This is a genomic window from Thalassotalea piscium, from assembly GCF_030295935.1.
Taxonomy (GTDB): Bacteria; Pseudomonadota; Gammaproteobacteria; order Enterobacterales; family Alteromonadaceae; genus Thalassotalea_B; species Thalassotalea_B piscium.
The window spans coordinates 922,742-1,153,427 of the sequence record NZ_AP027362.1 but is presented as its reverse complement, the minus strand read 5'-3'; the positions used below and the strand labels follow the sequence as shown (position 1 = coordinate 1,153,427).

Sequence of the window (230,686 nt, the reverse complement as noted above, 5' to 3'; positions counted from 1 at the left end):
TATAAAAAATAAATCACTGAAAAATAAGCATAAAATAGATAAACTAGCCAAAAGGTAAAAAAACGATATACTAAATTTGCTCTAATCTTAAACACTTGCCAATTAACAAGGAAAAATTATGTCAGCCTTACATAAAGAAGTTCGCGTTGAAAAAGATATTAATTTAATTTACGACTTCACCGAAAAACCGAACCTAACACAATTAAAAGCACATGAAGATCGCGCTGTAATAGCAAAGCTGCGCGCGGACCTAGTACTACCCAACGACAAAATTTTAACGGTTGATATAGATTTTGACACTGATAGTGGCTACCATAACAATTCAATTATGGTAATGGATGACTTTGGTGTAGAAATGATTGCCACAGCATTTGAAGTAAAATATGGCAAGATTCACGCAGACAAAATCAGAACAGCTTGGAACGAAAGACAAAAAGAAAATGATCCTCGCAAACCAACATACATCTTGGTACAAAAGCCTGAAGATGAAAATACGATCCCTAAGTCACACCCCAAATGTGGTGACGAAAAGCATCCGCCTAAACTTGCCCCACAAAGTATCACTTAACATTAAAAAAGTCATACTTTGGTGGTTTTTAATACTCCCTGTATTACTAACCTCATCTTTCGTTCATTCAATTGAAAGTGCCCAGTTATCAACATTGCCAAATGTCGAAGAAATCACCCAAGACAATAATGGTTTTATTTGGTTAATTGGGCAACAAGGCCTTACACGTTTCGATGGTAAAGACTTATTAAGTTTTGCTAATCATAATAGCGAATGGCCACTACCTTTTACTTGGACACATAACGCTGAACGACATGGAGATAGGTTATTAATAAGTACTGAATCTAAGGGTGTGTGGTGGTTTGAACCAAATACAGGCATTACCACACCGCTTAATTTAACGCTTACTGATAATAGCGTTTATCGCAGTACCTACTTCAACGGTAAATATTATGTGTTCTCCGATCATATCTACCTTTTTGATGAAGAAACTCAACACACAACCCCCCATATTAGCGGGATAGATCTTCTCAAGTTTATTAAAACAAAAGACGCGCTATACTTTTATAATAAAAATTCACTTAATTTAATCACAGACGATGGATATAGCCCAATTCTAGAGGTTCCTATTACAACGGTAGCCAGTTTGGGTGATACGTTAATAGTTGTTAAAGGTAAAACGCTACTCGCCTACCATAACAATATATTAATTAAAGAAAAAAAATTAAATTATCGAATTAAAGGGATAACCAAAGCACACAATAGTAATAATTTTTTTATTATAGATGAGCATGGCAACATTCATAAATTTAGCCAAGAGCTTGTTCCTTTAAAGCACAGTTTTCCAAAGGTAGAGTCTTTAGGTGTTAGCAATATTTTTCACGACAGATCCAATGTAATTTGGTACTACAATGGTGATGGTGTGAAAAAACTATCTGAGCAATACATTAACAACAAACCATTTTATTTTAATACGAAGGTCAACTCGATAAAGTTGGAAAGTTACAAGAATGATGTCGTACTAGGTAGCTATGGTGATGGCATACATACATTTAACAATTTAAGTACTTTATTCTCCGACGATGTTAAAGCACAATTAGAGGGCAGAAGCAGATTTATTAAAGATCTCCAACAAGTAGGTGAAGACCTATATATTGCGACATTTGACGGCCTTTGGAAATATACCGACAAAACAAAAACACTGACAAAAGTCCCCTTTGAACAAAACAATCAAATACTGTTAGATATCAACCTAGTTAATAACTTGCTCTATCTCGCCACTGACGGTAATGGTTTTATTATTTTTGACCATACTACAGGTAAAGTTATTGAAGTGATTGATAATAAATATAACTTCAGTTCGCCAGAGATTCTTGACAGTACCCCAGTTAACAATAATCAAATTTGGTTAGCAACTGCGGCCAACATCGATGTATATAACAAAATGACTCGAACAATCTCAAGTATTAACTTACAAGGTTCAAGTAAAATTGCATCATTAATAAATACGCATAATAAAGTCTTTGCTTTTTCAAAAGGCAATGGTGTTTTTGTTTTGAGCTATTCTGGCGAAATTATCAATCAATTTGCTACTGGTGTTGATTTTGGTAAAGCAAAATTAATCGGTGACGAAATTTGGGCTCCGTCAAAGCGCGGAGTGTTTAGAATTAACCCTGATACGCTTGAGATAATATTAGTACCCAATACTGAAAAATATAGCTTTACTAGTGAACCCGTTATTTTTAATAATCTTTTACATATTGCTCATTATGGTGGCGTTGTAACATTACCCTTTAAGAAAACAACAAAGTATGACCCTGATATTTTCATCAGTAAAACAACCGTATCAGGGGAGTCTCTACTTCTTAATAAAGAAATTAACATAAACTCATCCAATGATGTATTACAGCTCGACTTAGCATCTTTAGACTATCGCTCAGGCCAAAGTAAACATTTTAAATATCAAATTAATAACGGAGTTTGGCACCCCATTAATGGCAATCAACTGACATTAACCGGTTTAGCTTCAGGAAGCTATTACATCACAATAATGGGAACAAATAGCTTAGGACAGTGGAGCAACAAGAAAGCTTTCACTCAAGTTCATGTTGCTTACCCATGGTATTGGACACCAAAGCTACGAGTTCTTTATACAATATGTCTCGTAGGTTTGTTAATCATAGGTGCTTGGCTGCTATATCTTCGAGGGCGCTCAATTAGTCATATTCATGCATTATTAAATGATGATATTAAAGTACGCGGTAAAACAGCACTCAATGTAAGTCGAAATTTATCCCATGTACTCAGTTTATACCAAACCATTCCAACTAATGATCAGCCAGAAGTGAATGAAACACACCAACAAATTAAAAGTTTGCTACAGGAATCGGTCAAGGAGTTAACAGAACAGTCTCAAACAAAAGTGCCCGACAATCTTTACGGGAACTCATTAACGATAGCGCTCCCATATTTAGCTGATTTTGTTCATAAAAAATACCATATTAATATTGAATATATTCATGAGCTTAATGATGAAGATCTTAGTTATGAATTACAATCTGACATATATACAATGATTTACGAAGCTATAATATCAGCAGTGTTAAACGGTAACGGACGTAACTTTACTATTTCACTGCAAGAATTTAAACAAAAAATATGGCTAACCATTACTGATGATGGGGATAGCTTTACGCATTTTAAAAGTAAAATAAATTTTGATATGGCCATGTATTATATTCGACAAATTGCCAACAAATATGCAGCCTCTGTCAATACTTTTGAAGAACAAAATCAAGGTAGTCAACTTGTTATTTCAATTCCACTAATGCAAATATCTTAGTAAATATCTACCCAACACTCTTTTTAGTTAATGCCAGGTTTAAGTATTTTGAGTTTCACTAGCCTATACGATGAAGAAAGAGTAAAATACGCCTCTTTTTTATCTTCATCGAATAAATTTTAGGCACGTATAAAATGAGCAAGAAGTTATTTATCAAAACTTGGGGCTGCCAAATGAACGAGTATGACTCGCAGAAAATGGCTGAGCTTTTAGATTCCACCCATGGATTTGTATTGGCAGAAGAAGCTGAGGATGCAGATGTCATTTTACTCAATACCTGTTCTATTCGAGAAAAAGCCCAAGAAAAGGTTTTTCACCAACTTGGTCGATGGAAAAACCTCAAAGATAAGAAGCCCGGTCTATTAATTGGCGTTGGTGGCTGCGTTGCTTCTCAAGAAGGTGATGCTATACGTCAACGTGCACCATTTGTTGACATGGTTTTTGGTCCACAAACGTTACATCGTTTACCAGAAATGATTCAGCAAGTTACTGGCGATCATAATCCTGTTGTAGATGTGAGTTTTCCAGAAATTGAAAAATTTGACCGTCTGCCAGAACCCAAAGCCGATGGCGCAACTGCGTTTGTATCGATCATGGAAGGTTGTAGCAAATACTGTACTTTCTGTGTTGTACCCTATACGCGGGGTGAAGAAGTTAGCCGCCCTATGGACGATGTTTTATATGAAGTAGCGCAACTTGCAGAGCAAGGTGTTAGAGAAGTTAACTTACTAGGCCAGAACGTTAATGCTTACCGTGGTAAAATGCACGACGGTTCTATTTGCCGCTTTTCAGACCTTATTCGCTTAATCGCTACCATTGATGGCATTGACAGAATTCGCTATACGACATCTCACCCAGTTGAATTTACAGATGATATTATCGAAGTGTACAAAGATGTACCTGAATTAGTGAGTCACTTACATTTGCCCGTTCAAAGCGGCTCTGATCGTATCTTGGTACAAATGAAACGCGGCCATACTGCACTAGAATACAAATCACAAATACGTAAACTGCGCAAAGCTCGTCCAGAAATTTGTATGTCGTCTGATTTTATTATTGGTTTCCCTGGTGAGACTGATGAAGACTTTCAAGCAACGATGGATTTAATTCAAGCGGTAGACTTCGATTTAAGCTTCAGCTTTATTTATAGTGCTCGCCCTGGTACTCCAGCGGCAGACATTCCTGATGATGTTAGTGAAGCAACTAAAAAACAACGTTTACAATTGCTACAAGATCGTATCACACAGCAAGCGTTAAGAATTGCCAGACAAATGCTTAATACAGAGCAGCGTATATTAGTTGAAGGCCCTTCTAAGAAAAACCCAATGGAGCTCAGAGGTCGTACTGAAAACAACCGTATTGTTAACTTTGAAGCCTCTCCTTCAGTTATTGGGCAATTCGTTGACGTATTAATTACCGATGTTTACGCTAATTCATTACGTGGCACCTTAATTCGTACAGAAGCTGAAATGGGTTTAAGAATTGCACTTTCTCCCGCAGATATACTTGCTAATAATCATCATGCACCTTCTGATACAAAAGATAGTTTAGGTGTAGAAACTTTTATTCCGTAACAACATTGGATGGTAAATTGAGTAAAAATACCCAACAAAAAATTACGTTAGCCCCTATAGATAACAGCAGACAGGCTAACCTTTGTGGACCTATGGACGACAACCTAAAAACTATTGAAAGACGTTTGGGTGTTGAAATTAGTTACCGAGGCAATGAATTTAAAATCGTCGGGTTAAGCCATACCATTGCCGCTGCTGCGAAAATTTTGACAGAACTGTATGTGGAAACAGCAACAGTTAAAGGTGAAGCTCAATTAATTACCGACGAAATGGTTCACTTAGCCATTGTCAGTGCCAATGTACTTGAGCAAGAGCCAAGTAAAACTGACGTTGACTTTGATAAAATGCTAACGATAAAAACTAAACGAGGTGTCATTAAACCTCGTAATAAAAACCAACAAGCTTACGTACAAAACGTATTAACCAACGATATTAGTTTTGGTGTTGGTGTTGCAGGAACGGGTAAAACTTACCTTGCAGTTGCCTGTGCAGTAGATGCACTAGAGCGACAAGAAGTAAGACGTATTTTATTAACCCGCCCTGCTGTTGAAGCAGGTGAAAAACTTGGCTTTTTACCTGGTGATTTATCGCAAAAGATTGATCCTTATTTACGCCCTTTGTACGACGCATTATTTGAAATGCTCGGTTTTGAAAAAGTTGAAAAGCTAATTGAGCGAAACGTAATAGAAATAGCTCCACTTGCTTATATGAGGGGACGCACGCTTAACGACGCATTTATTATTTTAGACGAAAGTCAAAATACATCTGTTGAGCAAATGAAGATGTTTTTAACGCGTATTGGCTTTAATTCGACGGCAGTCATAACAGGAGATATTACCCAAGTTGACTTACCTCGTGGCCAAAAATCAGGTTTACGACATGCGATTGAAGTACTTGAAGATATTCCAGGTGTTAGCTTTAATTTTTTCCAATCAAAAGATGTTGTTCGCCACCCTGTCGTAGCTCGTATTGTTGAAGCTTATGAAGCATATGAGAAAAAAACAAACTTACTGAAGTCACAACAAAAACAGGAACATAAAGGCAAAAACAATGAGCATTGAGCTTGACCTTCAAATAGCTTCAACAGCAGAAAACTTACCGAGTGAAGCAGAGTTTTTAGCTTGGGTAACCTGCGCATTAAAGCAATACAAAAAGCCATTCGAACTTACAATTCGAATTGTCGATGTAGAGGAAAGCCAGCAACTTAATGCTCAATATCGCCAACAAGATAAACCCACTAATGTATTATCGTTTCCTTTTGAAGTACCAGAAGAGGTTGATCTTAACTTAATCGGTGATCTAGTTATTTGTGCAGGTATTGTTAATAAAGAAGCAATCGAACAAGGAAAAACAGATAAAGCACATTGGGCTCATATGGTTATACATGGTTGTCTACATCTACTTGGCTTTGATCACATTGATGATAATGATGCAAAAGAAATGGAAGCTTTAGAAATATCCTTACTTTCACAACTCAATATCAACGATCCATACGCTATCTATACGACATAGATCATAATTTATGAAAATTAAACTTGAAAATAGTTAATTTAGGTTTCACACTAAACAGCTATTGTTAAATAACAGGAAGATAAAAAGCTCTATGAGCGACGACAATCCTCACTCTAGTAACGGTTCTTCAAACAAATCTATTTTAAATAAAATTTTACAATTATTTAATGGAGAACCGCAAAATAAAGATGCTCTAGTTGAAGTATTAAACGATGCTGAAGACAGAGAATTAATCAACCCCGAAACTAAGCTCATGATAGAGGGCGTACTGACAGTTTCAGACATGCGCGTACGAGATATTATGATACCGCGCTCTCAAATAGTCACAATTGATATTACAGATCCTTTCGAAGAATCTTTACCGATTATTATTGACTCTGGTCATTCGAGGTTTCCTGTGATCAAGGAAGACTTAGATCATATTGAAGGAATATTACTCGCTAAAGATCTACTCGCGTATGGCTTTAATCAAAAAGATGAAGAGTTTTCGCTTGAACAAGTAATAAGACCAGCAATAATCATCCCTGAAAGTAAAAAGGTTGAACCATTATTAAAGGAATTTCGCTCTCAACGCTATCACATGGCAATTGTTGTTGATGAATACGGTGGAGTCTCTGGTGTAGTCACAATTGAAGATATATTAGAGTTGATTGTTGGTGAGATAGAAGATGAAACTGATGACGCTATCGAAGAATCAATTAAACCATTGGCGGGCAATGTTTATCAAGTTAAAGCACTGATTGAACTTCCAGACTTTAATGAATACTTTAGCTGTGGGCTTGATGAAGATGATGCAGATACACTCGGCGGCATTATTTTACACAAATTTGGCCATATGCCTAAAAAAGGTGAAGTTATTGAAGTTGATGGTTTCGAATTTAAAATATCTTCAGCCAATAATCGCAGAATTCAAGTGATTCAAGTAACCACGCCCAAAGATCATCAAATCTTAGGTAAGATCCTTGATAGATCTTAGTTTAAACTTACATAGCAAGTATTCATGTTATCTAACGTTAATTTAACTACTATAAAAACTTATGGGCAAAGCTTTATTTTAGGGCTTTGCCTATTGTTTGCTTACGCGCCTTTTTCACAGTGGTGGATAACCTTAGTTATATTTCCTTTATGGTTTTATAAACTAAAAAGTATTGCAGGTAAATCTGCATTTAACCACGGCTTTTACTTTGGACTTGGGTGGTTCCTTGCTGGTCTTAGTTGGGTTTATGTTTGTATAGATCGTTTTGGTGGCACACCTATTGTAGTGTCATTATTATTAATGTTAATGCTTGCTGCCTATTTGGCACTTTTTCCTGCCCTTGCTTGCTATCTAAGTGTTAAATTTAATACAAAACAACAACTAAATTTGTTCTTACTACCCATTACTTGGCTATTATGCGAATGGTTAAGAGCTAATTTATTGACGGGTTTTCCATGGCTTTCAATAGGTTACAGCCAAATAGATGGGCCTCTAGCTGCCCTTGCACCTATTATTGGGGAAATTGGTATAACCTTTGTAATAGTATTACTCAGTATATTAGTGGTCACATTATTACAGCCATTACAGCGTATTAAACCCGCTGCTGGAATAACGCTCATTTTTGCTTTAGTTTTATGGAGTAACACTCAACAATGGGGAATATTAACGGGTAAATCAATAAGCACGGCATTAGTACAAGGCAATGTTGAGCAAGAGCTCAAGTGGGAACAAGATCAGCAATGGCCAAGTATGATGAAATATTTAACCCTAACGAAAGAAAATTATGATGCAGACCTCATTATTTGGCCTGAATCAGCAATTACAGGAATAGAGCCTCTAGTTTCTACTCAAGAGTTTCTTGATATTGCTAATCGATCTGCGACGCTAAACAAAAGCACAATAATAACAGGGATCATCAATTATAACTTTGAATCTCGTGAATCTTACAATAGTTTAGTTGTATTAGGCTTAAAACATAAAGAGGATATGGAAGGGAGTTATTATTATAATAATAGTAATCGCTATTATAAAAATCATTTACTCCCCATTGGCGAATTTGTACCATTTGGAGACTTACTAAGACCACTTGCCCCCCTATTTAACTTGGCACAGTCTTCATTTTCACGCGGAGACTATATTCAAAGCAACATTGTTGCGCAAGGACTACATCTTTTACCACTAATTTGCTTTGAAATAGCCTTTCCCGAACAACTTGCCGCAAATTTTACCAATCAAACCGATATGATATTAACAGTAAGTAACGATGCTTGGTTTGGTGACTCCCACGGACCACATCAGCATTTAGAGATTGCACGTATGCGTGCTTTAGAGTTTGCTCGCCCAGTATTAAGAAGTACTAACAACGGTGTTACAGCGATTATCGACCACAACGGTAATATTCAACAACAATTACCGCAATTTCAACAACTTGTTTTAAAGGGTAAAGTAGATTTAGTCAGAGGAAGCACCCCGTACCAGAGTATTGCTCCTTACATAACTTGGTTGCTCATTGCCGCCTACCTCAGTGTATATATTATTTTCCATCTGCTCATAATCAAACGTCAAGATAACAAATAAAAGGTCGTATTTTCTAATCAATTACATGCTAATATTTAGTCCACCGTTAAATAAAAGCAACTAAAAATTATGACGTTCAACAAACTAATTCCGTTAATACCATTAGCTTTCATAGGGTCTGTATTTTCACAAACCACTATCATAAATAATGTTAAAGGTTACTCAATCAATAACAACAAGCTTCAAACATTCCATGCTATTCAATTTACTGACGATAAAATTGAAAAGATATACACCAAGGAAGAGCCACTGATAAATGATAGCCGTATTAGAGTAATTAACGGCCAAGGAAAAACAATGCTTCCTGGACTAATCGACTCTCACGGCCATGTTTTAGGTTACGGTTTAAGCTTACTTAACGCTGACTTAGTTAACACTGCAAGTGAGCAAGAAGCCGTAAGCCGTACCTTAGCGTATGCAAAAAAGAACCCGAATTTAGTGTGGGTGCATGGCCGAGGTTGGAACCAAGTTCAGTGGGAAAGTAACAGTTTTCCTACAGCTGCTAGCCTAGATAAGGTATTTCCTGATCAACCCGTTTGGTTAAAGCGTGTTGATGGGCATGCCGGTTGGGCTAACAGTAAAGCAATGAAATTAGCAGGTATCACTGCTAACACTCTTTCGCCGGATGGTGGCGAGATAATAAAAGATAAAAATGGTCAACCAACCGGCGTTTTTATTGATAATGCAATGGATTTGATTAACGCTGAAGTACCTGAATTAAATAAAGAACAACAAAAGTTTGCGCTTAAAAAAGCAATGGACAGTTTAGTGTCAATGGGGCTAACCAGCGTTCATGATGCAGGTATAGATAACAATAACATTGCACTATTTAAAGAATTAGCTCAAGAAAAAGCGATGCCAATTCGCATTAACGCAATGCTTTACCTACCATCAAACAATTGGCAAGAAACTTTAAAGGGTGGACATTACAAAAGCCAAAGCGATATGTTTGCACTTAATAGTGTAAAGATTCAAGCAGACGGTGCATTAGGCAGTAGAGGCGCAGCATTGATTGAAGATTACTCTGATCATTCAGGTCATAAAGGACTTTTACTTCACGATACAGAAAGCTTAACTCGCTATATAGAAACAGCCATGAATGCCGGCTTTCAAGTTAACACCCATGCTATCGGTGATAATGCCAACACAATCACGCTAGACTTATACGAAAAACTCATTAAAAAGACAAAAACAAAAGCATTACGCCATCGTATTGAACATGCTCAAATACTGCAGCTCTCAGATATTCCGCGTTTTAATCAATTGGGAGTAATAGCCGCTATGCAGGCTACACATGCCACTAGTGATAAAAATATGGCACAAGATAGAATAGGCGAGCAGCGAATTTTAGGTGCTTATGCGTGGCGTAAACTGTTAAATGCTAAAGCCATAATAGCAGCTGGTTCAGATTTTCCTGTAGAGTCTGCTAATCCATTTTTTGGCTTACATGCCTCTGTTACACGCCAAGATAAAGTAAATCTACCTGAAGGTGGTTGGTTTCCAGAAGAGAAAATGACACGTTTAGAGTCTCTCAAAAGCTTTACTATAGATGCTGCTTACTCGGGGCATCAAGAAAAAATAATTGGTAGTTTAGAAGCTGGCAAAAAAGCTGATTTTATTCTAATTGAAAACGACTACTTTACTATGCCAGAGCAAGATATTTGGAAAATTGAAGTATCTGATACTTGGGTAAATGGCCGACACGTCTATAGCAAATAACCTGTGTTGGAGATGTGCTTATGCGAACAAAATATGAGCATTGAATTAAAAAAGTGGAGGTTTGCGACTAGTAGATAAAGCTAATAGCCGCAAACTTAATTTAGATTAAATTGAAGCAAAAGCTGAACCTAAGCACATTAAGGCTGATCATTTATTCTAGCTCCATTTGGGTATAGCGTTGTTCTATTTCTACCTGCTTCTTTAGACATATATAAGGCAGCATCTGCGCATTCTATCCATGTTTCATAATTTGAAATAGATGGGTTAACCTCTGCAATACCCAATGATATCGTGTACTTTAAATCAATATCATTATATTTAACGACTGATTTTTCTATCGCTGACCTTAAACGTTCAGCAAACACCTTACCATTTTCTAGCGTAGTATCAGCCAGCAAAATTGCAAACTCCTCACCACCGTACCTTCCAGAAATATCAGTTTCACGCACATGTTTTCTGATCAACCCAGAAATATGACGAATAACCTCGTCACCGACCATATGACCGTAGGTATCGTTAACACTTTTAAAATGGTCTATATCTAACATCACTAAGCAGCTCGCATGCTGACTGCGCAACCAACGCTTATATTCTGCTTGTAAGCAAGTTTCCCAATGCGTGCGATTAAATAGTTTCGTTAGCCCGTCAGTTTGGCTTAAAATTGCGAGCTCTTTATTTGCTTTTTCTAACTCTTTTTTATGCACGGCCATATCGGTAACGTCATACACGATCAAGCATAAATGTGTGACTTCACCCGTAGCAGACATTAATGGGATGAACGTCGTATTCTGATACATAAAATCGGCCGTTCCAGTAATTGGTCGATAATTTTGAAAACGAAACAAGTACGAACGTTGCTCCCAAATGGTAAACGCTTTATTTTTTAATAAGAACACAGATTCCGCTTTTCTCACAAACCATTCCTGAGAAATTTCATCAAATAAGTCGAATAAAAACTTACCTTTAACTTCTCGTGGTAGCAAGCCGCTATGGTTTTCCATAAAACCATTCCAAATCTGAATATGATAATCTCTGTCTAATACAACTAAGCCCACATCAATAGTGTGCAGCATTTCCATTAGCCAATGTAACTCATTAATTTGTTCTGTTTCTAACGACATAATTAATCCAACAAATACGCTAATTTATTATTTAAAGTGTTCATTGACTCTTCAGTAAAAAGAAGCAATAAATCACACTTTATTGAGTAATTTTCTATACTATAGCTGATTTCAATTGCCAAGGTCCTCCGCCAACGGTTAGCATTAGAGGCAATAAGTTCTGATATTTTTCGATGTTGTCCAAGTACCACCGGATGCCCTTGGCTAAAAGACATATCCAGTTGTTCAGATACCCCACTTAAACAAGCACCTATTAATACATTGGCTAAGTCCATTAATAATTCTAGCTCAGCGCTTTCATCTACTTCGTACTGGTAGTTCATCAATGAAGCAATATCTTTAAAGCTAGAATCATTTAAAATTAATAACGCCTCACCAGAAACGCCAGCACCAATAAAGCCTTGGCAAATACCTGAAGTACTTTCATGTCGCTCAACTGCTGAAAGCGCCATGCTTAATTCACTTACTTCAATTAAGTTTACGTTTGGGATAGGTAGCACCACAAAAACATTTAATAATCGAGCTAATAAGTCTCCTGCACGCCCCATTGCAACATTTGCTATTTCTTGATAGCAATCTCTAATGTCATGATCGAGGTATTCTTGTTGCGGTTTTTTATTAATAGATTCTTCGGGCTTTTTTGCAGCAGCTTCAGTCAGCGGTTTTAATGTAATTTTTTCTGTAGGTTTAAGCGCTTCCACTTCACTGCTAGCTACAACATTATTTTCGTCGTGGGCAGTAGCTTTATAAATACCATAAGTCGCTAATATCTCGGTTAGCTTTTCCTTACTTACTGGCTTTTTTATAAAATCTAAAGCGCCTAAACTAGTAACTCTTTGATGGGCCTCGGGCTGAATATCGCCAGAAATAACAATAACTAATGTGGGTAAATCTTGAGCAACAATAGTTTCTAATACTTGATATCCATCCATTACCGGCATATTTAAATCAAGTAAAAGAACATCTCCCTTACCCGCTTTAATCGCTTCAATCCCTTCTGAGCCATTAGTAGCAAAACTGATATCGACATCCCAGCCATCAGGTAAAGAACGCGCTACTTGCTTGCGCGCCATATTTGAATCATCACAAATTAAAAGCGGAGTAGACATATTAAAACTTCTTTAAAACAATGTAAGTGAATGGGTGTAGTATAAAAATAAATTATTTTCCTTAATCATAACAATAGCTAAAATTTGAAATTAATCACTATTATATAGCATTTTTTTTTATTGAAGGGTAAGCTAAATCAATCAAATACGAATAAAGTACTATCTATGAATTTATCACAAATTGTCTGTATTGCATTACTTATTATTTACAATTCCGCAACTTTTGCTTCATCATTACTTAATGAAGAGCTGCCTCAAAGCAATAACCTAGTAAAAGCTGGTGACAAATATATCACCTTGCTTGGGTACCAAGTAAATGTAGGTGACGAAGCCCCTATGTTTAAAGTGGTTAATGAGAGCTTTGTTCCTGTTAACCTTTCAGACTACTCTGATAAAATTGTACTAATTTCAGCAGTCCCAAGTTTAGATACGGGCGTTTGTTCCATCCAAACCAAACGTTTTAATGAAGAAGTCGCCAACTTACCAAAAGATATTCAAATTTTGACGATTAGTAATGACCTACCCTTTGCACAAAAGCGTTTTTGTAAAGCTGAAAATATAGATAAAATAACCGTATTATCTGATAGTGTTTGGCGAGACTTTGCCACAAAGTATGGCATCCTGATCAAAGATATGGGTTTGCTAACTCGTTCTATTTTTATCATTGATACCTCAGGTAAAATTGCTTATAAAGAATTGGTACCAAACATTTCAGATCACCCTAACTATGAAATGGCTTTAGCGACTTTAAAAGCATTAAGCCCAGATCAAAAAATGGCGGGTGAGCCAAAAAATCACTAGAGAATAATTAGCACCTCCCCAGTTACTGAATTTAAATAAAGTATAATAACTTTAAATTCAGTAACTTAAATGAAAAGTGAGAAAAAATTCAACTTATTCCTTGAAACTTTCTAGTTCAATCCCATCTCTTATTATGTAGTCGCCCTAGAGGGATTACATTAACCGCCTGTTCTTTATGAAAGGCATTAAATTTACAGTATTAACTCTATTGTCGCACCCAATCATGGTTGGACAACTTTCAAAGTTATCACTGTATAAAAACTTTATATTGCTAAATAAATAGGATATGAATTATGCGTACAAATACAGATTTCAGCCCACTTTACCGCTCATTTATTGGTTTCGATCACTTAGCCAGTATGATGGACAAAGCCTCACGTGCTGATAAACAATCATCTTACCCCCCTTATAATATTGAATTGCTTGCCGACGACGAATATCGTATTACCATGGCATTAGCAGGCTTTGCTGAAAGCGAACTAGATATTGAGTCTAAAGATAATAATTTAATTGTTACCGGTACAAAAGCCGCTAATAAAGAACCAAGCGAACGAAAATTTTTACATCAAGGAATTGCAGAGCGAAGCTTTGAACGAAAATTTCAACTAGGTGACCATGTAAAAATAATTGGTGCCTTCATGGAGAATGGTTTGCTCCATATCGACTTAAAAAGAGAAATACCAGAAGCCTTAAAACCAAGAAAAATTGCAATTAATGGTAAAAGCTTATTAGAAGGAAAAAGTAAGTAATATTTTGAATTAATTTCTCTTCCCTAAGTGTTTTTTTTGCCCAACATATTGTTGGGCTTTTTTTTACCTACACTTTATCCTATTCGCTCAGCCATTTCTTTTAATACTAATTCTGCTTGATTTATTGGGCCCATGTGTCCTGCTTCAAGTTGGCATAAATAACCATTGGGCAAGGCATTAGCAATTTTTTCAGCCAGAAACTGGCTCAAATGTGGACTTTGTAAACCAGAGTATAGTGTTGCTTTGCAAGTAATAGCCGCTAAATCAGTTAGTTGATAGCTTTCTGAAATTAATCCTTTAAAGTCTAAATTAACCTTTTGCATGTCGGCTGCCATCATTGCCTGAAGCTTTGCCGGTAATTTATTAAAAAATCCTTTACTATTCCAAAAATCGGTAAATAATTGCGCTGCTTGCTCATTTGAAAGATCAGCAACTTTAAAAGCGAAGCTGTCTGCTTCTTCTCTTTCAGCAGAACCTTTAGTTAATAAATGAAAAGCAACTGGCTCATATAAAGACAAGCTTAATAATTGATTGGGTTGCTCCACCGCCAACTTAAGCGCGATAGCACCACCACAAGAGTGGCCAACTAGGTGGTAAGGTTGCTCAGCAATACAATGAGCTAATATTAACCGTATACGAGTTAACTCAACGTTAAAGTCGTAGTTAGCTTCATCAATTACTTTATCAGCATTACCATAACCTAAAATATCAATATTAATACACGTAAACTTATCTTTTAGGTGGTTAATAAGTGGTATCCATTGTTTCGCTGTACTTAAAGATGAATGTAAAAATACAATTGCAGGACCCTGCCCTGATATATAGACACCTTTGGGTAGTGTTGTCATTAGTTCTAGCTACTCCTGTTAAACCTTTTGGCTAATTAATTATGCATTATGAAACACCTGTTTGAATTGTCAAAACATAATCAAGTTTATCGCTATTTCCTGCACAACCTTGCTGATTCCACTATTTGCGATATGATAGGCAATTCCGAGTAAGCTATTTAAAAACTAAAATTATTCGTCCGAATAATATATACCATCTTACCTCGGACTTTATCATTAAAGTGAGCGTTTTGTACGTTACAAAAATAGGGATTAGTATGAATATTGATTTAACCAATAAGCGTGCCTTAGTTTGCGGCAGTAGCCAAGGCATAGGAAGAGCATGTGCAATTGAACTCGCACTTTTAGGCGCCAGTGTTACGCTTTTCGCTAGAAACAAAGAAAGCTTAGATAAAGTTATTGCGATTTTAGATACATCAAAAAGTCAGCAACATCAGGTATTAATTGCAGATTTTAATGAACCTGAAAAAGTAAGCTCGGTGATAAAAAACAATATAAAGAATAATGGTGGATATGAGATATTAATTAATAATACTGGAGGCCCTGCACCAGGACCTGCAAATACGGCAAGTGCAGTGAGTTTTATTGAAGCGTTTAACCTTCACTTAATCACTAACCACCACTTAGTACAAGCCGTAATTCCTTATATGAAAAAGCAAGGTTATGGTCGTATCATTAATGTAATTTCAACTTCAGTAAAACAACCTTTACCTGGTTTAGGTGTATCAAACACAATCAGAGGTGCGGTAGCAAGTTGGGCAAAAACACTTGCAAATGAACTAGGTGAGTTTGGTATTACGGTTAATAATGTACTACCAGGAGCAACAGCCACAGGTCGACTAGAAGCAATTATAGATGGCAAGGCAAAGAAGCAAAATATCTCTTTTGCTCAAGCTGCTGATAATGAAAAAGCACTTATCCCTATGCGCCGATTTGCAACGCCAGAAGAGTTTGCCTACGCTGCCGCTTTTTTAGCTTCACCTTCTGCAAGCTATATAACAGGTATCAATCTCCCTGTTGATGGCGGTAGAACTTCGTCTTTGTAGCTTATCAATAAAACTAAAACTTTAATTGAAATAAAAGTTGCGCAAGATCAGGCTGCCATTGAAATTCGGTAAGTTTGATTTTTGCGCCTATTACCACTACTTGCTCTTCTAGTAATAGCTCTTTTTGTTTTTCAAATAACTCACTACCCACAGGAAATGAAATTTTACCTTGCGAATTAATTACTCGATACCAAGGTACTTCATTATTATTCCACCCCTTAGTAGGGACAAGCCCTAACGATCTTCCCACTAACCTAGCTTTACCAGGTAAACCAGCTAAATCAGCGATTTGTCCATAGCTCGCCACTTTGCCTTTAGGGATCAACTGCACTGTTTGCCATATTTGCTGATAATGTTTATTCAATGAACTTCCCTAATAATATATCGCTATTTTATTATAACAGCGCTAATGTAAAGTATGAAAAATGCGCTAAGCTCAACAGTAAACTAGAGTGCGTTTATTTTTACTGTACATTTTTGCAGCGATTTATTTGGTGTTTATACAAGGCTGAACTTATGTAATGGGGTTGTTCCCCATAAAAAAGTGAAAACGCTGTAGAAAAACCAAAGAGACGCTGTCCTACGTATACGTTTAAACATGATTTACTTTCGTTGCCTACACGGAAGTAGGTACTTAGCGTGAGCAGGACGCGGAAGCTGTGCCTACACGGAAGTAGGTACTTAGCGTGAGCAGGACGCGGAAGCTGTGCCTACACGGAAGTAGGTGCTTAGCGTGAGCAGGACGCGGAAGCTGTCTAGCTCATTAATGTAGAATAACTACACTTTATTGGCTGCGCCTCAATTAAATCATGTTTAATTTGTACTCGAAAGATCAACACGCTCTAGTCATTATTGTAAAGGAAATATCATGTCCAAAACTAAAGTAAATGAAATTCCGCAAGAAGCCTTTAATTGGTACGACGAATATGCACATGGCGGCATGGATAGACGAGCCTTTATGGCAAAGCTAGGAACGCTGGTTGCAGTTGGCTACTCTTTGACTGTATTAACCTCAGCTTTACTACCTAACCTGAGTTCTGGATAAGCTAAGCACGTCAATGTCACGATTTTTGCGCGTATCTGCGTTGCCTGCATGGACGTAGGTACTTGGTTTTTGTCTGGAACTAAAAAACCGTTAATTTGCTACTAATAGCTCGCTATTAGGTACGCAAACTTGCCTTGATTCACTCAACACTTATAACATTGATATATAACTACATAAGCAAATACGATTTTTTATAATAAGCAATTGAAAAACATAACTTTATCGGTGTTGGTCGTACATCCGTTATCCAGAACTCAGGTTACCTAATTATACGCTAGCTGAGCAAGTGTCTTTTAACGATGATGATATAAAAGCGACTTATGCAACATTTAACTCCCCACAAGGACATGGCAAAGGAAGTGGGTACTTAGTTTCACCAACTAAACACATTAAAAATTTACCACTTGTATTAGTGATCCATGAAAATCGTGGGCTTAACCCTTATATTAAAGATGTAGCAAGGCGTTTAGCTAAAGCGGGTTACCTAGCATTTGCACCAGACGCACTATTTTCGATCGGGGGGTATCCAGGTAATGACGATGAAGGCAGGGCAATGCAAAAATCGTTAGATCCAGAGAAAATACAGCAAGATTTTATTGCTGCAGCCAAATTTCTTAAAACTCACCCTAAAGGAAATGGAAAACTCGGTGCAGTCGGTTTTTGTTTTGGTGATTACATTGTCAATTACCTTGCAGCCGTAGAGTCAGACTTAATAAGCGCAGGCGTACCTTTTTATGGTACACCTGCACTACAATTACTAAGAAAAAACATTAAAGCACCACTTTTAGTGCAACTCGCTGAGTTAGACGAGCGAGTAAACAATACATGGCACGATTATGAAAATGACCTCAAAAGCTTTAATGTTCCCTATCAAATGTACATTTACAAAAACGCAAAGCATGGCTTTCATAATGACTCTACCGCTCGATATGATAAAGCGAATGCTGAACTTGCTTGGCAACGTACAATAAGTTTTTTTTCTAAACATTTATCAAGCTGACTTTTAGGCTTAGAACATTACCAAGGTAAAATAGCACCATTTGAATGCCTAAAAACACCACTATCTTTCATTGATAGCTGATTAATAAGGGTGACTAAACGCTGACCACACTCATTTGCGCTAATATCACCACTATGATTAACCATATCAGTCTGTACATAACCTGGGTGGAATATACCGACAGCAATCTCATGAGGAGTAAGATCATTGGTAAGTGACACCGCAGCGGCATTCAATGCCGCTTTAGACATACGGTAACCATAACGTCCACCTGACGTATTATCAGTTATCGAGCCCATGCGTGAAGTGATCATAACAACTTTACCTTGTGCGGGAATTTGCTGGTAAAGTGCCTCTGCTATTAATAAAGGCGCGAGTGCATTAACTTCAAATTGTTCTCGTATAGTGTCAGAGTTGATATTACCTAATTGTTCGTCTCTTAAAATTCCAGCATTACAAATTAAGATATCAATAGTAACCCCTTTGAGCTCATCTTTTATTACCGACATTCCTTTAGGGCTAACAACATCGACTCCAGTTATTATATTAACCTTTAATGCATTTAACGCTTCTGAGCTGGTTCGGCATAATGCATATACATTATCACCTTGCTGCTGAAATAACGTTGTTAGCGCGAGGCCTATACCTCTATTAGCGCCAGTGATAACAATATTTTTCATGGTAAATCCTTTAATATCAGTTTCATTAATTAAGTGAGCTATTTTATACGCAGTGAAAACAGTCAAATACAAGGCATTTATTTTCATAACTAGTTGTTCAGGGCAATTATGCTCCAGCATTGCCCACATAAGCTACATCCTTGTAGCGATAATTATAAAATAAATAACGCAGTAGTTGACTGTGTTAGCCAGTAGAAATGTTCACATAGTTAGTGAGATTGGTATAAATTATTTCTATTGATAGAATTCGCAAAATTAAGCCATTAAAAAAGCCATCTTCGCGATGGCTTTTATTAATACAAATTGATTTGTAAATTGATTAGCCACCGCACTTTTTAGATTTCTCTTTTGCTTCGCCACATTTACCTTTCATCTCTTTCATTTTGGCTTCGCCGCACTTACCTTTGTGCGCTTTCATTTTAGCTTCGCCACACTTGCCTTCACCACATTTACCTTTCATCTCTTTCATTTTGGCTTCGCCGCACTTACCTTTGTGCGCTTTCATTTTGGCTTCGCCACACTTGCCTTCACCACATTTACCTTTCATCTCTTTCATTTTGGCTTCGCCGCACTTACCTTTGTGCGCTTTCATTTTAGCTTCGCCACACTTGCCTTCACCACATTTGCCTTTCATCTCTTTCATTTTGGCTTCGCCGCACTTACCTTTGTGCGCTTTCATTTTAGCTTCGCCACACTTGCCTTCACCACATTTACCTTTCATTTCTTTCATTTTGGCTTCGCCGCACTTACCTTTGTGCGCTTTCATTTTGGCTTCGCCACACTTGCCTTCACCACATTTGTCTTTCTGCTCTTGATCCACACTAACAATAACACCTTGTGATTCAAATGGGTTAGACTCAGCCTTCGCAAGATTGCTGACCACTGAAGAAAGAGCAAAAATGCTTAATAAAACAGCAAGTGAAGATTTTTTTATAATATTCATCATATTTCCTTTTTAATTTTAAATATAATCACTACTGAAATTAATAGCTATTTACATTGACCTTGATCTGCAGATATAAATTTCAAAAAATTTAAAAAACACACCTAGGGGATGATATAACTTTATGCCAAAGCGATTAATATGTCTAATAATAAAATGCTGTCAGTAAACAAAGTCGTGCTTGCGCCTATGGAAGGTGTAGCTGACGCAACAATGCGCGAAATTTTAACATCAATAAATTGTTACGACTTTTGTATTGCAGAATTTATTCGCGTAGTAGATAAGCTTGTTCCAACACATATATACCATAAAGTTTGCCCAGAGTTAGCCAACATAGGCTATACCAAAAGTAACACACCAATAAGAGTTCAACTCTTAGGGCAGCACCCTCAGTGGATGGCTGAAAATGCTATAAAAGCGATAGAATTGGGCTCTCATGGCATTGATATTAACTTTGGTTGCCCTGCTAAAACGGTTAATAAAAGTAAAGGTGGTGCTATTTTATTAAAAACCCCTGAAGATATTTATCAAATAGTGTTAGCTGTGAAACAAGCTTTACCTACAACAGCTACTGTCTCAGCAAAAATTCGACTTGGCTTTGATGATAATAACTTACTTGATGAAATCGTTAGTGCAGTAGTATCGGCAAATGCTAATCAGCTCACTATTCATGCCCGCACAAAGTCTGATGGTTACCGCCCTCCCGCCTACTGGCATTTAATTGGTGATATTAGTAAGAAATATCCGATTGAACTATTCGCTAATGGAGAGATTTGGACGAAAGAGAATGCGCTGCAATGCATGAAAGAGTCGGGCACTAAAAATTTAATGCTTGGCCGTGGCGCACTTGCGATGCCGAACTTGGCTAATGTCATTAAACTTAATCAACAGCAAATGACATGGCCACAATTGTGTGAACTAATTAAACACTTTGCTCAGTTAGAACTTAATGGAGATAAAAGCTTCTATTTTTCAAGCCGTGTAAAACAATGGCTACGGTATTTAAAGCTTATGTTTAATGAAGCTGATTGGTTATTTAATGATATTAAAACCCTAAAAAATAAGGAAGACATAATCCACGCGATTAATAATTTGCAGAAATAGAAGTTTCGTTATTTTACTTGGGCTAAATGAACTCCGTTAATTTCAAAAAGAAAAGGTTTAAAATAAATTAGATGCTTGCTTATATACGGGCTCGAATTGAGGAGCTACCTCTGGCCTCTGATGTTTTCGCACCTTCATGACTTTTCTGTTGGGTAGTCTTATAAACTTCAGACCCTAACAATTAATTATAAAAGATGAAGACATTGTAATAATTTAAATGCTAGTATAGCCGTCTAGACGTTCATAATGGTATTTACAAGTGATTAACGATTCAGAATTAAGGGCTCGATATAACGACAATAGCCGCGGTGTATACTTTATAGGAACAACACCACCAAAAAGTGATACCCCCCCAGAGTTAGTCGACGCAATTGCCGAAAAACTTTTACAACGCGTTAGTGATATCGACTTTGATGGCCTAATTGTTTATGACATTCAAGATGAAAACTCACGCACTAAAAAGCCGCGCCCGTTTCCATTTAAATCAACCCATGATCCACGTCATTATGCTGCGCTTCTCAACAAAAAATCTGAGAGACCCGTTATTACCTATAAAAGTGTAATACAGTCTAGTGCAGAAACATTTAACCATTGGGCAGACGAAGCTTGGCACAAATATGGTGTTCGCGACATTGTATTAGTTGGCAGCCCTTCAAAAAATAATAATGTTAAACTGCCTTTAGCAGATGCCTACAAAAGCTTAGTTAGTAATAACAATGATTTCTTTATTGGCGGTGTAACAATTGCTGAAAGGCATTCCAGTAAAGGTAACGAACATCAACGTTTAATTGAAAAACATTTACAAGGATGTAAGTTCTTTATATCTCAAGCTATTTACGATCCCCAAGCAACCATCGACTTATTAACCCGCTACGCCATTGAGTGTAAGAAACAAGGTTTAAAGCCCCAACGTATCATTTTAACTTTCTCTCCTTGTGGGAGTGATAAAACGTTAGCCTTTATTGAATGGTTAGGTGTTAATGTACCTGAAGCAACCACGCTTAGAATTTTAAATGCAGACAAGCCACTACTTGAGTCAATTCGTATTTGTCATAACAGCTTACACCAGATACTTGATGCCGTATTACCCTATAATTTGCCATTAGGGTTAAATATAGAAAGTTTAACAAATAGAAAAGAAGAAATAGACGGCTCAATCTTACTTTATAAACTTTTACGCTCTACAATGGATAATTATTTAGCAAAATTTGAGCTCAATAACTTGCTTAAATAAAGCAATAGCATTTATGCTTAGTCAATTATAATAAAAAAGGACTAAATGATGACTGGCACAACAATGGTAGTACTCATTGTATTTATATCTGTTGGCTTTGGAGTGATTTTTGATATGTATAAAAAACACTTAGAGTTTAAAGAGAGGACACTTAATCATAATAGCAAAATTGATGAAAGTAATATTACCTTAAAAAACCAAGTTAACTCTTTGGAAGAGCGCATAAAAGTACTAGAGAAAATTGTGACCGATGAAGGCTATAGCGTTCAACAAGAAATTAATAAGCTTTAAGAGAATCTAGCGTGAAATTAATCATGAAAACGGAGTTTGACGATCTCCGCTTAAATGACAACCATACCTACGAAACAGATCGTAATGGCGAGAAACAAGTTATTAAAATTTACTCTGACGAACAACTAATTGCCAAAAAAGTTACACTTAAAAAATCTGTACGTTACTTTGGTGCAAACAACTATCATCTATTTTTATCTCAACAACACTAAACTATAATTCTAGTTTATTCTAATAAAGGGATACCACTTGCTTACTTTTGTTTTTTTGTTGTCACAATATATCAGAACAAAACCCTCTTATGGTATACGTTAACTAGCAAAGGTAAGCAGAGTTTAAACAAGATTATTTGGTATAACACTTTTTGCATAAAAGCTCATGACCTAGCATTGAATTACGGCCTGCTAATGACATCACCCATGGCCTAGAAATAAACGGTGGAATATGTCTTACGTGTTGGTTATGGCCACATTTAAGAATCGCCACCCAATGATCTTCCTCATCTTTTTGATAACCTACAATTGCCTGTTTTATCATACTTAGCCTAAATAACCTGAATTCGAGATAAGTTAAGTAACCTTAGCTCGGGTTAAGAGATATGTTAATGCCCTGAAATTGCTAGATTTGTGGCTGTAGCCACTCACTAGCTTGATAGTTTTTCTTAATTCAAGGCAAGTTTGCGTACCTAATAGCGAGCTATTAGGTACCTGTGAAACGCTGAATTCTGCATCTTGAGGTGGCTTGGGTATAAACCAACATTAAAGACACTAATAACAAATGACATAATTCCCGACATTAATAATGCCATAAAAATGAAAAAACAATTTTGTGGTGTTTATTTGAGATCATTTATTTTACCTGTTTATGGTATTTAACTTTTGTGACGAATGTACCGTTTGTTATTTAATCGCTATATGAACCTCTATTTGCTCTCCGCTTGGGTAATATTCAAAATCAGTAGTATAAAGCCTTTCGTGTTTAGCTTTATCGCTAGTAAAATATTGCCAAACCTCAGTCCATGCATCTATAGCTATTTGAGGCATTTCACCTTTATAAGTAAATACAAGGTATTTACCACTTTCAATAGTTATTTGCTCTAGATTTGGAAGTTCGGGGAACGAAACACCATCAAAACCAGCTAGTACAGTAAATTTTCCAGTATGATCAGACTCATAATCAGAATAAACACCATACACTCTTTCACCATGTTTATAATCAACAGGCACGCTATTATCAAAAGTTTGCCATAAAGTTCCTATTTTACCTGTATTAGGGTTCATTTCGGTAACGTTATCAGTTCTTGTTGTTATCCCCGTGATAACTTTTTCGGCAACTTGTCTTATTTCCATTATATTTCCATCCATAAAGCAAAACTTGTAAAAACTAAAAAGCCAGTTAAAAAATTAACTGGCTTTTATTACTTAACAGCAGAGATAAATGCTACTGACTTTTAACTTCTGACAGACCGTTAAAAATAGCTTTATCACCTAAGTACTCTTCAATACGTAACAATTGGTTATATTTAGCAACACGATCAGAGCGGCATAAAGAGCCTGTTTTTATTTGCCCTGCTGCAGTGCCCACTGCTAAGTCGGCAATTGTAGCATCTTCAGTTTCACCACTGCGATGAGAGATTACTGCAGTAAAACCTGCATCTTTTGCCATTTTAATTGCAGCTAACGTCTCTGTTAGTGAACCAATTTGGTTAAATTTAATTAAAATTGAGTTACCAATGCCTTGCTCAATACCACGTGCTAAAATTTTTGTATTAGTTACAAATAAGTCATCACCTACAATTTGTACTTTATCGCCTAACAAGTCGGTCTGGTATTTAAAACCATCCCAATCAGATTCATCTAAGCCATCTTCAATTGAAACAATTGGGTATTCTTCACAAAGGCTAGCTAAAAAGTCAGAAAATTCGTTAGCGGTAAATTGCTTTCCTTCACCGGTAAGATCGTAAATACCTTTTTCAGCGTTATAAAACTCAGATGCAGCACAATCAAGTGCTAAAGTAACATCTTTACCTAATTCATAACCAGCTGCCGCTGTTGCTACTTTAATAACAGCCAATGCTTCCGCATTCGACGCTAAGTTTGGCGCGAAACCACCTTCATCACCAACGGCTGTACTCATCCCTTTTGAAGACAGTACTTTTTTCAGTGCATGAAAGATTTCAGCGCCCATACGCAGGGCCTCTTTAAAGCTTTTAGCACCAACAGGTTGAATCATAAACTCTTGAATATCAACATTATTATCGGCATGTTCACCACCGTTAATAATATTCATCATAGGTAGAGGTAAAGAATATTGGCCAGAGGTGCCATTTAAGTCTGCGATATGTTCAAATAATTGTACTTTCTTTTCCATTGCAGCTGCTTTTGCGTTTGCAAGAGAAACGGCAAGAATAGCATTAGCACCAAATTTTTCTTTATTTTCAGTGCCATCTAAATCAATCATTATTTGATCAATAGATGCTTGTTCTAATGAGTTTTTTCCAATTAATGCTGTGGCAATATCGTTATTTATAGCTGCAACGGCTTTTAACACGCCCTTACCTAAATAACGCGCTTTATCACCATCTCGTAGCTCTAGTGCTTCACGCGAACCAGTTGACGCTCCTGAAGGAGAAGCTGCACGGCCCCAAGCACCTGTCTCTAAATAAACATCGGCTTCAACGGTAGGATTACCGCGAGAGTCCATTATTTCACGTGCAATTATTTTACTAATATTCGCCATTATTCTTCCTCGAATTAATGTTCATAGCGCTGATGAACAACATATTTTATATAATCTTGGTTACACCAAGGCGTAAAAAAATAAAACCGCGACAATGCCACGGTTTTTAAATCTATTATTAGCTAGACTTCTTTCTCTGCTCTGCATAAGTAGCAGCAATAAAGCTCTCAAATAATGGGTGTCCATCGCGTGGAGTTGAATTAAACTCTGGATGAAACTGCCCCGCAATAAACCATGGGTGATCAGGTATTTCAATGACCTCAACTAATGATTTATCGGTAGATAAACCTGAAAATACTAAGCCAGCCTGACTTAATTGATCTCGGTAGTTATTATTTACCTCATAACGGTGACGGTGTCTTTCAAAAATTGTTTCACTGCCATATACGTCATAAACCTTGGTACCTTTCACAAGGTGGCACAACTGAGAGCCTAAACGCATAGTGCCCCCTAGATCAGATTTTTCACAGCGATATTCCACTTTACCTTGCTCATCTAACCATTCATTAATTAAACCAACTACAGGGTAAGCAGTTTGCGTATCAAATTCGGTACTATGTGCATTAGTTAAACCGGCGACATTACGCGCATATTCAATTAATGCTACTTGCATTCCTAAACAGATACCTAGATAAGGTATTTTGTTTTCACGGGCATATTTTACTGCGGTAATTTTACCTTCAACACCTCGTTCACCAAACCCACCAGGCACTAATATAGCGTCAACATCTTTAAACATATCAAGCCCTTTAGATTCAACATCTTGAGAGTCTATATACTTAATTTTAACTGCGACTTGGTTCTTAATACCTGCATGTTTCAATGCTTCGTTAACAGACTTATAAGCATCAGGTAATTCAATATATTTACCCACCATACCAATAACTACTTCACCCACTGAATTAGCTTCTTGATATAGTACCTTTTCCCACTCACTTAAATCAGCCTCAGGTAAGTCAAGACCAAAACGCTTACACACAATTTCGTCGGTGCCTTGTGATTTTAAAATGGCAGGAATTTTGTAAATACTGTCAACATCACGCAGTGCGACAACCGCACGCTCTTCAACATTAGTAAATAATGCGATTTTAGCTTTTTCATTTGCTGGAATAGTTACTTCACTGCGGCACACCAAAATATCAGGAAATATACCAATAGAACGCAACTCTTTTACTGAATGCTGCGTTGGTTTTGTTTTTATTTCACCTGAAGTTGCTAGGTAAGGCACTAAAGTTAAGTGCATAAACATTGCTCGTTCGCGCCCTAGCTCTGTGCCTAATTGGCGAATAGCTTCTAAGAATGGTTGCGATTCAATATCTCCTACCGTACCGCCAATTTCAACCATGGCAACGTCAAAGCCTTCAGCTCCTTCAAATACCCTACGTTTTATATCATTAGTGATATGAGGAATAACTTGAATAGTAGCACCTAAAAACTCACCTCTGCGCTCACGCGCTAAAATATCTTGGTAAATACGGCCAGTGGTAAAGTTATTACGCTTGGTCATTTTGGTGCGAATAAAACGCTCGTAATGACCTAAATCAAGATCGGTTTCAGCACCATCTTCAGTAACAAATACTTCACCATGTTGAATAGGGCTCATTGTCCCTGGGTCTACATTGATATAAGGGTCTAGTTTAAGCATGGTTACTTTTAAACCACGCGCTTCAAGAATTGCAGCTAAAGAGGCAGCAGCAATGCCTTTACCAAGAGATGAAACTACACCACCCGTTACAAATATATATCTAGTTGTCATGCGATACCCAGAGTCAGGAAAAACAGAATTTTGCGCCAAATTCGTAAAAGTTTGAGACAAACTAACGATTCTGACAGGACGGGAAAGCATTATACTTAAAACCCTTGAATACGACAATACAGATCTTGCTTTCTCTTGCTTAAAAATAGTTCAAAGTGAAAAAATCACGCTTGTATTGGTAAAATTACTAAAAAAAGTTAACATTATTAGCGCCTATACTTACAAAGAATGTCTATGACCACAAAGTTAACTAATATACTCAATGCTATTGACCGCATGAATGAACAAGATCCAAATACCACTATAGTTGATTCTATTGCCCAACCTAAAGAGTTACTCTATGGGCATTATATGAGTGAATGTTTAGCTAAACATTGGCCCGATGCAGGTGAATATTTACAAATTGCAGCACGGGCACAACATATTAAACGTTGGCACCTTAAACGCACTGCATTCTCTGAGGGTAGACAAGGATATTTAACATGGCGTAAGGCGTTAGGCATGTTTCATGCGCAAACAACTAAAGAGCTAATGATCGAATATGATTATAGTGACCTAGAAGCTGAAGCTACAGCGAGTATCATTAGAAAAGAGCACTTAAAAACAAATCATCAAAGTCAAACGTTGGAAGATGTCGCTTGTTTAGTATTCTTACAACACTATTTTAACGAATTTGCCGCTAAACATAGTGAAGAAAAAATTATCCGAATTTTACAACGAACCTGGAAGAAAATGTCTGAGCAAGGGCGTAAAATTGCGTTATCACTAAACCTCCCTTCACACTTAGCCAACTTAGTTGAAAAAGCATTAAATGAAGATAGTTAACCTAAGTTCGGGTTAATGGGCTTTATAATGATCTAGTTTTAATGACAATAATTAAGTGTGGGAGAACAATAGAGGTTAGAACTTTTTTCTCTTGCATGCCCTATTTATCGGTCATGCCAAAATAGTAAGGAAACAATAAAGTTTAAAACATTATAAAACCCCATGCTCTTTGATAAGCTAAGTAGTTATACCAGTTTCATTAATTAAGTGATCTATTTTATACGCAGTTAAAATAGTCAAATACAAAGCATTTATTTTAATAACTAGTTGTTCTAATTATAAAATAAATAACGCAGTAGTTGATTATTTTAACCAGTAGAAATGAATACATAGTTAGTGAGATTGGTATTACAATAAAGATTGAAACATTAATGTTTGATGGCTCAGGTATGGAGAGGCTTGTAATGTGTTCTAGGCTCAAAGTTAACGTTCAATAATTAAATATCTACGGCAGCTAAGAGCTTGCAGCAGTCCCTCAAACATATAATTATTTTTAGTTGAATTGCCACTAATATGCTTATTATTTTACAAAAGCTAATGTCCTCTTATGGCTAGAAGCGGTCGGGAATACTAATCAAAAAACTCTAAACTTTATTGTCTCAGTTTCATACTTTATTGTTTAGCTTCAATCTATGTTGCCCTGCAACATTAAGATGAAATATTAGTATTTCGGACTTTAACTCTTTGAGTGTAACCCGATAATCGATATATGTGCTTATCAAGGCGTTTTTACAAACCAATAGCAGGTTATTGGGCGTAAAAAGAACGCAGATAGGCGCTTAAATAGCATTTTGGGGTAAAAGACCTTAAGCCGGACTGAGGTTAATTAAGCACGTAAAGTTTTTATCGATTACCGTCCGACAAAGGTAATCGATAAATAAATATAAACGGCCCTAGTACTAATAGCACAACAGTTAATTGCAAATACCATTGTGGTAAAATATAACACGACCACGCCAGCGCAAGTAACATTGATAGTAACGCAATAATTTTTGCACGCTTAGGAATACTTCTAGTTTGCTGCCAATGATAAATTAACGGGCCAAACACTTTGTTTTCGAGTAACATTTTATGCATACGAGGAGAAGACTTGGCAAAACATGCAGCAGCAACTAGTAAAAAGGGTGTCGTAGGTAATATTGGTAACACCGCCCCTAAAAGCGCTAAGCCGACAAAAAACAATCCTGAAATTTTTAATAACATAATGCTAACACCATACAATATATCTGCGTATACAAAGCGAATTAGGTTAAGTAACCTAAATTCAGTATAAGCTAAGTAGGCCAAAGCTACGATTTTTGCGCGTATCTGCGTTGCCTGCAATGACCTAGGTACTTGGTTTTTACTGGAACTAAAAAACCGTTAATTTGCTACTATTGCTACAAATAGTTGGTTATTAGGTACACAAGTCAGCCTTAATTCACACAAAAATTATAGCATTGGTAGTAAAAATGCACTTAGTACTTATAAAAAGTAATCTAAAGCATTGTAAAATATTACTTTAGATGTTTTACGCACATCCATTATCCCGAACTCTGGTTAAGTATAAATCAAATAAAAAATAGAGTCTTCATTACAAGGGCATATCGCTAGGGCGTGTTGACCTTTGCTGTACATTTTTGCAGCGATTTATTTGATGTTTATACAAGGCTGAACTTATGTAATGGAGTTGTTCTCCATAAATAAGTGAAAATGCCGTAGAAAAACCAAAGAGGCGCTGTCCTACGGATACGTTTCGTACAAGATTTGTACTCGAAAGTTCAACACGCCCTAACAAAAGATAAGCCAATAAAAACGTTATTACCTAATAGTATAACTAGCGTCTGTTGATCTTTAAATAATAAAGCTATAAAGGAATATTACCAAGTATGAAAGTAAAGCCTGGAAAATTACAAATAATTGCAGCTACAATTACCATTCCACTTTTTTTGATTTTTTTGATTTTTTTGTTAGGGTATTGTTATATATAGCAACATAGGAAATGGCGTAATGTATTATTCTTTATTAGTATTAGGTTTGATAGGCATTATTATGTGGCTACGAATCTCTTTTAAAATGGTTAAAGCAATAAACAAAACAACCTAATCAACACTTTTTACATTTAATGATTATAAGGAAATAAATATGAAATATTTAAAGTTACTCATTCTTCCGGCTTTGGGTGCCATAACACTGAGTTGTAGCGTTTTGCCGATAAAAGCAGAGATTAAAGAAGATCACTTTAGATTTGAAAACTTTAAAAATGTTGAAAGCACAGAAATAGAATACGCTCACTTAATGTGCTTTAAAAAGAAGCCAACAACTTGGTCTGAGCCTAAACAATACATTAGCGGCGAGCACGATTTATGGGTCAAGGCTAGCGTCACTAAACGTCATATCCCTGAAAGTACAAAAGAAACCTATGTTAACTTTAAAGTAAAACTAGATGCCAATAAAAGCTATATGTTAAATAGAAAGTTAGATAACGATAAAATAGCCTTATGGATTCAAGAAGTAGATACTGGCGTAAATGTGTCTGAAGTAATAACCTCTGAGTTGAAAAACCCTTTAGTATTTGATGAATTATTACGAAAAAGACAGTGTAAGTCTGGCACGGTTTAATTAAGTGTTTAGAAAAAATGTGTAGTAACATATTCAATTAAATAGATAATAATGATCAAAGTGCTTAATTAGCGTTAAGCACTTCAAATAGCTAGCAATACTAGCACCTCAAAAAAACCTACTGATGAGATTATCCATTAAATACATAGTGAACCTAATGGTTGCTGTATCGTTATATCCTTGTATGGTTAAAACATAACCGTAAAGTCTATCAATTACGTGTATTACTATATTTTTCATTACTTTATCCCCTTATAAAATATATACTTTAGTTAATAGCTCTATTTAACCTTAGTTCCGGATAAGCTAAGCACGTCAATGTTACGATTTTTGCGCGTATCTGCGTTAAATTTGCTACTAATAGCTCGCTATTAGGTACGCAAATTTGGCTTGATTCACTCAAAACTTATAACATTGATATATAACTACATAAGCAATACGATTGTTCTATAATAAGCAATTGAAAAATATAACTTTATCGGTGTTGCTCGTACATCCGTTATCCAGAGCTCAGGTTATTTAATTAATTTTCTTATTTAAAACCACCCTACAATAAAGCGAACACTTGAAGTTCAAACAAACTGATAACAATAACTAAAAACGGAGACCCGTATGAGAATATTAACTTCCCTTGCCATAGCGTCAACAATACTTATTTCAGCTTGTACAAATTCTTTTAATAAAAAAAATAAAGAAACGGCATTAGCTACACCACACCAATTACACCATTACCTGTGCGAGAGCGGCGACACTATAACGGCAAGTTACCCTACTACTAATAAAGCTATCGTTACATATAAGCGCAATGAAATTGAAATGAAGATCACCGTTTCAGCAAGTGGTTCACGCTACGTTTCAGATAAGCTAGAGTGGTGGACAAAAGGTATTGGGTCGGGTTCATCGGCTACACTACTTAACCATAATGCTAATGGAACATCAGGTGATACAATCGAGTTTTGTACTGCAATTTAAAGCTTGAATAATAATGCTATCTAGTAAAATTAGCCTACTATCATAGTGTGTTAAACGTTTAAATAGAATGAGGGATAAAATGGAATCAATCAGTATTTTTGAAATTATAAAGGTCGGCATTGGTCCTTCAAGCTCACATACTATGGGCCCTTGGAATGCGGCTGAATTATTTTTAGATCTTATTCGAAAAAAACATAAACTGTCAGATGTAAAAGAAGTGTTTGTTGAATTTTATGGTTCATTAGCCAAAACAGGCATTGGCCATGGTACAGACATTGCTGGAATGTTGGGCCTTTCAGGTGAAAATTTTAAGACAATTGATACCACCAAAATAACTGAAAAAATAGCGGCAATAAAGTCTGCAAACTCTCTAAAGTTAGGTGGTGAAGTCGAGATCCCATTTATTTATGGTCATCACCTTATTTTAAATATGACTAAAAGCCTAGACTTTCACCCCAATGGCATGGTCTTTAAAGCTGTTTTTAATGACGGTTTAGAACTTGAACAAGATTATTACTCAATAGGCGGAGGATTTGTTGCCACACAAGAACAAACCTCTGTTGATAAAGTGCTTACCCGAACACCCTACCCTTGTCATCATGGAAAAGATGTTCTGTTAAATTGTGAAAAGTTAGGGCTTTCCTTTTCAGATCTCATATACCTTAATGAGGAAAGTTGGCGAACAAAACAGGAAACTCAAGCGCAAGCATTATACATCTGGGAAAATATAAAAGACTGTATTTACAAGGGGGTGAATCAAGAAGGTGTGTTACCTGGTGGTTTAAGAGTCGCTCGCAGAGCAGCAGGTTTAAACCGAAAATTATTAGGTGAAGACAAAAAATATAAAACTCGCGAACAATGGTATCAGTTAGTTGATGACGCTGAAGAAAACTTTGTTAATATCAATAAATGGGTGACTTGTTTTGCCTTAGCAGTTAATGAAGAAAATGCTAACTTCGGACGAATTATTACCGCGCCCACTAATGGCGCAAGCGGTATTATTCCAGCTGTTTTAATGTATTCACAGGCATTTACTGAATTTACAGGAAACGACAAAATCATTCGTTTTTTATTAGTTGCAGGTGAAATTGGCACATTGTTTAAGAAAAACGCAACAATATCAGCCGCGATGGGCGGTTGCCAAGCTGAAACGGGTGTTTCTTCGGCTATGGCAGCAGCAGGTTTAACTGAAATAATGGGTGGTTCACCTGGTCAAGTACTAATGGCCGCAGAAATTGCGATGGAGCATCATTTAGGCCTAACCTGTGATCCTGTTGGGGGTTTAGTGCAAATTCCTTGCATTGAACGTAACTCAATGGGGGCAATTAAAGCCATTACCGCTGCAAACATAGCTATTGAGAGTGATCCGGCCAATGCAAGAGTTACTTTAGACGAAGTTATTCAAACCATGTGGGAAACGGCGAAAAGCATGAATAATCGTTTTAAAGAAACCTCTGAGGGCGGCCTTGCTATTGCTGTAAATATTGCGGAGTGTTAGGTAATACATTGGTACTAAGGTACTAAAATTTATCTGTTAAAGAGTGACATCTCTCTTGTACTATGAACAGATAACTCTGGTCTGTATATTTCTACTGAGGAAAAGCTATCTTTCAATTCAAATTGGTTTTTAGGCTAAGTATTATTAGCTTAGTTGCATTGCTTTCTTCGTTCATCAGCCCTCTCTATGTTCACGCACAAAGTATAGAGTCGGCTTCAATAAAGGGCGAACAAATTGAAGTGTTAATCGATCCTACACATCAATTAACTGTGTTCGATATTCTTAACGAAGAAGTTTTTGATCAAAATAATTTGCAATGGGAAAAAAGTATTTCGAGAACACCTTCTTATGGGTTTTCACCTCATACCTACTGGTTTCGCTTTGCATTACCTGCACAAGCTCATGAACGGCTTTTAGAGCTTGATTACGCACTGCTCGATAATATTTCTTTTTATCGCCTTAAAAAGGGTAAAATTGTTGAAACCATTTTAACAGGTGATCAATATAACTTTTCCGAACGCCCAATAAAACATCGTGCATTTTTATTTCCATTACCTAAAACCGATCAAGAACAAACGATATTATTAAAAATACGCTCAACTAGTGCGGTACAGTTTTCACTGACTGTTTGGCCAAACAATACATTTTTTGAACGAGAACAAAACTTTCTTATAGAGCATGGTCTTTACTATGGCGTTGTATTAGTTATGTCATTGTATAATCTATTTTTATTTTTTAGAGTTAAAGACAATGTTTATGTATATTATGTAATTTATGTGTCTATTTTTGCTATAAATCAATTAACTTTATCTGGTTTTGCATTCCAGTTTCTTTGGCCAAATGTCCCTACTTGGAATGAAAAAAGTCTTGCCGTGTTATCACCAATAGCTTTGGTTTGTGCTCTTTTATTTGTTAATGCCTTTTTAAAAGTAAAGATTAATTACCCTAAAATATATAAGTTTACCTCTTTACTCATTATAGTTAGCTTAATTGCAACCGCGGCAAGTATTGTCTACCCCTATTCGATGATGATCCCGTATGTCGCAAGTTTAGCAATTGTTATCAGTAGTACAATTTTAACCGTTAGCTACTATGTTATGTTTAACCGAAGATATAAGTATGATGTTTACTTTTCAGCTGCATGGAGTGCGCTACTAATTGGAGTGGCCATCTTGTCAATGAACAAGCTAGGCATATTACCACGAAACACTTTTACGGAATCTGCAGCTCAAATAGGGTCCGGTATTGAAGTTATTTTACTATCTTTTGCGCTTGCTGAACGTTTTTATGATGCAATGAACCGCCGCCTTGTTGCAGAAAAAGAGTCTCTTCTGATTAAGGAAGAATTGATTTTTACCCAGAAAAAGCAGAATCAAGAGCTAGAAAGCAGAGTAAATTCGCGTACAAAATAACTAGCAAACGCTTTAGTGAAAGTAAAACAACTAAATAAAGAATTATCTAACTTATCTACAATGGACCAAGTCACGGGTATTCGCAATCGTCGTTATTTTGATGAGGTGCTACATCAAGAGTTTTCAAGGGCATTACGCAACCAGTCTAGTATTTCATTAGTAATGCTCGATCTTGATTATTTTAAAGATATAAATGACACTCACGGCCACTTAGTCGGTGATCATTGCCTAAAAATGGTAGCTAGCACAATGTACAACATGGTTAAACGCTCGCCAGACTTAGTATGTAGATACGGTGGCGAAGAGTTAGTTGTTATTTTACCTAACACTGATAACTATGGAGCAATAAAAATTGCCGAACATATTCGTAAAGGCATTGAAAGTTTAAATATTGTAATTTCAGATAAAACAATAAATATTACCGCAAGTTTAGGTGTTGCTAGTTTTATTCCCAATAGTGCTACATCTGCTGAGTTATTGATTGAATTAGCAGATAAAGCGCTCTATCAAGCTAAAAGTGATGGTAGAAACTGTACGCGTAGTTTGTAGTAGCTAACCCTTAAATTTAAACACACTACTACTCTCTTTCAACCACCAAACTATTGCTTAGCTAGTTGCTTGAATCGTTTTGATGATATATACATTAACGTTAAAATACTCAAAAAATTATTTATCTTCATATAAAGGTAACCTTTTACCACTAAGTGTTCCTCGGGATAACTTATTTCCTTCAATATGTAATACTTCTCCGTATTGCCCATTTTTAATACTTGAATCAATCGCGATTACCCTTCCTTGAAATCGTGCTTCAACTTGTTTTTGTGAGGTATGTCCAACGACTAAGTGCGCTACGTTAAAGTGCTTTAATAGCAAGTCTATTTCTGCAGAACTTGCCCCGTCATCTTTAAAATAGCCACGGTACCAAATAGGCCCGTTGCTTTTATGCAAATAACGCCCCCAACCGGCTCTTGGTTCAGTTAGCTCGTTTTTAATTAAATTACTTTTAAACACACGATTAATTTCTTCTAATGTGCGTTTTTCATGGGCTAAAGAGGGATGAAAACCACCGTGTGCAAATAACATATTGTTAACTTTTACTAGTACAGATTTACTTCTTAACCAGCGACCTAAAATCGATATTTTTGAAAATAACGCGTCAAATGGCTGGTTGAATAAGGCTGCCGTTTGTATATATTTTGGGTGTAAATAACGTAGGTCACCGTTAAGCACCATAACCTCATGGTTTCCTAACAACAAATGCACTTTACCACCTGCTTGTTCAGCCTGTTGCTCTAGCTTATAGATAAACCATAAAATTTCAGTTACTTTATCACCTCGATCAAATATATCGCCGGTAATAACAAAATGTCCATCATCAAAAGCCCAATTGCCCTGCTGGTCGATTACGCTATTATTTTTCAACAACGTTAGCATTAGATCATATTGTCCGTGTAAGTCACTTAACGCTACTACATTAAATTTACCTTCGTACTCCATCGCATCTGCTTTAAAGCTGACCCGGTCAACCGCAGCATTAAGGTCACACGCTTTAAAGTAATATGGTAATGGTGCGGTTTGAATGTTAATAATTGTCTGATTAACTTGATTACGACAAAGCCAATTGATTTCAAGATTTGGCTGGGCAGGATCAATATTAATATAAGGCCCATCAGAAACGGTTAACTGTTTATTATTAGTTTTCTCATTAGCAAGCAATGCTTTGCTAGGTAACACAAAGACTAAAATAGTTAATATAATAAAGGAGGCATATTTGAAGAATGTCATAGCAGAACTCTGTAAATGGTTTTATTAGTTAGTTAAAAACTTCACATCCATGTGAAGTTACAGCGTAAATATGACAATTTCCGTTTTGCCAATTAGCACTTCCTTGTGCTGTGTTTTGGAAGAATATCCTTGGTTAACAACTTACAGTGACTGCTAAAACTTAACCTCAGCACCTAAGTAGAAGAAACGCCCGACACTACTACCATAGCCGCTGTAGAAATGTCCTCTACCACCTAAACTATAATCACCTCTATTATCAAAAATGTTATTTATACCGCCTGAAATACGCACCTCAGCACCGGTTGTAGTTTCTGTGGTATATGACGCAGATAAACTATGCTTAATGTATGAACCTAGCTCATTGAACTGTAAAGGTTCAGGGTAAGTAATACACGCTTCGCTACCTGCTGAGCAATTTTCAGTATTATTGGCCATATCATCAAGCCAATTGTCTTGGTCATTCTTATTAACGGTAATCGGTCCTTTGTATTTAGTACTCCAACGTACACGCCATTCATCTTTATACCATGTTAATGATGCAGAACCTTGAGTGTCATAAATATCATTATCGTAATACCCTGAATAATCCGTAGTTTCTGGACCATCTGGCGATTGAACTGTTTTTTCCCAATCAATTATATGCGTCCAGTCAGTCTTAAATTTAAGACGACCATATTGCGCTAAGTCATGTAAGTATTCTAGGGCGATATCTACGCCGCTCGTACTTATTTCATCAACGTTATAGTTACGTTGCATAACCTCAATAAGGGCACCGTCTTCATCTCGTTTTAAATCATTACAAAAAGCATTACTACCGCCTTTTGCATCCCAAGCTAATGAAGAATCGTAACAGTAACGCATAATATCTTCGTTTGAATAACTAGATAATGCGTCTTTAATCGCAATATCGTAATAATCTACAGCAATACGTAAGCCTTCTGCGAAAGCCGGAGCTAACGAAACCCCTACAGTAAATGTATCAGCTGTTTCTTCAATTAAGTTCTCATTACCAACACTTGGTGAGTAGTTGGTATCACTTTCATCAAACTCTCCATCAACTAAAATAGCTGCGGCAATGGTGGGCTCTTTACGGCAGTTGTCATGCCCTGCATCAGTAGATGTCGCTGTTGTCCCATAACAAATATCAGAATAAGAGTCATAATCGCCTGCTGGTGGTGATAATAAATCATCAATAGAAGGTGCTCGTTGTGCTCTTGCCCAGTTAGCTCTTAGCGCGTAACCTTCAACAACTTCCCACACAATACCTGTTTTATAACTTTGTACTAAGTCTGTTCCTGACCAACTATAATCAGCAATACGTGCAGAAACTTCTGCTGATAAACTTTTAGCGCCTGTAACATTTTTTAATAAAGGAAATGCCGCTTCAGCAAATAACTCTTTAACCGTAACTTCGCCTTCATATTGAGGTACGTAGTTAAAAGTAATACCACCTTCGGTAGCTCCGCCTCCGGTTCTTACCTCTTGCGAGTCTTTACGCCATTCAAAACCAAATGCTGATGCAACAGGCCCTGCTGGCATTTCAAATAAGTCGCCAGCTATATAACCTGTTACCGTAACTTGCTCAACTTTAGTATTAATAGTTGGGTTAGCGCGAATGTAGTCAGCCACTTCTGGTGTAATTGAACCTTCACCAAATAAGTTCATTGGTAAACAACCATCTGCTCTTGCTTGTGCGTCAGCACATTGAATAGTAACGCCGTCTTCAGCATACTCTGCATCTAGCGCATAAGAGGCTTTAATGGTGTTAATTTCGTTACCACGCAGTTGGTCTTGTGTAAACCTGCCATAACCTACTGATAAATCCCAATCCCAATTTCCGTCAAAAGCAGTACCTTGCAAACCTGCCCATGAACGTACAGTGTTACGTTCATTGTCGGTATAAATTCGACCTACTTCGTTAAATGCTCTATCCCACTTAATTGTACTGCCACCACCTGCAGCAATTTCAGCTGGTACAAATGGGTTATCACGAGAAATTCGCCCCATCACTACTTCACCAAATTCGCCTGTAACTGGGTCAAACGTGATCACTTTGTCGCTTTCATCTTCACTTTCTGGTGCTTTGTTATTGAACGATTTATTCAAGCTATGTTGAATTTGTGCATAAAACAAAATGTCATCAGTTAGCTCATAATCTACTTTAATTGCTGTATTTAAACCTTCATCTGGTACTTTAAGCTGTACATATTGATCAGTATCAATACCATACTTTTCTTCTACCCAGTCACTGCGTAATGTTTGTCCGTCATACCAAAAGCCACCAACACCGCCACTCCCTTCATGAAAAACGCCTCCTGCGATTGAGTCGCTTAGGCTTCGCCAATCACTTGGGTTTATATCTCGCATACATTGGCCGTCTCTGGGCTCTGCCTCAGTAAGCATTGCGTTACACATTCTATCGTCATCGTAGAAATGAGATTCTTGTTGCTGTGCTCTTTTGCGATCTTCATAGGTTAAGCTAAATTGCTTATCAAAAGTTGAGCTTACATACATATACCCTCGACCATTCGCAAACTCAGTACCATAGTTTAAATCTAAGGTATATTCTCTTGCGCCACCTTCAGAGCTTTCTCCGCCTCGCGCTTTAAATGAAAACCCTTCTTTATCTTGTTGAGTAATTATATTAACTACGCCCGCGATTGCATCAGAGCCGTATGCAGCAGATGCACCTCCAGTAATTACTTCTACGCGTTGCACCATACCTGTTGGTATAGTAGATAAACTCACTGAATTGCTACTATGACTATTTGAAACAACACGACGGCCATCAATTAATGTTAATGTTCTACTTGAGCCTAACTCACGTAAATTAATTGTGGATAAACCTGTCGCCGTAATATTAGATTGAGTATTTGTATTACTGCTACTTTCAGAAATTTGAGGTAACTCATCCACTAATATTTCCGATAAAGAACCTAAACCTGTATCTTCAATTGATTCTTTACTCATTATTGCTAATGGTGTTGCCACACTAAAGCTGTCTCTGCGTAACCTAGAGCCTGTTACCGTGATTTTTTCATCTACTTCTTTCGATGCTTTAGTATTTAAAGGTGATTCTGCTGCTGGTTTTGCGACCTGAGCTAATATTTGCTCTTCACCAGCAAATGCTGTTAAAGCAAATACTGTTGAGGCACTAAAAATGGCACTTTGAACTGCAATAGTGATAAGTTTTTTATTCATCACGGCTCCCGTTTATCATGTTTTGGTGAATAGAATAATTTAATATTTTTTTATATTTATCTGACTGTTAAAAGTCAGCCTCCACTTGTATGGGAGATTGCCATTAAGTACCATCGGTGCTCACTCGTTTCTAGGTCTATTTTACATCTATTTTGTTTAACTCCATTAAATACAACAACTTAAAAATATAGATAAAACACTCGGTCAATTGTAAACATTGTGTTATCAGAGAATAATTTAGGGCTTGTTTGCTTTTCTTCATTGTTAATATTGCACTATCTCGCTATTATCAATGTTCAAGTACGCATTAAGCGTACGATTCTTCCAACGCTAGATTTTAATGACATTAAATTAACACCACTTAAAGGATATTTGTAAGGTCGATGAAATATGACCAACCATTTAAATTAGCGAGTTGCCGAGTATTGCCAAGTGAATGTGCAATAGAACTAAGCACCGCAGAGAAAGTGTCTTTACAGCCTAAATTTATTGAACTTCTGTGTTATTTAGCTGAGCAATTTCCTCGCGTAGTTCCACGAGATGAAATTATTGAAGTAATTTGGGCAGGTAACGAATATGTGGGTGAAAATGCACTAACTAATGCTATTTGGCATTTACGTCAGAACTTAAAAGGCATTAATGGCGATACCGATGTTATTGAAACAATCAGAAAGGTAGGGTATCGATTACTAGTTACCCCCGAATACCAACTTCATACAGTACCTAATTCATCCCAAACTGTAAACGAACATCAAGAAAGCTTACCCATAAAAGCACCGAACTATTGGTATCTAAGCCTTTCAATTGTCATTATCTTTGTTTCTTTAGTGTTTATTTGGCAGCAAAATAATAAAGCAGCAATATTTTCACAGCCTTTAATTACACAAATTACTAAAGAGCCTGGCAGTGAGCTATTTGCATCTCCTTCACCTAACGGGGATAAGGTTGTATTTAAATGGATAGATGAAACCGACAGTGCGAACCTTTATATTACAGATCGTAAAAACCCAGCATTAGCACCTGTACAGTTAACTTTTGGTGATGGCTACATTAGTCACTCTATTTGGAGTAATGACGGTCAATATCTATATTATGCTGAAAAAGCCCGTGATAGACAAAGCTGTAATATAATGCAATTGAAGGTTGCCACTAATCAAAAAAGTGCAATTACCACCTGTCCTTTAAAAGGGGGATATTATTATCTAGATATATCACCTGACAATAATACGCTAGCATTTCACGGCTATAGAGAACCGGCTGATGACAACGGCATTTATTTTTTAGATTTGACCGACTTATCTCGTCAACCTTGGCGTTTTTCATGTAGCAAAAATTGTGGATATCGCGAGCGCGATTTCAGTTTTTCGCCCGATGGGAAGTATATCGCTTTATCAAGGCGCGTTAATCGTTTTAATGAAAACTTATATTTAGTTGACCTTAAAACAAAAGACACAGTCAAACTTACTCAGGGGCAAGAAGATATTGTTGGCATTACTTGGCACCCCAATAGCAAACAATTAGTGTATGCTGCACAGCGTGCTGATGTTCGTAATGGATATGTTGTCGATATTAGCTCTAAATTAACTGAACCACTAAATATTCCTGGGTTTAGTTACCCTGCCTTTGCAAAAAAATCTGGTGAATTATTTTTTCAGCAACGCCAAGAAAAGTATCATTTAGCTAATCTTTCACTTACTAGTGATATTGCTTCTAGTCCATTTCCTGTGATTCAATCGGAGTTTAGCCACCAAAATCCTCACTATTCACCTAAACAAGATAAAGTGGCTTATATTTCGAACGAATCAGGATTTTATGAATTATGGATAGCCGACCGAGATGGTAAAAATCGAAAACAACTCACCAATTTACAAAAAGTTGTACGTTATCCTCGCTGGTCGAATTCAGGCGATAAGATTGCATTTTTAGGCCCTGTAAACGATGAGTTGGCTGAAAAAATATACATTTACGATCTACAAAACAATCAGCTGTCAGTCGTACCAAGCGAGCATTTACACCACAACCGTCCTACATGGTCTTATGACGATCAGTCAATTATTTCTGCCGTGTATGAAAAAGAATATGCCGACTTACATCTTATAAATATAAAGAGCGGTGAAAGCAAACGCATTTCGTTTGACGGTGGACGCTTTGGTATTATGACTACCGAGAGCACTTTGCTTTACACTAACCAACATTCTGGCTTATGGCAAAAAGACTTAACAAGTACAAATAAACCTATCAAAAAAATCAGTGGCAAAGTATTTAACACCACTTATACTTGGGCCTATACTCCTAAAGGCATTTACTTTAAAAGAAACTATAATAATCAAAATATATTTGCATATTATGATTTATTTTTACGAGATGTTACCCCTATAGTTCGCCTTCCTAGGCGATCTTTACCGCTAACGACTTCTCTGAGTTTTATTGATAAAACACAAGAGCTTTTATTTACGGGTTCACAATCTCCCCAGTCAGATATTAAGCAGCTAGTGCATCCATTATTGCACCCTATAGACTAATAAATATCTAGCGTTCTTCATTCCAACTAAAAAAGTACGCACCTAAAAGTAAAAAGCTAATTGACATAATAATTAACACAACGACGTGGTAGCTAATATCGGTGAGTGTTGCACCTTCTGTAATTATTTTTCTTGCGCCCGCAACTAAATGCGTTAATGGTAAGAAGTCTGCAATTTTTTGCAGCAAAGGTGGAGCGCCTTCTAAGCTGAACCAAACACCAGATAAGATCATCATCGGCCATGAAGCAAAGTTAAGTAATCCTCCGGTCAATTCTTCACTTTTTGAGCGACTAGCGACTAATAAACCAAGGGTTATCAAGCTAAATGCACCTAATACACCTATAATAAATAAGTCGATATAGCGGCCTAGCATGTAAAAATCAAAAAAGAAGTTACAGCCGGCATACACAATTGAAGATGTCGCCATTACAATAATTAATCGTGATACGAGCTGAGCACTAACAAATTCGAATGCTGTTAACGGTGTTGCCTTTAGACGCTTTAATACTGAATTTTTTCGATATCGCACAATAACGTAGCCCACACCAAATAGACAACTAAACATCATATTCATCCCTAGTACGCCGGGTAAAACCCAGTCTAGATATCGAATTCTTTGCCCTGAAACTTCTTCAGAGCTAAAGTTGTTATGGCTGGCAAGTAAAATTTTCTCTACTAGATAGCTTTTAGGTGATGAAGGGTTGATCCAATAACTGCTTTTAGAAAAATCAATTAATAAGTCAATACTGTGTTGTGCTAACTTGGTTTGTGCTAATACAGGGTCTGTATAACCAATAAAATCAATGTATTTGGTTTGAGTAAAAGGCTCGTCAGCCTGTGCTAAATTAATAACACCTATTTTATATTGAGATTGACCATCACCAGAAAAAACAAATGACATACCAACTAATAGCAATATAGGAAATATCATACTCCACGACAATGACGATCTATCTCGGACAAACTCGATATTACGTGCCTTAACAACGGCAAAAAAACGTTTGAAATTCATATTACTCTCTTAATGAATGGCCAGTTAGCTTTAAAAATAAATCATCTAAATTAGCAGATTTTACCTGCAGCCCCTCAAGGGACACTTTTTCTGTCATTAGTAACGATAAACTCTGCTCGATATTCTTTGAGCTAATTTCAACCCGTTCACCGTTATTTCTCCATTGGTACTGTTCAATTAACCTTGGAGACACTTGGTTACTAGGTAAATATATAAACACTTCTTGAAAGTGTTTCTCAAGGAGTTGATGCGGGCGGCCAGACTCTATTATTTTTCCTCTATCAACAACAATTACGTCATCACATAGCATTTCAGCTTCATCCATATAATGCGTCGTTAAAATAACAGTTTTATCACGTTTTTTAATATTTTCGATTAATTGCCAAAAGTTACGCCTTGCCTGTGGGTCAAGGCCAGTGGTTGGCTCATCTAAATATATAATTTCTGGATCATTAATTAATGCCAGAGCTAATAATAGTCGTTGGCGCTGCCCACCTGAGAGTAACCGATTGTCTTTATCTAAAAACTCACCTAAATCACACAATTGAATTAACTCACTATGATCAACTGCATGCTGATAAAAAGAGGTAAATAAGTTAAGTGTTTCTTTTACTGTTAAAAAATCTTGTAAAGCGGTGTTTTGAAACTGAATGCCAATTTGCTGCGCAATTTCGCTTTTCATTGGTTGGCCATAATACTTAACTTGGCCTGAAGTGGGCTTTATAATGCCTTCCATTATTTCAATTGTCGTCGTTTTTCCCGCACCATTAGGCCCTAATATACCAAAGCAAACCCCTTTATTAATCGTAAAGCTAATATCATCAACAGCTTTAAACTCTTTGTAGCATTTAACTAAGTTCTCTACTTCTATTACTACATTCATATAACTTGCCTTTGCATTATTCTTTAACAACCTAATAAACTTGTGCTGTAAAATTTACCTAACAAACCAACGCAAACCAAATGAAAACAATTCTCATTTACATAATGGTTATTATCAGTTATGCTCATTATTATCGCTATTAATTATACCAGTTACATTAATGAGGTGATCTACTTTATTGGCAGCTAGAACAATCGAATACAAGGTATTTAGGTTAATTGCTCGTTGTTGCAATGGTTAAATAAATAACGTACTTATTATTTGTTCTTGCCAGTAGAAATGAACACACAGTTAGTGAAATTGATATTACACACTTTGTTAGGGGGTATGATGACAGATTTTCAAACATTTTCTATTGATAATGAAAAAGTACAAATAGAATTAACTCAGGCCCTTTTGGGTAAAATAATTGCAAGTGGTTTAATTTCTGCTGATCAGCTTAAATGTCTAAATAACTCGACAAAAAAAGCGTTATGGCAGACTATCTTACATAGCAGTGAAGACCGTTTAAATTACACCTAACTCTATAGGTAAAAGACTACACCTGCTCGCCGTTATGTATTCAATAACTGCTCTGCTTGCGATATTAATGCCAAATTTAGTGCTTTTTTACCCGTTAATTGGTATTGACGACATAATTCGCTACCTGGTCGCCGCTGCAAGACTTTACTGATAAGCAGCTCCGCATTTACGCCTGGTGTTTCTGTTAATTTGTGACATAACCACACACTTAATGAATAAGCACACACATCATAAAGTGACACTTTATTAATAAAGTCTTCAACTGCATTTATATCGTCATAAGTAAGTTCGGGCAAGTCAGATGGTTTGGCATAACTTAAAATTCTTTCTACTAATTGCGGGTTAATTTGCTGAAATTGCTCAGCCAAATAATAACAAAAACGTTGATAAAACTGGCGGTTAATTGTAAGTATAAGGTTGTTAGCAGCTGCAGTTATTGGTTTAAGTAATAAGCAAGAGTGCTCACCGCTGGCTTTATCTTGTGTAAAACCAATACGAGCAAAGTGATAACCTGCCCTCCCCCAGAACTTGGTTAAGGGTTGACTCATACCAAAACTGGTACCGATAAAGTCAAATAACTGTTGCTGCGCATAAGCTTCAATAATTGTTAATAGCTCAGTTCCTAAACCGCTACCTTGCAGCATTGGTTGTACAGCTATACGCACTATACGTAGATACTGATAGTCAAATGCAGACCTTATTGTGCAATGTATTAATAATGACTGCGGTAAAAATTGATCTTTTAAACGTTTTTTAGACGCTAAAGCTAACTTTATATCGCACTCTGTTGCTCGACCTTCTTTTAATGTTAATGCAACCGAAAGTACCGTTTGATTGTCTCTAGCAAAGTATACAAAAATTACCAACTGTTCGTTTGTTAGCAAAAACTTTAAATCACTTGGCGATGTTTGATAGTGAGCTGTCACTAACACACCAAAAACCTGTTGCAGTAACGCCTCGTTTTCAAAAAGCTGTTTTTGTGTTACTTGTCGAACATCGCCTGTATTAACTTCTTTCGATGATATTTCAGTAAAAAGTTCACTTAAAGGAGCTAACAAAAAGCTTTTAAACACCAATTGCTCTAATGGATCGTTCTCGCGCCATCGTATCGGTTGGTTAATATGCAACTTCGAATACTGAGGACATTTTTGTGCTAATGTTTGAGTAAAGTTTATAGCAAAGCCACGCCCTGCACCTTCATACCCGTGAACAGTCGAAGAGAAAACTACTCGATGATAGTGCTCAACTATGTCAGTTAGTAAGTATATAGGGATCGCTGCAGCTTCATCTATTAACAGTAAGTTGGCATCGGGGTGCTCTAACACCAGTACATCTACTGCAACAAATTGCACAATATATTCAACGTTATCCGTTTTATAAGTAAATTGGTCACCAATGTAACTACCTTGAGGGCACGAACGCGCTAATTGCATGAAAAATACTTTTACTGCATCTTTATGAGGTGCGGTAATTACAATGTTATGCGCTTTTACCTGCCTTGGGCTTTGCATTAAATTAGCTACCGCAATGGCCAACGCCGACGATTTTCCACGTCCACGATCTGCTGTTAAGACAAGAGGCCTTTTCCTATGACCATTAGCTACACTTTCAATGGCTTTAACTGCCAAGTGTTGTTCTTGTGTTAGACAGTCAGACTCGAAAAAACTTTGAAGTGCACAAGCAGGCTTTTCAGTAAACAAACCGTCAATATTAGGGGGGATTTTATCTTCTTCGTTAATCACGACAGCTGATTTATCAGCACACACCCGCTGCCATATCCGTTGAATAAAGAAGTTACTTTTATCGTTTAATAATTCGTTATCACATAGCCATATCATTACCCCACCAGCTCTTATTGTTCCGCTAAGCGCGGCAAAGGCATCGGGGTGAAAAGCATTGTCGGCAAAAAACACTAAATCATTTTCAGTACCCAAATGGTGATGAAAGTTGTTAATGATTAACTCTGGAGCTACTGTAAATTGCTCCCCATAAGCAATAGCCTTGTTCTGTAGCGCAAGCTTATCTGTTTTAGAAGACTTTTTCTGCTCCATTAACAAGGTTTTGATCAGTGTATTTGACCAGAGCAAATCACCATTAAGCACCACTAAACAGCGCTGCTGCTGATAATACAGTTTTTCGCGTAAAACAGTGAGCAACGAACAGAACTTTAAAGGAGTCAATGAAAACACTTCACTTATTAATTTTATCTGAGTTTAACAAGCATTTTATAAAATCTAAACTACACTTTTAAGAAATTGTAAATGAAATTTAATCAAAAAAAATAATAGTTTACTTGATCAGAATCAAAGTTAATAAATGAAAATCATGTCATTATAATAACCCCGACAGTTTTAAGGAAAATAAATGAGTGATAACCCTACCCCAGAGCAAGTGAGAAAACATGAGAAAAACACCTTTATCTTTCTGGCTGTGTTCTTAGCCCCAATTCTTTCTGTAATTATTGTCGGAGGTTTCGGCTTTATGATTTGGATCAGCCAAATGATTTTCGGCCCACCTACTTCATAATAGAGCTATATAATAATAAATGAATAATAAGATAGAGAACCCTAGCAGAAGACGTCTTTTTAGAGGTAAGTTATCTCCACCGACACCTTCACTCAGGTTGCCATGGGTAATTAGTGAACAACACTTTATTGATAACTGCTCTCAATGTGGAGACTGTATTAGCGCATGTGAAACGAATATTATTACTAAAGACGATGCTGGTTTCCCTACAATAAATTTTTCTGACAATGAATGCACCTTTTGTAATAAGTGCCATGTAAGCTGTCAAGAACCATTATTTTTAGACAAAAAAGAAGTTCAAAATAAAGACATTGCTCCATGGCCAGCACTTCTCGACATAAATGAACAATGCTTAGCTAAAAATCAAGTTTATTGCCAAAGCTGTAAAGATGTATGCGAAACTAATGCCATAGTCTTTGACTTTAAAAGCAGTAGCATTCCAGCACCTACAGTAAATTTAGCCGATTGCACACAATGTGGTGCATGTGTATCTACATGTCCACAGGACGCTATTTCACTAAAACTTCAAACATTAGAGGTTATTAATGCCTGAAACATATACACCAGCGCAGTCCCAAGAAGAACAAGCACATGAATATCATGTTGCAAGCTTCGTTGCACACGCACAAATGCACCAAATAGAAAGCGTTAGCAATGAAATATCACTTACCGAAGGTGCTGAAATTCACGCGATTAGTGGTGAAGGAAAAATCGTTTTCACATTAGAAGCCTCAACACAAAAGAAGATAGGCTTCTTAATAGATCAACTCAAACATCATATCGGACTGTTAAGTTTATCACCGGTATATCATCAATTTTTAACAGAACAAGAATAATAGGTGAGCATATGACCATTAACCGTCGTGAGTTTATAAAAGCAAATGCTGTTGCAGCTGCTGCTGCCGTTGCTGGTGTGTCAATACCAGCCAATGCTTCAAATTTAATTACTAGTAGCGATCTTACAAAATTAAAGTGGGATAAAGCTCCATGCCGCTTTTGTGGAACTGGCTGTAGTGTAAATGTTGGGGTAATGGATGGCAAAGTAGTTGCAACACATGGCGATATTAAATCGCCAGTAAATAAAGGCCTAAACTGCATAAAAGGCTATTTTTTATCAAAAATTATGTATGGCAGAGATCGACTAACTACACCGCTGTTGCGAATGAAGAACGGTCAGTATGATAAAGAAGGGGATTTTACGCCTATTTCTTGGGATGCAGCCTTTGATATTATGGCTGAGAAGGCAAAGAAAACGTTAAAAGAAAAAGGGCCTACCGCCATCGGAATGTTTGGCTCTGGCCAATGGACTGTATTTGAGGGTTATGCTGCATCAAAATTAATGAAAGCTGGCTTTAGAACTAATAATATAGACCCTAATGCGCGCCATTGTATGGCTTCAGCCGTAGGCGGTTTTATGCGCACTTTTGGTATTGATGAGCCAATGGGTTGTTATGATGATATTGAAGCTGCTGACGCAATGGTGCTTTGGGGCTCTAACATGGCAGAAATGCACCCTATTTTGTGGACTCGCATTACAGATCGTCGCTTAAGTGCTCCTCACGTAAAAGTTGCCGTTTTATCAACATTTACGCACCGTAGTTCAGATCTTGCTGATAACAGCATGATTTTTACTCCACAGACAGACTTAGCCATTTTAAACTTTATTGCACATTACATCATTAAAACTGATCGCGTAAATAAAGACTTTGTAAATAAGCACACTAACTTTAGATTAGGTAATACAGATATTGGTTATGGTTTACGTCCTGAGCATCCTTTAGAGCAAAAAGCTAAGAACAGTGGCGATACAGCTGGCGGCTCTACTCCTATAGATTTTGAAGAATATGCAAAATTTGTTAGCATCTATACAGCAGAATACACGTCAAAATTATCAGGTGTTCCTGTTGATAAACTCAATGAACTAGCTGAGCTTTACGCTGATCCAAAAATTAAAGTAAGCTCATTCTGGACGATGGGTTTTAACCAACATACTCGTGGTGTTTGGGCAAATAACCTTGTGTATAACATTCACTTATTAACAGGAAAAATATCAACACCTGGTAATAGCCCATTCTCTTTAACAGGACAACCTTCAGCTTGTGGAACTGCACGTGAGGTAGGCACCTTTTCTCATCGCTTACCTGCCGATATGGTTGTAAATAACAAAAAGCATAGAGACTTAGCAGAAAAGCTTTGGAAAGTACCAAGTGGCACTATTCCACCAAAGCCGGGGTATCATGCGGTACTTCAAAACCGAAAATTAAAAGATGGTGAATTAAATTTTTACTGGGTGCAATGTAATAACAACATGCAAGCCGGTGCAAACATCAACGAAGAAATGTACCCAGGTTACCGTAACCCGAAAAACTTTATTGTTTGTTCTGACCCATACCCAACAGTTACCGCTCAGGCATCTGACTTAATACTACCCACCGCAATGTGGGTAGAAAAAGAAGGTGTTTATGGTAATGCAGAACGTCGTACTCAAGCATGGTACCAAATGGTAGAAGCTCCTAAAGGTGCAAAGTCAGATTTATGGCAATTACTTGAGTTTGCAAAACGTTTTCAAATTGAAGAAGTATGGCCAAAAGAGTTACTTGATCAAAACCCAAGTTTCAAAGGAAAAAGCTTGTACGAAGCATTATTTAGAAATGGCCAAGTAGATAAATACGCTTTGAATGAAATACCTGAAGACAGGCTAAATGATGAGTCGCGCCATTTCGGTTACTACTTACAAAAAGGCTTATTTGAAGAGTATGCTAGTTTTGGTCGCGGAAAAGCGCATGATTTAGCAGAGTACGATCGTTACCATCAAGAACGTGGCCTTCGTTGGCCAGTCGTTGAAGGCAAAGAAACATTGCGTCGTTTTAAAGAAGGCTCTGATCCATACGTTAAAGCTGGTAGTGATTTTGATTTTTATGGTCACAAAGATGGGCGTGCTGTTATTTTTGCTTTGCCTTATGAGCCAGCAGCCGAAAGCCCTGATGAAGAATACGACTTATGGCTATCAACTGGACGCGTACTAGAGCATTGGCATTCTGGCTCTATGACTCAACGCGTACCTGAGCTTTATAAAGCAGTACCCGATGCTTTAGTTTATATGCATCCTGACGACGCTAAAACTAGGGGCTTGCGTAGAGGCGACTTGGTCAAGCTTGTTTCAAGACGTGGTGAAGTACAAACTCGTGTAGAAACACGTGGCAGAAACAAGCCACCAATAGGCTTAGTTTATATGCCTTGGTTCGATGCAAGTCGATTAGTTAACAAAGTGACATTAGACGCAACAGATCCATTATCTAAACAAACAGATTACAAAAAATGTGCTGTTAAAGTGATAAAGGTTTAAGGGGCTATCATGAAAAACATTATTAAGAAAATTGCTAAGACTGTTGTCAACGGGCTAATTTTTTCTGCTATAGGAATATCAAGTGCAATGGCGGCAGATAACAACGTAGCTACCCTACGAAATTCCACTAGCATTGAAACACAGGCTACGCCATCACCTATTGCCAATGTCCTTAATAAGGATATTAAGCAAGCAAGAAACTACCCGATGCAACCTCCCGTAATTCCGCATAAAACACGAAACTACGAGGTTAATTTAAACTCTAATAAGTGTATGTCGTGTCATAGTCGCACTCGTACACAAGAGTCACAAGCACCTATGGTAAGCGTTACTCATTTCATGGATAGAGACGGCAATTTTTTAGCTGAAATATCACCACGACGCTATTTTTGTAATCAATGTCATGCAACACAAACTGATGCTAAACCGTTAGTTGAAAATGACTTCGTCGATATGCACACCATAATGAAAGCAAAGCGCTCAGCCAAAAAATAGGAGCTTATAATGAAAGAAATAATAAAGATTGGTTGGGAAACACTAAAAAGGCCAAGTGCTTATTTTAGTTTAGGTTTTTTAGTTATTGGTGGTTTTATTGCAGGCATTATCTTCTGGGGTGGCTTTAACACCGCACTTGAAGTGTCAAATACTGAGCAATTTTGTATTAGCTGTCATGAAATGGAAAATAATGTTTATGAAGAGCTAAAAACAACAATCCATTTCTCTAATCGTTCAGGCGTTAGAGCTACTTGCCCAGACTGTCATGTGCCACACAAGTGGACCGATAAAATTGCGCGAAAAATGCAGGCCTCCAAAGAGGTTTGGGGAAAAATTTTCGGCACTATTAATACCCGTGACAAGTTTTTAGCTCATCGTAAGCGATTAGCTCAAAACGAATGGGTTCGCCTAAAAGCGAATGATTCTTTGGAGTGTAGAAACTGTCATAACTTTGATTACATGGACTTCACTGCACAAAGCCCACGAGCATCAAAGCAGCACTCTACATCATTAGCAAGTGGCGACAAAACCTGTATTGATTGCCACAAAGGAATTGCTCACCAATTACCCAACATGCAAGGTGTTGAAGGCTGGGAGTAAGTTTCAGCACAAATTTTACTCGTAAAGCCAGTTAATTCTGGCTTTTTATTTTTGAATATTCAAAAATATTATTTGAAAACTTCCTTATTTTTGCCTATGTTCACGTTATCAGTACATGTGTACATGCTTAAACTTATTATGAGGCAAGAAATGGGCGATGATTCAATTGATGATTTCACGACAAGTGACGACTCTCTGGATTATGAGAAAGACCTAGCAAACGGCGAGCGTGCAAGCAAAAACTCACAATTGCACAAACGTTTAGATGATTTATTAGAGCAAAAACGTTTAAAAGCACTATTAGATGATACCGATGACTGGGATATCGATTAAATATATTAACGACTATTAACCCAAGAAGTAATGGGGTGATAGTTGTTGGCATTGATGGAACATGTGCAGAGACTTAATTTTAGATTATACGAATGATGTAAAGTGTTTATGATGACATGCGCCATTAAATGAACACTTTAAATTATTGCTACTTAGTCACTTGTCATTCTAACGATTATGATCTTATCACACGCTAATACTTGGCTATATCAGTTAATTATTGTACTGTTGTATACAATCTTAATTATATTATGAGCGTCTAATGAAAAGAACCCTACTACCCTTGCTATTATTGGCTTCTATTGCCACGCCTTCACTTGCTCAAAGTGCATCTGTTGATCAACTTGCAAGTGAAATAGAAACTGATGTCATCAAATGGCGTCGTCATTTTCATCAATATCCAGAATTGTCGAACAGAGAATTCAAAACCGCAGAAACCATCGCAAAGTATCTTAATGAACTTGGCTTAGAAGTTACTACAGGTGCAGCCAAAACTGGCGTTGTTGCCATACTAGATTCAGGTAAACCAGGCCCTGTTGTTGCTTTACGTGCAGATATAGATGGCTTACCAGTAACAGAAAGTGTTGATCTTCCGTTTAAGTCAGTTGCACGTTCCATGCATAACGGCGAGGAAGTGGGTGTGATGCATGCTTGTGGACATGACACTCATATCGCTATGTTGATGGGTGCAGCAAAAATACTCACCTCGATGAAAGATAAACTTACCGGTAAAGTTAAGTTTATTTTTCAGCCGGCCGAAGAAGGTGCACCTGCAGGTGAAGAAGGCGGCGCAAAATTAATGGTAGATGAAGGTGTTCTTGAGTCTCCAAAAGTAGATGTGATATTCGGTTTGCATATCAGTTCAACTCAAGAGATTAATACCGTATCTTATCGTGAAGGTGGCATTATGGCTGCCGTTGACCCTTTCAAAGTAGTAGTACACGGCAAACAATCTCATGGTGCATACCCATGGAATAGTGTTGACCCTATCGTAACCTCCGCCCAGATTATTATGGCATTACAAACTATTGTTAGCCGCGAAGTAGAACTAATTGACAGTGCTGCTGTTGTTACTATCGGTATGATTAATGGCGGTAACCGTTCAAACATAATCCCAAATAAAGTAGAAATGGTAGGTACTATTAGAAGTTTAAATCCTGATATAAGAAAGTTAATACATAAGTCTATTCGCAATAAAGTATCGCATATTGCCCAAAGTATGAACGCTACAGCAGATGTTATTCTACCGCTAGACTACAACTACCCTATTACTTATAACGATCCACAATTAATGAGAGAGATGCTTCCTGTATTAACAAAAACGGCTGGGGCTGATAACACATTTATCAGCAAAGCAGTAACGGGCGCTGAAGACTTCTCTTTCTTTCAAGAAAAGGTGCCAGGCTTATACTTATTTATTGGAGGGCGTTCTAAAGACACACCAATATCAGAAGCTCCCGATCATCACACTCCCGAATTTGAAATTGATGACAACAGCTTAAAGCTAGGTGTTAAAGTTCTTAGTAATCTAACATTAGATTATATGAAAAATCACTAGTCTACATAAGTTGTTTAATACGAGGTGTTGTTGGTCTTTCCTTTTAGGCTCAGTTATAGGCTATTTTTTAAGATAACAACACGCCCTGTGGTGGACCGCAAGGTTTAAAGCTTGCTTTCCACCGCATATTTTAACAACAACGAATCCTTGCTTTTTAAGGCGGCTAAATACGTTGTTTCACCATACACTGTCTTTGTTTTCCAACACCGAAATAATATTCTTATCCACTATAATGCCAGTGCCCTTAAAATCGTATTGTGCAGCTGACCTTTATTTTTTGTAATAAGGACAGTCGCTTATATTTTAATACATTGTTAGCTTTAACCAAATTAGTGCAAATTATTTTGAGTATAATATTACTGAGAGTGCACAGTAGATAACCATTAAAACCTTAATAACCTCATAAGCAAATAGTCAGTAAGGGGAAGAAATCAATATTATAAAAAATATTATTATTAAATCTCAGTAACACCCCAACTAAACCATATTTAGTGGGCTCTTACATCTTTAACAACTTGAGTTATTGAGGGTTTCTGGTAATTTATAGGGTAATTCGTAGACAGATATTACTGAGACGTCTACATAATAAGCGTTAGGCTACAAGTTCACAACTCGGAGGTTACATGAACTTAATAAAAACTATTCTTATTTCTGCATCTCTAATTTCAATTTCGCAGCTGTCATATGCAAATGATGCTGAAGATTTTGAGAAAATCAGAGCTGAGCAAATTAAGAAGTATGGTGGAACTGATATACCCAAACCCAAAGAAGTTTCTGCTAAAGCAGAAGCTATATTAGCTAAACCTCTTGGAGAACAATCCGTAAAAGAATTAAAGTCCATTGCCGAGAGTTCTAATAAAGCTTCAAATTATGTCAGCTTTATCTTTGACGAATATTCTCAATACTACAGAGATAACTATCGTTATGACTTTGTTCAAGAAAAGGTAGCGCCTTTTCACGATAACTTCTTACGCTTATCAAATAAATTGAAAGCACAACGAAATCAAGCTTACTTAAATCTTGGGAAAAAATTAGCAACATCAGGTAATAATATTGAAGCTTTTTTCTATTTCAGAGATGCATTTCGTTTATCATCTTTTACGGATGACAAAGGGGATCATAAAGGGATCAGGTATCAGGCAGAACAAGAAATGAAGAAATTAATGGGTATAGAAGATATTGAATCTTTTATATATTGGAAAGAGTAGCCTAACAACACGCCCTGAGGTGGACCGCAAGGTTTAAAACTTACCTTCCACCGCATATTTTAACAACGGCGAACCCTTGCTTTTTAAGGCGGCTAAATACGTTGTTTCATCGTATGCCGTTCTTGTCTTCCAACACCGAAATAATATTCTTATCCATTTAAATGCCAGTGCTCTTATAATCGTATTGTGCGGTTTTCCTTTACTCTTTTGTTGTTCATAATATGCCTTAGCCCAAAACGAATAACGCACCGATTGACCGGCCCATTCAACAAAGGTTTGTCGTAAAAATTTAGTACATGAGTATCGCCAATGTATCCATTCTTTTTTGCCACTGCGTTCAGTGACGGGCGCAATCCCTGCATATTTTTGTATCTCCTCACTTGGTTGGTAACGCTCTCTATTTGAGCCCATAGCAGCCAATAATCGCGGTGCTATTTGTGGACCAGCACCTGGTAAACTATCAAAAATAAATTTGTCTTTATGGTTTTTATAAAGAGTCTTTATCTCAACATCAAAGCGTTCAATAGCAATCATTAACTGTTTAAGTTGAGCCGTTAAGCATTCAACCAATAACAAGTTAGGCAAGATGATCGCGTTATCTGTTGTGAGCGCTTCAGCTTGCTTTATCTCTTCAATACGTTTTTCATTAACTGAAGGGTAGCGTGAGTTATGTTGGTTGAAGAAATCAATCAATGTTTGTTTTCTTGCGCGCTTAACTTGCTTAAGTGAGGGCCAGCGCAGAATGAAATCACAAAATACTTGAGTATCCTTTTCTTTAAACCAATCAAGTACATGTGGGTAATAGTTTTTGAGCGTCGTGGTAATTTTGTTGGTTAAATTAACGCGGTCTTGTACAAGCTTACGGCGATATTCAACAAGTTGAGTAAGGCGTCTTACCTTTTCGGTATCTGGTGTGATAACGTTTAACTTACTCATGTGGAGTTGTAGAATTTCTACCTGAATGGCCGCATCTGTTGGGTCATCTTTTGCGCCGCTGTGCGTAAATGCTTTTCGGTATTTAGCCACAGTCGAGGGATTGATTGTAAACAGAACAATGTGTTCAAATTTACTTAATGCGTAAATCAGTGGCCCTTTCTTTAACTCACAAGCAACGGCAACAGCTTGTCCGTTGTATTTTTCTTTTAACGCATTAGCCCAAGCATTAATTGCATTAGGTTGTGATGAAATAACCGATAAATGTTGAGTATGGATGTGTAAATCAACTTCACAAATATCGTGTTTACGGTCTGCCCAATCGATGCCGATAAGGGCGGCAAAATCTGAGACGTTAAACGCTTTCATTTTTGGCCTCCTAGAGGTAAAGTAAGTGTTGGAATATGGCAGTGGTATTGTTTCTCGCAGGTCTTATAGATAGTCGGTTTGGCGACAATCCCTGAGTATGCGTAGTGAAACAAGTGACTTCTGTTGCTCCGAAAGTCTTGTTAAAAGCATCGAATGTTTTCGCTCAAATATTCGTAAGCAACAGAAGCATATTCCACCGTTTAGTGAGTTAAGTAAACTGGCTAATTAGTGGAACGGTCTAACTATAAGGCGCTTAAACGGAAAAATTACAGTTGGCTCGCGCTTCGCGCATTTTAGCCAAACTGTATTTTTCCGCTTAGCTTGGCGTTATTTTTCTAGATAGCAGAGTTAACATCCATACTTTTATGCAGCACACGTACAATTAATATTTGATTAACTTTATGTTCTTTGTAATAAATTACGTGGCTAGCTTGAGGATATTTACTGTAACCCTCTTTGATGTAATCACAGTTTATTCCTAACTCTGGCTCCTCAGCTAATAATCGAAATGTGCTATCTAATATTTTTAAATAATCATTTCGTTGCGTGGTTCCCCATGTAAGTTGAGTGTATCGAGCTATTTTAATTAAGTCTGATTTCGCTTTAGCGGATAATACTAATTTTTCCATTAGTGATTTTCGTTATCTAATTCTGTTAATAAAGAATCATAACTGTAATCAGCTATACCGCTTTGTTCGCCTTGAATAAGCATATTGCGTAAATTTAATAGTTTAGTTTCTTGATCTTCTAAAGCTCTTAATCCAGCTCTAACAATTTCACTTGCTGAGCCATAACGTCCAGTTTTAAGTTGTTGGTTTATAAACTGATCAAAATGATCGCCTAGTGTAACGCTTGTATTTTTAGCCATAATTTAAAACCTCGTTAGTACCTATATGTAATACATTATGGTATAAGAAACAGAACAAGTCACTTAAAAGGACAAATAACAGTTGCCTCTCGCTTCACGTATTTTAGCCTAACTGTATTTTTCCGTTTAGCTTTGGTTGGTATGACTATGTAACTTAACCTTAGTTCTGGATAAGCTAAGCACGTCAATGTCACGATTTTTGCGCATATCTGCGTTGCCTGCATGGACGTAGGTACTTGGTTTTTGTCTGGAACTAAAAAACCGTTAATTTGCTACTAATAGCTCGCTATTAGGTACGCAAACTTGCCTTGATTCACTCAAAACTTATAACATTGATATATAACTACATAAGCAATACGATTTTTCTATAATAAGCAATTGAAAAATATAACTTTATCTGTGTTGCTAGTACATCCGTTATCCAGAACTCAGGTTAACTTAAGAATTATGATGCAACCTGAGAATCCAGCGACAGAATTAAGGCAATTAATCAATGATGCTCGTTGGGCAATTTGGTCATTTGTCATTATTAATATTATTGTGTTGTTTTTCTATTTTGTTGACGGGCTTGTTAATCAGTTTGTATTTGTCGCATTATTCATTCAGGCTTTTTTATTTGTAGTTTGGCTACTTCCTGTATTTAACTCTTAGTTTTTTATAAAAAACTAAGAGTTAAATATGCATTAAGCGCCGCGATTGACACATTATTCAGGTGCAACAGACCTGATCAACAAACCCTAAACATATTAAACAGCTTAACTACTAACTTATGAAATAAAAGTGATATAATCACAAGCAGTAGTTCATTTACCCATAACCAAAATATTATGACTCTATTTGAAAAAATTCGCTGTTTATTAACGTTTGGCCAAGGTGTAGCATTACCGCTCCCTGAGCTTACAGCTGAAACTGTACCTACTGAGCTATTTAAACAATGGTTTGACGACGCAAATAAGTCTGGAATACTACTTCCCGAGGCAATGTCAGTATCAAGCGTAAGCAGTTGCGGACAACCTAGCGCTAGGATGGTATTACTTAAGGAGTACAATGAAGAAGGTTTTGTTTTCTATACTAACTATGGCAGTAGAAAGAGCCAAGAATTAAGCGAGAATACTAAAGTGGCTTTGTTGTTTCATTGGAATGTGCTGCAGCGCCAAGTTCGTATTGAGGGCACAGTAGAAAAAGTATCACCAGAGCAGTCAGCCAAGTACTTTCATAGCAGAGATATAGGCAGCCAAATAGGTGCATGGGCATCTCATCAAAGCAAAGCATTATCACACGACAATCAGCTAAAAGAACAATTCGAGCATTACCAAGCATTATTTAAAGATAAAGAAGTACCTTTACCAGAGTTCTGGGGTGGGTGGCGTGTAAAGCCTCATTATGTTGAGTTCTGGCAAGGTAGAGCTAGTCGTTTGCACGATCGCCTATGTTTTGAAAAGCAAGGTGGCAATTGGCAACACGCAAAGCTACAGCCATAAATGTAGTTTAATTTACGGTCATATTAATGATAATAAATATCATTTAAATGTTTATGCTATAATAATTAATCAAAGCCTTATTTCTAAACAATAGACTGCATGCTTAAATACATTTTTTGGGTTATCTTATTTTTCATCAACTCCCTGCCTAGCTCAAACGCTTCTGAGTTAATTGTTGGCATTGAACCTTTCCCGCCGATATTCAATGAGAATGGCGAGGGACTGGGTGCCGAATTACTTAAGGCGATCTCAAATAGTTCTGAGCTTAATTTTGAAATTCAAGTCATGACTTATGCAAGAGCGAAAAAAGAGCTAGAAAATAAACGCATTGATATTTTAGGTATTATTCCTAAAGGCCTAGAGACCAAAGACTTTTATCTTTATGCGTTAGAACTTGATTGGCATTTCAATAATCATGTAGACATTTATAGTAGCGATGAACAATATTTAAATATAAACGCCCTATCCAATCAAAGCCTAGGAACACTTGTGGGTAATGCAGCCTTTTTTTCAGAAACTTTAGATATTCCTTTAGAAAAATTTATTGAAGTAGCTAGCCTTGAGCAATTAGTTAAAATGATGGCTAAGAAACGCTTAAAGGCTATTGTTTTTGAAAGATATAGCGTTATAACTAGTATTCAACGCTATATAAAACAACCTATTTACTATCGCTTTTTAACCATTGTACCTGCAACTTTAGCCGTAACAAATACCGAAAAAGGTCAAGCGTTAAAGCAATTACTTGATCGCTATATAAAAGAAGTCACTGCGGTTACTCCTTTTCAGCGCCAGGGGAATTATCATACCCTTCCTACACAGGGCCAAGTCCCATTAATCTAAAGCTAGATTTAAAGTAAAATAATGCAACGGTTTGTAAATTAACGAAAAAAGCCAGCTTTAGTGCTGGCTTGATTATTGTTGAGTATGTCACTTTATATTTTACGGTCCAACAAGTGCTAATAAAATACCTGCAGCCACTGCAGAGCCTAAAACTCCTGCCACATTTGGACCCATTGCATGCATTAATAAAAAGTTGTGAGGATTAGCTTCTAAGCCAACTTTATTCGCGACTCTTGCAGCCATTGGTACAGCAGAAACTCCCGCAGCTCCAATTAGTGGGTTTATTGGATCTTTGCTAAATTTATTCATTAACTTGGCCATTAATACCCCTGAAGCAGTGCCAATAGAAAAAGCAACTGCACCTAACGCCAATATACCTATAGTTTCAACGTTTAAAAACGCTTCTGCACTTAACTTTGAACCAACGCCTAAACCTAGAAATATTGTCACTATATTAATTAATTCATTTTGTGCAGTTGAGCTTAAGCGTTCAACCACACCACATTCGCGCATTAAGTTACCTAAACAAAACATCCCAACAAGTGGCGTTGCTGAAGGTAAAAAGAATACGGTCATTAGTAACACAGCTAACGGAAATACGATTTTTTCTATTTTAGTAACAGGGCGCAATTGTGCCATTACAATTTGGCGTTCTTCATTAGTTGTTAACGCTTTCATAATAGGTGGTTGAATAATAGGTACTAAAGCCATATAAGAGTATGCTGCCACAGCAATTGCACCTAGTAGCTCTGGTGCTAATTTCGAGGCTAAAAATATTGCCGTAGGACCGTCGGCACCACCTATGATTGCAATTGCCGATGCATCTTGCATGGTAAATTCAATACCAGGAATTGCATTTAACGCTATCGCACCAAATAGCGTAGCAAATATACCAAACTGGGCTGCAGCACCTAAAAATAACATTTTAGGGTTGGCAATTAATGCACCAAAATCGGTCATTGCGCCAACACCCATAAAAATTAACAGCGGGAAAATCCCAGTATCAATCCCTGCGTAATAAATATAATGCAGTAAACCACCAACTTCTGAAAAACCAGCTAAAGGTATGTTAGTTAAAATAGCACCAAAACCCATTGGCAATAACAGTAGTGGTTCAAACTTTTTTGCTATTGCTAAGAATAACAATAAGCAACCCACAAGCATCATTATTACTTGGCCAAGCTCAAAATTAGCTAGCCCAGTTGACAACCATAATGTAATTAACGACTCCATTATTGTTTCCTACGCTAATGTAATTAATGGGTCGCCAACAGAGACAGAGTCGCCTTCTTTAGCGTTTACAGCCACAATTTCACCGCTATTAACCGCGCGAACTTCTGTTTCCATTTTCATTGCTTCCATAATTATAACCACTTCACCTGCTTCAACCGTGTCACCTTTATTTACAAGCACTTTAAAAATGTTGCCTGCTAATGGTGCATTTAATGTTTCGCCTGCACTAATAGGTGCAGACTGTTTTAACGGCTCTCCACCTGATGCAGGGGTTACGCTATCGATAGAGCCTCCAGGCGCCACGATAACATCGTAAACTTTACCATCAACACTTACTGCGTAGTTTTCAGTTGCTGTAGCACTAACAGGCGCGGAAGCGCTTTTAACTGAAGGTGCCTTTGTTGGAACTGGCTCAAAAGCATCTGGGTTATTTCTATTTTCTAAAAATTTTAAGCCTATCTGTGGAAATAACGCGTATGTTAATACATCATCAATCACATCATCAGCCAACTTTATGCCTTTTTCAGCGGCAATTTCAGTTAACTCAACTGATAAAGTTTCAACTTCAGGCTTAAGTAAATCGGCAGGACGACAAGTAATAGCTTCACCGCCATCTAAAACACGGGCTTGTAGCTCAGTGTTAACTTTATCAGCAGTTGCACCATACTCGCCTTTAAGTACACCTGCCGTTTCCTTAGTAATTGTTTTATATCGCTCGCCAGTGAGAACATTAAGCACTGCTTGTGTACCTACAATTTGAGAAGTTGGTGTTACTAGAGGGATATAACCAAGATCTTTTCTTACTTTAGGTATTTCAGTTAACACTTCATCTAACTTATCAGCAGCGCCCTGCTCTTTTAACTGGCTTTCCATGTTTGTTAACATACCACCAGGAACTTGTGCTAATAATATTCGTGCATCAATTCCTTTTAAACTACCTTCAAAAGCCGCATATTTCTCTCTTACATCCCTGAAGTATGCCGCAACTTCCGCAAGTTTAACCATATCTAAACCAGTGTCACGCTCAGTACCTTCAACAATTGAAACAATCGTTTCAGTGGGTGAGTGCCCGTATGTTTGGCTCATTGATGAAATAGAAGTATCAATAACATCAATATCCGCATCAATCGCTTTCATATGAGTGGCAACACTTAGCCCTGTAGTAGCGTGGCAATGCAAAGCGATAGGTAAAGCAACAGTTTCTTTTAATCGACCAATTAATTCAGCTGCATCATAAGGCTTTAATAAGCCAGACATATCTTTAATACAAAGCGAATGTGCCCCCATATCTTCAAGCTGTTTTGCCATTGTTAACCAGCCTTCCAATGTATGCACAGGGCTTTCGGTATAACTTAAGGTACCTTGCGCATGTGCACCTACTTTAACAGCAGCCTTAATTGATGTTTGTAAGTTACGAACATCATTCATTGCATCAAAGATACGAAATACGTCTACACCATTAACATGTGCACGTTCTACAAATTTTTCAACAACATCGTCTGCATAGTGGCGGTAGCCTAAAATATTTTGCCCACGAAATAACATTTGTTGCTTAGTATTTGGCATCGCTTTTTTTAGTGCTCGAATACGCTCCCATGGGTCTTCTCCTAAATAGCGAATACACGCATCAAAAGTTGCTCCTCCCCAAGATTCAATAGACCAAAAACCTATTTCATCAAGTTTAGGTGCGATAGGTAGCATATCTTCTAAACGTAATCGGGTAGCCAATAACGATTGATGACCATCCCTTAAGACAACTTCAGTTATACCTAGTGGTTTTGACATATGTTTATACTCCCATTACTTTTTAGAATGTTGCTGACGATACTTAGTAACTGCTGAACTAATTGCAGCAACGACACTAGGTGAAACACCATCTTGCACTTCATTTTTATTCGTTGAGTTTGGTTGCGATCCTCGCTGAACTACAGGATCAGGATAGGCATGCGCTAGTCTCACTAAAACAGTGTTGATAAAAACAACGAGTAAACCTAAAAAAGTAAACACGAAGACCATACCAGTTAGCATTAATGTGCCAGCTTCAGTAAAAAGTTGCGTTAAGTTATCCATTTTCTCTCATTCAACAGATTATTATAGAATTAGAATAATCACTCCAATCACTAAAAAGCAACTTAAATATTAAAAAAACATCCGATTTCATAAAAATAATATCATGTCAAGAGTTAACACGAACAAAAAGCGCTATATATTCACTGTTATTTGATATTTATTCATATTTGATATAACAAAAAAGACATTGTATACAATAGAAACCCCTTTAATTTAAAAGCTTTTAAGTGAATAAAAGTATTTTGTATATTATTTTAAAGATCATATAAAAATAGCATTAAATAAAATCATACCAGTTTTATTAATTAAGTGATCTATTTTATACGCAGTGAAAACGGTCAAAATACAAGGCATTTTTTTTTATAACTAGTTGTTCAGGGCAATGATGCTCCTGCATTGCCCACATAAGCTACATCCTTGTAGCGATAATTCTAAAATAAATAACGTAGTAGTTGATTGTTTTAACCTGTAGCAATGTTCACATCGTTAGTGAGGTTGATATAAAGATGAAAGTGGATCAGTGTCTCAAAAGCCAGCTTTTGATAGAAAAGAACACAAGTAGACGCTAAAACGCTTGTTGAATAGCTGCGCTTATTTCGAGCTAGGAGTAATTATAAAATTGAAGACGAAAAAAAACCAGCCATAGGCTGGTTTTTCTAAGTGGCGGACGCGGCAGGAGTCGAACCTGCGACCGCCTGGTTCGTAGCCAGGTACTCTATCCAGCTGAGCTACGCGTCCGCGGTCTTAAAATTTCTTTATACAGCCTTAAAAGAAGCTGTTCTTCATTATTTTACCACTTGAAGAAAAGTGGCGGACGCGGCAGGAGTCGAACCTGCGACCGCCTGGTTCGTAGCCAGGTACTCTATCCAGCTGAGCTACGCGTCCGCAATTAATCATTATTTAATATCCTGTTAATAGGATAGCGAACCAGTTCGTAGCCATCATTGCCTAATATTTCTATCCAGCAACTAAACTACCAGTTCACATTAATCATTATTTAATATCCTGTTAATAGGATAGCGAACCAGTTCGTAGCCATCATTGCCTAATATTTCTATCCAGCAACTAAACTACCAGTTCACATTAATCATTATTTAATATCCTGTTAATAGGATAGCGAACCAGTTCGTAGCCATCATTGCCTAATATTCCTATCCAGCAACTAAACTACCAGTTCACATTAATCATTATTTAAATTCCTGATAAAAGGAATGGCGGTGAGGGAGGGATTCGAACCCTCGATCCGGGATAAACCAGATACTCCCTTAGCAGGGGAGCGCCTTCGGCCACTCGGCCACCTCACCAGTGGGTGCGAATATTAATGGATATTGAAAATATGTCAAACGATTTTTTACCTTTTAATATCGTTTGCCGAGAATTCACCCAACTCGCTTAATTTTCAAGCATGAAATGGCGGTTTTATTTAATTTTTATTGTTTGTTGTGTAAATCAGATAATAAAAAAGTCGACCTAAGTCGACTTTTTTATTTAAAATTTATTGCCAGTTGGCTCACTTTCACCTTTTTCGGATTGTATTCGCATATAAATTTCTTCGCGATGTACCGATACTTCTTTAGGCGCATTAACACCAATACGTACTTGGTTACCCTTTACACCTAATACTGTTACTGTGACTTCATCACCTATCATCAAGGTTTCGCCAACGCGACGCGTTAATATTAACATTCTCTATTTCCTTTTATAAAACGGGATCCACTAAATCGTTAAGCTAGTATTAAATTTAGTTTAAACTTTGAATTTATGCGCGATTAAAATGTAATTAATTATGAATTAAAATAATTACCTAGGCCATCTTTACAGTTAACAGACAATTAAACACCACTTTAACTGACCAAACATTAACTAAAATGTACTATTGTGCGACATTGTTCAATTCTAGTAGATTATATATTAGCAGGCTTCCGTATGCTAGACATACAATAACTTGGTATTTAAAAATTCAAAAAATATAAAAATTAATAGTCTACTTAGCAATCGTTAATTTCAGTGATAAAAAAGGAACATTAAAAAATGTTCCTTTTTCATGTCAAAAACAAAACGTATTAATTTAGCCTTTCGGTTAACCAAGGTGTAACGCTTTCTAATGCACTAGCTATGTTTTCTGGCTGGCTACCACCAGCTTGAGCCATATCTGGCCTTCCGCCGCCTTTACCCCCCACTTGTTGGGCAACTAGATTAACCAAGTCCCCTGATTTTACTTTTCCAATAAGATCCTTTGTAACGCCAGCAATTAATCCTACCTTGCCTTCGTTTGCTGTCGCCAACATGATAATGCCTGAGTTCATTTTTACTTTCAGCTCATCAACCATACCGCGTAAGTCTTTTGATGGGACATCTTTCAATTCGGCAATTAAACATGTTATGCCATTAATAGTAATTGCTTCAGATAATAAATCAGTTCCGGCTTGAGCCGCCAACTGTTGCTTTAATTTAGTTAATTCACGTTCAAGCGTCTTACTTCTAGTGATAAGTTGATCTACTTTCTCTGTCACATTGCCCACATCACTTTTAACCGCATGCGCTATCGATGTTAAAACGCCTTCTTGATTATCAATATATTCTAAGGCAGCTTCAGCCGTTACAGCTTCAATTCTTCGCACACCTGCTGCAATACCTGACTCAGATGTAATTTTGAATAACCCTATTTCACCAGTACTGTTAACATGTACCCCACCACAAAGCTCGGTTGAAAAGCCACCTAAGGTAACCACTCGTACCTCATCATCATATTTTTCACCAAATAACGCCATGGCTCCTTTTGCCTTAGCTGCCTCAATAGGCATAAGCTCAGTATCACGTTGATGGTTTTTACGAATTTCACTATTAACTAAGCGTTCGATTACTTTTAATTCTTTTGCAGTAACACCTTCGAAGTGTGAAAAATCAAACCTTAATTTTTCATTATCGACTAATGAACCTTTTTGAGTAACATGAACACCCAAAACAGTTCTAAGTGCAGCGTGTAGAATATGAGTAGCTGTATGGTTTTTAACAATAGCCTGACGACGTTCAACATTAATGTGTGCATTTACACGTGCATTTAACTGTATAGTGGTTCTAGCAATACCTTTATGTGCGAAAGCATTACCCACCTTCACAGTATCTAACACTTCAAAAACACCTTGCGATGTTTCGATATAACCGCTATCACCTACTTGGCCACCTGACTCAGCATAGAAAGGGGTATTATCTAAAATAACAACGCCTTGCTCACCATCTGATAACTGGGAAACATTTCCTTCACTATTAAAAAGTTCAATTACTGTCGCAGAGAACTGATCATTGGTATAACCTTTAAATGAAGTATATTTGTCTGTCTTTAACTGTTCATTATAGTCAGTAGCAAATTGGCTCGCTTGCTGCGCTCGCTGTCGCTGCTTTTTCATCGCTACGTCAAAGCCGTCATGATCAATTTTTAATTGACGCTCTCTGGCAATATCAGCTGTTAAGTCTGCTGGGAATCCATAAGTATCATATAACTTAAAAACATCTTCGCCTGAAATAGTATCGCCTGTTAATTGCGTAAGCATATCTTCTAATAATGCCATACCACGGTCGAGCGTACGGCTAAACTGCTCTTCTTCAATTCGGAGTATTTTTTCGATTACAGCTTGTTGACTAACTAATTCAGGATAAGCGTCACCCATCTGTTTCACTAATGACGCCACTAATTGATGAAAAAAATGAGATTGAGCTTCAAGCTTATGACCATGACGAACAGCACGACGAATAATACGGCGTAATACATAACCTCGGCCTTCATTTGATGGCATAACGCCGTCAACCACTAAGAAGCTACATGAACGTATATGGTCTGCAATAACACGTAAAGATTTGTGCTCTAGATCATCACAGTTTAAAAGCGTAGCAGTATCTTGTATTAAACCTTGGAATATATCAATTTCATAATTGCTATGAACACCCTGCAAAATAGCAGAAATTCGCTCTAACCCCATACCTGTGTCTACAGAAGGTTTAGGCAATGGCTTCATTTCACCGTCTGCTTGACGATTAAATTGCATAAAAACGATATTCCAGATTTCGATAAATCGATCACCATCTTCATCTGGTGAGCCTGGAGGGCCTCCAAAAATATCGTCGCCATGGTCATAAAATATTTCACTACAAGGGCCACAAGGACCTGTGTCTCCCATTGACCAAAAATTATCAGACTCATATTTTTTGTCAGGAGAGCTGTCACCAATACGAATAATTTTATCTGCAGGTACTCCTATTTTATCAGCCCAAAGCGCATAAGCTTCATCGTCAGTTTCATATACAGTGACTAACAGTTTTTCTTTTGGCAAACCTAAAACTTGCGTTAAAAATTCCCAAGCATAACTAATAGCCTCTTCTTTAAAGTAATCACCAAAACTAAAATTGCCTAACATTTCAAAAAAAGTGTGATGACGAGCTGTATAGCCTACATTCTCTAAGTCGTTATGTTTTCCACCAGCGCGTACACAGCGCTGTGAAGAAGTCGCACGAGTATAGCTGCGTTTTTCAGCGCCTAAAAACACATCTTTAAATTGCACCATACCGGCGTTAGTAAATAACAAAGTAGCGTCATTACCTGGAACAAGAGAACTACTTGGTACTATTTGATGCTGTTTGGTGGCAAAAAAATCTAAAAATGCCTGACGTAATTCGGCGCTGGTTTTAATCATGGGTACTTCCATTGGGTTTATTTTAAATTGGTTCATGTTTCAGCTTTAATACTGTAATAATTTCATCATTTGAAAAACCACGGTATTGAAGAAACCTTATTCGTTTGGCTTTTTCTTTGTTGCTTTCTATAGGTGAACACCCAAAACGTTTGCTATAAGCACTGTCAGCTAGCTCATACCAATCAACTTGATGTTCTTCCTTGGCTAACAAAATTACAGATGTATCTAGCCCTTTTTGTTTCAATTCATTCTCAATAAAACGCCAGCCGTAGCCTTTGTTAATGCGTTGCCGTATTAAGCTATCAGCAAAACGCTCATTACTGAGGTAGTTTTTCTCTAATAAATAGTTGATAACCTCGTCAAAATCTTCCGCAGGGTAATCACGCAGTAACAGCTTGTTTTTTAATTCTTTTATCGAATGTTCTCGCCGTGATAAAAGGTCAACAGCAGTATGTAATATGGTTTTATTCAAAAGAGAAAATATGATTGTTAATTTAAGGCCACTATTTTACCCATAAAGCAATAAAAATAACCAGTAAAAGTAGCTAATCGCATTATTAAATCCAAGTTAGTAGAATAACTTTTTACTTTCAGCGACGATTCGAGCAAAATAGAGATAATCACCCGACAAACAATCAATAAAAACAGGGAACAGTATGAAGGAAATGTTAAGCCACCTTTATCGTTTTTGCGTCTTGATAATACTAGCGATCACTATACAAGCATGCGGTAGTGATACACCTGATCCAAAAGCTGGTTATTCAATATCCGCAGATGTCAGTCGGATTAATTTCACACATGAAGAATTAGCCGAACCAACCCAATCGTTTTCAATTGCTGTTAACTACAGTGGCGACGGTCTTCTTATTGGCTATGCGCCAAACAGCCAACCTGTACCTTGGCTAAACTTTCGTACTGAAAAATTAACAGATACCACTGCGAACGTTATTGTTGAATTAGCTAATGTAAGTAACTATCAGCAAAACCTTTATCAAACCACACTACGTTTATCTACCGGCGACGTTCAAAATGCAGCCTTAGTTCATCATGATATTGATGTTTCATTATTAATTGCTAAATTATTAAGCTTTAGTGCTACTTTGGGTGAAACATCAATAGACAGCCAAACTATCGAGTTATCTATAGACAGTGCAAACTGGAACTTTGGTACTGATGTTGATTGGTTAACTGTTGAAGCAGAAACAATCGATGGTGAAACAACCCTTACAATTACGCCTACAATTATTGAGCTTGATCAGCCTGAATTATACCAAGGAAATATAATAATCACTGAAAATGCTAGTGGTGATGTCGATAACATTCCGGTTGAATTAGGTATTGATAATTTATATTTAGTAGCAAGCCAACCATCCGTAGCGTTTACTCAAGCGCTTAACGTTAAAGCGTTAACACAAAGCTTAAAAATTAATACGAATAGCATCGAAGCCGTACAATGGCAGGCAAGCAGTGATCAATCATGGTTAATCGTCTCTAAATCAGATACCAATACGCTTAATATTTCTGTTGATCAGACTAAAATCCCCAATGACGAATTTAACAATGCTTTAATCACTGTGTCAGCGATTGAAAACCCAGCAATCATTAGTGCTGAAATTCCAGTCTCATTATTTAATAGCGACTTGATTGTTGAAAACACCGTAATTAGTGACTTACCCGTTAATAATAATGCATTAATTTCGGCAATTAATAAGCCATACTTTTATGTTGCAGTAAAAAATGAATTGCACACTTACCATCAATATACCGGTGAGTTAATAAACACAGTTACCGTTTCTCCTGTTGATAGTTTACTAGAACAACTAATTCTTCACCCTAACGGTAAAACCTTATTAGCCAAAGCCGCTGTTACTACAACCACTGATGACACAAGCACTACAACAACACATCGCTTTAAAATTAATTTAGTCGATGATAGCGTAACAGAGTTAATTGATAGTACGACGGAGTATGAGCCTTTAACTTTTGTAACCTTTGCTGGCCGTCATTTTGTTGTAACACAAGCATTAGAGTTTGCTGATGAAAACTTAAACCGCTTATATTGGGATAGCGCTAACGCATTTAATGCTATTAGTGTTGACCAAGCAAGTGAAACAGATGCACTTTATGCGTTAGATGGTGCTAATTCAACATTTAAAAAAATCACCGCTAGAGTCAATGACTTTACTACAAATAAAATTATTCCCAAAATAACAACCGAGTATCGCCCTGAGTCATTACCTGAAAATGGTACGATTGCAAACTTCATTGTTAGTGATAATGAGGCTGCAATTTTTCTTAACAGTGCGACCAGTGAATGGATAACGATTGAAGATGAAAGCTATACAGATAATGGCTTATTAACACAAACAGAAGGCAATACAACTTTAGCGGTTAATAAAGATAAACATGGCAATATAGCATTTACTCGCTTTGATCCTGTAACAGGCATTATTGTGGATATTTATAGTCAACAAGCTAATCCATTAAATACTATTATTACTAATGGTCAAGTGCCGCAAGCAGTTGCAATAACCCAAGACAATAAGCAATTGGTTATTCAAGCTAATAATCAAGTAGAGCTTGTCGCCTTAGAAACTATAACTGTTTCTAATAATAATCTTGAATTCGTTGGTACATTTGGTGATAGCAATATAAGTGAACAAACAATCACACTAAATAATATAGGTTCACAGTGGTTTGCTACAAGTAGTGTAAACTGGTTATCGTTAACCCAAACTACCATTGATGAACAAGAAAGCTTAACACTCGCAATTGATACTAGCCTAATCTCAGGCTGGGGTTTATATACTGGCGTTGTCACTATAGTTGACCCCGATACTGGTAATAATATCGAGATAGTAGTAGAGCTAGCAATTGATGAAGTGAGGCTATTTGCCAATTACCCTACACTAAGCTTTGATCAACAAGTTGACCGTTCGTTATTATCACAAACAGTAAAAGTGAATACGAATAAGGCAACTAATGTAGCGTGGCAAGCAACAACCAATGTAAATTGGTTAATGCTCAACGAAGATAGTATTAATAATACCCTAACAGTAACCGTAGACCCTAACTTGGCAGCAAATGGTACACACTATGCAGAAATTAAGTTAACACCTACCTCACTTGATGAAAGCGTTGAAGGGTTAATTTCAGTTAGTTTTACTAAAGGTAATTACGATACTACACAACAATCGGAGATAAGTGTTTCTGATGTAACTCCTAATCAAGATGGCTTTGCCTTAGACCCATTACGCCCATACATTTATGTAGCACAATTCGATAACATTGATGTGTATAATTTAATTGATGGTAGTAAAGTAACCACTATTGCTTCGCCACTCGAAGGTTTAGATTTAATTAATTTAGTGATCCACCCTAATGGCTCACTTCTGTTGGCTGCTAATATCGAAACTTACCTTGATGATGAAGAAAAAGAGCAACAACGCGTTAATCATTATCAAGTTAACCTTGATAGTTTTTCAATTAACGAACTTGATAGTGAACAGATAGATATAAGCTACCTACCAGAAAAAATAGCCATAATTGATGGTAAGGCAATTGTTATAACCCAAGCAATGGAATATGCCAATATGGCATTAACCGTACAGTCTTGGAATACAGCGGAAGCATTTTTCACTACAACTATGCACAAGATACCTAATAACAACCACTTGTTAGCATATAACCAAAACAATGCATCTATCATTGAGAGTGCATTAAAAGTGAACGTTTTTGCAACTAATACCATTAGTTCAACAGTAGTAACTGCATCACCAGATGTAAATTACTTAGTTTATGGTTTGCCTAATATAACAACGAGTAATAATGGTATAGAATTATATAGCGCAAACTCAGCTACTGAGTGGTCAAGTTATACCAATAATGGCTACGTTAGAAATGGAGTTTTACCTTCCTCACAAACCATTTCAACCATAAAAGTGCATACCGACAGTGCTGACAACAGCTATGTATATCGTAAAACCTTTATCAACGGTTATGGTGAAGCACACACCCTTACACAGTACGATAGTCAGCAACAACAGGTCGATTTTTCAGCGTATAGTGCAGGCTCAAATAACGTACTGATCTCGCCCACTTACCACCGTTTAATCCACTTTGATGGTGAGAAGTTAGTGATGGACTTCACCAAGCAATAATATCAAATGTAATAACACCTAGAGGGCTAAATTATTAGCCTTTTAGTGTTAATTAGACAGATAGATAATTACTGTTTTTACGGGTGGACTTTGCTGTCACGGATGACGGTAGTACGGTAATGCAGGAGCAATTGTCGATAAGCCCATCAAGTATTACGGTATGTTAAGTTGATTGATAAGCATGTTTTGTTTTGACGGCGTAAACGCCGACCTACAGTTTTTAGAAGAACTATTTTTGTAGGTTGGGCTTTAGCCCATCAAAGATGACGGTAGTACGGTAATGCAGGAGTAATTGCCCATAAGCCCATCAAGTATTACGGTATGTTAAGTTGATTGATAAGCATGTTTTGTTTTGACGGCGTAAACGCCGACCTACAGTTTTTAGAAGAACTATTTTTGTAGGTTGGGCTTTAGCCCATCAAAGATGACGGTAGTACGGTAATGCAGGAGTAATTGCCCATAAGCCCATCAAGTATTACGATATGTTAAGTTGATTGATAAGCATGTTTTGTTTTGACGGCGTAAACGCCGACCTACAATATACTTACTTTGTAGGTTGGGCTTTAGCCCATCAAAGATGTTTTGTAACTCAGACTTTCAACAACCATGACATTTGACGGCAAAAATACCGAACTACAAAAGATTAGCAACCCTATTATTTCTGACGGCATAACACTCAAGTGATGTTATTAGCCAAGTTCAAACGCTATTTGCTGTAGCTCTTTAGTTTCATCGCCCAAACCAATATGAACCCCTAAAAGCCTAACTGCTTTGCCATTACCTCTACTAATCGCTTCTTTCAATAACGCCGTAAAAATGTCGCTATCATAATGTTGAAATTTAAATTCTTTGGTGGTTTGCTGAAAGTCTTTAAACTTTACTTTTACACCTAATTTACTAATTTCTCTTGTATTAATATAACCATTTGCGCGCCTTTTAAGTTCAGGTATTAATGTTGTATGCATAAATTGACTTAACTGTTCAAAGTCACAAACATCTTGTGCAAAGGTACGCTCTACCCCTACCGATTTTCGTACTCTTGTTACCTCTACTTCTCGATTATCAATACCATGGCACTTTTGCCATAACGACACTCCTAGTCTTCCAAACTGGCTTACTAATACGTGCTCTTGCGCTTTAATGATATCTTTACCTGTCTCAAAGCCATTAGCTTTGAGCTTTTCAAAAGTAACTTTTCCTACACCCGGTATTTTGTTCAGTGGCATATTTTTAATAAAATCGGAAATGTCGTTAGGTGTAATAACAAACTGACCATTTGGCTTATTTAGATCAGAAGCAACCTTAGCCAAAAACTTAACTGGAGCAATACCTGCCGAAGCGGTTAAGTTAAGCTCAGTAAATATAGAATGCCTAATATCTTGAGCAATTAAGGTTGCAGAACCATTAAATAACGTGCAATGAGTTACATCAAGATAAGCTTCATCAAGAGAAAGAGGCTCTATCTTATCAGTATATCTTAAGAAAATAGATCGGAGCTGGGCGCTTATAGACTTATATACTTCCATGCGCCCAGGTAAAATAATAAGATCAGGGCACTTTCTCAATGCCACACTGTTGGGCATAGCTGAACGAACACCATATTTTCGTGCGATATAGTTACAGGTAGACAATACCCCTCTCGAGTTAGCTTTACCCCCAACTGCGACTGGTTTTTGTGCTAATTCAGGCTTATCTCTAATTTCAACAGAAACATAAAAAGCATCCATATCTACATGTATTATTTTACGTAATGCACTCATAATAATAGCAACGGAAATAAACTGTATATAAATACAGTTTACCTTTATAATTACAAAGATCAATGCTAAAGATAACTTCACTTTACTCGTGCGATCAGTTAATTTGTATTAGCCTCTAAACACAAAGTTCAACAGATCCAAACGAGCTTAACTCTTATGTTTAAAAATTATTATTTATTTCGTTGGTTATATTTATTATTGGTATTAGTTACCGTTAATTTACAAGCTCATACACTAGACAACATAAATGCCCAACTGAATATCCTGCCAGATCATCAATACCAGTTAATCATTGAGGTAGATACCTTTCATCTGGCAAAAGACACGCTCAATTACCAAGGGAGCGATGCAGCGCTAATCAATAAACTTTCAGCATTATCGTTAATAGAGTTAAAGCGATTACTTGATAAAATTAGACAGTCAATTCAACAAAATAGTTACATTTACTTTGATGATAATAAAATGGCTTTAAATGTATTCTCAGGCCTTAGCGTGGCCGAGTTTAAATCAATGTTAACAGCATATAATACTTATACTTTTTCACTATCTTCAACAGGCACTATACCTCCTGCAACTAAGCACCTAGCTGTTCGTTTTGCACCTGAATTAGGTAATGTTGTACTCACTGTTGCTAAGCCCAGTAAGGATCTTGTAACGATGAATAGCCTTAGTGCGAAAATAGCAATAAACGATATAGCTAATAATGCTATAAAGATAAATAGGTTAGAGACTTTTATGCAATATTTGTATCAAGGCTATGTTCACATTGTGCCTAAAGGCTTAGATCATATTCTCTTTGTATTAGCACTTTTTTTATTAGCACGAAAAACCTCAACACTACTTTGGCAAATAAGTGTGTTTACCCTTGCTCATACCATTACCTTGGCTTTAGGCATTTACAATGTCATTAATCTACCAAGCAATATTGTTGAGCCTTTAATTGCCTTATCTATCGCTTACGTGGCCGTTGAAAATATTTATCAGCAACAAATAAGTCGATGGCGTTTACCTTTAATTTTTGCTTTTGGGCTATTACACGGTCTTGGCTTTGCTTCTGTATTACTAGCACTTGGCTTACAAAAAGAGCAGTTTGTTACTAGCTTAGTTGCCTTTAATATTGGTGTTGAAATAGGACAGCTTAGCGTTGTACTTGTCGCTTTTGCCTTACTTGGCTGGTTTTATAAAAAAGACTGGTATCATAAACGTATCGTTTTGCCATTAAGTTTATTAATCGCTATCGTTGGTTTATATTGGTTTATTGAACGCATTATTTAGCTGTTATTATTTATATTAATTTGCACAATTAATAAAGCCGCTAGTTAGCGGCTTTATATTTATAAGTTTACCCACAAACGCTAGGGTTAAATATTTTTAATACTTATTCGTTCTTTCTCAGCCGCTAAACGCTCTCTTTCTTGACGTTTTTCGCAAGGGTTATCGCAGTCACAGGCTTTTTCTATGCCTAATGAGCCTAAACCACCACAACTACCTGCAAGCGTTTTATTTTGAATAATATAGCCAATTGCCATTGCAACTGCGATCACTAAGAAAAAACCTAGTGTTAATAAGAAAATAGTCATCTTAAACCTTTATATTAAATACCGACAATTACTTTAAGTACTGCATGAATTTTACAGTGCTTTGTTCAACAAAGCCACTTTCTGTTTTCAAGATCATATAAACGGCTAGCTCATGCTGCTCTGCAAAAGCGAGTGCTTTTTCTTCACCCATTACCATCATCGCAGTAGATAAACCGTCTGCAGTCATCGAGGAAGGGTGAATAACGGTAATAGAAACCAGTTTATGGTTAATAGGCTTCCCAGTGTCAGGATCTATAATGTGGGAGAATCGTTTACCATCAACTTCATAATAATTACGGTAGTCACCAGATGTCGCTACCGCATTATTTTTAGGCACAATAATTTGCTGTACAACACGATCTGTACTTACGGGTTTCTCAATCGCAACATGCCAAAGCTCTCCGGTGTGCTTAAAGCCTTTTAAGCGCATCTCTCCGCCTATTTCTACCAAGTAATCATTAATACCATTTTGTTCAATTAACTCAGCAACAATATCAACACCGTAGCCTTTAGCAATAGTAGAAAGGTCAACGTATAAGTCTGGACTTGATTTACTCAATAAATTACCTTCTAACGATAATTTTTCTAACCCTACACGTAAGCGAGCTTCTGCTATTTCGTCATCTGATGGTACAGTTTCTGGACGATATTCTGGACCAAACCCCCAAAGGTTAACTAAAGGGCCGACCGTTACATCAAGCTTACCACCACTTATTTTACCAATACGGAAAGCTTCGCTTATAACACGAGCTAGCCCTTTTGATATTTCAACAGGCTCTAAGGATGTTGATGAATTAAATCGTGAAAGCTCAGAATCAGCTATATAAGTAGACATTTCTTGATTTAGTTGTTTTAGCGACTTATCAATATGCTGCTGTAAGTATTTTGTGTCGACTGAATTATGATCGACAATCACTTTAATATTGTAAGTCGTCCCCATAGTTTTACCATGCAGCAACACCTCCTGCTTCGTCGTATTATTACTTGGAAAGCATCCCGACAATGCCAGAAAAAGAAGCGTTACGATCAGCAACTTTAATTGGTTCATTCTAATACACCCTAAAAATTTATTTATCTAAGCAACCTATTGCTAATAATACCAGCTTCACTAAATAAGTGATCTATTTTATACGCAGTGAAAACAGTCAAATACAAGGCATTTATTTTCATAACTAGTTGTTCAGGGCAATTATGCTCCAGCATTGCCCACATAACCACATAAGCTACATCCTTGTAGCGATAATTATAAAATAAATAACGCAGTAGTTGATTGTTTTAACCAGTAGAAATGATCAGATAATTAGTGAGATTGGTATAAGTTGCTTAGATAAATAAAAGGTGACCTAAGTCACCTTTTATCTGTAAATAATTAGTTTATTTATCGTTGCCTTTTAAATACTAGTCATGTCCAAAGTGCACTACCTATTTTACTCGATAGACACTACAACCTTTGAGCAATATTTAACATGCAATTTAAATTAACAATTACCCACCAAAATCATCAAGTAAGATGTTTTCTTCTTCTACACCTAACTCTTTCAACATATGTATTACCGCAGCATTCATCATTGGTGGACCACACATGTAATATTCACAATCTTCTGGCGCTTCATGGTCTTTAAGATATTGCTCAAAAAGAACATTATGAATAAAGCCAGTTAAACCGTCCCAGTTATCTTCTGGTTGAGGATCAGATAATGCTACATGCCATTCAAAATTATCATTTTCAGCGGCAAGCATATTGTAATCATCTTCATAGAACATTTCGCGTAACGAACGTGCTCCATACCAAAAGCTCATTTTACGCTTAGAGTGAAGGCGGTTTAATTGATCAAAGATATGTGAACGCATTGGTGCCATACCTGCACCACCACCAATAAAGACCATTTCAGCATCTGTATCTTTAGCAAAAAACTCACCAAATGGACCAGAAATAGTAACTTTATCACCTGGTTTTAAACTAAATATGTACGAAGACATCTTACCTGCTGGTAAGTGAAGCTTTCCAGGAGGTGGTGTTGCAATACGTACGTTAAGCATAATTATACCTTCTTCCAAAGGATAGTTAGCCATCGAGTATGCACGCAATGTTGGCTCATCAACTTTTGATTCAACATCGAAGAAACCAAAATGATTCCAATCGCCACGATATTTTTCATCAATATCGAAATCTTTATATTTAATATCGTATGCTGGTGCTTCAATTTGAATATAGCCACCTGCACGGAACGGTACAGATTCACCATCAGGAATCTTTAGTTTCAATTCTTTAATGAAAGTCGCTTTGTTATCGTTAGAGATAACTTCACACTCCCATTGTTGAACACCAAAGATTTCATCTTCTATTTCAATATCCATGTCTTGCTTAACAGCAACTTGACATGATAAACGACAACCTTCTTTAGCTTCGCGTTTAGTAATATGACCCACTTCAGTTGGTAAAATATCTCCACCACCAGAATGAACGTGTACACGACACTGACCACAAGTACCACCGCCGCCACATGCTGAAGGGATAAAAATACCTTTATCAGCAAGTGCGCCTAATAATTTACCGCCTGCAGATGTCACAACTGACTTTTCAGGGTCGCCATTAATTGAGATAGTTACGTCACCCTCTGCCACTAATTTTGATTTAGCGAATAGAATCACTAATACCAAAATTAATACAATAGCGGTGAACATTCCTACGCCGAGAATTATTTCCATCGACTTATCCTTTGCACTTCTTTTGAGAAGATACTAAATCGTATCTTCTACGTTAATCTTATTATAACGAAATACCACCGAAAGAAAGAAAGCCAAAAGCCATCAATCCTGCAGTAATAAACGTAATACCCAAACCTTTCAAGCCGTCTGGCACGTCAGAATATTTCATCTTCTCGCGCAGCCCTGCTAGTAACACAATAGCAAGCGCCCAACCAACACCAGAGCCAAGGCCATAAACCACTGATTCACCGAATGTTAAGTTTTTAGCTACCATAAATGATACGGCGCCAAAAATTGCACAGTTTACAGTGATAAGTGGCAAGAAAATGCCTAATGCTTGATAAAGTGCAGGGAAGTATTTATCTAATACCATTTCTAGTATTTGTACTAACGCAGCAATTACACCGATGTAAGTAATAAAACCTAAGAAACTTAAGTCTATTGACTCTTTCGGATCTGTAATACCCAAAAGACCATCTAGTGCACCCGGTGCCAGCACTGATTGATAAATGATTTGGTTTACTGGAACCGAAATACCAAGTACTACAATAACTGCAACACCTAAGCCTATAGCAGTACTAACTTTTTTAGATACCGCTAAGAAAGTACACATACCCAAGAAAAAAGATAACGCTAAGTTTTCAATGAATATCGTTTTAATAAATATACTAATATAATGTTCCATGACTTAATCCTTCTCTACTTGCGCAGGTTTCCACTGGCGTATAGCCCAGATGATTAAACCAATAATGAAGAAAGAGCTAAAGGGTAAAACCAATAATCCGTTCGCTTGGTACCAGCCATCATTTTGAATTAATGGTAATATTTCATATCCAAATAATGTACCAAAGCCAAGTAATTCACGGAAAAATGCTACAGTCACTAAAATAAAGCCGTAACCTAAACCATTACCAATACCATCTAAAAAGCTTAAGCCTGGTTTCTCTTTCATGGCAAATGCTTCCGCACGTCCCATAACAATACAGTTAGTAATAATTAAACCAACAAATACTGACAACTCTTTCGATAATTGATAAGAAAATGCCTTAAGGACTTGGTCAACCACAATTACCAACGAAGCAATAATTGCCATTTGCACGATAATACGTACGCTAGAAGGTATATGGTTACGGATAATTGATATAAACAAGTTAGAAAATGCTGTTACCAAAATAACCGCTACACTCATTACAATGGCATTTGCCATTGAACTTGTTACAGCAAGTGCCGAACAAATACCCAACACTTGAAGTGCGATCGGGTTATTGTCAACAATAGGACTTATTAATACTTTTTTCGCATCTGAAGACATTAGTTTAGCCCTCCACGATTTTTAGCAATGAAAGGACCATACCCTTCGTCACCTAACCAAAAATGTAATGTGTATTCAACACCGCGACTCGTTAATGTTGCACCCGATAAAGCATCAACTGCATGCTCATCACCTTTTTTAGCGCCACCTTTAACTACTTTTATCGCAACATCACCTTGCTCATCAAACATTTTTTTACCCGGCCATAATGCTTTCCACTTAGGGTTCATTACTTCGGCCCCTAAGCCTGGAGTTTCCTTATGATCAGAATAAACAACGCTTCTAACTGTATTTAAATCAGCTTCTAAGCCTACATAACCGTACATTAGGTCCCATAAGCCTGAGCCAACAATAGGTAACACTACCGTTTGAACTTTACCCGCTTCATTGTGAACAAGGTAAACAACAGCAGTGTGAGAACGGCGATTAATACCCGCGATATCATCTTCTACCTTTTCTGATTTAGCTGGGTCACGTGCGTTACGACGTTCATCAAATAATAATGGGTCACCTTCAATATATTCGCCACTATCAAGATCGATCATCTTCGCTTCAACTAGCTTGTTAAAAGTACCCACGATATCTTTACCTGCAACGTCTAAAAGTTCTGCAGCTTCCAATATTTTTGTTTGTTGATCTAATAACTTATTAGCTACTTGCTTATCTTTTAGCATGACGGCAGAAAAAGAAACTAATGCCGCACAAACCAAACAGACTACAAAAACAAAACCAACTGTTTTGCCAAATGATTCTTTATTACTAGACATTACGAGCAAGCCTCCGTTTGATGTTGCTTTGCACTACAAAGTAGTCAAACAACGGGGCGAATAAGTTAGCAAATAAAATTGCTAGCATCATACCTTCAGGGAATGCAGGGTTAACTACACGTACTAGTACCACCATAATACCTACGAGGGCACCAAACCAGTATTTCCCAGTATTTGTAAATGACGCAGACACAGGGTCTGTAGCCATAAACATCATACCGAAAGCAAAACCACCAACAACTAAATGCCAATACCAAGGCATGGCGAACATTGCATTTGTGTCACTACCAATTGCGTTAAATAGCATTGAAGTAACCACCATGCCTGCAAACACACCTAAGACGATACGCCAAGACGCTATACCCTTATAAAGAATATAAGCACCACCGAGTAGAATAGCAGCAGTTGACACTTCGCCTATTGAACCAGGAATAAAGCCCCAGAAAGCGTTCCACCAGTCAGCACTCATGCTAAAATCCATTGTACCAGGAACAGCCAATGCACCTTGCGCTAATGCTGTTGCACCAGAGAAACCATCAACAGCAACCCAAACTGAATCACCAGAGATTTGAGCTGGGTAGGCAAAGAACAAAAATGCTCGCCCTGCTAATGCTGGGTTTAAGAAGTTTTTACCTGTACCGCCAAATATCTCTTTAGCAACTACCACACCAAAAGTAATACCGATAGCGACTTGCCATAACGGAATGGCAGCTGGCAGTATTAACGCAAATAAAATTGAAGAAACGAAGAAGCCTTCGTTGACTTCATGTTTGCGAACACTAGCAAATAACACTTCCCAAAAACCACCAACTATAAAGGTAGTGGCATAGATAGGTATAAAGAAACAAGCACCGTATAGCATCATAGTAAACCAGCCGGAAGTTGCTGTAAGTTCACCACCTAGCATTGTAAATAATGCAACCTGCCATGTATCAGGTAAAGCATAATTTAACGCTAAAGCTTCTGTTGCTTGAAAACCAATGTTGTACATACCAAAAAACATTGCTGGAAATACCGCTAACCACACAGTGATCATGATACGTTTCAAGTCAATACTGTCTCGAATATGTGTTTTACCCTTAGTCACATAACCAGGAGTAAATAGACCCGTAGCAACTGCTTCATATAAAGCAAACCACTTCTCATGTTTGCCACCTTTTTCAAAATGTGGCTCAATATCTTCAATAAACTTTTTCAAGCCCATGACTAACCTTCCTTCTCAATTATGGTTAGGCAATCACGAAGTAATATGCCGAAATCTGTTTTACCTGGGCAAACAAATGTACATAAGGCTAAATCTTCTTCGTCAAGCTCTAAGGCACCAAGTAATTGTGCACTATCGGTATCACCGGCAGCTAAATCACGCAAGAACATGGTAGGTAAAATATCTAATGGCATAACACGTTCGTAGTTGCCAATTGGCACCATAGCTCGTGAACTACCATTGGTAGTAGTCGTCATATTGAATAACTTACTTGGGAACAAGTGAGACATATAAGCTCGTGTTACCGAGAACATATTAGGTCCTGGGTAAAAGTATCCAATAAAGTTTTTATCACGCCCTTCAAGTAAAAGACTTACTTGCATGTGAAAGCGGCCTAAATAACTGTGAACATTTTTTGCTGTTTGGCCATTTAATAACGAGCCAGAAACCGCACGTACTTCGCCTTCAGTTACTTCGCCATCAATTAAATCACTGATATTGGCGCCAAGTAGAGTTCGCACTAAACGCGGTTTTGATGCCGCTGGACCAGCAAGTGAAACAACACGTGTGTTATCTATTTCACCGGTAGTAAAGAACTTACCAAATGCGATCACATCTTGATAATTTAAATGCCAAACTGAACGCGTAGCGCTTGCTGGCTTTAAAAAGTGAATGTGAGTACCAACCAAACCTGCTGGATGCTTACCTGCAAACTCGGTTACTACTGCATTAGCTGCAACCGGAATATTAGCCCCTGGTGCTTTTGAAACAAAAACTTCACCTTCAGTTAAACGGCTTAATACCGTTAAACCATTTTGGAATGCTTCGCTTTGTTCGCTAATAATAACTTCAGGATCAGCTGCTAAAGGATTCGTGTCCATAGCGCTTATAAAAATCGCAGACGGAGTAGAATCAATTGCAGGGGTTCTACTGAAAGGACGAGTGCGTAACGCAGTCCATAATCCAGATTTAACAAGATTATCAACAACTATATCGCGAGATAATGATGATAATTCATTAGCAGGATAGCTAGTAAACGTTTCTTGCTCATTGCCATCTATTTCAATAACAACAGATTGCAAAATACGTCGTTCACCACGGTTAATTTCAGTTACCACACCGGCTGCTTGAGCTGTGAATATAACGCCAGGGTTCTTTTTGTCTTCAAAAATTGCCTGACCTTTTTTAACACGATCGCCTACTTTAACAAACATAGTCGGTCGCATTCCCACAAACTCTTCACCTAGTGTTGCAACAGTTTTGATGGCAGAACCATCATGGATTACCTGCTGGGGAGCGCCACTAACAGGAACATCCAGACCTTTTTTTATTGTAATCATAAACACTTGCACTACTTTGACGGGAGTATCAAAACTTATCAAACCACCTAAACCACTGATAAATCAGTAGAATAAGCAAGATATAATAAAGTATTTGATTTCAGTGTATTTCAGCAGAAGACATCTTTTTAAATACTTAAAAATTAAATATGAAAAAAGAGCAACTACCGGCTCTAAGTTAAAAATATTCTGGGGCGAATTTTAGCACAATATTTAATTATTGCACTACATTGATAGAAGAGATTCATCACTATTTAACACTCTTTGATGATTTTTCATCCGAACGCTTCCCTTTCAATATTTTCATTTAATAAAAAGGCCAATATTTAAATATATTAGGGCGTGTTGATCTTTGCTGTACATTTTTGTACTCAAAAGATCAACACGCCTTAGCCTCTTATCTCATTCTAACAAATCGATTAATCCACTAAATTATTAATTGGGACTAAAGGATCGACATCTCTTTCATAATCAACACTATCGAAGCCAAAACCAAAAAGGTTTAAAAACTCATTATGGTAACCAACATAATCTGTCAGTTCATCTATAGTATCGGTATCAACAGTATCCCAAATATGTTGTATTCTAGCTTGCACCGAATCATCTAACTCTTTGTAGTTTTGACTTAATCGCCCAGCTTCGTCTAATCTAGGGTTACTGTTATATAGGTTTTCAACAAATAGCGCTTGAATTTGTTCGATACATCCTTGATAAATCCCATCACTTTTCATTACTTTAAACATCGCCGAGATATAAAGGGGCATAATTGGGATCGCTGAGCTTGCTTGAGTTACTACAGCATTGAGTGAAGTAACATAAGCTTTGCCGTCAATTTCACTAGTAGAGGCTGTAATTGCTGCAGCTGCTCGGTCTAAATCTTCTTTTGCTCTGCCAATTGTTGCGTGGCCATATATTGGCCAGGTTAACTCTTTACCAATGTAAGTATATGCCGTAGTTTTAAAGTTTGGCGCTAAAACACCTGCTTCAGACAATGCTTTGATCCATAACTCCCAGTCTGCGCCACCCATAACATTAATTGTGCCTTGAATTTCAGCGTCATTTGCCGCTTCAACTGATACTGAGTCAATTATCCGCTTTGAGGTGTTTAAGTTTTTGGTTGTTACGCCTTTACCTATTGGCTTAAGTGTTGAAGAGTAAACTTCACCTGTATCTGGGTCAGTGCGGCGCGGAGAGGCTAAGCTATAAATGATTAAATCAACCTGCCCTAATTCTTCTTTAATAATATTAATAGCTTTTGCTTTTAATTCATGTGAGAACGCATCACCATTAATATTTTTTGACCACAGCCCAGCTTCATCAGCCGCTTTTTGAAATGCTGCGGTATTATACCAACCTGCAGAAGCTGTTTTCTTTTCAGTAGGCTCCTTTTCGAAAAATACACCTAGTGTTTTAGCGTTACAACCAAATGCAGCCGTAATACGTGATGCAAGTCCGTAACCAGTAGATGCACCAATAACTAATACATTTTTAGGCTTATCTGCCGCTTGTGTTTGACTTTTTACATAAGCTATTTGCTCATTTACATGTGCCTCACAACCTGTTGGGTGTGCATTTGTACAAATAAAACCACGTATTTTAGGTTTAATAACCATAAGATCGCCTTTTAAAGATTGATTTCAAGAAAATTGCTGCATAGTTTACTCTGCTTAAAAAAATAAGAGGTACGAGCAGTTAATATTAATAAAAATTTAATTATGTTACTTACGGGCTTTGTTTTTCCCGCCACCTAAACAATTAGGTGAAAGTGGTGTATTCGCTTCATAATAGTCATGCCACTCTTTTTCAGTATAGGTATGAAGTGCTAACGCATGAATATGCTCTGCGAGCTCTGTAGCTAATACGGCATTTACCGCACGATGACGTTTAATTAACCGCTCGTCTTCAAATTCTTGTGCAACAATAATCACTTTAAAGTGAGATTCACTGCCAGGGGGAACATTATGCTTATGGCTTTCATTTATTACATCAAGGTGTAACGGAGAAAATGCAGCAAGTAATTTTTGTTCAATAACAGCTTTGATTGACATTTTTTTCCCTTAAATTTTAATAATAATTTAGCTTACTTATCTATAGTGTATTATACCAACTAGGATAAGAACACGCTTTGCAGCACTCTAATGAAATAAAGTGTGATAAACATCAATTCGGGTACCTTTATCACAAGTTTTAGTAGCTTCTTCTTAATTCTTGGTTCAGCCAACTTACGTTTTAGTTTATCATTCAATTGCAATTTTAAAGCAACCTAAAAATACTGAGTGACCATGCTAAGCCCTTTTATTGTTGAACAACACCAAGAAAGTAAAAACTTATTTCTCGAGCGTTTTCCAGCCAACCAAGTAAATCGTAGTTTACAAGCATGGGATGCCGCAGACGAATACTTATGTAATTATATCGTTCAAGAGCAACTTGTTTCTTTGGGTTCAAATGGTCAACTTCCCCACCTACTTATTTACAACGACAGTTTTGGTGCCTTAGCTGCAAACTTTAAAGATTATCGCGTAAGCTCAGTAACAGATTCATATATTAGCGAACAAGGATTAGCACATAATTTCGATTTAAATCACTTATCAAAAGATAACATTACGTTATTAACTAGTCTCGACTCAATCCCAGATGATGCAACTCTTGTGCTGTATAAAATACCTAAAAACAAAGCACTATTGATAGAGCAACTAATTACGATTAAAAACACAGTGTCACAAAACGTTATTTTTATTGCGGCAGACAAAGCAAAAAACATTCAAAAATCTACATTAGCACTATTTGAAAAATACTTAGGAACCACCACTACCTCCTTAGCCGTAAAAAAAGCACGTTTGGTATTTTGCCAATTAAATAATCAGTTGAAGCATCAGCTACCTAGCCCTACTTCTTGGTCAGTAACATCGCCTAATTTACAATTGTTTAATTTAGCCAATGTATTTGCCCGTGAAAAACTTGATATTGGTGCGCGCCATTTTATTCAGAACCTTGGAGATGTTAAGCAGCATAAACGTATCATTGATTTAGGCTGTGGTAATGGTATTGTCGGTTTATCCATTCTTGCCCAACACCCACAAGCTCATATAACTTTTGTTGATGAATCCTATATGGCAGTTGCGTCAGCAAAGATGAATGTTGAAAAAAACTTCCCTGAGCTAGTAGCTCAATGCCAATTTATAACCAATGATTGCTTAAATGATTTTGACGGTAGTAGTGTCGATGCCGTTTTTTGTAACCCACCTTTTCATCAGCAAAACGCAGTAACTGATCATATCGCATGGCAAATGTTTAAAGATAGTTACAAAGTTTTAAACAGAAACGGTGAGTTACGCATTGTCGGCAACAGACAGCTTGGGTACCATATAAAAATGAAACGACTATTCGGTAACAATACGCTGATTGCAAGCGACAATAAGTTTGTTACTTTATCTTCAATAAAAAAGTAGGTGCTAGAAATCATGATTAAATTAAAGCGTTTGGTGCGGCCTTCAATTATTAGCTTAGCGTTGTTCTTAGGGGCTTGCGCTAGCGGTATTCAGCACTTAGTTATTAATCCCGATGTATTAATACCAAGCAATACCCTGTTTGCAGGTAAATCGATTAACCTTAATACTGGTGATTTAAGAACTGCGCAGCACATGCTACAAATTATTAAAGAAGGCAAAGCAGCTGAACTAGTCACTAGCCAGTCATCACTTGCTCAACTAGTTGATAATGCTCTCTCTTCAGCCTTTAAAAAGTCTGGCGCTCAACTTGGCCCTACAGGTAATAACGTGTTAAATATTGTTATTAGTAAGGCGCTTATTAATGTGAACCAGAGCATGATGAAATATAACGCAAATAACTCAATAGAGTTAAGTATTAGTATAGACAACGGTTTACAAACATTGACTAAAAGCTATCGTAGTTCAGGCAAAAGTGAAGGTCCATTTAAAGCCGATATTGCTGTGCTAGAACGAGACTTTAACCAACAGCTAAGCAAGCTAATTACTAACATTATTAATGACCCAGAACTAATTAACTTTATGAGATAGTATATGAAAAAGCTGTTCATTTTATTAACCCTATTTAGCTGCTATTCGTTCAGTGAAGAACTATCAATAGACCCCAATAATTTATACCCTCAAGTAAAGTTTGAGACCTCTAAAGGAACCATCATTGTTGAACTAGACCGTACTCGAGCACCATTAACAGTTGATAATTTTTTAACCTATGTAGTTAGTGGTGAATACAACAACACGATATTTCATCGAGTAATAGCAGACTTTATTGTTCAAGGTGGTGGGTATAGCCCTGATTTTGATATAAAAAAAGTTAACGGTAACATTGTAAATGAATCAGGCAATGGATTAAAAAATAGCATTGGCACTATCGCGATGGCAAAAGACAATCACCCTCATACAGCTAATCGCCAGTTTTTCTTTAATGTAGCTAACAACACAAGTTTAGATCCTGGCAGACGTTGGGGATATACTGTTTTTGGCAGTATTATTGAAGGCGAAGCTGTCATTATGGACATGGCCAAAGTTAAAACTGACTATAATGAAGACATGGCTTGGAGTGATGTGCCTGTCGAGCCTATTATTTTAATTAATGCCACGCTATTACCAGAGAGCTAATAGCTCATAAATTATTAAAAAAATTAACCACAACTACAAGATGTTACAAAAATTAAATATAATTTAACCTAATATCGCTTTGACAATATTGCATTTATCTACGATAACTTAAGTAGCAATGGACAAAAGTACAAATAAGAAAAAACTACGATATTGCACCTAAAACATGTTGAGTAGCAGATCTATCAAATTGTTTTGAAATTATAGCAAGTAGTAATACTTTCCCATTTTTATTTTATGTCAATTTCGCTTAAGGATTAACATGATAATTGAGCAGTTTATCAATGAAAAAGTTATACAAATCAGTGCCTATATTAACGCTGTAATAGAAAGAACCATTCATTACACAGAATTAGACCGGTTTGTAAGTGATACTATGGAAGAATGGACTTTACTGCAGGTTGTTCATGAAACCCCCAATAGTGCTAAAGAACGAGTATTTTGGCATGTTATTCACTTACTCTGCTTACATGGAGCTCAAGCACTTATTCATAATTTATTTCTAAAAGCAGAGATAACAACCTGTGTAGACTTTATCAATGGCATAGGTAGCTATCCGATAGATTGTGTAGGTTGGCGACCGCTTCCATAATCGTACTTTTATTTGAGTAACAGGTCATTACATAAAATTACTTTGTTAGGCCTACCAAGTCTGTTAGTCTCAACAGCAATATATACAACCATAAAATCGCAACTCAATGTCGTCGACTCAAACAATCAAACAAACCTTAAGTTACTTCAAAGATCGTAAATTACTTACTATATTTTTCTTCGGTATTGCTAGCGGCTTTCCTTGGGTAATGATCGGCTCTGCAATGAGTGGTTGGCTAAAAGATGAAGGGTTAAGCCGATCAAGCATTGGTTTATTTGGCCTTATATTTGTTGCTTATAGTATTAATTTTTTGTGGTCGCCTTTAGCCGATAGAATAAAATTACCTTGGCTCACAAATGCTGTAGGACAAAGGCGCAGTTGGATTTTAGCCACACAAGCCTGTTTAGTATTAGCTACGCTAAAAATGAGCCAATTAGATGCAATAACCGAGTTAAGTTTACTCGCCTTTTTCGGGTTAATAATTGCCATCAGCGGCGCAACTCAGGATATTGCTGTTGATGCCTATCGCATAGATTCATTATCGAAGCAAAATTCAAACTTTATGGCAGCAGGCTCCGCTATGGCAACCGCAGGTTGGTGGACAGGATACGCAGGACTAGGCAGCATTCCATTTATTCTTGTGAGTAAACCCAATTGGGAATGGCCTGAAGTCTACTTAGTGCTTGCAGGTATTATGGCGCTGTTAATGTTAACAGCCATTGTCATTAAAGAACCGCAAAGTGATAGAGATGTAGCACAAGGTATTATAGAAGCTAAATATTTAAGTGCATTACCGCAATATGGTGCACGTTCGCTTGGTATTTTATTAATTCTACCGTTAATAATCATTAGTATTATTTATGCTAATATTGGTTACCCATACTGGCCAGATCAATTCATAAGTAAAAATTATAGATTTACAGCTATCACCCTAATAGTGGCAACTTTACTTATCGTTTTTGTTCAACAGTTAACTCGCCTTAACAAATCGATAGCAACCAATTCAGCAATAACTAACGCTATTAATCGAACAACTAACTTACATAAATTAACTGCTTGGCTATTAACGACTTTAGTAGCTCCAATACAAGAGTTTTTTGACCGAAATGGTACTCGATTAGCCATTTCAATTTTATTATTTATCTTTTTATTTAAACTTGGTGAAGCTTATCTTGGCAGAATGTCGATTGTTTTTTATCGCGAAGTTGGCTTTTCTAATGAAGATATCGCCTATTACTCCAAACTAATCAACTGGGCTACAACCATTGTTTTTTCGTTAATTGGCAGTGTTTTTACCATACGTTACGGTATTTTAAAAGGTTTGTTTATTGGCGGCATTGCAATGTCAGCGAGTAACTTACTCTTCTCAGTAATGGCATTAGTAGGTCCTAACCACCTATTGTTTGCATTAACCGTATTTGTTGATGGATTCACCTCTGCCTGGGGTTCAGTGGCTTTTGTCGCATTACTTTCTGTTTTATGTAATAAAAGCTTTACTGCCAGCCAGTATGCTTTAATGGCTTCTTTAGGTACCTTTGGCCGAGTAATGTTGGGCTCATACTCAGGTATTATTGTTGATTGGTTAGACGGAAACTGGGCATTGTTTTTCGTTCTTACCTCGTTAATGGTGATACCAAGCTTATTATTTCTATATTCAATTAGACACCCGTTAACCCGCCTTATTAATGAACAAAACGCATTAAATGAGCAAAGTAATACTTAGCAAATTATTGCTAATTAACCTATGATATTGAAATAATATAAATAAACATGAACTCGGGTTCATAAATGAAAATATAATGATAAGACTGTCTTTTTTATTACCCATTATAATGTGTGCTATTTGGTGGTGGTTTTTAACCAACCGTGGCTACACACTTAAAGAAGGTCTGCGCGGCTTTCTTTTTATTATTGCTTTTAATACCATTATTATTGGTTTTTTCGTGATAATGCTATTTGTTACTAATAATCAGTAATACCAGTTTAAATGTAAAGTGTTGACGCTTTATCTCCACTTGTATTTCGATTGGTATTAATTGTTAAGTAGTCAATTAAAAAGCCAATGAATTATATTCATTGGCTTTTATTTTTTAACTTTTTACTTCAAGGTGTACGCTTTAGCTTATTCAGCTAAAGGTCGCATATGCGGGAATAAAATAACGTCTTTAATCGTTGGTGAATCAGTAAACAACATAACTAAACGATCGATGCCAATGCCCTCTCCTGCTGTGGGTGGTAAACCATATTCAAGTGCCTGAATATAATCTTCATCAAAATGCATTGCTTCATCGTCGCCAGCATCTTTTTCTTCAACCTGACGTTTAAAACGCTCTGCCTGATCTTCCGCATCATTAAGCTCAGAGAAACCATTAGCTAGCTCACGACCACCAACAAAAAACTCAAAACGGTCGGTAATAAATGGGTTTTCATCATTCCGACGAGCTAGCGGTGAAACTTCCCATGGATATTCAGTAATAAACGTTGGTTGGTCCAATAAATGCTCTGCTACTTCTTCAAAAATTTCGCAAATATATTTACCAGCACCCCAAACTTTGGACGCTTCAGTTTGTTTAACGCCGACTTGTTTCGCCATCGCTTTTAGCGCATCAAAATTTGCTTCCGGGTTACGCAATATATTTTCATCTAGTACGTTGCTATGTGCTTCTTTGCCGTATTTAAGAATAGCATCAACCATTGATAGGCGTTCAAATGGCTTACCAAAGTCATAGAGTTTTTCTTCTACTACTTCGCCATCCGTGTTTTTTACCGTGTTGCGAATAATTGATGTACCCATAACATCTTCTGCTAAAGTACGTAACATTTCTTCAGTTAAGTTCATTAGATCATGGTAATCAGCATAGGCTTGATAGAACTCAATCATTGTAAATTCAGGGTTATGACGGCTAGATAAACCTTCGTTACGGAAGTTACGGTTGATTTCAAATACTTTCTCAAAACCGCCAACAACTAAACGCTTTAAATACAACTCTGGCGCAATGCGCATAAACATTTCAATGTCTAATGCATTATGAAAGGTTTTGAACGGTTTAGCAGTTGCACCACCAGGGATAGTTTGCAACATAGGCGTTTCCACTTCCATGAAGTCACGCTCAGTTAAAAACTTGCGAATACCATCAACAATTTTAGAACGTATTTTAAAAGTATTGCGTGTATCTTCATTAATAATTAAATCAACATAGCGTTGGCGATACTTAGTTTCTTGATCAGATAAACCATGAAACTTTTCAGGTAATGGACGAAGTGACTTTGTGAGTAATTCATACTTGTCCATATTGACATATAAGTCACCCTTTCCAGACATATGCATGGTACCAGTAACACCAACAATGTCGCCAATGTCTAATGTGCCCCAACGTTCTTTAATATCTTTTTGCACTGTTTTATGTGCATAAGCTTGAATGCGACCAGTCATATCTTGCAGTACCAAGAAAGGACCACGTTTAGCCATAACACGGCCAGCTATGCTGTACTCCGCTGTTTCTGCTTCAAGTGTTTCTTTATCTTTTTCGCCATGCTCAGCCTGTAGGTCTGCAGCATAATGTTTACGGTCAAATTTATTGGGGTGACCGTTAGCTGGACAATTTTCTCTAATTTGCGCTAACTTGCTACGACGTTCTGCAATTAATTTGTTTTCGTCTTGATTTACTTGGTCTGTCATTTCTTTTCCAAATAAGGAGCTTTTGCTCATTAATCCACATTAAATTAAATAATTATAAAACCTACATTAGGGCCTGTTAGTCTTTCAGTTTATAGCTGAGACTATAATGAAAGTTCAACAGCCTCTAGGCTTATAAACCTGATTTTAGCGATGCCTCAATAAACTTATCAAGATCACCATCTAAAACCGCTTGGGTATTACGATTTTCAATACCCGTACGTAAATCTTTAATTCGACTATCATCTAAAACGTAAGAGCGGATTTGGCTGCCCCAACCGATATCTGATTTACCATCTTCTAACTCTTGCTTATCTTGATTTTGCTTTTGCATTTCAAGTTCATAAAGCTTAGCTTTTAATAGCTTCATCGCTGCAGCACGGTTTTTATGCTGAGAGCGATCATTCTGACATTGTACTACTGCGCCAGTGGGTATATGCGTTAAGCGTATTGCCGAATCAGTTTTATTAACATGCTGACCACCGGCTCCTGAAGCTCGGTAGGTATCAATGCGCAAATCAGCAGGATTAATGTCAATTTCAATATTATCGTCTATTTCTGGGTAAATAAATGCTGATGCAAATGAAGTGTGTCTTCGTCCACTTGAATCAAATGGAGATTTACGTACTAATCGATGAACACCTGTTTCGGTGCGCAACCAACCATAAGCGTACTCCCCAGAGTACTTAATAGTGCAACCTTTAATTCCTGCAACATCACCATCTGTAACTTCTAACACTTCCACTTTAAAACCATGAGCTTCACCCCAGCGAAGGTACATTCTCATTAGCATTTCAGCCCAATCTTGTGCTTCGGTGCCACCAGAGCCAGATTGAATATCGAGGTAGCAGTTATTTGCGTCTTGCTCACCTGAAAACATTCGACGAAACTCTAATTGGTCTAAGCTTTTTTCGAGTGTAAGTACTTCTGATTGTGCATCATTAAATGTCTCCTCGTCTTGCTCTTCAATTGCAAGCTCAACAAGCCCTTCAATATCTTCACAACCCACATTCAATTCATTAATTGTGTTTACTACTATTTCTAGTGCAGAGCGCTCTTTTCCTAACGCTTGTGCGCGTTCAGGTTCATTCCACACATCGGGTAATTCGAGTTCTCTTTCTACCTCAACTAAACGTTCGCTTTTAAGATCGTAGTCAAAGGTACCCCCGAAGTAACTCTGTACGCTCTCGAATTTCTTTAATTTTATTAATTACTGGATTTATTTCAAACATCGTTGGCTTTATATCTTTTTGGAAATATAGCGAAATAGAGGCGCATTGTAGCGTAATTAAACAGGCAAATAAACGATAGAATAGCGCCAACTTTAGCTAAGTTGAATGTTTATAAAAAGCTTGGGCTTATATGCTCTATCATCAATTGTAAAGACAGTTTATTTCTAAATTCATTTATGTCTAAGCGATAAGCTAAATGAACCTGCTTTACTTGAGCATTTGGCCATTGCTTAACATCTACATTAAAAGCAATACCATCATAAAGCTGCCCTGATTTTTCAACCATTATTTTTAAATGTTTTTCACCAACAATTCGTTGCTGTACAAGTGTAAAAACATCATCAAACAATGGTTCTGGAAAGTTTTGCCCCCAAGGCCCACCATCTCTGATCATCTGCGCAAAATCTAGCGTCATTACTTGAGAAGGCAGTGCGCCATCAGAGATTACCGTTCCTTCTAGAAATTCTGGCTTTAGCCATAGCTTTGCATACTCAATAAATGCTTGCTGAAACAGCTCAAAGTTTACTTTATCAATAGATAATCCAGCAGCCATAGCATGTCCACCAAACTTAATAATAAGCTCTGGGTGCTGGCTATCTATATGCTCTAGCAAATCACGTATATGTAATCCTGGTATAGAACGGGCTGAACCTTTAAGCTCGTCACCACTTTCAGACTGTGCAAATACTATGGTTGGTCGGTGATACTTTTCTTTTAATCGACCCGCAACTATACCGATCACACCTTGGTGCCATTCAGGATGAAATAATGCTAATGCATGTGGCATACTAGCTTCAGTAAAGTTAAGATCTTTCATTACTGTTTCAGCTTCTTGTTGCATGCCTTGCTCGATTTCTCTACGAGTTTTATTGAGACTGTCGAGTTCTTGCGCCATTGTGCGCGCATTCATTAAGTTATCGGCAAGTAAACAATTAATACCAAAAGCCATATTATCTAATCTACCCGCCGCATTAATACGAGGGCCAAGAGCAAAGCCAAAGTCACTTGCCACTAGTTTCTGTTGGTTTTTCCCTGCAACCTCTATCAATGCTTGAATGCCTGGACGTGTAACACCTGCCCTAATTCGCTTTAAGCCTTGCTCAACTAAAATACGATTATTAGCATCTAATGACACCACATCTGCAACAGTACCCAGTGCCACTAAATCAAGTAATTGCGCAATATTAGGCTCTTTAATGGCAAGTTCATCAAACCAATTTTTTTCACGTAAAAATTTTCGCATCGCTAAGCAAAAATAAAAGGCTACACCAACCCCTGCAATTGACTTACTAACAAACGTACAATCAGGTTGATTAGGGTTAACGATAGCGTCAGCTGGTGGCAGATTTTTTCCTGCCAAATGATGGTCAGTTACAATAACTTGCAAGCCGAGTTCTTTCGCTCTTTCCACACCCGCATGACAACTAATTCCACTATCAACCGTAATCAATAGTTTCGCACCTTGTTTCGCCGCAATATCAACAATTTCGGCGGTTAAGCCATAACCATACTCAAAACGATTCGGCACTAAAAACTGGTGAAATTTACTACCAAATAAAGACAGCGCTTCCATCATTAATGCGGTACTTGTAGCACCATCGGCATCAAAATCACCAATAATAAAAATTTGCTGTTGATTCTTAAGTGCCAAATAAAGTACTTCACAGGCTTGTAAAAGCCCTTTCATGGACTCTACAGGCGCGAGCGACTGAGTAGCTAACGTTAGCTCTATATCAGAGCTAACGCCTCTACTTGCGTACACTTGTTTAAGAATTGGGTGTAAATTTGCTGGTAAATGTTCATCGGGAACTTTATTACGACGAACAATTTTTTTAAGCATGCTTATCCTGTCGCTTTAATTTTTTCTATTATCTCTAATAAACTTTCTGGATCTTTATATCCTGGCAACATAAATCCATTATCGAAAATAATAGCGGGGGTGCCAGTAACACCAATTTTACGACCAAAATTAAATTCATCTTCAATAGGTTTGTCACAAATACGCTGAGCAACATTTGACCCCATTTTTGCTTTCGTTAATGCCGCTTTTGGATCTTCATTACACCAAATTGAACGTAAGTCTTTAAAGCCCTTAGAGTACTGCCCCATTTGATCTTTAATTCCGTATCTCGGGTATGCTAAATAACGAACAGTAATACCTTTATCGTTGTAATCATCTATTTGCTCATGCATTTTTCTGCAATAACCACAGGTAATATCAGTAAACACATTAATCACATGCTTTTCATTTTTAGCTGGAAAAACAATCATGTCTTTCTCAAAGCTATTTACACCGTCAACTCTAATTTGCATTAATGTCTCTTCAGTTAAATCACTTCGAGCGGCGATGTCGTATAATTTCCCGTCAATTAAAAAGTTACCATCAAGGCTTGAATAAAAAACGCCATGATCTGCAATAATTTCCACCAATCCCACCATAGGGCTCGCTTTTATAGAGGTTATACTTCCTATTACACCACCTAATTTTGTACGCAACGCATTAAACTCGCTATTTACAGCTGTATTTTTTAATGCACTTTCACCATCAAATGCAAGCAGTAGAGATGATGAAGTTAATCCAATAAATAACGCGGTACTTACTACAAATTTTTTAAACATATTTTTTCCTAAATAAAACGATACGGTGTACCCATAAAGTTATTGACCCAATATAAACAAGACCGCCTTAATTGCGCTAAAATTACAGGCTTATCAATAAAAAATCAATATTGAAACTCTTTAATCATAGTTGATGATAACACTTCACCTAGTGTTTCTGATAAACTCGCGACAATTTAAACGACTTACTACCATTGATAACGGCATTTTTACGATGAAAATAGGTTTATTTTACGGTTCGACCACATGCTATACAGAAATAGCCGCAGAAAAAATTCAGCAACACTTTACTGGTGATCTCACTATTGAGCTTTTTAATATCAAAGAAATACCATTGGCTGAGTGTCTAAATTTTGACTTACTAATTTTCGGTATATCAACTTGGGACTACGGTGAAATTCAAGAAGACTGGGAAAGCCACTGGCCTGAAATTGCCAACTTAGACCTGTCAGATAAAGTCATTGCACTCTTTGGAATGGGTGATCAAATTGGTTATACCGAGTGGTTTCAAGATGCTTTAGGTATGTTGCATCAACAAGTTATTGCACAAGGGGCGTATTGTATTGGCTACTGGCCTAACAATGGTTACGAATTTGCCGCATCTAAAGCGTTAACAACAGATACCACCGAATTTGTTGGTTTGGCACTTGATGAAGATAACCAATATGAACTGACAGATGAACGAATTGCAACTTGGTGCCAGCAAGTTAAAAACGAGATTCACACACTATTGTCATCAGATTAAAGCATTTTTATTACTCAGGTAAGGGTCTAGCTAATAGCGTTAATAGTCTTTATAATTAGCAGCTATTTTATCAAAGCGAATTTTATTTTTTATGTTTGAGCAGTTCGAGCTAGATTCAGAACTTCTAGGCGGCATTAACAATGCTGGCTTCAAAAAGCCCACATCGATCCAGTCTCTTGTTTTACCAGTAGCAATGGCAGGAAAAGACGTATTAGCGTCAGCTCCTACTGGTACAGGAAAAACGGCCGCCTTTTTGTTGCCCGCTGCCCAGCACCTACTTGATTACCCTCGTAAAAGACCCGGTTTTCCTCGCGTACTTGTACTATCACCAACCCGTGAATTAGCATTACAAATTGGTGAACAAGCAGAGAAGCTTACTGCGCTTACCACAATAAAGACCGCAGTAATAACTGGCGGTGTTAATTATGGTAGTCATCAAGACGTTTTAACGGGTAATACAGACATTTTAATAGCAACACCTGGACGTTTACTTGAATACATAGAAAATGAACAGTTTGACGCCAGAGATATTGAAATTTTAGTGTTAGATGAAGCTGACCGTATGCTCGACATGGGTTTTTCTGAAACCATCAATCGCATTGTTGGTGAAGCAAGGTGGCGTAAACAAACATTATTATTTTCAGCAACTTTAGCAAGCGCTGGTGTTAGCAGATTCGCCAGAGAAATTTTAAACGAGCCAGTTTTTCTTGAGTCAAACCCATCTCGTCAGGAAAAAGCCAAAACACATCAGTGGATCCATCTTGCTGATAATAAAGATCATAAATTCAAGTTATTAGCCAATATTTTGAAACAAGAAGGCGTTAAACGTGCTGTCGTTTTTGCTAATAAACGCGAAACCGTTCAATACTTATCGGGTAAATTATACGCTGAAGAAATTCCATGCGCATGGCTTGAAGGTAAAATGCTTCAAGATAAACGCAACAATGCTGTAGATCGCTTAAAAACAGCAAAGGTAAATGTTTTAGTCGCTACAGACGTTGCAGCAAGAGGTCTAGATATTGATGATATTACCCATGTAATTAACTTTGACATGCCAAGAATGGTAGATATTTATATTCACCGAATTGGTAGAACAGGCCGTGCTGGTAATAAAGGCACTGCTATTTCATTAGTGGAAGCACATGACATGGCTGTTATAGGAAAAATTGAACGCTTTATTGGTGAAAAACTCGCTCGAAGAGTAATTGAAGAACTTCGTCCACAACATAAAGAATCTCGCGTTTCTATTAAAAAGCCTAAAGTAAAAAGAACAACCGCTCAAAAGAAAGCAAAGGCTAAAAAAATAGCTAAACGTAAAAAGTAAACACCAAGACATTTGACCATAAAAAAAGCATCACGAAATACGTGATGCTTTTTTTATAAGAGTAAACCACCACTTTAGCTAGGGCGTGTTGATCTTTACTGAACATTTTTACAGCGATTTGTTTGGTGTTTATACAAGGCTGAACCTATGTAATGGGGTTGTTCCCCATAAATAAGTGAAAACGCCGTAGAAAAACCAAAGAGGCGCTGTCCTATGGATACGTTTAAACACGCCCTAGTGCTTATTAATCTTCTTGCTTACGGGTAAACACCCAGTTATTTCCTTGGCTTAAATCAGCATCATATTGATATCCAGCGCTATCAAAGTTTTTTAGCTGTTCAACATTATTCACTTTATGCTCGATAATATAACGAGCCATCAGTCCTCGTGCTTTTTTCGCGTAGAAGCTGATCATTTTATACTGACCATTTTTCCAGTCTTTGAACGCAGGAGTTATTATTTCAGCCTTTAAGTTTTTTTTCTTTACCGCTTTGAAGTATTCGTTTGAGGCTAAATTAATGAGGAGGTTATCACCTTGGTCAACCAACGCCTGATTAAGCTTGTCTGTAATAATATCACCCCAAAATTGATACAAATTATCACCTCTTGAGTTACTCAATTTAGTACCCATTTCTAATCGGTAAGCTTGCATTAAATCAAGTGGTTTTAATAAACCATACAAACCAGATAAAATTCTCATGTGCTGTTGAGCAAAGCTGAAATCATCATCAGATAATGTTTTAGCGTCAAGCCCCGCATATACGTCACCATTAAACGCTAATACAGCAGGTCGTGCATTGTCTGTAGTAAAAGGTTTTGACCACTCACCAAATCGCGCAGCATTTAACCCTGCTAACTTATCACTGATACCCATTAATGAGCTAATATCCGCCGGCGAAAGTTCTACGCAGCGATCAATAAGTAATTGGCTTTCATCTAATAGTTCAGGTTGTGAATATTTTTCAGTAGTGAGTGGCGATTCAAAATCTAAATTTTTCGCAGGAGAAACAACAAGCAACATTTTATTTTCCGAGACTAGTGGGTTAAATAATCACACTATAACATAGCAGTGTTTTTTTTAAGAATTGTTAAATAAAAAATAATTAAAACTAAGACAAGTTATTACTAGGGCTTGCTTAAATCATTAAATTTGATACAAATAGAATACTACTTATATTGAGTGAAGCTATTTATTACGCTAATTTATAAAAAGTAACCAGATCAAATATCGGCATTATCCAAACCTTGTCATATTTTTATACCCTATATGGTATTAGCATATATAAACGTTAACTTTTTCACTTTACCAAAACACAAGGCAAATTATGGCTAATCAACTCGAACAGTTAAAACAAATGACGACTGTCGTTGCAGATACCGGCGACATAGAAGCAATTGCTAAATTTCATCCACAAGATGCCACCACAAATCCTTCTCTATTATTAAAAGCTGCATCTTTGTCTGGCTATCAATCGCTATTAACACAGGCAGTTAATTGGGCAAAGGCACAATCGAAGAATGCTGAACAGCAAGTAGCAGATGCAGCAGATAAACTTTCAGTATTAATTGGGCTAGAAATATTAAAAATTATCCCAGGAAGAATTTCTACTGAGGTAGATGCTCGTTTATCATTTGATACACAGGCCTCAATCGACAAAGCACACAAGCTTATCGCCATGTATAACGAAGCAGGGATTAAAAACGACCGCATTTTAATAAAACTGGCTTCAACCTGGGAGGGAATAAAGGCAGCAGAACAATTAGAACAAGAAGCTATTAATTGCAACCTTACCTTATTATTTAGCTTCGCCCAAGCACAAGCTTGTGCCGAAGCCGGCGTTTATTTAATTTCACCATTTGTGGGACGGATTCTCGATTGGTATAAAAAGTCCTCAGGTAAAGATAGTTATCCTGCAAATGAAGACCCTGGTGTTGTTTCAGTTACTCAGATATATAATTACTATAAAGCTAAAAATTATAATACTGTGGTTATGGGGGCAAGCTTTCGCAATAAAGAAGAAGTTTTAGCATTAGCTGGTTGTGATCGTTTAACCATTAGCCCACAGTTACTTGATGAATTAGCTAATAGCAATGAAACAATCACACGTAAGTTAACGCCTGATAAACAACCTTTAAAAGCTACAGATAAGCTAAGTGAACAACAGTTTAGATGGGCAATGAATGAAGATCCTATGGCGACAGAAAAGCTTGCAGAAGGGATACGTAACTTTGCTATTGACCAAGTCACGCTAGAGCAACAACTCTTCAAATTGCTTTAAACATATAGAGAAATTAGCTGTATTGTTATGCCAAATAGTCGAATTTAATAACCCCTTGTAACTAAAAATAAACGCTTGAAGCTAGTTTATATAAACTAGCTTCAAGCGTTTATGCCCTATTAATACCAATTGTGTAGAGCTACTACAGCAAAAAATCACCTTACGAGATGAACAAATTCTAATCGATTGATTGCTTAGGGCGTGTTGATCTTTACTGTACATTTTTGCAGCGATTTATTTGGTGTTTATACAAGGCTGAACTTATGTAATGGGGTTGTTCCCCATAAATAAGTGAAAACGCCGTAGAAAAACCAAAGAGCCGCTGTCCTACGGATACGTTTAAACATGATTGACTTTTCGTTGCTTACACGGAAGTAGGTACTTAGCGTGAGCAGGACGCGGAAGCTGTCTAGCTCATTTATGTAGAATAACGACACTTTATTCGCTACGCCTCAATTAAATCATGTTTAATTCGTACAAAATTTGTACTCGAAAGATCAACACGCCCTAGGGTCTGTTGATCTTTCATTTTAGCCTCTGCTATAGACTATTTTTTAAGATAACAAGGCGAAAATGGTGCAATGTAGTATTCTCGGCTTTGGCATCCTGCGTCGCTCTACCTTCTGCATCAGTGCAGTCGTACTTTAACCATTTTTAACGATGTTAGGTTGAAAAATAGTCATAGCCCTTTGGGTTGCCTTGAAAAAGCGTCACTCTTTGTTGCCTACAGGATGTAGGTACTTAACGAGAGCAGGACGCGGCAGTTGTACTTAATGTGCATTTGGAACAACCAAACATTACATTAAGTGCCTCGACTGTCATCTTTTTCAAATGCAACAGAGCTATAAACTGAAAGATCAACAGACCCTAGTAATAAATCGCTATTTATTTTTCATATTTTTGTAAAAAAATGTTCATAAAACCATTCTATTCTTCGATGTAATATGTTATTAAAACAATGCAGTTGTAAGAAAAGGAGCATACCATGGATAAAATAGAAGAATTATTGAACTCTTTGGGAACACCAGCCAAATCAAGTTCAAGTAATAATAAAAAACGTAAATGGCGTGAAATAGAACAACTGAAGGAGAAGTTTCAATTAGAAAAGGAACTTAAAGCCTACGAGAGTTCACTAGACTATTCCTTAGAGGACTTTTAAGTAATTAATTATAACTATAATTTAAAACCCAGTATTTACTGGGTTTTTTATTACACAAAAATGAGGTAAAAGTGATCGCACTAGGTAACAGTAACGCCACACTAAAGGTTTATATTGAGAACAGGCCTCCTTTAGCTCCGTACTTAACACTTGAACATTGTTTACCGCTACGCAAAGATGATATCAGCACTATTGGTAAAGAAACCGGTAACCATTGGCGTAAAATTTTTAATGTTTATGCCAAGCTAATATACGAGCTTGCACCTCAACATTTCGCAACATGGCAACAATTACGAGATTTATCATTATTACAAAAGGAGAGCAATCAATGCTTAGTATTCTCCGCGCCTAAATTTAAAGCCCCTACTAAAGAAATCTCGATAATTATGGGGAAAACTTATGCTACAACACTCGGCATAGCACAAAAGTGTCAATGGCTATCACCCGTTTTTGCAATTAACTCATCACTTAATATTATTGTTTGCCCATATTTTGATTATAGACAGTTAACGAATGAAAGAATTACACAGTTAACCACACTAATTAAAAAACTTTCCAATAACCTCAATTATGATGAACGAAGTAATTCTACAAGTTTTTTAGCGTCTAGCTAAGTTTGTGCTACTACCAATGGTTAGTGGTTGAATACCTAGAACCACCTATACTAATGCTAAGCTATCAATAACAAAGAGTAGCTAAAGCCGCAGCAATACTGCAATACATTGACATATAAACTATATTTTATATAGCTAGCCATTATTTAGTATAAACTTATACCATTTTGCATAAAGCTGAAATAAAAAAGTAGCTAACTCTATCAGTAGCTACTTCATTGTTTAATATTCATTGTTAACAGTTACTTTGTTTAAAGTAGCTATGCTAAGCCGCTAAGCCGCTAAGCCGCTAAGCCGCTAAGCCGCTAAGCCGAGGTTAACTAGGCTCAATCGGCTTGTCTACACCTTGTTCAGCTATTACTTCATCAACTGCAGCGGGTGTTTCTATTTCAATGCGATCAACTCGTTGTAAGCCTCTAGGAAGTTTATTGCCTCTTCGTCCCCTTTCACCTCGATAATGTTCAATATCACTATTTTTTAGGGTAAGTTTACGTTTTCCTGCGTGTAGAGTTACAGCATCTTCGGGGTTAATGACTTCAAGCAGAGTGACATATTCTTCCCTTGCTTTTGCTCTCGCTGAAGAAATATTGATAATTTTATTTCCCTTGCCCTTACTTAAAATAGGTAAATCTTTTACTGGGAAGACTAACATTCTTCCTTCAGTTGTTATTGATAACACAAGCGCGTTATCAAGATTCATAATCCGTATGGGTAACATTACTTTAGCATTTGCAGGCAAACTTAATAATGCTTTACCATTTTTATTACGGCTGACCATTTCTGAAAACTTACCAACAAAACCATAACCTGCGTCGCTACTTAATAAGTAATTACAGTCGTCATCAGCCATTAATGTATGTTCAAAAGTAGCACCACTAACCAAACTAAAGCGTCCTGTTAAGGGTTCTCCTTGGCTACGTGCTGTTGGCAAAGTGTGGGCATCTGTAGCGTACGCTCGCCCAGTTGAGTCAATAAAAACAACAGGACGGTTGCTACGCCCTTTAGCCGAGCATAAATATTCATCTCCAGCTTTGTAGCTAAGTGTCTCTGGCTCGATATCGTGTCCCTTAGCACAGCGCGCCCATCCCTTATCAGAAACAACAACAGTTACAGGCTCACTTGGCACTAAATCTTTTTCAGATAATGCTTTAGCTTCGCTACGTTCAACCAAAATAGAGCGACGATCATCTCCATACTTTTCAGCTGCTTCTATTATTTCTTTTTTAATAAGCGTGTTCATTCGCGCTTTAGAATTGAGTGTTTTTTCTAAATATTCACGTTCTTTGTTTAGCTCGTCTTGCTCAGCACGAATTTTAATTTCTTCAAGCTTTGCTAGTTGACGTAGCTTAATTTCTAAAATAGCTTCAGCTTGTATCTCAGAAAGATCAAAACGCCTAATTAGTTCTGCTTTGGGGTTATCAAAGCCTCTAATAATTTCAATAACTTCATCAATATTAAGATACGCAACTAATAAGCCGTCAAGAATATGCAACCTTGCTAATACTTTATCTAAACGATACTGCAAGCGTCGACGAACTGTTTCTCGACGATACTCTAACCACTCGATTAAAATAGTACGTAAGTCTTTAACCGCCGGCTTATTATTAAGCCCAATCATATTTAAGTTAACACGATAGCTTTTTTCTAAGTCAGTTGTTGCAAATAAATGTTGCATTAATTGCTCAATGTCTACTCTATTTGAGCGTGGCACAACAACTAAACGAATTGGGTTTTCATGATCAGACTCATCACGTAGATCAATTACCATCGGTAATTTTTTAGCCGTCATTTGACCTGCAATTTGTTCAAGAATTTTGCCGCCTGAAGCTTGATGTGGCAGTGAAGTAATAACTACTTCGCCATGCTCAATTTCATACACCGCACGCATTTTAATGCTGCCTCGGCCAGTTTGATAAAGCTTTTCAATTTCAGTTTTTGGCGTAATTATTTCAGCTTCAGTTGGGTAATCAGGTCCTTTAACATACGCTAGTAAGTCAGCCACCTCTGCCTTTGGTGACTCGATTAAATGTATACAAGCATCAGCAATTTCCCGCACATTATGTGGAGGTATATCAGTTGCCATACCGACGGCAATACCTGTGATCCCGTTAAGTAATATATGAGGTAGCCTTGCTGGTAACGTTTTAGGCTCCTTCATTGTCCCGTCAAAGTTAGGTATCCAATCAACAGTACCTTGACCTAACTCCGCAAGTAATACTTCACTAAACTTTGATAAACGTGCTTCGGTATAGCGCATAGCCGCAAATGATTTAGGGTCGTCGGGTGCACCCCAGTTTCCTTGTCCGTCTACAAGAGGATAGCGGTAAGAAAAAGGCTGAGCCATCAATACCATTGCTTCATAACAAGCGGAGTCGCCATGGGGATGAAACTTACCAAGCACATCACCTACAGTTCTTGCAGATTTCTTATATTTAGCTAGCGCAGAAAGCCCTAACTCAGACATCGCATAGACAATACGGCGCTGAACAGGCTTTAAACCATCACCAATATGCGGCAAAGCTCTGTCCATAATGACATACATGGAATAATTTAAATAAGCTTCTTCAGTAAACTGCCTTAAAGGGCGTTGTTCGACACCATCAAGACTGTATTCAAGCACGTCAGACATGAACTTTTGTTCCTACTTTTAACTTAACAAACAGATGGGTTGTAAAAAATATTAATCAAAACACCTACTGATTAAAATACCTGTTATGGCATGGGCATAGCTTATCTGATAATTGTTTTGGAAAAAACTGTAAACTCAATAAAAGTTAGCTATCGTTCGTTTAATAAGCGTTTGAGAGACTTTATTGAGTTTAAGTTGATGCTGTGGTCTCGCTAGGTTGATAACAACACACTCTATTTCGCCCTTGCTCTTTGGCATTGTACATTGCTTCATCAGCAGCATGTAATAATATATCGAAAGATGGTGTTACTTGTGCCAAATTAGCTACGCCAATACTTACGGTAATTTTACGTTCAATATTAATTGTACTTAAGTCAAGTTGCTCAACCTTTTCTCTTAAACGCTCAGCAAAAGCTTTTGATTCTTCAAGGCTAGCACCTGGTAAAATAGCGGCAAATTCTTCGCCACCTAAACGCGCGTAATAATCTCTAGAGCGTATAGTTTCTGTACCGACCTCAGCTACCATTTTAATAACTTTATCACCAACATCATGACCATAATTGTCATTAACTGATTTAAAAAAGTCTATATCTAACAAAATAGCACTAACAGTATTTCCTTCTTTAACTGCTTCGTTAACTAATAAGTTACCTTTTTTAAATAAGCTGCGGCGGTTAAATAATCCAGTTAATGCGTCAGTTTTGGCTATTACTCTTAACCTGTTACTCACATGAACTTGTCGTAAAATCAGTGCTAAAAAAAGCAAGCCAACTAAGGATAAAATTACAAGATTACGTAACTGAATATATTTTTCATTCTCTGCTTCTTTTATTTTTAAACGTTTAAGCTCATTTTGGCTTTCTAATAAAAGGTTTTCGTTTTGCTTAATTGCAGTGCCATACTTTTCATCAAGTGCTTTTATGCGGCTATCTTTCATGTTCATTAATGAATCGCTGTAGCGATTCATATAAGACCTTTTAGCGTCATAGGCCCTTTTATATTGCCCAAGCTCACTGTGATACTTTGCTAAAGCCAAATATATATCAAAGAAAAGTGGAGTGGCTAACTGGCTTTGCAGCATTTGTTCTTCATAGGAAATTGCCTTATTAGCCCAATTAATCGCTTTTTGTATTTCACCATTATGGTATGAAATATAAGCAGACAAATAATTTAACAAATAGTACTCAGCCGCATTAAGGGGTGGAAGTTCACTTTCAATTTGCGAGAGCATTTCATGAGATACGTTATCGTTATTCTTCATTTTATCAATTAATGTAAATATTGAAGGCCGCACTTCGAGCTCTACTTTACTATCAAGCATATTGTTAGGTGCGCTATGTGTTATGGTGTTTTGCTCTTGATATGCGATGGTTTGTAAAGTAACTAAAGAAGCTGTATTTTTAGCCGCTAACACTTTGGTAGTACTTGCTAGCATGATCAAAAGGCATAATAAAAACTTAATCGCTTTACTCCTGTTCAAAGCAATTGATAAAACCTGTTTCTGAATAAACCTCAGTATTAATAACATACTTGGTTTTTCCCCTGGTTTTTCGCTTTATACAATAAAATATCAGCGCTTTTTATTAAGTCGTCAGCATTTTTATGCACGTCTAAATCTACGCATGAAACACCTATACTAACAGCAACATTACCTTTTATCAGATTGCGCCAAATTTCATGTTCATTGATACTTTTTCGTAAACGCTCGGCAATGTTTTTCGCTTGCTCTAACCCAGTTTCAGGTAATAATGCAATAAACTCTTCGCCTCCAAATCGCCCAAATTCATCTGTTGAGCGCATTGTAGCAGCACCAATTTGTGCAACTTTTGTTAATACTTTATCTCCCACTTTGTGGCCATAGGTATCATTAATTAACTTAAAGTCATCAACATCAATCATTAAAACACTAAACTCAATTTTGGCTTTTTTGGCTTGGTAAAAGAAAAAGTCACTTAATTCAATTAGTCGCCTACGGTTAACTACCCCTGTCAAACCATCGGTCTGACTTAAAAAGACAAGCCGTTGTTGCCCCCGAATAATTCGCAATAAAAACCAACCAATAATTAATACAACAATGGCGCTAAATGCCAAAATAATATTTCGATTCTCTTCTTGATACTCTGACTCTTTTAAACGAATGGTTTGTAATGACTGTTGTTGGTCTAAAAGCTGTTTCTTTATATCAGCTTGCTCGCTTTCATAGCGCATCCGCAAATCTTCAACAGCTTCATAATTTGAACTTTCTCTCAACTCAGTACCAAGTTTGAAATATTCATTTTGAAGATGATATGCCTTTTCATACTGCTCTTGCTCATAATAAATACTGCTTTTTAAAAATAAAACATTGATTATGGCGGCTTTGTGCATTTTTTTGTCTTGCAATAACGGCTCTATTAACGAAAGTGTTTCAAGCACCTCATTATATTTTTTCATCTCATAAAGTAGGTAGGCTTTATTTATACCAAATGACACTTCTATTTTGTACTGCTCGCCCTGACTAGAATATTGTTCTGAAATTTTGAGATACTCGTATGCGGCTTCAGGGTTACTCTCTTTCTTCTTCAAATACGACCATGCTAGCCCCATATAAGCTGATGCCATTATTTCTATATTGCCAATTTCTTTTTCATGTTCAACAATTTCTTTATTAATTTTAATCGCTTCTTCATAGCGTCTATGTCTAACATGATTTATCGCAATATTGCGAAGGCTATTGTACGCATTAAAATTTTTACCTGCTTGTTGAAAATACTCATATGACTTTAAGTAAAAAGCCATCGCTTTCTCTTCTTCATACATATATTCGTATAAAATACCGAGTTCACTATAAATATAGCCGAGTAATTCGTTATCTTTTAATGGAATCGCGATATTAAGCGCCTGGTTAAAAACAATTAATGAACGGTCAAATTTTTGTGTAAGGTAGTAGATAGCGCCTAAGTTTATTAGACCGGTAGCGATATTCTTTTTGTCATTTAACGATTCTGCTATTTCCAACCCGTTTTGATAATTTGTAATAGCACTATCAAACTCGCCTAAGTTTTCAACGGCAAAGCCGCGGGTATAATTTAATTCAGCACTAACTATGCTTGGGCTAGAAAGGTTTTTAGCTAATAGAAGGGCTTTATCTGCAATTTCTTTACTTTGCTGATATTGTGCTTGTTCAGAGTATGTGTCAGCAAGATAGCGGTAAAAAACTAGGCGGTTATCAACGGAAAGCTCTTCAGCTTTATCTGCGTATTGTTGTAAAAAGAGGTAGGCTTCTTTTGAATTACTGTCTTTAAGCTTATCAATTTGTTGTACAAATTGCTCAAAACCCTCGTCTGTTAATAAATCAACAGCGAATGCTTTATATGACATTAATAATATAAAGCATAAAAAGAAATGGTTAACAGCGTGAGCTTTTTTTATGTCGCAAGCAAACAAGCAATTCCCCTTTATAAACTAATAAAACTAAGTGTATTAAATATCTTTGCCGATGCATTTTTTCTATAAAAATAGATCAGTATTTCAACAATATAATCAAAAATGCTTAATAAATCACTCTTTATTTATTTGCCAGTAACTCGCTTCAATTTTATTGCCGTCAAGATCAATTAAGAAACAACCATAATAGGGTTCACCATACTCTTTTCTTGGGCCTGGTTTTCCATTGCATTTTGCTCCAAGCGCTATGCCCTTCATGTAAAAATCATCAACTTGTTTTTTTGTTGTTGCTACAAAACCAATATGAACGCCATTACCCGAAGTCGCTTGTTGTTGATCAAACGGCACTTGCACCCAAAACTCAGGATAACCTTTACCAAAAGCTAATGCATGTTCATATTCACATACTAGCTCAATCTGTAATACTGGTAATAACTGCTTATAAAAATCTGCTGCACTTACTAAATTATTAGTACCAATCGACATATGACAAATGGATCTAAGCTCACGATGGGCGATCATATTATTCCTTAGGTGTTTACCTTGAAATTTAACAACACCATACTATGAGAAAAAAGATCATAAAAAAAGCACTCATATTAATAGGAGTGCTTTTAGAATAATAAATCGTGTTATTAGCTTGGGCGTTTACTTAATAAAAACGGCTTAAGTATCTGTTGATTTGTCATCAACAGCCGCTATTTTAGTTTGATTACAATTACAGCAATTCAACCAAGTCGCCTTTCGCTTGCAACCAGTCTTTTCGGTCGCCCGCACGCTTTTTAGATAAAAGCATGTCCATTAGTTCCATTGTTTCTGAGTGCTCGTCTACCGTTAGTTGCACTAGTCTACGGGTATTTGGATCCATAGTGGTTTCACGCAATTGCAGAGGGTTCATTTCACCCAAGCCTTTAAAGCGTTGTACGTTAACTTTACCGCGTTTCTTTTCTGCTTCGATGCGGTCAAGAATACCGTCTTTTTCTGCTTCATCTAATGCATAGAATACTTCTTTACCTACATCTACTCTATATAAAGGCGGCATGGCGACATAGACATGCCCTGCTTTTACAAGCGGTAAAAAGTGCTGCATAAATAAGGCACATAATAATGTTGCAATGTGAAGTCCATCAGAGTCTGCATCTGCTAAAATACAAATTTTACCATAGCGTAATTCGGTTAAGTCTTCTGAGTCTGGGTCAATACCTAAAGCAATTGATATATTGTGTACTTCTTGCGAGGCTAATATTTGTCCTGAGTCTACTTCCCAAGTATTTAATATTTTACCACGTAATGGCATAATTGCCTGAAATTCACGGTCTCGTGCCTGTTTAGCACTTCCGCCAGCAGAGTCTCCTTCCACAAGAAACAATTCAGTCCGTGCAATATCTTGACTACCACAATCGGTTAGCTTGCCAGGTAGTGCGGGCCCTTGCGTTACTTTTTTACGAATTATTTTTTTACTTGCACGCAGGCGACGTTGTGCATTTGATATACAAAATTCTGCTAATGTTTCTGCCACTTCTGTATGTTCATTTAACCATAAGCTAAACGCATCTTTTACCACGCCCATAACAAATGCGGCACATTGGCGTGAAGACAAGCGCTCTTTGGTTTGGCCGGCAAATTGAGGATCTCCCATTTTTACCGATAAAATATATGAGCATTTATCCCAGATATCGTCTGGGGTTAATTTTACCCCTCTTGGGATCAAGTTACGAAACTCACAAAACTCGCGCATCGACTCGAGTAAACCTTGACGTAAACCATTTACATGGGTGCCACCTTGTACCGTAGGAATTAAGTTTACATAACTTTCGCCAACCGACTCTCCACCTTCTGGCAACCAAGTAACTGCCCAATCTACTGCTTCGTTTTGTGAACTAAAAGCCCCAATAAAAGGCTCTTCTGGCAAACTTACATAGCTTTTAACTGATTCTTTTAAGTAATCACAAAGCCCGTCTTCGTAATACCACTGATATTTTTGATCTTCATTTTTATCATGAAATTTTATCGTTAAGCCTGGGCATAATACAGCCTTAGCTTTTAACAAGTGAATAAGGCGACGAACTGAAAATTTAGGTGAGTCGAAGTATTTTTCTTCTGGCCAAAACTTTACTCGAGAACCTGTATTACGTCGTCCTACAGTACCTGTTTCACGTAATTCTTCAACCTTTTCTCCATGTTCAAACGCCATTTCATAGACTTTACCGTCACGCCTTACTGCAACATCAACACGTTTTGAGAGCGCGTTAACCACCGATATACCAACACCATGTAACCCCCCTGAAAACTGGTAGTTTTTATTAGAGAACTTTCCGCCCGCATGAAGCTTACAAAAAATAAGCTCAACACCCGAAACTCCCTCTTCTTTATGAATATCAATAGGCATACCACGGCCATCATCAATAATTTCTAATGATTGGTCTTTATCTAAAATAACGGTAATATTTTGCGCGTGCCCTGCTAATGCTTCATCAACCGAGTTATCAATAACTTCTTGCCCTAAATGGTTAGGACGGCTAGTGTCGGTATACATTCCTGGACGATGACGGACGGGATCTAAACCACTAAGTACTTCGATAGATTCGGAATTATATTGTTCGCTCATAACTCTTTCTAATAATTATTAGGTCGTGCTGACCTTTATGACGGTTTACAGTTTAAAAAATTGCGCGATTTGCGGTAATAGCGTTGAATAATTAACAAAGCTATGGTCACCACTTTGTTGTACAATTAATTGGCACTGTTGGAATTTGTTCACTGCTTGTTGGTAATCTAACACTTCATCACCTGTTTGTACCATCACCAAGTAATGTTTTTTTGTAATTTCATTCTGCTCTAATGCTATAAGATCGTCAATATACTGCTCGGTAACCGTGTAAATTTCATTAGTATAAGGGTTAGTTTGAACACCAAGGTAACCATTAAGCAACTCATAAGGCCTTACTGCGGGGTTAACAATAGCTGCTGGTAGTTGATATTTTTCACTGAGGTATGTAGAAAAATAACCTCCAAGTGACGAACCTATTAAAAACCAATCACCTTTATTTTCTTCAAGTATTTGGCTTAACTGTGCTATCGCTTCATTTGGTGACGACTTTATTTGTGGACAATGAAATTTAACATGTGGAAATTTTTGATGTAAATACTGCTTAGTTTGCTCTGCTTTAAGCGACTTTGGCGATGAATTAAAACCATGAATATATAAAATCTGCTTTATTTTCATAGTATTACTAGCTCGTTACGTTATGTATTTGTGATAATGAATCGCCATTGCTATAAAGAGTATAAACGCGGAATCCAGAAGGTAGATTCGCATTTTTAACCGTGGTAGCAAATTGGTCGAATTGAATAGAAGTTGCAGGGCATGTGATCACCGGCACCTGAAATTTACTATTAGTATGCTGCCTAATGAGTGCGTTATGAACATGGCCGCAAGCAATCACTTTAATGCTTTTGTATTGATTGATATGGCGCCAAAACTCATCTTGATTGTTCAAGCCATGATGGTCAATAAAATAACCTACATTGGTTGCATGGTGATGCATCATCAGTAACTGAAATTTTTTCGGATCAATCAATTCATTTAGTTGGTTCAATTGCTGAGTTGATATTTCACCAGCAGGTGTTTCACTTTTACTATCAAGTAATATCACTTGCCAGTGATTACTTTCAATTTGTTTTGCACTGTTAAATGGCGCTGCATTTAAGTAGCTGTTCATATAAAATATTTCATCATGATTACCTGCAAGCCAATATATCGGTATATTTAATTGACTCTGGCTAACGGCCTCCACAAAGTTTTGATATGAACGCTCGGTATGATCTTGCGTTAAATCACCGGTAAAAACAGCAAAATCAAGCTCAGGTAATTGCGTTAATGCACGTAAAACAGCAAATAAATTTTGATAAACATTTGCTCCATGATGAAGCGCTTGTTTATCTTCGTATAAATGACAGTCTGTGAATTGGGCAAAGGTTAGTTCAGTGTTTATTAATTTACTATTCACTCAAATTTCTCTATTAACAGTCTAACTGCAAAGTTTAATTGGGCTTTGACCAAGCTGTAAGCTTAATTGCAACCATTCTTTTAAGAATAAATTTATCTGTTGTTTTTCATCAGGTAAGTGCATTTTTGAATTCGGGTAGTCGTAGCGAGGTTTAACTTGCGAAATATCTTGATTACTAATTACCTCAGCCATACGGGCGTCGTGATACAAACGAATAACCATTTTAGGCTTTAAAAACCCCTTTAAGGTGTTGACCAAAGCATTACAGTTTTGTGTCATTGTTATTAAAGAGGTGTATGGTGTTACCTCATTGACTTTAATGCGGTAGGAAACAAAATCTGAAATGATAAAATTTCGCTCTTCTCCAGCTAGTTCTTTATCAGCTAACAAGCGCAGTAACATCATATAATTGATCTCACACAGACTCATTAAGTTAGGTAAATTTGGACGGTAGTTTGCTGATTTCATTGCTGACTCTGTTAGCTCACTTTGTAGGCTTTATCGGTTTAGTTTTATAAGTTTTGATAGTTCAATTGCAACCATTGTAACCCAATTATGGTAGATGCATTTGTTATTTTACCCTCAGATAATAAAGCCATTGCTTGCTCTCGAGTAACTACATGAACCAAAATATCCTCATGTTCATCGGCTAAACCATATACGCCTCCAACACCTTTAGTGTCAACAATACCGATAAACAAGTGAATTTGCTCAGTCATACCGCCTGGGCTAGACAGATATTTCAATACGGGAGTAATATTACTAGGGTTCAAGTCGAGATTGGCTTCTTCTTTCGCTTCTCTAACTGCAACTTCCACGGGGCTTTCTTCTGGTGAAAACATACCGGCAACAAACTCGAGTAACCATGGTGAGTTATTTTCACGGATAGCACCAGGTCTAAACTGTTCGATCATAACTAAACTGTCCGTTTTAGGATCGTACGGCATTAACACAACCGCATCTCCACGCTCAAATATTTCCCGAGAAAGTAGCTCACTCATTTCGCCGTTATATAAACGATGCTGTATGTTGTATTGTTCGAACTTAAAGAAGCCTGTATACAACGGTTTTTTAGATACAAAATTAATATCTTTCTCGCTATACCGCAGTATAGTTTGTGCGTTTTTATTCATTTTTAGTCAAATCCATTAGAAAAAGGGCAAAATCACTATGACAAAGCATTAGCATAAAATATTTTGTTACACTAGAATAGAGCGTTATCTGCAGATTATATTTAGCTTACCATTCAATGCTGATATTATATAACGCTAAGCTAGGTACAGTCATAACTGCGTTTATTGTAAGTATGTGATTTATTCAACGCTATATTTATCTTTTACTCGTATTACTTACAATGTAAAGTTTTCATTAATAGCGTGTTGGCAAGTTATTTGCTTTGTATGATACGAATAATGTATTTACACCTAAGAATAAAATATTTAGAAGACATTAAAGGAATTTCTCTGACATGAAAAAAAACATTACTTCGCTCATTGTAGGTATTGCTTGCGCAACTAGCAGTGCTATTTCGTATGCCGAAGATTTACTTTCTGTTTATGAACAAGCTAAACAAAATGACCCTGTTGTACTGAAAGCACAAGCACAGTTTTTAGCTTCTCAAGAAGATATTACTCAAGCTCGTTCGGTATTATTACCTTTTATTAATGCATCTGCTAGCATAGGTCAAGGCGAGTCAGAATCAGTCTCAAATGGCATTTATGCACCAGTAGGTACTATTGTTACAACCGAGTCTAAATCAACAGATTATGGTGCAAGCTTAAATATGCAGCTATATCATCATGATTCTTGGTTACGTTTAAGCAACTCGAAAAAAATGGCTCATACTTATGACATTAGTTACCAAGTTGCTAAGCAAGAGTTAATTATACGTGTTACACAAGCCTACTTTGATGTATTAAGTGCAAAAGATGACTTAGAGTTTGCTAAAGCAGAAAAAGCTGCGATAGAGCGCCAACTTGAACAAACTAAGCAACGTTATTCGGTTGGTTTAACTGCCGTTACTGATGTTCATGAAGCCCAAGCACAATACGATAATGCTGTTACTGCAGAAATTAGAGCAGAAAATAATGTATTCAATACAGAAGAAGCATTACGCGTAATTACCAATGTTTACCCTCGTGATTTAAACCCTTTAAACACCGAAAAATTCAGCGCTTCTCGACCTATTCCTGACAGTGCTAATGAATGGCAGCAAACAGCTGAAGCTAAAAATCTAGATTTAATTGCGCAAAAAATTCGCGTAGAAATTGCTAAAGAGAATATTAATATTGCACGTGCGGGTCATTACCCAACGCTCGACTTATCAGGTCGGTATTCATCAGGCGATAATGAGATAACTACTGTATCTGGTACATTTGATAACCCTAGACTTGATAGTCACTCAATAGGTATTACACTAACAGTACCTATTTACTCTGGTGGTGCTATTTCAAGTGCAGTGCGTAAACAACAACATAATTATGTTGTTGCAAGCCACGACTTATCTCAAACTCATCGTAATATTGTTCGTAATGCGCGCAATTCATATAACACAGTTATTGCTGCAGTTTCAGGTATTAAAGCCCTAGAACAAGCGGTGATAAGTGCAGAAAGTGCATTAAAAGCAACAGAAGCGGGTTTTGAAGTAGGCACACGTACTATTGTAGATGTGTTAGATAGCACGCGTAATTTATATAATGCGAAACGTAATTTGTCGTCAACACGCTACAGCTATGTTCAGTCAATCTTACAACTAAAACGTGCAGCTGGCACAATTACCGAGCAAGATCTTAAAGATATAAATAAAGGCTTATCTAAAAGCTAATTTACACTAGAGCGTATTGAACTTTCCTTTTAGGCTCTGCTATGGGGTGGCTTGAAAATGCATCACTCTTTGTTGCTTAATATAATATTTGGAACAACCAAATATTATATTAAGCGCCTCGATTGACACCTTATTCAAGTGCAACAGAGCTATAAACTGAAAGATTAACAGCCCCTATATTCCAGGGCTTAGGCCCTAGAATATAGTGCCTAACATAAGTTAGCCGTCTTCTAATCGAATGGTATTGATAATTTCAGTTGTAGATATACCTTCTTCAAAGTTGAGTACTTTAACTTCACCACCCGCCGCAATTACCTCACTACCACCCGCAATTTGCTCAACAGTGTAGTCACCACCTTTCACTAACATATTAGGCAAGATATTAGCAATTAAACGTTGTGGTGTATCTTCACTAAAAGGCACTACCCAATCAACGGCGCCAAGCCCTGATAATACAGCCATTCTTCGATCTACTGAATTCACTGGCCGTCCTGCGCCTTTAAGCCTTTTTACCGACTGATCATCATTTACCGCAACAATAAGACGAGTACCAAGTTTCGCCGCTTGCGTTAAATATGACACATGGCCAGCATGCAAAATATCAAAACAACCGTTTGTCATTACAATTTTTTCCCCCCTAGCTTTAGCGTGTTCTACGGCAATTTTTAATTGTCCTTCAGTAACAACACCAAAACCACTTTCTTGTCCTGAGGCTATTTGATGGTTAAGCTCTGCAACACTTACAGTAGAAGTCCCTAATTTGCCAACCACAATGCCTGCCGCAATATTTGCTAATGCGCTTGCTTGTGGGTAGTCAGCATTAGCTGCAATAGCAAGTGCTAGTGTTGCAATTACAGTATCGCCAGCACCGGTAACATCATAAACCTCTTTTGCTTGGGTAGGTAAATGAAACTCGTCATGGTTACGACGTATCAGTGTCATTCCCTTTTCGCTACGCGTGATCAATAATGCTTGAAGATCTAACTCAGTCAATAATGCCTGCCCTTTACTAACAATCTCTGCTTCGTTAGCACACGCTCCCACTACCGCCTCAAATTCAGACATATTAGGTGTCAGAATATCTGCACCTCGATAACGTGAAAAGTCATGACCTTTCGGATCTACCAATACTGGAATATTTTGTTGCTTTGCTATACTAATAAATGCTTGTACCTCAGACAAAGTACCTTTCGCATAGTCAGAAAGTAGCAGCACATTATGATCAGCCACAAGCTCGCTGACCTTCGCTAATAAATTTTTCTTACTTATATGCGCAAACGACTCTTCAAAGTCCAGTCGAATTAACTGTTGATTTCGGCTAAGTACTCTCAGTTTAGTAATCGTTGGTATTGTAGCGTGCCGATCAAATTGGCAATCAATTTCCATTGCAGACAAATATTGGGTTATTGTATCAGACGCTTCATCTTCGCCAGTAATTCCTGCTAGGGTAACTTTTCCGCCCATTGATGCAATATTTAATGCTACGTTTGCGGCACCGCCGGGTCGGTCTTCATTTTGAGAAATTTTAACAACAGGTACAGGTGCCTCAGGAGAAATACGTTGAGTTGGTCCGTACCAGTATCGATCTAACATAATATCGCCAACCACTAAAACGCTGGCTTGATCAAAAGTGGGAATATCTACTTTCATCATTGGTCCCATAACAGATATAATACGGTATAGTGTACCACATGAATTTCAATGAGTTAAAATCATACCGTGAGTAAAAACAGCATTCTTCAACCTAATTTCAAATTGTCATTTCTACTCCCTAAGTATTGGCTTACTTGGCTCGGGGTTTTTATTTTATACAGTATTTCTTGGCTGCCATATCGCCTTCAACTGTTAATGGGAAAAGCATTAGGTCGACTGTTGTTAAAGCTCGGGTCTAGCAGAAAACGAGTAGCACAAACAAATTTAGCGTTGTGTTTTCCTGAAATGTCAGACAAAGAGCGCCAGGAATTATTAATTAAAAACTTTGAAAATACAGGCATTGCACTTTTCGAAACTGGCATGGGTTGGTGGTGGCCTGATTGGCGCGTCAAACGAAAGTGCAAGGTGATAGGAGTTGAACATATTGAAAACGCACAGCAACAAGGTAAAGGTATTTTGCTACTTGCCATGCACAACTTAAGTGCTGAAATAAGCTGTAGAGGTGTAGGTACAGGGCACCCGATGGTAGTTTTTTATCGGCCGCACAATAATCAATTAATGGAATACTTTCAATATCGAGGCCGTGGCCGCTCTAATAAATACATGTTAGGAAAACGAGATGTTAAAGGGTTAATTCGTGCTTTACATGAAGGTGAAGCATGCATTTATTTACCCGACCAAGACTATGGCAGAAACCGCAGTCTTTTTGTTCCTTTTTTTGCTGTTAAAGAAACAGCAACCACTACAGGAACACTTATCTTTGCTCGACAAAAAAATACGGTTACGCATATGATCATACCTACTAGAAATGAAGATGGTAGTGGTTATACCTTAACGATCCAACCGCAACTTGAAAATTTTCCTAGCGATGATGACCGCGCCGATATTACTTTAATTAATCAAGAGCTTGAAAAAGCAATCATACAAAACCCTGCGCAATATATGTGGCTTCACCGCCGCTTTAAAACAAGACCAAACGAGAGCGATCCGTCGTTGTATAAATAAAAAATATTAAGTATGGTATATACTTAATCATTATTGATATTTTTAAAGATTTACAACTTATGATGTTTTGGATTCGGATCATTGGCTTTGCATTAATTCTAGCTGTTTTAGGGTACTTCCTTATTGCTAATAAGGAAGTATTGTTTACCGAAGTAGCAACAGAAACACTCTCAACAGAAGAGATCCTAGCTGATAAAGAACAAGCCGATGAATCGGTCCATGTACCAGAGGAGCAGCCTGTTGTAGCTAAAAAACGTACGAATGCTGCTGCTGAAGGTTTGTCTCGTTTTTACGCAAACTTACGAGGCACCGACGAAGACTCAGGACCCAGAGTAAAAAACAACATCGTTTACCTTCCAGAGCCAAAAGGCGATTTGGTAGATATATTAATTGCTAAGAAAATGGTCACCCGCCCCTTAAGAAGTAATTGGCGCAGTAGTGATAAAAATGCTGCTTTTCGTATTGGTTACACACTTAATCAAAAACTAACCGAATATGCTAAAGAAACAGGTTTAGATGTTATTTGGTGGCTTGATAAAGACTTTTTGGTTAAAGACCCCTTTAGAATTAATAAAGATATAGTACAAATGACTTATCAAATAAGTAGAGCCGTTGCAGGTCATTTTCCCAATGGTGTTAAAGCTTACTTTTGTAATCAACATAGAACACTTATAATTACAGAGCAAGATTATGAATACCTTGACGAGGAATGTGTTTTATTAGATGGCTCTAAACGATAACGCCATCTAATTAATAAGTATAATCAACAAAGCTGGTTTATCCCCTTAAATGGCTCAAAAGTCTATCGTGAGAAAATAAACACCTTGTATTTTACTGCTTACCCTGCGCATAAAGCAGATCACTTAATTAATGACACTGGTATTACTGTAAGTAACCTGAATTCGGGATAAGCTAAGTACACCAAAGCTACGATTTTTTGCGCACATCCATTATCCCGAGCTCAGGTTAAGTATTTATTAAAAATATTATTTGTAACTTTTGCATAACTTTCAAACTCAGACATCGGCATTAGGTTCGCTTTATTTTTAAGTACACAATGATGACCAAAGTCACGAAGCTGACAGTAATGACTGATCAATTTTTCACATTCTTCAGTTGTTATCACTTGCCAATTAAGTAGTGTTTTGAAGATATGAATATTATCTGAAGGTAGCCATTCGTTTACATGACTTGGATAATTGGCTAACACTAAATACTGAGCTAAAAACTCTATATCGACTAACCCTCCTCTACTTTGCTTAATATCATTTTCAGTTAATGTCGATTTATCAAGATGACTTTGCATTTTATTGCGCATTTCTACTACTGCTGCTTGTAAATCATTAACATCGCGTGGTTTAGTTAATGTGTTTTTACGTATCTCATTAAACTTATCAACCAGTTCTTTATGCCCATAAATAGCACGCGCTCGTACTAATGCTTGATGCTCCCATGTCCATGCTTCATCTAGCTGATATTGTTCAAAACTGTCAATATGAACAACTAATACCCCTGAATTGCCGGAGGGCCTTAATCGCATATCAAGATCATATAAAATACCACTGTTCATTCTTGTACTAAAAATATGAGTGATCCGTTGTGCTAATTTTGCATAAAATTGACTAGCCACAACTTTTCTCGCGCCATTAGTTAAATCATTAGGGGCGCAGTTATGAATAAAAACTAAATCGAGGTCTGAGGCATAGCCCAATTCAATCCCTCCCATTTTACCGTAACCTATTACTGCAAATGCTTTGTTATCGAGTAAAGCAATAGAGCTTGGCACACCATAGCGCAGTGTAACTTGCTGCCATGCCATATTAATTACTTCACCCACTATTGCTTGCGCTAATGCAGTTAAATGGTCACTCACTTTGGTAATAGGCAAAACGCCGACAATATCAGCGACTGCAATACGTAATTGCTGCGCTTGTTTGAATTGTCGTAACAACTCCATTTGTGCTTCTAGGTCCTCTTCTGGCACCCGAAGTAAACTTTCTCGTAGGTGCTCTGAATAACTACTTAATGCTGGAGGTGAATTCAATAATGTAGGGTCGATAAGCTCATCTAATAAAATAGGGTATTTTATAATGTGCTCTGCTATCCACTGGCTTACTTGGCAAAGTTTAACTAAATGCTTTAATGCGCCTTCATTTTCATAAAGTAGCTCTAAATAGGCTGTTCTAGTTGAAACTTTATCAATCACTAATAAAATACGTTGTAGTGCCGTTTCATCGGCTTTAAGATCAACTAAATACGACAACAACAATGGAATTAACTTATCTAAGACTTGTCGCCCACGACTACCAATACTGCGCTTTTTATTATCTTCTCTAAAGCTTTTTAACAACTGCCACATTTGAGCCGCTGGCCAATGAGATTGTGATTGAACAATCCATTCAATCGACTCCTGATCATCCCATTGGCTATCCCACAAGGTAGCCCAATGGTGATCTTCAGTTTGATGATGTGGGCTTTCCTCTCCAATCAGCTTATTAAACTCTTGATGAACACCCTGCATCAAGGCCTGCAGGTGATCTAAAAAGCTATGCCAAGTTGGGAACTGATCATCACCTAATACAAACAATATTCTAGCCTGATCTAACGGTGAATCTGGCAAAGTTTGCGTTTGTTGATCAGCCAATGCTTGTATAATATTTTCAACACGGCGCAAGAACCTATAAGTACTTTCAAGTACTTGTTCACTTTGCTTACTTATTTCACCATGCTCAACCAATAAAGGTAAAACCGTCAGTAAATTTCGTTGCTGTAAGGCTTTAATTCGACCGCCTCTAATTAGTTGAAAAACTTGTACTATAAATTCAACTTCTCGAATCCCTCCAGCGCCCAATTTAATATTATTAGCCAATTGTTTTCGCCTTACCTCTTGGGCGATCATTGCTTTCATACGGCGTAAACTGTCTATTACGCTAAAGTCGATATAACGACGATAAACAAAAGGCCTTAATAAGCTTGAAAGCTGCAAATGATACTTTCCTTCACCAATTAAACGCGCTTTTAACATCGCATAACGCTCCCAATCACGACCTTGCTCTTGGTAATAGTCTTCCATTGCATTAAAAGTAAGTACTAACGGACCACTATCACCAAAAGGGCGTAATCGCATATCAACTCGATACACAAAACCATCTGCAGTCTGTTGATGCAATGCTGTAATTAACTTTTGCCCTAGTCGAATAAAAAACTGTTGGTTGTCTAATTCACGCCTTGCACCTTTGGTTTGCCCTTTTTCTGGGTACGCAAAAATAAGGTCAATATCTGAAGAAAAGTTCAACTCGTTTCCACCTAATTTTCCCATGCCATAAACAAGTAAAGGCATAGTTTCACCTTTATCATTTTGAGGTACCCCCCATTGTTTATAGCAAAACCCTGACAGCCAGTTTAGTGCTGACAAAATTAGTGCATCTGCTAGTTTTGATAGCCTCTGCAATGAGAAATCAAGGGCTACGTTATACAGTAAGTCGGCAACGGCAATAGTTACCATAGCTTTTAACCGATAACGTCTTAACAAGCGATGTAATTGCTCTTCAGACTCACAACTAGCTAATATTGTGTTTAATTCAGTTAAGTAATCAATGCTGTGTTCAAATTGTGCCCCCTGAAATAATTCAACTACAATTTCAGGCGCTTGAATCGCACTATTAAAAATAAAATCGCTTAAGGCTAATGCGCTTTTAAAATCATTTAATTGCGCTTGATCTAACCCTAAATAGCTTTGGGGATATTGTTCTGAAAATTGTGACCATCGTAAATTCTCCTGTTTAACTAAGATAGGAAGAAAGTTTTTACGAGTAAGTGTTTTCATTTAGGCCTCAACTTGATTGTGCAATGTGCTACAGTACGTTAAAATTTTGTTATACGTTTTTATTAATACATTTATTATTGTTTATTCATAGTAAATTTTTATCAATAAACAGTTGGACATATTATGTCACAAGTGTTATTAATAAATGATAACCATAGCATTTTTGAGGAAACTATGGCAGAAATGCACTATTCAAAAATCATTATTTTAAGTCTAATGTTAGCCTTGTTTGGCTGTTCAGACCCTGTTGTTGAACAAATTGAAAAGCAATTGCCGATCACCCAGCAACGTGTTGAACAGCTAGGGCAAGCACTTGATAGTAATCAGGTTCGTAACGCTATACTTATTAAACAATATGCAGACAAGGTGGTTGAACTAAAACCTGACTTTGTTGAACTTGTGAATGAGTTTCGTAAAGAAGCAACTACCGCAAGCCCTATTTATAAGTCAATTGTTGATAGGTTAAATACCGTCAAGAATAGTCCTGAGCTTTTTGTTGATAATAATGCACGTTACGAAGAAATACTTAACATTTATCAAGCGGCAGATCCTGTTTTATATTCTGATGCATTGAGCGATCCGCTTAATGTGCTAGCAGATATGTCTGATGGTTTATTACCGAGAGTAAATTCCTTATCTAAGTCACAAAGCTTGGCGGCAAATAATGCACAAGACTTTGGTGTTGGTGAACAGCTAATTGGGAATCCTAATTACGGTAGTTGGACAACAGGCAGTAATGGCATGTCATTTTGGCAATGGTATGGCATGTACGCCATGATGGATAACCTGCTTGATTCTCGTCGTCGTGTTTCCTACAACCAATGGGGGCGTTCACGTAACTACAGCTATTACCATGATTATGGTCGTACACGTTACAGCTCTCCTGGGCAACTGCAAAAGCAAACACAACTCGATACCCGTACACGTAAATCATTTGAAAGTCGCGGGCAAAAATATACCAGCGCTTACAGTAAAAATCGTACAGGCTCTTCAAGCCTTTCAGGGCAGAGTAAACAAGCCCAAACAAGCGCGAAACGTTTTAACTCAGCTACCACTAATAACAGCAGATATGCCAAAAAAAGTAGTAACGCTAAAAAATCTTCTTATGCCCAAGGTGGCAATTTTAGAAACAGTAAAAGTACCACTTCTCGTAGCTTTAGACGTGGCAAATAACGAGAGGCAGTCAAGGAATTATTATGAATACATTGTTTGAAATCACAGGGTTAAACTTAGACTTACTTATCTTTCTTGCGATAGATATTTCTATTGCGATCATTCTATTAGGTGCAATGCGCTTTGTATCAGGGGTATCAGCTAAAGTTAGTTCAACTGACGAGCTAGCAAAAGAAGATAACTTTGCTTTTGGTATAAGTTTAGCTGGTAGTGTTACAGCTTTGGGTATTGTATTAACGGGGGCAATTACTGGAGAGAATGCAGAAAGTTATTTAATGGAAGCTGTTGGTATGTTTACTTATGGCATCCTAGGGCTTGTTTTAATCAAACTTGGCCGAGTTATTCATGATCGAGTCGCGCTTAACAAATTAAATAAGGCTGAACAAATTAAAGCGAAAAACATTAGTGTTGGTCTTGTAGACGCAGCTAGTACTATTGCAACGGCAATAGTTATCCGCGCTGTTTTGCTTTGGGTTCATGGCATCGATATAAGTACGTTTACCGCCATTATATGTGGCTTTATTGTATCTCAAGCAATGCTCGTACTTGTCACGCGCATCAGAGAATACCAATACGCTAAAAACAACCAAAACGACAGTTTACAAGAAGCATTTGAAAATGGGCAAGTAGCGTTAGCTATTCGCTATAGCGGACAGGTAATTAGCACCGCATTAGCAGTAACTGCAGCCAGTTACTTTTTAAGTTATAGTCCTGACACTTTATGGTTCAATATTTTCGCTTGGTTAGTGTTTAGTATTGTAATGACATTACTGGTTTCTATTTTAACAGCTATCGCTAAACGCATAATATTATGGGGTATCAACTTAGTAGAAGAAGTAGACCATCAAAGTAATATTGGTGTTGCGAGTGTTGAAATGGCTATAAGTATTTCAATTGCATTAATTTTAACAGCGCTAATGGCTTAAGGTTCAGCGCTTTATAAGCCTTAACATACAATATCAACATTGAAACAATCAGATGCAACGCTGTTAGGTCGTTATGATCTAATAAAGCACGATATACTGTTAATTATTACCATGGCCGTTTTAGCAGGCTGTGGTCTAATATACGAGTATTTACTTTCACATTACGCAGGTCGCGTTCTTGGCGTGATGGAAAGTGCTATTTATACTATGATCGGTTTAATGATTGTAGCTATGGGTTTAGGCGCTTTCGCCGCACGCAAAATTCGTTGTGCATTCAATGGTTTCGTTTGGTTAGAGCTAATCATTGCATTTTTAGGCAGTAGCGCCATCTTAATTATTGGTGGGCTCATCGCACTAAGCCAAACATTTCCACAACTTGTAGCTGAAATGTTTTCATTACCGCCAGATATAACTCCGCGAGGTGGTTATTTAAAGCAAGTCAGTTTTCTTGCATTTAATAGCCCTTACTTTTTTGGGTTATTACTGGGTTTTTTTATTGGTATGGAAATCCCGTTAATTGCCCAAATTCGCGAACATATCCACCAGAAACATCTAAAAAATAATTTAGGCACTATTTATGGTGCTGATTATATTGGTGCAGGCATCGGTGCCGCTATTTGGGTAATTTTTTTATTAGCCATTGATATTAGCAAAGCCAGTGCATTGACCGCGGCCTTAAACCTAGCAGCAGGGCTTGCCTTTATTACTTTCTATTGGCATAGATTAAAATGGAAAAAGCTCTTACTAGCCCTTCATTTGCTATTACTGGTTTTAATTTTCTTTATTTATCAGCATGGTAACCAATGGCTCAATCAAATGAGTAACTTACTGTATTTAGATAAAGTAGTTTATACCGACAAAACCCGCTACCAACAATTAACGTTTACCGAGCGAAATATCGGTGGCGAGCATCAGCCAATTATAAATTTTTATATTAATGGCCGTTTACAGTTTTCTTCAGCTGATGAACATATTTACCACAATTACCTTGTTACGCCTGCACTAGCTGCATCAGCTCGCCAAGACAAAGTTCTAATTATTGGTGGTGGTGATGGCCTAGCCCTCAGAGATGTTTTAGCATGGTCTCCAAAAGAAGTAACACTTATCGACTTAGACAAGGAGTTGATAGACATATTTCAGCGTCCCTTTGAAAAACTTCCTAGCACCCTTGCACACCAAATAAGTCAACTAACACAGCAAAGTTTTTCTGATCCAAGAGTAAAAATTAGGTACCAAGATGCCTTTCTCGCAATTGACGAATTACTCGCCAATAAAGTTGCATTTGACACCATTATTGTTGACTTGCCTGATCCCAGCCACCCCGATCTCAATAAACTTTATTCAGTGAACTTTTATGCGCGATTAAGCCAGCTTCTAGCCGGTGATGGTATTATTGCTATTCAATCAGCAAGCCCATATCACGCTAAAGAAGCCTTTATTGCCATTGGTAAAACCGTGGCTGCAGCAAACTTTGCCCAAGTAGAGCAATACCACGACAATGTACCAAGCTTCGGGGAATGGGGTTGGACAATCGCAAGCAAATATGGTGCAAGCCCGCTAACTCGCTTAAAGGCTTTAGATAAGCTTGAAGTCGAACAGGCATGGTTGACATTGCCAATGCTCTACGGCGCATTTGAATTTCCGAAAAACTTTTTTGTTTTGAAAGATACAATCCCCATAAATTACTTAGGCAGCCATGCTATTTATCAATTACATCAAAAAGCATGGCGAGACCAACAGGGGTTAAATGAATCTCATCTACAAGAATAAAAGTATTAATAAGATAGAAAAACTAAAATAATGGCTTGACATATTATGTCTAAATGCTAAATTACCCACATCGACATAATATGTCGAAGCGACATTGGTTATTCATAAGCAATGAATAATTAAATGTTACAGAAAAATACGAGGAAGAATATGAATATTCATAAAATTGCTAACCACTTAAATGCACTTGCTGATAATTCAGAAACAGGGATGGTGTTCGACTGTCAACCTATTTCAGGCGAAGTAGACGTATTACAAATTACCGTCATTGATCGTGAAGAGTTACCAATATTTGTTTCAGTTACTGACGACCAAATATTATGTATTACTTATTTATGGGGCAAAGATGAAGTTAAAGCTGACAGCATACATGACCTACATGAAAGCATGTTAGAGATGAACATTCCAATGCCATTATCATCTTTTTCAAAAATTGGTGATAAATATGTATTGTTTGGCGCCTTATCAATTAACTCAACGTTCAGTGACATTGAACATGAACTTGCCGTACTCAATAATAATGCAATTGAAATTATTGATGATATGAGCGACTACCTAATTTAATAACCACCCAAGGAGATTATTATGAGTATTTTTAAAAAAATTATGACCGCTATCCGAGGTGGTGCTACAGAAGTTGGTGAATCAATTGTTGATTCAAATGCAACGCGTATTTTTGAACAAGAAATTCGTGACGCTGAAAACCACTTAACAAAAGCTAAACGTGATTTAACTGGCGTTATGGCGCAACAAATGGCTGCAAGCAGAGAAGTTGATCGCATAAAGCGTGAAGTTGTAGAGCATGAAGGTTATGCCGTACAAGCACTTGAAAAAGGTGATGAAACATTAGCACTAGCTGTTGCTGAAAAAATATCAACGCTAGAAAGCGAATTATCAAACCAACAACAAGCGTTAGACAGCTTTGAAGGCAGTGCTAACCGCCTAAAAGAACTAGTGAAGAAAAGTGAACGCCAAGTGCAAGAGTACAAGCGCCAGTTATCTATGGTAAAAACTACTGAAAGTGTACAAAAAGCAACGTCAGCCATTACTGATAACTTTTCATCAAGTAACTCTAAGCTATTAAGCGCAAAAGACTCACTTGAGCGTATTAAAGCTAAGCAGCAAAAGTTTGATGATAAAATGAAAGCTGCAGAAGTACTTGCTTCAGAAAACGCAGATACCTCTTTAGCTGCACAGCTTAAAGAAGCAGGAATTGGTGGGACTGATAATAGTGCAAACTCTGTACTTGAGCGCTTAAAGGCTAAGCAAAAATAACTTTAAGCTTGTTAAACGTACCACATACCTGAACGCAATGCGTTCAGGTATGTTATTTATGGTGATAAACTATGAGCTTTCTAAAAAATATTTTTAAGAAAGAACAACCACAAAGAAAAATAAGCCAAGCTAACGATCTTATGGTTAATGATATTATCGCATTGACAGACAGTTTCGCTTTACCTGAAAGTTTACGCTCAGCACAATTCCAAGTAACCGCAGTAAACACATACGAATTCGAGAATAAAACACAAACAGAATGGGTTCTTTCAGGCAACAATAATATCGAGCTTTATTTATCGCTTGACGTAGATGATAAAACCTACCTGAAATTTTCAGTAAAGATTGATCACCAAGATGTTGAAACTTTGTTTAATTTAGACGATTTTGCGACCATTTTTGATGAACCAGGTAACGCTATATTGCAACGTCAAAACGACAATAGCCAAACAAGTGGTTGGACAGCCGAGCAATATCAGCAACGCATTTATGCACAAGTTGGCTACTTTCATCGCAAAGACGATCGTCACGAAACACTATCTAAGTACGAGGGTGAAGACTCCGGCGAACAATTTGAGTTATATCAGTTATTAGATCAAGATGAGTATTGTGGGATCGAACTAGAAGTTTGGCAGGATGGCGACACTGATGTTTTTCTGACCATGTATCGCCCAACTACCGACATCGTTGATATGTATCCAGGAAGTTAATCGTGAGTAGAGAAATACCAGAGAAATGGCATTCATCATTAAAAGCGGCTAAAGCCACTCAAGTCGCTTTTGATATGGATGAAAAAATACAATTAGAAATCCGAAAAGAAGCTCTTGAAGACGGCTTAAGCCCGTCAGATAAAATTCGAGATATACTAGGCCTTACTACAAATAAAAGGCCTAAAAGACCTCGCTTAACAGTCAGTCTTTCATTAGATGATTACCAAGTACTTGCTGAAAAATATCAATTAGATGCAGAGCAACAGCTTGAAATAAAGCGTAGGCTTATGGACGATTTAATTAACTACGTGACAAATAAACAATAATTCTAGGATCTAAGATCCTAGAACCAATTCAATCTAACCAGTAGGGCTGCTGCGACGTGGCACTTAAACGACTATGCTCTAATGCCATTAACAAATTATCTAATTTACTTTGCTGCCAACTAATTAGTTTGTTAGGTGCATCTTCTAAGCGCTTAAGCTGCTGATGAATTATCGATAAACTTCTTAATTCCCCAAGCCCTTGCTGTAAATCTAGCCATGGACGTCTAAATTGATTACATAACTTGGCATCAAACAATAGTCCAAACCAGCCACCGGTTAATAAGCTTCTTCTCACTAACTTTCTTACACCAAGGTACTGATCAATCGTTACACTATCTTCAGATAAAACCGACTTCAAATCATGTAAACTTGCTGACAGTTTTTCTGTTGCATATTCGCGATAGTTAATCTCGCCGGTATACGGAATAAACACTTGCTCCGCTTTAGAAATAACAAGTTCCACTAAAGATAGCTGAAGCTGATTGAAACGTTCACCATGAATAAGCGCTATAACATCTGCAGGCTCCGGAAAGCGTTGTTTTTCAATGCGAAGCTGCTCAATTAACTGGTCACTTAATTCAAGTTTTTTGCGATAATTTCCTGTTTTATTCATTAACTCTTGAAAATAAACTGCATTATCTAACCACGCAAACAAATGAATAAAATAACTAATTTGTTCACGGATCCCCTGCCCTTTTTCATTCAGGCGCAAATCAAATAACCAGAAACCATGCCGTAACATCACTAATACATTAACAGCCTGCACTAAATGAACATAAGTCGGTTCTCGAATATAATTATCAACGGCCAAATGCAACTGATTCAAACAATGTGCTATTCCTTGGCTAAAACTTTCAGTTAAGGTAACGCCACTGGTATCAATTTGTATGTTTTCATCAAGATCTTTCGGCCCTAATTTATGCCAAAGCTGATAACCACGAGCTGCTTTACTTTTTAAGCCTGGGCGAACCAGTAAACATTTAAAGAGTGTCTTAGCTAAATCAAATAAGTGCTCAATACTGCCTTCAACTAATTCTAATTCAATTTCTGAAATATCGAGATGTTGCCCATCAGAGCTTATTTTGCCTTGATCAAATGCTAATTCAATCTTGCTATCTTTAAAATCAACAAGCCAAATAATTCGCGTGAAGTCAGTGTCAAATAGTGAAATTAATTGTTGTTGTATTTTTTCTATATTATCTTCAGGCGACCAAATATTTTTGGGGAAAAGTGATAAGTCAGGGAAAGTGCTTTGTATATCAACATTATATTCGGGCCTTTTATGTAGGCCCCCAACAACAACCCCTGCTGTTTTTATGGTTTGCTCAAATTTATTTTCACAACCACGAACTCTTAAACCATAATCTTTTTTTCTAAGGGTTAAATCAGCAGTGTCAAAATAACAATTTGACAGCTCTTTACTCTTTTTATCAAAAGAAATTCCTTCAGTAGTTAGTAGTGATGTAACTTTTGCCTCTACATCGGATGATAAGACCAGATATTTCAGCTCTACCTCAGTATTCATATATGCCTAAATTTGACTAACAAAAGCACACCATACAAAAGCATTTAGGCTCTAGCAATACTTTTTACACAACAATATTGAAGAAATACCTGATTTAGCGAAAACTTAGCTTGATTCCCTCGTCACAAAACCCTACTATTTTTAGTAAAAATATCGTTAGAGAATTTGGTAAGCCATGAAAATCATAAAATGTTTATTTGCTAGTATTTTTTTCCTTTTTAGTTCTGTATTACTAGCAGAAGAAGCAACCGATAATTTAGTAGCAGGTTATATTTCTGACGACCTGTTTATTTACATGCATACTGGACCAGGAAATAACTACCGTATTTTAGGCACCATTACTGCTGGCGAAGAAATTAAGCTCACTGGCAAAGCAGAAAACGACTATACCCAAATTATAGACAGCAAAGGACGAGAAACATGGGTGGAGGATAAATATATCTCAACAACTCCAGGGGTTCGTGATCAAGTTGCTCGTTTAAAAACTCAATTGGCCAATAACTCAAGTGATAATGCGGGTCTTTTAAATCAACTTGATCAAGCAAATAGTGAAATAGCAAGACTTAACAAAGACGCTAAAGTTTTCGATAATAAAGTAAGTGAATTGAATCAAGAACTTGAAGAAACAAAGCTCAAAATCAAAAATCAAGATACTGAACTTAAGAAAGAATGGTTCTTTAATGGCGCAGTAGTGTTAGTTATTGGTTTGTTATTAGGCTTAATAATTCCCAAAATTGGCGGTCGAAAAAGATCGTCTATGGATAACTGGGGCTGATCGCTCACAATATAAAACGGTGAAAGCGTAATCATTAATTTTATTACGCTTTTACAAACTTGATCAGTTCGAACAAGCTTATATCTGTTTTATTTATTAGATGTTCTACTTTATACGCAGTAAAAACGGTTACATAGCTAGTAAAATTGATATTATTCTTATCACAAATAAGCACCTATAACCTCTGTATAAATAAAAGCTAAGGCATAATACCTCGTGTTAAAAAAATTACGCTTAACCACTACTCGTGTTTTTCTATTAATTTTGCTTTCAATTTCAGGCATAGCTCCAGCTAAATCAGAGCCTTGGATTGATACATCAAATATATTTCTCAAAGCAAAAATACAGTTACTTGCCGATCAAGGCTATATCAAAACGCCAGTTTCTACTTATCCTTTAATGTGGGCTGATATTGCGAGAGATTTGAATAAAATAGATTACTCATCGTTAAATGAACAAGATAAAGCGGCATTAAGTTATATTAACCATCAACTTAAACTTGCTAAAAAAAACATCACTAAAATAGAAGCGAATATCGCGCTCAAAGATAATCGTTTTACCAGTTTTGGTGATAGCTTTCGAACGAAAAACAATATAACCCTACATAAAACGTTCATGAACGATTCGTTTGCCATGAAAATAGCGTCAAGTTATAGCGACTCTCCTGTCAATGGTGAAAGCTATACACGCTTTGACGGTAGCTATATTGCTACTTACGTAGGTAACTGGGTTATATCTGCAGGTATGCAAGATAGATGGTGGGGGCAAGGGTCAGATAGCAACTTAGCATTAACCAACAACGCGCGACCAATTCCCGCTATTGCTATTACACGTAAATCAGCAATTCCGGTAACAGTCCCCTTTACAGAAATAGATATCCCTTGGACTGTAACAACTTTTATGGGGATAATGGACGATGAGCGAATTATAAAAGACACACTGCTTTGGGGGTTTAGACTCAATTTTAAGCCATTAGAAGGCTTAGAAATTGGCTTAACACGACTAGCTCAGTGGGGCGGTGAAGGTCGACCACAAGACTTATCAACTTTTTGGAATGTCTTTATTGGCAAAGACAATTGTGGTGCTGGTGGGCTCGATTGTTTACTTAATCCAGAGCCTGGTAACCAACAGGCAGGTTACGACTTTCGCTACGGGTTTAATCTTTTTGATATACAATTGGCTCTATACGGAGAGTCATTAGCTGAAGATGGCAATGACAACACCTTAAGTTTTTTAACGGAAATACAAACACAGTTGGGTATGGAAGTTAACCTAAACTTATTTTCACAACCAGCTAAAATATACTTCGAGCAAGCATCAACCTACACTGACTGTGTGGAAGGAAGTACTAACTTTATTGGTAACTGCTTTTATGAACACCATATTTATAAAACAGGCATGCGTTATAATCAAAGAACGCTCGGTAATTTATACGACAATGATGCTAAAACAAGGGTGCTAGGATTAATAACCAGTATTAATCAAGATACTGATCTAACCGTAAAGTTGCGTCACTTAGAGCTCAATATTGACGATAATGACAAAGCACCAAATAATCCATTAATTGGCAACCCACTGACTAAAGTGGCTGAAGAAATACTGATGTTCTCAACTAAAGTACAACATAGTTACAAAAACTGGCGCTTTACTTTAGGGGTAGACTTAAGCAAGTCTAAGTTTACAAACAGTAGTAATAATAAAAATACCACAAACGTGTTCCTTAATATTGAACACAACTTGTAGATTAGTATAACCTAATAAATCATTCACTCTAATTGGTAGGTACACCTTGAACAATAACTGCCCTGTATATGTTATAAACTTAGACTCTGCACTAGAACGCATGCAGAAAATGGACAAACAGTTAAAGGCGATTAATGTCAATTATTCGCGCATTCAAGCGGTAAAAGGCACAGACTTAACGCCTGAAGAAATAGCGAGTGAATATTCAAGTGACTTAAACAAAAAGTACTTCAGGGCTGACTTAAGCGTTGGAGAGATAGGCTGTTATATAAGCCACAAGAATGCTTGGCGAAAAATGGTTGAAGAAAATATCGAATACGCGGTAATTCTTGAAGACGACTTAACAATTGAACCTAACTTTGTTGATATATTTCAACTAGCTGATACCTTAAAGAAGTATGACCTGATTAAACTGTCTGATAACAGAGCGCATAAACCAACACAAACATTAACACTTACCGATGACTTTGAATTAATTAACTTTAATAAAATTCCTAATTGCGCTACGGGCTATACAATTACTTTAGCTGGGGCTAAAAAGTTACTCGCCCGAACTAAGTTTTATCGCCCCGTAGATATTGATATGCAGTTTTGTACAGAGCTTAACCTTTCGGTATATGGACTTCGCCCTTATTCAATTTCAGAAAACCTCGAATTACCGAGCGATATTGTTGCCCTTAATGGCGGATACCATGGCAAAAAAACCACTAGTTTTATCCGCAACATAAAGTATAGAGCTCATCTCTGGTGGTTACGAAAAAATTATATTTCTGGGAAGTTATAAATTATATTCATAAGCTAATCATCACATAAAACAAATTAATGTAAGCAATAGTTATAATTTATATATTAATTTTATGAATTATTATTTGACTTAGACAGGCTAAATACGTTATTGATATAGCATTGATAAACACTATATTTATTTACAAAAGTACAATTAACAAGAAATGATGAATTTAACCATTAAAATCGCTACCAACCTCCTCCTCATACACTATGTGTGCGGATAAGCTTTTTAATATTTAAATTTAATATAAATTACTTAAAACCCGCGCTAATAATCGCGGGTTTTTTTATGCCAAAAATTATTAGCGTATCAATTGAAGGATAGAGAAATGGACAACAAAGTCATAATTTTTGACACCACTTTACGTGACGGCGAACAAGCATTAACGGCAAGTTTATCGGTGCATGAAAAACTTCAAATTGCGCAAGCTATAGAAAGACTAGGTGTTGATATTATTGAAGCAGGATTTCCAGTCTCTTCCCCTGGAGATTTTGACTCAGTAAAGCAAATTGCCAAAACTGTTAAAAACTCGATTGTCTGTGGCTTAGCACGCGCAGTTGAAGGTGACATAAAAGCCTGTGCCGATGCTTTATCAGTTGCAGATCAATTTAGAATACATACGTTTATTTCAACTTCAGATGTTCATGTTCAACAAAAGTTACGTAAAGACTTTTCAGATGTTGAGGCAATGGCGATTCATGCAATAAAGTATGCTAGGCAATTTACTGACGATGTTGAATTTTCTTGTGAAGATGCTGGCCGTACCCCTATCGATAACTTATGCCGTATGGTTGAAAATGCAATAAAAGCCGGCGCTAATACAATCAATATTCCAGACACTGTTGGCTATACGTTACCCAATGAGTTTGGCGGTATTATTACCAATTTATTTAATCGTGTACCTAATATTGATAAAGCAATAATATCAGTGCATTGTCACAATGATTTAGGCTTAGCTGTCGCTAACTCAATGGCAGCAGTACAAGCCGGTGCAAGACAAATTGAATGCACCATTAATGGTATTGGTGAACGTGCTGGCAACTGCTCATTAGAAGAAGTTGCCATGATCATGAAAACTCGCCAAGAGTTTTTAGGCGTTCATACTAATATTAATCATCAAGAAATCGCCAGAACCTCTAAATTAGTCAGCCAGCTTTGCAATATGCCAGTGCAATTAAATAAAGCGATTGTAGGTGGCAACGCCTTTAGTCACTCTTCTGGCATTCATCAAGACGGCATGTTAAAAGCAAGCAATACCTATGAAATTATGACGCCAGAAAGCGTTGGTATTGCAAAAACCAAATTGAATTTGACCTCTCGTAGCGGACGACATGTTATCAAGCATCGGATGGAGAGCCTTGGCTACAAAGAATCAGATTACGAGTTAGAAAAGTTATACAGCGATTTTTTAGCACTAGCAGACAAAAAAGGTCAAGTATTTGATGATGACCTAGAAGCCTTATTATTTAATATTCAACAAAAAGACGATCAAGACTATTACCATTTAAACACCTTAAACGTTCAATCAGGTGGAGACTTTGCTACTGCAAGTATTAAATTACTTTCGGGTGAGTATAGCCAAGTAACATCGGCTACGGGTAATGGACCTGTTGATGCATTATATCGCGCTATAAAGGCCGCTGTTGACATAGATTTTGAAGTTACCGATTACAAAATCTCTAATAAAGGCTCTGGTGAAGATGGTTTAGGTAAAGCGGATATTGTGGTGACGTGGCAAGGCAGAAACTTTCATGGTTACGGCTTAACTACCGACGTTATTGAAGCGTCAGGGTTAGCATTAATTCATACCTTAAACAGCATACATCGGGCTCAAGCTATTGCAGAGATAAAAGAAGCTCGCGCAGCAAGTAACTAAATAAAATAAACATATTTTATGTTTAATCAGAAAATTCAAAAGGTTTAGAAAACATGTCAAACATTGCAATACTAGCAGGTGACGGTATCGGTCCCGAGGTTATGACCGAGGCTAAAAAAGTATTAAACACTATCGCTGAACAATTTAATATCACCATAAACACGAAAGATTATGATGTCGGTGGCGCTGCTATAGACCGTCATGGAAACGCCCTACCAGAGGCAACAATGCAAGGCTGCCAGCAAGCCGATGCTATTTTATTTGGCTCAGTTGGTGGGCCTAAGTGGGCAAGTTTACCTCCTACAGAGCAGCCTGAACGTTGTGCATTATTAGGGTTAAGAGGTCACTTTGATCTATTTTGTAATATGCGTCCTGCCACATTACAGCCAGCCCTTTCGTCGTTATCTACTTTACGTAGCGATATTTCAGAGCAGGGTTTTGACGTACTAATTATTCGCGAATTAACTGGCGACATTTACTTTGGCGAACCAAAAGGCCGTAAAGGTGAAGGTGACGATGAAACAGGTTTTGACTCAATGTTTTACTCTCGTCGTGAAATTAAACGTATTGCTCACTTAGCCTTTCAAGCGGCACAAAAGCGCAATAACAAAGTAACCTCAGTAGATAAAGCTAATGTACTTGCAACCAGTCAATTGTGGCGTCAAGTAGTTGAAGAAGTGGCTGTCGATTATCCACAAGTAACACTAGAGCACCTTTATGTTGATAACGCTGCAATGCAGCTTGTAAGAGACCCTAATCAATTCGACGTAATGTTATGCCCTAATTTGTTTGGCGATATACTGTCTGACATTTGTGCGATGATCACAGGTTCGATGGGCTTATTACCCTCTGCTAGTTTAAATGCCGACGGTTTTGGTATGTATGAACCTGCAGGTGGCAGTGCACCTGACATTGCAGGCAAAGGCATTGCAAACCCTATTGCTCAGATTTTATCAGCAGCATTAATGTTACGGTATAGCTTAAACCAAGATAACGCGGCACAGTGTATAGAAAATGCTGTAGCAAGTGCATTAGATAAAGGAATTTTAACAGCAGATTTATTACCAGCAGAGCAAAAACACAACGCCAAAAGCACCAGCGAAGTTGGCGACTATATTTGTCAGACAATCAAGCAACAAATTATGAGCATTAAAAATCAGAGCATTAACAAAGAAAGTAAAGGAGCAGTATAATCGTGGCAAACACATCAGCTAAAACAATGTATGAAAAGTTATGGCAACAACATTTGGTCGAAGAAAAAGCAGGTGAAACCCCTTTACTTTATGTTGATCGTCACTTGATTCACGAAGTCACGTCTCCACAGGCATTTGCCAATTTAAAATTTCATGGTCGCAAATTACGCCACCCAGAACGCACTATTGCGACTATGGATCATAATATTTCTACCCGTTCAATTGAAATAGATGCTGCCGGCGAAGGCGCTGCTAACCAATTAAGAACACTAGAAAAAAATTGCAAAGAATTTGGCATCAAATTATTTGGTATGGGTCATAAAAACCAGGGCATTGTGCATGTAATAGGCCCAGAATTAGGATTAACTTTACCTGGTACTATTATTGTTTGTGGTGATTCTCACACAGCAACCCATGGTGCATTTGGTGCTTTAGCTTTTGGTATAGGCACCTCAGAAGTAGAGCATGTTTTTGCAACTCAAACCTTGCGTCAAACCAAAGCTAAAACGATGAAAATAGAAGTTAACGGTAAAGTTGGCAAAGGCATAAGTGCTAAAGATATTATCTTAGCTATTATTGGTAAAACAGGTAGCGCAGGTGCAACTGGATATGTGGTTGAATATTGTGGTGATGCGATAACCGCCTTAACCATGGAAGAGCGCATGACTATTTGTAATATGAGCATTGAATTTGGCGCAAAAGCAGGTTTAATTGCCCCAGATCAAACCACATTCGACTACTTACAAGATAAAGAATACTCACCTAAAGGTGATGTGTGGCAACAAGCTGTTAGCGATTGGAAAAAATTAAAAACTGATAAAGGCGCTAAATTTGATGCGGTGTTAACACTTAAAGCGGAAGAAATTAAAGCACAAGTTACCTGGGGTACAACACCAGGACAAGTTACCTCTATAGATGCAACCGTTCCTTCACCTGATGATTTTGAAGATGCTGTAGAAAAAGAGTCATGTAAAAAAGCACTTGTTTATATGGGGTTAACTGCCGGTACAAAAATTACTGATATTCGTGTCAATAATGTGTTTATCGGTTCTTGCACCAACTCTAGAATTGAAGACTTACGTGCGGCGGCTGCTATAGCAAAAGGCAAGAAAGTATCAAAAGATGTTACCGCTATTGTTGTACCCGGTTCATACCGTGTAAAAGCACAAGCCGAAGCAGAAGGATTAGCTGATATTTTTAAAGATGCTGGCTTTGAGTGGCGCTTACCCGGCTGTTCAATGTGTTTAGGTATGAATGACGACCGTTTATTACCCGGCGACCGCTGTGCTTCAACCAGTAACCGAAACTTTGAAGGCCGCCAAGGCCGTGGCAGTCGCACTCATTTAGTGAGTCCTGAAATGGCAGCCGCTACCGCGATTGCTGGACACTTTGTTGATCTTAACGCCTAAGGAATTATCATGGAAAAATTTACGACACACCAAGGGTTAGTTGCGCCATTAGATATTGCTAATGTAGATACTGATCAAATTATCCCAAAACAATTTTTACAAAAAACTGAACGCATTGGCTTTGGCAAGCACTTGTTTCATGATTGGCGCTACTTAGATGTAGACGGTAAACAAGATAATCCAGACTTTATCCTTAACGCACCTGAATTTAAGGGTGCAAGTATATTATTAGCAGGCGAGAATTTCGGCTGTGGTTCAAGCCGGGAGCACGCGCCCTGGGCATTACAAGAATATGGTTTCAAAGTAGTTATTGCGCAAAGCTTTGCCGATATTTTCTATGCTAACTGCATTAATATTGGCGTTGTTCCTGTTAAACTATCAGAGCAACAAGTCACTGAACTTTTTAAGCATTCAGCCAATGGTCAATTAACCCTAACAGTAGATTTAATTAATAATAAGGTTAATGCTGGCAAAATCAGCTATGCTTTTAAATTAGATGATTTTCATCAATACTGTTTAGAGCAAGGCGTCGACAGTGTTGGTTGGACATTAAATAAATTAGACAAAATTGAAGCTTTCGAAGCCCAAATGCCAGCATGGCAATAATTTAAAACGAAAATATTCACCTAGTAACATTAATACTTATTAGGTGAATATGTTATATTTGGCCATGATTTCGTCAAACATATTGAGTAAAAAATCAAACTATGCCTGAAGATATTCACCCTGATAAAATTCCATTAGCCGAATTAACCCTCGGTATGTATGTTACCTCTGTTTTCGATCGTAATAATAAAGAAATTAAATCTGAAGGCTATATCTCAACCCCAAAAGGGCTAGAGCAATTAAATAACGCCAAAATCAAATTTGTCACTGTAGCCCCAGAAAAGCAAAAGCATGTAGATACTATTGACAGAGTATTCCCAGATATAGAAGTTATCAAACCTAACAGTAGCGCTAAACAAAAACCAACATCGTACAAAATAACGCTTTATGACGAAATTAATAAAGCCAATGATTTATACGATAGTTCAAAAGCATTGCAAGCTAAGATTTTAGACAAGATACAACAAGGAAAATCGATAAAAATTGATGAAGTAGAAACAACCACAGACAGCATAGTTGACTCTATTTTCAGAAATCAAGACGCGTTAAGTTGTTTATCTCGCCTCCAAACCAAGGGTTCTTACCTATTAGAGCACTCGCTTAATGTTGCCATTTTAATGGCAATATTTTCTAAACAACTCGGATTTGATAAACGTGTTATTCAAGAAGTTACTTTAGGTGCTTTTCTTCATGACATTGGTAAAGTGCTCCTACCAAAAGAAATATTAAATAAGCCTGAACAGTTAAATGATAAAGAATATAAAATTTGGAAAAGCCATGTTGCACTAGGAATAAAAGTGCTGGAAGACTCACCAAGTATCTCTCATATTGCTGCACGTATGATCAAAGAGCATCATGAAAGGTTAGATGGTTCTGGTTTCCCTTCTGGTTTACAAAAACAAGAAATTTCAATTTTTGGACGCATGATGGCAATTGTCGATACCTACGATTCAATGACTTGTGATCGCCCCTACAGAAAGTCAGTTCACCCTGTAACAGCATTTAAAGCATTGGTGACTCAATCTCCTTTGTTATTCGACGAAGAGTTGGTTGAAAAATTTATCCAGTGCATTGGTGTATATCCGGTAGGCACACTGGTAAAACTCAATAGCGGAAAACTAGGCTTAATCAGTAAGTTGAATCCGAACCGACCTTTGCGCCCTTTTGTTAAGGTTTTTTATAATACTCGTCTTAGTCAGGCGATCCCAATACAAGAAATTAATTTAAGTGAATCAAAATACAAAGATCAAATAGACTGTTGTATCAAGCCCGAAGAGTTTAACATTAATTTACTTGGGTTCTTTAAGGCTGCATTCCTTAATTAACCTCAGTTAAGCAAATTAGCCAAGTATAACGCTATTACCAAGATGACAATGCAGCCATAGAAAACTGCTCGCCTTGATAGGTTAAAATTACTTGCTGAGGTAAAATATCAGTTAATACAAGCCCCTCAGCAATAGTATCACCCTGATATTTATCTTCACCGTTCACTCTAACCCACCCTAAACCGTCTGAAGAAAACAAGTGCATTTCAAACTTCAGTGCCGGAATAGCCTCTTGTAACCATAGTGGCATTTGAGACAGCGGTTTTATCTCACTCGCCGGCGTAATGTGATTGGTGTTTTCAATAGGTTCATTAGCTGTTGCTTCTAGGGCTGACTGAAATCGTGCTAAAACTTCATCAGAAACTTCAGGGGTTGCCGTTACTTTAAAAGTAGCACTAATACTATCTTCTGGCGCAGATACATCGACTAAAGCATCTTCACTTACCTGCTTACTATTATGCTCAGTTTGTTTATCAAGTTGACTTTCTTTAACTTCTGGCAATTTATTCAAAGCTTCAGCCGAATTTTCGCTCTCTTTTTGCACTTTTTTAGATATAATTAAATCCTCAGGAATGGCGAGCGTGTCGTTATTAGTTTGCATTAACTCACTGGCAATCTGTGATGTTTGAGCAGGTTGCGAAGCCACGGGTGCTTGGCTCGTTAGTTCAGCATTACCAATTGCGCCATTTCCTAACCAATAGCCGATAAAAAGTGTTGCACCAACAATAAGGGTTAAATAACTTAACTTCATCGGCATCGACCAGAAAACGCTTGTTGTTTTGCCTTCCTCCCCTAGTGCTTCAATTGCTGCTTTTTTTACAATACCTCGGCTTACCTGAGTATTATTTGTACTATACGCAATAATGAGTGAACGCTCACACAGCAAATTAACAACACGAGGGATACCTTTCGATATTTGATGAATACTAGCAATGGCGCCATCGGTAAATAACGACCGAGTACATTGCGCCACCGATAAACGATGCTGAATGTATTGCTTCAATTGTGCTTTTGTTAATGGGAGTAAGTGATACCGCGCTGTAATGCGTTGAGCTAATTGTCTTAAGTCGCGTCGTTGCAATAATTGTTGCAATTCTGGCTGGCCAATCAAAATAACTTGTAGTAACTTTTTAGTGTTAGTTTCTAAATTAGTTAACAATCTTAATTGTTCAAGCACTTCTGCCTGCAAATGCTGAGCTTCATCGATCACTAACAAGGTATTAATATTATTGTCGTGATTTTTAGTTAACTTTGCCAGTATTTTATCGGTAAAGTAATTAAGTGTTGCCCCTGTTTTTTTATAGCGTATTTTTAAACCGTCACAAATAGTGGCGAGTAATTCTAAACAGGATAATGTTGGATTAAGAATAAATACCGCTTGAGTATTGTCAGAAAGCTGTTCCATTACGCTGCGGCAAATGGTTGTTTTGCCTGTGCCCACCTCCCCTGTTAGTAACACAAAACCACCGGTATCACCTAAACCATAAGTTAAATGTGCTAACGCCTCACGATGACGATCACTCATAAATAAATAGGCGGGGTTTGGCGCAATAGTAAATGGTGCTTCTTTTAAGTCAAAATAACGAGTGTACATAGCGTTGACAGACAAACTCTTAAGGAAATAAATAACACATTGAAACTACCTTGTAATAGCAAATATGTCAAAGCGCATATTTCAGAAATAGTCACTTATGATAAACTCACGTTATAAAAACAATTATTCGGTGCCTAATTAGAATGAGTTCTAAACAAATAAGTGAATCACTTACTTTTTATTTAGTAGGCGGTGCGGTCAGAGATCAACTATTAAACCGCCCTATTTTAGAAAAAGATTATGTTGTTATTGGCTCAACACCCGAACAAATGCTGTCTTTAGGCTTTACTCAGGTGGGAAAAGATTTCCCGGTATTTTTACACCCTAAAACGAAAGAAGAATACGCCCTCGCTCGTACTGAAAAAAAACAAGGCCAAGGCTATACCGGTTTTACTTGTAATGCCTCGCCAGACGTAACCCTAGAACAAGACTTAGCACGACGCGATCTTACCGTAAATGCAATGGCACTAGATAAAGACGGTAATATCACCGATCCCTTTAATGGCCTTAAAGATCTAGAAAATCGCATACTGCGTCATGTTTCTAACGCATTCACCGAAGACCCACTTCGAGTTTTACGCGTTGCTCGCTTTGCCAGTCGTTATTATTATTTAGGCTTTACCGTAGCAGATGAAACCATCGCACTAATGACTCAAATAAGTGAAAGTGGTGAACTGTTAGCACTTTCTGCAGAGCGTGTTTGGAAAGAAATAGAGCGAAGTTTAACGGAGAGAAACCCAGAAGTATTCATTCAAACATTACGTGAATGTAAGGCTTTAGAGCTACTTTGGCCTGAATTAAATAACTTATGGGGCATTCCAAACCCTGCCCAATGGCATCCTGAAATTTGTAGCGGTATTCATACAATGATGGTACTACAACAAGCCTGTAAGCTCACTGAAGATCCAGTTACTCGCTTTGCTGCGTTGTGTCATGACTTAGGCAAGTCGGTAACACCAAGGCACTTATGGCCAAGCCACCACGGACACGAAAAAGCAGGCTTACCATTAATAGAACAGTTTTGTAAAAAATACCGCGTGCCAAATCAGTATAAAAAATTAGCCTTATTGGTGAGCGAATTTCATTTACATTGCCATAAGGCGTTTGAACTAAACCCAAAAACCATTTTGCGCGTATTTGATAAAATTAATGTTTGGCGAGACCCTACAATATTACCGCAGGTATTATTAAGCTGTCAGGCTGACTTTAATGGCCGCTTGGGTAATGAAGATGCGCCCTACCCACAAGCAGACTATTTAACTAAACTTTATAATGCTTGCACCAAAGTAACGGCAAAGCCGTATGTTGAACAAGGGTTGAAAGGCCAAAAAATTAAAGAAGCCATCTATAAAGCACGTTTAACCATGATCACGTCATTAAAAAACTGTGCTAAAACACACGATGGTAAACAGAGCATTTAATTAAAAATGAATATGGTTAAAAAGATCAGAATTTAAAAGGGGGTAGCTATTAATTAATGAAAAATAATAATATGCGGTTAAATTTACGTTACATATTAAACAGTTTATGCAGCTTATATTTCACTAAGTAGCGGCGTTAATAAACACAGTTTGCTATAGTTACTTTTAATAAGACGACCAAGCATAGAATAACGTGTGTACTTTTAAAAAACATATTCTTTACATTGCAATGCTATTTTCCTCATCTATTTACGGTGAAAGCGTAACTTTGGGCACAGGCGTAAATGCTGATCCTCCATTTGTTTATGGTGAAGGTAATATTATTTCAACAAAACCTGGGTTAACAATAGAACTCTTTAAGTTAATCGAAAAAAAGTTTGGTATTGAGATAATAATTGTTAAACGGCCCTGGGCCCGAGTGTTGAATGAAATTAAAGCTAACGAGCTTGATGGAGGTTTTCACTTTAGTTTTAATAAAAAAAGAATACCTTTCTATGCTTTCCCTATAAATAAAAAACAAGATTTGCCAAGTAAAGAATTCAGCCTTTCTCAAAGAGTTGACACTTTATATACACTCAAAGGTGCTGAAATACATTGGAATGGAGAAACGCTAGTTAACAGTACCTCAGAACTTCTTAATGTCGCAGTTATTCGAGGGGGAGCAATCAGCCACAAACTTAAGCAAAAACACCTTAAATTATATCAAGTAAGTAACGACACACAATTACTAAAGCTGTTACTTTCTAGGAGGGTCGACGCGATTATAGGTTTAGAAAATATGGTTGACGCAAAAATTCAACAATTAGAAGTTAACCAACAAAGTATAATCGAAAAATCTTCTGCTATATCGAAAGTTGAACCTTATTATCTAGTTTTTTCAAAAAAGTTTTATCAAGAAAAACCTGAAACCGCATGGAAGATATGGGAAGCAATTGAACTTATTAAACAAAGTGAAGAGTACTTACGCATAGTAGAAAGTTACTAGCGTGCGTTGAACGTTTGCTGCAAACTTTTTGGTCATAAAAAAACCACGTTAGATAACGTGGTTTTTAGCTTTTAAATAATCGTTAATATTAAAAGTTATATGTTGCTTTTACGTAGTAGAAACCACCGTTGTAATCAAATGGGCCACTTTCGTAATAAACACCACTTACTACACCGTAAGCACCACCATCTTTTTGAAGCTCTTGCGCTTTAGTGTTAAAAATATTGTTAGCGCCAACAGATAACGTAATACTCTCGTTAACAAAATAACTTACTGAAGCATCAACAGTAAATGAAGATCCAACAGTTTCAGACCAACCATAATCACTGAACTCATCAGGCTCATCTGCATGTGTAGCAAACCATTCACCAAAGTAGTTAGCACGAACAAACATACTTACAGAGTCCCAAGATTGAGCCATAGTGAAAGTAGCACGGTGCTCAGGGATACCTTCTTCTAAACGTCTTACTTTAAATCCGGTTGTGAAACTACCTGGATCATCAACGTCTGTAGCATTGTAGTTATACGCTAAGCTGAACTTAGTATCACCTTCAAATAAGTCCATAGCGTAATTAGCCACTACATCAACACCTTGTGTTGTGGTATCAAAATCATTCGCGAAGAATGTAATTTGACCACCTAGTAATAACTCTGGACTAGGATAAACACCTTGTAACGCATTAACGTCTGCTTGGGTAATAGGAAGCTTATCTGTTTGTGCTAAACGGTCAGTTACTTCAATCGTATAAGCATCCACAGTCATAAAGAAGTCACCGTCTTGGTAAACTAGACCTGCTGCAAAGCTTTTAGATTCTTCAGGATTAAGCTCAGAACCACCTTTTTGTAATGATACTGGGTGTGTAGGTGGAAACGTTGCAGATTGTATTAATTCACCACTAACTAATGATGTTTGTGTATTTACAACATTTGCTTGTCCTACTGTAGGAGCACGGAAACCTGTTGAATGTGAACCACGTAATGAAAAGTTATCGTTAATTTTATATTGCGCTGTTAACTTATAATTAGTGGTATTACCGAATGAAGTAAAGTCTTCATAACGTAATGCTGCACCTAATAAGAAGTCTTCAGTTAAGTATGCTTCTACATCAACATATGCTGCAATACTTTGACGTTTATTAACACCTTGCGCTTCAGGAGAAAAGCCCGCAAAGCCATGCGAACCAACACTAAAGCCCTGAGTAGCAAGAGGACCTTGTTTCCACGAAGCTTCTTCACCTGAAACAATTTCAAAGCTCTCTTGACGCCATTCAAGACCCGTTGCAACATTCATTGGTTCATCTAAACCAACATCAACCCCTTTACTTAAATCAAGGTTAAAACCTTTTTCAAGCTGAATATAGCTACCCGCTTCAAACGAGTTATCCATTGGTTGGTTAGCACCCATAGAAGGGTTTACTGTATTTGCCAGTGTGTAAGTAGATTTATTACGACCAACTGAACCACTAACATCAAAGAAAAAGCCTTCTAAGAAGCCCTCTTTTATTTCACCTTTGGTGCCCATTACTAGCGAGGTATCATTAATATCGCCAGTAAACTGTGGTGTATATCCACCTGGGAATAACTCGTTAAATGCCCAACAGTTATCATTATTGGCTACATTTGCAATATAATCTGGCTGAGTTAATACGTTCGCTGATGTAATAGCGATATTTGGACAAGCAGCTGCATTACCGTCCATAGCACCTACAAGTAGGTCGCCATTTCCGTCAGTAAATACACCACCACGATCTTGCGGGTTACGATAATAATAACCGCCCTTACCTGTTCGGTCTGAATAGTTACCAAACATGTAAAACTCTTTATCGTTACCTAAATCTAATTTAACATTAGCAAATAAGGTAATGTCATCTTTAATTTCAGGATTTCCCCACGTCATGGCAGGTGAGCCAACTGCGGTATTACCCGCGTCTATTAACCCTTGAGCATCTGGGCGTTGTACACTTCGACTAGTTGCGTCAGCTTCTTTTAATTGAAAGCTTAAGTTAACTGAGCCATCTTTAGTAAACGGTAAACCAATATTACCATCTACAATAGTACTACTACCGTCACCTTCATAATACTCACCCTGCTTCACTGATAATGAACCACCATCGGCATCATCTTTTAAAACAAAGTTCATTACACCAGCAATAGCATCTGAGCCATATTGTGCGGCTGCGCCATCACGCAAAACCTCAACTTGCTTAAGGGCTACACTTGGAATAACTGAAATATCAGGCCCTTGAGCACCATCGTTAACACCACCACCTTGAAACGCAAGAACAGAAGCACGATGGCGACGTTTGCCGTTAAGTAATATCAATGTACTATCAGAAGATAGTCCACGTAAGTTAACAGGACGGATGAACGATGCCGCATCACTTATTGGTTGCTGACGTACGTTGAAAGATGGAATAGCGCCTTGTAGCATATCAAGCATATCGCTTGAAGCATTTTTCCCTAATTCATCGCCACCAACAATATCAACAGGAACTGGAGATTCTGCAACAGAGCGTGGCGCTGAACGAGAACCAACTACGGCAATACGTTCAACATCTTTTTCTTTTTTGGCTGTAGTACCTTCAGCCGCATACAGGGGTGCACTTGTACCTAACGCTAAACCTACTGCAAGGGCTAACGTTCCAGTACGAAATTTAATAGACATGTAATTTCCTTCCTAGACAAAAATTTATTATTTTATGTTTTATTATATTTTTATTGCTTAAATAGTTATGCATAATTGTAAATATACAGTTAACTTAAATTAAGCTTCTATTGTTATAGAGTAGCTAACTATGCATTACAAGCGTTAATTAACAACTTTTTCTAAGATTTTAACGAGGCTTCCAAGCATTTAAAGTTTGACCGTACAGCTAACCATAGTCATAAACTTTATTTTTATTAGAGAATACAATACCTCTAAAGGAGTATTGCTATTTTATATACTGCGAAAAACTTCGTATAAGAAAACACCTGTTCACTAAAAAAATATTCACTATTCAGATAATTTATAAACAATAATTAAATTTTTATTGCTTTGTTTAGGCTGAGCTTATAGAGCATTGAAACCAACTGTCTCGATGCATACTTTATACAATGAATACATAATAAACAAAAATAACACTTAGCTCATCTCACAAAGATTTGCTTAATCTATTAGCAAACAACAATAAACGAATAAATATTCTTAAATACAGGATAAGAACCCAAAAAACGAAGAAAAAAAATTGATAAAAAAGCAGAAAAGAGTAATACAAAAATGGCCTAACGTAATACTAGGGTCTGTTGATCTTTCAGTTTATAGCTCTGTTGCATTTGAAAAAGATGACAGTCGAGGCACTTAATGTAATATTTGGTTGTTCCAAATGCACATTAAGTACAACTGCCGCGTCCTGCTCTCGTTAAGTACCTACATCCTGTAGGCAACAAAGAGTGACGCTTTTTCATGGCAACCCAAAGGGCTATGACTATTTTTCAACCTAACATCGTTAAAAATGGTTAAAGTACGACTGCACGGATGCAGAAGGTAGAGCGACGCAGGATGCCAAAGCCGAGAATGCTACATTGCACCATTTTCGCCTTGTTATCTTAAAAAACAGTCTATAGCAGAGGCTAAAATGAAAGATCAACAGACCCTAGGCCATTCATTAAAAATGGAGAAAAAAGTAATTTATTCTGCAGGTAAAATTGTCGCTGACACTTCACCGAAACCAATTCTAGCAGCGCCCTCTTTTTGACACCAACCTTTCATAATAACGTTATCGCCATCTTCTAGAAATGTTCGGGTTTCACCATTAGGAAGAGAAATAGGCTCACTTCCCGCATTAGATAGTTCTAATAAAGAACCGGCTTCTTCTGGATTAGGGCCCGACTGAGTACCACTTCCAAACATATCACCAGGCTTTAAATTACAGCCATTAACTGTGTGATGTGCAACCATTTGAGCAACTGTCCAGTATGAGTCTTGAAAATTTGACTGCGATAACTGCACTGCTGCCTGAGATTGAGCGCGCATTTTTTCAGTTTCTAGCAAGACTTGTAATTGAATATCAAACGAACCAACGTCTCTATTTAATTCTGACTCTAAATAAGGCATAGGCTGAGGATCAGCTTGATCTCTCGTCCACTTTTTACGGTAAGGTGCTAATGCTTCGGTAGTTACAATCCAAGGTGAAATGGTTGAAGCAAAGCTTTTTGATAAAAATGGACCTAATGGCTGATATTCCCATCCTTGAATATCTCGAGCTGACCAGTCGTTAAATAGACAAATACCAAAAACATGGTCTTCAGCATTATTAATAGAAACGGGCTCTCCAAGCACATTGCCACTACCAATAAAAATACCTATTTCTAGCTCATAATCTAAACGCTTACAAGGGCCAAATGAAGGTACTTCTGCCGTTGGTGCTTTAGTTTGTCCCTTAGGTCGCTTAAACGTTTGACCTGAAACGTCTATTGAAGAAGAACGGCCATGATAACCAATTGGTATCCATTTATAATTAGGTAATAACGGATTATCTGGGCGGAATTTTTTACCTACCGATGTTGCATGATTAATAGACGTATAAAAGTCGGTGTAGTCTCCAATGTTACATGGTAAGGCGTATACAGCATTATTTTGGGAGATTAAACAATCAGCAATAACTGCCTGCTCAGCAGCACCTTCAGTAAGTGCTTTTGAAAGTGCAGATCTTAATTCAGACCAAGCAAGTTTCCCCATAGCCATAAAATCATTTAGCTGATCTTTTGCACATGCAACCAACGCCTCTTGCACTTTACCCTTAAAGTGTTTTTTATTTGCTAATGCTGCTAAGTCAATAATTTGATCGCCGATAGCAACCCCTCCACGAAATGCTTCTTCGCTTCCTTTTTGTTTAAAAATAGCAAAAGGCAAATTTTGAATGGGAAAATCACACGACGAGTTATTCGCTGATATTACCCAGCTTTTAAGTGATGGGTTATGGGTTTCGTTTAACACATGCATTGTTGACTGTGCAGTTTTTTCTATAGTTGTCATCGACAAAATATCTCCTAATAACTTACTAACCAAAAAGCGACTAGTTAAATTTATTCATACATGTAGCTATAACATTTACTCTTTAATTAAAGCTAAATATCAGATGCTATGCATTCGTTACTCATTTTTATTTAGCCACATTATATCAATGCATTAGTTAAACGCTATTTCTAACAAAATATAGCTAATAAAGGCTGTCAACAATCTGTTGCACCTGCATTTTTTGCTTATTGCAACAGTAGAGTAACAGGTAAAGTTAAATATAATTTTTAAGCACAGTTTATCAAATATAACGCTTATTGAATTTGTTCTTTCAAAGTTTACCTGTCTAATGTGTCAGCTTTTTTAACACTTTAGCGTTAACTATCTATACGATAACCTTAAGTAACTGTATTTAAAATAAATTACATACTCGGCATACAAATTGCGTGTTGCACCATAGTACAATAAAACCAAACTAGAGAAGGAAACTTTAATGAAATCAAAATACTTAGCAGCCACAGCAGGTGCACTTTTATTAGCAGTAAGTAGCTTAGCTAATGCAAGTTTAATGACACTAACATTCGATGATGGAGATTCTCTATCTGATTGGATAAAAGATAGAGCTACACCGGCCGGATTTGAAATTATTAATAACGAATTGGTTATGACTGTTAATGGCCTTATAACTAGCGGACATCAAGCTACTCAAGGTATGCAATTAGATATAGGTAAGGCTAACTATATGTCTGTTGATATGTGGATCGATTCAAGCTGGACTGCCTCCGGTCGATTCGCTGGTATGTGGGGAGTTGCGCATAACGCCGATGATTCTCGTGCAAATGAGTTCCCAATCCTTGAGTTTCAAAATAATCATAATGGTCATACGGGGGTTGCTAAATGGGAATCAGGTCCAGGTTGGGTATTGCCACCAAGCTCTTTATATACAATGGATGCGTTTAACCAACTTGAAATCATGTTAAACGGGGGAACTTACCAATATTTTGTTAATGGAAACCTAATACATACAGGAGCTTCAACTAGTGCTTATTTAGGCTGGGTTATACTAAACGGTTATAACTCAATGTCTGATGAAGGCGGTTACCAAGTACGCTACGATAATTTAACTTTTGGTAATGTTGCTGTACCTGAACCATCAACATTAGCAATATTTACTTTAGCGCTTGCTGGTTTAACTACTCGCCGTTTTTGCAAAAAATAAATCACTTTTTTGATTTTACAATCACTATTATAAAAGGCATTTATCATAGATAAATGCCTTTTTTTCATACCAACGAATTTAATGTTAAAAAGTCAGATTAACTACAACTCAAAATCACCAAAGTCAACATTCTCTTTTGTGCAAATAACAGGCTTATTTGGTTGATCAAGTAACGAGGGCTGTTTAATTTCAATCGCTAATTCTTGCTCTTCAACTTTTGGTTTAACTAACTTTTCTTTACGTTTTTTTCTTTGTTGACAGCGTTTGATAACCTTTTGTTTATCATCAGAGGTTAAATGTGTCCATGTTTGCCTTTCATCACGAGATCTAAAGCAGCCTTTGCATAGACCTTTGTCGTCTGACTGACAAATACCTATGCATGGACTAGGAACATCAAAAAACTCTAACTGCATACTCAATTATCTCAAGACGAAAATGCTACAATTTAAAACTTTACGGGTATCAATTTATAATAGCCCACTCGCTAACTTATGGGCGTATTTTACAATAAAATCACAGAAAATAAGGATGTATTAACCTTTACTAGACACAAGTTTGTACAAAATAAGCATGATTAAATTGGGGCGTAGCGAAAAGTATAATTTTTATTTATAAATGAGCTACAACTAAAAGTAAATCATATTTAAGCGTATTCAAAGGGCATGCCCAAAATGAAAAACAAAAACAACATTAGCTTACACATAGTAGATTAGTAGATTTGAAAAAATTAAAACTCAATCTACCTTACTATTATTGCTGCTTTTCTCTTTCAATTAAAAATTCTTTAATTTCATCTCTTGAGCCTAAGATATGTTGCTTGAGCACGGCTACAGCTTTTTCTGTTTCTTTGGCTTTGCACAATGTTAATAATTCATTATGCTCTGATTCGGCTTTAGAAATGCCACCAGCCCATAATAAGTGCATTCGAATATAGCGATCTGAATTTTTATTGAGAATATTTACTAAATCTTGAGTTTGTGGTCGGTCTGCACCTGAATATAAACAGTTATGATAATTGGAGTTTAACGCACTCCAAGTATTAACAGCATTTTCTTTCCCTAACGCTTGAGCTAATTCAGACAGAAGCTCGGTGGCCTCTGCAAGTTTTTCTTCACTAAGATTAGGAATAGAGTCAGCTAATAAATTAGCTTCAAGCATAGCCCGCAATTCAAATAATTCATCTACCTGCTCAACATTGAGTTCCGTTGCAGTAGCACCTTTATGAGGCTCAAATGATACCAGCCCTTCCGCCTCTAATTGTAGTAACGCTTCTCTAACAGGAATTCTACTAACATTTAATTCTTCAGCTAAAGCAGCTTGACGTAATGCTTGTCCGGCCTTGATTTCACCGTTAAGAATTTTTTCTCTCAAAGTTTCAACAACTAACTGAGTTCGAGTTTTAAATACTATGCTCATATACTTTTCCTAGAGGTCATTAACGACTATTATAAGGATTAGAATAATAAACACAAAAAAAAAGAAGTTATTAGCAATAATAACTTCTTTAATACGTGTTGAATAAATGACTGAGTCAATTGTTAACCTTAAATAAGATTAGCTCAATCTAGTTACAACCAAAGCAGTAAAACACTTGGCAGGCTATAAAAACAAATTACTTTCTCAAACCGCCTAGCTACCGACACCTAACTGTAACGAGAAAGAATACGGTTAATAGCAACTGTCTGTTCAACTTCTCACTTACTTGCCGCTGTATACCTTGTCACTATTTACTACGTTAACTAACCGTAAAACCAAATGCATAAGGGTCTTCGTCATCAATTGTTATACAATTTTTACCAAAAACTTTAGCCCATCCCTGAATACTTGGCTTGATCATTTTGATCACACCTGCCGGTGTAGTAATTTCAACTTCGTCTTCTATTTTTCCAACAAACTGGCTACCAATGTAGCTTTCATGGGTAAAAGTATCGCCTTTACTCAACAACCCCTTTGCAAAAAGTTGTGCCATACGAGCACTTGTTCCTGTACCGCAAGGTGATCTATCAATCGCTTTTTCACCGTAAAAAACAGCATTAGCAGCATCTGATTCTAAATTTTGAGGTCTACCTGTCCATAAAACGTGTGAAATACCACATACGGTTGGATCTTGTGGATGTATACACTCTAAAACAGCATCTGCAACTGAGCGTACAATTGGGCTCCAACGCAAAATATCACCGGCACTCCATTGATCTATACCTGGAAAGTTATCTTGAGGTTCAACAATAACGTAGTAGTTTCCACCATACGAAACATCAACAACTAACTGGCCTAGCTCAGGAATGTCTAATACGATATTTTGATGGGCTAGATAAGATGCAACATTATATAGTTTTACCGCTGTTACTTTATTATTTTGTTGCTGATACTCGACCTGTATTTTACCCGCGGGCACATCAAGAGTAAGCTGTCCTGGTATTTTAGGCGTTATTAAGCCGTTTTCAATTGCCCCAGTAACAGTACCAATAGTACCGTGGCCGCACATAGGTAAACAGCCAGATGTTTCAATAAACAAAATAGATGCGTCTGCATCTTCACTACATGGTGGATAAATAAAAGCGCCCGACATCATGTCGTGCCCTCTTGGTTCAAACATTAATCCTTGGCGGATCCAATCATGGTTTTCTAAAAAATCTTGACGTTTTTCACTCATAGAGTGTCCACGTAGATTTGGGTGGCCACTTGTAACTATACGCACTGGGTTCCCACAGGTATGCGCATCAATACAAAAAAACGTGCCTTTTATCATATATTTTTCCATCGTATAAAGGAGAAGTGCCGCTTAAAGATAACAAGCGGCATTTGCAATTTTAGTGCGTTATAAGTTTCAGTTTATCACTGAAAGACTTGCGCAGCCTAGTCTAAATTAAGCTGAGAACAATCAATCCGAGTTGCCGCAATATCTACAGTCTCCTGATTGATTTTGTTGCTCATTTTTATTTTCATGCTACATAGGCCAATATTGATTAAGTATTACTAGAATCAATCAGATATATTGTATACAATACAGGAATTCATACAAGAATTAAATCACTTTCTATTACTTAAAAACGATTAACTAACTGAAAAATAATAATTAATACTTTATTTAATCTAGATTATATACTATTAGAAATGCTGCTCAGCAATGCTGCTCAGCAACGCTACTACAGAGATATAAGAAATGACAAAAGAAAAAGAAACAGTTGCTGTAATTGGCGCTGGTATTATTGGAGTTAACTGCGCACTTCAACTTCAAGCCCATGGCTACAACGTAACACTAATAGACAAAGCAGGTATTGGAGAAGGATGTTCTAAAGGTAATGCTGGGCATTTCGCTACGGAACAAGTATTTCCGCTTGCTGAATTTAACTTACTCTGGCAGCTTCCTAAATTATTATTGGATCCGTTGGGTCCTGTCTCTATTTCACCAAAGTACTTACCTACGGTTTTACCTTGGTTCTTTAAGTTTATTGGCAATATGTATACAGCCAAGCGCCATAAAAACATGGAAGCACTGAAAGCACTTAACAAACATGCAATCGAATTATATAAACCATTATTGAAAGCCGCTAATGCAGAACATTTATTAACAAGTAAAGGGAGTTTATTAGTATTTGAAACAACCAACATCAACACAGTAACAAAGCATTTTAACACGTATAAAAATGCAGGTGTTGCTGTTAAATTGCTTGATCGTCAACAAACTTTGTTGTTAGAGCCTAGCATTCATAACAAAGTAAATTATTCACTGTACTTTACTGACGTTGGTCATACTGTCGATCCTTATTTGTTTTGCCAATCGCTGGCTAATTATGCATTTTCACTAGGCACAGTATTTAAAAAGCTTGCTATATCGAAGATAAATTATCGTGAAAAAAATATCGAATTAGCTAACAATTCTGAAAAATTGGTATTTGACAAAGTAGTAATAGCAACAGGCGCATGGTCAAAAGTTTTAGCCGAACAACTTGGTTATAATCTTCCTATGGAATACGAGCGCGGGTATCACCTAGACATACCAGAGATAAATAAAGATCATGCTTTAACTCGCCCGGTAGCTTCAGCTGAGCGAAAGTTCATTATTACACCAATGACGCATGGTTTGCGTTTAGCAGGTACAGTAGAGTTTGCAGGGCTTGATTTACCAGCTAATATGAAACGCGCTAATAGTCTATATAAAAATGCACTCAATGTGCTTAGTAATATTTCACCTTACGACTGTGAAGCACCAACAGATGAACAGCGTTGGATGGGGTTTAGACCTTCAATGCCCGACTCATTACCCGTAATTGGTACAGCGCCTTTACATAACAACATATACTTTGCTGTGGGCCATCAACATCTAGGATTGACGCTAGGCGCAGTAACGGGAAAACTAATTACACAATTAGTCAATGGTGAAGCAACATACCTTGATATTAGCCCATTCTCACTAGAGCGATTTAATAAAGCTTAGCAATTAACATTAACTAGGCTTATTAGTGTGTTGAATAGGCGCTTTAACAATAAAGGTACAGCCTACTGGTGTATCTTCTATTTTTATTGTTCCCCCTAGTTTTGTATGCACTAGGTTAAACACAATATTCATGCCTAAGCCCGAACCGCCTTGACCACGTTTTGTAGTAACAAATGGATCGAAAATTCGTTTTTTAATGTCTTTAGACAAGCCTTTGCCATCATCACTATACTTTAATGTTAAAAAGTTTTTACTATGAGTGAATTTAATATCTATTTGCCCGGTTTGACGGCCTTCAAAGCCATGTATATGCGAATTAGTGAGAAAATTTGTTAATATTTGGTTCCAAGCACTTGGGAACGTAATTAAATTAAAATGCTCGTCAACTGATATATTAATGGTATATTTTTTCTGCTTAAATAGAGTTTTAACAGTGTTTACTACATCATTAACATGCTGCAATAAGTTGATACTTATTTCTGGGTCGGTATGCTGTTCTACAGCAACCGATTTAAAACCTCGAATTAAATCAACCGCTTTATTTAAACTTCTTTCAATAATTCGCTGATATTCAGCCAATAAAACTAATGTACTGCTGAGCTGAGATTTTGTTAAGTTCTCACTCGAAATAGCCTCGCTTAACTGATCTATTTTTTCTTTTATGGCAGTAATTGACGTAACACAAATCCCTAAAGGCGTATTAACCTCATGAGCAACACCCGCTACTAACTGCCCTAAAGAGGCCATTTTTTCTGATTGCACTAATTTATCTTTGGCTAAGGTTAAATCGTCTAATGATTGCTGTAACTGTTGATTACTTGAAGCCAACAAAGAGGTGCGATCATAGACCTTAATTTCTAATTCACCATTTAAACTAATTAGCGCGTTTTCAGCTTCCTCTAGCTTAATAATATCTTCTTTAAGCGCAAGTCGCATATTGTTAATGGCATCAGCTAAATCGTCTAATTCGTCTTTCTTGCTGCCCCTGTTTGGCAGTGTTAGCGGGGTATCTAAGTTATGACCTTTCAAGTTGAGGGAATAATCTGTAATAAAATAGATATGCCGAGTAATAAACCAATGCACTATAAACATAATAAAAAAAGCAACAATAAAGGTTTTAATTGCTTCAGCTACTAATACAAAACCAGCTTGTTGCCATAAGTCATCATAAATATCATTAAAATCAGCAGATACCGCCAGTAAACCAATTTCATTAGCAACAAAGTTTAAAGGATATTCAACATATTTATCTGCTACAACATTTTCATTGCCAACTTGATAATTTTTACCAAAGCTCGTGGTAATTTTAGCAAAATGAATACCAGGCAAGCGCACTATGCCTTCAAGTTGTTGTACCACTAATGGTTCATTAAAATCCCATAAGCTGGTAGATAGCGGTTGACTATAGCTTGTTTCAATATTATCAAATTGTTGATCTAGTGCCGACAGGCCATCCTGATAGGCAGCATAAAGTTGAATAGCCGTTGAGGTAAGTGACAATATTGAACTACAAAGTAGAATATATATCAGTACTCGGCGGCTTAACTTGTTATTAAATGAGCCTGTATTTGGCATTAATCTCTTCGCTTAATTTATAAAATTTAATACAATTTTATTAAGTAGTTACTTTTCAGCAGGTACTTTAATTTAAATAGGCGTTTGAGCTTATGTCAACTAAATACCTTGAAAATAAAAAGGAATATTTAATATGCTATGCTTTACCGACCGCATAACCACTTAAACTCCTGCCAAGTGTTTTTTCCGAAATTCTGTTGGTGTTAATCCATGTGTTGCTTTAAATGCTTTATTAAATGAACTTAAGCTTCTAAAGCCACTTTCTAACGCCAGCGTTAGTACTGGTGTTGTTGAAAACTCACTATCAACTAATTTCTCACTAACCTCTGAAATTCGATAATGATTTAAAAAATCATTAAAATTTCGGTAATTTAATTCACCATTAATCAAATTTCTTAACTTATATTCATGAATACCTAAATGCTTAGCTAATTCAGCAATAGTAATTCCATCTTGCTGATATAACTTTTCTTCGGTCATAGAACCTATAATACGCACCAATTCTTTTGATAGTTTTTTATTAGGTGCAGTTTTTTGCGTTGTAGTACTCACGGTTTCAAACAAGCTTGAAGACTTTAATTGAAATAACAAGTAATTGATACCCGTCAACAGTGCTGCTAATAAAAATCCATTGATAATATCAACACCTTCCCAACTTAGATGTAATTGGTCTATCACAATTTTTAGCATCAAATATACAGCTGACAAACTGATCACACCACCTCGAATATAACGACGCTCTTGTACTAAGTCATCTCGCCAGTAGCGCGAAGCTACTACTAGCGCATGAACAATTAATACTAATTCAAGTAAAAGTGCAGTCTGACTAAATACGCTTTGAATTATCGCATAATTATCAGTAACACCTGAGAAAATAAAATGTGTAATATCAAATATTAATGGGATAACAAAGGTCATAGATGCAAGGGCATATTGCCAACGTTTTAATACAGAATGATCACCAAAAACACTTAAGCTAACCAGCCAGAATATGCCTGCTAATGCATTACCACCAATATCACTAACCCACCAAAATAACGAGTATTGCAGCTTCTCTGGCGATATTTCACCAAAACAATAACTAATACCACACAACATTAAGAGTATGTAAAGTCGAATCGATGGGTTTTTTTTCTGCTGAGGAAAAAGCACTAATGTACACAGTAACATTTGTGCAATAGCAAAGTGGGTGAAGAATTCAACCATAGAATATTTTGTTCACGAGTAATCAAGTCTAGCGTTTCAGTGTAAACTCAATTTTTTTAAAAGAAAAGGTGATTTAGGGCGTGTTGATCTTTGCTGTACATTTTTGCAGCGATTTATTTGGTGTTTATACAAAGCTGAACTTATGTAATGGGGTTGTTCCCCATAAATAAGTGAAAACGCCGTAGAAAAACCAAAGAGGCGCTGTCCTACGGATACGTTTAAACATCGTTGCTTACACGGAAGTAGGTACTTAGCGTGAGCAGGACGCGGAAGCTGTCTAGCTCATTTATGTAGAATACTACACTTTATTCGCTACACTTCAATTAAATCATGTTTAATTCGTACAAAATCTATACTCGAAAGATCAACGCGCCCTAGGTATATTAAGCCCTGTTAATAACGCCTTTGTGTAATATTACTAGTTGATACCTTATACCAATCTCACTAATTATGTGATCATTTCTACTGGTTAAAACAATCAACTACTGCGTTATTTATTTTATAATTAGAACAACTAGTTATGAAAATAAATGCCTTGTATTTGACTATTTTCACTGCGTATAAAATAGATCACTTATTTAATGAAACTGGTATTAAACGATAGATGAATGTAAAAATTCACTATGCGCTAAAACTTAGGAATAAAAAAGCTCGATAAAATCGAGCTTTTAAATTTTAATAAGTTTACCCTAAGGCTAAGTGTCTTGCTTAGAAGCTATATTTAACATCAACACCCACTTCTAAACCTCGATTAATATAACCATGTGGTGTGCCCAAAATGTCTGCTGTTAAACCACCAATACTATTAACATAGCGGTTATCGAGTAAGTTTTTACCCCATAATCCAAGTTCAAGTTTGTCGTTACTACTTGCCCAAGATAACCTTGCATTGAGTAACTCTGTGTCTTCAAAGTAAGCATCTACAGCCTTTTTATAGTCTTCAATACCAACTCTATCGCCATTAGTATTTTTTAAGAAGACATAATCAAGGTGAAAGTTTGTTGTACCAACACCAAAGTCAGGCATCCAGTCTAATGAAAATGTATAATTAGCCTTCGCATTACTTGACGTTTGCGCCGCGGCAACTAAGTCTCCCTCACCGTTATAATAATCCGGTGAAATAAACTCAGTGCTTCGTATTTCTGACACTACGCCTGCAGTTATACTTTTACTGACATGCCAGCGTAAATCAAATTCAACGCCGGTTATTTCTCTGTCTTCATTAATAATTGTTGGTATTGCTTGTGAGTTACCCGGCGCTTTTGAATCGATTGAACGTTGTAAGTTATCAAGCTCTAAATAATAAGCACTGATATTAGCGATTACCTCGTCCCATAATACGGCTTTATACCCGATTTCATAGTTAGTGCTGTCTTCAGGCGCAAACGATTTAGTACTTGGAGATAATGAGTCAAAACCACCTGACTTATAACCGGTTGAGTATGAGGCGAAAACCATCTGGTCATCGTTTATTTGATAACTTGTTACTAAGCGTCCAGTCACTTTGCTCCACGAATCTGAAGCCGCAAGGTTTACCTGCGGAAACAAAATATTACCAATAGGCACTTGTATTCCTGCTGGCATCAAACTATTTGTTGGTACGGTGGAAAAGCTATTTACGGGAATATCCCATGTAAAGTCTTTGTCGTCTTTTGAATAGCGTAAACCCGCAATAATATTCCATTTATCGTTTATCGCATAATCAACATCAGCGAAAACACCCCAGTTGGTAAAATCGCCAGTATTATTTATACTTTCTCGCCAAAACTGTCCCGCATAACTAGGGCCAAATATTTCTGGGATGTAAGGTGCTGATGACCCTACCAAACCCGGTAATTGAGCAGAAACAATATCGTAAGTTAAATTACCAGTTGCTGATACAATATCAGCCGTTAATGGTACGCCAGGCATCCCAATTGCTGCCATTATTTGTTCAGCTAAACCCAAACCATTTAACGCGCCAGCCCAATCGTCAGGGTTCCACATATGGTCCATATCCTCAATACCCATTACAGACTTTAAGGTTTGTACCGCTCCTTCAAAAGTTACACCAGGCCCAAAGGCACCTTCTGCATGGGCATCGGTATTACCGCCTAGCATATCTGCCACTTGTGCTGCTACTAAACCATTTATTTGTGCATTTAAATCACCGGTAATTAATCTCGCAGCAGTGTCAGCGGTTAAGTTTAATTCTGTTGTTTGTTTTACTTTTTCTTTTGAATAAGAAAAACCCGCTACCGCATTAATTTTATTGCTCACATAATTTATTTGTAGTTCTGTATATAAAATATCTGAGTCTTCATTATTTGATGTATCAAAGTAGCGTGTGATGTCAGCAGTTCCGTCTTCATCCTGACGGTTTTCAGTTTCCCAATCTCTAAAGCCAAGCACATACTTCATTGACCACTGATCATTAAACTCATGATTTAGTTTGGCAGTAACGCCGTACATATCTCGGGCTTCAACACCATTTCTCACATCATTTTCAGCTTTTGATGAAAAGGCTGACTTACCATTATTATAAGCAAATTCAGACACTCCAACAGCCATTGGTGGTCCTTGTTCTAAGTCATCTACATCATAAGAGAGTTGAAAGTTTGTAGTATCTGAAATATCCCATAAAAATGAAATTCTTGCAGCGTTATGGTCTCTTTCACCTAAATCCCATTGTTTGTAGCCTTTGTCATTCCATGAAGTATTAGCAACATTTTCAATAACGCCATCTTGCGTATTTGATAAAAAGTTTGCACGCATATAGAAACTATCAGTGATCGGAATATTGACCATACCTTCAATACGTTGCAAGTTATCAGTACCGTAGCTTCCTTTAATAAAGCCTTCAAAATCAGCAATAGGCGATTTCGGTACCATATTTACTACACCCATTGCAGCATTGCGGCCGAATAGCGTACCTTGTGGGCCTTTAAGTACTTCAATTCTAGCCATATCAGAAAAAACAACACCTTGTGCTGCTCGCGGCATATAAATATCATCGTAGAAAGTTGCTGAAGAAGGGTCGCCGCCCACGCTAATATTTGGACTAGATATACCACGCATGGTGATACCCGCTTGCGTCATATTACTGTCAGTAAAATCAAACCCTGGTATAAATTTATCTACATCACTTAATGAAATAGAACCACTTTCTTCGATCATGCTATCGCTAACCGTACCGACAGTTAATGGTACTTTCAAAATATTTTGGACACGTTTTTGGGCGGTAACTGTAACAACTTCAATTCCACCTTCATCATTGCCCATTGTCGACTCTTCTGCGATAGCCAACAACGGCGAAGCTGCAAATGCAGATAAAAGTGCAATGGCAACAGGATGCTTTTTCAAAGACGTTAATGCTTTACCCGACTGGAAGTCATTCAACATTATGTATTCCCCATTATTTTGTATTTAGATTGTTATTTTTATAATTGAATAATCACTATATTGATGTCTACTGAAAAATGCTTGTTTATTGTTTAAAAATACTGACGAATAATTAAAATCTTCTGATTAATTGTTAAAAAAACACCAGAAACATCAATAAAATCACTAATTAATTAAGTGTATTCTGTAAACCAGCTGATTTTAGATTATTCAAAAAACATATATTTTTATTCACAAACACCGCTAATTTAGTTTTTATTGATGTCTGAAAGTCGCTAGCATTATTCGTAATTCATATTATGCTAAAATCTCTTTTCAGTTAAACAATAGTAATAAATTAATGTTACAGCGAACATTATGTGAGAAAGCTAGACTAAGTAGAGATGCCCGTTTTGATGGCAAGTTCTATACCGCAGTATTAACCACAGGGATCTTCTGTCGACCTATTTGTCCAGCGAGGCCACCAAAACCAGAAAACGTTAACTACTACTCGAGCGCCGAGCAAGCACAAGCTGCTGGATTTCGCCCTTGTAAGCGCTGTATTCCTGAATCTGCACCCGCTGTTTACATGCCAATTAAACTAAAACAACTATGTAATAACTTTAATCTTAACCAAGACTCTATTTCATCTCTATCAATAAGGCTCGGGGTTAGTGAACGCCAACTTCAAAGAATATTTAAGAATACATACGGGATAGCGCCTTTACAGTTTTTTCAACAGCAACGATTATTACTCGCAAGAAAGTTACTTATTACGACAGAGCTTTCTATCACCGATGTGTGTTTTGCTTCAGGTTTTAATAGTATAAGGCGCTTCAATGAAGCGATAAAAGCAGCCTACCATTGCACTCCTAGTGAATTAAAATCAACTGCACATAGATGTAAAAATGTTAAAAACATTGTCATTGAATTAAGTTATCGCCCGCCCTTTGATTGGCCTTTAATGTTAAAGTTTTTTCAAGATCGTCAAATATCTACTATGGAGCATATTGACCATACCTATTACCAACGCACTGTAGCTATCAACGAATGTAAAGGCTGGTTAAAGGTAACTCATCATGAGCATAAGAACGCATTAGTGTTAACGGTGAATCTTTCTGACTACCGCTATTTGAACAATATAATTTTTCGAATAAGAAGGATGTTCGATCTTGATGCTGACATGAACTTAATACATCAGCAATTAAGTCAGCACCCATTATTGCAAAAAGTAATTAAAGCGCACGCTGGTTTACGTTTACCTGGTAGTTGGAGTTTTTTTGAATTTTCAATTCGTGCTATTTTAGGTCAGCAAGTGTCGGTAAAAGCAGCAACAACCTTTGCTAAACGTATTGCTGAAAAGTATGGAAGCTCCTGTTTATATCATGATAAGTTACGCTTAACCTTCCCTACACTTGAGCAACTAACACAAGCTGACTTTGAAGAGATTGGATTAACAACAACGAGAAAGCAAACACTTAAAAGTTGGATTGATTTTTACCAAAAGCATCATGAATTAATAGAAAACTGTGGCTCTAGTGCAGAGTTAGGTGAGCTTATCAAGGGTATTAAAGGAATTGGCCCATGGACGATTAATTACCTAGCAATGCGTGGTTTAAGCGACCCTGATGCGTTTCCAAGTGGTGATTTAGGAGTAATAAAGGCACTATCAACTAACAAAAAGTTAACGAATAAAAACATTATTGATATAGCAAAGCCCTGGCAACCATGGCGTTCGTACGCCACGTTATATTTATGGCATTCACTTCATTAAGGAATCTGAATTTGGGATAAGCTGAGCACACCAAAGCTACGGTTTTTATATGCGTTAAACGTACAGCCATTATCCCGAGTTCAGGTTAAGTAGGTTTTTATATGTATTACACCATTTATAATTCACCTTTCGGTGATATAGCTATCACCGCTAATGATAAAGGGCTAACTGCTTTGTCTTTTTTAGAAGGCGAACAGCAATTATTAAGCATTAATAAACTGGAAAATAAACCTGAATACTTTAAAGAAACAATCATTCAGCTCAATCAGTATTTTAATCATGAGCGTCAACGCTTTACCCTGCCATTAGATCCTAAAGGTACTGCTTTTCAACAGCAAGTATGGCGAGCACTTTGCACTATCCCATTTGGTGATACTAAAAGTTACGCTTGGCTTGCCAAAAATATCGATAATGAAAAAGCCGTACGAGCAGTAGGTAGCGCTAACGGTAAAAACCCTATCGCACTCATTATTCCTTGTCATCGCGTGATTGGCAGTAACAAAAAGCTAACGGGTTATGCTGGTGGTCTGGCGTTAAAAGCAAAATTATTAACGCATGAAAGTGCAGATTTCATTGATGTAGAATAAGGTGTTCAACAATTATTCGTTTTACACTTTGCTAAAGCCCTTTGATTGAGTAACTGAAATGAAACATCAATACCAACAAGTGTATATTTGGAGTAGATACTTACGACTATTCCACTGGGCTAATGTGCTAATCATTACCATACTGTTAGCACTTGGGCTAGTTATCTACAATGCTAAAACTCTTGGAATAAGCGTTGATGGAAAAGTCTTACTTAAAACAATTCATGTTCTCACCGGCTATATATTTGCTACTAATTTAATAATTAGAATTATTTTTGGTTTCATTGGTAAAGGCTACGAGCGTTGGCATAACGTACTCCCCTTTGCTAAAGGCTTTACTCAAGAATTAATTGAATTTAAAAAGCATCCTAATACTAAATATAAAGGCCATAGCCCCTTAGGAAAGCTTATGGTTGGTGCTTTATTATTAACAATGTCTATTCAAATGCTAAGTGGTTTAGTGCTAGCAGGCACAGATATATATTACCCACCATTTGGCCAATATTTTGCAAAAAGTATTGCTATTGAAAGTGACAAGCTTGACTTGATCAAGCCCTATTCCACAGAGAATGTTGACCAACAAGCCTACAAAGAAATGCGAGCAATACGAGCCCCTTTTATCACAGCACATGTTTATTCTTTCTTTACCTTATTGTTCTTAATTCCTTTACATATTATTGGGGTAATAATGAGTGAACGAAAAGAAAGAACAGCTATACTCTCTGCAATGATTAATGGTTATAAATACTTACCTAAGAACAATGATGAATCTAGCTAAGCTGAATTTTGGATAATCCTATTAGAAAATAGTCGCTAGTTTATACAAAGTTCCTACCTACTAATGAATCATTAAGGTAAACTTAGTGCATATCTTATTTAACCTGAGTTCGGGATAATGGATGTGCATAAAAAGATTTAAAATGATATTTTACAGTGTTTTGGGTGACTTTATAAAAACACTAGGTGCATTGTAACTTAACCAATGCTAAAAGTTTTGTGTTAATCAAGGCTTATTTGTGTACCTAATAGCTGGCTATTAGTAGCAAATTAACGGTTTTTTAGTTCCAGACAAAAACCAAGTACCTACGTCCATGCAGGCAACGCAGATACGCGCGAAAATCTGAGCTTTGGTGTACTTAGCTTATCCCGAACTCAGGTTATTTATACTTTGTAATTATATACGGAAATTAACTTGGAAGTTTTTATTGTTATAGCTACGCTTGTTATTGTTTGGTTTGCGTGGCAATTATACCGAGCAAAGCAGTTTACGCGTTTTAAAAAAATGGTAAACACTGAATTAAAAAGTCAGGTGATTGCCGACATAAAAGAAGAGCTAACACTAACCCGTAGTGAAGTTTTCCCTAATAATAATTGTCACCAACAAGCAACTATCGACTATTGGTGCCGCTATCCTGTACGCATATTACAAGCGGCACTCATCAGAGAAGTTATTAACGAGCAGTGGTTAAGAGAAACAGGGAATTATCGTAATAGCCAACATCTACTACATATTCAACAAGATAAAGCACATCGTAACTAAGTTGTAGTATTTAGCTTGCTACCTAAGAATAAATACGCCTAGTCAATACGCTTAAATTGTAAGTCCCAAACACCATGCCCTAATTTTTGTCCACGATTTTCAAACTTAGTTAAAGGGCGAGAATCTGGGCGTGGAACATAATCATTAGTTTCAGATAAATTTTGATACCCCTGAGAATTATTCATGTCTTCTAACATGCACTCTGCATAGTTTTCCCAGTCGGTTGCCATATGAAATACTCCACCAACCTTTAGTTTCTGGCGAATACTCTCAACAAAGGCTAACGATACGATCCTACGTTTATGGTGTTTTTTCTTATGCCACGGATCAGGAAAAAATAACTGTACAGTTGTTAAACTCTCATCAGGGATACAATCAGCTAACACTTCAATCGCGTCATGCTCATAAACTTTTAAATTAGCAATCCCTTCCTCTTGAGCTAAAGCAATACACGCACCGACACCAGGTTTATGTACTTCCACACCAATAAAGTTAACATTAGGTGCATTCTTAGCCATTTCAACTAACGACTTCCCCATCCCGAAACCAATTTCTAGTACTACAGGGTTGATATTATTAAACAAACTCGTAGCGTTAATCATTCCATCAGCATGGTTAAGCCCCATTGTTGTCCAATAGTCTTCAAGTGCTCGCGCTTGAGCATTAGTTAAGCGCCCTTCACGTTTAACAAAGCTACGTACTTTACGAATATATTTGCCTTCTTGTTCTGCTTGCTCAATAGTTTTATGGGTTCTTTCAGTCATAGTTATTTAAATAATAAAAATCAATAGACATATTATCTATCTTTAGCGCAACAAACTCAAACAACCTATCACTGAATTAGAAAAGTTAGAGTTTTATTCATTATAAAGTTGAGCAGACGCTTACCCAACAAAACCTTTACTACTACCAATGCCAGGGCTCTGATAAAACAAACATAATTATGTACAAATCATCCCCGATAATATTTGTTATACGCTTTTTCAAATTCACCAACGAAAAAAGGCTAAGCAATTACTTTTGCTTAGCCTCCCTCTCTAGGTGTCATTTGTATAGTGTGTGAGCTATTCTGCCCACCAAACATCGTATAACTCACTAACAGAAACAGCAGTAACGCCATTAGCTTTTAACCACTTTTCAACCGCACTTCTGTGTTCTTCAGTGCATTGACCAAGGCTTTGTGTACATACTAGCCCGTGCCAAATTTTATCACCTTCACCACCAAAACCTAGACCGTTAGGCTCAATCACTTCATCAAAAAATTTATTCATAAAGGTATCAATACCCTCACCATCAATATCGTCAGCAAATTTCCAAGCGACATCAAAGCCCAACTCTTTAAACTCATCTACACGTAATTTTTTACGCAAACGTCGACTACGATTTTTTGCATCAATTTTCATATATACCTACTTAACCTTAGTGATGGAAATTTAACCTTATTATATCATGTATTTTACCCATAAATGATAGCCTTTTCTTTGCAAACAAGATTGTTTGCCTAAAGTGAATTAGCTACACTGCACCACTATGACAAATAAAACCCAAATATCGGCAATATCTGCCAAAAAGTTTAGCCAACAAGTGCTTAGTTGGTATCACGAACAAGGTCGTAAGCACTTGCCTTGGCAACAAAACAAAACGCCATATCGCGTGTGGATTTCTGAAATAATGCTACAACAAACCCAAGTAGCAACAGTTATCCCTTATTATTTACGTTTTATGGAAAGTTTTCCTAGTATTTTAGATCTTGCTAACGCATCAGAAGATAACGTGCTCCATCACTGGACAGGTTTAGGCTATTACGCACGAGCACGAAACCTCCACAAGTCAGCTAAAATAATGGCAAAGCAATATCAAGGTAAATTCCCTGAAAATATTGACGATGTTATTGCTCTACCAGGTATTGGCAGGTCAACAGCAGGTGCTATATTAAGTTTATCGCTTCATCAAACACACCCCATATTAGATGGTAATGTTAAGCGCGTACTCGCCCGCTGTTATTTAGTTGAAGGGCATAACGCTCAGGCTAAATTTGAAAAAGCGCTTTGGCCCATTGCTAACAAACTTACACCAAATAAAGACGTTGCCTCTTATAACCAAGCCATGATGGACTTAGGAGCAATGGTTTGCACTCGCAGCAAACCTAATTGCCAAGAGTGTCCAATCAATGATGACTGTCTTGCTTTTAAGCTCTCTGAACAAGCAAACTTTCCCCAAAAAAAACCGAAAAAGGTAACACCCGCAAAAAGTACAATAATGATAATCCCCAAAATCAACAACCAGCTCTTTATGACAAAACGACCACCTTCAGGGATTTGGGGTGGACTTTACAGTTTTATTGAAGTTGATAATGAAAAAGAGATTAATAGCGCGCTTAGTCAATATGGGTTAAGTGAACTAAATAGCACTGCACTTCGCCCCTTTAGGCATACTTTTAGCCATTTTCACCTTGATATTACCCCACTGTTAATTGAGTGTGAGTTACATTCAATTAATAGCGTGAATGAAACACCCCAAACGCTATGGTATAAACTCGGTGATTCAAACAGTGTTGGTTTAGCAGCATCAAGCTGTAAAATTATTGAAGAAATACATGAGTTAAACAATCTAATCACATAATAATGCTCACTTAATTAAGTTAGTGATATGGTAGGGTTAGAAATCAGCACCGCAAGTTACTGACATCGTAAATTTTAATCAGTACAACTAGGTTACAATTCAGCAAAATTGGAACAACAGGAGGTTAAATGTTAAACATTGTAGGCATTGATCACATTGTACTTCGGACTGATAAGCTCAACGACATGCTTTATTTTTATTGCACAGTACTTGGTTGCAAAGTTGAACGAGAAACTTCTGTAGAAACAGGGCTCACTCAACTTCGTGCCGGCACTGCTTTAATTGATATAGTCGTTGTTGATAGTGAGCTAGGTCGTGCTGGTGGAGGTAAACCTACAGCAACCGAAAATAACCTAGATCATTTTTGTTTATTGTTAGCCTTTATCAGTGAGCAAGAAATTAGCGAACACTTCAAGCGTTATAATATAGAAACCCCAAAATTTGAGCGCCGCTACGGTTCACAAGGTTATGGCTTATCTGTTTATGTTAAAGATCCACAAGGCAATACAGTCGAATTAAGATCGCAAGTGTAGCTATTGAGGTTAAGCTTAGTCACTATTTATTGGCTTTAGGTAGTTCTAACACCACAGCAAGCCCACCTTCTATCCTATTATACAGCGAAATTCGCCCATGATGAGCTTCTATAATTTCTCGGCATAGCGCCAAGCCCAGCCCTGTACCGGTTTGCTTGGTAGAATAAAAAGGGATGAGTGCATTTTTAAGTACATGCTCAGACATACCTGTACCTCGGTCTTGAATAGTTATTTTAACCGAGTTTTCAAGTAACTGAAAAGCCATAGTAATATCACTTTTGTCTGAACCTGATTCTTCAGCATTTTTTAGCAAATTAATGAATACCTGTTCAATTTGACTTGAATCAATTAGCAACGTTTGACTTGGTACTTTTGTTTCTAATTCAAAGCTAAACTGTGTTGCCAGCTTTTCTATAAAAGTGTCTAAGCCAACATTTTCTATTAAAGGGCTGGGCAATTTTGCAAATCGAGCATAACCTAAAATAAAATGATTAAGGTGCTCGATTCTTTCTCTAATCGTTTCAAAAATAAGTACTAGCTTGTCGTTTGCTAATTTACTAGCAATTAAATTTCCTGAATGAGTTACTGAAGAAATAGGCGCTAGTGAGTTATTTAACTCATGGCTGATCACCCTTATCACTTTTTTCCATACCGCCACTTCTTGCCGGTTTAGTTCTCGTGTCATTTGTTTTAACAAAAATAGATGGTGTTTTTTGTTATTTAACAAAAATTCTCCACGCGATAAGTGCCATGTGTCTTCTATACTATCGTGTTCAATAGTAAATAATCCGTCTAAATGTTGCGCTAAAGCTTCTTTCAACGCATCTGGCCATTGCTTCTTTAGCACTGAAAACTTATTCCCTTCGAGGGGTTTTCCTTGATACAAAAAATGTCGGGTAGCACGATTGGAGTAAACAAAAAAGTCATCATCATCAACTAAAAACATCACAATAGGAGAGCTTTCAATCACTTTATCTAACAATAATTCACGCTGGTAGATATGTTGTTTCTCTGTTCTAAGTTTTACTGCGACATCGTTGTAAAGTTTCCCTATTTGGCTTATTTCATCTTTACCATCAAGATTTAATGTATTAGAGAAGTCATTGTCCTTAAAGTTTAATAAACCAGCTTCTAATGCCTTTAATTTTTTAGATAAAGGCGTAAAGAAGTAGTTAATTAAGCTCACCGCTAATAATGAAATAAAAATAAGGACTAAACCGAGTAACCACCAATTGTCGCCAGCAAAGCTGTAAAATAAAATAGCATTACTTAGCCAAATCATCCCTAAGCAAATAGTGATTAGTCGAGCTCTAATACTGCTAAAGATCATTTAGTAATTCCAAATTTTTCCATTCGCCGATACAGCGCTTGCCGACTTAATCCTAATGATTTTGCAGCACGGCTAATAACCCACTGATGATCATTAATCGCCTGTTCAACACGCGCTTTCGTTAAGTGTTCGGCTGGTTTAATTTGTTCGTAGCTTGCTAAGTCTATTGGCGTTAAGCCAAAGTCTTCCGCCTGCCACTCAGTTGACTTCGATAATAAATTTGCACGCTGACAAGCGTTTTCTAGCTCCCTTACATTGCCAGGCCAATCGTGTAATTGTAAAGCTTGTCTGGTTGCTTCAGGTATTACTTTTTCTGACTGTGTGAAATATTCAATCAAAGGCTCAATATCATCTTTACGTTGGTTTAATGGTAATAATTCAAGCTGAATTACATTTAGCCGGTAAAACAAATCTTCTCTAAAGGTATTATTTGCAATGGCGCCAGCCAAGTCAGCATTCGTGGCACTTATCACCCGCACATCAACAGTTAATGTTTGATTACTTCCTAGGCGCTCAAACTCCCCTGTTTGTAAAACCCGTAGTAATTTCATTTGCCCCGATAACGATAAATTACCTATTTCATCGAGCAATAAAGTACCACCATCAGCGGCTTCAAAGCGGCCAATGCGTTTTTTATTTGCACCTGTGTAAGCGCCAGCTTCAGCGCCAAACAATTCGGCCTCGATTAACTCTACTGGTAGCGCTCCTACATTTACTTTAATTAAAGGTTTATCCGCGCGCGGCGAATTTTCATGCAATATTTCAGCAATTTTTTCTTTACCGGCACCGTTAGGGCCGGTAATAAGTACATTTACGTGAGACTTAGCAACTTGTATCGTCATATCAACCAAGCGCTGCATTGCGGTACTAGCAAATATTAAGCCGCACAAATTAGCACTTTTATTATGTTGATCTCTTTCTCTTTGCTGCTGAGTTAATACTTGGGATTTTCGCTGTACATCATTAAGTTCGATCAGATTATTAATAGTCACCAGTAGACGCTCATCATCCCAAGGTTTAGCGAGATAATCTGCGGCACCATTTTTTACTAGCTCAATTGCAGTTGTTAAATCGGTCCAGGCAGTCAGTAAAATAACAGGAAGGTCCGGCTGTAAGTCTCTTATTTGATAAAAAGCGGCTTTACCCTCTTCACCGCTGGTTGTGTCTTGGGTGAAATTCATATCTAGTATGACCAATGAAATACGTTGATACATAATTATCGGCAAAGCTTCTTTCGGACTACCGACAGCAACCACTTGATAATCATAGAGTTCAAGTAAAATAGTAAGCGCCTGACATACCGAAGGGTTGTCATCTACAATAAGTATTTTATCCATAATAGTCCAAATTGAATTTAGATCTTTGTATAAGCTAAACCGCTGATTAAATAATACTATTTAAACTGAGCGTGTCGCAATGGCAGGTGAAATTAACGATGCTTTTCGTGCAGGAACAAGTACTGACACTATTACGACAACAACAATACTGGCAATAGTACCTGCTATGTAGCTAAATTCCAGAGCTGCTGAATTAAAATAGCTCATTAAATAGTTATTCAAAACAAAGGCAGTAATAACGCCAAGTGCTATGCCTATAACAGAGATAATGGCACTTTCCGTCATAAAATAGCTAATTATATCTCCTTTACTTGCCCCTAATGCTCTACGTGTTCCAATTTGCTTTTGACGACGGTTAACATTAAATATTGTCATCCCTGCAATACCTAACGCAGTAATAAACACTAAAACAGTAATAATAACAAATAGCATATTCGTCATTAAGCGGTCGTTTTGATAACTTGAGTCCTTCAATTGCGCCACAGTCATTGTATGATTTATCACCCTACGTCCTTCTAACCTAAGTAAAAAGTCATTTAATTCGGATAAAACTCTATCAACCTTATCTTCCTCTACGATTACCGAAAACCTGTAGTTTTTACGGTCACTTAACATGGGTATAAACATATTTCGTTCAACCATATTAAAATGAACCCAAGGACCATACATTCTATCTACAATACCAATAATTTTTATTGGTATGTCTAAACTATAAAGTGTTTGCCCGAGTGCCTCTTGACTAGGAAACAACAAATCTGCCAACGCTTGTGTAATAATAGTTACTTGTGGAACTTCGTCACCCTTTGTACGATAAACCATGTCGTCTGGGCGAAAGTTTCTGCCTCGACTCACCTTTTGCCCTAAAGCACTTACCACATTGTAATCACCCAGAAAGGCACCTGCACTGGTACTAATTGCGCCGTTATTTTCAAGCTGATTACGCAGCATCCACGAACTGCCACTATCTGATAGTGGTATAGCATTAATAGCACTTGCTTCAATTACACCTGGTATCGTTTTAACTTGTTGTGCATCAAGCGCTAACTGCTTAATAATATCGACGTCTTCATCATAAAAGTACATATGGGTTTTAATGATTTGCGCTTCAGGAATACCAGTATCACGCTGCATGACATTTATACGTTCATGAATTATATATGCTGCATTACTAACAATAGCGATTGTTAATGCGATTTGTAAAATAATTAAAATAACACTACTTTTGCTACGCATCATGGCGTTAAAAATTGGAGAAATAACTAGCATAAATAGCTCCTATTGTGTTTTTAGGTAAATAGACGGTAGGGTTGTGCAAACACGCCATGCTGGATAAATTCCAGCTAGCACTGTAGCAACTACCGCAATGATAGGGGCAGATAGCAACATGGTTAAGTCCATTGTCGCTAATACGTCATAACCGTCAAAATGTGTTTTTAGTAGTATTAAGCCTACCTGAGCAAAAACTAACCCTAGCAAACCACCCAATAAGCCTAACACCCCCACTTCAACTAAGTGCTGAGAAAACACTTGCTCTTTACTCGCTCCAAGCGCTCTGCGAACCCCTACATTAGGAGCAGATCGAAGAAATTTCGCTAGCAACAAGCCAATAGTATTAACTAAGCATACTGACAAGAACAAAAAACTAACGCCGACTAAAACATTACTGTCGTCGCCAACCACGTTATTATATGCAAGCCATTCTTTTACATTTCTTAGCACGCTGCGTGCGTCATCTCTTTCAAAGCGGCCTAACTTTTTCTGTTGTGCCACATAACCCGTAAGGTGTTGCTTTACATGCTCATATGCTTCTTTATTAGGTAACTCAAACCAGTACTGTAACCATAAATTTTCAGAGGTTAGTTTTGCTTGATAAGTATGAATAGCTTCCTCTTTCCAGCCATTATTATTTCCCCATGAGTTTAACTCGGTGATTGCAGATAATGAGAATGGAATAAATACGTGTTCTGGATCGACAAACACGCCATTATTAAGATCGTAGTAATTAGGTGAAGGTGCCCATGGATTAATAATGCCGACAATTCTAAACGCTTCTTTATCTAGATAAATTTTCTCACCTGTGTTATCACCACCGCCAAAGAGTTTCTGGTTTAACTCCTCGCTAATCACAACCAGATTAGCTGGATTTTCATCTACTTTTTCCGACCAGACACTGCCATAAAGAAATGTAATATTAAACATTGAAAAGAAATGTCGATTGGTCACTCTAGCACTATGAATCAACGGTGCAAATTTAGGGTCACTTGATCGAACAGCATACCCTGTTTTAAACATAGGGGTATGTTTATACTCTGGAAGTGTACGCATAATATTGGTTGCATCTTGATAGGTAACTTGTAACGGTACATTATCTGAGGTTTGCCAAGTGCTATGCTTACCTGATGCTTGCAATTGCAGAGAAAATAATTGCCCGCTTTTTTCTGGAATAGGATCAGCTGAACGCACATGGTTAAGCGTTAATGCTGTCATTGAAATACCAATACCACAAGCGATAGCCAGTATCATTAAGCTTGTGCTAAAAGGTGTTTTCTTTAAGCTTTTAAACGCTAACTTTATATAATAAGTAAACATTAACTTTCCTTATTTGAAGTTTTGTTGGTCGTCATAATTAAGCAGTTGCCGATTGTTCATTTGATAATTGTCCGCCTTGATACATTTTAAAGTCGCATAATTGGCCATCAACAATTTGAATATTACGCTGCGCTCTCCTTGCGAGCTCAGGATCATGCGTCACCATAACAATTGTTGTACCTTGTTTATTAATATCTTCTAATAGCTCCATGACTTGTTTCGCCATTAAACTATCAAGATTACCCGTTGGCTCATCCGCTAATAAAAACTTAGGCTCGCCTGCTAGTGCTCGCGCAATTGCAACTCGTTGCTGCTGACCACCGGAAAGCTGTGAAGGTAAATGTTTCATACGAGCAGCTAAACCGACCATTTCTAGTGCTTTTTCTATTTTTTCTTTACGTTGACGCGCGTTAAAACCACGATAACGCAGCGGTACATCAACATTCTCAAATAAGTTAAGATCAGGTATTAAGTTAAAACCCTGAAAAATAAACCCTATTTTTTCATTTCTAAGACGAGACAATTCTCTATCACTAAGCCCAACCACACTTTCACCGTCAAGGCGATAATCACCAGAGCTAATCGATTCAAGTAGTCCGGCAATATTTAAAAATGTTGTTTTACCAGAGCCTGAAGGTCCCGTAACTGAAACAAACTCTCCTTCTTTAACCGTTAAATTAAAATCCCTAAGCGCATGAGTCTGCACTAAGTCGGTATGATAAACCTTGCTAATATTTGACATTGTTAACATCTTTAAATCCTTCATTAATTAGTAAAGCAATACTTGTGCTTTATTTTCAAAAATTTCGAGATCAGAGGTTACTAGTACATCTCCCTCTTTAACTCCATTAATAACTTCAATATGACTCATGCTAGTTGCGCCAGTAACTATAGCGATTTTTTGAGCTATGTTTTCTTGTACTTTATAACTTACTTTACCCGCACCACTTTGATAGAAAGGGCCTCGTCGAATCATTAAAACATTGTGTTTCTGCTCTAAAATTATTCGTGCGCTCACTCGTTGGTTTTGTCTTAAGTTAGCATCGTGGGTATTTTCTATGCGTACTCGTGTTGTTACTTGATTATTAATAACCTCTGGTGAGATTGAAGCTAACTTACCCGCTAACGTTTCACCGCCAAAGTTAACCTCTACACTCATACCCAAGCCAATATCTCCAGCAAAAGCTTCAGGTACTTGTAATTCAGCTTCATAAGCAGAAAGATCAACAATCATCATCAGTGACTCATTGCTAGTAATTTTAGCCTTCTGCTCGACTAACCAATTCCCCACAATGCCAGCAACAGGCGAAGTAACATTTAATTCATCAACTTTTCGTTGCAGCTCAGCCAACTCTTGTTGTTTCGCTTTTAGCTGTAACACTTTATTCTCTACCTCAAACGCTAATGTATCTTGTGCAAGTTTTGCTTCCTGTTCAGCATGATGAGCAGTTAGCTTTGCCTTAGCCAATTCATCTTGCGATTCTTCATAGTCTATTTGGCTGATCAAATGACGTTTTATTGAAATATCTGCCCTTCGCCATTCACGCTCTGCGGCGACCAAATTAACTTTTGCCAGCTCAGCCTTTTGTTTCAATGTCAGCTCTGTTCTACGAGCCGCCAATTTTTCACGACTAACATCTGCGCTTAGCTGTTGTACTAATGTTTTTTGTTGGTTTAATTTAGCCATTAGCTGCGGGCTATCAATAATTGCTACCTGTTGACCGAAATTGACTAAATCACCAGGCTTAACTAACAAAGTGACTAAACCATCCTCAGGGCTATATACAATGGGTGCATTAGCCGCAACTACTTTGCCTGTAGCTATAATATCGCGTAGTAAATCTCCTCTTTCTACAGTTGCCAGTTTCAGCTGCTCTGTCGCTACACTTATTTCATTACGTTGCCATGAACTAAATGATTGCCAAGCAATAGTGATAAAAATCACAGCAATTAATATAGAGAGCGATACTTTCAATCCCGTTTTCTTACTTGAGCTGAGCATAGTATCTTGCTGGCTAGTATCCTTAATCATAAACACCTCTTAAACCTTTACTTAATTTGATAGAAGCAGACTGCATGCCAAAAACTTAAAGTATTGTTATTTATAATTAAACTGTAATAAACGAATTATTAAAAGTGTCCGTGGACACTTTTAAATTACTAAAAAGGACTAGCGTTCGGACAATGGACATTAAGCCAACTGTGACTAAAAAACTTAAGTAAAACGTAATGAGTATGATAAAATCCTTTTTAATCACTCCATCATTATTTAAAGAGCAAGAGATTTGTTATGAGTAGAATGGTATTTTGTCAAAATCTAAAAAAAGAAACTGAAGGGTTACGCTTTCAGTTATATCCTGGTGACGTTGGTAAACGCATATTCGACAACATTAGCCAAGAAGCATGGACTAATTGGCAAAAGAAACAAACAATGCTGATCAACGAGCATAAGATGAATATGATGAACCCTGATGATCGTGCAATTTTAGAAAAACATATGATCAATTATTTATTTGAAGGTATTGAGCCCAAAATTGAAGGTTACGTACCTGAGAAAAAGTAATAATATAAAAAGTTATAACGATAAAAAACGTGCATTATGTTCTTTTTTACCGCTATAAGCCGAAAAAAGCGTCAAACGAACATTTTTTTAAAAAAAAGAGTTGACGGGGAAAAGGAAAAACAGTTTAATACGCCCCGTCTTCAAGGCAAAGCCAAAAAGACAACATCTTTAAGTTTTTAACGAAACATTTAAAGATGAGTACATGATAATTTATTATCACTGTGCCTCGATAGCTCAGTCGGTAGAGCAGAGGATTGAAAATCCTCGTGTCCCTGGTTCGATTCCGGGTCGAGGCACCATATTAACTCTTAGTAAAGAGTAGAATAAATAAATTGTTAATTAACAATTATTTATTCGGTGCCAAGATAGTTATATTCAATAGAAAATAATTATCGCACACGTCTTCGTGTGCCGACTTAGCTCAGTTGGTAGAGCAACTGACTTGTAATCAGTAGGTCGCCAGTTCGACTCCGGCAGTCGGCACCATTCATAACGAAGCCTCAACAGCAATGTTGAGGCTTTTTTATTTGCTCAAATAAAACTGACACTGATTGAATCAGTAGCTCATATTAGACCGGCAGTTCGACTCCGGCAGTCGGCACCATTCATAACGAAGCCTCAACAGCAATGTTGAGGCTTTTTTATTTGCTCAAATAAAACTGACACTGATTGAATCAGTAGCTCATATCAGACCGGCAGTTCGACTCCGGCAGTCGGCACCATTCATATCAAGGCCTCAACAGCAATGTTGAGGCTTTTTTATTTGCTCAAATAAAACTGACACTGATTGAATCAGTAGCTCATATCAGACCGGCAGTTCGACTCCGGCAGTCGGCACCATTCATAACGAAGCCTCAACAGCAATGTTGAGGCTTTTTTATTTACTCAAATAAAACTGACACTGATTGAATCAGTAGCTCATATTAGACCGGCAGTTCGACTCCGGCAGTCGGCACCATTCCTTCGTAGGAAGCATCAAGCCTTAACTTCGGTTAGGGCTTTTTGTATCTGTTGCTAGTGGGATTTATTAACCAATTAACGGTTACAACACTTCCTTATTACATCAGGTTACATACTGCATTTATTGCAACAGTGCTTCAATAGCTTTATCATTGTATTTCAATTAATAATGGCAATATATCATTGCAATGCTCAACTTGAGCATCATGTAATTCTCATTATAAGATTAATTTAAGTACCTCAGTGAAAAGCAATAAGAGCATACTTAAATTTAACATCTTTTAGTAACAGTGCTGTAGGTAATTTATATTTGGCATCAGTAGGTCGCCTATTCGACTCTAGCAACCTGTATTATTCATAACGAAGCCTCTGTATATATTGAGGTTTTTCTTTTTGAAGAAGTGAGAAATAGCTTATTTAAGGGGTCAGCGTTGATTCGACTACTTTGTTTTTTTTGGTTAACTATATTTGTATCAACTTCTTATGCAGATACGCTTGAGAAGTTTAATTTTGAGTTCTCGACATATGTCGCAAAACAGTTGGAAAAATATAACATTCCTGGTGGCGCTTATGCCATTGTAAAAAATAATGAAATAGTTTCCTTAGAAACATTTGGCCACACTGATAAAAGCAAATTACAAAAAATTAATAGTAATACAGTATTTCGTTTAGCTTCGGTCTCTAAAACCTTTGCTTCAACTATTACTACTATGCTTACACAAGAGCAGGTACTTAACTTATCGGATCCTATTACTAAATATGTTCCCAACTTTTCTTTAGCGAAAGAAGGTGCAGCAGAAAAAATTCAATTGAAGCATATACTCAGCCACTCTAGTGGTTTAATGCCTAATGCTTATGATAATTTACTCCATGAAAATTGGAGCATGGATAAAATTATTGGTCGCTTTGATCGTATCACTCCCATTTGCCAACCTGAAAAGTGTTACGGCTATCAAAATATTACTTTTGGCTTATTACAGCCTGCCATTGAAACGAGCCAAGATAAAAGTTACTCAACTTTACTGACAGAAAGGCTTTTTTCCCCTTTAAAAATGAATGACACTTCCATTGGTTTTAATGCATTTCAACAAAACTTAAACACAGCTAAACCCCATGTTTTACGAAAAGTAATATCAACAAATAAGAAAGATAAACGAGGTAAACATCTAAAGCAGTATATTTGGCGCACGGTAGAGGTTGAACCTGACTTTTATAAAGTTGCACCTTCTGCTGGTATTAATTCAAGTATTTCAGATATAGGAAAATGGTTAATTGCAAACTTAGGCCATAACCCCGATGTTTTATCGCCAGCGCTATTGAGAGAATTAACCACACCAAGAATAAAAACTAAAAGAAATATGCGAAGAAAATATTGGCGAGAGCATTTAACCGACGCTCATTACGGTTACGGCTGGAGGATTTATCAATTTGATAAACAAAAAATAATCTATCATTCTGGCTGGGTAGAAGGATTTCGGGCAGATATTGGATATTCACCTGAATTAGACATTGGTTTTGCGATACTTATTAACGCCGAAGCTAATGTTATCAGCCAAATATCTAGTGAATTTTGGTCACAAACGGATAAGTTTTCAAGTCCTAAATAAAGGTCTTATATAATAAACTCAACTTTCACGATAGTGCCCTTGCCACAATTATTCTCAATAGATTTTTTCATGAGCATCATTTACTTAAATACAAAGCAATAACATTTTTTGCTTTACCACTTGCGTAACCTCACAGTATTAACCTGTAGAAGTTTCTTACACACTTATACTGGTATATCAGTTAAAGATAAGATGTTTGTTTTCATGTTTTTACAAAATTTTACATAAATCAATGTGATAGCATAACAATTCTTTTACTTTTCTTAGTATCTACGGTTTAATGCTATTGAAAAATAATATCTAGCCGAAATAGCCCTAGGAAAATTAACATGTTATATAAAAAAGTGTTTAAGGCATTGTCCCTTACATCATTGCTACTTATTGGAACAGCAAGTGCTGATGAAGGTATGTGGCAACCACACCAATTACAAGAAATAAGTGGCAAGCTTAAAAAAGCAGGCTTAAAGCTCGACCCTACTCAAATGGAAAATTTAGATCAGTTTCCAATGAATGCGATTATTAGCTTAGGTGGCTGTACCGCTTCATTTTTATCAGACAAAGGCTTAGTGGTCACTAATCATCATTGTGCTTATGGTTCTATTCAGTACAACTCAACCGAGAAAGCAAACTTATTGAAGCAAGGTTTTGTTGCTAAAAAAATGTCAGATGAGTTGCAAGCAGCTCCCGGATCTCGTGTTTATGTGACTGAATCTTTAACCAATGTAACCGATAAAATAACGGGCTCTATTGCGAAATCTGTTACAGGTAAAGCGTACTTCAAAGAAATTGAGAAGAATGAAAAAGTATTAGTTCAGCAGTGCGAAACATCGCAAGACTATCGCTGTGAGGTTTACAGTTTTCATGGAGGCTTAGAGTATTTCCTGATAAAGCAACTTGCTATTCGCGACGTACGATTAGTTTACGCACCGCCTTCTAGCATTGGTAAGTTTGGCGGCGACACCGATAATTGGATGTGGCCACGCCACACAGGTGATTGGGCATTTTACCGCGCTTATGTTAATAAAAACGGTAAACCTGCGGATTACGCTAAAGACAATGTACCGTTTGAGCCAAAAGCCTTTTTAAAAGTAAACGCTAACGGTGTAGAGGAAAATGACTATGTGATGGTTTTGGGCTATCCAGGAAGAACTAACCGTTACCGTACCGCTCAAGAAGTAGAAAACCAGTTTAATTTAGTTTATCCAACAGCTAAACGCTATAGAGAAGAGTACATTGATATAATTAAATCAACTGCTTCTGAAGGTAGCGAAGCTCGTATCAAGTATGAAAGCACCTTAGCTGGTTTAGCTAATTACGCAAAAAACTATGGCTCTATGATTGAAAGTTTCCATAAAGGCGATATGTTAGCTCGCAAGCAACAAGAGCTTAACGAGCTACAAGTATGGATTAATGCGTCTAAACAGCGTAAGCAGAAATATGGAAAAACATTAAGCGAATTAAGCACCTTAATTACCGAAGGTCAAAAAAATCAGGAAAGAGATCTGATTTTATCTTATATTGGCCGTACTAATTTAATGGGTGTTGCAAAGCGTTTATATCGCTTAGCTAATGAAAAGAACAAGCCAAGTACTGAACGTAAGCAAGGTTATCAAGAACGAGATATGAACCGTTTTACACAAAGTATGGAGCGTGTTAATCGTCGTTACGATGCCAACGTAGACAAAGCAGTATTACTTCATTTTATGGCACAATATGCCGACTTTCCTGCATCTGAGCGTAATACAACCTTTGATCAATTTTTTGGCTTAGATGAAGCCTTTGATGCTAAAAAGCTAGCTAAAAAACTAGATAAAATGCACAGTGAAACACAGCTTGATGAAGAGAGTGTTCGCCTAGCATGGATGAATAAATCGGTTGACGAATTCAAACGCAGCAAAGATCCATACATTCAATTTGCAGTTTCGCAGTTTGAAAACGACCAAAAGCTTGAACAACAAGCAGAAGAGCTTGCGGGTAAATTAGCACAAATTCGTCCACAGTTTATGAATGCGATGATTGCCTACAAAAAAAGTAAAGGTGAGCCGGTTTACGCTGATGCAAACAGCTCTTTGCGTATTACCTACGGTAATGTAAAAGGCTATTCACCACAAGATGGTTTAACTGCCACACCTTTCACAACACTCGAAGGCATGCTAGCTAAGTATGTAGCAGGTGATCACGAGTTTGATCTTTTTGAAAACATCCGCTCTGCAATTACTAATAAAGAATTTGGTACTTTCAAACGTGAAAGTTTAGGCTCTGTGCCTGTAAACTATTTGTCGACTCTTGACATCACAGGCGGTAACTCTGGTTCTCCAACACTTAATGGTAACGGAGAATTTGTTGGCTTAGTGTTTGACGGTGTATACGAATCTATTATTGGCGACTGGGACTACGATCCTAAATTTAAGCGAGCCATTCATACTAGCGCACCTTTTATGCTTTGGACAATGGAGCATATCGATGGTGCTGGTAATATAGTAGATGAAATGACCATAGTTAAGTAACTATATGATTAGATGAACATAAAAAAACATTCACTTGTAGTCCATATTAGGGCGTGTTGATCTTTCGAGTACAATTTTTGTACGAATTAAACATGATTTAATTGAGGCGTAGCGAATAAAGTGTAGTATTCTACATAAATGAGCTAGACAGCTTCCGCGTCCTGCTCACGCTAAGTATCTACTTCCGTGTAAGCAACGATGTTTAAACGTATCCGTAGGACAGCACCTCTTTGGTTTTTCTACGGCTTTTTCACTTATTTATGGGGATCAACCCCATTACATAAGCTCAGCTTTGTATAAACACCAAACAAATCGCTGTAAAAATGTACAGAAAAGTTCAACACGCCCTAGATTACAAGCTAAATATACAAAGCCTCAATACTTCAATATTGAGGCTTTTTTATTATTCAAACAAATGCCAATGAACGTTAAATTTTACTTTCATAATTTAACAGTTCAACTATACTGTACAAATAAACAGTAAAAATTGAGTATTATGAAAGTTATTCCAATATACATAGAAGCAGGCATTTCAGGCTTTGAGTCACCTGCAGCAGAGTACAAAGAGCTTGGGCTATCTTTAGATAAGCTACTGATCCGCCATCCCAACGCAACCTTTATTGGTCAAGCTTCAGGCGTTTCAATGCAAGGTGTTGGAATATTTGATGGTGACTTACTCATTGTTGATCGAGCACTTACCGCACGAAACGGCGATGTAATTGTCGCTAATTATAACGGTTGTTTCGTTTGTAAAATCATTGATAAACAACAAGCTCGATTACTGTCAGCATCTAAACATCATCAGCCTATAACAATTTCACCTGATGATGACTTTCAGTTAGAAGGTGTAGTTACTCGCTCTATTAGGCTACATCACCAAGCCCCAGAATTAAAAGCATGTATGGTTTAGTTGATGCTACATCCTTCTATGCCTCGGCCGAAAAGGTATTCGACCCTAGCATTCGCAATAAACCTGTTGTTGTTTTAACCAATAACGACGGTTGTATTTGTGCGGCTTGCCCTATTGCAAAACGCCTTGGTATTCCTAAATTCACCCCTTATTTTCAAATAAAAGAATTATTACATAAACATGGTGTTGTTATTCGTTCATCAAACTATGAATTATACGCTGATTTATCTGAGCGAATGATGACAGTGATCAGCCGCTATTGTGATAATCAACACATTTACTCGATTGATGAATCCTTTTTACACTTTGATCGCTTTAACAAGGCTATTAGTAATTGGCATGAATACGGTCACCAAATACGCAAAGCAATATGGAAAGAGACTCGTTTGCCTGTTGGTGTGGGGTTTGGTCTCACGGCAACGTTAGCTAAAGTAGCCAATCACGCAGCTAAAAAACTAGACGGATTCGACGGTGTTGCCGTTATTGACACAATAGAAAGCGCTTCACCTATTTTGCAACGTATGAATACGTCAGATATATGGGGAATTGGTAGGCGAATAACGAAAAAACTTGCTGAGCAAAACATTCATACTGCATTTGAATTAGCTAAACAGAACCCTAAAGATATTAGACAACAGTTTAGTGTAGTAACTGAGCGTACCGTGAATGAATTAACCGGTATTAGTTGTTTATCATGGGATGAAGTAAAAGCGCCTAAACAAGAGATATTTTCAACCCGTAGTTTTGGTCAACGAATTACTAATTACAATGTACTTAATGCGGCATTAGCCAGTCATGCCTCTATTGTTGCTAAAAAACTGCGCCAACAGTCATCACAAGTAAAAAAGCTCATGGTATTTGCGTCTAACTCACCGCACGATGACTATTATTATAAACAAGCTATCGCCTACCCGTTCGCTCTTCCCACTAATAACACTAGCCAACTAGCACAAGCCGTTTCGTTGGTTTTACCACAAATATATCAATCTGGTATTAACTTCTATCGTTGTGGCGTAGGTGCTATTGAGTTAGCAGGTAATAAGTTTGTGCAAGGTGACTTATTTAATATAGATAATACCAATCCCGAATTAATGAAATGCTTTGACAATATTAATAAACGATATGGTGCAGGTAGCATTAGTGTCGCTAGTGCCGGGCAATCAGAAAAGTGGAACATGAAACGTCACTTTCTTAGCCCTCAATATACGACTAACTGGTACGATATTCCTAAAATCACCTGCTAAAATCAGAGTTAATAGCAATAAAAGGAAATATTATGTGTGGCAGGTTTAACGCTACTTTCGACACTAGGGTCTGTTGATCTTTCAGTTTATAGCTCTGTTGCATTTGAAAAAGATGACAGTCGAGGCACTTAATGTAATGTTTGGTTGTTCCAAATGCACATTAAGTAACAAAGAGTGACGCTTTTTCAAGGCAACCCAAAGGGCTATGACTATTTTTCAACCTAACATCGTTAAAAATGGTTAAAGTACGACTGCACGGATGCAGAAGGTAGAGCGACGCAGGATGCCAAAGCCGAGAATGACTACATTGCACCATTTTCGCCTTGTTATCTTAAAAAATAGTCTATAGCATAGGCTAAAATGAAAGATCAACAGACCCTAGTATAAAAAAACTTTATACCAGTTTAAATATTAACAAAGTTATACATAACCCCATTGATAAGCGCTTTGTAAAAGCGGCTGATACCGTCTCTATTGTTAGAGAACAAAATAATAGCCGTATTGTAGAAAATGCTATTTGGTGGTTGTTACTTGAGCAAACAGATGCGGGCTTTAAACCGTCAAAATACACGTCATTTAATACCCGATACGATAAATTAAATACGCCTAGAAGTGCGGGTTATCAAGCTTACCGACATTCACGCTGTGTTTTTGTAGTAAAAGGATTTGGTGAAACTGAATTTAACAACAAAAAACCCATGCATTATTTCGATATACAAGCTGAGCATGGTGGTTTATTGCTTGGTGGTTTATCTAGAGGTTGGCTAAATAACCAAACCGGTGAAATAATAACATCATGCTCAATTATCACCTTGCCACCACATAAAAAGCTTGGGCATATTCACAGTAAATCTATGCCACTAATACTGCCACAAAATGAAAGTATCATTAATAACTGGCTCGATACTACAGTTAACAGTGTCGAGCAATTTTCACCTTTATTACAACCATATATTCCTCAAAATTTGATTGCCCAGCAAATAGATAAACCAATAACACATCACCCAATTAACAAGCCTGAATTAATTGTATTAGATAACTAAGCGAGGGAACTGATACCGTGTTAATTAGGGGGATGTTGCAACATAGTTAGACTAAAATAGCAAAGCTGATATAATTGAGGGTAAGTGTTTTAGTCATCGCGATAACTCCCTATCTTCTGTTCTACCTAATTAGGAAGCTTTAAATTTAATAACCCTATGCTATACAGACAATTTTTATTATTAATAACCTTATTATTTACAACGCTTATTAGCACCTGTAATGCAGAGCAAATTACTATTCATACGAATAACTGGGCTGAATTTAATGCGTTTCAAAATAATGATGCGACAGAAAGTCTGTCTATTGCTACTAATATGCATGCTTTAAAAGATGTATATTCATCCATTAAATTCAAGTATATGACCACTCAGCGCACTTTACAGTATATCGACGAGGGTCATAGTATTTGCGTTGTGAATAGGGTTAAAACGAAAGAGAGGTTGGAAAAATACATCTTTAGTCAACCGATCAACTTGTTTCTAAGCCAGCGCTTATATCAGCAAGCCGACTCTACTCCATTACAGTCATCAAATAACGTCATTAATCTTAGCGACATTTTCAATGAAAAACCCAATGCCCAAATTTTACTAGCAGAACAAGTATCTTATGGTGATGCCATAGATGCAGAGCTTAAAAAAATTCCTGAAAAAAATATAATGAGACGTTACAGCGGTGAACAAGATATAGGTATAGCGAACATGTTTGTGAAAAAACGTGCCGAATTTGCCATATTATACCCACAGCAAGTATTTAACTTTATAACGAATATAGATGCTAGATCATACGAAATTAACGGGAACCCACCTTATATACTCGGGTATTTAATGTGTACTAAAAACCCAGCAAACAGTAACTTCATCAAAAAAGTAAACCATCAATTAAATAGTAATATTGAAGAGTTACTTAAGCTGCATTTAAATTTTGTTGATCCAACTGATAAAATAATGCTCACCCATTATTTTGATCAGGCATTTAAACATAAACTCACTGAAACCCCATAAGTAGTTATAATTAATCAACTATGTATATCAATCCAGCGTGGCGCATTTTAACCATTGGCGATGGCGACTTATCATTTTCCCATTCATTATTAGAAAATTACCACCCAAAATCCTTAACTGCGACAGTGTTTGATGATATCTCGTCACTAAGCTCCAAATATAGCACTACACACTTTAAGCAATTACAAGCACAAAGGTGCGAAGTAATTACAAGCTTTGATGTAACCAAAAAACAAACCTGGGGTAACCTTGATAAGCATCAATTCGATGTGATAATTTTTCAATTCCCCTTATTACCAGCATTCAACTCAGCTAAAGATTTTAAGCAACAAAGTCAAAATATTAGTTTAAATACCTTACATCGTCGCTTATTACGTCGATATTTATTAAATTGTTTCAATGAGTTTTTAGACCCTCAAGGTGCACAACTAGCGTTGATTACCTCCAAAGATGTAAAACCCTATCGACAGTGGTGTATTGAACAAGCATTAATAATCAACACTGATATAAACTATATTGGCAGCATGCCATTTGAAACAGACAAGTTTCCAGGTTACAAAATTAGAAATGTTGACCGAGATAAACATGTAAAAGACACTGAAGGAGTTACGTATGTGTTTAGCCGTTTATTAACTACCGAGCTAGATAATAAAGTTACTCAACCTAATTATTTACATGATAATTATTGCAGTTATTGTCGTGTTGGCCCATTTTATACCGAGCGAGATAAACAAAGTCACCTAGTGAGTAAAAAACATCAAAAAATGGCGCTTTTTGAACAACAGTGGTTAAATGATATTAAGTAACTCAAAAATATCGCCGTATCGACGTTACTCGAGCATCCGTTATTCAGAACTGAGGTCAAGTAACCTCAACTCTGGATAATAAATAGCTCTCTAGCAGCTTTTTTTTCCTTACTTCTGTGTTAAATTCATAAACAATAGAATGCCTATTCTTGATGAATTTGCTTTGAATTAAGAAAAACTATCAAGCTAGTGAGTGGCTACAACCACAAGTCTAGCAATTTCAGGGCATTAACTTATCTCTTAACCCGAGCTAAGGTTAAGTAACCTGAACTCGGGTTAAGTAGTTTACCTACTTATTTATACGCTTTTTATAGACTATTTTTATCCCCTTAAGGACTTTATGTGTTAGACATTCAATGGATATTATCTTTTTTATTATTGGGATCTTTTGTTGGGTTTTTAGCCGGATTACTAGGTGTTGGCGGTGGTGGCGTTATGGTGCCGGTGCTCACTATGATATTTTTACAGCAAGGAGTCCCCGTTGATAATGTACTACACTTAGCATTAGGTACTTCAATGGCATCTATTATTTTCACCTCACTTTCAAGTTTGCGCACCCACCAAAAGTATCAAGCAATACACTGGAGTATTGTAAAAACAATGTCGTTTGGCGTAATAATAGGTACCTTTTTATCTACTTTTTTAGCGTCGCATTTAAGCTCTCTTTACTTAGCTATCTTCTTTACTATTTTCATGGCTTTTATCGCTGTAAAAATGTTATTTAAAAAGCAAGACAATGCTGTTTATAACGACATCAAGAATAGTAGTTTGTTTGTGGTATCAACGGGAATAGGCGCAATTTCAGCATTAGTTTCAATTGGTGGAGGTTCATTAACGGTGCCTTACCTTACTTCAAAAAACATTGATATTAAAAAAGCTATTGGCACCTCAGCGGCCATTGGCTTGCCTATATCGATAGCAGGAACATTGGGGTATTTAATTAATGGTTGGAGTAGTGATATAAATTATCAATATTCATTGGGCTTTATATATCTTCCCGCCGTACTGCTTATTTCTATGACAAGCTTCATAACTGCACCTTACGGCGCTAAACTCGCACAACATTTACCTATAAAAGTATTAAAAAAGATTTTTGCATGCCTGCTTATTTTGCTAAGTGTAAAAATGTTGTTATCGATAGTATGATCTTGCTCATTAACCTGAGCTCGGGATAATGGATGTGCGAAAAAAGAAAAAGTAATATTTTATAATGCTTTAAATTATTTCTTCACAAGTGCTATGTGCATTTCTACTAGCAATGCTATAAGTTTTGTGCGAATTGAGGCTGATTTGTGTGCCTAATAGCCAGCTATTAGTAGCAAATTTAACGCAGATACGCGCAAAAATCGTGACATTGACGTGATTAGCTTATCCAGAACTCAGGTTACATTAATACTATTACAGTAAAATCATAACGTTAAATCAAAATACATACTCATCCCCGCACTATTCTATCATTTAAATTGCCCAATTAATTTACAAAAAAGTAATCTTTGTACCAATATTGATAATTAATTGTAAATTTATTGTTTCAATTTAATTGAAAAAAAAGCAATATTTAGTTGTGTTACAGAATGTAACGAAAAATGAACGAGTATCAGTCACTAGTTTGTGCCTAATTGTTAACTATTAAAATTCGTAACTATGGGTAGGTAATAAAATGAATAATAAAAAAGTAAAGACTAGCGTTATTGTTGTATTCATTTGTTTTATAACAATAATTTTCAGTCTATTCTATTTCCTCACTAGCAATAATAATAGTGATAGTGCTAAACCTTCTGAAGTTAAGCAAATAGCACAAGAGCAAAATAATATAAATAACGTTGCCATTAATAACACGGCTCCAAAAGCAATCATTGAACCTATTAGTAAGCCCGTTAAAAAAGAGCGGGCAACTGAAGTGGTAGCAAGTAATGATTTTACTGGTATCTCTAAGTTGTCAGACAAAGCCAAAGAAGTGCTAGAAACAGCTGGAGTAATGCCAGTTGATGTCAATGATGAAGATGTTGTTTTCGTTGAATTCGATCTAGACACTCTGCGCAAATTAGAAGTGGGCAATACCTTTGATTTTGAAATTCCACAAACTCAAGAAATATTTACTGCTGAAATAACTCAAGTAGATAACTTTGATAATGGCGATAAAAGCTTAATAAGCAATGTTATTGGTCAAGGCGGTGAGTTTCATACCTCAATAATTACCGTTGGAAACGATGCGATGTACGGACAGTTTACAACAATATCGGGTAACTGGGTTTTTGAATCAAAAAATGAATATGGCTGGGTAGCAGCCAAACGAGATCTCTATAAGAACCATATAGAGTTTGAGCCAAGTGACGTCGGCTCAGAAACAACAAGTGATGGATACACTATTACAGCAGAAGAACATTAAAAATAGAGTAAGCGTCGGTTAAACCACACCTAAATTTTTTATTCAGCATTATTTGCAATATTTCATCCTTATTCTAGACTTAAAAAGTTGGTAACAACAGCAAGCTGGATGCTTGTTTAGGGAAGCTTTACGGATGAGGTGATGTAGCGAGGATTGCTATGAGGGATGAAGTAAACAGGGAGTGTTGATCACGGATGATTACCTCTGTTTTACCTTTCGTTTTTATTTCTGCATTATCATTTTCTACTGACTAACGCTTGATGTTCCACGGCAATATTGCGTCAATATCAGGGTGTGGTTTACATAACTCTTCAAGACATTGCTTGACATAATCAAATGGAACTAAGCCATTAGCTTTAGCGGTTTCGATAATACTATACAGTGCAGCACTCGCATCGGCACCGTTAGCGGTTTGGCTAAACAACCAATTTTTACGTCCGATAACGAAGGACTTTATTGCCCGCTCTGCACGATTATTGTCGATGCTCAAGCGACCGTCTTCGAGGTAACCCACCAATTTTGGCCACTGATTACTCAGATACGTGATAGCTTCACCTAATTTGTTTTTGGGCAACACATTTTGTTGAGTAAACCAACCGTGTAATTTATCTAGTATCGGTTTGGCTTGAGTTTGGCGAGCCTCGTAAGTCTCTTCTGGAGTTGTATTTTTAAAACGCGATTCAATACCGTACAATTTTTGAATATAACTTAGCGCCACATCAGCTTTACCACTTTTTCCTTTGGGTTGTGCTTGTTTGGCTTCAATGAATTTACGCCGCGCATGTGCCCAACAACCCACTAAGGTTGCTTGGGTTTGATGATAGGCTTGATAACCATCAACTTGAAGGTAGCCCGAATAGCCGTCGAGATAATCAACCACGCAGCGACCTGCACGGCTATCATGATAATCGTATAAGATAATATTTGGGATTGAACTAGTGGGCATGGGGGAATCCGTGCCCGTGCAATACAACCACATGTAACTTTTTATTTTGTCAGACTTGATGACATTGACCGTAGTCTCATCGGCATGTATCACTGCTTGTTTTCGTAATTCTTCCTTAAGCCGTTTGATGAGCGGGGGAAATAACGCTGCTGATTTGAGCATCCAATCACTCATTGTTTGGCGACTGAGCGCGATACCGTATTGTTTGAATAATGATTCTTGGCGATAAAGAGGCAAACCATATTGATATTTACTGGTAATGAGTTGACTCAGTAAACTTGCAGTAGCAATGCCTTTAGGGATAGGACTTACTGGCATCAACGCTTGTTTAATCGGGTTGCTAGTGCCTGTTTTTTCGCATTCACGACACGCGTATTTAGGGCGAACATGTTCAATAACTTTGACTTGTGCCGGGATGAAGTCTAGTTTTTCAGTGATGTCTTCACCGATTTTATGTAATTGAGCATGACAACAAACGCACACTTTCTCAGCGTCGCTAATATCATGCACCACCACTTCCCGTGGTAAGTCTTTCGGTAAGGGTTTACGCTTTGGTTTATTACGGCGATAGCTGATGTCTTGTTGCTCAGTTTCAGCAAGCACAGCGATTTCTTCCGCCTCGTTGAACAATTCCCCTTGACCTGCAAAGCCTTCACCACTTTTACCGAATTGTTTTTGCTGCGCTAGGCGAAACTGCTCTTCAAGGAACAGTAAACGTGCGTCTTTTTCTGCTAATAACCGCTCTAACTGAGCAATACGTTGGTGAAGTTTAGTCTTGGTATTCATGCAGTTATTTTACCAGAGTAAATGGTTAAGTTGTTGTTATTACCTAGACTATTTCGTGATCGATAACTGCTGCTTATGATCGCAGGTTATAAGGACAAATTATCGAGGCTCATCGCTTGATGGCCCACCACATCAAAGCCAGATAACAGCCAATGTAATTGCTGCTCGGTGAGCTCCATGGTCGATTCAGTTAACCTTGTTGGCCACTTAAATTTATCTCGCTCAAGGCGTTTATACCACAGCGCAAAACCCGTCTGATCCCAATACAAAATTTTTAATTTATCGCGACCTTTATTACAAAACACAAACAAAGCCCCAGAGAGCACGGGTAATTGCAGCTCACTATCGAGCAAAGCCGATAAACCATTAATGGATTTGCGAAAGTCGACAAACTGGCGGTGTAAATAGACATCAGGCACATCAACAAACATCTTCATGCGTGTAACGCTTTAATAAGTTCAGCTAACCATGTTGGTTCGCAATGATGAGGTAGCGTTAACCTTGTGTCGCCAAAGACTATGTGTATTGTTGCATCGGCAGGTTGAGTTGTTACCTTTGTTGCTACCTTAGCTTTTACAAAACCCGATGTTTGATTGAGGTGTTCAATTTTATGTCGGTATTTATAAAAATTTGACGTAGGTATCAGGTGTTGCCTACAAAAAGCAAGAATAGATAAGCCACTTTGGGCTTGTTGTTCAATAAGTTTCGTCCAATCATCTAACGTTCTTCGGGTCATGATATATCCTCAATAGTAAATTATTGAGGAGTTTATTTAGTTTGGCGATTATTGAAAAGGTGTGGTTTAACCGACGCTTACAAAATAGAAAATAATAGAGGGTTTAATTATGAAAAAGTATCTTTCAACACTAGCATTAACTGCAATGTTAAGCACAGCAAGTATCGTAAAAGCGGAGACCATCGATGTTGGTATCTTTTATACGAATTCTGCAGTGGCTAAAACAGCAAATATTCACACAAAAATTAATCAACTAATTTCATTTAGTAATCAAGTTTATCGTCAAAATGGCATTAATCTTACGTTACGTTTAGTCGGTAAACAAAGTGTCTCGGCTTCTGCTACACCGAATGGTGACTGGTTAAGAGCTTTTACTAATAGTAGCTGGGTTAACAACCTACGAAACCAATGGAAGGCCGATATGATTGCGGTAATCGGTACTGGCGAATCTAGTACTCCAGGCTATAAAACGTGTGGTATTGCTTGGGTAGGCCAAGGTCAAAATGGTTATTTATATAGTAGTCAAAGCAGTAAAATGTTCAGTATTACTGCTGCTGACTGTGGCGCTTCTACCTTTGTGCATGAGTTAGGACACAACCAAGGTTTAGCACATTCAAGAAAACAAGGCGCTACAAGCGGAGGTGTATATGTTGACGGAATGGGACATGGTGTACAAAACTCTTTTACCAGCATAATGGCTTATCCACATGTATTTGGGTCGGCTACACAATATGATTACTTTGCAAACCCTAACTGGACAGTAAATGGTAGAAGATTTGGTGTAACTGGCGAGTCGTATGGATGGAAAACAGTTAACCACACTAAAAACAGCATTTCTAGATTCAAATAAACTTTAAAAGTAATTACAAAAATATTTATTTAGAGTAATGTTAACCGCATTACTCTTTTTGTTGTAGAATTTTCAATAAAGCCCTATTGGCCTCCTGAGTAATAGCATTACCTATTAATACAGATAAATTGCCTATAAAGGAGACTAGAGCGTGTTGAACTTTCGAGTACAAAACTTGTACGAATTAAACATGATTTAATTGAGGCGTAGCGAGTAAAGTGTAGCTATTCTACATAAATGAGCTAGACAGCTTCCGCGTCCTGCTCACGCTGAGTACCTACTTCCGTGTAGGCAACGAAAAGTAGATCATGTTTAAACGTATCAGTTGAACAGCGTCTCTTTGGTTTTTCTACGGCGTTTTCACTTATTTATGGGGAACAACACCACTACATAAGTTCCGCCTTGTATAAACACCAAATAAATCGCTGCAAAAATCTACAGTAAAGATCAACACGCTCTAACATCAATTCATAAGAGGCGTTTAAACACAATTTTTTTTGCTTCTCCCTATGACACTAATTACACTAACACTGTACTTAAGAATGCACTTAAGACTGTACATAATAGTTAACTCTTGCTACGCGAAAAACAATAAGGACTGTATGAAGAAAAGTATAAATAATTTAGAAAGTAAGTTACAAGCATTATTGCGTTCGCAACACTCTCATTATACGCAAGGAAAAGTCGCCAACTACATCCCTGCACTTGAAGAAGTAAAGCCCGATTTAGTCGCTGTTTCAGTAGCAACACTAGATGGAAAAAATGTTGGCGTAGGTGATTATCAACACCCTTTTTCAATTCAAAGTATCTCTAAAGTATTTGGTTTAGTTATGGCAATGAACCGCATGGGCGATTCATTATGGCAACGAGTTAGAATGGAGCCTTCTGGCCAACCATTTAATTCTATTATTCAACTTGAGTGGGAAAAGGGGATTCCTCGAAACCCGGTGATAAACGCTGGCGCTTTATTAATATCTGATGTATTAACAAGTCATTTCTCTGCAAGTAAGCTCGCTTTTGTTTGTTTTTTGAGAAATTTAGCACAGGATGAAAATATACATGTAGATAATGAGGTGTATCAGTCTGAACTTGCCCATGGCAATAGAAACGCCGCACTAGCATACTTAATGAAAAGCTTTGGTAATATCGAAGCTGAAATTTCTGACGTATTAGCCCATTACTTTACACAATGCTCAGTCGCAATGAGCTGTGAGCAATTAGCTCAGAGCCTACTTTTCTTAGCGAATAAAGGCCTTGATCCTATATCGAATCAAAGAGTCTGTAGTCCAAAAGATGCACATCGTATTAATGCAATACTTTCTACTAGCGGTATGTATGATCAGTCTGGTGAGTTTGCATTCACTGTTGGCTTACCCGCTAAAAGTGGTGTCGGTGGTGGTGTAATTGCTATTGTGCCAAATTATGGTGTAATTTGCACATGGAGTCCGCCACTAAATAGCTTTGGTAACTCAGTAGTAGGTATGAATTTAATTGCAGGGATAGCGCAAGAGTTAGGTTTATCTATTTATCATTAATGTTTGGTATTACAAAAATACCGACAAAAGCCGGTATTTTTAATGATTGCTATACAGCGCTAATTACTGACTAAATTTTCGTGCCACTAGAGCAAGTATCCCAAATGCAAAAATAACTATTGTTGATGATTCTGTAACAGGAATAATGGCAGTAGGACTAATCAACGCGTTTTTAATCATTACAAAGCCAGCGATACCTTCCCTTCCCTGGTAAAAACCTGTTATATTCGCCGTGGTATCACTATTACCTGCATGCTTATACCAACCAGTTTCGATAGAGTCTGAAAATAGAAAAAAAGACCTTTCTATACCTTCCCACTCGTACTCATTCCAACCACCTTGATTTCTATAACCTTTATTTGGGTTATAACCAACGCCAACTAAGTCTCGCCATTCTTGATATGAAGCAAAGTGATAGCCTTCAATAGTTTCAAATGTATTAGCTCGATCTAACTTCCAAATTTTAGAGACTGCATAGTAGACTTGATCAGACGCTGAACTTTGGCGAAAACCACCAAGGTTATCGGTTGTTAAATGCCAGTTATCAACAGTAATAAAATTTGCATTGGCAATATTAGTGTTACTGACTACTATAAAAGTTATAGCCCAAAAGATAGATTTCAATAGTTTATACTTCATCTTATTATTATTTTACCTTTGTACATTAAACTTGATAATTAAGTTATTAATAGTGCTTACAGGCATTATTGAAAACCTATTAAACACATGCTTAAGCTTGAGCAATTATAATGTTGCACCAATGTTCGAATTAGTATGCGGAGTATAATATAAAAGTAAATTAACAAATTGGCAACAATTAAAATAAGTTAAGCATTATTGATTCATATATAAGGGTAATACTAAGATATGCTAATCAAGTCCTATTTGTATATAGCGGTTTAGTTTGTCATTATTTAATCGTTGAGGTGATATTTTATCCACAATTTCAAGCGCCTGATAAACTTTGCTAAACCCTACTTTGTCATCAAGAGGCATTTTTTCAAAAACATTAGCACTAATTGTTTCATTTAAAAATGCTAGGGTACTAGCTAAAGACTCCTTAAAATCAGGGTTCGTTTTTGCTTTTTCAACATCAGCTAAAATTACTTGAGCTTTTAACAAACTCTCTTTAAGTAACACGAGAGTTTCACTCTCTTCAACTACATTATTGTCGTCTTCAGGCGTATCAAGTTTCCCTGCATTGGTTTCATCTAACCGTTTTAAAAAGTCACCAATAAAATTAACTAAGTTTTTGTTTGGTAATTCCTTGCTTGCAGATAACTCTTGATCAGAAAGCTCCGTTTTAGTTAAGTGTGCGTACTCTTGTTTACTAATAAGCCCTAACTGATAAGCCCTTATTTTTAGTGAGTCAATATCTTCAAAGTTTAAATCACCTTTAGAAAAGAACTCTTGACTGATCGAGTTTATTTTTTGCGCTCTGGTGCTCAAATATAAATTTGTACTTGTTTCCTGATTCAATGGCGCAGTTGCTTCTTTTTGCTTATGGCTAGCAATAATATCTTCAACCTCAGCTGAAGTAGATGATGCAGAAGGGTTTGCACTTAGCAGGTTACTATAAGCATTAATATTATTAATCATTGAAAAGCATCACCAGAAAATTGACATAATAAATTCAATGCAAAGTCTATACCTTAAATTATGAGAGGGATTATTATGGAACTTACTTTAGGGCTTTAGCAATAATCTTAAAAATTGTAATGCAGAAGCAATAAAATGGAATTAAAACTAAAGTTAATTTTTGTAATCAGGAAATCCGCTTGAGTGTTAATGTTATTGATACTTAACTAATGAGGGATACTTTATATATTTGAAGGCTAACCTTTCTTTAAGACTTAACACTCGCCTTCTCTTTGTTAACCGATCAAAAAAGCACCCGAAGGTGCTTATTTGTTGTAAACAATTATAAAAATACAAGTTTATTTTTTAAGTCTTCGAGATGCTAAACCAATAACTCCTAATGCGAAAATTGCTAGAGTGCTAGGCTCAGGAACTGAAGTAGAAGGAATACTTGGGCTTACCGTTTCTTCAAAGCCAGTATAACGAACATATGATTGAGAATAATTATAAAAACCAAACTTGCCTGTATTAAAGCTACCGTTAACATCAAAGATAGTCACATTATCTATATCAATTTTAATACTGGTAGTTGTGAAATCTAAAGTAAAGTTATAAACAGTGTTATCAGCCCAGCCGTTATTGCCCGCATAGTCAGAGGCTAGCACTGTTAAGTCGCTACCAGAATGATCCCAAAAGTTAACATTGGAGCCAGTAATATGAGAAAGCGTAAAGCCTGAGTATGCCATTCCACTAAAGTTTTGATCAGATTGCTTCCAATCAAATAATAAAAAATCATCGCTGTTGTTATAACCAAAAACAAAACCTATAAAGTCATCATCACCTGCTGTTTCAACACCAAAAGTCCCGTCAAACTTTGTATTAATGTAGTCGGTATCACTTAAAAAATAGGTTGGTTGTCCGTTTTGTGTTTGAAGCACGCTAGTACCACTGCTATCAACAGTCCAAGTACCGCCACTCGTAGCGGTCCAGTTAGTTAAGTCAATTAAGCCTGCATTTGCAACATTAACCAAGCTGCTAACGCCTAGTATTAAGCCGGCAACACTTGTTTTTATCATATTTGATTTCATTTTATGTCCTTACCTTTCGTATTTGCATCTACAAAAATTTTGGTTGTAAATAATAATTGATAAGTCTTAAGCAAAAAAAATACCATAATAATAAAGGTATATATTTTCATATATATAGCTATAAATTTAATACGAAGTGTCTCTATAAAATACATAACCTGTAAAAATTACTGACACTATTGAAATAATACAGATCACGTAATTAACAATAAACTGAGGGTATAGTGAATACTTATGGCTAATATTTAAGCCAAGCTTTTATTGACAAATCATTGGTTTTAAAACATTAATAGTGTAAAAATTAAGCATATATTAAAAACTCAACTAGACTAAACTTAGTAAGAACACTTGCTTGAACGGAAGATATAATGGCCAATAAAAAAAATACAGATAAAACCGAACAACATCAAGCTATCGACTCTACAGATGAGCTTAGCCAGTTAAGGTCAATTGTTTTTGGTGCTGCTGAACAAAGCATTTATGAGAACATTACTGCACTATCTAATAAGGTTGATGCATCACTAAACGCTTTAGACACAAAGTTTTCAGACCATATTATTCGTGCTCAACAAGTTATAGACAATCAGCTTAATGAGTTAGATAAGCGATTAAGCTTTATCGATAAAAGTCACGATGATAATGAAGAAATGCTGAAAAAAGATCTAAAGCATTTAACGTCTGAGCATGAAATTTTCGCTACCGCGACTCAAAAAGACTTTACTGAATTAAATCAATCACTCGATAGTGAAAGTGCAGCCCTTAGTGCCAACTTTCATGAGCAACTTGAGCAACTAAAAGCACATCTAGACGAGGTATCTAACGAGCTAAGCTCGTCGAAAACAGACAGAAAAACACTGGCTAAACTACTTGCAACCATGGCAACTAATTTGGAAGCTGACCAGTTATAATGCCAAAGTCGACTTCAACTGAGCAAGTTGAACCTCAACAAGAGCTCGAACAACTTAGAACCCTGATACTTGGAGAAGATCATCAGCTGGTAACTCGTGCTATAAAAAAGAATGCACGAGCAGTTGTCAGTGATGTATTAACTGAAGCATTACACGATCGCGAAACAAAAGACGGCTCTGTTAATAAAGTACTCTTACCCTTAGTACAAAATGCTGTTGAAGACTCTGTTACCCATCATAGTGATCGCCTTATTAGCTCGTTATACCCTTTAATGGGTAGTTTAGTAAGAAAGTCTGTTGCGGCATTTTTAACAGACTTTATGGAGAAAACAAATCAACTGCTTGAGAATAGTTTAACTATTAAGGGGCTAAAATGGCGGTTTTCTGCCTGGAGGGCTGGTATTAGCTTTAGCCAATACATTGCATCACAAACTTTTGTATACCGAGTTGAGCATGTGTTTTTAATCCATCATGAAACAGGCTTGTTATTAAACTCTGTTAGTTTCGATAATCATGATAATAGCAACGCCGATGTTATCTCTTCAATGTTAAGTGCTATTAATGACTTTATTGGTGACTCGTTTTCACAAAGTCCCGAAGGAATGAAAGAGCAATTACAAACAGTTACTACTGAAAGCTTTACTCTACTTCTAAAGCCTGGCCCCAATGCAATACTTGTAGCCGCTGTTACTGGCAACCCACCTCAAAGCTTAAGCCATCAATTACAAATAACCATCGAAAGCTTACATACTATTTATGCAAATGAACTTTCCGAGTTTGATGGTGATAATAGTAGCTTTGATAATGCTGATAACTTATTAAGAGACTGTTTACTCGCAGAAGAAAAAAGCACTGAGACTAAGAAGAAAAAAGTCCCCTGGTTTGCTTGGCTTGCAGTTACATTGTTTCTGGCCCTAATAGCTTCACGCATTAATCTATGGCATTCGTTAGAGCAATTAAAAACACAGCTAAATGAACTAGGCCAACAGCCAGGGGTTATTATTCAGCATATTAACGTTATTAATAATGATAATGTAGAAATAAATATCTTACGTGACCCAGATGCGATTACTGTTCAAGAGTGGTTAGACTCGAAGAAGCTCACTTTTACTCAATTAACACTTAACGAGCGGCTTTACCTATCGTTAGATCAAAAGCTAATAGAAGTAAAAGCGAAAAAAATTACCGCTCAATTTAAAAAAATAAGTAGCCAATGGAAAGATGACATATTAATAGTCACTGGTGAAATTGATTCTACATCCCTTGATACACTCCTTGATCAATTAGCTAAAGTTGGAATAATCAATCAAAAAAATCTTAACTTATCAGGATTAAAAGTCACCAATAATCAAGAAGCGAGTAGCCCTGTACAAATTAAGCAGCAAGTTTTTCAAGATTTAATTGGTAAAATATCAACCATTCAACTCAGTTTTGATGTATCAAGTGAAGAAATAACTGCCACAATGCAGCAAACTTTAAATCAACTATATCAACAATTTACTTTATTAAATAAGCTAGCTGAAGAACTAAACCTTAATGTTGGGCTTATTATTATGGGCAGTAGCGATAACTCTGGTTCAACAAAAACTAACAAAAACATTAGCCTTAAAAGAGCGGAAAACACCGCCAATACCCTTAAACAGCTTGGTATAGCTGATGAAAAAATATTCACTACGGGTTTAGGCCAATTAGATATTGAAAAGGTCAATAATACTTCAAGAAAAGTCATGTTTAATGTGATATATGTAAACAAGTAGAACTAAAGTGCTCTTACATATGTACAAAAAGTAATATATTTTAATCAAGGAAGTCTACATTCAGGTATATAAATAAAAATAACTACTTGCGTGTTTATAGGGAGAAGCCCATTGATTCAAAAGAAAATTTGTTTACTAGGTGCCTCTAGTGTTGGCAAAACCAGCTTAGTCAAACAATATATCGAAGGTATTTTTAATGAAAAATACCTAACAACTATTGGTGTTAAAGTTGATAAGAAACTTGTTGATTTAGATGATCAATCAGTACAGCTTATGCTGTGGGATATAGAAGGAAATGATCAATACAATGTTTTTCAGGAGCGTTATTTAAGAGGTGCCGCCGGCTATATTATTGTAGTTGATCACACGAGAAGATCATCTCTACTTGAAGGTATTGACATACATACACTTGCACGACAAGTAACCTCTGCTCCGGCTATTTTAGCGATTAATAAAAGTGATTTACCCAAGCAATGGCACTGGCAAGAAACAGAGCTTGAACAATATAAAGATGTATTTGATCACCAGTTCTCCACGAGCGCAAAAACGGGCGAAAAAGTAGAAGAAATGTTTAAAGCCATTGCTAAGCTCACACTCAAAGGTAAGTAAAATGAAGCTATTACTTAACAGCATACTTGGCGCGTTAGAACAAATAGTGTTTGAGCTAGTAGACGAAAAAACTGACACGGTTAAACTGGTAGCTGGTGATGCTAGCTGGGCAAAAGAATTATTCCCTCAATTGGAGTTAAACACCCCATTTATTATTAATGACAATATTCCATTTTTACAAGATTTTTTATTTGATGCTAAATTCATTTGGAGTGCTGAAAAAAATGGCTCTAAACGTTCTGGATTTTGGACTGAGGTCACTGCTAATCAAAACGAGCTCAATCTTGAAGCCATTGCCATTAAACAAGACGAACATAATTTATTATTAGTTATTAACCAGTCTGATGAATTTAAATTTCGCCAAAGCACCTTACAATCTGCTCGTGAAATGCTGCTGTCGAATGACCTGCTTGTTGAGCAAAATCAATATTTACACGACCGTATTTTATCTATTTTAAAAAAACCGAATGAACAAAGTAACATTCTGGTAGCGTTAACTAAGGCTATTGAAAATGCTGGATTTGCTGTTGTTATTACTAATAAAAAGTTCGTCACAATTATCGAAAACTCAGCAACAAAGTCATTATTTGGCCAACATAATTTACCCATTAATCAAGTCAAAAAATCTATTGATATTATTCTCTCATTAATGCGAAATCAATTACCTGAATTTGATCGAATAATGTCAACTAAGAGTAGTTGGGATGGTGAGCTCTGTTGGATTTTGCCACCTTCAACTTTGAAGTGGTTAAAAATAGCTGTTTACCCTGTCACTAACGAATTAAATGAAATAAAGAACTGGATATTCTTTGCAAACGATATCAGCATTTCTAAGTCATTAGTGCAAAAAAACGAAGAGCTTGCATTGCACGATATGCTAACAAAGCTACCGAATCGTTTTGGCTTTTGGCAAACACTCGAACAAAAAGCAGCAAATAAAAAGCCTTTTTATTTACTTTATCTTGATATCAATGACTTTAGAACTCATAACGAATACTTTGGCCATGAAGACGGCGATAAGTTATTAATTGATCTAAGTAAGCGCATAAAAACCAATTTAAAGAAGTCTGATTATATCGCACGAGTAGGTGGCGATGAGTTTGGAATAATCTTAAGTAATATAGATAATCAAGAAAGCTGTAAAAAGGTAATTAAGCGTATTATTGATAATATTAATGCCCCTTTTTATACCAATAATTCGAAAAGCTTCACCGTTACAATCAGTATCGGCGCAGCCGGTTTTCCAACTGATGCTGATAGTGTTGAAGAATTAATGAGGTTTGTAGATCTTAGCGCTTATAGTGGTAAAACCAGACAGAAAAGCTCTTTACAGTTTTATTCTCAAGCAATTAAAGACGCTTCTCAAGAGGTTATAAGAATTGAGCAAGACTTGCGAACAGCACTTAAAAATAATGAATTCGAACTATACCTTCAACCAATAATTGACTTAGAGCGAGACTCTATATTAAAAGCTGAAGCACTAATTCGCTGGAACCACCCAATAAAAGGCTTAATACTCCCTGATGATTTTATACCTGTAGCAGAAAAAAGCGGGCTTATTACTACTATTGGTCATTGGGTGATAAATGCTGTATGTGAACTGTTAATAAAACTGTCCTACCATGGGTTTAATATTAAAATATCAATGAACCTATCACCGACACAAGTACTTGAAGAGGGGTTATTTTCTTATTTACATCGATGTATTAAAAAACACCAAATAGACCCTTCCTTACTTGAGTTAGAAGTAACAGAGGGAGTGCTTGTTAATGACTATAGAATTGCCGAGCGATTATTAAGTAAAGTAAGAGCTATTGGTATGAGTGTGTCTGTTGACGACTTTGGTACTGGCTATAGTTCACTAGCCTACCTAAAAAAACTCCCATTAGACTTCATTAAAGTAGATAAATCATTTATTAAAGACATAGTGACAGATGATAATGATAAAGCAATTGTAAGAGCTGTTATCGCTATGGCGCACAACCTGCACTTAGGTGTAGTTGCTGAAGGCGTTGAAACAGAAGAGCAACTAAGTTTTCTTAAGCAAAATGCCTGTAATTCAGTTCAAGGATATTTATTTAGTCACCCCGTAAGTTTTGAGTTATTTCTTAACCTATTAAAAAGCAAACAAAGCTTTAGAGGATAATTGACTTATAAAACTACTTGGCAATTTACAGCATATAGCTTGCTAAATATATGGTAATACCATATCCCAAAGTATAAGCCGCTAGAAGTGCTGGTATGTAGCGAGAGTAACTTAAAAAGGTCATTTCTTTCATTTTACTCATCGCGATAATCCCAGCCGCAGAGCCTATAACTAAGAGTGAGCCGCCTACACCAACAGCATAAGTTAAACCAAGCCATTGTGTTGCTGTTAATATCGGCTCAGCTTTCAGTAACGCCGCTGTTAATGGTACGTTATCGAGTAATGCTGAACCTATACCAGCAAAGTAATTAGAATAAGTAGGATTAAATTGTGTATAAATCTCAGTCACCAAACGTAATATACCAATTTCTTTTAACATCCCTACTAATAATAAAATACCTAAGAAAAACAATAATGTTTCATACTCTATTTGACGAATATACTCCAACATTTTACTTTCTTGTTTATCGCTACGATAAAATGTTCCAACTAGAAACATAACAGACAAGCCTGTTAAAAACGTTAAAACAGGCGGGATCCCAAAAGCAACATTGAGTAACATAGTTGATAAAATTGTAGTGAAAAATATCAATGCAACAAATATATCTATCGTTTCATAGTTTCGTATCGTTGGTTTAGTAGTCACTGTTCCTTTCAAACCAATTGAAAAAATAGTCGCGAGAAATAATACACTTACAGTGGCAGGCACTAACAATAAAAATAATTGAGATATTTTAACGTGCCCATCTAGGTATATCATTAATGTTGTTACATCACCGGTGATCAAAGCCACACCACCAGAGTTAACCGAAAAAACAACCAACACAGCCATGCGTAATTTAGCTTTTTTTGAGATACTAAAGGTTTGTAGCAAAGTTAACGATACCAATGTGGCAGTGACGTTATCGCAAATAGCAGACAATAATAAAGAGAACAGCGCAATTAAAAACATAATAACTACTACAGAGGAGTTTTCTGGGAATAGTCGCTGTACAAACAATTGGATGATACCTTTGGCATTTAAGTATGCGACAAATGTCATTGTTGACATTAAAAACAGCCATAAAACAGCAATTTCGAGTAGATTTTCTTCAAGTTGATGATTAATAAAAGCATGTTGGCTAACATCACGCGAAATAAATAATATCATCCAAGCAATGCAACCAAAAAACAAGGTTGTTTTTGCTTTGTTGATATGTGTAATTTCTTCAAAAACAATCGATAATAATGCGAGAACTGCAACCGCAATTAAAAGGTAATCAACCATGGAATATCAACTTAGATTTTAACACCACTTTTTTGTGGCGCGAATTATAGCGAAGATTTAATATAATGTGGATTAAATTTTAAGATTTTATCTTGAAATAAAGTAATAATAACAGCAAAGAATACTCGGTATAACAGCATAGGCTTATAACTCGTTCTGATTAGAACTTGCGAGTATCGGTGATATCATATTTTTCTTGTAAATCTAGCAAGAGTTTTTCATTTTCACGCAGAAATTGATTAAACTCAGTTAATACCTCTTCGTGCTTGATAGTAGACAAGTGGTATGTGTACTTTTCAAAAGGCAATGTTTTATCAAGAACTAGATCTCCCTCTTTTCCAATTAATGTTAAATAATAATTAGCGACGCTTGGTTCAATATTAGTTGCATCCACGTGGCCATATAACACTTGCTTAACAATATTAAGTGGTGAGGAGCTTTGCACTAACTTAGTATTACCGCTAGCCATTAAGTCTAACCACATTGTGGCATGAAACCCTAATATTGTGCCCAGCGTTTTAACGTCTGAGCGATGTTTTCCAACGTTATCCGAACGCACTATTGCACCTGCTAGCAACTCAACCACTGCATCACTAAATTTAAGTTTATAGAAGACATTTCGTCCATTTGACCACCGCTTGCTATCGGGGTACTTAAAATCAATCTCATTTTCTTGATACCAATAATCAGTGCGTTTTATTGGTAACGCTAAATAGGTAAAGGTATAACCTTTAGATTTTGCAAAAGCGTCAAGTAACTCTTTTGAGTGGCTTGGGTGTGGAAAGTCATATAACGGGTAGTAAGGTACGTCTTGAACCCCAACAACAAAATTCTTAGCAGTTAATGGAAATGAGATAACACAAAAACATAAACAAGCAACAAATGCGTGGATAAAGCTAAACATAAAAAATAACCTATTATTTAGGGCGTTTTGATCTTGAGATACAATATTTACGAATTAAACCTATCTAAAGAGCACACTAATACAAATATCAAAAAACCTGATGTAAAAAAGTACACTATAAATACCAACACGTCCTAATTTCACTATATATATAAACATCATTAATTGCACGAAAAGTAACTGCAACTAGCTCAATCTTAATAGTAATAGGATTATTTTATGATCAATTAAATTCTAGGTTTTAGCTTTTTTTCTCACTACTTTACTAGCATCAATAATATAAATGCGCTGATCACTAGAAATGTAGACAGAGACACTGTTAAAATCGGTGATAGATAAATTTATATATGCGAGAAATTTTTACAATGGGCAGAGCTTACCAAAATCGAAAACTATCTATGGCCAAAACCGCTGGTCAAAAAACAAAAGTTTATTCTAAGTATGGAAAAGAAATATATGTCTGTGCTAAAAATGGTGGTCTAGACCCTGATAGCAATATATCGCTGCGTCGTTTGATTGAAAAAGCAAAAAAAGATCAAGTACCCGCGCATGTTATTGATAAAGCCATAGATAAAGCTAAAGGTGGTGGTGGTGAAGATTATTCAGAAGCACGTTATGAGGGTTTTGGACCTGGTAATTGCATGGTAATTATCGACTGCTTAACCGATAACGGTAATAGAACAATTAAAGATGTACGTTTATGCTTTACTAAAACTAACGCTAAAATAGGTTCATCAGGCACAGTTTCTCATATGTTTGATCACCAAGCCGTTTTTGCATTTAAAGGCGATGATGATGAAGCTGTGCTAGAAAACTTAATGATGGCAGACATTGATGTTACAGATGTTGAACTTGAAGATGGCATAATTACGGTTCAGGCGCCACATACCGAGTTTTATAAAATTAAAACCACTTTTGCCGACACCATGCCTGAATATGAATTAGAAGTAGAAGAAATTACATGGGTACCACAAACTTACACTGAAATTACCAGTGAAGACGATATTGCTAACTTTGAGAAGTTTATGGCCATGCTAGAAGATTGTGATGATGTGCAAAATGTCTATCACAATGCTGAGTTACCTGATCAAGAGTAACGTTAATACCACTTTGTTAACAGCACTAGATACATATCTAGTGCTGTATATTCTCTGTTAAGACTTAATAAACTCCCTACCTTTCCCTCTAGTTATCTACTTTTATCGCTTTATTGATCGAGATCATAAGCTCAACCTGACGAAGATGTAATATATGCGACATATTGTCGCAGTTGATCATTTATTTGAATGACAACAACTTAAGTAAGGTAGTCGAGTTTAATGCTGAACCTACTGAAAAATAAACTTTACTCTGTTATCTCGCTAACAGTTTTACTTTTATCTGTTATGTTCCCCGCACATGCGCTTTTTGTTAGCCCCCCCAAAGAGCCTCTTCCTTTAATTCATGAAATATTTCCACAAGCAACTCTTGTCAGTGAAAAGGAAGGTGACCCACTTATTTGGACAATATATGAGAATGACGAAATTATTGGTTACGCATTTGAAACCAATGATATCGCTAGAATCCCAGCCTATTCAGGCGAACCAGTTAATATGTTAGTGGCTATCAGCCCCAAAGGTGTTTACTTAGGCGCAAAAGTATTAGAGCACCATGAACCTATTATTTTAGCAGGCATTCCAGAATCAAAACTGCACAACTTTACTGACCAGTACGATGAAAGCCTAAAAGTGAGTGACAGACTAAAAGTTGGCGGTAATAAGCGAGACGGTATTACTCATATTGATGGTTTATCTGGCGCTACTGTTACGGTAATGGTTATGAATGTTGCTATTACTAAAGCCGCCACAAAGGTTGCCCGCTCATTAGGTATTATTAGTAAAAGTGAAACAATTAAACAACCTATCGCCACGGTATTACCTGAAGTATACGAACCGTCAACATGGCAAACCTTGGTAGGAGACGGTTCAATTCGCCGTTTATATCTGGACCGAAAAACAGTAGATGAAGCATTTGTTGGCACTGAAGCAGAGCATATTGAAGAAGCAACAACTGAACAAAAAAACGATATGTTCGCAGATATTTACTTTGCTCAAGTAGACATTCCTAATATTGGCAGAAATTTACTCGGTGATAGTGAATATCAATGGCTAAAAGATACATTACAGCCGAATGAACATGCGGTAATAATACTAGGCAATGGTTATTCCTTTAAAGGCTCAGGCTATGTTCGAGGGGGAATATTTGATCGGATTCAAGTCTTGCAAAACGAAACCGCTATTGCTTTTAGAGATTTAGATCATACGCGAGTGAATGATATTCTTATTGATGGCGCGCCAGTATTTAAAGAGATGGCACTATTTATTGTTCGCTCACACCATGAATTTAATCCTGGAACTACATGGCAGCTAGAACTTCTAGTACGTCGTCAAATTGGTGCTATCGACAGTACATTTACTAGCTTTAAAGGCAGCTACGATACATTAGATAAATATGTTTATCGCCCACCATATATTGCACCTGAGCCAGAGTTAACCCTTACGCAACAAGTATGGGAAGACAAAAGCCTAGAAGTTACTATTTTATTTATATTACTTGCAATCTTGTTAGTTGTTTTATTCTTACAAGATATAATTGTACGCCACCCCACATTCATGCATAACTTCAGACATCTCTTTTTAATTGTTACTGTCGTATTTATTGGTTGGTCTTGGGGTGGACAACTTTCAATAGTCAATGTCTTTACTTTTTTACAAGCCTTTATGTCTGATTTTTCATGGGACTTATTCTTACTAGACCCTGTAATATTTATTTTATGGGGTGCTGCCGCCGTTACTATGATTTTATGGGGTCGTGCTGTTTACTGTGGTTGGTTATGCCCATTTGGCGCACTTCAAGAATTAATCAACGTTTTTGCACGCTATATTAAAATTCCACAATTTGAACTTCCTTGGGCTGTGCATGAAAGACTATGGGCTATAAAGTACTTAATTTTACTCGCGTTATTTGGCTTATCAATGGAGTCTTTAGCAACTGCTGAACAGTTTGCAGAAATAGAACCATTTAAAACAACATTCTTATTAAAGTTCGATCGAGAATGGCCATTTATTATTTATGCAGTGGGGCTTTTAGTCATCAATATATTTAACCGCAAGTTTTTCTGTCGTTACCTATGTCCGCTAGGTGCTGCACTATCAACCAGTAATAGCATTCGCTTATTTAGCTGGTTAAGACGCCGCCCTGAATGTGGACAACCATGTAAAACATGCGCTAAGGAATGTGAAATTCAAGCAATTAATCCTGATGGGGTAATTAATATGCGTGAATGTCACTACTGCTTAGACTGCCAAGTAACCTATTTTAATGAAGAAAAGTGTCCACCATTGAAAAAGCTTGCTCGCAAAAAGAATCAGTTTAAAGAGAATCAAATAGAAGTAGTAGATGTAGGTTAAACAACCATAAAAATAATACACAAACACAAACAAAACTTAATTGACTAGTTAAAAAAAGAAATGGAGAAGAGTGATGAGTAAAGAAACCGAAAGCTCTAATAACGTTACATTAGAGAATGAAGAAAGACGTAAGTTTTTTGGTAAAACGGCATTAATAGGTGCTGGCGCAGTTGCCGCTCCTATGACTGCGACCATGTTCGCTACTATGGCAAAAGCCAATGCCGCAGAAGCAGCTAACAGCCCTGTAGTTCACCCTGGTGACCTAGACGAATATTATGGTTTTTGGAGTGGCGGTCAATCAGGTGAAGTTCGCATTATTGGCGTTCCTTCAATGCGTGAATTAATGCGTATACCTGTATTTAACACCGACAGTGCTACGGGTTGGGGTTTAACCGACGAAAGTAAACGTATAAGAGGCGAAGGCGATCACTACTTAAATGGAGACTCTCATCACCCTCACATGAGTATGCAAGACGGTCGTTATGATGGTAAATATGTATTTATAAACGACAAAGCGAATACACGCGTAGCACGTATTCGTTGTGACATTATGAAATGTGACAAAATTCTTACCGTTCCTAACGCTCATGCAATTCATGGATTACGTGTTCAAAAAGCTCCGTACACTAAATATGTAATTTGTAATGGTGAATTTGAAATTCCAATGAATAATGACGGTAAGGCATCGCTGCACGATGTAAGCACTTATCGTTCACTTTATAACGTTATAAATGCTGAAACAATGGAAATGGCTTTCCAAGTAATGGTTGATGGTAACTTAGATAATACCGATGCAGACTTTGATGGAAAGTACTTTGCCTCAACATGTTACAACTCTGAAATGGGTATGAACTTGGGTGACATGATCTCTTCTGAACGTGACCATGTTGTTGTGTTTAACCTTGCTCGTTGTGAAGCCGCAGTTAAAGCAGGTAAATTCAAAACATACAATGGCAATAACGTACCTGTATTAGATGGCCGTAAAGGCTCTGATTTAACACGCTATATACCTGTGCCTAAATCTCCACATGGTATGAATACATCACCAGACGGAAAATACTTTGTAGCTAATGGTAAATTATCACCAACTGTATCAGTTATTTCTATTGAAAAATTAGATGATCTTTTTGCTGATAAAATCAAGCCACGCGACACTATTGTAGCTGAGCCAGAGTTAGGCTTAGGTCCACTTCATACAGCATTTGACAACAGAGGTAATGCATACACTACATTATTCTTAGATAGCCAAATTGCTAAGTGGAATGTTCAAGATGCGATTGATGCGCACAACGGTAAGAAAGTTAATTACCTTCGTCAAAAACTCGATGTACATTACCAGCCAGGTCATAACCATACATCGCAAGGTGAAACACGCGATACTGATGGTAAGTGGTTAGTTTCATTATGTAAATTTTCTAAAGATAGATACTTACCTGTTGGCCCATTACGCCCTGAAAATGATCAATTAATTGATATTTCTGGTGACGAAATGAAGCTTGTTCACGACGGCCCTGCTTTTGCTGAACCGCATGACTGTATTATTGTTCACCGTAGCAAATTGAAGCCACTAAAACTTTGGCCTCGTAACGACCCATTCTTTGCTGAAACTATTGCTCAGGCAAAAAGAGATGGTGTTGATGTATACACTCAAAACAAAATAATTCGTGATGGTAAAAAAGTTCGTGTTTACATGACTTCAATTGCACCTACTTTTGGTATGACTGAATTTAACGTTAAACTTGGTGATGAAGTTACCGTTATTGTCACAAACTTAGACCAAGTTGAAGACGTAACCCATGGTTTCTGTATGACTAACCATGGTGTACAGATGGAAATTGGCCCACAAGCAACGGCGTCAATTACCTTTAAAGCAAATCAACCTGGTGTTCACTGGTATTACTGTAACTGGTTCTGTCACGCTTTACATATGGAAATGCGTGGTCGTATGCTTGTTGAAGCATAATAGATCTTTGTAAAGTACATAAAACAACGCACAACCTAGGGCCTAGGTTGTGCTTTTTTTATCACTCATTCACCTCTAGGGCAACTCGATTCGTTTAGCGATAAAACTCAGCTGAAACTAATATTTCCGTATCGGGTACATAAAACTGCTCTGCACTGCCGCCATGCCACCATAATTGCCAACTTCGACTAAGGTGATCAATATTTTCATTAAGAAGCGCGTTTGCAGGTAATGGTGCTACCAAACTACCAATTGATGTTTGTAATGCATTTGGCGAACGGCGCTTTACCATATTTGGTGTTAGCTTTGCAGGGTCATCCAAGCCTAGGCTAGCGACTAATTCATAAAAGTTAGCTAACGTATTCGTATGAAAGTTTTTTACGCGATCACTTTTCGCTAATACATCAATAGCTTTAGATCTGGCAGGATCTTGCGTGGCAATCCCGGTTGGACAACGATTCGTATTGCAATGCTTTGTTTGAATGCAGCCAAGTGCCATCATCATAGTTCGAGCAGCATTTACTATATCTGCACCAACTGCAATTTTGGTTAACAAGTCAAAACTTGACGCTGTTTTACCTGAAGCAATTATCGTTATTTTATCTCTCAAGCCAACACCTACTAACGCATTATTGACAAAATAAACTGCTTCTAAACACGTCATACCCAGTCGATTACTAAACTCAACAGGTGCAGCACCAGTACCTCCTTCAGCGCCATCTATGGTAATAAAGTCGGGCACTATTTTAGTGGCTAGCATCGCTTTACACACGCCTAAAAATTCGGCAGGGTTGCCAATACATAATTTAAAGCCTACCGGTTTGCCACCACTTAACTCTCTTAAGCGTTTAACAAACTGTAATAGCTTGATTGGGGTTGTACATTCAGGGTTAATTGCCGGCGACACGCAATCTCTATCACGCGAAACGTGACGAATTCTGGCTATTTCTTCGGTAATTTTAGCCTTAGGCAACACACCACCATGGCCAGGTTTAGCGCCTTGGGATACTTTAATTTCTATCATTTTAACTTGCGCTAGCGTCGCTCTTTTAATAAAGCGTTCCTCGTGAAAGTTGCCATCATCATCTCTACAACCAAAAAGCCCAGAGCCTATTTGCCAAACAAGGTCGCCTCCATGCTTTAAATGATAGGGACTCACTCCACCTTCGCCCGTATTATGGTAACAACCTGTTTTTTTTGCGCCTAAATTTAACGCCTCGATTGCATTTGCACTTAATGAACCAAAACTCATGGCAGAAATATTTAAGTAAGAAGCTGAATAAGGCTGTTTACATTCACTACCACCAATGACAATTCTTTTAGCTGAATCAAGCACATGACTTGGAGCAATTGAATGCCATAAGCTCAAGTAATTATCTTTATACAAGTCTTGTTGCGTACCAAAAGCAATGGTATCGCGAGCATTTTTGGAACGTTGGTAGACCAAACTTCTTTCTTCACGGTTAAAGGGCCGTTCCTCCGTATCATTAGCAATAAAATATTGTTGAATCTCTACACGAAACGATTCAAGAAAATAGCGTATATAAGCAACAACAGGATAGAGCCTATTTAAACTATGATGGCTAAAATACAGATCATAAAAACCTATTAAGGAATACGCTAGGGTTAGACACACTAATACGCCAGCGAAAACACTCTCACTTTGTGAAAAAAAATAAAACGTAATAATGTTACCTAAGGTTAAAATTAACCAATAAACCTTTTGCATTATGGTCATAAATAATCCTTGTTTGAAGTCTACTTTTCTTAATCAAGATCAATAGTATATTGATAAAAAATGTTATGCTACGTTCACTTTAACTTTAATGAAGATTTTCCTTTGTTTTTTTTAAAAAAAATACGCTTAATTCCCTTAATCTCTATTGTTGTTATAAGCTTATACGTACAGAGTAGCGCTGCAAAAATATGGCAAGCGACACCTGCCCAAAATTTACAACAACTACTCAATGATGCGGAAAATGGCGATACTATAAATTTATCAGCTGGTCGCTATTTAGGTAATTTCGTTATTACAAAAGAGCTCACAATTACGAGCAGCGAAAATGCCATTATAGATGCCCAAGGCAAAGGGCATGCTTTATTACTTAGAAACTCTCATATCACCGTTGAAAATCTTACTATTGTTAACTGGGGAGACAATTTAACTGATCAAGACTCTGGGATATATTCCGACCGTCAAGCAAACCACATCATTCTTCGTAATAATAAACTAAAAGGTGATGGTTTTGGTATTTGGTTACAAAAAGGTCAAGACATTAAGGTATTAGCAAATACTGTTGAAGGGAATACCGCGCTTAGATCGGCTGACAGAGGAAACGGCATTCAATTATCAGTTGTTAAGAATGTTGAAGTTAAAGATAACGAAATATTTAATACCCGCGATGGTATTTACATTATTTCTAGTCAAGAGAATTCACTAGAAAACAATACCATGCATGATTTACGCTACGGTATACATTATATGTACTCTCATGATAACCAGGTAATTAATAACCATGCTTACAACACAAGAGCAGGTTATGCACTAATGAGCTCGAAAAGGCTAATTGTTAAAGGCAATACCACTCACAATAGCGAAGATTACGGTTTTTTATTAAACTTTATTACCACGTCAACTATATCAAATAACGTTATTAAAGACGTCTGGACCAAATCAAATAACAAAGTGCTTGGCCGTGACGGTAAAGGGCTATTTGTTTATAACTCTGCATATAACACAATTAGTAATAACGTAGTTGATACCACAGAAATAGGTATTCACCTTACCGCAGGATCTGAAAATACTCAGGTGTATGGTAATAGTTTTCTTAATAATCCTACACAAGTAAAATATGTTTCCAATAAAAAACAAGAATGGAGCCATAATAGTAAAGGCAACTACTGGAGTAATTACGTTGGTTGGGATATGGATAATGATGGTATTGGTGATGTAGTATTCGAGCCAAATGATGGCATTGATAAACTAGTGTGGCAGTATCCAGAAATGAAAATGTTAATGGACAGCCCCGCCGTACTTATTTTGCGCTGGGTTCAGCGTCAGTTTCCTGTGCTAAAACCACCTGGTGTAAAAGACAGTTTCCCGTTAATGAAGTCGCCCCACCAAAATACTGAACGCTTAGTAACATCGATAAATACTCTTCACGAACAAAGTAGTGATAACGTGACAGAAAAAGGTAAAAAGTAATGTCGAAAGAATTGTTAATCAAGTTATCAAATGTCGGCAAAGAATATCGTTCTCTTTGTGCGTTACAAGCGATTAACCTTGAATTAAATCAAGGCGAGGTCCTTGGGTTATTTGGCCATAATGGTGCGGGTAAAACCACCATGATGAAGTTAATTCTCGGGGTTATATCTCCAACACAAGGTAATATTGAAGTATTAGGCGTTGCGCCAGACTCAAAAGCCTCATGGCACATGCGTAACCAAATTGGTTACCTACCTGAAAATGTGAGTTTTTATGAACAGTTAACAGGTTTAGAGGTGCTAACTTACTTTGCCAAGCTTAAAGGTTTTAACAAAAAACACGCCATTGCATTACTAGAGCAAGTAGGTGTTGCCCATGCAATGAAGCGACAAGTAAAAACGTATTCAAAGGGAATGCGCCAACGCTTAGGTCTTGCTCAGGCTTTTATTGGTCAACCTAAATTACTATTACTTGACGAACCAACGGTAGGGCTTGATCCAATAGCTACTGCTGACTTTTATCAAACGGTAGATCAGCTAAAAAGCCAAGGTACAAGCGTAATTTTATGTTCGCATGTGTTACCTGGTGTAGAGCAACATATCGACAGAGCGATGATTTTATCTTCAGGGGAAATGTTAGCTACCGGTAGTTTGGTAGAGTTACGTCAATCAGCTCATTTACCAGTTAAAATTACAGTCAAAGGTATCACTGATACACTAAAGAAAGATCCACTCTTAACTCCCTACCTTGATCAAATATATGCAAATATATTACGAGTACCTGAACTTGATAAAATGGAAGTTTTACGACATTTGCTTACTATACCATCACTGGAAGATATTAATGTGGAACCTGCAAATTTAGAGCAAGTCTACCAATACTTTTTACAGCAGCCCAACCACCTAATTGAACAGACATCAAATATAAAAGGAGCAACAGCATGAAACAAATACTAACTGTTGCCAACAAAGAGTTTCATGATGGATTACGTAATCGCTGGCTAGTCTCTATTACGCTGATTTTTGCCATGCTCTCCATTGGTTTAACCTACTTTGGTGGTGCAGCTTCAGGAGCGCTTGGTATTGCTTCGTTATCAACAACTATTGCTAGTTTAGCAAGCTTAGCGGTATTTTTAATACCGTTAATAGCGCTGTTACTTAGCTACGACAGTTTTGTTGGCGAGCAAGAAAGTGGCACATTACTCTTATTATTAACCTATCCGTTAAATACTACGCAGCTGTTACTTGGTAAATTTTTGGGGCAAGGCAGTATAATAGCCCTAGCAACAATATTAGGGTTTGGCTCGTCGGCAATTGTGCTTTACTGGCAATTAGATGACACCGCCGTTTTCAGTGTTTTTTCAACCTTTATTACCAGTGCGGTATTACTTGGACTAAGCTTTACTGCCATCGCATATTTAATCAGTTTACTGGTCAGCGAAAAGTCTAAAGCAGCTGGATTTGCATTAATCACGTGGTTTTTATTTGCATTAGCTTTTGACCTTGCGCTACTTGCTTTATTAGTTGGTGTGGAACAAGGTATTTCACAACAAGGTCTGACCCAATTAATGATGTTAAATCCTGCTGATATTTTTAGATTAGTTAACTTATCAGGGCTAGATAGCAGCGACATTAATGGCGCGCTAGCTATCGCTATAAAATCAAGCTTATCTCAAGGGCAACTTTTTGCCATATTATTAGCTTGGGTTGTACTACCACTAACAGCTGCAAGTATCATTTTTAAAAAGAAGAAACTCTAATGAAAAACACACTACGAAAAAGTTTAATCCTATTTTTATGCGCTTTAACGCTTATCAGCTGTTCAGAGCGAAATGCAAACGAACAAACTATTCATCAGGCAGCTGCCATTGAAGCTGCAGATGAATGCCATTTATGCGGCATGATGATCATGGAATTTCCAGGACCTAAAGGTGAACTATTTAAAAAAGGAATTACCGAAGCTGAAGGTAAGAAAGTTCATAAATTTTGCTCAACACGCGACATGTTCAGCTTTTACTTAGAGCCCGAAAACAAACGAAATGTGACCACCATTTTAGTGCATGACATGAGTAAGTCGCCTTGGAATGCACCGAACGATGAATACTTTATTGATGCAAGAAAGGCATGGTTTGTCGCAGGTTCGTCTAAAACAGGTGCTATGGGAGCTACATTAGCTAGCTTTTCAATGCAAAGTGATGCGCAAGAGTTTGCTAATGAGTTTGGCGGTAATGTTTTAAGCTTTGAAGAGGTTACACTAGCAACGTTAATGTAATACTATTGCGCAACCTTAATAAACGAAACCTTAACAGCTATAACATAGCAAAGGTTTCGTTTAACATTGTTAACGGTTAGCTACATTAGCCGTATGCTTCTTCAAATACCCTGTTAAATGAGTTCTGATAATTAAGCTTTAAAGGTAAATGGAGCTTTCTCGCAATATCACTTGATGAGATAACACCACGAATCTGATGATGTTCTCTATCAACCACTAAACAATGGTTGAGCCTATTTTGCTCTAATGCAAAAATAACATCGCACACTTTTGATCGTTCTAATTCCTGGTAATCAAATACAGATAAACAGTTACGCGGTAACATTAACTCTTCTACCAATATTTCATTTCTTGGCGTACCTTTAGCTACTTCACTTATAAGGCGCTGCTCGGATAGCTCTTTAGTGCTAACAATTCCTAAAAATTCATCGCTATCAGACACAACTATTTTCATTTGCACATGAGACTTCATCATCAAGTCTAAAACATCTACCGCTAATGTATTCGCCTTTACTTTTAAAGGGGAGTTTAGCTTGAAGTCTGTAAATATTGTGGTTGCTGGAGAGTATAATGTTGTTGGTTCAAAATATTTTGGCGCAATAATATTATCGACCTTTTCTAGGTCAAATAGGTGTAAATTTTTCATAACTACCTCTTTTATGAGATTAATCTATTAATTTTTATAAAGAAAATGTATTAATTAAATAGAGGTAGTGTTGGAGGTGCTCGGGTATTAATAAAATGGCGGGTTAGCAAAGATATGTATGGTTGAACAAAAGAATAGAAGCAAGCTGTAGCGATTAATTGTGTACAAGGCTTACTACCCGCTACAATTGAATCGAGCGGGTCAGTATCAATTTGGCCGGAGCTAACATTAGCAAATAAGTCAAAGTTAAATAAAGCCACTTGTTCAGCTTTATTTTTCTCAATTAAATTAGCCTCTCCTTGCCCAACGATAGAGCAAGTAAACATTAATAAAAGAGGAACTAAGAAATATTTTGCCACTAAATTACCAGTCAATAATAGTTAACCTCAACTCGGGATAATAAATAGCTCTCTAGCAGCTATTTTTCCCCACTTCTGTGTTAAATTCATAAACAATAGAATTATCTATTCTTAATGAATTTGCCTTGAATTAAGAAAAACTATCAAGCTAGTGAGTGGCTACAACCACAAGTCTAGCAATTTCAGGGCATTAACTTATCTCTTAACCCGAGCTAAGGTTAGTTAGTAAGATTAAGGTCTGTTGATATTTCAAGTACAAACTTTGTAAGTCGCTGTAAAAAAAACTTCAGTAAAAAGCAACACGACCTAGTATAAATATGGCGTTTTAATAAAATATATCAAGGACGAGTTAATTTATTTTTTTTTGCCTGTTTTTAGCCTGTAGCCAATATTGCTCTAATTCAGCTAAGTCATGCTGTTCAAAACATCTATTACTTAATTGAACCTGTTGTTCAACATGATGGAATCGGTTGGTAAATTTTTTATTCGCTTGTCGCAAAATACTCTCAGGATCTTGCTTTGCATGACGACATAAGTTAACAACAGCAAACAATAAGTCGCCTATTTCTTCTGCTAGTAATTCAGGGGAATGATGTAGCTCTTGTTTAACCTCTTCTACTTCTTCAAGCACTTTGGCAAAAACATCGTCAATATTATTCCAATCAAAACCTACATGAGCACAACGTTTTTGAATTTTAGCCGCTTGGGAAAGCGCGGGTAAATTTCTAGGAATATCAGCTAATATACTAATTTTTTCATGTATATTTTTACTTTGTCTTTCTTTCGCTTTTTCATTTTCCCAGTTAGCTTTAATCTCGGCATCAGTAGAAAGTTGTTTATCACCAAAAACATGAGGGTGGCGGCGAATAAGTTTCTCGCAAATAGCGGCAACTACACTATCAAAGTCAAAGCTTTTTTGCTCTTGACCAAGTTGGCTATAAAAAATTACCTGAAATAACAAATCACCTAACTCTTTCTCTAACTCGCTAAAATCTTGTTGCTCAACAGCATCAATTACGGCATCAGCAACCTCATAAGCTTCCTCAATGGTATGAGGCACAATGCTAGTAAAAGTTTGTTTTAAATCCCATGGACAGCCTGTTTCTGGGTCACGTAACTTAGCCATGATCCAACGGAGTTTTTCTATTGAGGGTTTATCATTTATCATTAATTTACTTTTATTATTTAAAGGTTTATTTTCTTACGGCATCAACTACATCATCAAGCTGTAATAACTTATTCAATAAGCGATTTAAACTATCGTTATCGGTTATTTCAACATAAATAAGTATATTCGTTGTGGCTTGGTGTTTGTCTGAATGGCTTTCCAAGCCTACAATTAATAACCTTTCATTTGCAATTATTGTAGAGATATCTCTTAGCAGTCCTTGACGGTCATAGGCGGTTATTAATATTGTCGCTTTATACATACCACGGCTTTGCTCTCCCCACTGTACCTCAACTTCTCGTTCGGGCTGTTGTAACAATGAATTAGCTAACTGTTCACAGTCTTTCCTGTGCACTGAAATACCTCGGCCTTGCGTAATAAAGCCTAATATTTCATCCCCAGATACCGGCTGGCAGCATTGCGCCATGTGGGTTAACAAGTTACCTACACCTGACACCGTAATACCATTGTTATCGCCTTTTAGTTTGTTAGGCTGATTAACCTGGGTAATTAAGCTTTGAGGATCAATCTCTTTATGTGGTTGAGACTTTTCATGCTGCAATAACAAAAAATTAATCACTTGCTGTAACCGGGCATTTCCGGAGCCTATCGCCGCATATAAATCTTCAACCGTATTCATATTAAACTTTTCTGCCGCTAATTTAAGCGCTGCATTAACAATTTGATGTTTGTCTAACTCTTGCTCTAATTGTTCTTTGCCAAGGGCAATATGTTTATCACGGTCTTGTAACCTAAAGTAATGCTGTACCTTCGCCCTTGCTCTTGCGGTATGCAAGTATTTTAAATTTGGGTTCAACCAGTCTCGACTGGGGTTTGTTTTTTTATTAGTTAGCACCTCAACTTGATCACCCGTTTTTAAACGATGGGTAAAAGGCACTATGCGTCCAGATACTTTTGCACCTACGCAGCAATGCCCCACGTTAGAATGAATATAGTAAGCAAAATCTAATGGTGTGGATCCAACAGGTAAGTCAATAACATCACCATTTGGGGTAAAGACATAAATACGGTCTTCAAATACTTGGCTACGTAGCTCATCAAGCAGTTCACCACTTTCGCTAACATCATCTTGCCACTGTAATATTTTTCGTAACCAACTTACTTTTTCATCAAAGCCCGTTGTTTTACCACTCGCAGAGCCCTCTTTGTAACGCCAATGAGCAGCCACACCAAGCTCGGCATCGTCGTGCATTTGTTGAGTACGTATTTGGACTTCTATCGACTTACCCTCAGGGCCTAAAACAACAGTATGTATTGACTGATAACCATTAGACTTAGGAGTTGCTACGTAATCATCAAACTCATCAGCTAGGTGTTTCCAATTAGTATGAACAATACCCAAAGCGCCATAACAATCTTGCAATTTAGACACGACAATCCGTACGGCTCTAACATCAAACAATTGTTCAAAGTCGAGTGATTTTTGTTTCATTTTCTTCCAGATACTGAAGATATGCTTGGGTCTGCCATACACTTCTCCGTCAATACCAACTTCTGATAATTTTGCTGATAAGTTATCAACAAAATCCACCATATACTGCTCTCTGTCTAAGCGTTTTTCTGCTAATTGCTTGGCTATTTTTTTATAAACTTCTGGATGTAAATATCGAAAGGCAATATCTTCAAGTTCCCACTTTAACTGCCCGATACCTAAACGGTTAGCAAGTGGCGCGTAGATGTTTTCAGTTTCTTTCGCTGCTATAACTCGCGTTTCTTCATCGTAATTTTTAACAATACGCAAATAACAAAGGCGTTCTGCTAGCTTAATTACAACAGCGCGAACATCTTCAACCATAGCCAATAGCATTTTTCGAATATTGTCTATTTGATTAGCAGCAACACGGTTGGTTTGATTTTGCTGTAACGCGCGAATAGCATCCATTTGACTGACACTTTGTACCAGCACTAGCACATTTTTTGAAAAATTTTCTTCGATATAAGTAAGGTCTATTAATTGATACTCATACAAAGAAGATAAAAAAGCAGCACATAAAGAGTCGCTATCTAAATTAAGGCTGGCAAGAATCTCCACCATTTCAAATGATTTATTTTCACATTCAATATTACCATCAAACTTATCTTTTACTTTTGCCCATAGTTTTTCCAGTGATTGGTGCTTAACACTATTTAACTCTAATGCAGTTAACCAATGCTCAAAACTCGTTTCTGACATTTGATGTGATTTTCTTACCGAAACCATTAAAACTTGCCACCTTACCTAGTTATATAGACTTAAATCACTATATTTATTTTTCTAAAGTTATGCCATGATACGTCTTACGCTACAAAAGAATATTATACTAAAACCCAGTGAATAATGCATAAAATAAGCCTAAAAGATTGGGTAATTTTACTCACCATAGTCCCAACAACCCTTATTGGAATAACTATTGCTAGTTATTTCTCTTATAGCCGTTACACAGAGTTAAATCATTATTTAACCGAACGCTCGCTTAGCATTATAGAACCATTAGCAATTACCAGCACAGATGCAATTACTCAAAATCAAAGAGAAAAGTTACGCCATATTGTCGGCTTTGCTCACCGTAGTCAATCTACCATTATTAAAAGTATTACTGTATTTACCAAAGACAATCAGCTATTTGTCACCAGTGCTTATCACGGTGATATTTCTTTACTTCGCTTAGGTGCAGGCGCTGAGATGCCAATCAAAACTACAGTAACAGAAGTTGATGATTACCTGATATTTAGAACCCCCATTATTGATGAAACCATTACAAACGAAAACAATAATGACATCGGCCAAACAGTGGTTGGCTATATCTCGATGCAAATAGACAAGAATCAAATAAAATTTGATCAACAAAGCCAAGTGTTAATTGCGTTTAGCATTGTTTTATTTGGGGTTTTAATCAATGCCATTTTTGCTTCACGTCTAATTAAAAATGTTACTCGCCCTGTAAATTCAATGGTGCAAGCGGTAGATCGTATTAGAGAAGGTAAGTTAGAAAGCCGAGTTAGTGGACAGCTAATTGGCGAACTTAACTTCTTAAAAAATGGTGTTAACGCTATGGCTCAATCGTTAGGTGATTACCATGACGAAATGCAAAAAAGTATTGACCAAGCGACCCTTGATCTAAGAGAAAGCTTAGAGCAGTTTGAAATTCAAAACGTGCAATTAGATATCGCCAAACGAAAAGCGCAAGAAGCGAATAAAGTAAAGTCTGAGTTTTTAGCTAATATGAGTCATGAGTTACGCACTCCTCTAAATGGTGTAATTGGCTTTACTCGCCAGGTATTAAAAACCCCTTTAACCGCGACACAACGCGATTACTTACAAACAATTGAGCGTTCTGCTGCAAACCTACTGGCAATTATTAATGACATTCTCGACTTCTCAAAACTTGATGCGGGTAAAATGGTTATTGAAAAAATTCCTTTCTCGCTCAGAGATTCTGTTGAAGAGGCATTAACATTATTAGCACCAAGCGCACATAATAAAAATATCGAGCTGTCGCTGCGTGTAAACCCTGCATTGCCAGATTCATTTATTGGTGACGCTATGCGTATCAAACAAATATTGATCAACCTTGCCAATAATGCGATAAAATTTACTGATAAGGGCTCGGTTAACATTGAACTAGATAGTGAACTCATTGATGATAAAACCGCTTTATTGAAAGCTACAGTTACCGACGACGGTATTGGCATGACAAAAGCGCAACAAGAAACTATTTTTGAAGCCTTCAGCCAAGCCGACAAGAGTGTCACTCGTTTATACGGTGGAACCGGATTAGGTTTGGTCATTTCTCAACGTTTAGTGACAGAAATGAACGGCGACATTGGTTTTGATAGTGAAGAAGGTCGAGGATCTACGTTTTGGTTTACCTTTACCTGCGAATTAAATCAAATTCCAGATACTGAACAGCCCAAACCTAAGCCACTTAAAAATAAACATATTTTATATTACGAGTCTCATACACATAGCAGAATTGCCACAAGTGAAATAATGGAAAACTGGCTAATGAAGGTAACGCCAGTAACTAGCTTAGAGCAAGTAAGTAATGCACTTGCCAAAGACAACACCTATGACTTTGCACTGATTGGGCATGATGTTACACCCACAGCGCTTAATGAGTTGAAAAAACTAATCCTTTCGATTAAACCGCATATTCCCGCTATTCATTTAGCCATTAACAGTAATTCTCCAAACTTACATGAAGCGCTTGTCGCAGCAGGCGCTGATAGTTGTATTAGTAAGCCTGTTACCCCAGAACGCCTCTGCAAAGTACTGATGCCAAATAGCAACTCTCTTGAATCAGACTTACTGCATGCAAGTGAACAAAAGATCCCGATTAAGGTGTTAGCCGTAGACGATAATGACGCAAATTTAAAACTTATTGATGCATTACTTCATGAGCAAGTACACGATGTTACTGTTGCTATTAACGGCAAAGAAGCGGTTGAGTTATGTAAAAATGAAAAATTTGCGCTAATTTTTATGGATATTCAAATGCCTGTTATGGATGGGGTTTCTGCACTTAATTACATAAAAACAACCACTTTTAACGATAATACCCCCATAATAGCAGTAACAGCTCATGCCTTGAGCGAAGAGAAAGATAAATTATTAAAAGAAGGGTTTGACTCATACATGACTAAACCCATTGATGAAGCAATGCTCAAACACATTATTTATGAGTATTGCGATCCTCAACTATTAGGATACAAGGCAATTAGTGTTAAAGGCGCTGAAACAATAGACGAGCAACCTTTATTATCCGTTGATGATATCAATAAAAGCAATAAAGCGACGGCAATTATAAATTGGCCTCTAGCTCTCAAGCGTGCAGGGCGCAAAGAAGCGCTTGCTAAAGATATGTTAAATGGCTTAACTGAAAGCTTACCTGAAACAAAACAGCACCTTGCAGAGGCGCTTACGGCACAAGACATAGCTCAGTTAAAAGTATTAATACATAAACTTAACGGCGCTTGTTGTTATTCAGGTGTGCCGGCATTAGAGAAAATTGTACGTGAAATAGAAACCGCACTAAAAAAAGGTAGCGCGATAGATGAGTTAGAACCAGAATTTTTTGAGTTGTTTGAACATATAGAAAATGTAATTACAGAAGCACCAAAAACACTTAAAGCACTTGAAGAACAAACTAGTTAAGTAACCTGAGTTCTGGATAAGCTAAGCACGTCAATGTCACGATTTTTGCGCGTATCTGCGTTGCCTGAATCGACGTAGGTACTTGGTTTTTGTCTGGAACTAAAAAACCGTTAATTTGCTACTAATAGCTCGTTATTAGGTACGCAAACTTGCCTTGATTCACTCAAAACTTATAACATTGATATATAATACCAATCTCACTAATTATTTGATCATTTCTACTGGTTAAAGCAATCAACTACTGCGTTATTTATTTTATAATTAGAACAACTAGTTATGAAAATAAATGCCTTGTATTTGACTGTTTTCACTGCGTATAAAATAGATCACTTAATTAATGAAACTGGTATAACTACATAAGCAATACGACTGTTCAATAATAAGCAATTGAAAAATACAGCTTTATCTGTGTTGATCGTACATCCGTTATCCAGAATTCAGGTTAAGTAATCAAATATGGAGATAATCGATGTTGAAATTAAGTAACCGGTTTTCCAAGTGAGGTAAATAACTGTATTAAAAGGCGACGTTTGCTTATCTCACTTTAATATCTGGAGAGGTGTTAATATCGCCATCTTCTGTCACTACAGCAATACCACTATCGCACATAAGCACAGCTATACTTTGGCCATTTTCATTTCGAACAAAAGACAGTTCGTAACCAAACTTCCCTAAACTGCTCGCAGAAAACTTTTGCGCTAACGACAGCTTTTCCCACCACTCAGACTTCTCTGGCGGCTCTTTTCTTCTATCAACAATAGGTTTCGTAAGTGACTGCATAACACCGACCTATGACCAAAATTTAAACGAATGTATAAGAAGTATAGTTTAAATACAAAAAAATACTAGAAAAACTCATCAATGGTAACTTAGTCAGAAGATAAAACTACAAAGGCAGTGGCATAAGTCGCTTCATCTGATAATGATATATGCCATTGCGTTGCACCCTGCTCTTTTGCAAGAAGTAATGCTTGCTCTGTAAGTAGTAACGTTGGTTTTCCGCTCACTAAATTACTTATCTCTATATGCTGAAATGAAACTCCTTGGGCAATACCTGTACCTAGCGCCTTGGCAGTAGCCTCTTTCCCAGCCCAACGCTTAGCTAAGAACGCATCTTTTAAATTCAGTGTTAAGTAGCGCTGATATTCATTATCCGTTAACACTCGTTTAGCTAACCTAGCTTTTGCTTTATCAGACATATTGACAATACGGCTGATTTCAATGATATCTGTGCCTATTCCAACAATAGACATAAGACTAGAGTCTGGCCTCTATCATTAAGCGTTTCATATCACGAATAGCTTTATCTAAACCATCTATAGCGGCTCGGGCAATAATTGCATGACCAATATTAAGCTCAACAATTTCAGCTATTGCTGCTATAGGCTTTACGTTAAAGTAATGTAATCCGTGGCCTGCATTTACCTTTAAACCTAGACTGTGAGCGTATTCAACACCACCCTTTAAACGCGCTAACTCTTGTAATTGTAGCTCTTCAGTTGCCGCATCCGCATAGCAACCGGTGTGAATTTCAATGAATGGTGCCTTGCTTAATACTGCAGCATCTATCTGTGCTTTATCAGCATCTATAAATAAACTTGTTTTTATCCCGGCGGCACTAAGTTGTGCAACTGCATCATTAATTTTATCTTGCTGACCAGCAACATCTAAACCACCTTCTGTGGTTAATTCTTCACGCTTTTCAGGTACCAAACAGCAAAAAGCAGGCTTAACCTCACATGCTATTGCCAACATTTCATCAGTTACAGCTATCTCGAGGTTCATTCGTGTTTGTAAGGTTTCTTTCATAACAAATACATCGCGATCTTGTATATGTCGTCTATCCTCACGTAAGTGTATGGTTATGCCGTCAGCGCCAGCATGCTCTGCAACACTAGCCGCATGTACTGGATCAGGATATGTCGTTCCACGAGCTTGTCGTAATGTTGCAATATGATCTACATTAACACCAAGTAAAATATCTTTCATATCAACCTCATTTAAATAATTGTCGACTATTAAGTGGTTTACCACCTAATAAATGATTAATCACTTGCCGCATAAGTTTTTTATAACTTTGTCTTACTTGCGGCTCTGTAAACTCACCCGTTGCAATAGCTTGCAAGTCACTCCTAGTATATTTAGGCAGGTGCTTGTTAATATCACATGTTAGTTGAAAGCCATTATCTGGTATATAATGAAAAAAGTCAGCTTTGCTCTCATCAAGTAGTGAAAAATCGATAGTCTGCCCTAACTCTTCTAACAATTGTGCTTCGAATGTTCGTAGCACCAACTCAATTGCTTGCTCACCATTTAATGCGCTTAAACTTTGTTGATAAAGCGAAAACAACTCACTGCTTTCTTGATGTTCTGGCAGTAATCTCACTAGTAGCTCATTTAAATAAAAACCACTATATAACCTTTCTTTTTCGAGCGAGTATGACTTACCAATTGCTTCAACTCGAGTTAATTTTTGCAAGCTATTATTGCCAGATAACACCACACTAATTGGTAAGAAAGGTTGTAATAAGCTTTTTTTATTCGATTTGTTTGTATGGCCTACATAAGTAATTGCTGATACTTTACCGTGATGAGCAGTAAGTAGCTCTACGATTTTTTGATTTTCTCGATAAGGGCGGCTATGTAACACAAAAGCGGCTTGTTCTAGTTCAAACACGCTTAAATCCTTATATTATAGTAAAAGTATTTAACCCGAGTAATCATCACCGTAGCCTAAACTACGCAAAGCACGTTCATCATCTGCCCAGCCCGACTTCACCTTTACCCATGTTTCTAAAAACACTTTTTGATCAAATAAAGCTTCCATATCACGACGGGCTTCTTGACCAATTGTTTTAAGCCTTTCGCCTTTGTTACCAATGACCATGCGTTTTTGAGTAGTACGTTCAACTAACACTAAGGCATTTATATGTAAGATACCTTTCGTATCAACCTTAAACTGCTCTATTTCTACCGTCGTAGAATAAGGTAACTCATCTCCAGTAAAACGCATTAGCTTTTCACGAATAATTTCAGAGGCCATAAACCGGCTAGAGCGATCGGTAATGTAGTCTTCAGGAAACCAAAAGTCGCCCGCGGGTAATGCTGCTAAACACATAGTTTTTATCTTATCAACATTATCACCTTTACTTGCTGAAATAGGTACAATATCTTTAAAGTTATGCATTTCACCTAGTTTTTGTAAGTGTGGTAACAATGACTCTTTATCTTGTACATTATCGCTTTTATTAACAATTAAAATACATGGTGCGCCACTTTTTTTGATTTTATTAAGTACCAGTTCATCGTCGCTTGTCCAATGCGTGCCTTCTACTAGAAATAAAATAAGTTCTACTTCAACAATTGAACTTGCAGCCGCGCGATTCATTAACCGATTAATGGCACGTTTCTCATCACCGTGTAATCCAGGCGTGTCTACTAATACAGCTTGGTGATTGTCTTCGGTTAAAATACCTAGTATACGGTGACGTGTTGTTTGGGGCTTTCGAGAGGTAATACTGATTTTTTGGCCTAACAAGGCATTTAACAAGGTAGACTTACCAACATTTGGTCGCCCGACAATTGCAATTAAGCCGCAATGCTTTTCTGTTGTCATATACCTTTTTCCGCCTTTAATAGTGTTAATACTTGTTTTGCTGCTGACTGTTCAGCTTTGCGTCTGCTAGAGCCTTTAGTGATCACTTCTTTTTTCAAAACTTCAGTTGTACATCGAACGGTAAATTCTTGGTTATGAGACTGACCAGCTGTATCAATAACTTCATACAAAGGTAGGTCTATTTTCCTGCCTTGTAAGTATTCTTGTAAGCGTGTTTTTGGATCTTTTTGTGCTTGTCCTGGTTCAATAAGAGCTAAACGCTGCTCAAACCAACTTAAAATTAACCGACGACAGGTTTCGATATCTGAATCTAAATAAACAGCACCGATTATTGCTTCTACCGCGTCTTCTAAAATAGACTCTCGCCTGTGACCACCACTCTTTAATTCACCAGGACCAAGTATTAAGTAATCACCTAAATCAAAGCTACGTGCGACTTCAGCTAAGGTAACGCCTTTAACTAAGCTCGAACGCATTCTTGTTAAGTCACCTTCGTTTACTTTAGGAAACTGTTCATAAAGCCTTTGAGCAATAGTAAAACCAAGAATAGAATCACCTAAAAATTCTAAGCGTTCATTATGGCTCCCTTTTGCACTGCGATGTGTTAATGCCTGTAACAATAAGGCTTGGTCGTTAAATTGGTAACCAATTTTTTTGCTTAGTCGCGCTAATGCCTGTTCTGCATCAACCTTCATTACTCAATACTACCTAAACGATCGAACCTAACACCTGTTGGTACCCACTGGGGTAAAACGTCATTATTTGTGCGTTCAAAGTCAAAACTCATCCAAATAGCAACCGCTTCACCGACAAGGTTTTCTTCTGGAACAAAGCCCCAGAAACGACCATCTAAACTATTATCTCGGTTATCGCCCATTACAAAGTAATGACCTTCAGGAACAACAAACTCATCACGTTGACTACCACTTTGCTTAAAGTAGTGTTGAGTACGTGGCATTACGTCGTGGTTAATTAAAATATCATGTGTTTTGTTTGGCATATCAGCGGTATAGCGAGTTAATTCACTTTGACCATCGCTATATTCGCCTTTATTTACCAAGGTCATTTCAACTTGCTCAAATTCAGGGCATTGTGCATCTGTAGCCAAACAAGCAGGCTTAATGTAAAGCGACTTATTACGATATATAACTCTATCGCCTGGTAAGCCTATAACACGTTTAATATAGTCAATAGTTGGCTCTAATGGGTACTTAAATACAACAACATCACCACGTTCAGGCAAGCCAATTTCAACAAATTTATTACGCGCCACAGGGTCACGTAAACCATAATTAAACTTATTAACTAAGATAAAGTCGCCATCTAATAACGTTGGCATCATTGAGCCTGACGGAATTTGAAAGGGTTCATATAAAAATGACCGTAAAACTAATACAAATGCAATTACAGGAAATATTTGAACCGGTGTATCAATAAAAAATGGCGCTTCTAAAATTTTATCGGCAATTTCTTCACTGAGCTCACCATCGCACTTCTCTTCTGCACTGGCTAGTTTTAATTGTCGTTGCGGCGCTAAATAAAATTTATCAGCAAGCCAAATAACACCGGTTATCGCGGTGATAATAACTAACATAATTGAAAAATAAACAGCCATAATATTCCTAATTACTTATCGAGTTTTAATACCGCAAGAAATGCTTCTTGAGGTACTTCTACGTTACCTACTTGCTTCATACGTTTTTTACCGTCTTTTTGTTTCTGTAGTAACTTTTTCTTACGAGAAATATCACCACCGTAACATTTAGCCGTTACGTTTTTACGCAGTTGCTTAACCGTAGTACGCGCGATAACGTTATTACCAATTGCTGCTTGAATCGCTATATCAAACATTTGGCGATGAATAAGCTCTTTAAGCTTTTCAACCAACATTCGCCCACGAGCAACTGAATTATTTCGATGAGTGATCATCGCAAGAGCATCAACACGATCACCATTGATCATCACATCAACTCGCACCATATCGGCGGCATCAAAACGAACAAAATGATAATCTAAAGATGCATAACCACGGCTAGTAGATTTAAGCTTATCAAAGAAGTCCATAACCACTTCTGCCATAGGTAACTCATAGGTAACCGCTACTTGATTACCATGATAAATAATATCTTTTTGCATTCCCCTTTTCTCAATACATAAGGTAATAACATTTCCTAAATGCTCTTGAGGAACAAGGATATTTGCTTGAACGATTGGCTCTCTTATCTCATCAATATTATTAACTGGAGGTAAATCGCTTGGGTTATCAATTGATAAAATTTTTCCATCAGTGCAAGCAATTTCATAGTTTACTGTTGGTGCGGTGGTAATTAAGTCAAGATCATACTCACGAGCAAGTCGCTCTTGAACAATTTCCATGTGCAGCATACCAAGAAAACCGATACGGAAACCAAAGCCTAAAGCAGATGAATTTTCAGGTTCAAAAAATAGCGATGCGTCATTGAGACTTAATTTGTTCAATGCATCTCGAAAACTTTCATAGTCATCTGAACTAATTGGAAATACACCTGCGTAAACTTGCGGTTGTACTTTTTTAAAGCCAGGCAAAGGTTTATCTGCTTCTTTTTTAAATATTGTTAAGGTATCACCTACTGGGGCACCATGAATTTCTTTAATTCCAGCAATTACAAACCCGACTTCACCTGTTCTTAATATACCTGTATCGTATTGCTTAGGTGTAAATATACCGACTTTATCTACAATATGGGTTTGTCCGGTAGACATAACCACCATTTTGTCGCCTTTTTTAATCTCACCGTTGATTATACGAACTAACGAAACAACACCTTGATAATTGTCAAACCAAGAATCGATAATCAACGCTTGTAAATTAGCGTCTGGGTTGCCAACAGGTGGTGGTATATTTGCAACAATAGTTTCTAATACATCTTCAATACCTAAGCCTGTTTTTGCCGAACAAGTTACAGCACCCGTTGCATCAATACCTATAATATTTTCAATTTCTTCACTTACTCGAATGGGATCTGCTTGAGGTAAATCTATTTTATTTAAAATAGGAATTACTTCTAGTTCCATTTCTATCGCGGTATAACAATTTGCAACAGTCTGAGCTTCGACACCTTGACCCGCATCAACAACAAGCAAGGCCCCTTCGCAAGAAGCAAGAGAGCGTGAAACCTCATAAGAGAAATCAACATGGCCTGGCGTATCAATGAAGTTTAATTGATACACCTCACCGTCTTTAGCTTTATAGTCTAACGTTACACTTTGCGCTTTTATCGTAATGCCACGTTCTCGCTCAAGATCCATAGAATCAAGGACTTGTGCAGCCATTTCGCGGTCTTGCAATCCACCACAATGCTGGATTAAACGATCAGATAAAGTAGATTTACCGTGGTCAATATGAGCGATAATAGAAAAATTTCGGATATGTTTCATAGAAGAAAATTCAATTCAATCTGTTAATAATTCAATAGTGATAAGATTTTAGCGAATTTAGCGCCTTGGGGCTATCTTTTGTTAACTATTACTCAGTTATTTCTATGATGGGGATATTTTTAGGCTCTATTCTTATGACAATTGGTGCTAATGCTTGCTGACGTTTTGATTGATGCTGAAAGTACCTAGCTAATACAAACCCCATATAACCACCTGCAATTCCAAAGGTAATGGCCAGTAACTCATGGGCAAATATTTGTTGTTCAACCAACAATTGTCCTAAAAAAGAGCAAAGTAATAAACCAAACAACGGCCAACAATAAACTTGCCAAGCACTCGATAGCATCATTTTTTCAGATAACCCTAACACAATGTTATCGCCAACTTTGACGGGCAGATGGCAAGTCAGGTTGAGCGTTAAATTTTTTTGTGGAAAAGCTTTTGCTACTTGCCCACTACCGCATGTATCAACTTGCTGGCAACTTCCACACGTTGACTTTACTTCAGTAACAACCGTCACCTGATGATTATTACTTACTGCCGTAACCTGTGCAATTTCTTCAATCATTTTTGTTTACTTGCCATTAACGCAACCGAGTCTGCGATCATTTTCGCTGTATTAGATGGTATTTTACCAACAACACTTACTTCAAAGCCATTGTTCACCTGATTCAGTGCCACTGTTGCCCCATCTAATATAAACTCAACCGCACGTTGGCGAACATTACTAGGACTAACGTAGACTGAAATATCAATAAGCCCATCGCTAAATAACATAAATTCAACGGGTTGTTTAGTCAATGTTATACGGTGCCGATTGGTACTAATTGATTCAAAGCCTTCGGGAAGCCACTTTACCTGCCAAGATAACGTTGGTTGCTGGTAATCATCAGGGAATTCAAGTACTTTAGGTAGCTCTGTTGCTTGCAGTTGAAGTAGGCTTTCCGCCGGTTTGTCCGATATATCAAGGTGGGTAAATTGAATCTGCTCTAACAACTGGCCTGCTCTTGTAGCAATAGCTAATTTAAGCAATAACCCTGTTTCTTGATCTAACCAAACCCAATGCCCGTAACGGTATGGGTCTTTTGATACTATACGGACTAACTGGGCTGTGCGCCCTAATACTCTGCTACGCCCAACCGAGATAAAGTCATAACTTTTTTCCAGTACAGTAAAGTCTTTGGAGAAAACGCTCGGTATAGGTCCTTTAACATCATTAGAAACAATAGAATATGGTGGCAGTTCTGGTTCAATATAACTTACGATGTCGCCTTTTCTTAAAATATCCCTTCTTGGCCCATTAAGCAGAGATAATATTTCAAGTGCTTCGCCGTCTTCACTTATTCCATGGAACCAGTGGTAAGGCTCAGCTTCATTGTTTTTTACCACAACAAATGACGTGCTAAAATTTAGCGTTTGAATTGACTGAGAAAGTGCATTTAATGACAGTTGAGCTTGGGGTTGATCATCAGCCCATAACGGTAAGCTGATACTTACCGTCAAAAAAAAACTAATTATTGATTTCATTTAGGCTTATCTTCGGCCTTTATTTCTGGTTGTTGAGGAGCATTAACTAACGCGGTTAATTTAACTTGCTGTTGGTGATCATGTAATAATGCTTGAAAGCGGCGTTGCTGTTCAGCAAATGCTTGCTCTTGTGTATTTCGATTTGTGCCTTTAGTTTGAAAGTTCAAACTTACTGGCTCAGCTATGCCACCGAGGGGTGTTGTTTGAACAACTTGATTAGGCACTAATGTGTCATTTTCAGCTACATTTTGTTGCACACCAATAACCATTAACCCTGCAGCGGAAGCAGCAATAGCCATTTGGCCAAACGGTTTAGCAAATTTAATCACTTGAGCTTTAACTGCTGAGGTAAAGCCATCTTGTTTCTTCGGCGCTAATACTGTTGGTTCATCGGCAATTGCTTGAGCAATTTGACTCGATAAATCAGTACTGATAACACTATTGGCTTCATCTCTTAAAACATCGCCAATAAGCTGGTAGTTATCCCAGGTTTCAGACATCTCGGTATCATTTATTGTTTGTTCAAATGCTTCATCATTCATTTGATACCCATCAACTAACGATGAAACTGTCTCAAACTTACTTTCACTCATATACACACCTTAATTTTCTTTATCGCAGGACATTAACGTTGCAATAAAGGTTTTATTTTTTTCTCCACAGCATCACGTGCTCTGAAGATTCTAGAACGTACAGTACCTACTGGACATTCCATAATTGTTGCTATTTCCTCGTAGCTTAATCCTTCAAGCTCACGCAAATTAATTGCAGTTCGCAAATCTTCCGGTAATTGCTCAATAGTACTAAAAATAGTTTCTTTAATCTCTTTAGCTAACAATAACTTTTCAGGTGAAGCAGTTTCTCTAAGTGCATCACCTTCATCATAAATCTCTGCATCTTCAATTTCAACATCTGACCCCGGCGGCTTTCGATTACCAGCCACCAAATGATTTTTTGCACTGTTTACTGCTATACGATACAACCACGTATAAAATGCGCTATCTCCCCTAAAGTTTGGTAAAGCACGGTAAGCTTTTATAAACGCTTCTTGTACTACGTCTGGCACATCACTTTGATTCTTTATATAGCGTGATACCAAATTTGCTACTTTATGTTGATACTTTGTTACTAATAGATTAAACGCATTTTTGTCGCCACGTTGTACTCGTTCAACCAGCTGCTGGTCGACTTTTTGTTCGCTCATCCGAGCCAATTCTCCTAAATAACCACTTAACTTTACATCTGGCTCATGGCAAACGCTAAAAGTAAGACTAGGCTTTTACCAAAAAGTTCTAAATAATTACAAATTATTTAAAAAATGACACATTTAGCGGTTTATTACTGTTATGAAGCAATAATAAAAGTTAATATTCAATTCTTTATAGAATACCTCAATTCAACTCAATTATGAATCAACAACACAATTGTGACGTATTAATTATTGGCAGTGGCGCTGCTGGGCTTTCACTCGCTTTACATTTAGCCAAGAATGCTGATGTTATTGTATTAAGCAAGGGTGTTGTCAACGAAGGTTCTACCATGTACGCCCAAGGCGGTATTGCAGCAGTTTTTGACGAAAACGATAGTATTAGCTCTCACGTTAATGACACAATTGTTGCTGGTGCTGGGCTGTGTGATGAAAGTGTTGTTGAATATACCGCAAGTAATGCAAAAGAATGCTTACAATGGCTAATTGAGCAAGGAGTTAACTTTGACCAAGAACAAAACATTCAAGGTGAAACTCAGTACCATTTAACACGTGAAGGGGGTCATAGTCATCGACGCATCTTACATTCTGCTGACGCCACAGGCTTTGCAATTCAAACAACACTCGTAGAACGTGTTAAGGAACATAATCGTATTCGGATTTTCGAGCGTTATAATGCCATTGATCTTATCCGTAAAGATACTGGCAATAAAGCGTGTATTGGTGCCTATATTTGGAACAGAAACACCGAGAAAGTTGAATCTATTTTTGCTCACAAAACAATATTAGCCACTGGAGGCGCCAGTAAGGTTTATCAATATACGTCAAACCCTGATATAGCGAGCGGCGACGGTGTTGCTATGGCCTGGCGCGCAGGCTGTAGAGTAGCTAATATGGAATTTAATCAATTTCATCCTACTTGTTTGTTTCACCCTAAAGCTGGAAATTTCCTACTGACTGAAGCATTACGTGGTGAAGGTGCAATATTACGTCGTCCTGATGGTAGCCGCTTCATGCCAAGCTTTGATGAGCGTGCAGAGTTAGCACCACGGGATATAGTTGCTCGTGCAATAGATTTTGAAATGAAACGACTAGGCGCAGATTGTATGTACCTAGATATAAGCCATAAAACGCCTGAGTTTATCAAGCAGCACTTCCCAACTATATATGAAAAAACTCAATCTTTGGGCATCGACATAACTAAACAACCCATGCCTGTAGTACCTGCAGCTCACTACACTTGCGGTGGCGTTATTGTAAATCAACAAGGCTTAACTGATATTAATAATCTTTATGCCATTGGGGAAGTAACATACACAGGCTTACACGGCGCTAACCGTCTTGCTAGTAACTCATTGTTAGAATGCTTGGTTTTTGCACATGCTGCTGCACTTGATATCGAAAAAAGCTTAGTATCAAATCAAAAGTATTTATCATTACCTTATTGGGATGAAAGCAGAGTAACTGATTCTGACGAAGAAGTTGTAATTCAACATAACTGGCATGAACTAAGATTATTTATGTGGGATTACGTTGGCATTGTTAGAACGACTAAGCGCTTAGAAAGAGCATTACATCGCGTCGAATTATTACAACGTGAAATACAAGACTATTATCAAAATTTTAAAGTCAGTAATAATTTATTAGAACTAAGAAACTTAGTACAAGTTGCCGAGTTAATTATTCGCAGCGCCATGGAACGAAAAGAAAGCAGAGGGTTACACTACACTTTAGACTATCCATCACAGCTGCCACAAGCTTTGCCCACTATTTTAACACCATTTAACTTCACTGACGATTAAGGTGTCTTATTATTCTGCATAAACGCGCATAATCTTGTGTGTTTAAACTGTCTTTAAAAATAAACTGCTGTTTAACTGATGAGTTAAAAGCAGCCTCTTTGGCATCAGGCATATTTAAGTTATTGCTTTTACAAGGCTGGAGTATTAAATAACAACCATAGAAAGCCACTCTACTATTCTCGGTAATTTGGTAACTTTCTAGTTCA

Annotated in this window: 199 protein-coding genes, 5 tRNA genes and 1 pseudogene (1 of these 205 only partly in view); 105 read left to right on the top strand and 100 right to left on the bottom strand. The window is 37.1% G+C overall.

Features of this window, described 5'->3' with window-relative positions; all coding sequences use genetic code 11:
• Positions 1-118 precede the first annotated feature (118 nt).
• The 8 genes from QUD79_RS04890 to QUD79_RS04855 all read left to right on the top strand — a co-directional run bounded on the left by QUD79_RS04890 (position 119) and on the right by QUD79_RS04855 (position 10,709).
• The gene (locus QUD79_RS04890; protein ID WP_184424987.1) at positions 119-568 is read left to right on the top strand and encodes a hypothetical protein; all 450 of its coding nucleotides are present in this window, start codon (positions 119-121) and stop codon (positions 566-568) included.
• Entirely contained in the window at positions 546-3,350 is a 2,805-nt protein-coding gene (locus tag QUD79_RS04885; protein ID WP_184424989.1) for a sensor histidine kinase, read from the top strand. Before QUD79_RS04890 ends, QUD79_RS04885 begins: the two co-directional genes overlap by 23 nt.
• 134 nt (positions 3,351-3,484) lie before the next feature.
• Positions 3,485-4,924 (top strand): tRNA (N6-isopentenyl adenosine(37)-C2)-methylthiotransferase MiaB, encoded by a 1,440-nt coding sequence (gene miaB / locus QUD79_RS04880; RefSeq protein WP_184424991.1) that lies wholly within the window; start codon positions 3,485-3,487, stop codon positions 4,922-4,924.
• Between the two features lie 17 nt (positions 4,925-4,941).
• Positions 4,942-5,985, top strand: coding sequence for a PhoH family protein (locus QUD79_RS04875; RefSeq protein ID WP_221435221.1), 1,044 nt, complete (start codon positions 4,942-4,944; stop codon positions 5,983-5,985).
• The gene (gene ybeY / locus QUD79_RS04870; RefSeq protein ID WP_184424993.1) at positions 5,975-6,436 is read left to right on the top strand and encodes an rRNA maturation RNase YbeY; all 462 of its coding nucleotides are present in this window, start codon (positions 5,975-5,977) and stop codon (positions 6,434-6,436) included. The genes QUD79_RS04875 and ybeY overlap by 11 nt, the downstream gene beginning before the upstream one ends.
• A 91-nt stretch (positions 6,437-6,527) precedes the next feature.
• Entirely contained in the window at positions 6,528-7,412 is an 885-nt protein-coding gene (locus tag QUD79_RS04865) for a CorC family transporter (RefSeq protein ID WP_184424995.1), read from the top strand.
• A gap of 24 nt (positions 7,413-7,436) precedes the next feature.
• Entirely contained in the window at positions 7,437-8,990 is a 1,554-nt protein-coding gene (gene lnt, locus QUD79_RS04860; RefSeq protein WP_184424998.1) for an apolipoprotein N-acyltransferase, read from the top strand.
• A 69-nt stretch (positions 8,991-9,059) separates the two neighbouring features.
• Entirely contained in the window at positions 9,060-10,709 is a 1,650-nt protein-coding gene (locus QUD79_RS04855) for an amidohydrolase (RefSeq protein ID WP_184425000.1), read from the top strand.
• A gap of 137 nt (positions 10,710-10,846) precedes the next feature.
• Here QUD79_RS04855 and QUD79_RS04850 read toward each other — a convergent pair whose 3' ends face one another.
• Both QUD79_RS04850 and QUD79_RS04845 read right to left on the bottom strand, forming a co-directional pair.
• Positions 10,847-11,830 (bottom strand): GGDEF domain-containing protein, encoded by a 984-nt coding sequence (locus QUD79_RS04850; protein WP_184425002.1) that lies wholly within the window; start codon positions 11,828-11,830, stop codon positions 10,847-10,849.
• A gap of 2 nt (positions 11,831-11,832) precedes the next feature.
• Complete coding sequence (locus tag QUD79_RS04845) at positions 11,833-12,939, bottom strand: response regulator (RefSeq protein WP_184425004.1); 1,107 nt, start codon at positions 12,937-12,939, stop codon at positions 11,833-11,835.
• Between the two features lie 165 nt (positions 12,940-13,104).
• Between QUD79_RS04845 and tpx the strand changes: the two genes are divergently transcribed.
• Positions 13,105-13,740 carry a thiol peroxidase gene (gene tpx, locus QUD79_RS04840; RefSeq protein ID WP_184425006.1) on the top strand — a complete coding sequence of 212 codons (636 nt, stop codon included), beginning with the start codon at positions 13,105-13,107 and terminating at the stop codon, positions 13,738-13,740.
• A gap of 293 nt (positions 13,741-14,033) precedes the next feature.
• A complete protein-coding gene (locus tag QUD79_RS04835; RefSeq protein WP_184425008.1) occupies positions 14,034-14,489 on the top strand; it encodes an Hsp20 family protein in 456 nt (151 codons plus the stop codon).
• Positions 14,490-14,563: 74 nt separating this feature from the next.
• Here the strand turns inward: QUD79_RS04835 and QUD79_RS04830 are convergent, their stop codons facing one another.
• Positions 14,564-15,337, bottom strand: coding sequence for an alpha/beta fold hydrolase (locus QUD79_RS04830; RefSeq protein WP_184425010.1), 774 nt, complete (start codon positions 15,335-15,337; stop codon positions 14,564-14,566).
• Positions 15,338-15,594: 257 nt separating this feature from the next.
• Between QUD79_RS04830 and QUD79_RS04825 the strand changes: the two genes are divergently transcribed.
• On the top strand, positions 15,595-16,383 hold the full coding sequence (locus tag QUD79_RS04825; RefSeq protein WP_184425012.1) for an SDR family oxidoreductase: 789 nt from the start codon (positions 15,595-15,597) through the stop codon (positions 16,381-16,383).
• Between the two features lie 13 nt (positions 16,384-16,396).
• Here QUD79_RS04825 and QUD79_RS04820 read toward each other — a convergent pair whose 3' ends face one another.
• Complete coding sequence (locus tag QUD79_RS04820) at positions 16,397-16,747, bottom strand: MGMT family protein (protein ID WP_184425014.1); 351 nt, start codon at positions 16,745-16,747, stop codon at positions 16,397-16,399.
• 504 nt (positions 16,748-17,251) lie between these two features.
• On the opposite strand from QUD79_RS04820, the gene QUD79_RS04815 reads away from it, so the two are divergent.
• The gene (locus tag QUD79_RS04815) at positions 17,252-17,428 is read left to right on the top strand and encodes a hypothetical protein (RefSeq protein ID WP_221435222.1); all 177 of its coding nucleotides are present in this window, start codon (positions 17,252-17,254) and stop codon (positions 17,426-17,428) included.
• 259 nt (positions 17,429-17,687) lie between these two features.
• Positions 17,688-18,428 (top strand): annotated as a pseudogene (locus QUD79_RS04810) (dienelactone hydrolase family protein); the annotation flags it as partial.
• Positions 18,429-18,445: 17 nt separating this feature from the next.
• On the opposite strand, the gene QUD79_RS04805 reads toward QUD79_RS04810, so the two are convergent.
• Together QUD79_RS04805 and QUD79_RS04800 are read right to left on the bottom strand one after the other, a co-directional pair.
• On the bottom strand, positions 18,446-19,108 hold the full coding sequence (locus QUD79_RS04805; protein WP_184425016.1) for an SDR family oxidoreductase: 663 nt from the start codon (positions 19,106-19,108) through the stop codon (positions 18,446-18,448).
• A gap of 319 nt (positions 19,109-19,427) precedes the next feature.
• Positions 19,428-20,054, bottom strand: a complete 627-nt coding sequence (locus QUD79_RS04800) for an HvfA family oxazolone/thioamide-modified RiPP metallophore (protein WP_350226575.1) — start codon at positions 20,052-20,054, stop codon at positions 19,428-19,430.
• 138 nt (positions 20,055-20,192) lie between these two features.
• Between QUD79_RS04800 and QUD79_RS04795 the strand changes: the two genes are divergently transcribed.
• From QUD79_RS04795 to QUD79_RS04780, 4 genes are all read left to right on the top strand, one after another.
• Entirely contained in the window at positions 20,193-21,155 is a 963-nt protein-coding gene (locus QUD79_RS04795) for a tRNA-dihydrouridine synthase (protein ID WP_246454918.1), read from the top strand.
• Positions 21,156-21,414: 259 nt separating this feature from the next.
• The gene (locus QUD79_RS04790) at positions 21,415-22,389 is read left to right on the top strand and encodes a methylenetetrahydrofolate reductase (protein ID WP_184423736.1); all 975 of its coding nucleotides are present in this window, start codon (positions 21,415-21,417) and stop codon (positions 22,387-22,389) included.
• Between the two features lie 48 nt (positions 22,390-22,437).
• Positions 22,438-22,680, top strand: a complete 243-nt coding sequence (locus tag QUD79_RS04785) for a hypothetical protein (RefSeq protein ID WP_184423834.1) — start codon at positions 22,438-22,440, stop codon at positions 22,678-22,680.
• Positions 22,681-22,703: 23 nt separating this feature from the next.
• The gene (locus QUD79_RS04780) at positions 22,704-22,892 is read left to right on the top strand and encodes a hypothetical protein (RefSeq protein ID WP_221435161.1); all 189 of its coding nucleotides are present in this window, start codon (positions 22,704-22,706) and stop codon (positions 22,890-22,892) included.
• 133 nt (positions 22,893-23,025) lie between these two features.
• Here QUD79_RS04780 and QUD79_RS04775 read toward each other — a convergent pair whose 3' ends face one another.
• From QUD79_RS04775 to pyrG, 4 genes are all read right to left on the bottom strand, one after another.
• Complete coding sequence (locus tag QUD79_RS04775; protein WP_221435162.1) at positions 23,026-23,217, bottom strand: DUF3565 domain-containing protein; 192 nt, start codon at positions 23,215-23,217, stop codon at positions 23,026-23,028.
• A gap of 362 nt (positions 23,218-23,579) precedes the next feature.
• Entirely contained in the window at positions 23,580-24,029 is a 450-nt protein-coding gene (locus tag QUD79_RS04765) for a GyrI-like domain-containing protein (RefSeq protein WP_184423738.1), read from the bottom strand.
• A gap of 91 nt (positions 24,030-24,120) precedes the next feature.
• Positions 24,121-25,419: a phosphopyruvate hydratase gene (gene eno / locus QUD79_RS04760; RefSeq protein WP_184423739.1), complete on the bottom strand. Its 1,299-nt coding sequence runs from the start codon at positions 25,417-25,419 to the stop codon at positions 24,121-24,123.
• A gap of 118 nt (positions 25,420-25,537) precedes the next feature.
• Complete coding sequence (pyrG, locus tag QUD79_RS04755) at positions 25,538-27,175, bottom strand: CTP synthase (RefSeq protein ID WP_184423740.1); 1,638 nt, start codon at positions 27,173-27,175, stop codon at positions 25,538-25,540.
• A 234-nt stretch (positions 27,176-27,409) separates the two neighbouring features.
• Here pyrG and QUD79_RS04750 point away from each other — a divergent pair, with 234 nt between their 5' ends.
• A complete protein-coding gene (locus QUD79_RS04750) occupies positions 27,410-28,000 on the top strand; it encodes a DUF4202 domain-containing protein (RefSeq protein ID WP_184423741.1) in 591 nt (196 codons plus the stop codon).
• An 843-nt stretch (positions 28,001-28,843) separates the two neighbouring features.
• On the opposite strand, the gene QUD79_RS04745 is transcribed toward QUD79_RS04750, so the two are convergent.
• Positions 28,844-29,203 (bottom strand): YbaN family protein, encoded by a 360-nt coding sequence (locus QUD79_RS04745; RefSeq protein WP_221435163.1) that lies wholly within the window; start codon positions 29,201-29,203, stop codon positions 28,844-28,846.
• 921 nt (positions 29,204-30,124) lie between these two features.
• On the opposite strand from QUD79_RS04745, the gene QUD79_RS04740 reads away from it, so the two are divergent.
• The 5 genes from QUD79_RS04740 to QUD79_RS04720 all read left to right on the top strand — a co-directional run bounded on the left by QUD79_RS04740 (position 30,125) and on the right by QUD79_RS04720 (position 35,032).
• Positions 30,125-30,601, top strand: a complete 477-nt coding sequence (locus QUD79_RS04740) for a hypothetical protein (protein WP_184423742.1) — start codon at positions 30,125-30,127, stop codon at positions 30,599-30,601.
• A 612-nt stretch (positions 30,602-31,213) separates the two neighbouring features.
• Positions 31,214-31,573, top strand: coding sequence for an MliC family protein (locus QUD79_RS04735; protein ID WP_184423743.1), 360 nt, complete (start codon positions 31,214-31,216; stop codon positions 31,571-31,573).
• A gap of 79 nt (positions 31,574-31,652) precedes the next feature.
• Positions 31,653-33,071: an L-serine ammonia-lyase gene (locus tag QUD79_RS04730; RefSeq protein ID WP_184423744.1), complete on the top strand. Its 1,419-nt coding sequence runs from the start codon at positions 31,653-31,655 to the stop codon at positions 33,069-33,071.
• Positions 33,072-33,229: 158 nt separating this feature from the next.
• The gene (locus tag QUD79_RS04725) at positions 33,230-34,483 is read left to right on the top strand and encodes a 7TMR-DISM family protein (protein WP_184423745.1); all 1,254 of its coding nucleotides are present in this window, start codon (positions 33,230-33,232) and stop codon (positions 34,481-34,483) included.
• Between the two features lie 15 nt (positions 34,484-34,498).
• Positions 34,499-35,032 carry a GGDEF domain-containing protein gene (locus QUD79_RS04720; protein ID WP_184423746.1) on the top strand — a complete coding sequence of 178 codons (534 nt, stop codon included), beginning with the start codon at positions 34,499-34,501 and terminating at the stop codon, positions 35,030-35,032.
• 117 nt (positions 35,033-35,149) lie between these two features.
• Here QUD79_RS04720 and QUD79_RS04715 read toward each other — a convergent pair whose 3' ends face one another.
• Together QUD79_RS04715 and QUD79_RS04710 are read right to left on the bottom strand one after the other, a co-directional pair.
• Positions 35,150-36,268 carry a metallophosphoesterase gene (locus QUD79_RS04715; RefSeq protein ID WP_184423747.1) on the bottom strand — a complete coding sequence of 373 codons (1,119 nt, stop codon included), beginning with the start codon at positions 36,266-36,268 and terminating at the stop codon, positions 35,150-35,152.
• A gap of 153 nt (positions 36,269-36,421) precedes the next feature.
• A complete protein-coding gene (locus QUD79_RS04710; protein ID WP_184423748.1) occupies positions 36,422-39,469 on the bottom strand; it encodes a TonB-dependent receptor domain-containing protein in 3,048 nt (1,015 codons plus the stop codon).
• Positions 39,470-39,852: 383 nt separating this feature from the next.
• Here QUD79_RS04710 and QUD79_RS04705 point away from each other — a divergent pair, with 383 nt between their 5' ends.
• Positions 39,853-41,991, top strand: coding sequence for a winged helix-turn-helix domain-containing protein (locus QUD79_RS04705; protein ID WP_184423749.1), 2,139 nt, complete (start codon positions 39,853-39,855; stop codon positions 41,989-41,991).
• A 7-nt stretch (positions 41,992-41,998) separates the two neighbouring features.
• Here QUD79_RS04705 and QUD79_RS04700 read toward each other — a convergent pair whose 3' ends face one another.
• Both QUD79_RS04700 and QUD79_RS04695 read right to left on the bottom strand, forming a co-directional pair.
• The gene (locus tag QUD79_RS04700; RefSeq protein ID WP_184423750.1) at positions 41,999-43,003 is read right to left on the bottom strand and encodes an ABC transporter permease; all 1,005 of its coding nucleotides are present in this window, start codon (positions 43,001-43,003) and stop codon (positions 41,999-42,001) included.
• Position 43,004: 1 nt separating this feature from the next.
• A complete protein-coding gene (locus QUD79_RS04695; RefSeq protein ID WP_184423751.1) occupies positions 43,005-43,886 on the bottom strand; it encodes an ABC transporter ATP-binding protein in 882 nt (293 codons plus the stop codon).
• Positions 43,887-44,213: 327 nt separating this feature from the next.
• On the opposite strand from QUD79_RS04695, the gene QUD79_RS04690 reads away from it, so the two are divergent.
• Positions 44,214-44,408: a hypothetical protein gene (locus QUD79_RS04690; RefSeq protein ID WP_286290054.1), complete on the top strand. Its 195-nt coding sequence runs from the start codon at positions 44,214-44,216 to the stop codon at positions 44,406-44,408.
• A gap of 32 nt (positions 44,409-44,440) precedes the next feature.
• On the opposite strand, the gene QUD79_RS04685 is transcribed toward QUD79_RS04690, so the two are convergent.
• Positions 44,441-46,588, bottom strand: coding sequence for a tRNA(Met) cytidine acetyltransferase TmcA domain-containing protein (locus QUD79_RS04685; protein WP_184423753.1), 2,148 nt, complete (start codon positions 46,586-46,588; stop codon positions 44,441-44,443).
• Positions 46,589-46,772: 184 nt separating this feature from the next.
• Between QUD79_RS04685 and napE the strand changes: the two genes are divergently transcribed.
• From napE to QUD79_RS04640, 9 genes are all read left to right on the top strand, one after another.
• Positions 46,773-46,934, top strand: coding sequence for a periplasmic nitrate reductase, NapE protein (napE, locus tag QUD79_RS04680; protein WP_184423754.1), 162 nt, complete (start codon positions 46,773-46,775; stop codon positions 46,932-46,934).
• 19 nt (positions 46,935-46,953) lie between these two features.
• Positions 46,954-47,487: a ferredoxin-type protein NapF gene (gene napF / locus QUD79_RS04675; protein ID WP_184423755.1), complete on the top strand. Its 534-nt coding sequence runs from the start codon at positions 46,954-46,956 to the stop codon at positions 47,485-47,487.
• Positions 47,480-47,770: a chaperone NapD gene (locus QUD79_RS04670; protein ID WP_184423756.1), complete on the top strand. Its 291-nt coding sequence runs from the start codon at positions 47,480-47,482 to the stop codon at positions 47,768-47,770. Before napF ends, QUD79_RS04670 begins: the two co-directional genes overlap by 8 nt.
• An 11-nt stretch (positions 47,771-47,781) precedes the next feature.
• Positions 47,782-50,280, top strand: a complete 2,499-nt coding sequence (gene napA / locus QUD79_RS04665) for a nitrate reductase catalytic subunit NapA (RefSeq protein WP_184423757.1) — start codon at positions 47,782-47,784, stop codon at positions 50,278-50,280.
• A 9-nt stretch (positions 50,281-50,289) separates the two neighbouring features.
• Positions 50,290-50,775 carry a nitrate reductase cytochrome c-type subunit gene (locus tag QUD79_RS04660; RefSeq protein WP_184423758.1) on the top strand — a complete coding sequence of 162 codons (486 nt, stop codon included), beginning with the start codon at positions 50,290-50,292 and terminating at the stop codon, positions 50,773-50,775.
• A gap of 9 nt (positions 50,776-50,784) precedes the next feature.
• Entirely contained in the window at positions 50,785-51,375 is a 591-nt protein-coding gene (locus QUD79_RS04655; protein ID WP_184423759.1) for a cytochrome c3 family protein, read from the top strand.
• 123 nt (positions 51,376-51,498) lie between these two features.
• On the top strand, positions 51,499-51,708 hold the full coding sequence (locus QUD79_RS04650) for a PA3496 family putative envelope integrity protein (protein WP_286290048.1): 210 nt from the start codon (positions 51,499-51,501) through the stop codon (positions 51,706-51,708).
• Between the two features lie 262 nt (positions 51,709-51,970).
• Positions 51,971-53,266: an amidohydrolase gene (locus QUD79_RS04645; RefSeq protein ID WP_184423760.1), complete on the top strand. Its 1,296-nt coding sequence runs from the start codon at positions 51,971-51,973 to the stop codon at positions 53,264-53,266.
• Between the two features lie 623 nt (positions 53,267-53,889).
• Positions 53,890-54,474, top strand: a complete 585-nt coding sequence (locus QUD79_RS04640) for a hypothetical protein (RefSeq protein ID WP_184423761.1) — start codon at positions 53,890-53,892, stop codon at positions 54,472-54,474.
• Between the two features lie 33 nt (positions 54,475-54,507).
• On the opposite strand, the gene QUD79_RS04635 is transcribed toward QUD79_RS04640, so the two are convergent.
• From QUD79_RS04635 to QUD79_RS04625, 3 genes are all read right to left on the bottom strand, one after another.
• Complete coding sequence (locus QUD79_RS04635; protein WP_184423762.1) at positions 54,508-55,776, bottom strand: IS110 family RNA-guided transposase; 1,269 nt, start codon at positions 55,774-55,776, stop codon at positions 54,508-54,510.
• 335 nt (positions 55,777-56,111) lie between these two features.
• The gene (locus QUD79_RS04630; RefSeq protein ID WP_184423763.1) at positions 56,112-56,405 is read right to left on the bottom strand and encodes a type II toxin-antitoxin system RelE/ParE family toxin; all 294 of its coding nucleotides are present in this window, start codon (positions 56,403-56,405) and stop codon (positions 56,112-56,114) included.
• A complete protein-coding gene (locus QUD79_RS04625) occupies positions 56,405-56,644 on the bottom strand; it encodes a type II toxin-antitoxin system ParD family antitoxin (protein WP_184423764.1) in 240 nt (79 codons plus the stop codon). Before QUD79_RS04625 ends, QUD79_RS04630 begins: the two co-directional genes overlap by 1 nt.
• 447 nt (positions 56,645-57,091) lie before the next feature.
• Here QUD79_RS04625 and QUD79_RS04620 point away from each other — a divergent pair, with 447 nt between their 5' ends.
• The 3 genes from QUD79_RS04620 to QUD79_RS04610 all read left to right on the top strand — a co-directional run bounded on the left by QUD79_RS04620 (position 57,092) and on the right by QUD79_RS04610 (position 58,965).
• The gene (locus tag QUD79_RS04620) at positions 57,092-57,295 is read left to right on the top strand and encodes a hypothetical protein (RefSeq protein ID WP_184423765.1); all 204 of its coding nucleotides are present in this window, start codon (positions 57,092-57,094) and stop codon (positions 57,293-57,295) included.
• 176 nt (positions 57,296-57,471) lie between these two features.
• Positions 57,472-58,125, top strand: coding sequence for a pyridoxamine 5'-phosphate oxidase (gene pdxH, locus QUD79_RS04615; RefSeq protein WP_184423766.1), 654 nt, complete (start codon positions 57,472-57,474; stop codon positions 58,123-58,125).
• 99 nt (positions 58,126-58,224) lie between these two features.
• Positions 58,225-58,965 carry a type 2 periplasmic-binding domain-containing protein gene (locus QUD79_RS04610; RefSeq protein ID WP_184423767.1) on the top strand — a complete coding sequence of 247 codons (741 nt, stop codon included), beginning with the start codon at positions 58,225-58,227 and terminating at the stop codon, positions 58,963-58,965.
• A gap of 99 nt (positions 58,966-59,064) precedes the next feature.
• Here QUD79_RS04610 and QUD79_RS04605 read toward each other — a convergent pair whose 3' ends face one another.
• From QUD79_RS04605 to QUD79_RS04565, 9 genes are all read right to left on the bottom strand, one after another.
• Positions 59,065-60,198 carry a sodium ion-translocating decarboxylase subunit beta gene (locus QUD79_RS04605; RefSeq protein ID WP_184423768.1) on the bottom strand — a complete coding sequence of 378 codons (1,134 nt, stop codon included), beginning with the start codon at positions 60,196-60,198 and terminating at the stop codon, positions 59,065-59,067.
• Between the two features lie 9 nt (positions 60,199-60,207).
• The gene (gene oadA / locus QUD79_RS04600; protein ID WP_184423769.1) at positions 60,208-61,983 is read right to left on the bottom strand and encodes a sodium-extruding oxaloacetate decarboxylase subunit alpha; all 1,776 of its coding nucleotides are present in this window, start codon (positions 61,981-61,983) and stop codon (positions 60,208-60,210) included.
• A 15-nt stretch (positions 61,984-61,998) separates the two neighbouring features.
• The gene (locus tag QUD79_RS04595; protein WP_184423770.1) at positions 61,999-62,268 is read right to left on the bottom strand and encodes an OadG family transporter subunit; all 270 of its coding nucleotides are present in this window, start codon (positions 62,266-62,268) and stop codon (positions 61,999-62,001) included.
• A gap of 661 nt (positions 62,269-62,929) precedes the next feature.
• Positions 62,930-63,006, bottom strand: a tRNA-Arg gene (locus QUD79_RS04590).
• 70 nt (positions 63,007-63,076) lie between these two features.
• Positions 63,077-63,153: transfer RNA gene (locus QUD79_RS04585), tRNA-Arg, on the bottom strand.
• 327 nt (positions 63,154-63,480) lie between these two features.
• Positions 63,481-63,572: transfer RNA gene (locus QUD79_RS04580), tRNA-Ser, on the bottom strand.
• Between the two features lie 184 nt (positions 63,573-63,756).
• Positions 63,757-63,954 carry a carbon storage regulator CsrA gene (gene csrA / locus QUD79_RS04575; protein WP_184423771.1) on the bottom strand — a complete coding sequence of 66 codons (198 nt, stop codon included), beginning with the start codon at positions 63,952-63,954 and terminating at the stop codon, positions 63,757-63,759.
• A 377-nt stretch (positions 63,955-64,331) separates the two neighbouring features.
• Positions 64,332-66,956: an alanine--tRNA ligase gene (alaS, locus tag QUD79_RS04570; RefSeq protein WP_184423838.1), complete on the bottom strand. Its 2,625-nt coding sequence runs from the start codon at positions 66,954-66,956 to the stop codon at positions 64,332-64,334.
• A gap of 22 nt (positions 66,957-66,978) precedes the next feature.
• On the bottom strand, positions 66,979-67,428 hold the full coding sequence (locus QUD79_RS04565; protein WP_184423772.1) for a regulatory protein RecX: 450 nt from the start codon (positions 67,426-67,428) through the stop codon (positions 66,979-66,981).
• Positions 67,429-67,612: 184 nt separating this feature from the next.
• Between QUD79_RS04565 and QUD79_RS04560 the strand changes: the two genes are divergently transcribed.
• The gene (locus QUD79_RS04560; RefSeq protein WP_184423773.1) at positions 67,613-71,116 is read left to right on the top strand and encodes a BACON domain-containing protein; all 3,504 of its coding nucleotides are present in this window, start codon (positions 67,613-67,615) and stop codon (positions 71,114-71,116) included.
• 689 nt (positions 71,117-71,805) lie between these two features.
• On the opposite strand, the gene dinB is transcribed toward QUD79_RS04560, so the two are convergent.
• Complete coding sequence (gene dinB, locus QUD79_RS04555) at positions 71,806-72,876, bottom strand: DNA polymerase IV (protein ID WP_184423774.1); 1,071 nt, start codon at positions 72,874-72,876, stop codon at positions 71,806-71,808.
• A 156-nt stretch (positions 72,877-73,032) separates the two neighbouring features.
• On the opposite strand from dinB, the gene QUD79_RS04550 reads away from it, so the two are divergent.
• On the top strand, positions 73,033-74,151 hold the full coding sequence (locus QUD79_RS04550) for a HupE/UreJ family protein (RefSeq protein WP_184423775.1): 1,119 nt from the start codon (positions 73,033-73,035) through the stop codon (positions 74,149-74,151).
• A gap of 86 nt (positions 74,152-74,237) precedes the next feature.
• Here QUD79_RS04550 and nqrM read toward each other — a convergent pair whose 3' ends face one another.
• From nqrM to bolA, 11 genes are all read right to left on the bottom strand, one after another.
• Positions 74,238-74,456, bottom strand: coding sequence for a (Na+)-NQR maturation NqrM (nqrM, locus tag QUD79_RS04545; RefSeq protein ID WP_184423776.1), 219 nt, complete (start codon positions 74,454-74,456; stop codon positions 74,238-74,240).
• Positions 74,457-74,484: 28 nt separating this feature from the next.
• Positions 74,485-75,504, bottom strand: a complete 1,020-nt coding sequence (locus tag QUD79_RS04540) for an FAD:protein FMN transferase (protein ID WP_184423777.1) — start codon at positions 75,502-75,504, stop codon at positions 74,485-74,487.
• 23 nt (positions 75,505-75,527) lie between these two features.
• Positions 75,528-75,668: a hypothetical protein gene (locus tag QUD79_RS04535; RefSeq protein ID WP_184423778.1), complete on the bottom strand. Its 141-nt coding sequence runs from the start codon at positions 75,666-75,668 to the stop codon at positions 75,528-75,530.
• 273 nt (positions 75,669-75,941) lie between these two features.
• Positions 75,942-77,165, bottom strand: coding sequence for an NADH:ubiquinone reductase (Na(+)-transporting) subunit F (gene nqrF, locus QUD79_RS04530; protein ID WP_184423779.1), 1,224 nt, complete (start codon positions 77,163-77,165; stop codon positions 75,942-75,944).
• A gap of 61 nt (positions 77,166-77,226) precedes the next feature.
• The gene (nqrE, locus tag QUD79_RS04525) at positions 77,227-77,850 is read right to left on the bottom strand and encodes an NADH:ubiquinone reductase (Na(+)-transporting) subunit E (protein WP_184423780.1); all 624 of its coding nucleotides are present in this window, start codon (positions 77,848-77,850) and stop codon (positions 77,227-77,229) included.
• Positions 77,851-77,853: 3 nt separating this feature from the next.
• Positions 77,854-78,477: an NADH:ubiquinone reductase (Na(+)-transporting) subunit D gene (locus QUD79_RS04520; RefSeq protein ID WP_184423781.1), complete on the bottom strand. Its 624-nt coding sequence runs from the start codon at positions 78,475-78,477 to the stop codon at positions 77,854-77,856.
• A complete protein-coding gene (locus QUD79_RS04515) occupies positions 78,477-79,244 on the bottom strand; it encodes a Na(+)-translocating NADH-quinone reductase subunit C (RefSeq protein ID WP_184423782.1) in 768 nt (255 codons plus the stop codon). Before QUD79_RS04515 ends, QUD79_RS04520 begins: the two co-directional genes overlap by 1 nt.
• Entirely contained in the window at positions 79,237-80,448 is a 1,212-nt protein-coding gene (locus QUD79_RS04510) for an NADH:ubiquinone reductase (Na(+)-transporting) subunit B (RefSeq protein WP_184423783.1), read from the bottom strand. The genes QUD79_RS04515 and QUD79_RS04510 overlap by 8 nt, the downstream gene beginning before the upstream one ends.
• A 2-nt stretch (positions 80,449-80,450) precedes the next feature.
• Complete coding sequence (locus tag QUD79_RS04505; RefSeq protein ID WP_184423784.1) at positions 80,451-81,788, bottom strand: Na(+)-translocating NADH-quinone reductase subunit A; 1,338 nt, start codon at positions 81,786-81,788, stop codon at positions 80,451-80,453.
• Between the two features lie 419 nt (positions 81,789-82,207).
• Positions 82,208-83,401 (bottom strand): enoyl-ACP reductase FabV, encoded by a 1,194-nt coding sequence (fabV, locus tag QUD79_RS04500; protein ID WP_184423785.1) that lies wholly within the window; start codon positions 83,399-83,401, stop codon positions 82,208-82,210.
• A 105-nt stretch (positions 83,402-83,506) separates the two neighbouring features.
• Positions 83,507-83,836 carry a transcriptional regulator BolA gene (bolA, locus tag QUD79_RS04495; protein WP_184423786.1) on the bottom strand — a complete coding sequence of 110 codons (330 nt, stop codon included), beginning with the start codon at positions 83,834-83,836 and terminating at the stop codon, positions 83,507-83,509.
• 234 nt (positions 83,837-84,070) lie between these two features.
• On the opposite strand from bolA, the gene QUD79_RS04490 reads away from it, so the two are divergent.
• The 6 genes from QUD79_RS04490 to QUD79_RS04465 all read left to right on the top strand — a co-directional run bounded on the left by QUD79_RS04490 (position 84,071) and on the right by QUD79_RS04465 (position 88,978).
• Entirely contained in the window at positions 84,071-85,237 is a 1,167-nt protein-coding gene (locus QUD79_RS04490; protein WP_184423787.1) for a methyltransferase, read from the top strand.
• 12 nt (positions 85,238-85,249) lie between these two features.
• Positions 85,250-85,825, top strand: a complete 576-nt coding sequence (locus QUD79_RS04485) for a YajG family lipoprotein (protein ID WP_184423788.1) — start codon at positions 85,250-85,252, stop codon at positions 85,823-85,825.
• Positions 85,826-85,828: 3 nt separating this feature from the next.
• On the top strand, positions 85,829-86,410 hold the full coding sequence (locus tag QUD79_RS04480) for a peptidylprolyl isomerase (RefSeq protein WP_184423789.1): 582 nt from the start codon (positions 85,829-85,831) through the stop codon (positions 86,408-86,410).
• A 262-nt stretch (positions 86,411-86,672) separates the two neighbouring features.
• The gene (locus QUD79_RS04475; protein WP_184423790.1) at positions 86,673-87,002 is read left to right on the top strand and encodes a hypothetical protein; all 330 of its coding nucleotides are present in this window, start codon (positions 86,673-86,675) and stop codon (positions 87,000-87,002) included.
• Positions 87,003-87,108: 106 nt separating this feature from the next.
• Positions 87,109-88,725: an AmpG family muropeptide MFS transporter gene (locus tag QUD79_RS04470; protein WP_184423791.1), complete on the top strand. Its 1,617-nt coding sequence runs from the start codon at positions 87,109-87,111 to the stop codon at positions 88,723-88,725.
• A gap of 76 nt (positions 88,726-88,801) precedes the next feature.
• Entirely contained in the window at positions 88,802-88,978 is a 177-nt protein-coding gene (locus QUD79_RS04465) for a hypothetical protein (RefSeq protein WP_184423792.1), read from the top strand.
• A gap of 146 nt (positions 88,979-89,124) precedes the next feature.
• Here the strand turns inward: QUD79_RS04465 and lysS are convergent, their stop codons facing one another.
• The 4 genes from lysS to dsbC all read right to left on the bottom strand — a co-directional run bounded on the left by lysS (position 89,125) and on the right by dsbC (position 94,529).
• Positions 89,125-90,681: a lysine--tRNA ligase gene (gene lysS / locus QUD79_RS04460; RefSeq protein WP_184423793.1), complete on the bottom strand. Its 1,557-nt coding sequence runs from the start codon at positions 90,679-90,681 to the stop codon at positions 89,125-89,127.
• A 130-nt stretch (positions 90,682-90,811) separates the two neighbouring features.
• A protein-coding gene (gene prfB / locus QUD79_RS04455) for a peptide chain release factor 2 (protein ID WP_184423794.1) occupies positions 90,812-91,910 on the bottom strand; the annotation gives its coding sequence in 2 pieces (ribosomal slippage) (positions 90,812-91,834 and positions 91,836-91,910; 1,098 coding nt in all).
• A gap of 109 nt (positions 91,911-92,019) precedes the next feature.
• The gene (recJ, locus tag QUD79_RS04450) at positions 92,020-93,750 is read right to left on the bottom strand and encodes a single-stranded-DNA-specific exonuclease RecJ (RefSeq protein ID WP_184423795.1); all 1,731 of its coding nucleotides are present in this window, start codon (positions 93,748-93,750) and stop codon (positions 92,020-92,022) included.
• A gap of 2 nt (positions 93,751-93,752) precedes the next feature.
• On the bottom strand, positions 93,753-94,529 hold the full coding sequence (gene dsbC / locus QUD79_RS04445; protein WP_184423796.1) for a bifunctional protein-disulfide isomerase/oxidoreductase DsbC: 777 nt from the start codon (positions 94,527-94,529) through the stop codon (positions 93,753-93,755).
• Between the two features lie 214 nt (positions 94,530-94,743).
• On the opposite strand from dsbC, the gene fldB reads away from it, so the two are divergent.
• Both fldB and srmB read left to right on the top strand, forming a co-directional pair.
• Positions 94,744-95,274, top strand: a complete 531-nt coding sequence (gene fldB / locus QUD79_RS04440) for a flavodoxin FldB (RefSeq protein ID WP_184423797.1) — start codon at positions 94,744-94,746, stop codon at positions 95,272-95,274.
• Between the two features lie 91 nt (positions 95,275-95,365).
• Positions 95,366-96,598, top strand: coding sequence for an ATP-dependent RNA helicase SrmB (gene srmB / locus QUD79_RS04435; RefSeq protein WP_184423798.1), 1,233 nt, complete (start codon positions 95,366-95,368; stop codon positions 96,596-96,598).
• Between the two features lie 244 nt (positions 96,599-96,842).
• Here the strand turns inward: srmB and yaaA are convergent, their stop codons facing one another.
• Positions 96,843-97,619, bottom strand: coding sequence for a peroxide stress protein YaaA (gene yaaA / locus QUD79_RS04430; protein WP_184423799.1), 777 nt, complete (start codon positions 97,617-97,619; stop codon positions 96,843-96,845).
• A gap of 304 nt (positions 97,620-97,923) precedes the next feature.
• Here yaaA and tal point away from each other — a divergent pair, with 304 nt between their 5' ends.
• The 3 genes from tal (at position 97,924) to QUD79_RS04415 (ending at position 100,650) form a co-directional block, all read left to right on the top strand.
• The gene (tal, locus tag QUD79_RS04425; protein ID WP_184423800.1) at positions 97,924-98,877 is read left to right on the top strand and encodes a transaldolase; all 954 of its coding nucleotides are present in this window, start codon (positions 97,924-97,926) and stop codon (positions 98,875-98,877) included.
• 985 nt (positions 98,878-99,862) lie between these two features.
• Positions 99,863-100,036, top strand: a complete 174-nt coding sequence (locus QUD79_RS04420) for a DUF3545 family protein (protein WP_184423801.1) — start codon at positions 99,863-99,865, stop codon at positions 100,034-100,036.
• A gap of 71 nt (positions 100,037-100,107) precedes the next feature.
• Positions 100,108-100,650 carry a DUF6942 family protein gene (locus tag QUD79_RS04415; RefSeq protein WP_184423802.1) on the top strand — a complete coding sequence of 181 codons (543 nt, stop codon included), beginning with the start codon at positions 100,108-100,110 and terminating at the stop codon, positions 100,648-100,650.
• Positions 100,651-100,966: 316 nt separating this feature from the next.
• Here QUD79_RS04415 and parC read toward each other — a convergent pair whose 3' ends face one another.
• The 9 genes from parC to QUD79_RS04370 all read right to left on the bottom strand — a co-directional run bounded on the left by parC (position 100,967) and on the right by QUD79_RS04370 (position 111,848).
• A complete protein-coding gene (gene parC / locus QUD79_RS04410; RefSeq protein WP_184423803.1) occupies positions 100,967-103,279 on the bottom strand; it encodes a DNA topoisomerase IV subunit A in 2,313 nt (770 codons plus the stop codon).
• A 190-nt stretch (positions 103,280-103,469) separates the two neighbouring features.
• On the bottom strand, positions 103,470-104,714 hold the full coding sequence (locus QUD79_RS04405) for a GGDEF domain-containing protein (protein WP_184423804.1): 1,245 nt from the start codon (positions 104,712-104,714) through the stop codon (positions 103,470-103,472).
• Positions 104,715-104,797: 83 nt separating this feature from the next.
• A complete protein-coding gene (locus tag QUD79_RS04400; protein ID WP_184423805.1) occupies positions 104,798-106,639 on the bottom strand; it encodes a tetratricopeptide repeat-containing diguanylate cyclase in 1,842 nt (613 codons plus the stop codon).
• 180 nt (positions 106,640-106,819) lie between these two features.
• Positions 106,820-107,227 carry a VOC family protein gene (locus tag QUD79_RS04395; RefSeq protein WP_184423806.1) on the bottom strand — a complete coding sequence of 136 codons (408 nt, stop codon included), beginning with the start codon at positions 107,225-107,227 and terminating at the stop codon, positions 106,820-106,822.
• Between the two features lie 196 nt (positions 107,228-107,423).
• Complete coding sequence (parE, locus tag QUD79_RS04390; protein WP_184423807.1) at positions 107,424-109,313, bottom strand: DNA topoisomerase IV subunit B; 1,890 nt, start codon at positions 109,311-109,313, stop codon at positions 107,424-107,426.
• 45 nt (positions 109,314-109,358) lie between these two features.
• Complete coding sequence (locus QUD79_RS04385; RefSeq protein WP_184423808.1) at positions 109,359-109,931, bottom strand: YqiA/YcfP family alpha/beta fold hydrolase; 573 nt, start codon at positions 109,929-109,931, stop codon at positions 109,359-109,361.
• A 7-nt stretch (positions 109,932-109,938) separates the two neighbouring features.
• Entirely contained in the window at positions 109,939-110,715 is a 777-nt protein-coding gene (locus tag QUD79_RS04380; RefSeq protein WP_184423809.1) for a metallophosphoesterase, read from the bottom strand.
• Between the two features lie 21 nt (positions 110,716-110,736).
• Positions 110,737-111,183 carry a DUF1249 domain-containing protein gene (locus QUD79_RS04375; RefSeq protein WP_184423810.1) on the bottom strand — a complete coding sequence of 149 codons (447 nt, stop codon included), beginning with the start codon at positions 111,181-111,183 and terminating at the stop codon, positions 110,737-110,739.
• 44 nt (positions 111,184-111,227) lie between these two features.
• Positions 111,228-111,848 (bottom strand): NUDIX domain-containing protein, encoded by a 621-nt coding sequence (locus tag QUD79_RS04370; protein ID WP_184423811.1) that lies wholly within the window; start codon positions 111,846-111,848, stop codon positions 111,228-111,230.
• Between the two features lie 335 nt (positions 111,849-112,183).
• Between QUD79_RS04370 and tolC the strand changes: the two genes are divergently transcribed.
• Positions 112,184-113,539 carry an outer membrane channel protein TolC gene (gene tolC / locus QUD79_RS04365; protein ID WP_184423812.1) on the top strand — a complete coding sequence of 452 codons (1,356 nt, stop codon included), beginning with the start codon at positions 112,184-112,186 and terminating at the stop codon, positions 113,537-113,539.
• Between the two features lie 219 nt (positions 113,540-113,758).
• Here the strand turns inward: tolC and hldE are convergent, their stop codons facing one another.
• Entirely contained in the window at positions 113,759-115,189 is a 1,431-nt protein-coding gene (gene hldE, locus QUD79_RS04360; RefSeq protein ID WP_184423839.1) for a bifunctional D-glycero-beta-D-manno-heptose-7-phosphate kinase/D-glycero-beta-D-manno-heptose 1-phosphate adenylyltransferase HldE, read from the bottom strand.
• A gap of 69 nt (positions 115,190-115,258) precedes the next feature.
• Here hldE and lpxL point away from each other — a divergent pair, with 69 nt between their 5' ends.
• Together lpxL and QUD79_RS04350 are read left to right on the top strand one after the other, a co-directional pair.
• Positions 115,259-116,197 carry an LpxL/LpxP family Kdo(2)-lipid IV(A) lauroyl/palmitoleoyl acyltransferase gene (gene lpxL, locus QUD79_RS04355; protein ID WP_184423813.1) on the top strand — a complete coding sequence of 313 codons (939 nt, stop codon included), beginning with the start codon at positions 115,259-115,261 and terminating at the stop codon, positions 116,195-116,197.
• Between the two features lie 59 nt (positions 116,198-116,256).
• The gene (locus QUD79_RS04350) at positions 116,257-116,937 is read left to right on the top strand and encodes a TcpQ domain-containing protein (RefSeq protein ID WP_184423814.1); all 681 of its coding nucleotides are present in this window, start codon (positions 116,257-116,259) and stop codon (positions 116,935-116,937) included.
• Positions 116,938-117,158: 221 nt separating this feature from the next.
• Here the strand turns inward: QUD79_RS04350 and glnE are convergent, their stop codons facing one another.
• Positions 117,159-120,023: a bifunctional [glutamate--ammonia ligase]-adenylyl-L-tyrosine phosphorylase/[glutamate--ammonia-ligase] adenylyltransferase gene (gene glnE / locus QUD79_RS04345; RefSeq protein ID WP_184423815.1), complete on the bottom strand. Its 2,865-nt coding sequence runs from the start codon at positions 120,021-120,023 to the stop codon at positions 117,159-117,161.
• 123 nt (positions 120,024-120,146) lie between these two features.
• Here glnE and QUD79_RS04340 point away from each other — a divergent pair, with 123 nt between their 5' ends.
• The 7 genes from QUD79_RS04340 to QUD79_RS04310 all read left to right on the top strand — a co-directional run bounded on the left by QUD79_RS04340 (position 120,147) and on the right by QUD79_RS04310 (position 126,203).
• Positions 120,147-121,196, top strand: coding sequence for a hypothetical protein (locus QUD79_RS04340; protein WP_246454920.1), 1,050 nt, complete (start codon positions 120,147-120,149; stop codon positions 121,194-121,196).
• 23 nt (positions 121,197-121,219) lie between these two features.
• Complete coding sequence (locus tag QUD79_RS04335; protein WP_184423816.1) at positions 121,220-122,122, top strand: DUF350 domain-containing protein; 903 nt, start codon at positions 121,220-121,222, stop codon at positions 122,120-122,122.
• 39 nt (positions 122,123-122,161) lie between these two features.
• A complete protein-coding gene (locus QUD79_RS04330) occupies positions 122,162-123,892 on the top strand; it encodes a polyamine aminopropyltransferase (RefSeq protein ID WP_281401820.1) in 1,731 nt (576 codons plus the stop codon).
• Between the two features lie 150 nt (positions 123,893-124,042).
• Positions 124,043-124,456 (top strand): YjfI family protein, encoded by a 414-nt coding sequence (locus QUD79_RS04325; RefSeq protein WP_184423817.1) that lies wholly within the window; start codon positions 124,043-124,045, stop codon positions 124,454-124,456.
• A 21-nt stretch (positions 124,457-124,477) separates the two neighbouring features.
• Entirely contained in the window at positions 124,478-125,167 is a 690-nt protein-coding gene (locus QUD79_RS04320) for a PspA/IM30 family protein (protein ID WP_184423818.1), read from the top strand.
• A gap of 71 nt (positions 125,168-125,238) precedes the next feature.
• On the top strand, positions 125,239-125,877 hold the full coding sequence (locus QUD79_RS04315) for a hypothetical protein (RefSeq protein WP_184423819.1): 639 nt from the start codon (positions 125,239-125,241) through the stop codon (positions 125,875-125,877).
• Between the two features lie 2 nt (positions 125,878-125,879).
• Positions 125,880-126,203 (top strand): hypothetical protein, encoded by a 324-nt coding sequence (locus QUD79_RS04310; RefSeq protein ID WP_184423820.1) that lies wholly within the window; start codon positions 125,880-125,882, stop codon positions 126,201-126,203.
• 28 nt (positions 126,204-126,231) lie between these two features.
• Here QUD79_RS04310 and QUD79_RS04305 read toward each other — a convergent pair whose 3' ends face one another.
• Complete coding sequence (locus QUD79_RS04305; protein ID WP_184423821.1) at positions 126,232-127,728, bottom strand: CYTH and CHAD domain-containing protein; 1,497 nt, start codon at positions 127,726-127,728, stop codon at positions 126,232-126,234.
• 175 nt (positions 127,729-127,903) lie between these two features.
• Here QUD79_RS04305 and QUD79_RS04300 point away from each other — a divergent pair, with 175 nt between their 5' ends.
• The 8 genes from QUD79_RS04300 (at position 127,904) to QUD79_RS04265 (ending at position 137,445) form a co-directional block, all read left to right on the top strand.
• Positions 127,904-128,503, top strand: a complete 600-nt coding sequence (locus QUD79_RS04300) for a TIGR04211 family SH3 domain-containing protein (protein WP_184423822.1) — start codon at positions 127,904-127,906, stop codon at positions 128,501-128,503.
• A gap of 216 nt (positions 128,504-128,719) precedes the next feature.
• Complete coding sequence (locus tag QUD79_RS04295; protein WP_184423823.1) at positions 128,720-130,246, top strand: capsule assembly Wzi family protein; 1,527 nt, start codon at positions 128,720-128,722, stop codon at positions 130,244-130,246.
• A gap of 46 nt (positions 130,247-130,292) precedes the next feature.
• Positions 130,293-131,030: a glycosyltransferase family 25 protein gene (locus tag QUD79_RS04290; RefSeq protein ID WP_184423824.1), complete on the top strand. Its 738-nt coding sequence runs from the start codon at positions 130,293-130,295 to the stop codon at positions 131,028-131,030.
• A 334-nt stretch (positions 131,031-131,364) separates the two neighbouring features.
• Entirely contained in the window at positions 131,365-132,912 is a 1,548-nt protein-coding gene (gene leuA / locus QUD79_RS04285) for a 2-isopropylmalate synthase (RefSeq protein ID WP_184423825.1), read from the top strand.
• A 53-nt stretch (positions 132,913-132,965) separates the two neighbouring features.
• Complete coding sequence (gene leuB / locus QUD79_RS04280; protein ID WP_184423826.1) at positions 132,966-134,105, top strand: 3-isopropylmalate dehydrogenase; 1,140 nt, start codon at positions 132,966-132,968, stop codon at positions 134,103-134,105.
• A gap of 2 nt (positions 134,106-134,107) precedes the next feature.
• Positions 134,108-135,514, top strand: coding sequence for a 3-isopropylmalate dehydratase large subunit (gene leuC / locus QUD79_RS04275; RefSeq protein ID WP_286290000.1), 1,407 nt, complete (start codon positions 134,108-134,110; stop codon positions 135,512-135,514).
• Positions 135,515-135,523: 9 nt separating this feature from the next.
• On the top strand, positions 135,524-136,120 hold the full coding sequence (gene leuD / locus QUD79_RS04270; RefSeq protein ID WP_184423827.1) for a 3-isopropylmalate dehydratase small subunit: 597 nt from the start codon (positions 135,524-135,526) through the stop codon (positions 136,118-136,120).
• 101 nt (positions 136,121-136,221) lie between these two features.
• Positions 136,222-137,445, top strand: a complete 1,224-nt coding sequence (locus QUD79_RS04265; protein ID WP_184423828.1) for a cyclic di-GMP phosphodiesterase — start codon at positions 136,222-136,224, stop codon at positions 137,443-137,445.
• 34 nt (positions 137,446-137,479) lie between these two features.
• On the opposite strand, the gene QUD79_RS04260 is transcribed toward QUD79_RS04265, so the two are convergent.
• Positions 137,480-139,039: an AAA family ATPase gene (locus QUD79_RS04260; protein WP_184423829.1), complete on the bottom strand. Its 1,560-nt coding sequence runs from the start codon at positions 139,037-139,039 to the stop codon at positions 137,480-137,482.
• 143 nt (positions 139,040-139,182) lie between these two features.
• On the opposite strand from QUD79_RS04260, the gene QUD79_RS04255 reads away from it, so the two are divergent.
• Positions 139,183-140,460: a multifunctional CCA addition/repair protein gene (locus QUD79_RS04255; protein WP_184423830.1), complete on the top strand. Its 1,278-nt coding sequence runs from the start codon at positions 139,183-139,185 to the stop codon at positions 140,458-140,460.
• 193 nt (positions 140,461-140,653) lie between these two features.
• Positions 140,654-141,445, top strand: a complete 792-nt coding sequence (locus QUD79_RS04250) for a substrate-binding periplasmic protein (protein WP_184423831.1) — start codon at positions 140,654-140,656, stop codon at positions 141,443-141,445.
• Between the two features lie 88 nt (positions 141,446-141,533).
• Here the strand turns inward: QUD79_RS04250 and QUD79_RS04245 are convergent, their stop codons facing one another.
• Complete coding sequence (locus QUD79_RS04245) at positions 141,534-144,110, bottom strand: TonB-dependent receptor plug domain-containing protein (protein ID WP_184423832.1); 2,577 nt, start codon at positions 144,108-144,110, stop codon at positions 141,534-141,536.
• A gap of 1,005 nt (positions 144,111-145,115) precedes the next feature.
• Positions 145,116-146,429: a fumarylacetoacetase gene (gene fahA, locus QUD79_RS04240; RefSeq protein ID WP_184426522.1), complete on the bottom strand. Its 1,314-nt coding sequence runs from the start codon at positions 146,427-146,429 to the stop codon at positions 145,116-145,118.
• A 508-nt stretch (positions 146,430-146,937) separates the two neighbouring features.
• Between fahA and QUD79_RS04235 the strand changes: the two genes are divergently transcribed.
• A complete protein-coding gene (locus QUD79_RS04235) occupies positions 146,938-147,663 on the top strand; it encodes a PEP-CTERM sorting domain-containing protein (protein ID WP_184426468.1) in 726 nt (241 codons plus the stop codon).
• A gap of 101 nt (positions 147,664-147,764) precedes the next feature.
• Here QUD79_RS04235 and QUD79_RS04230 read toward each other — a convergent pair whose 3' ends face one another.
• The 3 genes from QUD79_RS04230 to QUD79_RS04220 form a co-directional block, all read right to left on the bottom strand.
• On the bottom strand, positions 147,765-148,076 hold the full coding sequence (locus QUD79_RS04230) for a DUF1289 domain-containing protein (RefSeq protein WP_184426470.1): 312 nt from the start codon (positions 148,074-148,076) through the stop codon (positions 147,765-147,767).
• A 337-nt stretch (positions 148,077-148,413) separates the two neighbouring features.
• Positions 148,414-149,079: a GntR family transcriptional regulator gene (locus QUD79_RS04225; RefSeq protein ID WP_184426472.1), complete on the bottom strand. Its 666-nt coding sequence runs from the start codon at positions 149,077-149,079 to the stop codon at positions 148,414-148,416.
• A 319-nt stretch (positions 149,080-149,398) separates the two neighbouring features.
• Positions 149,399-150,412: a 4-hydroxyproline epimerase gene (locus QUD79_RS04220; protein WP_184426474.1), complete on the bottom strand. Its 1,014-nt coding sequence runs from the start codon at positions 150,410-150,412 to the stop codon at positions 149,399-149,401.
• A 414-nt stretch (positions 150,413-150,826) separates the two neighbouring features.
• Here QUD79_RS04220 and QUD79_RS04215 point away from each other — a divergent pair, with 414 nt between their 5' ends.
• Complete coding sequence (locus tag QUD79_RS04215; RefSeq protein WP_184426476.1) at positions 150,827-152,101, top strand: NAD(P)/FAD-dependent oxidoreductase; 1,275 nt, start codon at positions 150,827-150,829, stop codon at positions 152,099-152,101.
• Positions 152,102-152,110: 9 nt separating this feature from the next.
• Here the strand turns inward: QUD79_RS04215 and QUD79_RS04210 are convergent, their stop codons facing one another.
• The 3 genes from QUD79_RS04210 to QUD79_RS04200 form a co-directional block, all read right to left on the bottom strand.
• The gene (locus tag QUD79_RS04210; RefSeq protein ID WP_184426478.1) at positions 152,111-153,676 is read right to left on the bottom strand and encodes a sensor histidine kinase; all 1,566 of its coding nucleotides are present in this window, start codon (positions 153,674-153,676) and stop codon (positions 152,111-152,113) included.
• A gap of 162 nt (positions 153,677-153,838) precedes the next feature.
• Positions 153,839-154,882, bottom strand: coding sequence for a helix-turn-helix domain-containing protein (locus QUD79_RS04205; RefSeq protein WP_184426480.1), 1,044 nt, complete (start codon positions 154,880-154,882; stop codon positions 153,839-153,841).
• Positions 154,883-155,590: 708 nt separating this feature from the next.
• Complete coding sequence (locus tag QUD79_RS04200; protein ID WP_184426482.1) at positions 155,591-158,263, bottom strand: TonB-dependent receptor; 2,673 nt, start codon at positions 158,261-158,263, stop codon at positions 155,591-155,593.
• Between the two features lie 340 nt (positions 158,264-158,603).
• On the opposite strand from QUD79_RS04200, the gene QUD79_RS04195 reads away from it, so the two are divergent.
• The 4 genes from QUD79_RS04195 to QUD79_RS04180 all read left to right on the top strand — a co-directional run bounded on the left by QUD79_RS04195 (position 158,604) and on the right by QUD79_RS04180 (position 162,143).
• A complete protein-coding gene (locus QUD79_RS04195) occupies positions 158,604-160,016 on the top strand; it encodes a DNA-3-methyladenine glycosylase 2 family protein (RefSeq protein WP_184426484.1) in 1,413 nt (470 codons plus the stop codon).
• A gap of 101 nt (positions 160,017-160,117) precedes the next feature.
• On the top strand, positions 160,118-160,603 hold the full coding sequence (locus tag QUD79_RS04190; RefSeq protein ID WP_184426486.1) for a methylated-DNA--[protein]-cysteine S-methyltransferase: 486 nt from the start codon (positions 160,118-160,120) through the stop codon (positions 160,601-160,603).
• A 58-nt stretch (positions 160,604-160,661) separates the two neighbouring features.
• Complete coding sequence (locus QUD79_RS04185) at positions 160,662-161,381, top strand: cytochrome b/b6 domain-containing protein (protein ID WP_184426488.1); 720 nt, start codon at positions 160,662-160,664, stop codon at positions 161,379-161,381.
• A gap of 414 nt (positions 161,382-161,795) precedes the next feature.
• Positions 161,796-162,143 carry a hypothetical protein gene (locus QUD79_RS04180; RefSeq protein ID WP_184426490.1) on the top strand — a complete coding sequence of 116 codons (348 nt, stop codon included), beginning with the start codon at positions 161,796-161,798 and terminating at the stop codon, positions 162,141-162,143.
• A 38-nt stretch (positions 162,144-162,181) separates the two neighbouring features.
• On the opposite strand, the gene trmB is transcribed toward QUD79_RS04180, so the two are convergent.
• Both trmB and QUD79_RS04170 read right to left on the bottom strand, forming a co-directional pair.
• Positions 162,182-162,907 carry a tRNA (guanosine(46)-N7)-methyltransferase TrmB gene (trmB, locus tag QUD79_RS04175; protein WP_184426493.1) on the bottom strand — a complete coding sequence of 242 codons (726 nt, stop codon included), beginning with the start codon at positions 162,905-162,907 and terminating at the stop codon, positions 162,182-162,184.
• A 300-nt stretch (positions 162,908-163,207) separates the two neighbouring features.
• A complete protein-coding gene (locus QUD79_RS04170; RefSeq protein ID WP_184426494.1) occupies positions 163,208-163,546 on the bottom strand; it encodes a 50S ribosome-binding protein YggL in 339 nt (112 codons plus the stop codon).
• A gap of 127 nt (positions 163,547-163,673) precedes the next feature.
• Between QUD79_RS04170 and mutY the strand changes: the two genes are divergently transcribed.
• Entirely contained in the window at positions 163,674-164,765 is a 1,092-nt protein-coding gene (gene mutY, locus QUD79_RS04165) for an A/G-specific adenine glycosylase (protein WP_184426496.1), read from the top strand.
• 128 nt (positions 164,766-164,893) lie between these two features.
• Complete coding sequence (locus QUD79_RS04160; protein WP_184426498.1) at positions 164,894-165,298, top strand: VOC family protein; 405 nt, start codon at positions 164,894-164,896, stop codon at positions 165,296-165,298.
• A gap of 22 nt (positions 165,299-165,320) precedes the next feature.
• Here the strand turns inward: QUD79_RS04160 and QUD79_RS04155 are convergent, their stop codons facing one another.
• The 6 genes from QUD79_RS04155 to QUD79_RS04130 are packed head-to-tail and all read right to left on the bottom strand — an operon-like array spanning position 165,321 to position 172,586.
• Positions 165,321-166,628, bottom strand: coding sequence for a sensor histidine kinase (locus QUD79_RS04155; protein ID WP_184426500.1), 1,308 nt, complete (start codon positions 166,626-166,628; stop codon positions 165,321-165,323).
• Positions 166,625-167,965: a sigma-54-dependent transcriptional regulator gene (locus QUD79_RS04150; protein ID WP_184426502.1), complete on the bottom strand. Its 1,341-nt coding sequence runs from the start codon at positions 167,963-167,965 to the stop codon at positions 166,625-166,627. Before QUD79_RS04150 ends, QUD79_RS04155 begins: the two co-directional genes overlap by 4 nt.
• A 60-nt stretch (positions 167,966-168,025) precedes the next feature.
• On the bottom strand, positions 168,026-169,231 hold the full coding sequence (locus QUD79_RS04145; protein WP_184426504.1) for an ABC transporter permease: 1,206 nt from the start codon (positions 169,229-169,231) through the stop codon (positions 168,026-168,028).
• 9 nt (positions 169,232-169,240) lie between these two features.
• Positions 169,241-170,554 (bottom strand): ABC transporter permease, encoded by a 1,314-nt coding sequence (locus tag QUD79_RS04140; RefSeq protein ID WP_184426506.1) that lies wholly within the window; start codon positions 170,552-170,554, stop codon positions 169,241-169,243.
• 37 nt (positions 170,555-170,591) lie between these two features.
• Entirely contained in the window at positions 170,592-171,305 is a 714-nt protein-coding gene (locus QUD79_RS04135) for an ABC transporter ATP-binding protein (protein WP_184426508.1), read from the bottom strand.
• 18 nt (positions 171,306-171,323) lie between these two features.
• Positions 171,324-172,586, bottom strand: coding sequence for an efflux RND transporter periplasmic adaptor subunit (locus tag QUD79_RS04130; protein WP_184426510.1), 1,263 nt, complete (start codon positions 172,584-172,586; stop codon positions 171,324-171,326).
• Positions 172,587-172,844: 258 nt separating this feature from the next.
• On the opposite strand from QUD79_RS04130, the gene QUD79_RS04125 reads away from it, so the two are divergent.
• The 12 genes from QUD79_RS04125 (at position 172,845) to QUD79_RS04070 (ending at position 185,585) form a co-directional block, all read left to right on the top strand.
• Positions 172,845-173,117 (top strand): oxidative damage protection protein, encoded by a 273-nt coding sequence (locus tag QUD79_RS04125; RefSeq protein ID WP_184426512.1) that lies wholly within the window; start codon positions 172,845-172,847, stop codon positions 173,115-173,117.
• 223 nt (positions 173,118-173,340) lie between these two features.
• Positions 173,341-173,416 (top strand) — tRNA-Phe (locus QUD79_RS04120).
• A 111-nt stretch (positions 173,417-173,527) separates the two neighbouring features.
• Positions 173,528-173,603 (top strand) — tRNA-Thr (locus QUD79_RS04115).
• An 875-nt stretch (positions 173,604-174,478) separates the two neighbouring features.
• Positions 174,479-175,684, top strand: a complete 1,206-nt coding sequence (locus QUD79_RS04110; RefSeq protein WP_425506899.1) for a serine hydrolase domain-containing protein — start codon at positions 174,479-174,481, stop codon at positions 175,682-175,684.
• 329 nt (positions 175,685-176,013) lie between these two features.
• Positions 176,014-178,191: a S46 family peptidase gene (locus QUD79_RS04105; RefSeq protein ID WP_184426516.1), complete on the top strand. Its 2,178-nt coding sequence runs from the start codon at positions 176,014-176,016 to the stop codon at positions 178,189-178,191.
• A gap of 496 nt (positions 178,192-178,687) precedes the next feature.
• Entirely contained in the window at positions 178,688-179,101 is a 414-nt protein-coding gene (locus tag QUD79_RS04100) for a LexA family protein (protein ID WP_184426518.1), read from the top strand.
• A complete protein-coding gene (locus QUD79_RS04095) occupies positions 179,089-180,345 on the top strand; it encodes a Y-family DNA polymerase (protein ID WP_184426520.1) in 1,257 nt (418 codons plus the stop codon). The genes QUD79_RS04100 and QUD79_RS04095 overlap by 13 nt, the downstream gene beginning before the upstream one ends.
• Positions 180,346-180,728: 383 nt before the next feature.
• A complete protein-coding gene (locus QUD79_RS04090) occupies positions 180,729-181,388 on the top strand; it encodes an SOS response-associated peptidase family protein (protein ID WP_184426914.1) in 660 nt (219 codons plus the stop codon).
• Between the two features lie 156 nt (positions 181,389-181,544).
• Positions 181,545-182,390 carry a hypothetical protein gene (locus tag QUD79_RS04085; RefSeq protein WP_184426906.1) on the top strand — a complete coding sequence of 282 codons (846 nt, stop codon included), beginning with the start codon at positions 181,545-181,547 and terminating at the stop codon, positions 182,388-182,390.
• A gap of 20 nt (positions 182,391-182,410) precedes the next feature.
• A complete protein-coding gene (locus tag QUD79_RS04080) occupies positions 182,411-183,196 on the top strand; it encodes a class I SAM-dependent methyltransferase (RefSeq protein WP_184426908.1) in 786 nt (261 codons plus the stop codon).
• Between the two features lie 342 nt (positions 183,197-183,538).
• Positions 183,539-184,342: a sulfite exporter TauE/SafE family protein gene (locus QUD79_RS04075; RefSeq protein WP_184426910.1), complete on the top strand. Its 804-nt coding sequence runs from the start codon at positions 183,539-183,541 to the stop codon at positions 184,340-184,342.
• A gap of 514 nt (positions 184,343-184,856) precedes the next feature.
• Positions 184,857-185,585 (top strand): protease inhibitor BamI-like protein, encoded by a 729-nt coding sequence (locus tag QUD79_RS04070; protein ID WP_184426912.1) that lies wholly within the window; start codon positions 184,857-184,859, stop codon positions 185,583-185,585.
• A gap of 250 nt (positions 185,586-185,835) precedes the next feature.
• On the opposite strand, the gene tnpC is transcribed toward QUD79_RS04070, so the two are convergent.
• The 3 genes from tnpC to tnpA all read right to left on the bottom strand — a co-directional run bounded on the left by tnpC (position 185,836) and on the right by tnpA (position 188,053).
• Positions 185,836-187,317: an IS66 family transposase gene (gene tnpC, locus QUD79_RS04065; RefSeq protein ID WP_184426944.1), complete on the bottom strand. Its 1,482-nt coding sequence runs from the start codon at positions 187,315-187,317 to the stop codon at positions 185,836-185,838.
• An 86-nt stretch (positions 187,318-187,403) separates the two neighbouring features.
• Positions 187,404-187,754, bottom strand: a complete 351-nt coding sequence (tnpB, locus tag QUD79_RS04060; protein ID WP_286287996.1) for an IS66 family insertion sequence element accessory protein TnpB — start codon at positions 187,752-187,754, stop codon at positions 187,404-187,406.
• Entirely contained in the window at positions 187,751-188,053 is a 303-nt protein-coding gene (tnpA, locus tag QUD79_RS04055; RefSeq protein WP_184423956.1) for an IS66 family insertion sequence element accessory protein TnpA, read from the bottom strand. Before tnpA ends, tnpB begins: the two co-directional genes overlap by 4 nt.
• 109 nt (positions 188,054-188,162) lie before the next feature.
• On the opposite strand from tnpA, the gene QUD79_RS04050 reads away from it, so the two are divergent.
• A complete protein-coding gene (locus QUD79_RS04050) occupies positions 188,163-188,903 on the top strand; it encodes a zinc-dependent metalloprotease family protein (RefSeq protein ID WP_184423485.1) in 741 nt (246 codons plus the stop codon).
• 602 nt (positions 188,904-189,505) lie between these two features.
• The gene (gene glsA / locus QUD79_RS04045; RefSeq protein WP_184423486.1) at positions 189,506-190,438 is read left to right on the top strand and encodes a glutaminase A; all 933 of its coding nucleotides are present in this window, start codon (positions 189,506-189,508) and stop codon (positions 190,436-190,438) included.
• Positions 190,439-190,501: 63 nt separating this feature from the next.
• On the opposite strand, the gene QUD79_RS04040 is transcribed toward glsA, so the two are convergent.
• The 3 genes from QUD79_RS04040 to QUD79_RS04030 all read right to left on the bottom strand — a co-directional run bounded on the left by QUD79_RS04040 (position 190,502) and on the right by QUD79_RS04030 (position 193,104).
• On the bottom strand, positions 190,502-191,077 hold the full coding sequence (locus QUD79_RS04040; protein WP_184423487.1) for a hypothetical protein: 576 nt from the start codon (positions 191,075-191,077) through the stop codon (positions 190,502-190,504).
• 231 nt (positions 191,078-191,308) lie between these two features.
• Entirely contained in the window at positions 191,309-192,037 is a 729-nt protein-coding gene (locus QUD79_RS04035; protein WP_184423488.1) for a hypothetical protein, read from the bottom strand.
• 338 nt (positions 192,038-192,375) lie between these two features.
• A complete protein-coding gene (locus QUD79_RS04030; protein ID WP_184423489.1) occupies positions 192,376-193,104 on the bottom strand; it encodes a PEP-CTERM sorting domain-containing protein in 729 nt (242 codons plus the stop codon).
• A 368-nt stretch (positions 193,105-193,472) separates the two neighbouring features.
• On the opposite strand from QUD79_RS04030, the gene QUD79_RS04025 reads away from it, so the two are divergent.
• The 4 genes from QUD79_RS04025 to QUD79_RS04010 all read left to right on the top strand — a co-directional run bounded on the left by QUD79_RS04025 (position 193,473) and on the right by QUD79_RS04010 (position 198,524).
• Positions 193,473-194,012, top strand: coding sequence for a hypothetical protein (locus QUD79_RS04025; protein ID WP_184423490.1), 540 nt, complete (start codon positions 193,473-193,475; stop codon positions 194,010-194,012).
• Positions 194,012-195,769, top strand: a complete 1,758-nt coding sequence (locus QUD79_RS04020; protein WP_184423491.1) for an OmpA family protein — start codon at positions 194,012-194,014, stop codon at positions 195,767-195,769. The genes QUD79_RS04025 and QUD79_RS04020 overlap by 1 nt, the downstream gene beginning before the upstream one ends.
• 111 nt (positions 195,770-195,880) lie before the next feature.
• Entirely contained in the window at positions 195,881-196,378 is a 498-nt protein-coding gene (locus QUD79_RS04015; RefSeq protein WP_184423492.1) for a Rab family GTPase, read from the top strand.
• A gap of 1 nt (position 196,379) precedes the next feature.
• Positions 196,380-198,524, top strand: a complete 2,145-nt coding sequence (locus QUD79_RS04010) for a sensor domain-containing protein (protein ID WP_184423493.1) — start codon at positions 196,380-196,382, stop codon at positions 198,522-198,524.
• Positions 198,525-198,549: 25 nt separating this feature from the next.
• Here the strand turns inward: QUD79_RS04010 and nhaD are convergent, their stop codons facing one another.
• Entirely contained in the window at positions 198,550-199,791 is a 1,242-nt protein-coding gene (gene nhaD / locus QUD79_RS04005) for a sodium:proton antiporter NhaD (protein WP_184423494.1), read from the bottom strand.
• A 160-nt stretch (positions 199,792-199,951) separates the two neighbouring features.
• Positions 199,952-200,695: a hypothetical protein gene (locus QUD79_RS04000; protein ID WP_184423495.1), complete on the bottom strand. Its 744-nt coding sequence runs from the start codon at positions 200,693-200,695 to the stop codon at positions 199,952-199,954.
• A 365-nt stretch (positions 200,696-201,060) separates the two neighbouring features.
• Between QUD79_RS04000 and QUD79_RS03995 the strand changes: the two genes are divergently transcribed.
• From QUD79_RS03995 to nosZ, 3 genes are all read left to right on the top strand, one after another.
• The gene (locus QUD79_RS03995) at positions 201,061-201,792 is read left to right on the top strand and encodes a YebC/PmpR family DNA-binding transcriptional regulator (RefSeq protein ID WP_184423601.1); all 732 of its coding nucleotides are present in this window, start codon (positions 201,061-201,063) and stop codon (positions 201,790-201,792) included.
• A 222-nt stretch (positions 201,793-202,014) separates the two neighbouring features.
• A complete protein-coding gene (nosR, locus tag QUD79_RS03990) occupies positions 202,015-204,144 on the top strand; it encodes a transcriptional regulator NosR (RefSeq protein ID WP_184423496.1) in 2,130 nt (709 codons plus the stop codon).
• Between the two features lie 73 nt (positions 204,145-204,217).
• The gene (gene nosZ, locus QUD79_RS03985) at positions 204,218-206,107 is read left to right on the top strand and encodes a TAT-dependent nitrous-oxide reductase (RefSeq protein WP_184423497.1); all 1,890 of its coding nucleotides are present in this window, start codon (positions 204,218-204,220) and stop codon (positions 206,105-206,107) included.
• 94 nt (positions 206,108-206,201) lie between these two features.
• Here nosZ and QUD79_RS03980 read toward each other — a convergent pair whose 3' ends face one another.
• Positions 206,202-207,845: an FMN-binding glutamate synthase family protein gene (locus QUD79_RS03980; protein ID WP_184423498.1), complete on the bottom strand. Its 1,644-nt coding sequence runs from the start codon at positions 207,843-207,845 to the stop codon at positions 206,202-206,204.
• Between the two features lie 102 nt (positions 207,846-207,947).
• On the opposite strand from QUD79_RS03980, the gene QUD79_RS03975 reads away from it, so the two are divergent.
• Genes QUD79_RS03975 through QUD79_RS03960 form a run of 4 tightly spaced genes read left to right on the top strand, consistent with a single transcriptional unit; the run spans position 207,948 to position 211,583 of the window.
• Complete coding sequence (locus QUD79_RS03975) at positions 207,948-209,312, top strand: nitrous oxide reductase family maturation protein NosD (protein ID WP_246454904.1); 1,365 nt, start codon at positions 207,948-207,950, stop codon at positions 209,310-209,312.
• Positions 209,312-210,256: an ABC transporter ATP-binding protein gene (locus QUD79_RS03970; protein WP_184423500.1), complete on the top strand. Its 945-nt coding sequence runs from the start codon at positions 209,312-209,314 to the stop codon at positions 210,254-210,256. Before QUD79_RS03975 ends, QUD79_RS03970 begins: the two co-directional genes overlap by 1 nt.
• Entirely contained in the window at positions 210,253-211,071 is an 819-nt protein-coding gene (locus QUD79_RS03965; protein ID WP_184423501.1) for an ABC transporter permease, read from the top strand. The genes QUD79_RS03970 and QUD79_RS03965 overlap by 4 nt, the downstream gene beginning before the upstream one ends.
• A complete protein-coding gene (locus QUD79_RS03960; protein ID WP_184423502.1) occupies positions 211,071-211,583 on the top strand; it encodes a nitrous oxide reductase accessory protein NosL in 513 nt (170 codons plus the stop codon). Before QUD79_RS03965 ends, QUD79_RS03960 begins: the two co-directional genes overlap by 1 nt.
• Before the next feature lie 85 nt (positions 211,584-211,668).
• On the opposite strand, the gene QUD79_RS03955 is transcribed toward QUD79_RS03960, so the two are convergent.
• The 4 genes from QUD79_RS03955 to relA form a co-directional block, all read right to left on the bottom strand.
• Entirely contained in the window at positions 211,669-212,229 is a 561-nt protein-coding gene (locus QUD79_RS03955; protein WP_184423503.1) for a CBS domain-containing protein, read from the bottom strand.
• 50 nt (positions 212,230-212,279) lie between these two features.
• Positions 212,280-212,603: a hypothetical protein gene (locus QUD79_RS03950; protein ID WP_184423504.1), complete on the bottom strand. Its 324-nt coding sequence runs from the start codon at positions 212,601-212,603 to the stop codon at positions 212,280-212,282.
• A gap of 334 nt (positions 212,604-212,937) precedes the next feature.
• A complete protein-coding gene (gene mazG / locus QUD79_RS03945) occupies positions 212,938-213,756 on the bottom strand; it encodes a nucleoside triphosphate pyrophosphohydrolase (RefSeq protein WP_184423505.1) in 819 nt (272 codons plus the stop codon).
• 25 nt (positions 213,757-213,781) lie between these two features.
• The gene (relA, locus tag QUD79_RS03940; protein ID WP_184423506.1) at positions 213,782-215,977 is read right to left on the bottom strand and encodes a GTP diphosphokinase; all 2,196 of its coding nucleotides are present in this window, start codon (positions 215,975-215,977) and stop codon (positions 213,782-213,784) included.
• 117 nt (positions 215,978-216,094) lie between these two features.
• Between relA and barA the strand changes: the two genes are divergently transcribed.
• The gene (gene barA / locus QUD79_RS03935; protein ID WP_184423507.1) at positions 216,095-218,911 is read left to right on the top strand and encodes a two-component sensor histidine kinase BarA; all 2,817 of its coding nucleotides are present in this window, start codon (positions 216,095-216,097) and stop codon (positions 218,909-218,911) included.
• A gap of 534 nt (positions 218,912-219,445) precedes the next feature.
• Here barA and QUD79_RS03930 read toward each other — a convergent pair.
• The 12 genes from QUD79_RS03930 to rpoE form a co-directional block, all read right to left on the bottom strand.
• Entirely contained in the window at positions 219,446-219,691 is a 246-nt protein-coding gene (locus tag QUD79_RS03930) for a hypothetical protein (protein ID WP_184423508.1), read from the bottom strand.
• Between the two features lie 89 nt (positions 219,692-219,780).
• Positions 219,781-220,164 (bottom strand): holo-ACP synthase, encoded by a 384-nt coding sequence (acpS, locus tag QUD79_RS03925; RefSeq protein WP_184423509.1) that lies wholly within the window; start codon positions 220,162-220,164, stop codon positions 219,781-219,783.
• 4 nt (positions 220,165-220,168) lie between these two features.
• On the bottom strand, positions 220,169-220,900 hold the full coding sequence (gene pdxJ, locus QUD79_RS03920; protein ID WP_184423510.1) for a pyridoxine 5'-phosphate synthase: 732 nt from the start codon (positions 220,898-220,900) through the stop codon (positions 220,169-220,171).
• A 7-nt stretch (positions 220,901-220,907) separates the two neighbouring features.
• Complete coding sequence (recO, locus tag QUD79_RS03915) at positions 220,908-221,588, bottom strand: DNA repair protein RecO (protein ID WP_184423511.1); 681 nt, start codon at positions 221,586-221,588, stop codon at positions 220,908-220,910.
• A gap of 30 nt (positions 221,589-221,618) precedes the next feature.
• Complete coding sequence (gene era / locus QUD79_RS03910) at positions 221,619-222,527, bottom strand: GTPase Era (RefSeq protein WP_184423512.1); 909 nt, start codon at positions 222,525-222,527, stop codon at positions 221,619-221,621.
• Positions 222,524-223,222, bottom strand: a complete 699-nt coding sequence (gene rnc, locus QUD79_RS03905; RefSeq protein ID WP_184423513.1) for a ribonuclease III — start codon at positions 223,220-223,222, stop codon at positions 222,524-222,526. The genes era and rnc overlap by 4 nt, the downstream gene beginning before the upstream one ends.
• On the bottom strand, positions 223,222-224,142 hold the full coding sequence (gene lepB, locus QUD79_RS03900; RefSeq protein ID WP_184423514.1) for a signal peptidase I: 921 nt from the start codon (positions 224,140-224,142) through the stop codon (positions 223,222-223,224). Before lepB ends, rnc begins: the two co-directional genes overlap by 1 nt.
• Positions 224,143-224,153: 11 nt before the next feature.
• A complete protein-coding gene (lepA, locus tag QUD79_RS03895) occupies positions 224,154-225,944 on the bottom strand; it encodes a translation elongation factor 4 (protein ID WP_184423515.1) in 1,791 nt (596 codons plus the stop codon).
• A gap of 88 nt (positions 225,945-226,032) precedes the next feature.
• Positions 226,033-226,512: a SoxR reducing system RseC family protein gene (locus QUD79_RS03890; RefSeq protein WP_184423516.1), complete on the bottom strand. Its 480-nt coding sequence runs from the start codon at positions 226,510-226,512 to the stop codon at positions 226,033-226,035.
• Positions 226,509-227,471 carry a MucB/RseB C-terminal domain-containing protein gene (locus QUD79_RS03885; protein WP_184423517.1) on the bottom strand — a complete coding sequence of 321 codons (963 nt, stop codon included), beginning with the start codon at positions 227,469-227,471 and terminating at the stop codon, positions 226,509-226,511. The genes QUD79_RS03890 and QUD79_RS03885 overlap by 4 nt, the downstream gene beginning before the upstream one ends.
• Positions 227,468-228,064, bottom strand: a complete 597-nt coding sequence (locus QUD79_RS03880; protein ID WP_184423518.1) for a sigma-E factor negative regulatory protein — start codon at positions 228,062-228,064, stop codon at positions 227,468-227,470. The genes QUD79_RS03885 and QUD79_RS03880 overlap by 4 nt, the downstream gene beginning before the upstream one ends.
• A 32-nt stretch (positions 228,065-228,096) precedes the next feature.
• Positions 228,097-228,675: an RNA polymerase sigma factor RpoE gene (gene rpoE, locus QUD79_RS03875; protein WP_184423519.1), complete on the bottom strand. Its 579-nt coding sequence runs from the start codon at positions 228,673-228,675 to the stop codon at positions 228,097-228,099.
• A gap of 203 nt (positions 228,676-228,878) precedes the next feature.
• On the opposite strand from rpoE, the gene nadB reads away from it, so the two are divergent.
• Entirely contained in the window at positions 228,879-230,480 is a 1,602-nt protein-coding gene (nadB, locus tag QUD79_RS03870; protein ID WP_184423520.1) for an L-aspartate oxidase, read from the top strand.
• Here nadB and QUD79_RS03865 read toward each other — a convergent pair.
• Positions 230,467-230,686, bottom strand: partial view of a protein YgfX gene (locus QUD79_RS03865; protein ID WP_184423521.1) — the 3' portion only. Its footprint extends 200 nt past the window's final position; the window shows 220 of its 420 coding nt (coding positions 201-420); its start codon lies off the right edge, out of view; it ends in the stop codon at positions 230,467-230,469. The two genes, nadB and QUD79_RS03865, sit on opposite strands and share 14 nt — an antisense overlap.

Bases quoted from the DNA above. Each gene is read 5' to 3' on its own strand.
- QUD79_RS04890 (WP_184424987.1), top strand. From the start codon at position 119: ATGTCAGCCTTACATAAAGAAGTTCGCGTTGAAAAAGATATTAATTTA.
- rnc (WP_184423513.1), bottom strand. From the start codon at position 223,222: ATGAAGGTTGATGCAGAACAGGCATTAGCGCGACTAAGCAAAAAAATT.
- QUD79_RS04080 (WP_184426908.1), top strand. From the start codon at position 182,411: ATGTATATCAATCCAGCGTGGCGCATTTTAACCATTGGCGATGGCGAC.
- QUD79_RS04855 (WP_184425000.1), top strand. From the start codon at position 9,060: ATGACGTTCAACAAACTAATTCCGTTAATACCATTAGCTTTCATAGGG.
- QUD79_RS04130 (WP_184426510.1), bottom strand. From the start codon at position 172,586: ATGATTAAGGATACTAGCCAGCAAGATACTATGCTCAGCTCAAGTAAG.
- yaaA (WP_184423799.1), bottom strand. From the start codon at position 97,619: ATGTTGCTTGTTGTTTCTCCTGCGAAAAATTTAGATTTTGAATCGCCA.
- QUD79_RS04255 (WP_184423830.1), top strand. From the start codon at position 139,183: ATGAGTTCTAAACAAATAAGTGAATCACTTACTTTTTATTTAGTAGGC.
- QUD79_RS04140 (WP_184426506.1), bottom strand. From the start codon at position 170,554: ATGTTTACTTATTATATAAAGTTAGCGTTTAAAAGCTTAAAGAAAACA.
- lysS (WP_184423793.1), bottom strand. From the start codon at position 90,681: ATGACAGACCAAGTAAATCAAGACGAAAACAAATTAATTGCAGAACGT.
- QUD79_RS04835 (WP_184425008.1), top strand. From the start codon at position 14,034: ATGCGTACAAATACAGATTTCAGCCCACTTTACCGCTCATTTATTGGT.
- QUD79_RS04010 (WP_184423493.1), top strand. From the start codon at position 196,380: ATGAAGCTATTACTTAACAGCATACTTGGCGCGTTAGAACAAATAGTG.
- QUD79_RS04335 (WP_184423816.1), top strand. From the start codon at position 121,220: ATGAATACATTGTTTGAAATCACAGGGTTAAACTTAGACTTACTTATC.
- tal (WP_184423800.1), top strand. From the start codon at position 97,924: ATGGCTAATCAACTCGAACAGTTAAAACAAATGACGACTGTCGTTGCA.
- tolC (WP_184423812.1), top strand. From the start codon at position 112,184: ATGAAAAAAAACATTACTTCGCTCATTGTAGGTATTGCTTGCGCAACT.
- QUD79_RS03930 (WP_184423508.1), bottom strand. From the start codon at position 219,691: ATGCAGTCACTTACGAAACCTATTGTTGATAGAAGAAAAGAGCCGCCA.
- QUD79_RS04485 (WP_184423788.1), top strand. From the start codon at position 85,250: ATGATTAAATTAAAGCGTTTGGTGCGGCCTTCAATTATTAGCTTAGCG.
- QUD79_RS04830 (WP_184425010.1), bottom strand. From the start codon at position 15,337: ATGACAACACTACCCAAAGGTGTCTATATATCAGGGCAGGGTCCTGCA.
- nadB (WP_184423520.1), top strand. From the start codon at position 228,879: ATGAATCAACAACACAATTGTGACGTATTAATTATTGGCAGTGGCGCT.
- QUD79_RS04375 (WP_184423810.1), bottom strand. From the start codon at position 111,183: ATGAAATCAGCAAACTACCGTCCAAATTTACCTAACTTAATGAGTCTG.
- hldE (WP_184423839.1), bottom strand. From the start codon at position 115,189: ATGAAAGTAGATATTCCCACTTTTGATCAAGCCAGCGTTTTAGTGGTT.
- QUD79_RS04535 (WP_184423778.1), bottom strand. From the start codon at position 75,668: ATGTGGGCAATGCTGGAGCATAATTGCCCTGAACAACTAGTTATGAAA.
- QUD79_RS04245 (WP_184423832.1), bottom strand. From the start codon at position 144,110: ATGTCTATTAAATTTCGTACTGGAACGTTAGCCCTTGCAGTAGGTTTA.
- relA (WP_184423506.1), bottom strand. From the start codon at position 215,977: ATGGTTTCGGTAAGAAAATCACATCAAATGTCAGAAACGAGTTTTGAG.
- QUD79_RS04515 (WP_184423782.1), bottom strand. From the start codon at position 79,244: ATGTCTAGTAATAAAGAATCATTTGGCAAAACAGTTGGTTTTGTTTTT.
- QUD79_RS04405 (WP_184423804.1), bottom strand. From the start codon at position 104,714: ATGCTAGCAAGTACTACCAAAGTGTTAGCGGCTAAAAATACAGCTTCT.
- QUD79_RS04715 (WP_184423747.1), bottom strand. From the start codon at position 36,268: ATGACATTCTTCAAATATGCCTCCTTTATTATATTAACTATTTTAGTC.
- QUD79_RS04160 (WP_184426498.1), top strand. From the start codon at position 164,894: ATGTTAAACATTGTAGGCATTGATCACATTGTACTTCGGACTGATAAG.
- QUD79_RS04315 (WP_184423819.1), top strand. From the start codon at position 125,239: ATGAGCTTTCTAAAAAATATTTTTAAGAAAGAACAACCACAAAGAAAA.
- QUD79_RS04640 (WP_184423761.1), top strand. From the start codon at position 53,890: ATGAACTTAATAAAAACTATTCTTATTTCTGCATCTCTAATTTCAATT.
- QUD79_RS04610 (WP_184423767.1), top strand. From the start codon at position 58,225: ATGCTTAAATACATTTTTTGGGTTATCTTATTTTTCATCAACTCCCTG.
- QUD79_RS04845 (WP_184425004.1), bottom strand. From the start codon at position 12,939: ATGTCTACTCCGCTTTTAATTTGTGATGATTCAAATATGGCGCGCAAG.
- QUD79_RS04625 (WP_184423764.1), bottom strand. From the start codon at position 56,644: ATGGCTAAAAATACAAGCGTTACACTAGGCGATCATTTTGATCAGTTT.
- QUD79_RS04340 (WP_246454920.1), top strand. From the start codon at position 120,147: ATGTCACAAGTGTTATTAATAAATGATAACCATAGCATTTTTGAGGAA.
- rpoE (WP_184423519.1), bottom strand. From the start codon at position 228,675: ATGAGCGAACAAAAAGTCGACCAGCAGCTGGTTGAACGAGTACAACGT.
- leuA (WP_184423825.1), top strand. From the start codon at position 131,365: ATGGACAACAAAGTCATAATTTTTGACACCACTTTACGTGACGGCGAA.
- oadA (WP_184423769.1), bottom strand. From the start codon at position 61,983: ATGTCAAAACCACTAGGTATAACTGAAGTTGTCTTAAGGGATGGTCAT.
- QUD79_RS04780 (WP_221435161.1), top strand. From the start codon at position 22,704: ATGAAAACGGAGTTTGACGATCTCCGCTTAAATGACAACCATACCTAC.
- QUD79_RS04230 (WP_184426470.1), bottom strand. From the start codon at position 148,076: ATGCAGTTAGAGTTTTTTGATGTTCCTAGTCCATGCATAGGTATTTGT.
- QUD79_RS04020 (WP_184423491.1), top strand. From the start codon at position 194,012: ATGCCAAAGTCGACTTCAACTGAGCAAGTTGAACCTCAACAAGAGCTC.
- QUD79_RS04395 (WP_184423806.1), bottom strand. From the start codon at position 107,227: ATGATCGCCCATCGTGAGCTTAGATCCATTTGTCATATGTCGATTGGT.
- alaS (WP_184423838.1), bottom strand. From the start codon at position 66,956: ATGATTAAAACCAGCGCCGAATTACGTCAGGCATTTTTAGATTTTTTT.
- QUD79_RS04630 (WP_184423763.1), bottom strand. From the start codon at position 56,405: ATGGAAAAATTAGTATTATCCGCTAAAGCGAAATCAGACTTAATTAAA.
- mutY (WP_184426496.1), top strand. From the start codon at position 163,674: ATGACAAATAAAACCCAAATATCGGCAATATCTGCCAAAAAGTTTAGC.
- QUD79_RS04070 (WP_184426912.1), top strand. From the start codon at position 184,857: ATGAATAATAAAAAAGTAAAGACTAGCGTTATTGTTGTATTCATTTGT.
- QUD79_RS04210 (WP_184426478.1), bottom strand. From the start codon at position 153,676: ATGCCAAATACAGGCTCATTTAATAACAAGTTAAGCCGCCGAGTACTG.
- QUD79_RS04550 (WP_184423775.1), top strand. From the start codon at position 73,033: ATGTTTAAAAATTATTATTTATTTCGTTGGTTATATTTATTATTGGTA.
- QUD79_RS04475 (WP_184423790.1), top strand. From the start codon at position 86,673: ATGATAATTGAGCAGTTTATCAATGAAAAAGTTATACAAATCAGTGCC.
- QUD79_RS04135 (WP_184426508.1), bottom strand. From the start codon at position 171,305: ATGTTAACAATGTCAAATATTAGCAAGGTTTATCATACCGACTTAGTG.
- QUD79_RS03970 (WP_184423500.1), top strand. From the start codon at position 209,312: ATGTCGAAAGAATTGTTAATCAAGTTATCAAATGTCGGCAAAGAATAT.
- QUD79_RS04595 (WP_184423770.1), bottom strand. From the start codon at position 62,268: ATGGATAACTTAACGCAACTTTTTACTGAAGCTGGCACATTAATGCTA.
- QUD79_RS04465 (WP_184423792.1), top strand. From the start codon at position 88,802: ATGATAAGACTGTCTTTTTTATTACCCATTATAATGTGTGCTATTTGG.
- nqrM (WP_184423776.1), bottom strand. From the start codon at position 74,456: ATGACTATTTTCTTATTAACACTAGGTTTTTTCTTAGTGATCGCAGTT.
- QUD79_RS04185 (WP_184426488.1), top strand. From the start codon at position 160,662: ATGAAACATCAATACCAACAAGTGTATATTTGGAGTAGATACTTACGA.
- nhaD (WP_184423494.1), bottom strand. From the start codon at position 199,791: ATGGTTGATTACCTTTTAATTGCGGTTGCAGTTCTCGCATTATTATCG.
- QUD79_RS04740 (WP_184423742.1), top strand. From the start codon at position 30,125: ATGAAATATTTAAAGTTACTCATTCTTCCGGCTTTGGGTGCCATAACA.
- QUD79_RS04220 (WP_184426474.1), bottom strand. From the start codon at position 150,412: ATGATAAAAGGCACGTTTTTTTGTATTGATGCGCATACCTGTGGGAAC.
- QUD79_RS04105 (WP_184426516.1), top strand. From the start codon at position 176,014: ATGTTATATAAAAAAGTGTTTAAGGCATTGTCCCTTACATCATTGCTA.
- acpS (WP_184423509.1), bottom strand. From the start codon at position 220,164: ATGTCTATTGTTGGAATAGGCACAGATATCATTGAAATCAGCCGTATT.
- QUD79_RS03995 (WP_184423601.1), top strand. From the start codon at position 201,061: ATGGGCAGAGCTTACCAAAATCGAAAACTATCTATGGCCAAAACCGCT.
- dsbC (WP_184423796.1), bottom strand. From the start codon at position 94,529: ATGTTTAAAAAATTTGTAGTAAGTACCGCGTTATTTATTGGATTAACT.
- eno (WP_184423739.1), bottom strand. From the start codon at position 25,419: ATGGCGAATATTAGTAAAATAATTGCACGTGAAATAATGGACTCTCGC.
- lnt (WP_184424998.1), top strand. From the start codon at position 7,437: ATGTTATCTAACGTTAATTTAACTACTATAAAAACTTATGGGCAAAGC.
- QUD79_RS04735 (WP_184423743.1), top strand. From the start codon at position 31,214: ATGAGAATATTAACTTCCCTTGCCATAGCGTCAACAATACTTATTTCA.
- QUD79_RS04635 (WP_184423762.1), bottom strand. From the start codon at position 55,776: ATGAAAGCGTTTAACGTCTCAGATTTTGCCGCCCTTATCGGCATCGAT.
- QUD79_RS04300 (WP_184423822.1), top strand. From the start codon at position 127,904: ATGAAAATCATAAAATGTTTATTTGCTAGTATTTTTTTCCTTTTTAGT.
- QUD79_RS04470 (WP_184423791.1), top strand. From the start codon at position 87,109: ATGTCGTCGACTCAAACAATCAAACAAACCTTAAGTTACTTCAAAGAT.
- napF (WP_184423755.1), top strand. From the start codon at position 46,954: ATGAATAATAAGATAGAGAACCCTAGCAGAAGACGTCTTTTTAGAGGT.
- QUD79_RS04480 (WP_184423789.1), top strand. From the start codon at position 85,829: ATGAAAAAGCTGTTCATTTTATTAACCCTATTTAGCTGCTATTCGTTC.
- nosZ (WP_184423497.1), top strand. From the start codon at position 204,218: ATGAGTAAAGAAACCGAAAGCTCTAATAACGTTACATTAGAGAATGAA.
- tnpC (WP_184426944.1), bottom strand. From the start codon at position 187,317: ATGAATACCAAGACTAAACTTCACCAACGTATTGCTCAGTTAGAGCGG.
- QUD79_RS03980 (WP_184423498.1), bottom strand. From the start codon at position 207,845: ATGACCATAATGCAAAAGGTTTATTGGTTAATTTTAACCTTAGGTAAC.
- QUD79_RS04710 (WP_184423748.1), bottom strand. From the start codon at position 39,469: ATGAATAAAAAACTTATCACTATTGCAGTTCAAAGTGCCATTTTTAGT.
- QUD79_RS04030 (WP_184423489.1), bottom strand. From the start codon at position 193,104: ATGAAATCAAATATGATAAAAACAAGTGTTGCCGGCTTAATACTAGGC.
- QUD79_RS04540 (WP_184423777.1), bottom strand. From the start codon at position 75,504: ATGAACCAATTAAAGTTGCTGATCGTAACGCTTCTTTTTCTGGCATTG.
- QUD79_RS04825 (WP_184425012.1), top strand. From the start codon at position 15,595: ATGAATATTGATTTAACCAATAAGCGTGCCTTAGTTTGCGGCAGTAGC.
- barA (WP_184423507.1), top strand. From the start codon at position 216,095: ATGCATAAAATAAGCCTAAAAGATTGGGTAATTTTACTCACCATAGTC.
- recJ (WP_184423795.1), bottom strand. From the start codon at position 93,750: ATGCTTAAAAAAATTGTTCGTCGTAATAAAGTTCCCGATGAACATTTA.
- QUD79_RS04670 (WP_184423756.1), top strand. From the start codon at position 47,480: ATGCCTGAAACATATACACCAGCGCAGTCCCAAGAAGAACAAGCACAT.
- QUD79_RS04085 (WP_184426906.1), top strand. From the start codon at position 181,545: ATGCTATACAGACAATTTTTATTATTAATAACCTTATTATTTACAACG.
- fldB (WP_184423797.1), top strand. From the start codon at position 94,744: ATGAAAATAGGTTTATTTTACGGTTCGACCACATGCTATACAGAAATA.
- QUD79_RS04205 (WP_184426480.1), bottom strand. From the start codon at position 154,882: ATGGTTGAATTCTTCACCCACTTTGCTATTGCACAAATGTTACTGTGT.
- QUD79_RS04660 (WP_184423758.1), top strand. From the start codon at position 50,290: ATGAAAAACATTATTAAGAAAATTGCTAAGACTGTTGTCAACGGGCTA.
- QUD79_RS04125 (WP_184426512.1), top strand. From the start codon at position 172,845: ATGAGTAGAATGGTATTTTGTCAAAATCTAAAAAAAGAAACTGAAGGG.
- QUD79_RS04095 (WP_184426520.1), top strand. From the start codon at position 179,089: ATGTATGGTTTAGTTGATGCTACATCCTTCTATGCCTCGGCCGAAAAG.
- QUD79_RS04795 (WP_246454918.1), top strand. From the start codon at position 20,193: ATGTCTAATAATAAAATGCTGTCAGTAAACAAAGTCGTGCTTGCGCCT.
- QUD79_RS04150 (WP_184426502.1), bottom strand. From the start codon at position 167,965: ATGGATAAAATACTTATTGTAGATGACAACCCTTCGGTATGTCAGGCG.
- QUD79_RS04155 (WP_184426500.1), bottom strand. From the start codon at position 166,628: ATGATCTTTAGCAGTATTAGAGCTCGACTAATCACTATTTGCTTAGGG.
- fahA (WP_184426522.1), bottom strand. From the start codon at position 146,429: ATGCATGTGTTAAACGAAACCCATAACCCATCACTTAAAAGCTGGGTA.
- QUD79_RS04200 (WP_184426482.1), bottom strand. From the start codon at position 158,263: ATGTTGAATGACTTCCAGTCGGGTAAAGCATTAACGTCTTTGAAAAAG.
- QUD79_RS04490 (WP_184423787.1), top strand. From the start codon at position 84,071: ATGCTAAGCCCTTTTATTGTTGAACAACACCAAGAAAGTAAAAACTTA.
- pdxJ (WP_184423510.1), bottom strand. From the start codon at position 220,900: ATGAAAGATATTTTACTTGGTGTTAATGTAGATCATATTGCAACATTA.
- nqrE (WP_184423780.1), bottom strand. From the start codon at position 77,850: ATGGAACATTATATTAGTATATTTATTAAAACGATATTCATTGAAAAC.
- mazG (WP_184423505.1), bottom strand. From the start codon at position 213,756: ATGATAAATGATAAACCCTCAATAGAAAAACTCCGTTGGATCATGGCT.
- QUD79_RS04510 (WP_184423783.1), bottom strand. From the start codon at position 80,448: ATGGGCTTGAAAAAGTTTATTGAAGATATTGAGCCACATTTTGAAAAA.
- QUD79_RS04035 (WP_184423488.1), bottom strand. From the start codon at position 192,037: ATGATTAATAATATTAATGCTTATAGTAACCTGCTAAGTGCAAACCCT.
- glnE (WP_184423815.1), bottom strand. From the start codon at position 120,023: ATGAAAACACTTACTCGTAAAAACTTTCTTCCTATCTTAGTTAAACAG.
- QUD79_RS04695 (WP_184423751.1), bottom strand. From the start codon at position 43,886: ATGAATGTAGTAATAGAAGTAGAGAACTTAGTTAAATGCTACAAAGAG.
- QUD79_RS04000 (WP_184423495.1), bottom strand. From the start codon at position 200,695: ATGTTTAGCTTTATCCACGCATTTGTTGCTTGTTTATGTTTTTGTGTT.
- QUD79_RS04505 (WP_184423784.1), bottom strand. From the start codon at position 81,788: ATGATTACAATAAAAAAAGGTCTGGATGTTCCTGTTAGTGGCGCTCCC.
- QUD79_RS04800 (WP_350226575.1), bottom strand. From the start codon at position 20,054: ATGATGAATATTATAAAAAAATCTTCACTTGCTGTTTTATTAAGCATT.
- QUD79_RS04350 (WP_184423814.1), top strand. From the start codon at position 116,257: ATGATGTTTTGGATTCGGATCATTGGCTTTGCATTAATTCTAGCTGTT.
- QUD79_RS04620 (WP_184423765.1), top strand. From the start codon at position 57,092: ATGATGCAACCTGAGAATCCAGCGACAGAATTAAGGCAATTAATCAAT.
- QUD79_RS04520 (WP_184423781.1), bottom strand. From the start codon at position 78,477: ATGTCTTCAGATGCGAAAAAAGTATTAATAAGTCCTATTGTTGACAAT.
- QUD79_RS04325 (WP_184423817.1), top strand. From the start codon at position 124,043: ATGAATATTCATAAAATTGCTAACCACTTAAATGCACTTGCTGATAAT.
- leuB (WP_184423826.1), top strand. From the start codon at position 132,966: ATGTCAAACATTGCAATACTAGCAGGTGACGGTATCGGTCCCGAGGTT.
- QUD79_RS04700 (WP_184423750.1), bottom strand. From the start codon at position 43,003: ATGAATTTCAAACGTTTTTTTGCCGTTGTTAAGGCACGTAATATCGAG.
- QUD79_RS04370 (WP_184423811.1), bottom strand. From the start codon at position 111,848: ATGAATAAAAACGCACAAACTATACTGCGGTATAGCGAGAAAGATATT.
- QUD79_RS04645 (WP_184423760.1), top strand. From the start codon at position 51,971: ATGAAAAGAACCCTACTACCCTTGCTATTATTGGCTTCTATTGCCACG.
- miaB (WP_184424991.1), top strand. From the start codon at position 3,485: ATGAGCAAGAAGTTATTTATCAAAACTTGGGGCTGCCAAATGAACGAG.
- QUD79_RS04215 (WP_184426476.1), top strand. From the start codon at position 150,827: ATGACAAAAGAAAAAGAAACAGTTGCTGTAATTGGCGCTGGTATTATT.
- QUD79_RS04145 (WP_184426504.1), bottom strand. From the start codon at position 169,231: ATGCTAGTTATTTCTCCAATTTTTAACGCCATGATGCGTAGCAAAAGT.
- leuD (WP_184423827.1), top strand. From the start codon at position 135,524: ATGGAAAAATTTACGACACACCAAGGGTTAGTTGCGCCATTAGATATT.
- QUD79_RS04320 (WP_184423818.1), top strand. From the start codon at position 124,478: ATGAGTATTTTTAAAAAAATTATGACCGCTATCCGAGGTGGTGCTACA.
- srmB (WP_184423798.1), top strand. From the start codon at position 95,366: ATGTTTGAGCAGTTCGAGCTAGATTCAGAACTTCTAGGCGGCATTAAC.
- QUD79_RS03890 (WP_184423516.1), bottom strand. From the start codon at position 226,512: ATGATTGAAGAAATTGCACAGGTTACGGCAGTAAGTAATAATCATCAG.
- fabV (WP_184423785.1), bottom strand. From the start codon at position 83,401: ATGGTTATTAAACCTAAAATACGTGGTTTTATTTGTACAAATGCACAC.
- QUD79_RS04190 (WP_184426486.1), top strand. From the start codon at position 160,118: ATGTATTACACCATTTATAATTCACCTTTCGGTGATATAGCTATCACC.
- nqrF (WP_184423779.1), bottom strand. From the start codon at position 77,165: ATGGAAATAATTCTCGGCGTAGGAATGTTCACCGCTATTGTATTAATT.
- QUD79_RS04560 (WP_184423773.1), top strand. From the start codon at position 67,613: ATGAAGGAAATGTTAAGCCACCTTTATCGTTTTTGCGTCTTGATAATA.
- QUD79_RS04815 (WP_221435222.1), top strand. From the start codon at position 17,252: ATGTCCAAAACTAAAGTAAATGAAATTCCGCAAGAAGCCTTTAATTGG.
- napE (WP_184423754.1), top strand. From the start codon at position 46,773: ATGAGTGATAACCCTACCCCAGAGCAAGTGAGAAAACATGAGAAAAAC.
- QUD79_RS04605 (WP_184423768.1), bottom strand. From the start codon at position 60,198: ATGGAGTCGTTAATTACATTATGGTTGTCAACTGGGCTAGCTAATTTT.
- QUD79_RS04745 (WP_221435163.1), bottom strand. From the start codon at position 29,203: ATGTTATTAAAAATTTCAGGATTGTTTTTTGTCGGCTTAGCGCTTTTA.
- dinB (WP_184423774.1), bottom strand. From the start codon at position 72,876: ATGAGTGCATTACGTAAAATAATACATGTAGATATGGATGCTTTTTAT.
- QUD79_RS03960 (WP_184423502.1), top strand. From the start codon at position 211,071: ATGAAAAACACACTACGAAAAAGTTTAATCCTATTTTTATGCGCTTTA.
- QUD79_RS04040 (WP_184423487.1), bottom strand. From the start codon at position 191,077: ATGAAGTATAAACTATTGAAATCTATCTTTTGGGCTATAACTTTTATA.
- QUD79_RS04865 (WP_184424995.1), top strand. From the start codon at position 6,528: ATGAGCGACGACAATCCTCACTCTAGTAACGGTTCTTCAAACAAATCT.
- QUD79_RS04305 (WP_184423821.1), bottom strand. From the start codon at position 127,728: ATGAATACTGAGGTAGAGCTGAAATATCTGGTCTTATCATCCGATGTA.
- QUD79_RS04785 (WP_184423834.1), top strand. From the start codon at position 22,438: ATGACTGGCACAACAATGGTAGTACTCATTGTATTTATATCTGTTGGC.
- QUD79_RS03885 (WP_184423517.1), bottom strand. From the start codon at position 227,471: ATGAAATCAATAATTAGTTTTTTTTTGACGGTAAGTATCAGCTTACCG.
- QUD79_RS04400 (WP_184423805.1), bottom strand. From the start codon at position 106,639: ATGTCATATAAAGCATTCGCTGTTGATTTATTAACAGACGAGGGTTTT.
- trmB (WP_184426493.1), bottom strand. From the start codon at position 162,907: ATGACTGAAAGAACCCATAAAACTATTGAGCAAGCAGAACAAGAAGGC.
- napA (WP_184423757.1), top strand. From the start codon at position 47,782: ATGACCATTAACCGTCGTGAGTTTATAAAAGCAAATGCTGTTGCAGCT.
- bolA (WP_184423786.1), bottom strand. From the start codon at position 83,836: ATGTCAATCAAAGCTGTTATTGAACAAAAATTACTTGCTGCATTTTCT.
- tnpA (WP_184423956.1), bottom strand. From the start codon at position 188,053: ATGACCCGAAGAACGTTAGATGATTGGACGAAACTTATTGAACAACAA.
- tpx (WP_184425006.1), top strand. From the start codon at position 13,105: ATGAATTTATCACAAATTGTCTGTATTGCATTACTTATTATTTACAAT.
- lepA (WP_184423515.1), bottom strand. From the start codon at position 225,944: ATGAAACATATCCGAAATTTTTCTATTATCGCTCATATTGACCACGGT.
- QUD79_RS04050 (WP_184423485.1), top strand. From the start codon at position 188,163: ATGAAAAAGTATCTTTCAACACTAGCATTAACTGCAATGTTAAGCACA.
- QUD79_RS04805 (WP_184425016.1), bottom strand. From the start codon at position 19,108: ATGAAAAATATTGTTATCACTGGCGCTAATAGAGGTATAGGCCTCGCG.
- glsA (WP_184423486.1), top strand. From the start codon at position 189,506: ATGAAGAAAAGTATAAATAATTTAGAAAGTAAGTTACAAGCATTATTG.
- QUD79_RS04705 (WP_184423749.1), top strand. From the start codon at position 39,853: ATGAAATATGACCAACCATTTAAATTAGCGAGTTGCCGAGTATTGCCA.
- QUD79_RS04690 (WP_286290054.1), top strand. From the start codon at position 44,214: ATGATGACAGATTTTCAAACATTTTCTATTGATAATGAAAAAGTACAA.
- pyrG (WP_184423740.1), bottom strand. From the start codon at position 27,175: ATGACAACTAGATATATATTTGTAACGGGTGGTGTAGTTTCATCTCTT.
- QUD79_RS04100 (WP_184426518.1), top strand. From the start codon at position 178,688: ATGAAAGTTATTCCAATATACATAGAAGCAGGCATTTCAGGCTTTGAG.
- QUD79_RS04850 (WP_184425002.1), bottom strand. From the start codon at position 11,830: ATGTCGTTAGAAACAGAACAAATTAATGAGTTACATTGGCTAATGGAA.
- parE (WP_184423807.1), bottom strand. From the start codon at position 109,313: ATGAGCGAACAATATAATTCCGAATCTATCGAAGTACTTAGTGGTTTA.
- QUD79_RS04420 (WP_184423801.1), top strand. From the start codon at position 99,863: ATGGATAAAATAGAAGAATTATTGAACTCTTTGGGAACACCAGCCAAA.
- QUD79_RS04765 (WP_184423738.1), bottom strand. From the start codon at position 24,029: ATGGAAATAAGACAAGTTGCCGAAAAAGTTATCACGGGGATAACAACA.
- QUD79_RS03880 (WP_184423518.1), bottom strand. From the start codon at position 228,064: ATGAGTGAAAGTAAGTTTGAGACAGTTTCATCGTTAGTTGATGGGTAT.
- QUD79_RS04225 (WP_184426472.1), bottom strand. From the start codon at position 149,079: ATGAGCATAGTATTTAAAACTCGAACTCAGTTAGTTGTTGAAACTTTG.
- QUD79_RS04385 (WP_184423808.1), bottom strand. From the start codon at position 109,931: ATGAAAATAAAGCAGATTTTATATATTCATGGTTTTAATTCATCGCCA.
- QUD79_RS04655 (WP_184423759.1), top strand. From the start codon at position 50,785: ATGAAAGAAATAATAAAGATTGGTTGGGAAACACTAAAAAGGCCAAGT.
- era (WP_184423512.1), bottom strand. From the start codon at position 222,527: ATGACAACAGAAAAGCATTGCGGCTTAATTGCAATTGTCGGGCGACCA.
- parC (WP_184423803.1), bottom strand. From the start codon at position 103,279: ATGTCTGACGTGCTTGAATACAGTCTTGATGGTGTCGAACAACGCCCT.
- QUD79_RS03955 (WP_184423503.1), bottom strand. From the start codon at position 212,229: ATGAAAAATTTACACCTATTTGACCTAGAAAAGGTCGATAATATTATT.
- QUD79_RS04170 (WP_184426494.1), bottom strand. From the start codon at position 163,546: ATGAAAATTGATGCAAAAAATCGTAGTCGACGTTTGCGTAAAAAATTA.
- tnpB (WP_286287996.1), bottom strand. From the start codon at position 187,754: ATGAAGATGTTTGTTGATGTGCCTGATGTCTATTTACACCGCCAGTTT.
- QUD79_RS04195 (WP_184426484.1), top strand. From the start codon at position 158,604: ATGTTACAGCGAACATTATGTGAGAAAGCTAGACTAAGTAGAGATGCC.
- lepB (WP_184423514.1), bottom strand. From the start codon at position 224,142: ATGGCTGTTTATTTTTCAATTATGTTAGTTATTATCACCGCGATAACC.
- QUD79_RS03965 (WP_184423501.1), top strand. From the start codon at position 210,253: ATGAAACAAATACTAACTGTTGCCAACAAAGAGTTTCATGATGGATTA.
- QUD79_RS04025 (WP_184423490.1), top strand. From the start codon at position 193,473: ATGGCCAATAAAAAAAATACAGATAAAACCGAACAACATCAAGCTATC.
- QUD79_RS04265 (WP_184423828.1), top strand. From the start codon at position 136,222: ATGCCTGAAGATATTCACCCTGATAAAATTCCATTAGCCGAATTAACC.
- QUD79_RS04775 (WP_221435162.1), bottom strand. From the start codon at position 23,217: ATGATAAAACAGGCAATTGTAGGTTATCAAAAAGATGAGGAAGATCAT.
- csrA (WP_184423771.1), bottom strand. From the start codon at position 63,954: ATGTTAATATTAACGCGTCGCGTTGGCGAAACCTTGATGATAGGTGAT.
- QUD79_RS04235 (WP_184426468.1), top strand. From the start codon at position 146,938: ATGAAATCAAAATACTTAGCAGCCACAGCAGGTGCACTTTTATTAGCA.
- QUD79_RS04730 (WP_184423744.1), top strand. From the start codon at position 31,653: ATGGAATCAATCAGTATTTTTGAAATTATAAAGGTCGGCATTGGTCCT.
- ybeY (WP_184424993.1), top strand. From the start codon at position 5,975: ATGAGCATTGAGCTTGACCTTCAAATAGCTTCAACAGCAGAAAACTTA.
- QUD79_RS04260 (WP_184423829.1), bottom strand. From the start codon at position 139,039: ATGTACACTCGTTATTTTGACTTAAAAGAAGCACCATTTACTATTGCG.
- QUD79_RS04750 (WP_184423741.1), top strand. From the start codon at position 27,410: ATGACCACAAAGTTAACTAATATACTCAATGCTATTGACCGCATGAAT.
- pdxH (WP_184423766.1), top strand. From the start codon at position 57,472: ATGACTCTATTTGAAAAAATTCGCTGTTTATTAACGTTTGGCCAAGGT.
- nosR (WP_184423496.1), top strand. From the start codon at position 202,015: ATGCTGAACCTACTGAAAAATAAACTTTACTCTGTTATCTCGCTAACA.
- QUD79_RS04650 (WP_286290048.1), top strand. From the start codon at position 51,499: ATGCTTAAACTTATTATGAGGCAAGAAATGGGCGATGATTCAATTGAT.